General features: G+C 71.6%; 200 protein-coding genes, 1 tRNA gene and 3 pseudogenes (2 of these 204 cut by a window edge). 78 read left to right on the forward strand and 126 right to left on the reverse strand.

Annotated elements, in window-relative coordinates; translation table 11 throughout:
- Nucleotides 1–1,257, reverse strand: the 5' portion of a protein-coding gene (locus OHT61_RS05810) for an MFS transporter (protein ID WP_329035630.1). It extends 291 nt beyond the left edge of the window; 1,257 of the gene's 1,548 nt are visible here — the first part of the coding sequence; its start codon is at nt 1,255–1,257; its stop codon lies off the left edge, out of view.
- Nucleotides 1,254–1,805, reverse strand: a complete 552-nt coding sequence (locus OHT61_RS05815) for a TetR/AcrR family transcriptional regulator (protein WP_329035633.1) — start codon at nt 1,803–1,805, stop codon at nt 1,254–1,256. Before OHT61_RS05815 ends, OHT61_RS05810 begins: the two co-directional genes overlap by 4 nt.
- Before the next feature lie 83 nt (nt 1,806–1,888).
- On the opposite strand from OHT61_RS05815, the gene OHT61_RS05820 reads away from it, so the two are divergent.
- Entirely contained in the window at nt 1,889–2,392 is a 504-nt protein-coding gene (locus OHT61_RS05820; RefSeq protein ID WP_329035635.1) for a hypothetical protein, read from the forward strand.
- Nucleotides 2,393–2,444: 52 nt separating this feature from the next.
- Here the strand turns inward: OHT61_RS05820 and OHT61_RS05825 are convergent, their stop codons facing one another.
- Nucleotides 2,445–3,416, reverse strand: coding sequence for an aldo/keto reductase (locus OHT61_RS05825; protein WP_329035636.1), 972 nt, complete (start codon nt 3,414–3,416; stop codon nt 2,445–2,447).
- 63 nt (nt 3,417–3,479) lie between these two features.
- A complete protein-coding gene (argH, locus tag OHT61_RS05830; protein WP_329035638.1) occupies nt 3,480–4,913 on the reverse strand; it encodes an argininosuccinate lyase in 1,434 nt (477 codons plus the stop codon).
- A 230-nt stretch (nt 4,914–5,143) separates the two neighbouring features.
- On the opposite strand from argH, the gene OHT61_RS05835 reads away from it, so the two are divergent.
- The 3 genes from OHT61_RS05835 (at nt 5,144) to OHT61_RS05845 (ending at nt 7,958) form a co-directional block, all read left to right on the forward strand.
- Nucleotides 5,144–6,550 carry a hypothetical protein gene (locus OHT61_RS05835; protein WP_329035641.1) on the forward strand — a complete coding sequence of 469 codons (1,407 nt, stop codon included), beginning with the start codon at nt 5,144–5,146 and terminating at the stop codon, nt 6,548–6,550.
- Between the two features lie 42 nt (nt 6,551–6,592).
- A complete protein-coding gene (locus tag OHT61_RS05840) occupies nt 6,593–7,192 on the forward strand; it encodes a pyridoxamine 5'-phosphate oxidase family protein (RefSeq protein ID WP_329035643.1) in 600 nt (199 codons plus the stop codon).
- A gap of 64 nt (nt 7,193–7,256) precedes the next feature.
- Nucleotides 7,257–7,958, forward strand: a complete 702-nt coding sequence (locus tag OHT61_RS05845; protein WP_329035644.1) for a L,D-transpeptidase family protein — start codon at nt 7,257–7,259, stop codon at nt 7,956–7,958.
- Between the two features lie 57 nt (nt 7,959–8,015).
- On the opposite strand, the gene OHT61_RS05850 is transcribed toward OHT61_RS05845, so the two are convergent.
- The 6 genes from OHT61_RS05850 to OHT61_RS05875 all read right to left on the reverse strand — a co-directional run bounded on the left by OHT61_RS05850 (nt 8,016) and on the right by OHT61_RS05875 (nt 13,980).
- The gene (locus tag OHT61_RS05850; RefSeq protein WP_327120440.1) at nt 8,016–8,552 is read right to left on the reverse strand and encodes an arginine repressor; all 537 of its coding nucleotides are present in this window, start codon (nt 8,550–8,552) and stop codon (nt 8,016–8,018) included.
- Between the two features lie 25 nt (nt 8,553–8,577).
- A complete protein-coding gene (locus tag OHT61_RS05855; RefSeq protein ID WP_329035646.1) occupies nt 8,578–9,774 on the reverse strand; it encodes an acetylornithine transaminase in 1,197 nt (398 codons plus the stop codon).
- Nucleotides 9,771–10,697: an acetylglutamate kinase gene (argB, locus tag OHT61_RS05860; protein WP_329035648.1), complete on the reverse strand. Its 927-nt coding sequence runs from the start codon at nt 10,695–10,697 to the stop codon at nt 9,771–9,773. Before argB ends, OHT61_RS05855 begins: the two co-directional genes overlap by 4 nt.
- Nucleotides 10,694–11,848, reverse strand: a complete 1,155-nt coding sequence (gene argJ / locus OHT61_RS05865; RefSeq protein WP_329035651.1) for a bifunctional glutamate N-acetyltransferase/amino-acid acetyltransferase ArgJ — start codon at nt 11,846–11,848, stop codon at nt 10,694–10,696. Before argJ ends, argB begins: the two co-directional genes overlap by 4 nt.
- Nucleotides 11,849–11,933: 85 nt before the next feature.
- Nucleotides 11,934–12,962 carry an N-acetyl-gamma-glutamyl-phosphate reductase gene (argC, locus tag OHT61_RS05870; RefSeq protein WP_329035652.1) on the reverse strand — a complete coding sequence of 343 codons (1,029 nt, stop codon included), beginning with the start codon at nt 12,960–12,962 and terminating at the stop codon, nt 11,934–11,936.
- A 616-nt stretch (nt 12,963–13,578) separates the two neighbouring features.
- The gene (locus OHT61_RS05875) at nt 13,579–13,980 is read right to left on the reverse strand and encodes a DUF5997 family protein (protein WP_329035655.1); all 402 of its coding nucleotides are present in this window, start codon (nt 13,978–13,980) and stop codon (nt 13,579–13,581) included.
- Nucleotides 13,981–14,037: 57 nt separating this feature from the next.
- Between OHT61_RS05875 and OHT61_RS05880 the strand changes: the two genes are divergently transcribed.
- From OHT61_RS05880 to OHT61_RS05890, 3 genes are all read left to right on the forward strand, one after another.
- The gene (locus OHT61_RS05880) at nt 14,038–14,799 is read left to right on the forward strand and encodes a LysR family substrate-binding domain-containing protein (protein WP_329035656.1); all 762 of its coding nucleotides are present in this window, start codon (nt 14,038–14,040) and stop codon (nt 14,797–14,799) included.
- Nucleotides 14,800–15,025: 226 nt separating this feature from the next.
- The gene (locus OHT61_RS05885) at nt 15,026–16,315 is read left to right on the forward strand and encodes a sensor histidine kinase (RefSeq protein ID WP_329035659.1); all 1,290 of its coding nucleotides are present in this window, start codon (nt 15,026–15,028) and stop codon (nt 16,313–16,315) included.
- Nucleotides 16,312–16,980 carry a response regulator transcription factor gene (locus OHT61_RS05890; RefSeq protein WP_329035661.1) on the forward strand — a complete coding sequence of 223 codons (669 nt, stop codon included), beginning with the start codon at nt 16,312–16,314 and terminating at the stop codon, nt 16,978–16,980. Before OHT61_RS05885 ends, OHT61_RS05890 begins: the two co-directional genes overlap by 4 nt.
- On the opposite strand, the gene OHT61_RS05895 is transcribed toward OHT61_RS05890, so the two are convergent.
- From OHT61_RS05895 to OHT61_RS05910, 4 genes are all read right to left on the reverse strand, one after another.
- Nucleotides 16,974–18,137, reverse strand: coding sequence for a serine hydrolase domain-containing protein (locus OHT61_RS05895; protein WP_329035663.1), 1,164 nt, complete (start codon nt 18,135–18,137; stop codon nt 16,974–16,976). The two genes, OHT61_RS05890 and OHT61_RS05895, sit on opposite strands and share 7 nt — an antisense overlap.
- 153 nt (nt 18,138–18,290) lie before the next feature.
- Entirely contained in the window at nt 18,291–18,866 is a 576-nt protein-coding gene (locus OHT61_RS05900; protein ID WP_329035665.1) for a histidine phosphatase family protein, read from the reverse strand.
- A 67-nt stretch (nt 18,867–18,933) separates the two neighbouring features.
- Entirely contained in the window at nt 18,934–19,371 is a 438-nt protein-coding gene (locus OHT61_RS05905; protein ID WP_329035667.1) for a GNAT family N-acetyltransferase, read from the reverse strand.
- A gap of 10 nt (nt 19,372–19,381) precedes the next feature.
- The gene (locus OHT61_RS05910; RefSeq protein WP_329035669.1) at nt 19,382–20,827 is read right to left on the reverse strand and encodes an aminotransferase-like domain-containing protein; all 1,446 of its coding nucleotides are present in this window, start codon (nt 20,825–20,827) and stop codon (nt 19,382–19,384) included.
- On the opposite strand from OHT61_RS05910, the gene OHT61_RS05915 reads away from it, so the two are divergent.
- Both OHT61_RS05915 and OHT61_RS05920 read left to right on the forward strand, forming a co-directional pair.
- A complete protein-coding gene (locus tag OHT61_RS05915) occupies nt 20,826–21,827 on the forward strand; it encodes a DMT family transporter (RefSeq protein ID WP_329035671.1) in 1,002 nt (333 codons plus the stop codon). The genes OHT61_RS05910 and OHT61_RS05915 overlap by 2 nt on opposite strands.
- A gap of 42 nt (nt 21,828–21,869) precedes the next feature.
- Nucleotides 21,870–22,073: a DUF1918 domain-containing protein gene (locus OHT61_RS05920; RefSeq protein ID WP_329035673.1), complete on the forward strand. Its 204-nt coding sequence runs from the start codon at nt 21,870–21,872 to the stop codon at nt 22,071–22,073.
- Between the two features lie 72 nt (nt 22,074–22,145).
- On the opposite strand, the gene OHT61_RS05925 is transcribed toward OHT61_RS05920, so the two are convergent.
- On the reverse strand, nt 22,146–23,423 hold the full coding sequence (locus OHT61_RS05925) for a glycoside hydrolase family 10 protein (protein WP_329035675.1): 1,278 nt from the start codon (nt 23,421–23,423) through the stop codon (nt 22,146–22,148).
- Between the two features lie 197 nt (nt 23,424–23,620).
- On the opposite strand from OHT61_RS05925, the gene OHT61_RS05930 reads away from it, so the two are divergent.
- Complete coding sequence (locus tag OHT61_RS05930; protein ID WP_329035677.1) at nt 23,621–24,478, forward strand: 3-hydroxybutyryl-CoA dehydrogenase; 858 nt, start codon at nt 23,621–23,623, stop codon at nt 24,476–24,478.
- Nucleotides 24,479–24,871: 393 nt separating this feature from the next.
- On the opposite strand, the gene OHT61_RS05935 is transcribed toward OHT61_RS05930, so the two are convergent.
- Nucleotides 24,872–25,243, reverse strand: a complete 372-nt coding sequence (locus OHT61_RS05935; protein WP_329035680.1) for a hypothetical protein — start codon at nt 25,241–25,243, stop codon at nt 24,872–24,874.
- A 733-nt stretch (nt 25,244–25,976) separates the two neighbouring features.
- Between OHT61_RS05935 and OHT61_RS05940 the strand changes: the two genes are divergently transcribed.
- Entirely contained in the window at nt 25,977–27,557 is a 1,581-nt protein-coding gene (locus OHT61_RS05940) for an ABC transporter substrate-binding protein (protein WP_329035681.1), read from the forward strand.
- Between the two features lie 161 nt (nt 27,558–27,718).
- A complete protein-coding gene (locus tag OHT61_RS05945; RefSeq protein ID WP_329035683.1) occupies nt 27,719–28,480 on the forward strand; it encodes an isocitrate lyase/PEP mutase family protein in 762 nt (253 codons plus the stop codon).
- A gap of 252 nt (nt 28,481–28,732) precedes the next feature.
- Here the strand turns inward: OHT61_RS05945 and OHT61_RS05950 are convergent, their stop codons facing one another.
- The 9 genes from OHT61_RS05950 to infC all read right to left on the reverse strand — a co-directional run bounded on the left by OHT61_RS05950 (nt 28,733) and on the right by infC (nt 38,838).
- Nucleotides 28,733–29,263: an NUDIX hydrolase gene (locus tag OHT61_RS05950; RefSeq protein WP_329035684.1), complete on the reverse strand. Its 531-nt coding sequence runs from the start codon at nt 29,261–29,263 to the stop codon at nt 28,733–28,735.
- Nucleotides 29,264–29,350: 87 nt separating this feature from the next.
- Nucleotides 29,351–30,691 (reverse strand): transcriptional regulator, encoded by a 1,341-nt coding sequence (locus OHT61_RS05955; protein ID WP_329035686.1) that lies wholly within the window; start codon nt 30,689–30,691, stop codon nt 29,351–29,353.
- Between the two features lie 534 nt (nt 30,692–31,225).
- On the reverse strand, nt 31,226–33,736 hold the full coding sequence (gene pheT, locus OHT61_RS05960) for a phenylalanine--tRNA ligase subunit beta (RefSeq protein ID WP_329035687.1): 2,511 nt from the start codon (nt 33,734–33,736) through the stop codon (nt 31,226–31,228).
- Nucleotides 33,736–34,863, reverse strand: a complete 1,128-nt coding sequence (gene pheS / locus OHT61_RS05965; protein ID WP_329035688.1) for a phenylalanine--tRNA ligase subunit alpha — start codon at nt 34,861–34,863, stop codon at nt 33,736–33,738. The genes pheT and pheS overlap by 1 nt, the downstream gene beginning before the upstream one ends.
- A 144-nt stretch (nt 34,864–35,007) precedes the next feature.
- Nucleotides 35,008–36,171 carry a sensor histidine kinase gene (locus tag OHT61_RS05970; RefSeq protein ID WP_329035690.1) on the reverse strand — a complete coding sequence of 388 codons (1,164 nt, stop codon included), beginning with the start codon at nt 36,169–36,171 and terminating at the stop codon, nt 35,008–35,010.
- 144 nt (nt 36,172–36,315) lie between these two features.
- Entirely contained in the window at nt 36,316–37,155 is an 840-nt protein-coding gene (locus tag OHT61_RS05975; protein WP_329035692.1) for a TrmH family RNA methyltransferase, read from the reverse strand.
- 162 nt (nt 37,156–37,317) lie between these two features.
- The gene (gene rplT / locus OHT61_RS05980) at nt 37,318–37,701 is read right to left on the reverse strand and encodes a 50S ribosomal protein L20 (protein ID WP_007457565.1); all 384 of its coding nucleotides are present in this window, start codon (nt 37,699–37,701) and stop codon (nt 37,318–37,320) included.
- A 114-nt stretch (nt 37,702–37,815) separates the two neighbouring features.
- Nucleotides 37,816–38,010 carry a 50S ribosomal protein L35 gene (rpmI, locus tag OHT61_RS05985; RefSeq protein WP_030918579.1) on the reverse strand — a complete coding sequence of 65 codons (195 nt, stop codon included), beginning with the start codon at nt 38,008–38,010 and terminating at the stop codon, nt 37,816–37,818.
- 120 nt (nt 38,011–38,130) lie between these two features.
- Complete coding sequence (gene infC / locus OHT61_RS05990; RefSeq protein ID WP_329035694.1) at nt 38,131–38,838, reverse strand: translation initiation factor IF-3; 708 nt, start codon at nt 38,836–38,838, stop codon at nt 38,131–38,133.
- Nucleotides 38,839–39,175: 337 nt separating this feature from the next.
- On the opposite strand from infC, the gene OHT61_RS05995 reads away from it, so the two are divergent.
- The gene (locus OHT61_RS05995; RefSeq protein WP_329035697.1) at nt 39,176–39,541 is read left to right on the forward strand and encodes a DUF1844 domain-containing protein; all 366 of its coding nucleotides are present in this window, start codon (nt 39,176–39,178) and stop codon (nt 39,539–39,541) included.
- 73 nt (nt 39,542–39,614) lie between these two features.
- On the opposite strand, the gene OHT61_RS06000 is transcribed toward OHT61_RS05995, so the two are convergent.
- Nucleotides 39,615–40,343 carry an SseB family protein gene (locus OHT61_RS06000; protein ID WP_329035700.1) on the reverse strand — a complete coding sequence of 243 codons (729 nt, stop codon included), beginning with the start codon at nt 40,341–40,343 and terminating at the stop codon, nt 39,615–39,617.
- Nucleotides 40,344–40,477: 134 nt separating this feature from the next.
- On the opposite strand from OHT61_RS06000, the gene OHT61_RS06005 reads away from it, so the two are divergent.
- Nucleotides 40,478–41,326: a serine hydrolase gene (locus OHT61_RS06005; protein ID WP_443049365.1), complete on the forward strand. Its 849-nt coding sequence runs from the start codon at nt 40,478–40,480 to the stop codon at nt 41,324–41,326.
- Nucleotides 41,327–41,482: 156 nt separating this feature from the next.
- Here the strand turns inward: OHT61_RS06005 and mycP are convergent, their stop codons facing one another.
- Both mycP and OHT61_RS06015 read right to left on the reverse strand, forming a co-directional pair.
- A complete protein-coding gene (mycP, locus tag OHT61_RS06010) occupies nt 41,483–42,697 on the reverse strand; it encodes a type VII secretion-associated serine protease mycosin (RefSeq protein WP_329035704.1) in 1,215 nt (404 codons plus the stop codon).
- Complete coding sequence (locus OHT61_RS06015) at nt 42,694–43,557, reverse strand: hypothetical protein (RefSeq protein ID WP_329043110.1); 864 nt, start codon at nt 43,555–43,557, stop codon at nt 42,694–42,696. The genes mycP and OHT61_RS06015 overlap by 4 nt, the downstream gene beginning before the upstream one ends.
- A 412-nt stretch (nt 43,558–43,969) precedes the next feature.
- On the opposite strand from OHT61_RS06015, the gene OHT61_RS06020 reads away from it, so the two are divergent.
- The gene (locus OHT61_RS06020; RefSeq protein ID WP_329035705.1) at nt 43,970–45,172 is read left to right on the forward strand and encodes an amino acid deaminase/aldolase; all 1,203 of its coding nucleotides are present in this window, start codon (nt 43,970–43,972) and stop codon (nt 45,170–45,172) included.
- Between the two features lie 57 nt (nt 45,173–45,229).
- Here the strand turns inward: OHT61_RS06020 and OHT61_RS06025 are convergent, their stop codons facing one another.
- The 3 genes from OHT61_RS06025 to OHT61_RS06035 are packed head-to-tail and all read right to left on the reverse strand — an operon-like array spanning nt 45,230 to nt 48,759.
- Nucleotides 45,230–46,018, reverse strand: coding sequence for a 3-oxoacyl-ACP reductase (locus tag OHT61_RS06025; protein ID WP_329035707.1), 789 nt, complete (start codon nt 46,016–46,018; stop codon nt 45,230–45,232).
- Between the two features lie 6 nt (nt 46,019–46,024).
- The gene (locus tag OHT61_RS06030) at nt 46,025–47,389 is read right to left on the reverse strand and encodes an aldehyde dehydrogenase family protein (RefSeq protein WP_329035709.1); all 1,365 of its coding nucleotides are present in this window, start codon (nt 47,387–47,389) and stop codon (nt 46,025–46,027) included.
- Between the two features lie 8 nt (nt 47,390–47,397).
- Nucleotides 47,398–48,759 (reverse strand): glutamine synthetase family protein, encoded by a 1,362-nt coding sequence (locus tag OHT61_RS06035; protein WP_329035710.1) that lies wholly within the window; start codon nt 48,757–48,759, stop codon nt 47,398–47,400.
- A 74-nt stretch (nt 48,760–48,833) separates the two neighbouring features.
- On the opposite strand from OHT61_RS06035, the gene OHT61_RS06040 reads away from it, so the two are divergent.
- Nucleotides 48,834–49,568 (forward strand): FadR/GntR family transcriptional regulator, encoded by a 735-nt coding sequence (locus tag OHT61_RS06040; protein WP_443049366.1) that lies wholly within the window; start codon nt 48,834–48,836, stop codon nt 49,566–49,568.
- A 112-nt stretch (nt 49,569–49,680) separates the two neighbouring features.
- On the forward strand, nt 49,681–50,409 hold the full coding sequence (locus OHT61_RS06045; RefSeq protein WP_329035715.1) for a gamma-glutamyl-gamma-aminobutyrate hydrolase family protein: 729 nt from the start codon (nt 49,681–49,683) through the stop codon (nt 50,407–50,409).
- A gap of 48 nt (nt 50,410–50,457) precedes the next feature.
- Here the strand turns inward: OHT61_RS06045 and OHT61_RS06050 are convergent, their stop codons facing one another.
- A complete protein-coding gene (locus OHT61_RS06050) occupies nt 50,458–51,342 on the reverse strand; it encodes a LysR family transcriptional regulator (RefSeq protein WP_329043112.1) in 885 nt (294 codons plus the stop codon).
- A 184-nt stretch (nt 51,343–51,526) separates the two neighbouring features.
- On the opposite strand from OHT61_RS06050, the gene OHT61_RS06055 reads away from it, so the two are divergent.
- Nucleotides 51,527–52,705 (forward strand): TDT family transporter, encoded by a 1,179-nt coding sequence (locus OHT61_RS06055; RefSeq protein ID WP_329035717.1) that lies wholly within the window; start codon nt 51,527–51,529, stop codon nt 52,703–52,705.
- On the opposite strand, the gene OHT61_RS06060 is transcribed toward OHT61_RS06055, so the two are convergent.
- The 4 genes from OHT61_RS06060 to OHT61_RS06075 form a co-directional block, all read right to left on the reverse strand.
- Nucleotides 52,644–53,348, reverse strand: coding sequence for a helical backbone metal receptor (locus tag OHT61_RS06060; protein ID WP_329035719.1), 705 nt, complete (start codon nt 53,346–53,348; stop codon nt 52,644–52,646). The two genes, OHT61_RS06055 and OHT61_RS06060, sit on opposite strands and share 62 nt — an antisense overlap.
- A 10-nt stretch (nt 53,349–53,358) precedes the next feature.
- The gene (locus OHT61_RS06065) at nt 53,359–53,904 is read right to left on the reverse strand and encodes a helix-turn-helix domain-containing protein (protein WP_329035720.1); all 546 of its coding nucleotides are present in this window, start codon (nt 53,902–53,904) and stop codon (nt 53,359–53,361) included.
- 197 nt (nt 53,905–54,101) lie between these two features.
- The gene (locus OHT61_RS06070) at nt 54,102–56,723 is read right to left on the reverse strand and encodes an ABC transporter permease/substrate binding protein (RefSeq protein WP_329035721.1); all 2,622 of its coding nucleotides are present in this window, start codon (nt 56,721–56,723) and stop codon (nt 54,102–54,104) included.
- On the reverse strand, nt 56,716–57,834 hold the full coding sequence (locus OHT61_RS06075; RefSeq protein ID WP_329035722.1) for a quaternary amine ABC transporter ATP-binding protein: 1,119 nt from the start codon (nt 57,832–57,834) through the stop codon (nt 56,716–56,718). Before OHT61_RS06075 ends, OHT61_RS06070 begins: the two co-directional genes overlap by 8 nt.
- A 291-nt stretch (nt 57,835–58,125) precedes the next feature.
- On the opposite strand from OHT61_RS06075, the gene OHT61_RS06080 reads away from it, so the two are divergent.
- The 4 genes from OHT61_RS06080 to OHT61_RS06095 all read left to right on the forward strand — a co-directional run bounded on the left by OHT61_RS06080 (nt 58,126) and on the right by OHT61_RS06095 (nt 61,528).
- Nucleotides 58,126–59,034, forward strand: a complete 909-nt coding sequence (locus OHT61_RS06080) for a 5'-3' exonuclease (RefSeq protein WP_329043113.1) — start codon at nt 58,126–58,128, stop codon at nt 59,032–59,034.
- 65 nt (nt 59,035–59,099) lie between these two features.
- On the forward strand, nt 59,100–59,942 hold the full coding sequence (locus tag OHT61_RS06085) for a siderophore-interacting protein (protein WP_329043114.1): 843 nt from the start codon (nt 59,100–59,102) through the stop codon (nt 59,940–59,942).
- 249 nt (nt 59,943–60,191) lie between these two features.
- Complete coding sequence (locus tag OHT61_RS06090) at nt 60,192–60,776, forward strand: sigma-70 family RNA polymerase sigma factor (protein WP_329035724.1); 585 nt, start codon at nt 60,192–60,194, stop codon at nt 60,774–60,776.
- Nucleotides 60,773–61,528 carry an anti-sigma factor gene (locus OHT61_RS06095; protein WP_329035725.1) on the forward strand — a complete coding sequence of 252 codons (756 nt, stop codon included), beginning with the start codon at nt 60,773–60,775 and terminating at the stop codon, nt 61,526–61,528. The genes OHT61_RS06090 and OHT61_RS06095 overlap by 4 nt, the downstream gene beginning before the upstream one ends.
- A gap of 90 nt (nt 61,529–61,618) precedes the next feature.
- Here OHT61_RS06095 and OHT61_RS06100 read toward each other — a convergent pair whose 3' ends face one another.
- Genes OHT61_RS06100 through OHT61_RS06120 form a run of 5 tightly spaced genes read right to left on the reverse strand, consistent with a single transcriptional unit; the run spans nt 61,619 to nt 67,122 of the window.
- Complete coding sequence (locus OHT61_RS06100) at nt 61,619–62,431, reverse strand: DUF1295 domain-containing protein (RefSeq protein WP_329035727.1); 813 nt, start codon at nt 62,429–62,431, stop codon at nt 61,619–61,621.
- Nucleotides 62,428–63,819, reverse strand: coding sequence for a cyclopropane-fatty-acyl-phospholipid synthase family protein (locus OHT61_RS06105; protein ID WP_329035728.1), 1,392 nt, complete (start codon nt 63,817–63,819; stop codon nt 62,428–62,430). Before OHT61_RS06105 ends, OHT61_RS06100 begins: the two co-directional genes overlap by 4 nt.
- On the reverse strand, nt 63,816–65,078 hold the full coding sequence (locus OHT61_RS06110; RefSeq protein WP_329043115.1) for a cyclopropane-fatty-acyl-phospholipid synthase family protein: 1,263 nt from the start codon (nt 65,076–65,078) through the stop codon (nt 63,816–63,818). The genes OHT61_RS06105 and OHT61_RS06110 overlap by 4 nt, the downstream gene beginning before the upstream one ends.
- 50 nt (nt 65,079–65,128) lie before the next feature.
- A complete protein-coding gene (locus OHT61_RS06115; protein ID WP_329035729.1) occupies nt 65,129–65,854 on the reverse strand; it encodes a DUF1365 domain-containing protein in 726 nt (241 codons plus the stop codon).
- Entirely contained in the window at nt 65,851–67,122 is a 1,272-nt protein-coding gene (locus tag OHT61_RS06120; protein WP_329035731.1) for an NAD(P)/FAD-dependent oxidoreductase, read from the reverse strand. The genes OHT61_RS06115 and OHT61_RS06120 overlap by 4 nt, the downstream gene beginning before the upstream one ends.
- A gap of 158 nt (nt 67,123–67,280) precedes the next feature.
- Here OHT61_RS06120 and OHT61_RS06125 point away from each other — a divergent pair, with 158 nt between their 5' ends.
- The 4 genes and pseudogenes from OHT61_RS06125 to OHT61_RS06140 all read left to right on the forward strand — a co-directional run bounded on the left by OHT61_RS06125 (nt 67,281) and on the right by OHT61_RS06140 (nt 70,897).
- Nucleotides 67,281–68,912, forward strand: a complete 1,632-nt coding sequence (locus OHT61_RS06125; RefSeq protein WP_329035732.1) for a molybdopterin-dependent oxidoreductase — start codon at nt 67,281–67,283, stop codon at nt 68,910–68,912.
- A gap of 72 nt (nt 68,913–68,984) precedes the next feature.
- Nucleotides 68,985–69,623, forward strand: coding sequence for a fasciclin domain-containing protein (locus tag OHT61_RS06130; protein WP_329035733.1), 639 nt, complete (start codon nt 68,985–68,987; stop codon nt 69,621–69,623).
- Between the two features lie 28 nt (nt 69,624–69,651).
- Nucleotides 69,652–70,368, forward strand: a pseudogene (locus OHT61_RS06135) (ADP-ribosylglycohydrolase family protein).
- Nucleotides 70,369–70,456: 88 nt separating this feature from the next.
- Nucleotides 70,457–70,897, forward strand: coding sequence for an SPW repeat protein (locus tag OHT61_RS06140; RefSeq protein WP_329035735.1), 441 nt, complete (start codon nt 70,457–70,459; stop codon nt 70,895–70,897).
- Nucleotides 70,898–70,990: 93 nt separating this feature from the next.
- On the opposite strand, the gene OHT61_RS06145 is transcribed toward OHT61_RS06140, so the two are convergent.
- From OHT61_RS06145 to OHT61_RS06200, 12 genes are all read right to left on the reverse strand, one after another.
- A complete protein-coding gene (locus OHT61_RS06145; protein ID WP_329035737.1) occupies nt 70,991–73,819 on the reverse strand; it encodes a DEAD/DEAH box helicase in 2,829 nt (942 codons plus the stop codon).
- A gap of 49 nt (nt 73,820–73,868) precedes the next feature.
- Entirely contained in the window at nt 73,869–74,759 is an 891-nt protein-coding gene (locus OHT61_RS06150) for a diacylglycerol kinase (RefSeq protein ID WP_329035739.1), read from the reverse strand.
- 18 nt (nt 74,760–74,777) lie between these two features.
- Entirely contained in the window at nt 74,778–75,743 is a 966-nt protein-coding gene (tatC, locus tag OHT61_RS06155; RefSeq protein ID WP_329035741.1) for a twin-arginine translocase subunit TatC, read from the reverse strand.
- Nucleotides 75,744–75,792: 49 nt separating this feature from the next.
- Nucleotides 75,793–76,083 (reverse strand): Sec-independent protein translocase subunit TatA, encoded by a 291-nt coding sequence (tatA, locus tag OHT61_RS06160; protein ID WP_329035743.1) that lies wholly within the window; start codon nt 76,081–76,083, stop codon nt 75,793–75,795.
- Nucleotides 76,084–76,298: 215 nt separating this feature from the next.
- A complete protein-coding gene (locus OHT61_RS06165) occupies nt 76,299–76,496 on the reverse strand; it encodes a hypothetical protein (protein WP_329035745.1) in 198 nt (65 codons plus the stop codon).
- Nucleotides 76,497–76,544: 48 nt separating this feature from the next.
- Nucleotides 76,545–76,820 (reverse strand): hypothetical protein, encoded by a 276-nt coding sequence (locus OHT61_RS06170; RefSeq protein WP_329035747.1) that lies wholly within the window; start codon nt 76,818–76,820, stop codon nt 76,545–76,547.
- Nucleotides 76,821–76,857: 37 nt separating this feature from the next.
- A complete protein-coding gene (locus OHT61_RS06175) occupies nt 76,858–77,814 on the reverse strand; it encodes a helix-turn-helix transcriptional regulator (protein WP_329035749.1) in 957 nt (318 codons plus the stop codon).
- A 12-nt stretch (nt 77,815–77,826) separates the two neighbouring features.
- Complete coding sequence (locus tag OHT61_RS06180; RefSeq protein WP_329035751.1) at nt 77,827–78,780, reverse strand: helix-turn-helix transcriptional regulator; 954 nt, start codon at nt 78,778–78,780, stop codon at nt 77,827–77,829.
- 113 nt (nt 78,781–78,893) lie between these two features.
- Nucleotides 78,894–79,265, reverse strand: a complete 372-nt coding sequence (locus tag OHT61_RS06185; protein WP_329035753.1) for an FKBP-type peptidyl-prolyl cis-trans isomerase — start codon at nt 79,263–79,265, stop codon at nt 78,894–78,896.
- A 43-nt stretch (nt 79,266–79,308) separates the two neighbouring features.
- A complete protein-coding gene (locus tag OHT61_RS06190; protein ID WP_329035755.1) occupies nt 79,309–80,244 on the reverse strand; it encodes an FKBP-type peptidyl-prolyl cis-trans isomerase in 936 nt (311 codons plus the stop codon).
- Nucleotides 80,245–80,432: 188 nt separating this feature from the next.
- Complete coding sequence (gene pafA, locus OHT61_RS06195) at nt 80,433–81,794, reverse strand: Pup--protein ligase (RefSeq protein ID WP_327120317.1); 1,362 nt, start codon at nt 81,792–81,794, stop codon at nt 80,433–80,435.
- 9 nt (nt 81,795–81,803) lie between these two features.
- Complete coding sequence (locus OHT61_RS06200; protein WP_329035757.1) at nt 81,804–83,063, reverse strand: MFS transporter; 1,260 nt, start codon at nt 83,061–83,063, stop codon at nt 81,804–81,806.
- A 130-nt stretch (nt 83,064–83,193) separates the two neighbouring features.
- Between OHT61_RS06200 and OHT61_RS06205 the strand changes: the two genes are divergently transcribed.
- Nucleotides 83,194–84,222, forward strand: coding sequence for a LacI family DNA-binding transcriptional regulator (locus OHT61_RS06205; protein ID WP_329035759.1), 1,029 nt, complete (start codon nt 83,194–83,196; stop codon nt 84,220–84,222).
- A gap of 60 nt (nt 84,223–84,282) precedes the next feature.
- Here the strand turns inward: OHT61_RS06205 and prcA are convergent, their stop codons facing one another.
- The 6 genes and pseudogenes from prcA to arc all read right to left on the reverse strand — a co-directional run bounded on the left by prcA (nt 84,283) and on the right by arc (nt 90,115).
- Nucleotides 84,283–85,122, reverse strand: coding sequence for a proteasome subunit alpha (prcA, locus tag OHT61_RS06210; protein ID WP_329035762.1), 840 nt, complete (start codon nt 85,120–85,122; stop codon nt 84,283–84,285).
- Between the two features lie 56 nt (nt 85,123–85,178).
- Nucleotides 85,179–86,024, reverse strand: a complete 846-nt coding sequence (prcB, locus tag OHT61_RS06215; protein ID WP_329035765.1) for a proteasome subunit beta — start codon at nt 86,022–86,024, stop codon at nt 85,179–85,181.
- A pseudogene (locus OHT61_RS06220) lies at nt 85,976–86,155 on the reverse strand (endonuclease domain-containing protein); the annotation flags it as partial. The pseudogene OHT61_RS06220 and the gene prcB, both read right to left, overlap by 49 nt.
- Nucleotides 86,156–86,270: 115 nt before the next feature.
- A complete protein-coding gene (locus OHT61_RS06225) occupies nt 86,271–86,489 on the reverse strand; it encodes a ubiquitin-like protein Pup (RefSeq protein WP_329035767.1) in 219 nt (72 codons plus the stop codon).
- A 120-nt stretch (nt 86,490–86,609) separates the two neighbouring features.
- Nucleotides 86,610–88,121, reverse strand: a complete 1,512-nt coding sequence (gene dop, locus OHT61_RS06230; RefSeq protein ID WP_329035770.1) for a depupylase/deamidase Dop — start codon at nt 88,119–88,121, stop codon at nt 86,610–86,612.
- Between the two features lie 227 nt (nt 88,122–88,348).
- Nucleotides 88,349–90,115: a proteasome ATPase gene (gene arc / locus OHT61_RS06235; RefSeq protein ID WP_329035772.1), complete on the reverse strand. Its 1,767-nt coding sequence runs from the start codon at nt 90,113–90,115 to the stop codon at nt 88,349–88,351.
- Nucleotides 90,116–90,356: 241 nt separating this feature from the next.
- Between arc and OHT61_RS06240 the strand changes: the two genes are divergently transcribed.
- The gene (locus tag OHT61_RS06240) at nt 90,357–90,668 is read left to right on the forward strand and encodes a ferredoxin (protein WP_327120301.1); all 312 of its coding nucleotides are present in this window, start codon (nt 90,357–90,359) and stop codon (nt 90,666–90,668) included.
- A 28-nt stretch (nt 90,669–90,696) separates the two neighbouring features.
- Here the strand turns inward: OHT61_RS06240 and OHT61_RS06245 are convergent, their stop codons facing one another.
- The 3 genes from OHT61_RS06245 to OHT61_RS06255 all read right to left on the reverse strand — a co-directional run bounded on the left by OHT61_RS06245 (nt 90,697) and on the right by OHT61_RS06255 (nt 93,700).
- Nucleotides 90,697–91,293: a hypothetical protein gene (locus tag OHT61_RS06245; protein WP_329043116.1), complete on the reverse strand. Its 597-nt coding sequence runs from the start codon at nt 91,291–91,293 to the stop codon at nt 90,697–90,699.
- A 210-nt stretch (nt 91,294–91,503) separates the two neighbouring features.
- Complete coding sequence (locus tag OHT61_RS06250; RefSeq protein ID WP_329035776.1) at nt 91,504–92,412, reverse strand: tRNA (adenine-N1)-methyltransferase; 909 nt, start codon at nt 92,410–92,412, stop codon at nt 91,504–91,506.
- A 43-nt stretch (nt 92,413–92,455) separates the two neighbouring features.
- The gene (locus OHT61_RS06255; protein WP_329043117.1) at nt 92,456–93,700 is read right to left on the reverse strand and encodes a site-2 protease family protein; all 1,245 of its coding nucleotides are present in this window, start codon (nt 93,698–93,700) and stop codon (nt 92,456–92,458) included.
- 170 nt (nt 93,701–93,870) lie between these two features.
- Here OHT61_RS06255 and OHT61_RS06260 point away from each other — a divergent pair, with 170 nt between their 5' ends.
- Nucleotides 93,871–94,716 (forward strand): RecB family exonuclease, encoded by an 846-nt coding sequence (locus OHT61_RS06260; RefSeq protein ID WP_329043118.1) that lies wholly within the window; start codon nt 93,871–93,873, stop codon nt 94,714–94,716.
- Between the two features lie 9 nt (nt 94,717–94,725).
- On the forward strand, nt 94,726–95,397 hold the full coding sequence (locus OHT61_RS06265) for a response regulator transcription factor (protein ID WP_327120297.1): 672 nt from the start codon (nt 94,726–94,728) through the stop codon (nt 95,395–95,397).
- 73 nt (nt 95,398–95,470) lie between these two features.
- Here OHT61_RS06265 and OHT61_RS06270 read toward each other — a convergent pair whose 3' ends face one another.
- From OHT61_RS06270 to metH, 3 genes are all read right to left on the reverse strand, one after another.
- Nucleotides 95,471–97,063 carry an ABC transporter substrate-binding protein gene (locus OHT61_RS06270; RefSeq protein ID WP_329043119.1) on the reverse strand — a complete coding sequence of 531 codons (1,593 nt, stop codon included), beginning with the start codon at nt 97,061–97,063 and terminating at the stop codon, nt 95,471–95,473.
- 360 nt (nt 97,064–97,423) lie between these two features.
- A complete protein-coding gene (locus OHT61_RS06275) occupies nt 97,424–98,125 on the reverse strand; it encodes an HAD family hydrolase (RefSeq protein ID WP_329035778.1) in 702 nt (233 codons plus the stop codon).
- A 140-nt stretch (nt 98,126–98,265) separates the two neighbouring features.
- A complete protein-coding gene (gene metH, locus OHT61_RS06280) occupies nt 98,266–101,778 on the reverse strand; it encodes a methionine synthase (protein WP_329035781.1) in 3,513 nt (1,170 codons plus the stop codon).
- 239 nt (nt 101,779–102,017) lie between these two features.
- On the opposite strand from metH, the gene OHT61_RS06285 reads away from it, so the two are divergent.
- From OHT61_RS06285 to OHT61_RS06310, 6 genes are all read left to right on the forward strand, one after another.
- The gene (locus OHT61_RS06285) at nt 102,018–102,782 is read left to right on the forward strand and encodes an IclR family transcriptional regulator (protein ID WP_329035783.1); all 765 of its coding nucleotides are present in this window, start codon (nt 102,018–102,020) and stop codon (nt 102,780–102,782) included.
- Between the two features lie 262 nt (nt 102,783–103,044).
- Nucleotides 103,045–103,836 carry an MIP/aquaporin family protein gene (locus OHT61_RS06290; protein ID WP_329035785.1) on the forward strand — a complete coding sequence of 264 codons (792 nt, stop codon included), beginning with the start codon at nt 103,045–103,047 and terminating at the stop codon, nt 103,834–103,836.
- A 38-nt stretch (nt 103,837–103,874) separates the two neighbouring features.
- The gene (glpK, locus tag OHT61_RS06295) at nt 103,875–105,404 is read left to right on the forward strand and encodes a glycerol kinase GlpK (RefSeq protein ID WP_329035787.1); all 1,530 of its coding nucleotides are present in this window, start codon (nt 103,875–103,877) and stop codon (nt 105,402–105,404) included.
- 12 nt (nt 105,405–105,416) lie between these two features.
- Entirely contained in the window at nt 105,417–107,027 is a 1,611-nt protein-coding gene (locus tag OHT61_RS06300; RefSeq protein ID WP_329035789.1) for a glycerol-3-phosphate dehydrogenase/oxidase, read from the forward strand.
- Between the two features lie 229 nt (nt 107,028–107,256).
- Nucleotides 107,257–108,315, forward strand: coding sequence for an LLM class flavin-dependent oxidoreductase (locus OHT61_RS06305; RefSeq protein ID WP_329035791.1), 1,059 nt, complete (start codon nt 107,257–107,259; stop codon nt 108,313–108,315).
- Between the two features lie 269 nt (nt 108,316–108,584).
- Entirely contained in the window at nt 108,585–109,604 is a 1,020-nt protein-coding gene (locus OHT61_RS06310; protein ID WP_329035793.1) for a PAC2 family protein, read from the forward strand.
- 106 nt (nt 109,605–109,710) lie between these two features.
- Here the strand turns inward: OHT61_RS06310 and mshC are convergent, their stop codons facing one another.
- From mshC to OHT61_RS06330, 4 genes are all read right to left on the reverse strand, one after another.
- Complete coding sequence (gene mshC, locus OHT61_RS06315; RefSeq protein ID WP_329035795.1) at nt 109,711–110,940, reverse strand: cysteine--1-D-myo-inosityl 2-amino-2-deoxy-alpha-D-glucopyranoside ligase; 1,230 nt, start codon at nt 110,938–110,940, stop codon at nt 109,711–109,713.
- Nucleotides 110,941–111,139: 199 nt separating this feature from the next.
- On the reverse strand, nt 111,140–112,000 hold the full coding sequence (locus tag OHT61_RS06320; RefSeq protein WP_329035796.1) for an SCO1664 family protein: 861 nt from the start codon (nt 111,998–112,000) through the stop codon (nt 111,140–111,142).
- Nucleotides 111,964–112,554 carry a DUF3090 domain-containing protein gene (locus tag OHT61_RS06325; RefSeq protein ID WP_329035798.1) on the reverse strand — a complete coding sequence of 197 codons (591 nt, stop codon included), beginning with the start codon at nt 112,552–112,554 and terminating at the stop codon, nt 111,964–111,966. Before OHT61_RS06325 ends, OHT61_RS06320 begins: the two co-directional genes overlap by 37 nt.
- A gap of 105 nt (nt 112,555–112,659) precedes the next feature.
- Nucleotides 112,660–113,370, reverse strand: coding sequence for a histidine phosphatase family protein (locus tag OHT61_RS06330; protein ID WP_329035800.1), 711 nt, complete (start codon nt 113,368–113,370; stop codon nt 112,660–112,662).
- Between the two features lie 47 nt (nt 113,371–113,417).
- On the opposite strand from OHT61_RS06330, the gene corA reads away from it, so the two are divergent.
- Nucleotides 113,418–114,413, forward strand: coding sequence for a magnesium/cobalt transporter CorA (gene corA, locus OHT61_RS06335; protein WP_329035802.1), 996 nt, complete (start codon nt 113,418–113,420; stop codon nt 114,411–114,413).
- Between the two features lie 9 nt (nt 114,414–114,422).
- Here corA and OHT61_RS06340 read toward each other — a convergent pair whose 3' ends face one another.
- Together OHT61_RS06340 and OHT61_RS06345 are read right to left on the reverse strand one after the other, a co-directional pair.
- Entirely contained in the window at nt 114,423–115,211 is a 789-nt protein-coding gene (locus tag OHT61_RS06340; protein WP_329035804.1) for a ferritin-like domain-containing protein, read from the reverse strand.
- A 270-nt stretch (nt 115,212–115,481) separates the two neighbouring features.
- Nucleotides 115,482–116,534: an LLM class F420-dependent oxidoreductase gene (locus OHT61_RS06345; protein WP_329035805.1), complete on the reverse strand. Its 1,053-nt coding sequence runs from the start codon at nt 116,532–116,534 to the stop codon at nt 115,482–115,484.
- Between the two features lie 144 nt (nt 116,535–116,678).
- Here OHT61_RS06345 and OHT61_RS06350 point away from each other — a divergent pair, with 144 nt between their 5' ends.
- Together OHT61_RS06350 and OHT61_RS06355 are read left to right on the forward strand one after the other, a co-directional pair.
- Nucleotides 116,679–117,662 carry an aldo/keto reductase gene (locus OHT61_RS06350; protein ID WP_329035806.1) on the forward strand — a complete coding sequence of 328 codons (984 nt, stop codon included), beginning with the start codon at nt 116,679–116,681 and terminating at the stop codon, nt 117,660–117,662.
- The gene (locus OHT61_RS06355) at nt 117,659–119,986 is read left to right on the forward strand and encodes a helix-hairpin-helix domain-containing protein (protein WP_329035808.1); all 2,328 of its coding nucleotides are present in this window, start codon (nt 117,659–117,661) and stop codon (nt 119,984–119,986) included. The genes OHT61_RS06350 and OHT61_RS06355 overlap by 4 nt, the downstream gene beginning before the upstream one ends.
- A gap of 142 nt (nt 119,987–120,128) precedes the next feature.
- Here the strand turns inward: OHT61_RS06355 and OHT61_RS06360 are convergent, their stop codons facing one another.
- On the reverse strand, nt 120,129–120,791 hold the full coding sequence (locus tag OHT61_RS06360) for a hypothetical protein (RefSeq protein WP_329035810.1): 663 nt from the start codon (nt 120,789–120,791) through the stop codon (nt 120,129–120,131).
- A 47-nt stretch (nt 120,792–120,838) separates the two neighbouring features.
- On the opposite strand from OHT61_RS06360, the gene OHT61_RS06365 reads away from it, so the two are divergent.
- Complete coding sequence (locus OHT61_RS06365; RefSeq protein WP_053930948.1) at nt 120,839–121,027, forward strand: DUF5703 family protein; 189 nt, start codon at nt 120,839–120,841, stop codon at nt 121,025–121,027.
- A 58-nt stretch (nt 121,028–121,085) separates the two neighbouring features.
- Here OHT61_RS06365 and OHT61_RS06370 read toward each other — a convergent pair whose 3' ends face one another.
- From OHT61_RS06370 to OHT61_RS06380, 3 genes are all read right to left on the reverse strand, one after another.
- Nucleotides 121,086–121,853 carry a chaplin gene (locus tag OHT61_RS06370; RefSeq protein WP_329035812.1) on the reverse strand — a complete coding sequence of 256 codons (768 nt, stop codon included), beginning with the start codon at nt 121,851–121,853 and terminating at the stop codon, nt 121,086–121,088.
- Nucleotides 121,854–121,989: 136 nt separating this feature from the next.
- On the reverse strand, nt 121,990–122,223 hold the full coding sequence (chpH, locus tag OHT61_RS06375; RefSeq protein WP_073751329.1) for a chaplin ChpH: 234 nt from the start codon (nt 122,221–122,223) through the stop codon (nt 121,990–121,992).
- 146 nt (nt 122,224–122,369) lie between these two features.
- Complete coding sequence (locus tag OHT61_RS06380) at nt 122,370–123,704, reverse strand: M20/M25/M40 family metallo-hydrolase (RefSeq protein ID WP_329035816.1); 1,335 nt, start codon at nt 123,702–123,704, stop codon at nt 122,370–122,372.
- Nucleotides 123,705–123,888: 184 nt separating this feature from the next.
- On the opposite strand from OHT61_RS06380, the gene OHT61_RS06385 reads away from it, so the two are divergent.
- Nucleotides 123,889–123,973 (forward strand) — tRNA-Leu (locus tag OHT61_RS06385).
- Between the two features lie 164 nt (nt 123,974–124,137).
- A complete protein-coding gene (locus OHT61_RS06390; RefSeq protein ID WP_329035819.1) occupies nt 124,138–125,079 on the forward strand; it encodes an RluA family pseudouridine synthase in 942 nt (313 codons plus the stop codon).
- An 8-nt stretch (nt 125,080–125,087) separates the two neighbouring features.
- Here the strand turns inward: OHT61_RS06390 and OHT61_RS06395 are convergent, their stop codons facing one another.
- The 3 genes from OHT61_RS06395 to OHT61_RS06405 all read right to left on the reverse strand — a co-directional run bounded on the left by OHT61_RS06395 (nt 125,088) and on the right by OHT61_RS06405 (nt 127,579).
- Nucleotides 125,088–125,717: an MBL fold metallo-hydrolase gene (locus OHT61_RS06395; protein WP_329035820.1), complete on the reverse strand. Its 630-nt coding sequence runs from the start codon at nt 125,715–125,717 to the stop codon at nt 125,088–125,090.
- Entirely contained in the window at nt 125,717–126,802 is a 1,086-nt protein-coding gene (locus tag OHT61_RS06400; protein ID WP_329035822.1) for an S-(hydroxymethyl)mycothiol dehydrogenase, read from the reverse strand. Before OHT61_RS06400 ends, OHT61_RS06395 begins: the two co-directional genes overlap by 1 nt.
- 75 nt (nt 126,803–126,877) lie before the next feature.
- Nucleotides 126,878–127,579 (reverse strand): FadR/GntR family transcriptional regulator, encoded by a 702-nt coding sequence (locus tag OHT61_RS06405; protein ID WP_329035824.1) that lies wholly within the window; start codon nt 127,577–127,579, stop codon nt 126,878–126,880.
- Nucleotides 127,580–127,723: 144 nt separating this feature from the next.
- On the opposite strand from OHT61_RS06405, the gene OHT61_RS06410 reads away from it, so the two are divergent.
- Together OHT61_RS06410 and OHT61_RS06415 are read left to right on the forward strand one after the other, a co-directional pair.
- Entirely contained in the window at nt 127,724–128,233 is a 510-nt protein-coding gene (locus OHT61_RS06410) for a gluconokinase (RefSeq protein ID WP_329035825.1), read from the forward strand.
- Between the two features lie 11 nt (nt 128,234–128,244).
- Nucleotides 128,245–129,642, forward strand: a complete 1,398-nt coding sequence (locus tag OHT61_RS06415) for a GntP family permease (RefSeq protein ID WP_329035827.1) — start codon at nt 128,245–128,247, stop codon at nt 129,640–129,642.
- Between the two features lie 5 nt (nt 129,643–129,647).
- Here OHT61_RS06415 and OHT61_RS06420 read toward each other — a convergent pair whose 3' ends face one another.
- The 4 genes from OHT61_RS06420 to OHT61_RS06435 all read right to left on the reverse strand — a co-directional run bounded on the left by OHT61_RS06420 (nt 129,648) and on the right by OHT61_RS06435 (nt 133,685).
- Nucleotides 129,648–130,313: a cytochrome b/b6 domain-containing protein gene (locus tag OHT61_RS06420; RefSeq protein WP_329035828.1), complete on the reverse strand. Its 666-nt coding sequence runs from the start codon at nt 130,311–130,313 to the stop codon at nt 129,648–129,650.
- Entirely contained in the window at nt 130,255–131,034 is a 780-nt protein-coding gene (locus OHT61_RS06425) for a molybdopterin-dependent oxidoreductase (RefSeq protein WP_329035829.1), read from the reverse strand. The genes OHT61_RS06420 and OHT61_RS06425 overlap by 59 nt, the downstream gene beginning before the upstream one ends.
- A gap of 78 nt (nt 131,035–131,112) precedes the next feature.
- Nucleotides 131,113–132,687 carry an APC family permease gene (locus OHT61_RS06430; RefSeq protein ID WP_329035830.1) on the reverse strand — a complete coding sequence of 525 codons (1,575 nt, stop codon included), beginning with the start codon at nt 132,685–132,687 and terminating at the stop codon, nt 131,113–131,115.
- Nucleotides 132,688–132,722: 35 nt separating this feature from the next.
- On the reverse strand, nt 132,723–133,685 hold the full coding sequence (locus tag OHT61_RS06435; protein ID WP_329035832.1) for a hypothetical protein: 963 nt from the start codon (nt 133,683–133,685) through the stop codon (nt 132,723–132,725).
- Between the two features lie 240 nt (nt 133,686–133,925).
- Here OHT61_RS06435 and OHT61_RS06440 point away from each other — a divergent pair, with 240 nt between their 5' ends.
- Nucleotides 133,926–134,351: an ASCH domain-containing protein gene (locus OHT61_RS06440; protein ID WP_329035834.1), complete on the forward strand. Its 426-nt coding sequence runs from the start codon at nt 133,926–133,928 to the stop codon at nt 134,349–134,351.
- 127 nt (nt 134,352–134,478) lie between these two features.
- Here the strand turns inward: OHT61_RS06440 and OHT61_RS06445 are convergent, their stop codons facing one another.
- Entirely contained in the window at nt 134,479–136,134 is a 1,656-nt protein-coding gene (locus OHT61_RS06445; RefSeq protein ID WP_329035836.1) for an FAD-binding dehydrogenase, read from the reverse strand.
- A 150-nt stretch (nt 136,135–136,284) separates the two neighbouring features.
- Between OHT61_RS06445 and OHT61_RS06450 the strand changes: the two genes are divergently transcribed.
- From OHT61_RS06450 to OHT61_RS06475, 6 genes are all read left to right on the forward strand, one after another.
- Nucleotides 136,285–137,202, forward strand: a complete 918-nt coding sequence (locus OHT61_RS06450) for a DMT family transporter (protein ID WP_329035838.1) — start codon at nt 136,285–136,287, stop codon at nt 137,200–137,202.
- Nucleotides 137,189–137,716, forward strand: a complete 528-nt coding sequence (locus tag OHT61_RS06455; protein ID WP_329035840.1) for an NUDIX hydrolase — start codon at nt 137,189–137,191, stop codon at nt 137,714–137,716. The genes OHT61_RS06450 and OHT61_RS06455 overlap by 14 nt, the downstream gene beginning before the upstream one ends.
- Nucleotides 137,713–138,108: a YidH family protein gene (locus OHT61_RS06460; protein WP_329035842.1), complete on the forward strand. Its 396-nt coding sequence runs from the start codon at nt 137,713–137,715 to the stop codon at nt 138,106–138,108. Before OHT61_RS06455 ends, OHT61_RS06460 begins: the two co-directional genes overlap by 4 nt.
- Nucleotides 138,105–138,416, forward strand: coding sequence for a DUF202 domain-containing protein (locus OHT61_RS06465; protein WP_329035844.1), 312 nt, complete (start codon nt 138,105–138,107; stop codon nt 138,414–138,416). Before OHT61_RS06460 ends, OHT61_RS06465 begins: the two co-directional genes overlap by 4 nt.
- Nucleotides 138,417–138,640: 224 nt before the next feature.
- Nucleotides 138,641–139,663 (forward strand): phosphotransferase family protein, encoded by a 1,023-nt coding sequence (locus OHT61_RS06470; RefSeq protein WP_329035846.1) that lies wholly within the window; start codon nt 138,641–138,643, stop codon nt 139,661–139,663.
- Between the two features lie 7 nt (nt 139,664–139,670).
- The gene (locus OHT61_RS06475) at nt 139,671–140,885 is read left to right on the forward strand and encodes an acyl-CoA dehydrogenase family protein (RefSeq protein ID WP_329035847.1); all 1,215 of its coding nucleotides are present in this window, start codon (nt 139,671–139,673) and stop codon (nt 140,883–140,885) included.
- Nucleotides 140,886–140,928: 43 nt separating this feature from the next.
- Here OHT61_RS06475 and OHT61_RS06480 read toward each other — a convergent pair whose 3' ends face one another.
- From OHT61_RS06480 to OHT61_RS06495, 4 genes are all read right to left on the reverse strand, one after another.
- Nucleotides 140,929–142,245 (reverse strand): M28 family metallopeptidase, encoded by a 1,317-nt coding sequence (locus OHT61_RS06480; RefSeq protein WP_329035849.1) that lies wholly within the window; start codon nt 142,243–142,245, stop codon nt 140,929–140,931.
- Between the two features lie 416 nt (nt 142,246–142,661).
- Nucleotides 142,662–143,255 (reverse strand): TetR/AcrR family transcriptional regulator, encoded by a 594-nt coding sequence (locus OHT61_RS06485; protein ID WP_329035850.1) that lies wholly within the window; start codon nt 143,253–143,255, stop codon nt 142,662–142,664.
- A gap of 38 nt (nt 143,256–143,293) precedes the next feature.
- Complete coding sequence (locus tag OHT61_RS06490; protein ID WP_329035851.1) at nt 143,294–144,961, reverse strand: AMP-binding protein; 1,668 nt, start codon at nt 144,959–144,961, stop codon at nt 143,294–143,296.
- Nucleotides 144,958–145,722, reverse strand: coding sequence for an SDR family oxidoreductase (locus tag OHT61_RS06495; protein WP_329035852.1), 765 nt, complete (start codon nt 145,720–145,722; stop codon nt 144,958–144,960). Before OHT61_RS06495 ends, OHT61_RS06490 begins: the two co-directional genes overlap by 4 nt.
- 172 nt (nt 145,723–145,894) lie before the next feature.
- Between OHT61_RS06495 and OHT61_RS06500 the strand changes: the two genes are divergently transcribed.
- Nucleotides 145,895–147,163: an exo-beta-N-acetylmuramidase NamZ family protein gene (locus tag OHT61_RS06500; protein WP_329035854.1), complete on the forward strand. Its 1,269-nt coding sequence runs from the start codon at nt 145,895–145,897 to the stop codon at nt 147,161–147,163.
- 93 nt (nt 147,164–147,256) lie between these two features.
- On the opposite strand, the gene OHT61_RS06505 is transcribed toward OHT61_RS06500, so the two are convergent.
- Nucleotides 147,257–150,085 carry a penicillin acylase family protein gene (locus OHT61_RS06505; protein WP_329035855.1) on the reverse strand — a complete coding sequence of 943 codons (2,829 nt, stop codon included), beginning with the start codon at nt 150,083–150,085 and terminating at the stop codon, nt 147,257–147,259.
- Nucleotides 150,086–150,306: 221 nt separating this feature from the next.
- Between OHT61_RS06505 and OHT61_RS06510 the strand changes: the two genes are divergently transcribed.
- Entirely contained in the window at nt 150,307–150,921 is a 615-nt protein-coding gene (locus OHT61_RS06510; RefSeq protein WP_329035858.1) for a hypothetical protein, read from the forward strand.
- 105 nt (nt 150,922–151,026) lie between these two features.
- Here OHT61_RS06510 and soxR read toward each other — a convergent pair whose 3' ends face one another.
- Nucleotides 151,027–151,500: a redox-sensitive transcriptional activator SoxR gene (gene soxR / locus OHT61_RS06515; RefSeq protein ID WP_329035860.1), complete on the reverse strand. Its 474-nt coding sequence runs from the start codon at nt 151,498–151,500 to the stop codon at nt 151,027–151,029.
- A gap of 158 nt (nt 151,501–151,658) precedes the next feature.
- Between soxR and OHT61_RS06520 the strand changes: the two genes are divergently transcribed.
- Entirely contained in the window at nt 151,659–152,120 is a 462-nt protein-coding gene (locus OHT61_RS06520; protein ID WP_329035861.1) for a MaoC family dehydratase, read from the forward strand.
- A 57-nt stretch (nt 152,121–152,177) separates the two neighbouring features.
- On the opposite strand, the gene OHT61_RS06525 is transcribed toward OHT61_RS06520, so the two are convergent.
- The 3 genes from OHT61_RS06525 to OHT61_RS06535 form a co-directional block, all read right to left on the reverse strand.
- Complete coding sequence (locus tag OHT61_RS06525; protein ID WP_329035863.1) at nt 152,178–152,801, reverse strand: TetR/AcrR family transcriptional regulator; 624 nt, start codon at nt 152,799–152,801, stop codon at nt 152,178–152,180.
- Between the two features lie 83 nt (nt 152,802–152,884).
- The gene (locus OHT61_RS06530) at nt 152,885–153,175 is read right to left on the reverse strand and encodes a YiaA/YiaB family inner membrane protein (protein WP_329035865.1); all 291 of its coding nucleotides are present in this window, start codon (nt 153,173–153,175) and stop codon (nt 152,885–152,887) included.
- Nucleotides 153,176–153,273: 98 nt separating this feature from the next.
- A complete protein-coding gene (locus tag OHT61_RS06535) occupies nt 153,274–154,425 on the reverse strand; it encodes an acyl-CoA dehydrogenase family protein (protein WP_329035867.1) in 1,152 nt (383 codons plus the stop codon).
- 65 nt (nt 154,426–154,490) lie between these two features.
- On the opposite strand from OHT61_RS06535, the gene OHT61_RS06540 reads away from it, so the two are divergent.
- The 3 genes from OHT61_RS06540 (at nt 154,491) to OHT61_RS06550 (ending at nt 157,478) form a co-directional block, all read left to right on the forward strand.
- Nucleotides 154,491–155,165, forward strand: coding sequence for a TetR/AcrR family transcriptional regulator (locus OHT61_RS06540; protein ID WP_329035869.1), 675 nt, complete (start codon nt 154,491–154,493; stop codon nt 155,163–155,165).
- Nucleotides 155,166–155,321: 156 nt separating this feature from the next.
- Nucleotides 155,322–156,302: a DMT family transporter gene (locus tag OHT61_RS06545; protein ID WP_329035871.1), complete on the forward strand. Its 981-nt coding sequence runs from the start codon at nt 155,322–155,324 to the stop codon at nt 156,300–156,302.
- A gap of 186 nt (nt 156,303–156,488) precedes the next feature.
- Complete coding sequence (locus tag OHT61_RS06550) at nt 156,489–157,478, forward strand: Acg family FMN-binding oxidoreductase (protein WP_329035872.1); 990 nt, start codon at nt 156,489–156,491, stop codon at nt 157,476–157,478.
- Between the two features lie 85 nt (nt 157,479–157,563).
- Here the strand turns inward: OHT61_RS06550 and OHT61_RS06555 are convergent, their stop codons facing one another.
- The 6 genes from OHT61_RS06555 to OHT61_RS06580 form a co-directional block, all read right to left on the reverse strand.
- Nucleotides 157,564–158,643 (reverse strand): Zn-dependent alcohol dehydrogenase, encoded by a 1,080-nt coding sequence (locus OHT61_RS06555; protein ID WP_329035874.1) that lies wholly within the window; start codon nt 158,641–158,643, stop codon nt 157,564–157,566.
- 31 nt (nt 158,644–158,674) lie between these two features.
- Nucleotides 158,675–160,069: an aldehyde dehydrogenase family protein gene (locus OHT61_RS06560; RefSeq protein ID WP_329035877.1), complete on the reverse strand. Its 1,395-nt coding sequence runs from the start codon at nt 160,067–160,069 to the stop codon at nt 158,675–158,677.
- 216 nt (nt 160,070–160,285) lie between these two features.
- Nucleotides 160,286–161,530, reverse strand: a complete 1,245-nt coding sequence (locus OHT61_RS06565; protein ID WP_329035879.1) for an MFS transporter — start codon at nt 161,528–161,530, stop codon at nt 160,286–160,288.
- Complete coding sequence (locus OHT61_RS06570; RefSeq protein WP_329035881.1) at nt 161,530–162,978, reverse strand: CitMHS family transporter; 1,449 nt, start codon at nt 162,976–162,978, stop codon at nt 161,530–161,532. The genes OHT61_RS06565 and OHT61_RS06570 overlap by 1 nt, the downstream gene beginning before the upstream one ends.
- 121 nt (nt 162,979–163,099) lie before the next feature.
- Nucleotides 163,100–165,280 carry a molybdopterin oxidoreductase family protein gene (locus OHT61_RS06575; protein ID WP_329035882.1) on the reverse strand — a complete coding sequence of 727 codons (2,181 nt, stop codon included), beginning with the start codon at nt 165,278–165,280 and terminating at the stop codon, nt 163,100–163,102.
- Nucleotides 165,281–165,540: 260 nt separating this feature from the next.
- Entirely contained in the window at nt 165,541–166,176 is a 636-nt protein-coding gene (locus OHT61_RS06580; RefSeq protein ID WP_329035883.1) for a TetR/AcrR family transcriptional regulator, read from the reverse strand.
- 115 nt (nt 166,177–166,291) lie between these two features.
- Here OHT61_RS06580 and hmgA point away from each other — a divergent pair, with 115 nt between their 5' ends.
- The 4 genes from hmgA to OHT61_RS06600 all read left to right on the forward strand — a co-directional run bounded on the left by hmgA (nt 166,292) and on the right by OHT61_RS06600 (nt 171,054).
- Nucleotides 166,292–167,611 (forward strand): homogentisate 1,2-dioxygenase, encoded by a 1,320-nt coding sequence (gene hmgA / locus OHT61_RS06585; protein ID WP_329043121.1) that lies wholly within the window; start codon nt 166,292–166,294, stop codon nt 167,609–167,611.
- Between the two features lie 41 nt (nt 167,612–167,652).
- Nucleotides 167,653–168,429, forward strand: a complete 777-nt coding sequence (locus OHT61_RS06590; RefSeq protein ID WP_329035884.1) for a GntR family transcriptional regulator — start codon at nt 167,653–167,655, stop codon at nt 168,427–168,429.
- A gap of 92 nt (nt 168,430–168,521) precedes the next feature.
- Nucleotides 168,522–169,751: a type ISP restriction/modification enzyme gene (locus tag OHT61_RS06595; protein ID WP_329035885.1), complete on the forward strand. Its 1,230-nt coding sequence runs from the start codon at nt 168,522–168,524 to the stop codon at nt 169,749–169,751.
- 70 nt (nt 169,752–169,821) lie between these two features.
- Nucleotides 169,822–171,054: a CaiB/BaiF CoA transferase family protein gene (locus OHT61_RS06600; protein ID WP_329035887.1), complete on the forward strand. Its 1,233-nt coding sequence runs from the start codon at nt 169,822–169,824 to the stop codon at nt 171,052–171,054.
- A 10-nt stretch (nt 171,055–171,064) separates the two neighbouring features.
- Here OHT61_RS06600 and OHT61_RS06605 read toward each other — a convergent pair whose 3' ends face one another.
- Both OHT61_RS06605 and OHT61_RS06610 read right to left on the reverse strand, forming a co-directional pair.
- A complete protein-coding gene (locus OHT61_RS06605; RefSeq protein WP_078598324.1) occupies nt 171,065–171,328 on the reverse strand; it encodes a hypothetical protein in 264 nt (87 codons plus the stop codon).
- A 472-nt stretch (nt 171,329–171,800) separates the two neighbouring features.
- A complete protein-coding gene (locus OHT61_RS06610) occupies nt 171,801–172,607 on the reverse strand; it encodes an SGNH/GDSL hydrolase family protein (protein WP_329035889.1) in 807 nt (268 codons plus the stop codon).
- 277 nt (nt 172,608–172,884) lie between these two features.
- On the opposite strand from OHT61_RS06610, the gene OHT61_RS06615 reads away from it, so the two are divergent.
- Nucleotides 172,885–173,979, forward strand: a complete 1,095-nt coding sequence (locus OHT61_RS06615; RefSeq protein WP_329035891.1) for a DUF5925 domain-containing protein — start codon at nt 172,885–172,887, stop codon at nt 173,977–173,979.
- A 112-nt stretch (nt 173,980–174,091) separates the two neighbouring features.
- Here the strand turns inward: OHT61_RS06615 and OHT61_RS06620 are convergent, their stop codons facing one another.
- Nucleotides 174,092–174,466 (reverse strand): GntR family transcriptional regulator, encoded by a 375-nt coding sequence (locus OHT61_RS06620; RefSeq protein ID WP_329035892.1) that lies wholly within the window; start codon nt 174,464–174,466, stop codon nt 174,092–174,094.
- 93 nt (nt 174,467–174,559) lie between these two features.
- Between OHT61_RS06620 and OHT61_RS06625 the strand changes: the two genes are divergently transcribed.
- Together OHT61_RS06625 and OHT61_RS06630 are read left to right on the forward strand one after the other, a co-directional pair.
- A complete protein-coding gene (locus tag OHT61_RS06625; protein WP_329035894.1) occupies nt 174,560–175,480 on the forward strand; it encodes a GNAT family N-acetyltransferase in 921 nt (306 codons plus the stop codon).
- Nucleotides 175,461–175,961 carry a DUF402 domain-containing protein gene (locus tag OHT61_RS06630; protein ID WP_329035896.1) on the forward strand — a complete coding sequence of 167 codons (501 nt, stop codon included), beginning with the start codon at nt 175,461–175,463 and terminating at the stop codon, nt 175,959–175,961. Before OHT61_RS06625 ends, OHT61_RS06630 begins: the two co-directional genes overlap by 20 nt.
- A gap of 82 nt (nt 175,962–176,043) precedes the next feature.
- Here the strand turns inward: OHT61_RS06630 and OHT61_RS06635 are convergent, their stop codons facing one another.
- Nucleotides 176,044–177,510: a trifunctional class I SAM-dependent methyltransferase/NUDIX hydrolase/VOC family protein gene (locus OHT61_RS06635; protein WP_329035898.1), complete on the reverse strand. Its 1,467-nt coding sequence runs from the start codon at nt 177,508–177,510 to the stop codon at nt 176,044–176,046.
- A gap of 264 nt (nt 177,511–177,774) precedes the next feature.
- Here OHT61_RS06635 and OHT61_RS06640 point away from each other — a divergent pair, with 264 nt between their 5' ends.
- On the forward strand, nt 177,775–179,349 hold the full coding sequence (locus OHT61_RS06640; RefSeq protein ID WP_329035899.1) for an alkaline phosphatase D family protein: 1,575 nt from the start codon (nt 177,775–177,777) through the stop codon (nt 179,347–179,349).
- A gap of 251 nt (nt 179,350–179,600) precedes the next feature.
- Here OHT61_RS06640 and OHT61_RS06645 read toward each other — a convergent pair whose 3' ends face one another.
- The 6 genes from OHT61_RS06645 to OHT61_RS06670 form a co-directional block, all read right to left on the reverse strand.
- Nucleotides 179,601–180,791, reverse strand: a complete 1,191-nt coding sequence (locus tag OHT61_RS06645; protein WP_329035900.1) for a site-specific integrase — start codon at nt 180,789–180,791, stop codon at nt 179,601–179,603.
- 66 nt (nt 180,792–180,857) lie between these two features.
- Complete coding sequence (locus tag OHT61_RS06650; protein ID WP_329035902.1) at nt 180,858–181,073, reverse strand: helix-turn-helix domain-containing protein; 216 nt, start codon at nt 181,071–181,073, stop codon at nt 180,858–180,860.
- Between the two features lie 208 nt (nt 181,074–181,281).
- Complete coding sequence (locus OHT61_RS06655) at nt 181,282–182,484, reverse strand: DUF3631 domain-containing protein (protein ID WP_329035903.1); 1,203 nt, start codon at nt 182,482–182,484, stop codon at nt 181,282–181,284.
- On the reverse strand, nt 182,481–182,672 hold the full coding sequence (locus OHT61_RS06660; RefSeq protein ID WP_329035905.1) for a hypothetical protein: 192 nt from the start codon (nt 182,670–182,672) through the stop codon (nt 182,481–182,483). The genes OHT61_RS06655 and OHT61_RS06660 overlap by 4 nt, the downstream gene beginning before the upstream one ends.
- Nucleotides 182,673–182,818: 146 nt before the next feature.
- Nucleotides 182,819–183,718, reverse strand: coding sequence for a bifunctional DNA primase/polymerase (locus tag OHT61_RS06665; RefSeq protein ID WP_329035906.1), 900 nt, complete (start codon nt 183,716–183,718; stop codon nt 182,819–182,821).
- A complete protein-coding gene (locus OHT61_RS06670) occupies nt 183,715–184,413 on the reverse strand; it encodes a DNA cytosine methyltransferase (protein ID WP_329035907.1) in 699 nt (232 codons plus the stop codon). The genes OHT61_RS06665 and OHT61_RS06670 overlap by 4 nt, the downstream gene beginning before the upstream one ends.
- A gap of 212 nt (nt 184,414–184,625) precedes the next feature.
- On the opposite strand from OHT61_RS06670, the gene OHT61_RS06675 reads away from it, so the two are divergent.
- Nucleotides 184,626–185,609: an HNH endonuclease gene (locus tag OHT61_RS06675; RefSeq protein ID WP_329035909.1), complete on the forward strand. Its 984-nt coding sequence runs from the start codon at nt 184,626–184,628 to the stop codon at nt 185,607–185,609.
- A 266-nt stretch (nt 185,610–185,875) separates the two neighbouring features.
- Here the strand turns inward: OHT61_RS06675 and OHT61_RS06680 are convergent, their stop codons facing one another.
- The 6 genes from OHT61_RS06680 to OHT61_RS06705 form a co-directional block, all read right to left on the reverse strand.
- On the reverse strand, nt 185,876–186,334 hold the full coding sequence (locus OHT61_RS06680) for a hypothetical protein (protein ID WP_329035911.1): 459 nt from the start codon (nt 186,332–186,334) through the stop codon (nt 185,876–185,878).
- A gap of 205 nt (nt 186,335–186,539) precedes the next feature.
- Nucleotides 186,540–188,657, reverse strand: a complete 2,118-nt coding sequence (locus OHT61_RS06685) for an ATP-binding protein (RefSeq protein WP_329035912.1) — start codon at nt 188,655–188,657, stop codon at nt 186,540–186,542.
- A 65-nt stretch (nt 188,658–188,722) separates the two neighbouring features.
- Nucleotides 188,723–189,277 carry a hypothetical protein gene (locus tag OHT61_RS06690; protein WP_329035914.1) on the reverse strand — a complete coding sequence of 185 codons (555 nt, stop codon included), beginning with the start codon at nt 189,275–189,277 and terminating at the stop codon, nt 188,723–188,725.
- Nucleotides 189,278–189,281: 4 nt separating this feature from the next.
- Nucleotides 189,282–189,638 carry an RRQRL motif-containing zinc-binding protein gene (locus OHT61_RS06695; protein ID WP_329035916.1) on the reverse strand — a complete coding sequence of 119 codons (357 nt, stop codon included), beginning with the start codon at nt 189,636–189,638 and terminating at the stop codon, nt 189,282–189,284.
- Nucleotides 189,638–190,504 carry a protein spdB gene (locus OHT61_RS06700; protein ID WP_329035918.1) on the reverse strand — a complete coding sequence of 289 codons (867 nt, stop codon included), beginning with the start codon at nt 190,502–190,504 and terminating at the stop codon, nt 189,638–189,640. The genes OHT61_RS06695 and OHT61_RS06700 overlap by 1 nt, the downstream gene beginning before the upstream one ends.
- Nucleotides 190,501–190,767: a DUF6284 family protein gene (locus tag OHT61_RS06705; RefSeq protein WP_329035919.1), complete on the reverse strand. Its 267-nt coding sequence runs from the start codon at nt 190,765–190,767 to the stop codon at nt 190,501–190,503. The genes OHT61_RS06700 and OHT61_RS06705 overlap by 4 nt, the downstream gene beginning before the upstream one ends.
- Before the next feature lie 718 nt (nt 190,768–191,485).
- On the opposite strand from OHT61_RS06705, the gene OHT61_RS06710 reads away from it, so the two are divergent.
- Nucleotides 191,486–192,244 (forward strand): helix-turn-helix domain-containing protein, encoded by a 759-nt coding sequence (locus tag OHT61_RS06710; protein ID WP_329035922.1) that lies wholly within the window; start codon nt 191,486–191,488, stop codon nt 192,242–192,244.
- 2 nt (nt 192,245–192,246) lie between these two features.
- Entirely contained in the window at nt 192,247–192,720 is a 474-nt protein-coding gene (locus OHT61_RS06715; protein ID WP_329035924.1) for an NUDIX domain-containing protein, read from the forward strand.
- Here the strand turns inward: OHT61_RS06715 and OHT61_RS06720 are convergent.
- The 3 genes from OHT61_RS06720 to OHT61_RS06730 all read right to left on the reverse strand — a co-directional run bounded on the left by OHT61_RS06720 (nt 192,708) and on the right by OHT61_RS06730 (nt 195,726).
- A complete protein-coding gene (locus OHT61_RS06720) occupies nt 192,708–193,280 on the reverse strand; it encodes an HD domain-containing protein (protein WP_329035926.1) in 573 nt (190 codons plus the stop codon). The genes OHT61_RS06715 and OHT61_RS06720 overlap by 13 nt on opposite strands.
- Nucleotides 193,277–193,663: a GntR family transcriptional regulator gene (locus OHT61_RS06725; protein WP_329043122.1), complete on the reverse strand. Its 387-nt coding sequence runs from the start codon at nt 193,661–193,663 to the stop codon at nt 193,277–193,279. The genes OHT61_RS06720 and OHT61_RS06725 overlap by 4 nt, the downstream gene beginning before the upstream one ends.
- A gap of 200 nt (nt 193,664–193,863) precedes the next feature.
- Nucleotides 193,864–195,726 carry an AAA family ATPase gene (locus tag OHT61_RS06730; RefSeq protein ID WP_329035928.1) on the reverse strand — a complete coding sequence of 621 codons (1,863 nt, stop codon included), beginning with the start codon at nt 195,724–195,726 and terminating at the stop codon, nt 193,864–193,866.
- Nucleotides 195,727–196,122: 396 nt separating this feature from the next.
- Here OHT61_RS06730 and OHT61_RS06735 point away from each other — a divergent pair, with 396 nt between their 5' ends.
- Nucleotides 196,123–197,160: a lytic polysaccharide monooxygenase auxiliary activity family 9 protein gene (locus tag OHT61_RS06735; protein ID WP_329035930.1), complete on the forward strand. Its 1,038-nt coding sequence runs from the start codon at nt 196,123–196,125 to the stop codon at nt 197,158–197,160.
- Nucleotides 197,161–197,210: 50 nt separating this feature from the next.
- Here OHT61_RS06735 and OHT61_RS06740 read toward each other — a convergent pair whose 3' ends face one another.
- The 3 genes from OHT61_RS06740 to OHT61_RS06750 all read right to left on the reverse strand — a co-directional run bounded on the left by OHT61_RS06740 (nt 197,211) and on the right by OHT61_RS06750 (nt 202,727).
- On the reverse strand, nt 197,211–198,104 hold the full coding sequence (locus OHT61_RS06740; RefSeq protein ID WP_329035931.1) for an esterase/lipase family protein: 894 nt from the start codon (nt 198,102–198,104) through the stop codon (nt 197,211–197,213).
- A gap of 166 nt (nt 198,105–198,270) precedes the next feature.
- Nucleotides 198,271–199,269: a DNA polymerase Y family protein gene (locus OHT61_RS06745; protein WP_329035934.1), complete on the reverse strand. Its 999-nt coding sequence runs from the start codon at nt 199,267–199,269 to the stop codon at nt 198,271–198,273.
- A complete protein-coding gene (locus OHT61_RS06750) occupies nt 199,266–202,727 on the reverse strand; it encodes a DNA polymerase III subunit alpha (RefSeq protein ID WP_329035936.1) in 3,462 nt (1,153 codons plus the stop codon). Before OHT61_RS06750 ends, OHT61_RS06745 begins: the two co-directional genes overlap by 4 nt.
- Before the next feature lie 155 nt (nt 202,728–202,882).
- Here OHT61_RS06750 and OHT61_RS06755 point away from each other — a divergent pair, with 155 nt between their 5' ends.
- The 3 genes from OHT61_RS06755 (at nt 202,883) to OHT61_RS06765 (ending at nt 209,651) form a co-directional block, all read left to right on the forward strand.
- Nucleotides 202,883–203,929 carry a DUF3533 domain-containing protein gene (locus OHT61_RS06755; protein WP_329035938.1) on the forward strand — a complete coding sequence of 349 codons (1,047 nt, stop codon included), beginning with the start codon at nt 202,883–202,885 and terminating at the stop codon, nt 203,927–203,929.
- Nucleotides 203,930–204,117: 188 nt separating this feature from the next.
- Entirely contained in the window at nt 204,118–207,762 is a 3,645-nt protein-coding gene (locus OHT61_RS06760) for an AAA domain-containing protein (RefSeq protein ID WP_329035940.1), read from the forward strand.
- Between the two features lie 53 nt (nt 207,763–207,815).
- Nucleotides 207,816–209,651, forward strand: a complete 1,836-nt coding sequence (locus OHT61_RS06765) for a hypothetical protein (protein ID WP_329035942.1) — start codon at nt 207,816–207,818, stop codon at nt 209,649–209,651.
- Between the two features lie 67 nt (nt 209,652–209,718).
- Here the strand turns inward: OHT61_RS06765 and OHT61_RS06770 are convergent.
- Nucleotides 209,719–210,669 (reverse strand): annotated as a pseudogene (locus OHT61_RS06770) (macrolide family glycosyltransferase); the annotation flags it as partial.
- Here OHT61_RS06770 and OHT61_RS06775 point away from each other — a divergent pair.
- Nucleotides 210,632–212,032, forward strand: a complete 1,401-nt coding sequence (locus OHT61_RS06775) for a hypothetical protein (RefSeq protein ID WP_329035944.1) — start codon at nt 210,632–210,634, stop codon at nt 212,030–212,032. The pseudogene OHT61_RS06770 and the gene OHT61_RS06775 sit on opposite strands and share 38 nt — an antisense overlap.
- A 7-nt stretch (nt 212,033–212,039) precedes the next feature.
- Here OHT61_RS06775 and OHT61_RS06780 read toward each other — a convergent pair whose 3' ends face one another.
- Nucleotides 212,040–212,177 (reverse strand): hypothetical protein, encoded by a 138-nt coding sequence (locus OHT61_RS06780; protein ID WP_329035947.1) that lies wholly within the window; start codon nt 212,175–212,177, stop codon nt 212,040–212,042.
- 64 nt (nt 212,178–212,241) lie between these two features.
- Between OHT61_RS06780 and OHT61_RS06785 the strand changes: the two genes are divergently transcribed.
- From OHT61_RS06785 to OHT61_RS06800, 4 genes are all read left to right on the forward strand, one after another.
- Complete coding sequence (locus tag OHT61_RS06785; protein WP_329035948.1) at nt 212,242–213,522, forward strand: AAA family ATPase; 1,281 nt, start codon at nt 212,242–212,244, stop codon at nt 213,520–213,522.
- Nucleotides 213,519–214,757, forward strand: coding sequence for a vWA domain-containing protein (locus tag OHT61_RS06790; protein ID WP_329035951.1), 1,239 nt, complete (start codon nt 213,519–213,521; stop codon nt 214,755–214,757). Before OHT61_RS06785 ends, OHT61_RS06790 begins: the two co-directional genes overlap by 4 nt.
- Before the next feature lie 157 nt (nt 214,758–214,914).
- The gene (locus tag OHT61_RS06795) at nt 214,915–215,412 is read left to right on the forward strand and encodes a phospholipase (protein ID WP_329035953.1); all 498 of its coding nucleotides are present in this window, start codon (nt 214,915–214,917) and stop codon (nt 215,410–215,412) included.
- 34 nt (nt 215,413–215,446) lie between these two features.
- Nucleotides 215,447–215,797, forward strand: a complete 351-nt coding sequence (locus tag OHT61_RS06800; protein ID WP_329035954.1) for a TetR/AcrR family transcriptional regulator — start codon at nt 215,447–215,449, stop codon at nt 215,795–215,797.
- Between the two features lie 338 nt (nt 215,798–216,135).
- On the opposite strand, the gene OHT61_RS06805 is transcribed toward OHT61_RS06800, so the two are convergent.
- A complete protein-coding gene (locus OHT61_RS06805; protein WP_443049367.1) occupies nt 216,136–217,221 on the reverse strand; it encodes a S1 family peptidase in 1,086 nt (361 codons plus the stop codon).
- Between the two features lie 424 nt (nt 217,222–217,645).
- Between OHT61_RS06805 and OHT61_RS06810 the strand changes: the two genes are divergently transcribed.
- Entirely contained in the window at nt 217,646–218,533 is an 888-nt protein-coding gene (locus OHT61_RS06810) for an alpha/beta fold hydrolase (RefSeq protein ID WP_329035958.1), read from the forward strand.
- 75 nt (nt 218,534–218,608) lie between these two features.
- Here OHT61_RS06810 and fxsT read toward each other — a convergent pair whose 3' ends face one another.
- The 3 genes from fxsT to fxsBH all read right to left on the reverse strand — a co-directional run.
- Entirely contained in the window at nt 218,609–222,544 is a 3,936-nt protein-coding gene (gene fxsT, locus OHT61_RS06815) for an FxSxx-COOH system tetratricopeptide repeat protein (RefSeq protein ID WP_329035961.1), read from the reverse strand.
- Nucleotides 222,541–223,887: an FxsC protein gene (fsxC, locus tag OHT61_RS06820; RefSeq protein WP_329035962.1), complete on the reverse strand. Its 1,347-nt coding sequence runs from the start codon at nt 223,885–223,887 to the stop codon at nt 222,541–222,543. The genes fxsT and fsxC overlap by 4 nt, the downstream gene beginning before the upstream one ends.
- Nucleotides 223,888–224,018: 131 nt before the next feature.
- Nucleotides 224,019–226,140, reverse strand: the 3' portion of a protein-coding gene (fxsBH, locus tag OHT61_RS06825) for a radical SAM/SPASM protein FxsBH, inactivated beta-hydroxylase extension form (protein WP_329035965.1). 140 nt of this gene lie beyond the right edge of the window; only the last 2,122 of its 2,262 coding nucleotides appear in the window; its start codon lies off the right edge, out of view — the gene reads right to left on this strand; its stop codon occupies nt 224,019–224,021.

A 226,140-nucleotide genomic window follows, 5' to 3' on the forward strand; every position in this document is an offset into this window, starting at 1 on the left:
CGCGATCCCGAGGGCGGCGCCGAGTTCGTACGCCGTCTCGGAGACCGCGGAGGCCGAGCCCGCCTGTTCCTTCGGGACGCTGGAGAGGATGACGTCGGAGGTGACGGTGAACGCGAATCCCGCACCGACGCCCACCACCAGGAGCAGGGCCCCGATCAGCGGATAGCCCGTCTCCTTGTGGATCACGGTGACCACGGCGAGCGACACCCCGATGGCCCCCAGACCGCCGGCCACCACGGAGCGCACGGTGAAGCGGCGGGCGACGTTGCCCGCCATCAGTCCCGCCGTCACGGCGCCGACCGCCGCGGGCAGTTCGGCGAGCCCGGCCTCGAGCGGGCCCCTCCCCTGGACCAGTTGGAGGAACTGGGAGAGGAAGAAGACGATTCCGGACAGGCCCAGGATCGTCAGGAGGTCGGCGAGGACGGCTCCGGAGAACCCCCTGTGGTGGAAGAGCCGCATGTCCAGCAGCGGGGCGGGCAGCTTGAGCTGGCGTCGTACGAACCAGACGAGCGCCCCGATGCCGACGAGGACCACCACGACGGTCTTCCAGCCCACCCCGTGGGCGGCCGCCTCCTTGATGGCGTACACGACGCCGATCAGGCCGATCATGGACAGCCCCACGCTGGGGAGGTCCCAGGGGCCCGGTGCCGGGTTCTTCGACTCGGGGATGATCTTGATGCCGACGGCGACCAGGACCGCCATCACCGGCAGGTTGATGAGGAAGACCGATCCCCACCAGAAGTGCTCCAGAAGGAGGCCGCCCACGACCGGCCCCACCGCGGCTCCGGCCGAGGCCATCGCCCCCCAGATGCCGACGGCGAGGCTGCGTTCGCGCGGGTCGTGGAAGAGGTTGCGGATCAGGGCGAGGGTGGACGGCATCAGGGTGGCGCCGGCGACGCCGAGCAGGGCCCGGGCCAGGATCATCATCTCGGGGCTGGAGGCGTAGGCGTTGAGCACCGACACCGCGCCGAACGCCGTGGCTCCGGTCAGCAGCAGTTTCTTGCGTCCGATGCGGTCACCGAGGCTGCCCATGGAGACGAGGAGCCCGGCGATCACGAAGGAGTAGACGTCGCCGATCCAGAGCAGCTGGGTCCCCGTCGGTTCGAGGTCCTCGCTGAGGAAGGGTGTCGCCAGACCGAGGACGGTGGCGTCGACGGCGACGAGCAGCACGGCCAGGACGAGGACGGCGAGGGCGATCCACCGCCCCGGATCACGCACGTTGCCGGTGGTGTCCGCCGACTTGTCGGTGCCGCTCATTTCTCCACGCTCCGGCGTGCTCCGCCGAGGAGCAACTCGACAATCATGTAGGGGAAGTCCTGTGCCGCGACCCTGCCCGTCTGGACGGACCACGCGCAGCTGCCGATCAGGCCGTAGAGGGCCTCGGTGAGCCAGGCGGGTGTGAGGTCGATCCGGAGCTCGCCGCGTTCCTGCCCGCGCCGGAAGAAGGCGGCGACCCTGGCGTCCAGACGGCTCCACCCCTCGTTGACGTGGTCGCCCTCGAAGAGCTGGTTCTCGGTCACGAGGAAGGACACCAGGCCCGCGCTGGGTTCGACGTGCGCGATCAGCCGGCGCAGTCCGTCCTCGGAGGTGCCCTCGTCGAGTGCGGCGGCGTCCAGCGCGGACTCGAACTCCCGGATTCCGAGGTCCTCCAGCGCGCCGACCAGGGCGTCCCGCCCGGCGAAGTGCCGGTGCAGGGTGGCCCGGCCGATGCCCGCGGCCCGGGCGACCTCGTCCATGGTCGCGGTGGATCTGCGGCTGAGCAGTGCGGCGGCGCTGCGCAGCACCTGCTCGCGGTCGAGTGCCATGAGACGACACTAACCCGATTGAGACATTGATGTCCCACCGGGGTGTCGTGTCGCCGGGGCGCCCGAAAGGGCACCATGGCGCCATGAAGCCGCTGCTGATGATCGACATCGACGGTCCGCTCAATCCGTACGCGGCGCTCGCCCGCCGCCCCGTCCCGGAGGGCTACTCCCTCCACCGCATGCGGCCGACGGGGTGGAAGGAGGGCACGCCGCTGCCGGTCCTGCTCAGCGCGGACCACGGCGCCGAGCTGCTGGCCCTGACCGCACGCTACGAGCTCGTCTGGGCGACCACCTGGAAGGACGAGGCGAACGAGTGGGTCGCCCCGCACCTCGGGCTTCCCCCGCTGCCGTACGTCGACTGGCCCTCGATGCACGCCGTCACGGCGGACGGCACCTACTGGAAGACGCGTCACGTCGTCGACTACGCCGGTGGGAGGCCGTTCGCCTGGGTGGACGACGAGATCTCCGACCTCGACACGGCGTGGGTCGCGGCGCACCACCCGGGGCGCGCCCTGCTGCGGCGGATCGACCCGTGGGTCGGCCTGTCACGGGCGGACTTCGACGCGCTCGCCGACTGGGCGGCCTGAGCGGGAGGGCGCGCGCTCCGCGACCGGCCGCCCGGTGCCGGACGGCGGGCGCTCAGCTCCAGGGCAGCGAGGCCCGGTGGCGCCAGTAGGCCTCCGGCTCCTCGACCAGGGCGGACAGCCGGTCGAGCCGTTCCGGGTCGAGGTCGAGCAGCGGGGAGTGCAGATTGGCGGCCAGCTGTGTGACGGTCACCGCCCCGGACAGGACGACGCCCGCCCACGGCTGGTGGAGCACGAGCGCCAGGGCGACGGCGTCGGCGTCCAGGCCCGCGTCGGCGCCGATCTCCTGGACGACGGCGGGCGCCTCGGTGCCGGCGAGCCGGCCGTTGGCCATGGCCTCCTTGACGATGACGGTGAGCCCGGCGTCGTGCGCGTCGGAGAGCGCCGGCCCGGCGGAGGTCTCCAGCGCGTTGTACGTCGCCTGGACCGTGCGGAAGAGGGGTTCGCCGTCCACGGTCACCGCGAGCGCGGCCCGGATGGCTTCGGCCTGCGCGGGCCCGCTGGCCGAGAAGCCGACCGTGGTGCCGCTCGCGGCCAGTTCGGCGAGGCGGGCGTGCAGGTCCTTGTCGCCGAGCGCCGGACTGTCGGCCGTCAGCGAGTGGATCTGGTAGAGGTCCAGCCGGTCGCCGAGGAGGCCGGTGGTCTCGCCGTACTGCCGTTCGAAGGCGGCGAGGGCGTGGTCCTTCACCTCGGGCGTCTCGGCGTCCACCTGCCAGTCGGCGGTGTAGGTGTAACCCCACTTGCTGCCGATGACCATGTCCGTCGCGTCGGGGCGCGCGGCGAGCCATTCGGCGAGGAACTCCTCGGCGCGGCCGTAGGACCGGGCCGCGTCGATGTAGCGGACACCCTGGGCGTAGGCGGCGTCCAGCAGTTCGTGCGTGCGGGCCCGGAGCGTGTCGACGCCGCGGTCGGCCGGGAGGTCCCGGTCGCGCCGCAGGGTGATGTAGCCGGGCCTGCCGACCGCGGCCAGGCCGAGCCCGATGTGGGAGGTCGGGGTGGTCGCCCGGTTCAGGCGGGTGAAGGGCATCGCGGGCTCCTCTGGGTCGGTTCCGAACGCCTTCCCGTCAACGTAGCCCGCGATGCCTGCCGATCATCCGCGCGCGGTCGCCCAGGCGTGCTGCGTCACCAGGTCGGCCTTCACCTCGGCCAGCTGGACGGCGACAGCCGAGGGGGCGGTCCCTCCGCGGCCGTCCCGGGAGGCGAGTGCGCCGGGCACGTCGAGGACCGTGCGCACCTCGGGCGTGAGGTGCTCGGAGATCTTCGCGAACTGCTCGTCCGTCAGCTCGTCGAGCTCGATGCCGTGGTGCTCGCACTCCTTGACGCACTCGCCGGCGACCTCGTGCGCCACCCGGAAGGGGACTCCCTGCTTGACGAGCCATTCGGCGATGTCCGTGGCGAGCGAGAAGCCGGCCGGGGCGAGCTCCTCCATGCGCTCCCGGTTGACCGTGAGCGTGGCCATCATCCCGGTGAGGGCGGGGAGCAGGACCTCCAGCTGGTCGCAGGAGTCGAAGACCGGCTCCTTGTCCTCCTGGAGGTCGCGGTTGTAGGCGAGCGGGAGGGCCTTGAGCGTGGCGAGGAGGCCGGTCAGGTTGCCGATGAGCCGGCCGGACTTGCCCCGGGCCAGTTCCGCGATGTCCGGGTTCTTCTTCTGCGGCATGATCGAGGAGCCGGTGGAGAAGGCGTCGTGGAGGGTGACGAAGGAGAACTCCTTCGTGTTCCAGATGATGATCTCCTCCGCGATCCGGGAGAGGTTGACTCCGATCATCGCGGTGATGAACGCGAACTCGGCGACGAAGTCCCGTGACGCGGTGCCGTCGATGGAGTTGGCGACGGAGCCGTGCTGGAAACCGAGATCGGCCGCGACGGCCTCCGGGTCGAGCCCGAGCGACGACCCGGCGAGCGCACCGGAACCGTACGGCGAGACGGCGGTCCGCTCGTCCCACTGCCGCAGCCGCTCGGCGTCCCGGATCAGGGGCTGCACGTGGGCCAGCACGTGGTGGGCGAAGAGCACGGGCTGGGCGTGCTGGAGGTGCGTGCGACCGGGCATGGCCACGTCCGGGTGGGCCTCGGCCAGGCCCACGAGCGCGTCCTGCAGGTCGGCGATCAGACCGCCGATGATCCGGGCGTGGTCGCGCAGGTACATCCGGAAGAGCGTGGCCACCTGGTCGTTGCGGGACCGGCCGGCGCGCAGCTTGCCGCCGAGGTCCGGGCCCAGACGCTCCAGGAGCCCGCGCTCCAGCGCGGTGTGGACGTCCTCGTCGGCGATGGTGCCGGTGAACGACCCGTCGGCGACGGCGGCTTCGAGCGCGTCGAGTCCGGCGGTCATGCGGGTCAGCTCGTCCTCGGTGAGGAGGCCCGCCTTGGTGAGCACACGCGCGTGGGCACGGGATCCGGCGATGTCGTACGGCGCGAGCCGCCAGTCGAAGTGGACGGAGGCGGACAGCTTGGCCAGCGCCTCGGCCGGACCGTCGGCGAAACGGCCGCCCCACAGGCGTACGTCGCTGTTGCCGGTGCCGTTGCTCACTGCGTGCTCCTCGGAGTGCAAGGGGGTGCGAGGGGGAACTGCGGCCGGCCACCCGGTGCGAGGCGGAGCCGACGGTGAAGCGGTGGACCGGCCGTGCCGCGCGCTCGCCGCGGGGCCTCGGGGGCGGCCGGGGCCGCCACGATCACCGATCGGTATAACTATGCAATGGTCCGTATGTTTTGTCAAAGAGGCTGGTGCGGCCGGGCGCAGGCCGGTTCTAGGCTGCACCCATGCGGCACCTGATCCCCTTGTCCCCCACCGTGCTCCTCTCCCCGCACGACCGCCTCCTGCTGGGGAAACCCCTGGCGACGGCTCTGGACACGGCCGACCCCGAGGCATGGGCCGGGCTCGACAGGCGTACGGCGGCGGCGACCGCGCGCCGCGAGGGGGTCAGCACGATCGCGGACCCGGTCCGGGAAGGGCACCGGGGCGGAAGCGGCGGCGCCTGGGACGCCGCGCCGCGCTGGGACGAGGAGGCGCACGACGTCACCTGGTCCCGCTTCCCGCCCACCGAGCCGGAGACGGCCCTCGTGCTCTGCCACCACCGGTGGCAGGCCCGCGAGGCGGCGCTGGCGTTCACCCCCGGGCGCACGGCCCTGCTGCCGCTGGTCGTCGTCCGCTGCGCCGACAGCCGCCGCGAGGTGCGGGAACGCGCCCGCCGTGTGCTGGCCGCGGCCCTCGAAGGGGACACGGCCCCCGCCCCCGGCCTGGTCCCCGTCGCCCTGCGCATGACCCTGCGTCCGCACGGGGCGTGGGCGGCGGAACGGCTCCTGGCCGCCGCGGGCCCCCTGTCCGCCGCCGTCGCGGCCCGCGTCGGCGCGAGCCCTCACCGCTCGGTCCGGCTCCTCGGGACGCGGTGCCGCCTCGAAGACGGGTCCCCCGGCTCCGGCGAACTCACGGAGTCGGCGCTCACCGCCCGCGACCCGGCCGTACGGCACCTGTGCACCGGTGCGCTGCTGGCCCGCGTGACCGCCGGAGACCCGGGACGGCTGCTCGATCCGCTGCTCGGCGCGCCGTCGGCGGTGACGCGCTCCTCGGCGGTGACGGCGCTGCACCGGGCGGGCCGCGGCCGCGAGGCGGGCGCCCACCTCGCCGACCCGTCCGCCGTGGTGCGTTCGGCCGCGCGCCTCGTCCTGCGCCTGGAGGGCGAGGACCCCGGCGCGCGCTATCGCGAGCTGTGCGCGGACGGGGCCGGCGCGGGGCCGGCTCCGGGGGCCCTGTTCGGCCTGGCCGAGTCGGGGGCGCCGGACGCGGCGGCGCTCCTGCGGCCTCTGACCGCCCACCCCGAGGGCCGGCTGCGCGCCGCGGCACTCGCCTCGCTGCGGATGCTGGACGAGGTCTCCCCCGACGACCTGATGTCGGCCATGGAGGATCCGCACCCCCCGGTGGTGCGCGCCGCCCGCAAGGCGCTCGTCCCGTACGTGCTGCTCGTCCCGGAGGAGTGGCTGACCTCCCTCGTGGCTCCCGGGCGCCCCCGGCACGTGCGGCGTTCGGGCCTGCGGCTGCTCTGCGCCCACAGTCTCGCGCTGCGCAAGCGCGTGCTGGCGGCGCTGGAGGACGACGACGACCCCGAGGTCGCCCACGAGGCGCAGCGCGCCCGCTACGAGCCGCTGCCGCCGGCCGGTTCCACCAGTTGAGAACCACCGGCCCGGAGCAGGGTCGCGCGGGATACTCCGATCATGGGAAAGACACATGAACGCATCGACGGACGGCTGAGAACCTTCATCGAGGAACAGCACATGTTCTTCACGGCGACGGCGCCGCTGGGCGAGGAGGGCACGGTCAACCTCTCCCCCAAGGGCATGAGCGGGTCCTTCGCGGTGGTCGACGACCGCACCGTGGCCTACCTCGACTTCGCGGGGAGCAACGCCGAGACCATCGCCCACCTGCGCGAGAACGGACGCATCACCCTGATGTGGTGCGCGTTCCAGGGGCCCCCGAACATCGTCCGCGTGCACGGCCGCGGCGAGCCGGTCTTCCGCGACGACCCCCGGTTCCCCGCCCTCCTCGGCCACTTCCCCGCCGTGGACCACACGCGGCACGGGCTGCGCGCGGTCATCGTGGTGACGGCCGACCTGATCCGGGACACGTGCGGCTACGCGGTGCCCTTCATGTCGTACGACGAGGACCGCTCCCTGCACTCCGGCCGCTTCGCGCGGGAGGACGACGAGAGCCTGAGCCGCTACTTCGAGGGCAAGGCGCACATCGCCACCAGCATCGACGGCCTGCCGGGGCTCCCCCTGCCGCTGCCCGCGCTGCCGTCCCCGCCCGCGGGGTGATCCGCTGGGCCGTACGGAGCAGGCGCGGTGGGGGCCTCCCCCCGCGCCCCGTACGGTCCGGAGCATGCGCGGATTCCTGGTGACCGGGACGGTCCTGCTGGCACTCTCCGCTTCTCCCGGGGTGGCTCCGGCGGGGCCCGTCCCGCTGCCCGGGCGGATGGCGGACACCGGTGGCGGCACACAGCTGATCACTGCCGAGGCCCCCGGCACGGGATCCACCACGGGCAGGCTCACCTGGTGGGACCGGGACGAGGAGGGGTGGGCGCAGGCGGGTTCGGCGCCCGCGCGCTTCGGGGCCGGCGGCCTGACCGAGGGGACCACAAGGGTCCAGGGCACGAACACCACACCGACCGGGCTCTACGACCTGCCCTACGCGTTCGGGACCGAGACGGCCCCGCCCGGGACCCGCTATCCGTACCGCCTGGCCGACGACGGCGACTGGTGGTGCCAGGACAACGAGTCCACCGCCTACAACCGGTGGGTCCGGCCGCTGCCCGCCGACTGCAGGGCGCAGGAGTCCGAACACCTGGTGGCCTACTCCACGCAGTACGCCCGCGCGCTCGTCATCGGCTTCAACTACCACCGGCCGGTGCGCGGCAGGGGTGCCGGGATCTTCCTCCACGTCGACGGGAAGGGCGCGACCGCCGGCTGCGTCTCCGTGCCGGCGGCCGCCATGGACCGGATCCTGGCCTGGGCCGATCCGGCCCGCCGCCCGCACATCGCGGTCGGGACGGAGTCCGGCCCGACCGCGGTCACCCGGTACTGACGGCCGCCCGGCAGGTGCGTGAGGGCCGGGCGGCGCGGCCGTTCGGCGCTCCCTCCTTCAGCGGTCGTTCTGCGCGAGCCTCAGGAGGTGGTCCGCCAGTGCCTGCCCGCCGTTCGGATCGCGGCTGATCAGCATCAGGGTGTCGTCCCCCGCGATCGTGCCGAGGATCGCCCGGAGTTCGGCCTGGTCGATGGCCGAGGCCAGGAACTGCGCGGCGCCCGGGGGCGTGCGCAGCACCACCAGGTTGGCCGACGCCTCCGCGGAGATCAGCAGCTCGGCGGAGAGCCTGCGCATCCGCTCCTCCTTGGCGGACCCGCCGAGCGGCGCCTGCGGGGTACGGAACCCGCCCTCGCTGGGCACCGCGTAGATCAGCTCGCCACCGGTGTTGCGGATCTTCACCGCGCCGAGCTCGTCCAGGTCCCGCGAGAGCGTCGCCTGGGTGACGCTCAGCCCGTCGTCCGACAGCAGCCGCGCCAGCTGACTCTGCGAACGCACCGGCTGCCGGTTGAGGATGTCCACGATCCTGCGGTGGCGTGCGGTGCGGGTCTGCGGCACCGACGGCCCGCCGTGGTCCGTGTCCTGCGCCTCGGTCATCGTCGTCGCCTCATTCTCCGGAACGTCACTCTCCGGATCGTCCGTCCCCGTAAGCCGCGTCGAGAGCTCCCGGCAGAATACGCAGGAACGCGTCCACCTCCGCGTCACCGATGATCAGCGGCGGCATGAGTCGCACGACGTCGGGGGCGGGTGCGTTCACCAGGAGCCCCGCTGCCTGCGCCGCCTGCTGCACCTTCGGTGCGAGAGGCCCGGTGAGGACGACACCCAGCAGCAGTCCGGAGCCCCGGACATGGGAGACCAGCGGATGGGCGAGGCCCTCCACCTCGTCCCGGATGCGCTCGCCGAGCCGCTTGACCTGGTCGAGGGTCCCGTCCGCCGCGAGGGTGTCCAGGACGGCGAGACCGGCGGCGCACGCGACGGGGTTGCCGCCGAACGTCGTGCCGTGCTGACCGGGCTTCAGGAGGTCGGCCGCCGCGCCGAACGCGACGGTGGCGCCGATCGGCAGGCCGCCGCCGAGCCCCTTGGCGAGGGTGACCACGTCGGGCTCGACCCCTTGATGCGCCTGGTGCTCGAACCAGTGCCCGCACCGGCCGATCCCCGTCTGCACCTCGTCCAGGACGAGCAGGGTGCCGGTGGCCCGGGTGATCTCCCTGGCCGCCTCCAGATAGCCCTTGGGCGGTACGACGACACCGTTCTCGCCCTGCATCGGTTCGATGATCAGCAGCGCGGTGTCGGTCGTGACCGCGGCCCGGAGGGCCTCGGCGTCGCCGTACGGCACGTGGGTGACGTCACCGGGCAGCGGCAGGAACGGCTCGCGCTTCGCCGGCTGGCCGGTCAGGGCGAGGCTGCCCATGGTCCGGCCGTGGAAGCCGCCACCGGTGGCGACCATGTGCGGGCGCCCGGTCAGCCGGCCGATCTTGAAGGCCGCCTCGTTGGCCTCGGCGCCGGAGTTGCTGAAGAAGACCCTGCCGGTACGGCCGAAGAGCTGCAGCAGCCGCTCGGCGAGCGCGATGGGCGGCTCGGCGGTGTACAGGTTGGAGACGTGCCCGAGGGTGGCGATCTGGGTGGAGACGGCGCTGACCACGGCGGGATGGGCGTGCCCGAGCGCGTTGACCGCGATCCCGCCGACGAAGTCGAGGTACTCCGCGCCCTCCGCGTCCCACACCCTGGCGCCCTCGCCGCGCACCAGCGGCAGTTGCGGGGTCCCGTAGTTGTCCATCAGCGCGCCCTGCCAGCGGCGCGCGAACTCCTGGTTGCTCATGACTCCCCCTTGATGTCCGTCTGCGCGGCGGGGGCCGCGTCGGGCACGACCATCGTGCCGATCCCCTCGTCGGTGAAGATCTCCAGCAGGATCGAGTGGTGGACCCGGCCGTCGAGGACGCGGGCGGTCCCGACGCCGTTGCGTACGGCGTGGAGGCAGCCCTGCATCTTGGGCACCATGCCGCTGGAGAGGGAGGGAAGCAGCTTCTCCAGTTCGGTGGCGGTGAGGCGGCTGATCACGTCGTCGCTGTGGGGCCAGTCCTCGTAGAGGCCCTCGACGTCCGTGAGGACCATCAGCGTCTCGGCACCGAGCGCGGCCGCGAGCGCGGCGGCGGCGGTGTCGGCGTTGACGTTGTAGACGTGGTTGTCCTCGGCGGACCGGGCGATGGACGAGATGACCGGGATCCGGCCGTCGTCCAGCAGCGCCTGGATGGCCCCGGCGTCGACGTCGGTGATCTCGCCGACCCGGCCGATGTCCACGGCCTCGCCGTCGATCACCGGACGGTGCTGGGTGGCGGTGATCGTGTGGGCGTCCTCACCGGTCATGCCGACGGCGAACGGGCCGTGCTGGTTGAGCAGGCCGACGAGCTCGCGCTGCACCTGTCCGGCCAGCACCATCCGCACGACGTCCATGGCCTCGGGCGTCGTGACGCGGAGCCCGGCCTTGAACTCGCTGACCAGGCCGTGCCGGTCGAGCTGGGCGTTGATCTGCGGGCCGCCGCCGTGCACCACGACCGGCTTGAGGCCGGCGTGCCGCAGGAAGACGACGTCCTGGGCGAAGGCGGCCTTCAACTCCTCGTCGATCATGGCGTTCCCGCCGAACTTGATGACGATGGTCGCGCCGTTGTGCCGGGTGAGCCAGGGCAGCGCCTCGATGAGGATCTGGGCCTTGGGCAGCGCGGTGTGCTTCCTCGCGGCGCTCATGAGCTGTACGCGCTGTTCTCGTGGACGTACTCGGCGGTGAGGTCGTTGGCCCAGATCACGGCCGACTCGTCCCCTGCCGCCAGGTCCGCGGTGATCCTGACCTCCCGGTAGCGCATGTCGACGAGGTCGCGGTCCTCGCCTACGCCGCCGTTCTTGCACACCCAGACGTCGTTGATGGCGACGCTCAGCCGGTCCGGCTCGAAGGCTGCCTTCGTGGTGCCGATCGCCGACAGGACGCGGCCCCAGTTGGGGTCCTCGCCGTGGATGGCGCACTTGAGGAGGTTGTTGCGGGCGATGGTCCGCCCGACCTCGACGGCGTCGTCCTCGGTCGCCGCGTTGACCACCTCGATGCGGATGTCCTTGGACGCGCCCTCGGCGTCGCCGATCAACTGCCGGGCCAGGTCGGCGCAGACGCTGCGGACGGCCTCGTCGAAGTCGGCCTTCGCGGGGGTGATGCCGCTCGCCCCCGAGGCGAGCAGCAGCACGGTGTCGTTGGTCGACATGCACCCGTCGGAGTCGACCCGGTCGAAGGTGGTGCGGGTGGCGGCGCGCAGCGCGGTGTCCAGCGCGGGCGCCTCGACGTCGGCGTCGGTGGTGAGGACGACCAGCATGGTGGCGAGGCCGGGGGCCAGCATGCCCGCGCCCTTGGCCATGCCGCCGACCGTCCAGCCCTCGCCTTCCGCGACGGACGTCTTGTGGACCGTGTCCGTGGTCTTGATCGCGATGGCGGCCCGCTCGCCGCCGTGCTCGCTGAGGGCGGCCGCGGCCTGCTCGACTCCGGGCAGGAGCTTGTCCATCGGGAGGAGCAGACCGATCAGGCCGGTCGACGCGACGGCGATCTCACCGGCGTTGTGGCCGGGCAGCACCTCGGCGGCCTTCTCGGCCGTGGCGTGGGTGTCCTGGAAGCCCTGGGGGCCGGTGCAGGCGTTGGCGCCACCGGAGTTGAGCACGACGGCGGTCACCTCGCCGCCCTTGAGCACCTGTTCCGACCAGAGGACCGGGGCGGCCTTGACGCGGTTGGAGGTGAAGACGCCCGCGGCGGCGCGGCGCGGCCCGTTGTTGACCACGAGGGCCAGGTCGGGGCCGCCGCTCTCCTTGATCCCGGCGGCGATGCCCGCCGCCGTGAATCCCTTCGCTGCCGTGACGCTCACTGCATCTCCTCGTTCGCTTCTCCGCCGGCGTGGCCCGGCCCTGCTGCGTGGTCCGCCGTCCGCGGCCGGGCGGCCCGTACGCCGCTCACGGTGCGACCCCGATCGTGGACAGTCCCGTGTCCTCGGGAAGCCCGAGGGCGATGTTCATGCTCTGCAGGGCGCCGCCCGCCGTGCCCTTCGCCAGGTTGTCGATGGCGCTGATCACGATGATCCGGCCGGCCGCATCGTCGTGGGCGACCTGGATCTGAACAGCGTTCGAACCGTACACAGCGGCGGTGGACGGCCACTGCCCCTCCGGCAGGAGGTCGACGAACGGCTCGTCGGCGAACGCCTTCTCGTAGACGGCGCGGAGCGACTCGGCGTCCACTCCCGGCCTGGCCTTCGCGCTGCACGTGGCGAGGATGCCCCGGGGCATGGGGGCCAGGGTGGGGGTGAAGGACACGGTGACCGGCTCCCCGGCGGCCGCGCCGAGGTTCTGGATCATCTCGGGGGTGTGCCGGTGGACGCCGCCGACGCCGTACGGGGTCATGTTGCCCATGACCTCCGAGCCGAGGAGGTGCGGCTTGGCCGCCTTGCCCGCGCCGGAGGTGCCGGACGCGGCGACCACGACGGCCTCGGGCTCGGCGAGGCCCGCGGCGTAGGCCGGGAAGAGTGCGAGGGACACCGCGGTGGGGTAGCAGCCGGGCACGGCGATGCGCTTGGCGCCCTCAAGGGCGGCGCGGGCGCCGGGGAGTTCGGGCAGGCCGTAGGGCCAGGTGCCCGCGTGGCGCGAACCGTAGAACTTCTCCCAGTCGGCCGGGTCCTTCAGCCGGAAGTCGGCGCCCATGTCGACGACGAGGACGTCGTCCCCGAGCTGCTCGGCGACGGCGGCGGACTGCCCGTGCGGCAGCGCCAGGAAGACGACGTCGTGCCCGGCCAGGACGTCGGACGTGGTCGGCGCGAGCACCCGGTCCGCGAGCGGCCTCAGGTGCGGCTGCAGCGCGCCGAGGCGCTCTCCCGCGTTGGAGTGGCCGGTGAGGGCCCCGATCTCGACCTGCGGGTGGGTGAGGAGCAGACGGAGCAGTTCACCGCCGGCGTATCCGCTCGCCCCTGCCACTGCCACGCGTACCACCATCGGACATCCTCCTCATCGATGGCATGACTATACGCAGCTATGCAGTTTTATGCAAAGATCGGCGGTCGCCACCACCGCGTTGATCGAGGCCGTCAGGATCTCCACCCCGCCCACCGGGCGCAACACCCCCAACGGTCGCGCACTGGACGGGCACCGGCGCCACCGCCGCCCTCGCCCTGATCGGGAACGTGCCCGGCGGCGAACAGCACCGGTGCGCCCTCTCTGCGGGGTGGAGCGTCCGCGCGTACGACGACTCCCTCGACCAAGCCCTGTTCGAGCGGCGATCCGCTTCGCCTGCCACGAGGCCCGTGTGCACGGGGTGTGCCGCCCGGGTCGGCCCCGCAGTCCTTCGATCGCCCACGCGGTACTCCGACGCCGGCACCGGTCCGGCCCGGGACCTGCCGGCACCCTCCGCGCGGTGACCCCCGTAGCGATGCCGCGGGGGTAGCGGACCGCCGTCGCGGCATACGGCATCCGTCGGCCTGCTCCTGGGGGCGGCGGATTGCGGTCGGCGCCCGGCACTCGAACGCCGCGCCGGGCCGCCCGGGTCCCTGGCGCCCCCGGACCCGGCCCCCGCCCACGGCACCGAGCCGGGGCTGCCCGGTTCACACCTGGATCAGGCGTCGCGGTCGGCCTGCTCGGCCCTGGCCGCGTTCCGCTCCTTGATGCGGACGGTCTCCTTGCGGACCTCGGCCTGGGTGGCGCGCTCCTTGGCCAGCCACTCGGGACCCTCCTCCTTGAGGGCGTCGATCTGCTCGGTGGTGAGCGGCTCGGTGACGCCGCCGCGCGCGAGGCCGGCGATGGAGACGCCCAGCTTCGAGGCGACCACCGGACGGGGGTGCGGGCCGTTCTGGCGCAGCTCCTGCAGCCACTGGGGCGGGTCGGTCTGCAGCGCGTTCAGCTCGGCGCGCGAGACGACGCCCTCCTGGAACTCGGCGGGGGTGGCTTCGAGGTACACACCCAGCTTCTTCGCCGCCGTGGCGGGCTTCATGGTCTGGGTGGTCTGGTGCGACGTCATGGTTCCAGGGTATCGAGCGTGTGCGCCGCCTCCGACCACGGCCGGTAACCTGGCGGGGTGACTGGCTCGGAAGTACCCCCTGCGTTCCGGCTCGCCTACGTTCCCGGCGTGACCCCGACCAAGTGGGTGCGGATCTGGAACGAGCGCCTGCCCGGCACCCCCCTGTCCCTCGTCGGCGTGCCCGCCGCCGAGGCGGCGGAGCTGCTGCGCGACGGCGGCGCCGACGCCGGTTTCGTCCGTCTGCCCGTGGACCGCACGGATCTCAGCGCGATCCCGCTCTACACCGAGACGACGGTCGTCGTGATCCCCAAGGACCACGCCGCGGTCGCCGTCGAGGAGAGGTCGGTGGAGGACCTCGCCGAGGAGATCGTGCTGCACCCGCTCGACGACGTCCTCGACTGGGAGCGCCCGCCGGGCCGGCCGGCCTTCGAGCGGCCCGCCACGACGGCGGACGCGGTCGAGCTGGTCGCGGCCGGGGTGGGGCTGCTCGTCGTGCCGCAGTCGCTCGCCCGTCTGCATCACCGCAAGGACCTCACCTACCGGCCGCTCGCCGGTGTCCCGGAGTCGCGGATCGCACTGGCGTGGCCCGAGGAGGAGACCACGGACCTGGTGGAGGAGTTCATCGGGATCGTCCGCGGCCGGACGGTGAACAGCACCCGGGGGCGTCCCCCGACACCGCCGCAGCCGAAGGCGAAGCGCGCGGACAAGAAGACGCCCGCCCCGCGGAAGCAGGCGGGGGGCAGGAACGCGCGCGGCGCCTCCGGTGCCAAGAACCCCAAGGGCGCGGCCAAGCGGGGAAAGCCGCGGCGGAGGCCGTAGCGGGGTACGCGCCCCCTACCCGTAGTACTCGAGAGCTACGCGGCAGGTGCGCTCCCGCGCGGGATGCCGGCCGCACGGGTCGGTCCGTAGCTTCGGTACCGGATCCGACGAGCACCATCCGGTACGGAAGGACATTCCATGGCGTCCTGCTCACGGCTCACCCGCGCGCCCGGGCCTCGACGGACCCGCCCGGACCGGGAGTCGCACCATGCCTAGGCTGGGGGCCATGACGGGGGCGGCGGGGGCAGGGAAGGGACTGGTGTCCGGTCTGCGAGGGCTGTGGCGCAGGCTGTACGAGGATCTGTGGGCCACACCCGTGGACGCGATCCCGGCCCCGGGGCAGCCCGGGGCGCCGGTCTGGCGGCCCGCGTTCGCCATGCTGCTCACGCTCCTGACGGCGGTCGTCGCCGTGTGGCACGTGCCCGATCTGATCCCTGACGGTGCCGCTGTGCCGGAGCACGTGGTGGTCCTGGTCGTGCTCCAGGCGACGGCCCTCCTCGCCGGGATGTGGCGGCCCCTGTACGCCTGGTGGGCCTCGCTGGTCCTGATGGTCATCAGCGTCCGCGTCGCCGGGTCCGCGATGCCGTCGGGCGGACTCCTCCCGTGGACGGGTCCGGAGATCGCACTGCAGAGCGGGGCGCTCCTCCTGCTGACGCTGCGGGTCCACCCGCGCCGGGCGCTCCTCGCCCTGGCGGTGAGCCTGCTGGCGGGGCTGGCGGCCGGCGGCTTCACCACCGGGGCCGACGCCGTGACCCCGGGGGTCGCCGCGACGGCCGTCGGCACGGCCGTCGTGACCGGGGCCGCCCTGCGCGCCCTGCGGGTGGCGCGCACCGAGCTGGTGGAGCAGTCGGAGCTGACCGAGGAGGAGCGGGCGCGTCGCACGCTGCTGGAGGAGCGCAACCGGATCGCCCGCGAGCTGCACGACGTGGTCGCCCATCACATGTCGGTGATCTCCATCCAGGCGCAGGTCGCCCCGCACCTGGTCGAGAACCCGTCGGACGAGCTCAGGGAGAACCTCGCCGGGATACGGGAGAACGCGGTCGAGGCGCTGGCCGAGCTGCGCAGGGTGCTGGGCGTCCTGCGCTCGGAGGACGCCGCGGCGGACGGGCTGCGCCACGCACCGCAGCCGACCCTCGGCCGGCTCGAGGAACTGGCCGGCAAGGTGCGCGGCGCCGGCGTCGCGGTCGACACGGAGACGACGGGCAGGCCGCGTCCCCTGCCGCCGGGTGTGGAGCTGTCGGCCTTCCGCATCGTGCAGGAGGCGCTGAGCAACGTGATGCGGCACGCTCCCGGTGCGCGCGCCAGGGTGGAGGTCGGCTACCACTCGGCGGCCGTCACCGTCCGGATCACGAACACGGCCCCCGACTCACCTCCCGCGGACACCGGCGGAGTGGGGCACGGACTGCTCGGCATGCGGGAACGCGCCGCGATGCTGCGCGGCGATCTCACGCACGGCCCCGCCCCCGGCGGAGGCTACGAAGTAGTGGCGACGCTTCCCCTGGAGGAACCCGCATGACGATCCGTGTGCTGATCGCCGACGATCAGATGATGGTCCGTCAAGGATTCACGGTGCTGCTGGACGCCGAGCCGGACATCGAGGTCGTCGGCCAGGCCGTGGACGGACTGGACGCGCTGGAGAAGGCGGCGGAACTCGGCCCGGACGTCGTCCTGATGGACATACGCATGCCGCGTCTGGGAGGCATCGACGCCACCCGGCGCCTCACCGGAGCCCCGGGGGCGACGGTCCGCGTCCTGGTACTGACCACCTTCGACCTCGACGAGTACGTGTACGAGGCGCTGCGCTCGGGCGCCTCCGGGTTCCTGCTGAAGGACGCGTCGGCGGCCGAACTCGCCGAGGCCGTGCGGGTGGTGGCGGCCGGTGACGCCCTGCTGGCACCGAACATCACCAAGCGCCTGATCGCGGAGTTCTCGCGGGTGAGCTCCGGTCCGCGCGCCCCGGTCAGGGAGCGTGCCGGCGATCTGACGGAGCGCGAGACGGAGGTGCTCTCCCTGATCGCGCAGGGCCTGTCGAACGCGGAGATCGCGGTGCGCCTGGTGGTGGCCGAGCAGACGGTGAAGACGCATGTGAGCCGGATCCTGGTGAAGCTCGGCCTGCGCGACCGCACGCAGGCCGCTGTCCACGCGTACGAGTCGGGGCTGGTGCGGCCGGCCGGCTACTGAGTCCGCGGGAGCGCGCCGTACACCGCGTCGACGAGGGCCATCTTGCGCGGGTCGTCGGCGATGTTCGGGCCCATGCGGTTCATGACGTATCCGAGGGCGATCCCGGCCTCGGGGTCGGCGAGGCCGCAGGAGCCGCCCGCGCCGTCGTGGCCGACCGCGCGGGGGTTGGGGCCGTAGGAGCCGTTCGGGCCGCTCAGCCAGAGGCCCAGGCCCAGTTCGGTGTCGTGGGTGAAGCCCGCTCCCAGCACCAGGTCGCGGCAGCTCCCCTGGCCCTCGCGGACCCGCTCGGCCGCCTCCCGGGACAGGATCCGACGGCCGTCGAGCGATCCGTGTCCGGCGAGGATGCCGTAGAGCGCGGCGACCGCGCGCGCGGTGCCGTGACCGTTGGCCGCGGGGATCTCGGCGGCACGCCAGCCGGAGGTGTTGGCCGCGGCGATGCCCGTGCCGGGGTTCAGCAGGGAGGCCAGGGCGACGGGCTCCATCCGGGCGAAGAGGGCGGCCTGTTCCCGTGCGACGGACTTCGGCTGGACGAGTTCGGCGACCCGCCCGGCGTCCTTCTCCGGGTACCCGAAGCTGAAGTCGATGCCGAGCGGCCCGGTGATCTCCTGCCGCAGGAACTCCCCCGGCAGCATGCCGGTGACGCGGCGGACGACCTCGCCGACGAGGAAGCCGTACGAGATCGCGTGGTAGCCGGAGCGGGTGCCGGGCTCCCACCACGGGGCGGTGGCCGCCAGGCGGGCCGTGGTCAGTTCCCAGTCGTAGAGCTCGGCCAGGGTGTGCGGATCGCGCAGACCCGCGACGCCGGAGCGGTGCGAGAGGAGGTGGCGTACGCGTACGGACTCCTTGCCCTCGGCGGCGAACTCGGGCCAGTAGTCCGCGACCGGGGCGTCCAGGTCGAGGAGTCCGCGGTCGACGAGGAGGTGGGCGCAGAGGGCCGTCGGTCCCTTGGACGTGGACCACACGTTGACCACCGTGTCACGCTCCCACGGCCGGGTCCGGCCGCCGTCCGCCCAGCCGCCCCACAGGTCCACGACGGGCGCGCCGTCGAGCAGGACGGTGACGGCCGCGCCCAGTTCGCCGCGCTCGGTGAAGTTCGCCGCGAACGCGTCGCGCACCGCCGTGAAGCGGTCGTCACAGTGGCCGTGGATCTGCGGCACGGGTCTCTCCTCGTCTCGGTGGCTCGCACCATACCGACTGGTCGGACCGGCGGATAGGCGCCGGGGCCCCGTTCGTTCGACCGGGGGACTCCCGGAACGCCCTCGCGACCGTACGGCCGGGGGTTCCGGATCACCCTCGCGACGCGCTCGCCGTCAGTGCGGAAGCGCTTCGAGGCTGAGGGTCCAGCGGCCGGGCAGTCCGACGAGCGTCACCGTGGACAGCGGGCGCGCCTCGACGCTCCAGTACGTCATCGGCGGGGCCTTGAGCGCGTACACGAGGGCGGCGCGGACGACGGCGGGTTCGGCGACGGCCACGATCGCGCCGTCCTGCAGGGGACGGGTGTCGAGCCAGCCCCCTATACGGGAGATGAAGGCGAGCAGCGACTCCCCTCCGTGCGGGGCGGAGCGCGGATCGGTGAGCCAGGTGTGGACACCGGCCGGCTCGCCGGCGGCGACCTCGGAGAAGGTGTAGCCCCGCCATCGGCCCATGTCGCAGTCGCGCAGGGCGGGCTGGACCAGCGGCGCGTAGCCGAGGGCGTCGCCGGTGGCGCGGCTGCGCGGGGTGGGTGAGCAGTAGCGCATCTCGGCGGCGCCGAGCGGGACCAGGGCGTGCGCGGCGAGCCTCACCTCGTGCCAGCCCGTGTCGTCGAGCGGCCGGTCGTCGTCGAAGCGCTCGGCGAGCAGGGCGGAGCTGCGTGCTGCGGCGACCAGTGAGACGCGAACACTCATGGGCGCGATCGTGGGGGCGAACGCCCCGCCGGTCAAGAGGGCCGGACGGCGCCGCGCAAGCGCTTCCTCAGCCCGTCTGGAGAGCCATCCACATGTCCGGGATCTCGAGAGGCGCGAAGCCGATCTTCGCGTACACCCCGTGGGCGTCCTTCGTGGCGAGAAGGAACCTGGTCACGCCCATGGGCGCCAGGTGGTCCCGCACGGCGGTGACGAGCCGGGTGCCCAGCCCGCGGCCCCGCGCCGCGTGGTCGACGTAGACGTCACAGATCCACGCGAAGGACGCGTGGTCGGTCACCACGCGCGCGTAGGCGGCCTGTTCGCCCGTCGCGAGGTCGTAGGCACCGAAGTTGAGGGAACCGGCGATCGCGCGGTCCTGCTTCTCGCGGGTACGCCCGAGGGCCCAGTAGGCGTCCGTGGAGAGCCAGTGGTGGATGCGGGCGTGGTCGAGGCGTGCCGGGTCGTGGGAGATCTCGTGGCGCGGCGCGGATATACCGGTGTCGGTCATGGGCGGGAGGCTATCGCCCCCGCGCGGGCAGTTCGTCCCAGGCCGCACGGAGCCTGCGCACGCCCTCCGCGATCTCGGCCGGCCCGGACACGGCGGCGAAGCTCAGCCTGATGTGACCGGCCGGCGGTTCCGCGCAGTGGTAGGGGCGGCCCGGTGCCACGGCGACGCCGGCCCTCAGCGCGGCGGACACCAGCGCGGCTTCGGTCTCCGGGCCGGGCAGGCGGAGCCAGACGGTGGCGCCGCCCGACGGCAGGTGCGGCAGGGCGAGTTCGGGCAGCCGGGTGCGCAACGCGGCCGCCAGGTGGGTGCGCCGGCGGCCGAGTTCGGCGGCGACCGTACGCAGATGGCGCTCCCAGGCGGGCGAGCCGACGAGTTCGAGCGCGGCCTCCTGGAGCGGGCGCGGCACGAAGAAGCTGTCGACGACCTGGATGGCGCGCAGGCGTTCCAGGACGGGGCCGCGCGCGGCGAGGGCCCCCACGCGCAGGCTGGGGGACGTGATCTTGGTGAGGGAGCGCACGTGGATGACGATCCCGTCCGGGTCGTGGGCCGCCAGCGGCTCGGGCGACGGGCCGGCGTCGTCGTGGACGAGGTGGCGGGCGAAGTCGTCCTCCACCACGAACGCGCCGGCCGCGCGGGCCGCCCTGAGGATCCGCTCACGCCGCCCGGGGGCGAGCACCACACCCGTCGGATTCTGGAACAGCGGCTGGCAGACGAACACCCGGGCCCCGGTGGCACGGAACGCCGCCTCCAACAGGTCCGGCCGGACCCCGTCGACGTCCACGGGCACGGGTACGGGCCGCAGGCCGGTGGCCCGGGCGGCGGCCAGCATGCCCGGATAGGTGGGCGACTCGACGAGGACGGGGGCGCCCGGCGGGGCGACGGCCCGCAGCGCGGTGGCCAGGGCGCTCTGGCCGCCGGCCGTGATCAGGACGTCGGACCCGCGGAGCGTGCCGCCGATCTCGCGGGCGAACCAGTCGCGGAGTCCGGTGAGCCCGTCGGTGGGCGGCCTCCCCCACGCCCCCGGCCGTCGGCCGGCCCGGGCGAGCGCGGCGGCCATCGCCCGCTCGGGCTGGAGACCGGGATGCAGGTAGCCGCCGTTGAACTCCACGACCCCGGGCGGCGGGGCGGCGAGCGTGACGAGGACTCCGGAGGCGTCGACGGTACGCGGCACGACCTCGGGCCCGCTGTCGCCGCTGAGGGACACCTCCTGCCACGAGGTGTCCCCGGTTTCGGGAACGCTCGCCGGTGGCTGCGCGCGGAACGCCCCGGAACCGGGCCGGGTCACGACGAGCCCTTCTGCCGCGAGCAGGGCGACGGCCCGGGAGACGGTCACCGGACTGACCTTGTAGCGCTCCACCAGGGTCCGACTGGACGGCAGCTTTCCACCCGGAGAGTAGCGGTCGAGTTCGTCCCGCAGGGATTTCGCCAGTTCCAACACGCTGCTACGCTCTTGCATGAGAGCCGAGAATAGCGCTACCGACCGTCTGGCGATAGCGGTCACCACGCCCGACAGCAGCGCCGCGTCACCCAGGACGCCCGACAGCGGCGTGCTGCTCGCCGGGCTCGGCGTGGTCGCCTTCTCCCTGACCTTCCCCTCGACCGTCTGGGGGCTGGAGAGCTTCGGCCCGTGGTCGCTCGTCGCTCTGCGCAGCCTGCTGGCCGCCCTGATCGCCGCGGGTGCGCTTCTCGCGGGCCGGGTCCCGCCACCCGCCCGACACCACTGGCCGGGCCTCGCGGTCGTCGCGGGCGGGGTCGTGGTGGGGTTCCCGCTGCTGACCACACTGGCGCTGCGGACCTCCACCAGCTCGCACGCGGCCGTCGTCGTGGGGCTGCTGCCCCTGACGACCGCGCTCCTGTCCGCCCTGCGCACCGGTGCGCGGCCGTCGAGGGCCTTCTGGGCGGCGGCCGCGGCGGGCGCCGCCGTGGTGATCGCCTTCACGCTCCAGCAGAGCGGCGGCGCGCTCTCCGGGGGCGACGCGTACCTGTGCGGGGCGCTGCTGGTCTGCGCGGCCGGCTACACCGAGGGCGGCCGGCTGGCGAAGGTGATGCCGGGCTGGCAGGTGATCGGCTGGGCCCTGATCCTCGCGCTTCCCCTCGCGGTGGCGGGCGCGGCCGTGGCCCTGCCCTTCGAACCGGTGCACCCGACGGCGCGCGGGATCGCCGGGCTGGTCTGGGTGGCCGCGGGATCGACCTTCCTCGGCCTCTACGTCTGGTACCGGGGGATGGCGCGGATCGGGGTTCCGCGCGCCAGCCAGCTGCAGCTGGCACAGCCGCTGCTGACGCTCGTCTGGTCCTTCCTCGCGCTCGGCGAGGAGGTGTCCGTGGCGGCCCCGGTGGCGGCTGTCGCCGTACTGCTCTGCATCGCCGTCACCCAGTGGTCCGGCAGCCGGGAGAGGAGCCCGGCGGCGGGCCGGTGCTCACGCTCCACAGGACGCGTGGACCGCCTCCGGTCATAGACTTGTCGACAAGGAAAGCCATCCGTGAGGAGGTCACTCCCGATGGAGGCACATGAGGGCGACCGGCTGCTGACGCACGGCAGGACCGTGGGACAGCACGACCGGGTCGCAGAGATCGTCGAGGTGCTCGGTGACGGCGGCGGCCCCCCGTACCGGCTGCGCTTCGAGGACGGGCACGAGTCGATCAGGTCCCCGGGACCCGACAGCGTCGTACAGCACGCGACTCCGGAGGACCGGGACAGGTAGGACGCGCGTGCGCCGGGGGCACGAGTGGCCCGCGGCGCACGCGCCGGACGGCCGCGCGGTCCGCGCGCCGGGTCAGCGCCGCGCGGTCCGCGCGCCGTGTCGGCGCGGCGCGCGGGCCCGCGTCGCGTAGTGGTCGGCCACCACCCGGGCCATGGCCCCGATGCGGTCCGCCTTCACGTGCTTGGCGGAGAAGTAGACGTGCCCGCCCACCTCCGGGTGACCGGCCGCGAGGTCCAGGTGCCGCGAGAGTTCGGCCGGGTCCTGCCAGGCGGCGGGCTGCGCGGGGTCACCGGCCTTGTGCAGGGCCTCCCCCACGTAGAGGTCCACCCCCGTGCCCTCGACCGTCCCGGCCCACCACGACAGCAGCTTCGCGTAGTCGGCGGCGGCGTAGCCGATGTTCCAGTAGATCTGCGGGCAGATGTAGTCGATCCAGCCCTCCTCGACCCACTTGCGGGTGTCGGCGTGCAGATCGTCGTACGTCTGCACACCCGCCGCCGTGTCGGAGCCGGCCGGGTCGGTCGAGGCGTTGCGCCACACGCCGAAGGGACTGATCCCGAACCGTGTACCGCTCCTGACCTCCTTGATCCGCGCGGCGGTCTCGCGCACCAGCCGGTCGGTGTTGTCGCGGCGCCAGGCGTCCTTGTCGGTGAAGTCCCCGCCGTGCTCCGCGAACGCGTCGTCGTCGTCGAAGTCCTGGCCGGCCACCGGATAGGGGTAGAAGTAGTCGTCCCAGTGCACCGCGTCGATCGCGTAGCGGCTGACCGCGTCGAGCATCGCGTCCTGGACGAACGTGCGGACCTCGGGCAGTCCCGGGTTGTAGTAGAGCTTCCCGCCGTACGGAAGAACCCATTCCGGGTGAATCCTCGCCGGGTGGGTGGCGACCAGTTTCGAGGGGTCCGTGTGGTTGGCCACCCGGTAGGGGTTGAACCAGGCGTGCAGTTCCAGACCGCGCGCGTGCGCCTCACGCACCGCCGTCCCCAGCGGGTCCCAGCCCGGATCCTTGCCCTGGACGCCCGTGAGGCACTCGGCCCACGGCTCGAACGACGACGGCCACAGCGCGTCGGCGGTCGGCCGGACCTGGAGGACGACGGTGTTCAGCTTCAGGTCCACCGCCCGGTCCAGATGAGCGATCAGCTCCGCCTCCTGGGCGGCCGCGCTCAGACCGGTCGCCGAGGGCCAGTCGATGTTCGCGACCGTGGCGATCCACACCCCGCGCATCTCCCCCTCGCCTGCCCTGCGGTGCCGGCCGGCACCCGGCCGGGGCACGGCGACGGCATCACCCGCGGTCATCAGCGCGGCCACCGTGCTCACCGCACCCATCACGAACGACCTACGGCCCAAACGACTCATGTATGCACCTTCCGCTTCTCTGTTCCCTTTTGTCACGTCCGGAGTGCGTGACACAGATCATGCCTGCCCCGATTCCGTGAGACCCGCAGCTCACCGGAGCCTCGTCGCGGAGTAACGTCGTGGGGTCGAGGCGGACACCGGAATCAAACGGGAACTGCCACACGAAGATCAGCGAAAGGCACGAGGTGACGGACTCTATGGCCGACATTGCACGCGTCGGAGTGGTGGGCTGTGGCCAGATGGGCGCAGGCATCGCGGAGGTGTGTGCCCGCAGCGGCCTCGAGGTCAAGGTGGCCGAGACCACCGGCGAGGCCCTGGAGATAGGGCGTACCCGCCTGCACAACTCCCTTTCCAAGGCCGCCGAACGCGGCAAGATCACCGCTGAGGAGCGGGACGAGACCCTCGCCCGCCTCAGCTTCACCACCGACCTCGGCGAATTCGCGGACCGTGATCTCGTGATCGAGGCCGTCGTGGAGAACGAGCAGGTCAAGACCGAGATCTTCCAGGTACTCGATCAGGTGGTGACCCGTCCGGACGCCATTCTCGCCTCGAACACCTCGTCCATCCCGCTGGTGAAGCTGGCCGTGGCCACCTCGCGCCCGGACCAGGTCATCGGCATCCACTTCTTCAACCCGGCCCCGGTGCAGCGGCTCGTCGAGCTGATCCCCGCGCTGACGACGTCCGACGAGACCATAAAGCGTGCGGAGGCGGTCGTGCAGAACGTGCTCGACAAGCACGCGATCCGCGCCCAGGACAGGTCCGGCTTCGTCGTCAACGCCCTGCTGATCCCGTATCTGCTCTCCGCGATCCGGATGTTCGAGTCGGGCATCGCCAGCCGCGAGGACATCGACAACGGCATGGAGATGGGCTGCGCCCACCCGATGGGCCCGCTCAAACTCGCCGACCTGATCGGCCTGGACACCGTGGCCTCGGTCGCCGACTCGATGTACGCGGAGTACAAGGAGCCGCTGTACGCCGCTCCCCCGCTGCTCCAGCGCATGGTCGACGCGGGCCGGCTCGGCCGCAAGACGGGGTCGGGGTTCTACCCGTACTAGCAAGTGCGGCCGGGCCACCGAGTGGCGCCGTTCCGGAGTGAGTCCATCCGGAACGGCGCCCCGGCGGCGCGGCCGTCGGACCGCTCTCGCGACACCCGCCGGCCGGCGTCGTCATGGACGCCCGTGCGGACCTCACCGGCCTGCCGGGCTTGCGCACGGCCGGCAGGCCGCGCACGGCGCGGCCGGACCGATGACGCTCGCGCCGCCCACGGCGCCGGTCCGGTTCCGGCGTCGGCCCCTGTGACGATCCCCAGGCGTGCAGACAGGTCCCACCCGCGCTGCGGTGCCCAGGGCGATGCGTCCGGTGCGGTGTCAGCGGCGCTTCCGTCCAGGACCACGGATGCCCCGCGCGAAGCGGCAAGGTCGACATAGCGGATGGCACGCGCTGCGGAGTCAGGCGTCGTTCATCAGAGCGGTCAGCTCGGCGTCGGTGGCCTCGGGCCCGAGCCGGACGTCGAAGGTGTAGCCCTCGTCGCAGAAGATCAGGTCGAGGTCCGCCGGAGCGAGCCTGCGGAAGGTGGTCGCCAGGCGGACGGCGTCCTCGTGACGAACGTCCAGGTACAGGCAGGTCCCGTCCTGATGCAGATACGCCTCGCCCGGACCCTTCCCGGTCTCGAAGCGCCAGCAGCCGCTTCGCGCCTCGCCTCGGTGCGCCGCGTCGGCCTCGGCGTCCGGCCACCGGGACCGGATCGCCGCAGTGAGCGCATCGCGGTCGACCCGCCATCCGCGCGCCCCACCGTCGACCAGCACCAGGTACTGCGCCATGCCGGGTATCCCATCACACGGCTCCGACACTCGGCCCCGCGCCGTCGGGCCGGGGCCGGAAAGGCTCCGTGTTCCGAGGCAAATCGAAAGCATGGCGGCCGACGGTTGTGAACGTCCCGTCATATCGCTTGCCTGCCTGGTGAATTACGTGCCCCTGCGACGCCGGGCACCCCTGGACCGGGTCGAGAGGCAGGCATCCCACTACGGCGCCGAAGTCCGCGGGGAACCGGCCGCACCGCGTCGCGCGCGAGCCGGCAGCGCCGGTGCCGCCGGGCCTGAGCCGTCCCCGGCTCCGGTCGCGGCCGCGGGCCCGCTCGCGCTCCCTCCCCCGCTCGCCCGCCCCCGCGCGGACGGCAACAGCGGCGGCGGCAGCGGCGTGGGCGAGGACCCTGGCAACGGCGGGACCCGGAGGGCACCTCCGGAATCCGGAGCGGTTAATCCCCATAACTCCCTTACGGCAGCGTCTGCCTGGATGCATCTGACGGCCACTCAAACATTGACAGTGCACTCACATCCCTCATAAAATTGATACATCAAGCGTTTTCTGTGTGTACGAACTCCAGGGGCGGCCACGTTCGACCGCGTCGAACCATCAGGACGCAACCACGTGTTCACTTGTACGCCCAATTTCTGAGCATCAGGTCAGTCGATAGCACTGCCGCTATGTCGACACGCTGACCCACCACCGTGCGTGCCAGGTACGCGGCCGCATCGATTACTGGAGAAACTTCCCATGAACCGCAAACTTCTGGTGCTTGCAGCTGCGGTCAGCCTGCTTCCTCCGACTCTTTCCGCCTGCGGAAAAGAGGAGAGCGTGTCCATAGTCGTCGCCACGACCGACCAATTCGTCGCCACCGAGGACGCCCCGGCGCCACTCGACCCCGCGTACACATATGACACCAGCACCTGGAACCTGCTGCGGCAGACGATGCAGACTTTGATGATTCAGCCCAAGGGTCAGGGCGAACCGGTTCCGGAAGCCGCCGAGAAATGCCTCTTCACCGATAAGGGGAATGAACGATTCGACTGCAAGCTGCGCGAGGGCCTGCAATTCTCCGATGGCACCCCGATCACTGCCACCGACGTGAAGAATTCCATCGAACGTTCCCTCGCCATCAACGCCGACACGGGTGTCGCCGCCCTGCTGAACACCATCGACACGATCGAGACCAAGGGTAGTCGCGAGGTCATCTTCCATCTCAAGACGGCCGATGCCACTTTCCCCTACAAGCTCACCACGCCCGTCGCGAGCATCGTCAACCCAAAGAAATACGACAAGAAGAACCTGCGTGACGGGTTCGAGGTCGACGGCTCCGGCCCCTACACCTTCAAGGCCGACGTCCGGGACAACGCGATCACCGACGTCACCTACGCGAAGAACCCCCGCTATCGCGGAAGCCTGAAAGTGAACAACGACCAGGTGGTCCTGCGCGTCCACAAGGACTCCGAGGCCATGGGCGCCGCGATCGACAGCGGCAAGGTCGATGTCATGGTCCGCACGATGTCGCCGTCACAGATCGACGCGCTGGACACCGGCACCGACAAGAACGCCGAACTCGTGGACCTTCCCGGCCTGGAGATCCGCTACCTCGCTTTCAACACCGCAGCGCCGACCGTGAAGTCCAAAGCGGTCCGCCAGGCGATCGCCCAGGTCATCGACCGCGACGAACTGGTCGCCGCCGTCTACAGCGTGCAAGCCGATGCGCTGTACTCACTCGTCCCGGCGTTCGTCACCGGTCACACCAACTCGTTCTTCAACAAGTACGGAGAGCCGAGTGACGCCAAGGCGAAATCCCTGCTGACCGATGCCGGGGTCGGTCTTCCGCTGAAGTTGAAGCTGCATTACACGACGGATCACTACGGATCGGCCACCAAGCAGGAGTTCGAGGTCCTGCGCAAGCAGCTCAACGACAGCGGCCTGTTCCAGGTCACCATTCAGGGCCACCCCTGGGCGACCTTCAGACCGGCCGAGCAGAAGGGCGAGTACGACGTCTTCGGCATGGGCTGGTTCCCGGACTTCCCGGACGCCGACAACTTCGTCGCCCCCTTCCTCGACAAGAACAACTTCCTCGGCCTGCCCTACTCGAACACGACCATCCAGCACACGCTGATCCCGCGGACCCGACGTGAGGCGGACCGGGCGTCGGCCATGGCGCCCCTGGCCGAGATCCAGGACACGGTCGCCGAGGACGTCCCCATCCTTCCCCTCTGGCAGGGCAAGCAGTACGTCGCCGCACGACGTGACGTCACCGGCATCGCCTACGCCATCAACTCCTCCTCGGTGCTCCAGCTCTGGGAGCTCGGCCGCGGCTGAACCGGGCAGCGCCATCCCGCGGGCCGCCGGATCCCTCGCCGGAGCGGGCACCCGCCCGCCCGGCGACGGCGGATGCGGCGGCCCGCGGGATGTGTGCGCCGGCCCGGAGCCGGCGCCCCTCCCCCACCGGGGAGTGGGACCGCGGAGGTAGCGTGTTCGACATGAACCTTCGTACCACCGTTGAGCGCGCTCAACTCTTCAAGAAGCTGCACGCCGAGCGCAGCCCGCTCGTGCTGCCGACCGTCTGGGACGTCTGGTCGGCGCGGACGGCGGTCGACGCCGGATTCCCGGCGCTGACCATCGGAAGCCACCCGCTCGCCGACTCCCGTGGTGCCGCCGACCACGAGGGGCAGACCTTCGCGGAGGTCCTCGACGCGGTGAGGCCCATCATCGCGGCGGTCGACGTTCCCGTCTCCGTGGACCTGGAGGCCGGATACGGTCAGGACCCCGCGGACCTGATCGCGGGCCTCACCGACGCCGGAGGCGTCGGCCTGAACATCGAGGACACCGTGCACTCCGAGGGCGGGCGCGTGCGCAGCACGCAGGAGCACGCGAGCTACGTCGGCGCCCTGCGCGCGGCGGCCGACGACGCGGGGGTCCCGGTCTGGATCAACGGGCGTACCGACCTCTTCCTGCACGCGGAGGACTCCTCCTCCGTCCTCGACGAGGCGATCGAGCGGCTGCGTGCCCTGGAGCAGGCGGGCGCCGACAGCGTCTACCCGGTGACCATCCAGGACGACGACGACCTGCTCGCAGCGGTGACGGGTGCCCTCAGCGTTCCCGTGAACTCGACGGCCCACCCGGTCAAGCACGACCTCGACCGCTTCCGCCGCCTCGGCGTCGGCCGGATCACCTACGGCCCTCTCCTGCAGTTCGCGATGACGGATGCCATGAGGGACATGCTCAAGCCGTGGGCGCTCTGACAACCGCCTGCACGGCATCGCGGCGGGGCCTCCAAGGGGCCTGCCCAGCCACGGTGCTCGCGCCCGGGGCCTGATCCCCGGGCCGTGGTGCGCTGCTACGGGCCGTCAGGCCGGCCGTGGCCCCACGGTGTGGACCGTGCGGGCCGCGGCCGGGGTGCGTACACCGGCCCCCACTTCCCGCCCGAACGTCTGAGCACCTCCCCGTGCGGCGGGCCGGCCTGTCCGGTCGTCCCGCCACACGGGAACACGCCGTCAGCCCTGCAGCATGTGATGGAGCATCAGCAGCCCGGCCGCCGTGTTGGCCGCCGGGATCTCACCGCGCGCGATCATGTCGGGCACGAGCTTGAGCGGGACCCACTCGCGGCGCGAGGACTCGAAGTCGTCCGCCGGATGCCCGGTGTACGTCGCCTCGCGCGACCAGAAGAGATGGTGCCGGGCGTCGATGAGGCCGTTGGCCGGCTCCACCGTCATCAGCGGGAGCAGTTCGCCGGGGCGCCAGCCGGTCTCCTCCTCCATCTCCCGTGCGGCAGCGGCTGCCACGTCCTCGCCGTCCTCGACCACACCTGCGGCGAACTCCCAGCCCCAGCTGTCGGTGATGAACCGGTGCCGCCACAGGAGCAGGACCTCGTTCGCCTCGTTGACGGCCGTCGCCGCGGCGACGGCGCGGAGCCGGATGAGGAAGTGGTCCAGGTGCCGGCCGTCGGGGAGTTCGACATCCGCCAGATTGACCCGGAACCAGCGGTTCTCATATACGGTCTGTTCGTTTAAGTTCGCCCACTGCACAGTTCTGCCACCTTTCGACTGGTCGATGGCAACATCGCAGCAGGATCCGCCTCGCAGGGGAACGTGCGGAGGCGCCGGGTGCACGGCTCACAGGGGCACGCGCAGCGTCCCTTCGATGACACCGGCCGCCGCTTCGGCCTCGGCGCTGCCGCTCGCGGCCAGATGGTCACGGACGGAACGCATCCGGTCCCGCAACCGCTGCGAATCCATGCCCCGGGCGCGTTCCGCCATCTCGCACGCGGTACCGGCCGCCCTGTCCGCCTCGCCCTGCAGCAGTTCCAGGTGGCTGAGCATGGCCAGCCGGTGCACCGTCCCGCGGTCGTGCGCCGGGGAGCGTACGGCCGCGGCGGCGTGCTCCCGGGCTCCGGCGACGTCTCCCAGGTTCAGCAGCGCCTCGGCCACCTGGACGTTGACCAGGCCCGGCTGGACGTATCCCGTCTCCTCGGGCTCGCTGCCCGTGCCGATGCGGTCCGCCTCGGCCTCGGCCCGGCGGATGCACTCCAGGGAGCCGCGGTGGTCGCCCAGTTGCGCGTAGGCCTTGGCCTGCATGGCGTGCAGGTCGGCGGCGAGTGCCGGGGTGATGTGCGGTCCCGCCGCCCTCAGGGCCGCCTCGGCGAAGGCGACGGACCGGCGGAAGTCGGCCAGGTACAGCGCCTGGTTCACGAGCAGCGCGATGACGTAGCCGCCAAGGCCGCGGTCCCCGCTGGCCTTGGCCAGGCGCAGGGCCTGGTGGAAGTAGCGCTGCGCTAGCCCGTGGGCGTCCGAGTCGTACGCGCAGATGCCGGCGACGGCCACCAGTCCGGCGGTCGCGCGGTGCAGTTGACGGCCGGTCGCGTCGCTGTAACCGCCGCGCAGCAGCGGAGCGGTCTCGGCGTTGAGGAATCCGACGACCCGGGACCTGGTCGCCATGCCTCCCGCTTTCCGGTACATCTGTTCGTAGTGGGCGCGGGCGGCCCGGAGCATCGCTATGTCGGCCATGCTCACCCGTGAGGGACCGGGACGGGACACGTCCGTGTCCTCGGGCGGGTTCTCCCACTCCCAGACAGGCATCACCGCCGTGGTGCCCGTGACGGCCGGCACGGCGGCGAGGTCCGGGCGCTGCTGGTCGTCGGAGCGCCACAGGGCGGTCGCGTGCTCGACGAAGCCCGGCAGCCCGCCGCCGTGGGCCGCGCTGTGCGCCCCCAGGACGCCCATGCCGATGTCGTCGAGGGTGACCGACCGGTGCAGCCTGCGGCCGAGGACCTCGCACAGCAGGTCGGGGACCTGTCCGCGCGGGCGCTGGCCCTTGAGCCAGCGGGCGACCGCCGTGTGTTCGTACCGCAGGGTCAGCCCGCGGGCGCGGCCGGCCTGGTTGACGTGTCCGGCGAGTCCCGCACGGGACACACCCGCCTCGTCGATCAGGGTTTCGAGCAGGACGTTGGGCTCCATTGCCCCCCCATGTGCGTGTCGCGACGAGCCTAAGGGATGTCCCGTCGTCCCTGGCGGGCGTGCGACGACGGCCACGGCGCCTCGCCGCGTCGCCGGCGTCCGGACACGTCCCGTACGCGGACGTCCCCGCGCCGTGCGATGCGCCGTGTGGGACGCCGCCCGCCGATCCGTCACGAGCGACGGGGCATCCCTCAGTGGTCATCCCTCAGTGGAGCACGATTCACACGGGGTGTGAACGGAATGCCCGAAGGGTCCGGCTGTGCACTCTGCCGCGCCGGGTCACCGCTCGCTTGAATAAGTGCCTCGCAAGAGGCGGCCGGGTCGTCGGCTCCCCCTCGTACAGTTCGACGACCCGCACCCGCGCCGTTCGTCCCGCCGGCCTGCCCGACACTCCGTGGCGGAACGGACGGCGCCGGACCGTACAGGCCCACTGCCCCGATGACAGCCGGGTTCGTGTGCGGTCACCGGGCCGTCCGCGAGAACGGGGAGAGGGGCGTGTCCGGTGGCCGGACACGCCCCTCTCCCCACGCGTGCCTAGGCGCCGCGCAGCACCGCGCCGGTGCGCTCGGCGGCCAGGGCGACCGCCGTGTCACGGGCCGCGGAGGCCTCCTCGACGGTGAGCGTGCGGTCGGGGGCACGGAACCGCAGCGCGTACGCCAGCGACTTGTGGCCCTCACCGATCTGCTCGCCGGTGAACACGTCGAACAGACGCAGCGATTCGAGCAGGTCGCCGGCGCCCTCGCGCAGGGCCTTCTCGACCACGTCGGCGGACACGTCCTCGGCGACGACGAGGGCGACGTCCTGGGTCGCCACCGGGAAGGTGGAGATCCGGGGAGCCTGGAGCGCGCCGTCGACGGCCTGCTCCAGGACGTCGAGTTCGACCTCCATGGCACAGGTCCGCTCGGGCAGGTGGAGCTCCTTGACGACGCGCGGGTGCAGTTCGCCCGCGTGCCCGAAGAGCGTCTCCCGGCCGTCGACCGTGACGTACAGGGCCGCGCAGCGGCCGGGGTGCCACGGGGCGTGGCGGTCGGCGCGGACCGTCACCTCGACGCCCGCCTCGCGGGCGATCGTGCGCGCCGCCTCGACGGAGTCGGCCCAGCCGGACGGGCGGCCCTCGCCCCACCAGCCGGCCTGCTCGCGGGCGCCCGCGAGGACGACGGCGGCACGGCGGGGCTGGCGCGGCAGCGTGGCGTCCAGTCCGGCGATCTCCTCGTCGGTGGGCCGGCGGTCGACGGGCAGCCGGACGGCCTTCGTCTCCTCGCCGGTGGGCCGGAAGACCAGCCCCGTCTCGAAGAGCGCCAGGTCGTGGCTGCCACGGCCGTCGTTGCGCCGCAGTGCGCCGAGCAGTCCCGGCAGCAGCGTGGTGCGCAGCGCCGGCTCCTCGTCGGAGATCGGGTTGACGAGGTCGACCGTGCGGCGGCGGGCGTCGTCCTCTTCCAGGCCGAGCTGGTCGAGGACGGCCTGCCCGATGAACGGGTAGTTCAGCGCCTCGACGTAACCGGCGCCGGCGAGGGCCCGGCCGATGCGGCGGTGCAGCCGCTGGCGGTCGGTGAGCCCGCGTCCCGAGGGCGGCGTCGGCAGGGTGGACGGGAGGTTCTCGTACCCCTCCAGCCGGATGACCTCTTCGGCGAGGTCGTTCGGCGCGGTGAGGTCGGGACGCCAGGACGGCACGGTGACGATCAGCTCGTCCTGCCCGTAGACGTCGCAGCCGACCTCCTGCAGGCGGCGTACGACGGTCTCGCGGCCGTACGCGACCCCCGCCACCCGGTCGGGGTGGCTCGCGGGCATCGCGATGGTGCGGGGCGCGGACGGTGCGGTGATCTCCGTGACCCCCGCCTCGGCCGTACCGCCCGCCAGCAGGACCAGCAGGTCGACGGTGCGCTGCGCGGCAGCGGCGGCGGCCTGCGGGTCGACGCCGCGCTCGAAGCGCTTGGACGCCTCGGAGCTCAGCTTGTGGCGGCGTGCGGTCCGGGCGATGGTGATCGCGTCGAAGTGCGCGGCCTCGATGACGACCTCGGTGGTACCGGCCTCCTCGGCCGTGTCCGCGATCTCCGTGTCGGCGCCGCCCATGACGCCCGCGAGACCGATCGGCCCGCGGTCGTCGGTGATGACCAGGTCCTGGGCGTCCAGGACGCGCTTGGTTCCGTCGAGCGTGGTGAGCTTCTCGCCCTGCTGGGCACGGCGGACGCCGATCGGCCCCTCGACGCGGCCGCGGTCGTAGGCGTGCAGCGGCTGGCCCAGCTCGAGCATCACGTAGTTCGTGATGTCGACCGCGAGCGAGACGGTGCGCATCCCGGCCTTCTGCAGCCTGCGCTGCATCCAGATCGGGGAGCGCGCCTCGGGACGCAGGCCCGTCACGGTGCGGGCGGTGAAGTTGCTGCAGCCGATCGGGTCGGACACCTTCACCGGGTAGCCGTGCGCGTTGGGCGGGGGGACGTCCAGGAGCGCCGGGTCGCGCAGCGGCAGCCCGTACGCGGTGGCCGTCTCGCGGGCGACACCGCGCATCGACAGGCAGTAGCCGCGGTCCGGCGTGACGGCGATGTCGAGGACCTCGTCGACGAGCTCCAGGAGCTCGATCGCGTCGGTGCCGGGCTCGAACTCCGGCGGCAGCACGATGATGCCGTGCGTGCCGTCGTCGCCCATGCCGAGCTCGTCGGTGGAGCAGATCATGCCGTGGGACGTCTTGCCGTACGTCTTGCGCGCGGCGATCGCGAAGTCGCCGGGCAGCACGGCGCCCGGGAGGACCACGACGACCTTGTCGCCGACGGCGAAGTTGCGGGCGCCGCAGACGATCTCCTGCGGTTCGCCGGTTCCGTTGGCGTCGCCGACGTCCACGGTGCAGAAGCGGATGGGCTTCTTGAAGCCCTCCAGCTCCTCGATGGTCAGCACCTGTCCGACGACCAGGGGGCCCTTGAGCCCCGCGCCGGTCTGCTCGACGGCCTCGACCTCGAGGCCGACGCCGACGAGCTTGGTCTGTACGTCACGGCCGGATTCCGTCACCGGCAGGTCGACGTACTCCCGCAGCCAGGAAAGCGGGACGCGCATCAGATCTCCATCCCGAACGGCCGGGTGAACCGGACGTCACCCTCGACCATGTCTCGCATGTCCTCTACGTTGTGGCGGAACATCAGCATCCGCTCGATGCCGAACCCGAAGGCGAATCCGCTGTACTTCTCGGGGTCCACGCCGCAGGCGACGAGCACCTTCGGGTTGACCATGCCGCAGCCGCCGAGCTCGATCCAGCCTTCGCTGCCGCAGGTGCGGCAGGGGCGGTCGGGGTTGCCGACGGACTCGCCGTGGCAGACGTAGCAGACCATGTCCATCTCGGCGGACGGCTCGGTGAACGGGAAGAAGTTCGGCCGCAGCCGGGTGCTCACCTCCGGGCCGAAGAGCGCCTGGACCATGTGGTCGAGGGTGCCCTTGAGGTCGGCCATGGTGAGGCCCTCGTCGACGGCCAGCAGCTCGATCTGGTGGAAGACCGGGGTGTGCGTGGCGTCGAGCTCGTCGGTGCGGTAGACCCGGCCCGGGCAGACCACGTAGACGGGGGGCTTGCGGCTGAGCAGCGAGCGCGCCTGGACGGGTGAGGTGTGCGTCCGCAGCACGACACCGGACTCGTCGTTCCTGGCGCCGTCCGCGCCCTGGACGAAGAAGGTGTCCTGCATCTGGCGTGCCGGGTGGTCCGGCACGAAGTTCAGGGCGTCGAAGTTGAACCACTCCGCCTCGACCTCGGGGCCCTCGGCGATCTCGTAGCCCATGGCCACGAAGACGTCGGCGACGCGCTCCATGATGGTCGTCAGGGGGTGGCGCGCGCCGGCCGGGGTGCGGTCGTAGGGCAGCGTGACGTCCACGGCCTCCTCGACGAGCACCCGGGTGTCACGCTCGGCCTCCAGCTCGGCCTGCCGGGCGGCCAGCGCCTTGGAGACGGCGCCGCGGGCCTGGCCCACGCGCTTGCCGGCCTCGGCCTTGGCCTGCGGGGGCAGCGCCCCGATCTCGCGGTTGGCGAGCGACAGGGGGGAGGTACCACCGGTGTGCGCGGTCTTCGCCTGGGCGAGCGCGTCGAGGTCGCCGGCGGCGGCGAAGGCGGCGAACGCCTCGTCCCGCATGCGCTCGATCTCTTCCGGTTTCAGTGCCTCGACCTCGACTGGGTCGTACGACTTGTTCGGTGCCGACATCTCTTCCCGTGCTTCCGATTGGCTGATACTGCGCTGAACCGGGGACACCCCGGACCTCGCGGTCCCCGCTCGACGACCGAGGGCGCGAAGGTGCCAAAGGTCGAGTCTACGGTCCGCGGGGCGGCGACGGAGCCCGTGGGCGGCTCAGGCCCCCTGGGTCAGGTAGGCCGGCGCGCTCACGGGCAGGATAAATCGGAACTCGGCTCCGCCGCCGGGGCCGCGGGCGACGGTGATCGTGCCGCCGTGCGCCTCGACGATGCCCTTGACGATGTACAGGCCGAGGCCGGTCCCGCCCCGTTTGCTCCCCCGCCAGAACCGGGTGAAGACGCGGGCCATCGACTCCTCGGGGATGCCGGGTCCTTCGTCGCTCACGGTGACTGACGTTCCGCTCTCGTCGCTCTTCGCCGGTGCGGGCGCAGGGGCGATCTCAATGGTGACGGTTCCCTCGCCGTGGCGCACCGCGTTTTCGAGGAGGTTGCCGAGGACCTGGTCGACCTTGTCGGGGTCGGCCCAGAGCATGGGCAGCGGCCGGCGGGTGTGCACGAGGAAGCGGCCGGGCGCCTGGCCGTTCGCGGTGTGCGCCTGGATGTGGCGTTCGACGGCCGCGGAGATGTCCACGGGCTGTCGGCGCAGCTCCAGCCGCCCGGAGTCGATCCGGGAGATGTCGAGGAGTTCGGCGATGAGCCGGGTGACGCGGTTGGCGTCCGCGTCGACGGTCTCCAGCATGAGGCGCTTCTGGTCGTCGGTGAACCGCTCCCACTTGGCCAGCAGGGTCGCGGTGAAGCCCTTGACCGAGGTGAGCGGGGAGCGCAGTTCGTGGGCGACGGTGGCGATCAGTTCGGCGTGGCTGAGCTCGGTGCGGCGCCGGGCCTCGGTGCCGCGCAGCGAGACGACGAGCCGGCGGACGGGCCCGGTGGGGCTCTCCCGCACGTAGCGGGCGGAGACGAGGGCCTCGCGGCCACCGGGCAGCAGCAGGTTCTGCTCGGGCTGGCCGGTGCGGGTGGCGAGCCCGCCGTACGGATCGGTGAGGGTCCACCAGCGGCGCCCCTTGAGGTCCTCGAGGGGCAGGGCCTGCTCCAGCGGCAGGCCGATGGCGGTGGCGGCGGGCGTGGCGGTGATCCGGGCGGCGGCCGCGTTGAAGCAGACGACGCGTCCGGCGCCGTCGGCGACGACGAGGCCGTCGGGCAGGTCGTCCGGACCGATGTCCACGGCGGGGCTCCCGGTGGCCGGGTCCCGCCCGGCTCCGTCGGTCAGGGCGCGCGCGGGGGGCGTGTGCGCCGCTCGCGACCCGCTCGTGCCGACAGCCATATCCCGTACCCCACCTCTCGAACCGGTGCAGTGGGCCCCCGAGTTCGTCACCCTACTAGGCGTCGGCGGACGAGCGACACCCTGCGGGTGCGCACCGGCGTCCGTGGCCGGTATCGAGCGGCCGGGTCCCGGCCGGCGGGGCTCTCAGGCGGTGCGGCGCGGGCGCTGGGCGCGGGCGGATGCGTAGAGGCACACCGCTGCGGCGGTGGCGAGATTGAGGCTCTCGGCCTTGCCGTGGATCGGCACCCTGACCACCGCGTCCGCCAAGGCGCGCGTCTCCTCCGGCAGACCCCAGGCCTCGTTGCCGAACACCCAGGCGGTGGGCCCGCCCATCGTGCCGGCGTCGAGTTCGTCGTCGAGGTCCCTGTCGCCCGCGCCGTCCGCCGCCAGGATGCGCACTCCGGCGTCCCTCAGGCCCTGGACCGCCTGCTCCACGGGGACGCCGACGGCCACCGGGAGGTGGAAGAGGGAGCCGACGGAGGCCCGTACCGACTTGGGGTTGTAGAGGTCGACGGAGGCGTCGGTGAGGACGACGGCGTCCGCCCCGGCGGCGTCGGCGCAGCGCAGGACCGTGCCCGCGTTGCCGGGGTCGCGGACGTTCGCGAGGACGGCGACCAGGGTGGGCTTCGCGGCGAGTACGTCCGCGAAGGGCGAGTCCAGGAAGTGGCAGACGCCGATCAGGCCCTGCGGGGTGACGGTCTGCGAGACGTCGGCGAGCACGTCGGCGTCCGCGAGGCTCACCCGTGCACCTGCCTCGTGGGCGGCGCCGATGATGTCGGCGTACCGCTCGGCCGCCTCGACGGTGGCGAAGAGCTCCGTCAGCGTGGGCCGGCCGTCGCCGCCGCGGTGCGCGGCCGCCTCCCGCACGGCCTGCGGCCCCTCGGCGATGAACCTGCGCTCCTTGCCGCGGAAGTTGCGCCTGGCCAGCCGTCGGGCGGCGGCGATTCGCGGCGATCGCGCGGAGATCAGTTCGGGGGTGCCCATGGTCGGCGGCGAGCCTCTCTGCGTGGTTCGGCTTCTCTGCGTACGGTGCCGCGTGAAGGGCTGACCGCGTACGCGACACGTGGTGGAACGCACCGGACCCGCAGACGGCACACGCCTGCGGGTCCGGCTCGAAACGCTGGAACGTCGGAAGTGCTGCCTGGGTCAGGCGGCCTTCGGGGCGTTGACGTCGCTCGGGAGGGCCTTCTGGGCGACCTCGACGAGGGCGGCGAACGCGTTGGCGTCGTTGACCGCGAGCTCGGCCAGGATCTTGCGGTCCACCTCGATGTTGGCGGCCTTCAGACCCTGGATGAGGCGGTTGTACGTCATGCCGTTCTGGCGGGCGGCCGCGTTGATGCGCTGGATCCAGAGCTGACGGAAGTCGCCCTTGCGCTTCTTGCGGTCGTTGTAGTTGTAGACCAGGGAGTGGGTGACCTGCTCCTTGGCCTTGCGGTACAGGCGCGAACGCTGACCGCGGTAACCCTTGGCGGCCTCGAGGATCGCCCGGCGCTTCTTGTGGGCGTTTACTGCCCGCTTGACGCGTGCCACTTTTAACTCCTTGCAGCGGGGCTGGGAATCACGTTGTCGACTCACCAAGCCCGGAAACGAATTGGTCCCGGTCGGATCGAGGGCGCGCCTCCGGTAGAACCGGAGGACGCGGCCTCACTTGCCGAGAAGCTTCTTGATCTTCTTGGCGTCGGCCGGAGCCACGACGACCGTGCCGGTCAGCGAGCGGGTCTTCTTGGACGACTTGTGCTCGAGCAGGTGGCGCTTGCCGGCCTTCTCACGGAGCACCTTGCCGGAGCCGGTGATCTTGAAGCGCTTGCTGGCACCGCTGTGCGTCTTGTTCTTCGGCATAGCGCCGTTATCTCCTCGTCAGTGGCGCCCCTCGCGGTGCGGGCACCGGAATGCAGGGGCGTCAGATCTTTGGGTGGTTCCCGAGGGACACGGGGGCGCCTGGATGGCGGCCCCCGGAGGTCACGCCTCGGAAGGTGTCTCGGCCGGAGCCTCGGCCGCTGCGGCCGGGGCCTCAGCGGTGTCGCCCTCGGACTCGGCGTCGGGGGTGACCCCCTGGCGCTCCGCCTTGCGGGCGGCCTGGGCCTCACGGGCTTCGGCCATGGCTTCGGTCTTCTTCTTGTGCGGGCCCAGAACCATGATCATGTTCCGGCCGTCCTGCTTCGGGTTCGACTCGATGAAGCCGAGGTCCTCGACGTCCGAAGCGAGACGCTGAAGCAGTCGGAAGCCCAGCTCGGGACGGGACTGCTCACGACCGCGGAACATGATCGTGATCTTGACCTTGTCCCCCTGCTTGAGGAACCGGACGACGTGACCCTTCTTGGTGTCGTAGTCGTGCGGGTCGATCTTCGGCCGGAGCTTCATCTCCTTGATGACCGTGTGCGCCTGGTTCTTGCGCGCCTCACGGGCCTTCATGGCCGACTCGTACTTGAACTTCCCGTAGTCCATGAGCTTGCACACGGGGGGACGGGCTGTCGCCGCCACCTCGACCAGGTCGAGGTCGTACTCCTGTGCGAGCTCCAGGGCCTTGGCAAGCGGAACAATCCCGACCTGCTCGCCGCTGGGACCGACAAGTCGCACCTCGGGAACGCGAATCCGGTCGTTGATGCGGGGCTCGGCGCTGATGGATCCTCCTCGGTAGCACCACGCGACCGCCTGGCGGACAGCCACGTAACGTCTTCTGTGAGACCAACCGAGCCGGGAAAACAGAGAAGCCCCGGACGGGACACAGGCGGGGCTCCTGGAAATACCGGAACACCGCCGCGTCTGGCACGGGGCGCATCGGGCAGCTCCATCGTCCGTACGGAACGATGGTCGCCACCAGACCGGTGACCCGCCATCCGCGAGGACGGTCGGGTGGGAGATCGGAGCCTCCACTTGTGGGCCGAGCACATAGGTGTCCGGCCGGTCGTTACCCAAGGCTAGCAGCCCGGTCGCGCGTGCGCTAATTCGTCCCCCGGCGGCTCCCGCGGGAGGGGCTCGCGCGGTCTGGCCTTATCGTGTGGGCATGAGCGACACGACCTCCCCCAGCACCGACAACCCCGGCTTCGACGACATGGCCCGCGACATCGCGGAGGTCCCCGCCGTCGAGGTGATCGTGACCGTGGCGGTCAATCTGATGAGCGCGGCGGCCGTGAAGCTCGGCCTGACCGAGGAGGGCGAGGAGCACAAGGACCTCGACGAGGCCCGCAAGCTGGTCCACGCGCTGGGCGGGCTGCTCGACGCGAGTGCCACCGAGATCAGCACCTTCCACGCGTCGCCGCTGCGCGACGGCCTGAAGTCGCTCCAGCTCGCCTTCCGTGAGGCGTCCCTCGTGCCGGACGAGCCCGGCCAGGGCCCCGGCGAGAAGTACACGGGCCCCGTCTACGGCTAGATCCGGCGACCCCGCCCTTCGCACGTCACCCCGAGCCCGCCGCCTGTTCCGACAGGCGGCGGGCTCGCGTGCGTCAGCGGGTGAACAGCGGTTCGCCGGGGGCCTCGGCGCCCGCGGGCAGCAGCGCCAGATCGAGCCCGCGCACCAGCCGGGCACGCAGGACCTCGCTCGCGGACAACGCGTCGGCGACGCGGCGCGCCGCCTGGGCCACCACCGCGTCCGGCGCGAGGACCAGCGCGAGGGTGCCGTCGGCCCGCCCGGGGCCCAGGTGCGCGCGGAGCACCGCGGGCTCGGCGGCGACGGCCTCCCGCACGGCGCCGACCACGGCGGGGTCGTCGAGCGGGTCCGTGCTGGTCCGGTTCTCGGCCAGTGCCAGAAGGGCCGGACCGGTCAGCTCGAAGGCGACCGGCCCCGCCAGGTCGAGCACCACGGTGTCGGCCTTCTCGTGCACGGCGGCCTGCAACGCCTGGTGCAGGGGGACGGCGACGGGGCGTGCCTCGGGGTCCCAGAGAGCCAGCGAGGCGGTGGAGGTGAAGGCGGGCAGGGCGCGCCGCTCACCGGCCTGCAGCGTGGGCACGGCCATGTCGCTGGTCTTCTCGCGGCGCAGCCCGTTCCCGTCCTCCTCCACTTCGCCCAGCACGGCGACGACCGGCACGAGGAGCCGGGCGTCGCGGAGGGCAGCGAGGACGGGGCCGACGGCCGTCCGGTCCTCGGCCCAGGCGGCGAGGGCCGCCGTCAGTGCGGGCGAGGCGGTGCCGTCGTCGTCGGAGAAACCGGAGTCCGGGATGTTCTTGAGCGCCACAGGACGAGCCTAGTGGGTCCGTTCCCCCACCTCGGCGACAGGTCGGGCACAGGCCGCCGCCAGGAGCGCTGCCCGGGGCCGTCCCTCACTGAGCCCGCGGGCCCTCGCCGTCCTCCCTCGGCACCGCAGCCACCGTGGTGCCGGCCGGCTCCGCCGCGGGAGGTGTGCGTCCGGTGGGTCGTTCGCCGGACGACGCGCAGGCGGCCGCGGCCGCCGTATCCTCCGCGGCGAGCCCGTCGGCCGCGGCGGGCCGGAGCGAGGAGCCCCAGGTGGATCTCGACGCCGAGCTGGCCGGCGCGCTGGCGCCCCTTGCGGACGGTGCCGACGTGTCGGTGGCCGTCCTGGACACGGGGAGCGGCGCGGGCGCCGTGTACGGCGACGGGGCGTACGACACCGCCAGCATCGTCAAGGTCGACATCCTGGCGGCGCTCCTGCTGAGGGCGCAGGACGAGGGGCGGAAGCTGAACGGCGCGGAGCTGGCGTACGCGGAGGCCATGATCCGGCGCAGCGACAACACCTCGGCCACCGAGCTGCTCAAGGCGGTCGGTGGTCGGGAGGGTCTCGACGCGGCCAACGGGCGGCTGGGGCTGACCACGACGAGCGCCGCCCACGCGTGGGGCCTGACGCAGACCACCGCCGCCGATCAGGTGCGTCTGCTGCAGGCGGTGTTCGGTGCGGACTCGGAGCTGTCGGCCGCCTCCCGGACGTACCTGGCCGGGCTGATGGAGCAGGTGGAGACGGACCAGGGGTGGGGGGTTTCCGCGGCGGGCACGGGCTGGGCGCTGAAGAACGGCTGGATGCCCCGCACGACGACGGGACTGTGGGACGTCAACAGCATCGGCCGGGTGGTGAGCGGCGGTCGCACCCTGCTGGTGGCCGTGCTGTCGCGGGGACACACGACGAAGGAGGCGGGTGTCGCCGTCGTGGAGTTCGCCGCCGAGGCGGCGGCCGGGGTGATGGGAGCGGTGGCGGCGTCGGGCTGACGCCGCCAGGCCGGTTCGGCGGCGCCCACCGGGCTGGTGCGGGCGAAGGTGCACGCGACGGCATGCCTCGCGCCCGGGGACCCGGGACCCTCGGGCGTCCCGCGTCACCAGGCACGCCTCGGTCGGCGGGAAGCGCCGGGCCGGGCACGCCCTCGGTCAGCGGGAAGCGCCGGCGCCGGGCGCGTACGCCGTGTTCCGGCGGCCGGCGGTGTTCCTGCCCCGCCAGAGCACGACGGCCAGGGCGAGGAGTACGGCTCCGAGGCCGCCGGCCGTGGGCGCGAGCCAGCCGGCCGGGTCCTCGTCGCGGCGCTCCGGGGCGGGACCGGTGCCGAAGTACCGCTTGCCGTAGCCGGCCGCGGCGGACCGCGCCCTCGGATCCTCGGTGCGGATCTTCGCGCCGGCCTCGATCGCGGCGGCGGGGTCGACCAGGCCGTGACCGCGGGCGTCGTCGCGGCCGCCGGTGGGTGGGTTGCGGGCGGTGTCCGCGAGCAGGGTCTTGATCTGGGCGGGCGTCAGGCCCGGGTGGGCGGCGCGCACGAGCGCGACGGCGCCGGAGACGAAGGCCGAGGCGGCCGAGGTGCCCCACTCGATGTAGTAGTGCCGGTCGGGGTTGGCGACGACGATGTCGACGCCCGGGGCGCTGACGGTGGCGTACCAGCGGCGGGTCGAGAAGGCGGCGTGCGTGCCGTACTCGTCGACGGCGGCGGCGGCGATCACACCCGGGTAGGCGGCGGGGTAGGAGACCCTGTCGCCCTTCTCGCCGCTGTTGCCCGCGGACGCGACGACGGCCACGCCCTTGCCCAGGGCGTACTGCACGGCGGCGTCCTCGCCCGGCTCGGGGTGGGCGGACTTGCTGTCGTCGCCGAGGGAGAGGTTGATGACGTCGGCGCCGTGGTCCGTGGCCCAGCGGATGCCCTCCGCGAGGGCGGTGCCGCGTGACTCGCGGGCCTTGGCGCGCGAGGGGTCGTTGGATTCGAGGATCACCCGGACCGGCAGGATCTTCGCGCCGGGCGCGACGCCGAGGACGCCGTCACCCCGCCCGGGACCGTTCCCGCGGCCCGCGATGATGCCCGCCATCGCCGTGCCGTGCAGGGCCCACGAGCGGTCGCCCCGACCGGCCCCGAAGCCTATGAAGTCCTTGCCCGGCAGCACCTGCCCGGCGAGGTCGGGGTGCTGGTCGTCGACCCCGGTGTCCAGGACGGCGACGGTGATCCCCTCCCCCTTGGTGGTCTGCCAGGCCCGGTCGGTGTGCAGGGCCTGAAGGCCCCACTGCTGGTCACGGATCGCGTCCGCCCGGGCGGGCACGGCGGGCAGGACCGCGAAGGCGGCGGCCGTGGCCGCCGCGACGAGCGCCCGGCGGGGGCGGGTCACCGCGGCTTCTCCGTGAGCACGGCCACGGTCCTGCGCAGGGCACGCTCGATCCGGTCGGCGACGCCCTTCGCCTCGTGCCCGAGCCCGGCCTGGGCGGGGACCGTGGCGGCACCGGCCGCCATGGCTCCGGCGGCGGGCTGCGGCTCGGCGACGGTACGGCCGTCGGCGAAGCCGGAGACCGCGAACACCACAACGGGCACCTCGGTCAGGACGTGGACCGTCCAGCTGGCGCGTTGCCGGTCCCCGAAGTCCTCGGCGACGGTGCCGGGTACGGGGTAGGTGCGGGGCATGAGGTCGGCCCGGTCGCCGAGCTTCTGCGTGTCGAACCGTGTGCCCAGCGCGCTCATCGACGCCGCGTCGCCCTCGGTGAAGACCAGGCCGACGGTCGTGACGCTGCTGCGGGTGGCGTCCGTGTAGGTCGCGCGCAGCAGGCGCTCGCAGCCGACCGGACCGAGGGTCCTGAGCAGCAGCGGGTCGAGTCCCGTCGCACATCCGGCGTCGCGGGCGACGCCGACGCGGGTCCAGACCCGGTCGGTGGCCCCGGGCCCGGCGCCGTCGCCCTTGAGGGTGCGCGGGAAGAGGGTGTCGACGGGCACGCTGTGCCAGGCGGAGCGGCTCGCCGCGTACGCGTCGTCGGCGCCGGACTCCGCCGCGGAGTCCCCGATGAGCCAGCTCCCCGTTGCGGCGCCGCCGATGAGGCCGAGGCCGAGGACCGCGCAGACCGCGGCGAGGGCGGTCCTGACCGGGCTTCCCGCCCTGACGGGACGCAGTCGCGTGGTGGTCTCGGCGGGTGTCTCCGCGTAGGCGTAGGGGGCCCCGGGCGGGGGCGGGGCGGCACCGGGGCGCGGGGTGAGGTCCACCGCGCCGACGGGACGGCGCCGGGTGGCGGGCGGGTTCACGGGTACGGGCGGCACGGCCCGCAGACGGGTGGTGGTCTCCGCGGGGCCGGGCTCCGGCCACGGGCCGGGCTGTGTCGTCTCCGCGGGCGTCCGGGGCGGTGCGGGTTCGGTGCGCGGGGGCGGCGGGCCCGGTACGGCGGGCGGGGAGGAGGGGCGGGGCGGCACGGGAGCGCGCTGCGCTTCGGTACTCATCCGTCCCCCTGGTCCGCGTCCCCGTACCGCACGGACCATCGTCGGGCACGGGCCCGTCCGTCCGTCGCGTGCGGTCACTCTACGGGGTGGACGGCCCCCGGTGGGCACGGGAAGGGGGCTCCGGGGGATCTGTACCGAACATCCCCTACCCACTGGTACGGCGGTCTGGCAAGCTGCGGCCATGACTGTCCGCACCGCTGACCGGGGCCGCTACGACCGGGCCACCGCCCCTCTCGACGCGCCGCTGGCCGTCGTCGACCTGGAGGCCTTCGACGCCAACGCCGACGACCTCGTGCGCCGGGCAGGCGGGAAGCCCGTCCGGGTGGCGAGCAAGTCGGTGCGCTGCCGCGCGCTGCTGGAGCGGGTGCTGGCGCGTCCGGGGTTCGCCGGCGTCATGTCGTTCACCCTGGCCGAGTCGCTGTGGCTGGCCCGGGCGGGGTTCGACGACGTGCTGCTGGCCTATCCGTCGGCCGACCGGGCCGCCTACGCCCAGCTCGCGGCGGACCCCAAGCTCGCGGCCGCCGTGACGGTGATGGTCGACGACCAGGCGCAGCTGGAACTGATCGACGCGGCGCGGGCCGGGGGGACCGAGGAGATCCGGGTCTGCCTGGAACTGGACACGTCGCTCCGGCTGCTCGGCGGCCGCGTCAGGATCGGCGCGCTGCGCTCCCCGCTCCGCTCCCCCGCCCAGCTGGCGGATCTGGCGCGCTCGGTGGCGCGCAGGCCCGGTTTCCGGCTGGTGGGTCTGATGGCGTACGAGGGCCATGTGGCCGGTGTCGGCGACTCGGTGGCCGGCAGTCCCCTGCGCTCGCGTGCCGTGAGGCTGATGCAGGCGGCGGCCCGTAAGGAGCTGGCGGCCCGGCGCGCGGAGGTCGTGCGGGCGGTCCGGGCGGTGGCGCCGGACCTGGAGTTCGTGAACGGCGGCGGCACCGGGAGCGTGCAGCACACCGCGGCCGAGGCGGCGGTGACCGAGATCGCCGCCGGGTCCGGCCTCTACGTGCCCCGGCTGTTCGACAACTACACGTCGTTCACGGGCCGTCCGGCCGCCCTCTTCGCCCTGCCGGTGGTGCGGCGGCCGGGGGTCGGCGTGGTGACCGTGCTCGGCGGCGGCTACCCGGCGTCCGGCGCGCCGGGCCCGGACCGGCTGCCGGTGCCGTATCTGCCCGAGGGGCTGCGCTACGACCCGCAGGAAGGCGCCGGAGAGGTGCAGACGCCCCTGCTCGGCGCCCCCGCAGACGATCTGCTGATCGGCGACAAGGTGTGGTTCCGGCACGCCAAGGCCGGTGAACTGTGCGAGCGCTTCGACGAGTTGCGGCTGATCGAGGGAGACCGGATCACCGCGACCGTGCCGACCTACCGCGGCGAGGGCCTGACGTTCCTCTGAACCGCTTCCGCCGGGGCGGGGCCGCCCGGTCCGGGTGTCCGGACGGCCCCGGGACCGCTACAGCGGGGTGACGTAGGCCCCCGAGATCCCGCCGTCGACGAGGAAGTCGCTGGCGTTGACGAACGAGGAGTCGTCGCTCGCCAGGAAGGCGACGGCGGCCGCGATCTCCGTCGCCTCGGCGAACCGGCCGACGGGGATGTGCACGAGCCGGCGCGCCGCCCGCTCCGGGTCGGTGGCGAACAGTTCCTGGAGCAGGGGTGTGTTGACCGGGCCGGGGCACAGGGCGTTGACCCGGATCCCCTCGCGGGCGAACTGCACCCCGAGTTCGCGGGACAGGGCGAGGACGCCGCCCTTGGACGCGGTGTACGAGATCTGGGAGGTGGCGGCGCCCATCCGGGCCACGAAGGACGCCGTGTTGATGATGGAGCCGCGGCCCTGGCGCCGCATGTACGGGAGAGCCGCCTTGCAGCAGAGGTAGACGGAGGTGAGGTTGACGTCCTGGACCCGCTTCCAGGCCTCCAGTCCGGTCGTGAGGATCGAGTCGTCGTCGGGCGGTGAGATGCCGGCGTTGTTGAAGGCGATGTCGACGGAGCCGTAGGTGTCGTGCGCCGCCGCGAAGAGCGCCTCGACCTGGCCGGGGTCGGTCACGTCGACCTTGACGAAGGTGCCTCCGACGTCCTCGGCCACGGCCCTGCCCGCGCTCTCGTCGATGTCGCCGCACACGACGTGGGCTCCTTCCGAGGCGAGCCGGTGCGCGGTGGCGAGGCCGATGCCGCTGCCCGCCCCGGTGATGACGGCGGTGCGGCCGGTGAGACGGCGGCAGATGTTCCCGGTGTCGGTGCTCATGGCTGTTCAGGCCTCCGTGCCGATGAAGACGTTCTTGGTTTCGGTGAAGGCCGCGAGGGCGTCGGGCCCCAGTTCACGGCCGAGTCCGGACTGTTCGTAGCCGCCGAAGGGGGTCCAGTAGCGGACGGCGGAGTGGGAGTTGACGGACAGGTTGCCGGCGCGGACCGCCCGGGAGACCCGCACCGCCCGGCCCACGTCGCGGGTCCAGACGGAGCCGGCGAGGCCGTACTCGGTGGCGTTGGCCAGCCGGACGGCGTCGGCCTCGTCGTCGAAGGGCAGCACGACGGCGACCGGGCCGAAGACCTCCTCCATGGCGACGGGCGCGTCGGGGGCGACGCCGGTGAGCACGGTGGGCGGGAACCAGAATCCGGGGCCGGTGGGTGCGCTGCCCCGGATGCCGTCGGCGTCCTCGGGCACGAGGGCGCGGACGCGGTCCAGCTGGGTCCGGGAGATCAGCGGGCCCATCTGGGTCTTCTCGTCCGTGGGGTCCCCGACGACCACCGCGGCGACCGCGGGCAGGAGGAGTTCGAGGAAGCGGTCGTGGACGGAGCGCTGGACCAGGATGCGGGAGCGTGCGCAGCAGTCCTGGCCGGCGTTGTCCAGGAAGGACATGGGCGCGGAGGCCGCGGCGGCCTCGATGTCGGCGTCGGCGAAGACGATGTTGGGGCTCTTGCCGCCGAGTTCGAGCGTCACCCGTTTCACCCGGTCCGCGCACCGGGCCATGACCTGCCTGCCGACTCGGGCCGATCCGGTGAAGACGATCTTGGCGACACCGGGGTGTTCGACCAGGGCGTTGCCCGCCACGTCCCCGGCGCCGGGGAGCACCTGGAAGAGGTGCTCGGGCAGTCCCGCGTCGAGTGCCAGCCGGGCCAGGTGCAGCGCGGTGAGCGGAGTGGTCTCGGCCGGTTTGAGGAGTACGGCGTTGCCGGCCGCGAGGGCGGGGGCGGCGCCCCACGCGGCGATCGGCATCGGGAAGTTCCACGGGGCGATCACGCCGACGACACCGAGCGGTTCGAGGAAGGTGAGGTCGATCCCGCCCGGCACGGGGATCTGGCGTCCGGTCAGGCGCTCCACTCCCCCGGCTGCGTAGTCCAGCAGGTCCCGGACGTTCGCGGCCTCCCAGCGGGCGTTGCCCAGGGTGTGGCCGGCCTCGGTGACCTCCAGCCGGGCCAGTTGTTCGCCGTGCTCGTCGACGAGCACGGCGAAGCGGCGCAGCAGCCGCGCCCGGTCGGCGGGAGCCAGTGCGGCCCAGGTCCGCTGGGCGGCGGCGGCGCGCGTGACGGCCGTGTCGACCTCGGCGGCGGTGGTGGCGGGGACGGTGGCGACGAGTTGCTCGGTCGCGGGGTCGAGGACGCGGTGCTCGTGGATCAAGGGTTTCCTCACAGGCGTTCGAAGGAGCGGCGGAGTTCCCAGTCGGTGACCGCGGCGTCGAAGGCCTCCAGCTCGACGCGCGCCATGTTGCGGTAGTGCGCGACGGTCTCCTCGCCGAAGGCCTCCCTCGCGATCTCGCTGGTCTCCCAGACGCCGGCGGCTTCGCGGAGCGTGGTGGGCACCTGGTCGTATCCGGCGGTGTAGGCGTTTCCCTCGCAGGCCTCGGGGAGTTCGAGCGCGTGCTCGATGCCGTGGAGTCCGGCCGCGACGAGTCCGGCGACGGCGAGGTAGGGGTTGACGTCGCCGCCGGGCAGCCGGTTCTCGAAGCGCAGGGAGCGGCCGTGGCCGACGACACGCAGGGCGCAGGTGCGGTTGTCGTGGCCCCAGGCGACGGCGGTCGGGGCGAAGGAGCCGGGCTGGAACCGCTTGTAGGAGTTGATGTTCGGCGCGTACAGCAGGGAGAAGTCACGCAGGGCCGCGAGCTGGCCCGCGAGGAAGTGCCGCATCAGGGGGGACATCGTCCCGTCGCCGCCCGCCATGACGCTGTGTCCGCCGGTGTCCTGGAGCGAGAGGTGGATGTGGCAGGAGTTGCCCTCGCGCTCGTTGAACTTGGCCATGAAGGTGAGCGAGACGCCCTCCTGCGCGGCGATCTCCTTGGAGCCGGTCTTGTAGACGGCGTGCTGGTCGCAGGTGACGAGGGCTTCGTCGTAGCGGAAGACGATCTCGTGCTGGCCGGGGTTGCACTCGCCCTTCGCGGACTCGACGGTGAGTCCGGCGGCGGCCATCTCGTTGCGGATGCGGCGCAGCAGCGGCTCGATGCGGCCGGTGCCGAGGACGGAGTAGTCGATGTTGTACTGGTTGGCCGGTGTGAGGCCGCGGTAGTCGCGGTCCCACGCCTCCTCGTAGGTGTCCTTGAAGACGATGAACTCGAGCTCGGTGCCGACGTGGGCGGTGAGTCCGTGCGCGGCGAGCCGTTCCAGCTGCCGCCGGAGGATCTGGCGGGGCGCGGCGACGACGGGCGTCCCGTCCTCCCAGGACAGATCGGCCAGGACCAGCGCCGTGCCGTCGTGCCAGGGGACGCGGCGCAGGGTGGCGAGGTCGGGGCGCATCGCGAAGTCGCCGTAGCCGTCGGCCCAGGAGGACATCGCGAAGCCGTCGACGGTGTTCATGTCCGTGTCGACGGCGAGCAGGTAGTTGCAGCCCTCCGTGCCGTGTTCGAGCACCTCGTCCAGGAAGAACGTCGCCGCGAACCGCTTCCCCTGCAGTCTGCCCTGCATATCGGGGAAGGCGAGGACGACGGTGTCGATCTCACCGCTCGCGACGAGCCGGCGGAGCTCCTCGACCTGGAGCGGGGGTGTTCGGTCTGCCACGGGATACTCCTCGTTCGGTCAGCCGGAAGGCTTAAGGTATGGGAGAAAACCATTGGGGGGAAGGGGATCGTGACGTGGCGGAGGAGACCGGGGAAGCGGAGCCGTCCGAGCGGCTGCTGCCCGCGCTGAGACCGGTGCGGGCGGGCAACGGCTTCGAGGAGGCTCTGGAGCGGATACTCCAGGTGGTCCGGCTCGGCCTGGTCCCCGCGGGCGGCCGGCTGCCCTCCGAGCGTGAATTGGCCGGCCTGCTCGGCGTCAGCCGCGTCACCCTGCGCGAGGTACTGAAGGTGCTCCAGGACCAGGGGCTGCTGGAGGCCAGACGCGGTCGGTACGGCGGCACGTTCGTGCTCCCCCGGGCCGGGGGCGACGGGGGCGAGCTGCGCCGCAGGGTGGCCGGCACCGACATCGAGGACGTGCTGCTCTTCCGCGAGGTGCTGGAGGCGGGCGCGGCCGAGCTGTGCGCGTCGCGCGGGCTCGACGACGCGGGGGCGGACCGGCTGCGCACGGCTCTGGCGGCGACACACGAGGCACCTCTGCCCGACTACCGCAGGATCGACACCCTCTTCCATCTGACGCTGGCCGAGCTCTCGGGTTCCCCGTCACTCGCCGCCCGGTACGCGGCGGTCCGGGCGACCGTCAACGACCTGCTGGACTGCATACCCCTGCTCGTGCGGAACCTGGAGCACTCGCAGGCCCAGCACACGGCCCTCGTCGAGGCGGTGCTCGACGGCGACGAGGAGGCGGCCCGCGCCGTGACGCGCGAGCACTGCGCCGGGACGGCCGCGCTGCTCAGGGGTTTCCTGGCTTGATCCCGCTCTTCCGGATCACCGCTCTTGCGCGGCGGCCCGCCACGAACAAAGGTGTGTCGCGACACCATTGCACCGGGCCGGCCCGCAGACCGGCCACCGGAGGGACCGCACCATGCACGAACCGCTGATCGGCGTGACGACCTATCTGGAGCCGGCGGCTCGCTGGGGCGTCTGGGAACTACCGGCGGCGGTGCTCCCCTCCGCGTATCCGAGGCTGGTGCAGCGCTCCGGCGGCCTGGCCGCGCTGCTGCCGCCGGACGCCCCGGAGCGTGCCGCGGACGTCGTGGCCCGTCTGGACGGACTGGTCATCGCGGGCGGTGCGGACGTCGACCCCGGGCTGTACGGCGCCGAACGCGACTTCCGGACGGGCCCGCCCGCGCACGAGCGGGACTCCTGGGAGGTCGCCCTGCTGCGCGCGGCGAGGGCCGCGGGCACTCCGGTGCTGGGCATCTGCCGGGGCATGCAGCTGCTGAACGTGGCATTGGGCGGCACGCTGACCCAGCATCTGGACGGCCACGCGGGCCCGTTCGGCAAGGCGGGGGTCCTCGGCGAGCACACGGTGACCCCGGTGCCCGGGACGCTGTACGCCTCGCTGGTCCCCGAGGAGGCCTCCGTGCCGACGTACCACCACCAAGCCGTCGAACGTCTCGCGCCGGGCCTGGTGGTCTGCGCCCACGCGGCGGACGGCACGGTGGAGGCGGTCGAGCTGCCGGGCGACCAGTGGGTGCTGGGCGTGCAGTGGCACCCGGAGATGGGCGACGACCTGCGGATCATGCGGGCCCTGGTGGAGGCGGCCCGCGCGGCCTCGGGAGCGGCGCTGTCCTTGGCGGAGCGGGCCTGACACGACCGCGCGGCAGCGACGGTCGGTGTGTCCCCGCCCCGCGCAGGTTCAGCCGCGCGCGGGCCCCGAGGGGTGGGCGGTCAGGGAGAGCAGGTCCCGGGCCGGGCCGGTGGGCCGGTGCCCGGCGGGCCAGACCGCGCGCAGTTGCCGGCGCAGGCGCACCCCCGCGACGGGGATCTCGACCAGGCGCCTGGCCGCCAGTTCCTCGTCGAGCGCGAGTTCGCTCAGTACACAGGGGCCGGCCCCGCTCTCGGCGGCCCCCTTGACGGCCGTGGTGGAGGAGAGCTCCAGCAGGGGCCGCGCGAGACCGCCGTGCACGGCGAGCGCCGCGTCCAGCACCTGCCGGGTCCCCGAACCGGGTTCACGCAGGATCAGCGGGGTCGCGGCGAGCTCCCGGGGAGTCAGCTGGGTGCGCCGGCGGGCCCAGGGATGCGGCGGGGCGACCACCACGACGAGGCGGTCGTGCGCGATGACGGTCCCGTCGAGCCCTTCGGGTACGGACAGGCCTTCGACGAAGCCGAGGTCGGCCTCCCCCGCGAGCAGTCGCTGCGCCACGGCGGCGGAGTTCCCGGCGAGGAGGGACACGGCCGTTTCGGGCCGCCCGGCCCGCAGCGCGATCAGCCACCCGGGCATCAGGTATTCGGCGATGGTCATGCTGGCGGCGACCCGCAGCCGGGAGTCCCGCCGGTCGCGCAGCGCCTGCGCGCCCGCGTCGAAGGCCTCCGCCGCATCGACGACCCGGCGCGCCCAGTCGGTGACGAGGGCTCCGGCGTCGGTCAGCCGCGAGCCGCGCGGCGAGCGGTCCAGAAGGGCGACGCCGAGCTGTCGTTCCATGGACCGGATGCGGCTCGACGCCGCGGGCTGGGTGATCCCCACCGCACGCGCGGCGCCGCCGAGGCTGCCGTGCCGGGCGACCGCGAGCAGCAGGACCATGGCGCCCAGGTCGGGCACCCGGTGCCACAGCCCGGGTGCGGCACCGGCTCCGGGCGTGGGAGGGCAGTGGGCGGGAGGCACCGGGGCGCCGGCGGGAGGGACCGAGGGGGACATAAATACAGCTTATGACCTCATAGGTCCGGACTCCCTGGTGACCCGTGGCCCGCCCGCCGAACATGGTGGCATGGCCATCGATCCGCGGACCCAGGCGCCGCACACCCCGCCCGACAGCGTCGTCGGCGCGAGCCCCGGCACGACCTCCCGGCGGCTCCCCTCCCTGCGGCACCTGGGCCCGAACTGGTACGCGACGGTCATGGGCACGGCGATCGTCGCCACGGCCGGGGCGGCGCTGCCCGTCCACGTGCCGGGGCTGCGCGGCCTCTGCGTCGCGGTGTGGGCCGTATCCGCGGCGCTGCTCGTCGCGGTGCTCGCGGCCCGCGCGGGCCACTGGGTCCACCACCGGGACCGGGCGCGGGAGCACCTCCTGGACCCCGCGGTGGCACCCTTCCACGGCTGCATGCCCATGGCGCTGCTCGCCGTCGGCGCCGGGACCCTCTCCGTGGGGCGGGACGCCGTCGGGCACACGGCCGCCGTCGCCGTGGACGCCGTGCTGTTCACCGCGGGCACGGCCGTGGGCCTGGCGGGCGCCGTCGTCATCCCGTACCTGATGGTTGTACGCCACCGTCCGCGGCCGGGCAGTGCGTCGCCGGTGTGGCTGCTGCCGCTGGTGGCGCCCATGGTCTCGGCCGCGACCGGCCCCCTGCTGGTGCCCGAACTGCCGCCCGGCCAGGGACGGGAGGCGCTGCTGCTGGCCTGCTACGCGATGTTCGGGCTGTCGCTGCTGGCGACCCTGGTGGTCCTGCCGCTGGTCTTCGCGCGGCTGGTCCACGAGGGCCCGCTGCCGCTCGCGCTGACCCCGACGCTCCTCCTCGTGCTCGGGCCCCTGGGACAGTCCACGACCGCCGTCAACCAGCTCGCCGACGTGGCGCCCCGGGCGATCGGGGCGCCGTACGCCCCCGCCTTCGGCGCGTTCGCGGTGCTGTACGGGGTCCCGGTGATGGGCTTCGCCCTGCTGTGGCTCGCCCTGTCCGGCGCGATGGTCGTCCGGGCGATGCGCCGCGGGATGGGGTTCACGATGACGTGGTGGGGGTTCACCTTCCCGGTCGGCACCTGCGTCACCGGCGCCGCGGGGCTGGCCCGGCACACCGGGCTGACCGGCTTCACCTGGCTGGCCGTGGCGCTCTACCTGCTCCTGGTCACGGCCTGGGCCTACGCCGGTGCGCGCACCCTGGGCGGACTGCTCAGCGGAGCGCTGCTCGCAGCGCCCCGGCCGCCTCGGTCAGTGACGGTCCGTACCACGTGAGGTGCCGTCCGTCGACGAGTACGGCCCGGAGGCCGGGGAAGGCCTCGGGCCCGTCCGCGGCGGTGAAGCGGTAGGGCTCGTCGGGGAGCACGACCAGCTCGGCCCCGGAGGCGTTCAGCTCGTCCTGCGGGACGCGGGGGTAGCGCTCGGCGTGACCGGCGTACACGTTCCGCACCCCCAGGCGGGCCAGCAGGTCCCCCGCGAAGGTGTCCCGGCCCAGCACCATCCAGGGCTTCCGCCAGACCGGGACGATCGCGGGGCGGGCGACGAGGGCGGGAGGCAGGGCGGCCCAGGCCGCCCGGGCTTCGCCCAGCCAGCCGGGCTCCGGCAGGGCGCACGCCGCGAGGACCCGTCCCAGCTCGGCGAAGGCCTGCTCCAGGGTGCGGACCTCGGTGACCAGGACGTTCCGGCCCGCCGCCCGGAGGGCGTCCAGGTCGGCAGGCCGGTTCTCCTCCTCGTTCGCGATGACGAGGTCGGGACGCAGGGCGGCGACGGCCGCGATGTCGGGGTTCTTCGTGCCCCCGATCCGCGCGGCGGCCAGTCCGGCGGGGTGCGTGCACCAGTCGGTGACGCCGACGAGCAGCCCGGGGGCGGTGACGGCCACCGCCTCGGTGAGCGACGGGACGAGCGAGACGACACGCATGCCCGCCCCGTCAGCGCCGCGCGTCGTACGTCGCGTCGATGTGCTCGGCGACGGAGACGACCAGCAGCCGGGTTCCGGGGCCGGCCGCCCGCCAGCGGTGGCGGACCCCGCCCGAGAGGAAGAGGCTGTCGCCCCGGCCGAGCCGGTGCGCCCTGCCCTCCGCCTCGACCTCGACGGCGCCCTCCACGACGTACATCACCTCGTCGTTCCGGTGCTGGAACTCGCGGCCCAGGTCGTGTTCGCCGGTGAACTCCAGGGCGCTGAGCTGATGGCGGCCGTGCACCAGGCGCCGCACACCGTCCTCGTCGTCCGCCCGCACGACCTCCACGGCGCGCGCCGAGTCCGCCGCAGCCCTCAGCCGCTCGGTCGTCGTCTCCAGCGCCTCCGCCACCCGGTCCAGCGACCGCGGGCTCGGTCTGGCGCGCTCGTTCTCGATCTGGCTGAGGAACGGCACGGACAGGCCGCTGCGCCCGGCCACCGCGGCCAGGGTGAGTCCGAGGGTCCTGCGGCGTCGGCGAACCGCGGCACCCACTCGAAGGGCTTCCTTGTCGTCCATGTCCGGCTCCCTCCCCGGTCCACCATCCTCCCGGTTGCCAGCACCCTACGCATGTCGTTCGCACGACGGAGGGGAAGCCGGCCAACCCGGACGGACGGGAAACCTTCGGGGACTCCCTCCGACCAGCCTGAAGGGGACGGCCCGGGTTCGCTACCCGGGCCGTCCCCTTCGTCATCACATGCCCTGTACCGGGAGGGTCAGCTGACGGGTGCCAGCTTCGCCACGACGTCCGGGTTGGCGTCCATCCAGCGGCGGGCGGACTCCTTCTCCTTGCCGGCGCCGCCCTTCTGGAGCTCCACCTCGAGCGAGGCCAGCTGCGCCTCGCCGAGCTTGAAGTCCTTCAGCCAGCCGGTCAGCTCCGGGAAGTCCTTCGCGAAGTCCTTCTTGGCGACCGTGTGGATCTGCTCGCCCTTGCCCCAGGCGCCCTTCGGGTCCTTGAGCTTCTTCAGGTCGTGCTTGCCGTAGGCCCAGTGCGGCGACCACAGGGTCACCACGACCGGCTCCTTCTTCTTGATCGACCGGTTCAGCTCGGCGAGCATCGAGGAGGTGCTGGAGGAGACGACCTTGTACTCACCTTCGAGGCCGTACTCCTTGAGCACCTTCTTGTTCAGGGTGCCCATCATCCCGGCACTCGACTCGATCCCGATGATCTTGCCGTCGAACTTCTTGCCCTGGCCCTTGAGGTCGTCGAGCGAGTCGATGCCCTTGACGTACGAGGGAACGGACAGCTCCAGCGACGTCGGCCCGTACCAGGAACCGAGGTCCGTCAGGTCGTCCTTGTACCGGTCCCAGTAGTCCTTGTGCGTCGTCGGCAGCCAGGAGTCGAACTGGACGTCCAGCTGGCCCTGCGCGAGGCCCGTGTACAGCGGGCCCGGGTCGAGCTGCTTGACCGTGGTCCTGTAGCCCCGGTCCTCCAGCATGTTCTGCCACAGGTAGGTGGTGGCGATGGCCTCGTCCCACGGGAAGTACCCCATGTCGACGGTCTTGCCCGCGTCCTTGCCCTGCTGCGTGCCGCCGCCCGGGACCGGTGCGAGCTTGTCGACGAGGCCGGGGTTCTTCTTCAGCCAGGCGCGGACGCCGTCCTGCTCCTGGCCTTGACCGGCGTTCTGGATCTCGTTCTCGAGACTCGTGAGCTGCTTCTCGGTGAGCTTGAAGTCCTTGAGCCACTTGGCGACGGTGGGCGACTTCTTCGCGAAGCCCTTGTGCGCGACGGTGTGGATCTGCTCGCCCTTGCCCCAGGCGCCCTTCGGGTCCTTGAGCTTCTTCAGGTCGTGCTTGCCGTAGGCCCAGTGCGGCGACCACAGGGTCACCACGACCGGCTCCTTCTTCTTGATCGACCGGTTCAGCTCGGCGAGCATCGAGGAGGTGCTGGAGGAGACGACCTTGTACTCACCTTCGAGGCCGTACTCCTTGAGCACCTTCTTGTTCAGGGTGCCCATCATCCCGGCACTCGACTCGATCCCGATGATCTTGCCGTCGAACTTCTTGCCCTGGCCCTTGAGGTCGTCGAGCGAGTCGATGCCCTTGACGTACGAGGGAACGGACAGCTCCAGCGACGTCGGCCCGTACCAGGAACCGAGGTCGTCCAGCTGGTCGCTGTACTTGTCCCAGTAGTCCTTGTGCGTGGTCGGCAGCCAGGAGTCCGTCTGGAAGTCGACGTCGCCGCGGGCGACACCGGAGTAGAGCGGCCCGGCGTCGAGCTGGGTCATCCCGGTCTCGAAGCCGCGCTGTTCCAGGATCTCCTTCCACAGGAAGGTGGAGGCGATGCCCTCGTCCCAGGGGATGTAGCCCATGTTGATCTTCTGGCCCTTGCCGACGTCCGCGCCACCGGCCTGAGCGCCCTTCGAGTCGCCGGAACCGGCGATGTTGAGGCCGCCCGCGACGAGCGCGAGGACCACGACACCGGTCATCGCGACGGCGGTACCCGGCTTGTAGTGCGCGAACCTCAGCCGCCGCGCACCGGCGGCGGCCTTGGCCGCGGCGCGGCGGCCGAGCGGGGAGACCCGCTCGTTGAGCGCGCCGGTCATCCGGTCCAGGTACATGGCGAGGATGACGACCGCGATGCCGCTCTCGGCGGCGAGGCCGACCTGGAGCTGGGTGATCGCCGCGTAGACCTTCTCGCCGAGGCCGCCGGCGCCGGCCATGCCGCCGATGACGACCATCGACAGGGCCAGCATGATGACCTGGTTGATCCCGGCCATGATCGTCGGCAGGGCGAGCGGCAGCTGCACCCGGGTGAGGGTGTGGTTGGGCGTGGTGCCGAAGGCCTCGGCGGCCTCGACCAGTTCGCCGTCGACCTGGCGGATGCCGAGCTCGGTCATCCGGACACCGGGCGGCATCGCGAAGACGATCGTGGCGATGACACCGGGGGTGACGCCCACGCCGAAGAACATGACGCCGGGGATCAGGTAGACGAAGGCGGGCATCGTCTGCATGACGTCGAGCACCGGGCGCAGCGCGGCGCTGACCCTGCTGTTGCGGGCGGCCCAGATGCCGGTGGGCACCGCGATCACGATGGTGATGACGGCGGCTACGACGACCAGCGAGAGGGTGGCCATCGCCTCGTCCCAGAGGGCGAGGGAGTCGATGAGCACGAAGCCCGCGAAGGTGAGGACGGCGGGGACCGCACCGCGCAGCCAGAAGGCGATGACGGCGAAGATGGCGGCCATGAGCAGCGGTTCGCCGCCGCTCAGCACGGCGTTGACGCCGTCGTACATGCCGCCGAGCACGGCCTTGATCGCGTCGAAGATCCAGGTGAGGTTCGACTGGAGCCAGTCGACCGCGTCCTCGACCCATGAACCGAAGGAGATCCTAGGCACCGGCGATCACCTTCTCCTCAGTGGCCTCGGCCCGGGCGGCGGGCACCTGGGTACCGGCCTGCGCCTCGACCCTCGGTTCCTCGCCGAGCGCGGCCAGCAGCCGCTCGCGCGGGACGACGCCTATGACGCCGCCGTCCTCGTCGGTGACGGCGACGTCCGCACCGCTGGTCGAGCAGGGGGCGAACAGCTCCGCGACGGGCGTCTGCGACGTGACGGTCGCGGGCGCCTCGGCCAGCACCTCCGCGTGGGAGACGCCCGCTCCGGGCATCTCCATGATCGAACCGGCGGTGAGCACCCGTGAGCGGTCCACGTCCTGGATGAAGGAGGCCACGTAGTCGTTCGCGGGCCGTACGAGGATGTCCTCGGCGGTGCCCTGCTGGACGATCTCGCCGTCGCGCATCACGGCGATGCGGTCGCCGAGGCGCATGGCCTCGTTGAGGTCGTGGGTGATGAAGACGATGGTCTTCTTCAGCCGCTTCTGCAGCTCCAGGAGCTGGTCCTGCATGTCGCGGCGGATCAGCGGGTCGAGCGCGCTGAAGGACTCGTCCATCAGCAGCAGGTCGGCGTCGGTGGCGAGCGCGCGGGCCAGGCCCACGCGCTGCTGCATGCCGCCGGAGAGCTCGTCCGGCCAGGACTTCTCCCAGCCCGCGAGGCCGGTCAGCTCCAGTGCCTGGGCGGCCCGCTCCTCACGTTCGGCGCGCGGCACACCCTGGACCTCCAGGCCGTACGCGGCGTTCTCGAGGACGCTGCGGTGGGGGAAGAGCGCGAAGTGCTGGAAGACCATGCTGATCTTGTTGGACCGTACGCCGCGCAGCTCGCGGGGGCTCAGGGCGGTGAGGTCCTGTCCGTCGAACAGCACGCGGCCGGCCGTCGGCTCCAGGAGGCCGTTCAGCATCCGCAGGAGCGTGGACTTCCCGGATCCGGAGAGCCCCATGACGACGAAGATGTGTCCCGGCTCCACGGTGAACGAGGCGTCGATCACCGCTGCGGTCGTTCCGTCGGCGCGCAACTCGTCGCGGTGGGCACCGTTCTCGAGCTTCTGCACGGCTTGATCGGGTCGTCTGCCGAACACCTTGTACAAGTGCTCTGCTTGCAGCCTTGACACATACACCTCACGCGTTGAACCGAAACGGTCTGCCACCCCCGTCGGCAGACCGTGGAGCGGTGCGGATTCGGTCCGCAGAGCACGAGCCGTTCGTCGAGAAATGGACGTGGTCCGCTCCGGTGCCGCGCCTGCCCGCACTTACGCGACCCAAACACGTGTGTGATCCAGCTCACTCGAACCGTCGGCCGATCCGGGAACCGCGCGCCCGCGGGCCGGCCCCCGCCCGGGGCTCACCCGCCTGCCGCGCCCGGCCCTGTCGGTGGGGTGCGGCATCATCGGGGTGTGACGCGACGCCTGATGCTCCTCGACACCGCCTCCCTGTACTTCCGCGCCTATTTCGGCGTCCCGGACTCGGTGCGCGCACCGGACGGCACTCCGGTGAACGCCGTGCGCGGCCTGCTGGACTTCATCGCCCGGCTGGTGCAGGACCACCGGCCCGACGACCTGGTCGCCTGCATGGACGCGGACTGGCGCCCGCAGTGGCGGGTCGACCTGATCCCGACCTACAAGGCCCACCGGGTGGCCGCGGAGACCTCCGAGGGAGTGCCGGACGAGGAGGAGGTCCCCGACACCCTCTCCCCGCAGGTCCCGGTGATCGAGGCCGTCCTGGACGCTCTCGGCATCGCCCGCGTCGGCGTCTCCCCGTACGAGGCGGACGACGTGATCGGCACCCTGGCCGGACGGGCCGCCGGCCCCGTGGACATCGTGACCGGGGACCGCGACCTGTACCAGCTGGTCGACGACGCCCGCGGGGTGCGGGTCCTCTACCCGCTGAAGGGCGTGGGGACGCTCCAGGTGACGGACGAGGAGTGGCTGCGCGGCAAGTACGGCGTGGACGGCCCGGGTTACGTCGATCTGGCCCTGCTCCGCGGCGACCCGAGCGACGGCCTGCCGGGGGTGCCCGGTATCGGCGAGAAGACGGCGGCCAAGCTGCTGGACGCCTATGGCGACCTGGCCGGGATCATGGCCGCGGTGGACGACCCCGCCTCCCGGCTGACGCCGTCCCAGCGCAAGCGGCTGGACGAGGCCCGGGACTACGTGGCGGTCGCGCCGAAGGTCGTCCGTGTCGCGGGCGACGTACCCCTGCCGGAGTTCGACGCGGCCCTTCCCCGCGAGCCCCGCGACCCCGCCGCACTGGAGGACCTCGCGAACCGCTGGGGCCTGGGCGGCTCGTTGCAGCGCCTCCTGCTCACGCTCCAGGCATGAGGGTGTAGCTTAGGTAAACCTAAGTCCATCGGACCTCAGGCATGTCCAGACGCAGGGAGAACCTCGTGGCAGAGCGGCCGCAACGCCGGACACCGACAGCGCAGGGGGCTCAGGTCCTGCGCACCGAGCGGATCACCCCGCACATGGTGCGCGTGGTCCTCGGCGGCGACGGGCTGGACGGTTTCGCCCTCGCGGGCTTCACCGACCACTACATCAAGCTGTGTTTCGCGCCCGAGGGCGCCGACTACGCCCACCCCTTCGACGTGGCCGCGATCCGTGAGGAGTACCCCCGCGAGCTGTGGCCCACCACCAGGACGTACACCGTGCGTTCCTGGGACCCCTCGGCCCGCGAACTCGCCGTCGACTTCGTGGTGCACGGCGACGAGGGCCTCGCCGGCCCCTGGGCCGCGCGGGCCCGGCCCGGCGACCTGGTGACCTTCCTCGGCCCCGGGGGCGGTTACGTCCCCGAGGCCTCGGCGGACTGGCACCTGCTGGTGGGCGACGAGAGCGCCCTGCCGGCGATCGCCGCCGCGCTGGAGCAGATGCCGGCGGGCGCGCGCGGCCACGCCTTCGTCGAGGTCGCGGACGCGTCGGAGGAGCAGAAGCTCGATGCTCCCGACGGCGTCTCGCTGACCTGGCTGCACCGCGGCGTACGTCCGGTCGGCGAGGGTCTGGTCGCGGCGGTGGCCGGGCTGGACTTCCCCGAGGGCGAGGTGCAGGCCTTCGTGCACGGCGAGGCGGGCTTCGTGAAGGAGATCCGGCGCCATCTGCGCGTGGAGCGCGGCATCCCCCTGCCGCGGCTGTCGATCTCGGGGTACTGGCGGCTCGGCCAGAACGACGACGCCTGGCGCGCGGTCAAGCGCGAGTGGAACGAGCAGGTGGAGCGCGAGCAGGAGAACGCCGCGTAGCACGCCCGCACCCGAGGAGCCCGGTCGCCGCCAGGACGGCGACCGGGCTCCTCGCGTTCTCCGGCCCGGGTGAGGAGAGCACCTCCGGCCGAGGACGCGCCCTCCGTGCGAGCGGACGCCGGGCGTCCCGCTGACGCGTGCGTGTTCGAGGAGAGGGCGTGCGAGGATATCGGGTCGCCCACCAATCCGCATGGCCGCCGGCTCCGAATCACCTAGGAAACCGATGCGTGCTCCGGGAGGAACGTCCGCGTGAAAGAAGCAGTACAGATCAGCGGGATCCCCTCACCAGGGCCCGACCTCCAGGAGCTGCTCGTCCAGGTCGCACGGGGTGACCAGGACGCCTTCACCCGGGTGTACGACCAGGTCAGCGGTCCGGTACTCGGCCTGGTGCGGAGCGTGCTCCGCGATCCGGCCCAGTCGGAGGAGGTGGCCCAGGAAGTGCTCGTCGAGGTCTGGCGCACCGCGCCGCGCTTCCAGCCGTCCCGCGGAAGCGCCATGAACTGGGTGCTGACGCTGGCGCACCACCGGGCCGTGGACCGCGTGCGCTCCGCCGAGGCGACGGCCGCGCGGGAGCACAAGGCGGCGCTGCTCGACCGTACGCCCGAGTTCGACGAGGTGTCCGAACAGGTCGAGAGCCGGCTCGAACGGGAGCAGGTGCGGCGCTGTCTGCGGACGCTCTCCGAGCTCCAGCGGCAGTCCGTGACGCTGGCCTACTACCAGGGGCTGACGTATCGCGAGGTGGGCGAACTGCTGGCCGTACCACTGGGAACCATCAAGACACGGCTGCGCGACGGGCTCATCCGGCTGCGCGACTGCCTGGGGGTGAACGCATGAGCATCGCCGAGCTGCACACGCTGACCGGGGCCTATGCCCTGCACGCGCTGCCGGACGACGAGCGCGTCGCGTTCGAACGCCACCTGGGGGCCTGCGAGGCGTGCAGCCAGGAGGTACGCGAGTTCACCGCCACCGCCGCCCGCCTCGGGCTCGCGGTGTCCGCGGTGCCGCCGCCCCCGCTGAAGGAGCGCGTGCTGCGGGAGATCACGACCGTACGCCAGGAGGCGCCCTCGCAGGGCCGTGGTGCGCGTGCGGGGTCTCCCACCGGGCGGGCCGGCCGGTGGACGACGTACGCGCTGGCCGCCTGTGTCGCCGCCGCTGCCGCGTTCGGCGGGGTCGCCGTGTGGCAGAACCAGGTGGCGCAGGACGCGCGGCAGGAGGCCGCGCGGGCGCAGCAGCACAACGAGCAGGTGGCCCAGGTGCTGACCGCGCCGGACGCCTCGACCAGTGTCTCGGACCTGGCGGACGGCGCGCGGGGCACGGTGGTGGTCTCCAAGAGCGTGAACCGTGCGGTGTTCCTGGCGTCGCACCTGACCCGGCCGCCCGGGGGCAAGGTGTACCAGCTCTGGTTCAACGACGGCGGCACCATGCGTTCGGCAGGTCTGATGAATCCGGCGGCGACCGACGAGACCGTCCTGCTGGACGGCCCGGTGGACCGGGCCTCGGGCATGGGCATCACGGTTGAGCCGGCGGGCGGTTCGGACGAGCCGACCTCGCAGCCGGTGGCGCTGATGGAGTTCCGCGGCGCCTGACCCGCCCCGCGGGAAGTACGGAAGCGCGAAGGGTGTGCCCCCGGCCGGTCTCCTGGCCGGGGCACACCCTTCGCGCGGTCGGTCCGGTGCTCAGCCCCGGCGGGGCGTGCCGGGCGGCAGGGGGAGGAAGCCGCTGGTGCGGGCGACGTACTCCGCGTACCCGGGCCGCCCTTCCATGTGCCGCTCCAGCAGCGCCTTGCCGCTGCCCTTGGTGAGCAGCAGGCTCATCACGACGGGCGAGACGAGCGTGGCGGCCGCCACCGCCGGGTCGGCGCAGACGACGAGGAAGAGCCCCCACCAGACGCAGAAGTCGCCGAAGTAGTTCGGGTGGCGGGTCCAGGACCACAGTCCCCGGTCCATGATCCGGCCCTTGTTCGCCGGGTCGCGCTTGAAGCGGGCCAGCTGGGCGTCTCCCACCGCCTCGAACCCGAGCCCCAGCGCCCACAGCGCCGTACCGGCCCAGGCCCAGGCGTCCAGACGCCCCGGCAGGTAGTAACCGGCCTGTACCGGCAGGGAGATGAGCCAGACCAGTGCGCCCTGGAGCAGATACACCTTGCGCAGCGCGTACAGGTCGGGGTGGCCCGGCGCCTTGGCCAGCATGGCCGCGTAGCGCGGGTCCTCCCCGTGGCCGCGGCCCCGTCGGCCGATGTGCACGGCGAGCCGCACGCCCCAGACGACGGTGAGCGCGGTGACGAGGAGCCGGCGCCCCTGGTCCCCCTCGCCGGCCGACACGGCGTACGAGACGAGGGCGACGGCCGCGAAGCCGAGACCCCACGCCACGTCGACGATCCTGTGCAGGCGTTTGCGCAGGGCGATCAGGAACGTCACGAGCATGACGGCGAGGGCTGCGCCCGCCGCCGCCGCCAGGTTCGTGGCGAACGCCGCCCAGGCGAAGCCGTTCACCGGCCCGAGCCGGTGCGCGGACCGGCGACGACCGGTTCGGCGGGGACCTCCGCGCCGTGCTCCGCCGCTCCCAGCCCGGCGTACCAGCCGTGGCGGGTGGCGGGCATCTTCGCCGCGCCCTCCGCGTCGGGCCGCACGGACAGGATCTGGTCGACCCCCATGCGCCGTTCCTCGAAGGCCAGGGCGCCGCCCACCAGGTAGAGCCGCCACACCCGGGCCGTCTCCTCGCCGACGAGTGCCACGAACTCGGGCCAGCGCTCCTCCAGAGTGCGGTGCCAGGCCTCGACGGTCAGGACGTAGTGCTCGCGCATCGACTCCACGTCGCGGACCTCCAGACCCGCCCCTTCGAGGAGTCCGACGGTCTCGCCCACCGGGCGCATGTGCATGTCCGGCGCGATGTACGACTCGATGAAGGCTCCGCCGCCGGGCGCGGTGGTGCCGCGGGACATCTGCTGGACCAGCGCGCGCCCCTGCGGACGGAGGACCGAGTGCAGGAGCGCGGTGAAGGCCGGGTACTCGGCGTCCCCGACGTGCTCCCCCATCTCCACGGTGGACACCGCGTCGTACCCGCCCCGGAAGTCGGGCAGGCCGGCGACGTCGCGGTAGTCGCAGCAATGCACCTCGACGAGGTCCTCCAGACCGCGTTCCGCCACCTGTCCGCGCACGTACGCCGCCTGCTCCTTGGCCAGGGTGACCGCGGTGACGCGGGCTCCGTGCCGGGCGGCGGCGTGGAGGGTCAGGGACCCCCAGCCGCACCCGATGTCGAGGAGACGCGCGCCGGGCCGCAGCCCGAGCTTGCGGCAGATCAGTTCCAGCTTGTCGCGCTGGGCGTCGGCCGGCCCGTAGTCCGGCCCGCTGCCGGTCCAGTAGCCGCACGAGTACGCCATCGTCTCGTCCAGCAGCAGGGAGTAGAAGGCGTTCGACAGGTCGTAGTGGTGGCTGATGGCCGCCCGGTCGCGGGCCTTGCTGTGCAGCGCGCCGCTGAGTCCGGCCCTGGCCGCCGGGACGGGCGGGCGGGGACCGACCGCGCCGAGCCGCAGGGCGGTCCCGGCCGCCCGGAGGCGGTCGGCGACGCCGGGGCGGGGCAGCTCCAGGCCCTGCTGACGCGACGCGCGCCGCATCGCGCGCAGCCCTTCCGCGAGGTCGTCGGCGATGTCGATGTCACCGGTGATGTAGGCCTCGGCCAGGCCGAGTTCGCCCGGCTGCCAGAGGAGCCGGCGCAGTGCGCGCCGGGAGCGTACGTGCACCGTCGGGGCGTCCTTCGGGCCGGTCTCGCTGCCGTCCCACATCCTGATCCTGACCGGCGGCGGGCCGCCGAGGAACTGCTGGACGACCGGGGCGATGCGCTGCGCCGCTCCGGTCCCCGGGGTGTCGGTAAAGGTGTTCACGCGGTGTCCTCACGGGTCAGGAGAAGCTGCTGCACATCGAGGTAACCGGACCGGAAGCCGGCTTCCGAGTAGGCGAGGTAGAACGTCCACATACGCCGGAAGGTCGCGTCGAAGCCGAGCGCGTCCACCTGGGCGGCCCTCTCCTCGAAGCGTTCCCGCCAGAGCCTCAGGGTCTCGGCGTAGTGCATCCCGTAGGTGCTGCGCTGCCGCGTCCGCAGGCCGGTGTGCGCGGTGGTGACGCGCTCGACGGCCTCGGTGGAGGGCAGCAGGCCGCCGGGGAAGATGTACTTGTGGATCCAGGTGTAGGTGCTGCGGCTGGCGAGCATCCGGTCGTCCGGCATGGTGATCGCCTGCAGCGCGATCCGGCCGCCGGGGGCGAGGCAGCGTTCCAGCGTCCTGAAGTACTCCGGCCAGAACTCCTCGCCGACCGCCTCGATCATCTCGACGCTGACGACGGCGTCGTAGGTGCCGGTGACGTCGCGGTAGTCGCAGAGCCGCACGTCGACGCGGTCCTCGTGACCGGCCTCACGGATGCGGGCCCGGGCCAGATCCCGCTGTTCCCGGGAGAGCGTCAGGGTGGTGACGCGGGCTCCGCGGGCGGCGGCCCGGAGGGCCAGTTCGCCCCAGCCGGTGCCGATCTCCAGCAGTCCGGTGCCCTCGCCCACGCCCGCCAGGTCGAGCAGCCGGTCGATCTTGCGGTGCTGGGCGGCGGGCAGGAGGTCCTGCTCGGCCGGGAACCCGCGGAAGACGGCGGAGGAGTACGTCAGGGTGTCGTCGAGGAAGAGGGCGAAGAGGTCGTTCGACAGGTCGTAGTGGTGGCTGATGTTGTCGCGCGAACCCTCAGGGGTGTTGGTCTGCGCGGCGGGCCGGCGCAGGGCCCACAGTTTCCGCAGCCTCTGCAGCGGCGCGGGCACGAGGTCGGCCGCGTGCCCGGCGAGGACGGTCAGGACGCCGACGAGGTCGGGCGAGTCCCATTCACCGGCCATGTACGACTCGCCGAATCCGACGAGGCCGCCCGCGCCGATCCGCCGGAAGAACGCGTCGGGCCGGCGGATCTCCATGAGCGGCCCGCCGAGTCCGACCCTGTCGCGGCCGGCGAGCCGGGCACGCAGCGGGAGTTGGGAGAGCGCCCGCCGGACGAGCCGTTCGGCCACGGCGGTTCTGATCCCGGATGCCGCCGGCTGGGCGGCGACGTCCGGCCAGCGGTCCGCGTCCACGCCCGCGAAGGGGACGGTGGCGGACCGGGCCTGGGCGGGAATGGTGCCGCTGCGGGCGGGCGCGGCGGGCGGGTTGGGAGAGGTGGGCACCTTCACTGCATGCCTTCCTGGGTGCGATGACGGGGACGGGGCTGCACGGGCAGCCGGCGCAGGAACAGCCGGACACCGTGCACGCGGATGGCGGCGGATACGACCAGGGTGGAGAAGGGGTGGCGCAGGAACAGCCGGAGCAGGTGGCCGGGCGTTCCGGGGAGCCTGGTGCCGCGCACGGTCGCGGTGAACGGGCGGGCTTCCTCGCGCTCCAGATGGACGGTCAGGCTGAGCCGCCCGTCCGGCTCGGGCAGCCGCATCCGGTAGTCGCCGTCCACCGGGAAGAACGGCGACACGTAGAAGTCCTTGCCCGTCACCGCCCTGTCCCCGGCGTCCGGGCGCAGCAGGTAGCAGTGCCGTTCGCCGTAGGTGTTGTGGACCTCGGCGACCACGCAGAGCGGGCTGCCGTCGGGGCGGTGGCACCAGTAGACGGTCAGCGGGTTGAAGACGTGGCCCAGCACCCGGGCCTGGGTGAGCATGGTGACCGTGCCGTCGGCGAGGTCGACACCGCGGGCGGTGAGGAAGCGTTCGAGTCCGGCCCGGACGGTGGGTGCCGTGCCGCCGAAGTGGTCGCGCGCGTCGAACCGGGCCAGCGGGCGCAGGACGGCCGGCAGCCTCGGCGGGTGGTCCGGGTCGATGAGCCACAGGTAGGTGCGGTGCCGCAGCGCGTACCTGCGGGGGGCGCTCCGTACGTGGGTGATGGTGCAGGGGTAGAGGGCGCCGCTCACCACGCCACCCCCAGGGCGGCGGCGGCCTCGACCCCGGAGCGGCAGCCGTCCTCGTGGAAACCCCAGCCGTGGTAGGCGCCCGCGTAGGCGGTGACGGGCCCCGAGAGCGTGGGCAGCCGGGCCTGGGCGGCGACGGACTCCGGCGTGAAGACGGGGTGTTCGTACACCATGCGGGCCCGTACGAGGTCCGGGTCGACCCGGTCGGCGCCGTTCAGGGTGACGACGAACCGCTCGGGGGCGTCCAGGCGCTGGAGGCGGTTCATGTCGTAGCTGACGGTGACCCGGTCGGCGTCGGCGGCGCAGGAGGGCATCAGGTAGTTCCAGGAGGCGGCGGCCCCGCGGCTGCGCGGGAGCAGCGTGGTGTCGGTGTGCAGCAGCGTGGGGTTGTGCGAGTAGCGGAACGCGCCGAGGGTCGCCCGCTCCTCGTCGGTGGGGTCGGCGAGCAGCCGGAGCGCCTGGTCGGGGTGTGTGGCGACGACCACCGCGTCGTAGTCCTCGGTGGTGCCGTCCTCGGTGACGATCTCGACGCCGTCGCCGTGCCGGCGGATCGCCCTGACCGGGGTGGCCGTCCGCACGGAGTGCACCTGCTTGGCGATGCGTTCGACGTACGCGCGCGATCCGCCCGTGACCGTCCGCCACACCGGCGAGTCGCCGATCGAGAGCATGCCGTGGTGCTCCATGAACCGGAAGAGGTAGCGGGCCGGGTAACTCAGTGCCGTCACCGGGTCGCAGGACCAGACCGCGGAGACCACGGGAGTGAGGAAGTGCGCGCGGAAGTACGGCGAGAACCGGCCGCGCGAGGCGAACTCCCCGAGCGTCATGACGCCGGTGTCCTCGGGCATGGCGAGCAACGCCCGTGCCGCCCGGTGGAATCGCGGCACCTCGGTGAGCATCCGCAGGTACGGGCCCCGGAACAGGGAGGCCGGCCGCGCCAGGAGCCCGGCCGGGCCCCGGGCCCCCGCGTACTCCAGCCCGCATCCCTCGCAGCGCACGGACATGCTCATCTCCGACTCCTGGGTCTCCACCTGGAGTTCGTCGAAGAGCCGGAGGAGGTTCGGGTACGTCCTGCGGTTGTGGACGATGAACCCGGAGTCGACGCGGTGCGTCCGGCCGTCCGACGAGGCCAGGTCGTGGGTGTGCGCGTGTCCGCCCACGCGGTCGTCCGCCTCGACGAGCGTCACGTCGTGGGCCCTGCCCAGGACGTGCGCGGCGGTGAGTCCCGCCACCCCGCTGCCCACTACGGCTGTGCGCCGCCGCTCCCCTGTCATTCGGGTTCCTTCCGGTGTCACATGGCTGGCCGGAGCCCTGCTGGAGTGCCCCTCAGAGGTCATTCGAGGCAGCGGGCGCCGCGGATTGGCCGATGATCGGACTTCCTTCGATCGGGTGAACGACCAATCCGCCGGGCGATCGGCGCCGAACTCCCGGTGTGACAACAGACCGATACGTTTCGCAGAAGCAAGGGGCCTCCTCCGGGTCCCGGCGATCCCGCTGGGCACGCGCCGCGTTCGCCGCGCTCAGCGGTCTGATCGCCGGGTTCACCGCCCTGTGCGTCGCCGAACTGGTCGCGGCTGCCGTCCGTCCCGAGGCGGGTCCGGTCACGGCGGTGGGCGGTGCGGTCATCGACCGCACCCCGCCGGCCGTGAAGGACTTCGCAGTCCGGAACTTCGGAACCGACGACAAACTGGTGCTGCAGCTCGGCATCCTCGTCCTCCTGGCGCTGTTCGCCATGGCGGTGGGGATCCTCGCGCTGCGGCACCGGCTGACCGGCGCTGCGGCCGTACTGGTCTTCGGTGTGGTCGGGGCAGTGTCCGCGGCCGGGCGGCCCGAGGGCCGCCCGGGCGACGTACTGCCCTCGGCCGTGGGTGCCCTGGTGGCCGCAGGAGTGCTGTATCTCCTGACCGGACGGCTGGCCCCCGTCGACGCCCCGTCTCCCGCGGCTGGGGAGACGGAAGCAGGGGAACAGGGCACCTTCGACCGCCGCGGTTTCGTCATCGCGGCGACCGCAGCGGCGGCGGCCTCGGCCGGCGCGGGTCTCCTGGGGCGACAGCTCCAGGCGAACCGCCTGGCCGGGGTCTCCGCCTCGCGCGGCGACATCGTCCTCCCTGCGCCGGGCTCCCCCGCCCGCGCGATACCGGGCGGGGCGGATCTGGGCATCCGGGGTCTGAGTTCGTTCACCACGCCGAACAAGGACTTCTACCGGGTGGACACCGCGTTGGTGGTTCCGCGCGTCGACGCCGACCGGTGGCGGCTGCGGATCCACGGCAAGGGGGTGGCGCGCCCGCTGACCCTCGGCTTCCAGGACCTCCTGGGACGCGAGCTGATCGAGCGCGACATCACGCTGACCTGCGTGTCCAACCAGGTGGGTGGACCCTACGTGGGCACAGCCCGGTGGATCGGGGTGCGCCTGGCCGACCTGCTGCGCGAGGCCGGGGTGAAGTCACCGTCCAAGGGCGGGCCGGCCGACCAGATCGTGGCGCGCTCCGTGGACGGGATGACGATCGGCTCCCCGGTCGAGGAGGTCATGGACGGCCGCGACGCCCTGCTCGCGGTCGGGATGAACGGTGAACCGCTGCCGTTCGAGCACGGCTTCCCGGTCCGGATGGTCGTCCCCGGCCTCTACGGCTACGTCTCGGCGTGCAAGTGGATCCAGGACATCGAGCTCACGACGTTCGACGCGTACGACGCCTACTGGGTCGAGCGCGACTGGTCCCGCGAGGCGCCGATCAAGACCCAGTCCCGCATCGACACGCCCCGCCCATTCGCCGCACCGCGGGCGGGCACCGTGCCCGTGGCCGGTGTCGCCTGGGCCCAGCACCGGGGCATCGCCCGGGTCGAGGTCCGGGTCGACGGCGGCGAGTGGCACACCGCACGGCTGGCCGAGGAGGCCGGTCGTGACACCTGGCGCCAGTGGGTGTGGGAGTGGCCCGCCACGACCGGCCACCACACCCTCGAGGTCCGCGCGACGGACCGGACCGGCGTCACACAGACCGACAAGCGGGTCGGCACCGTGCCGAACGGTGCGACCGGGTGGCACTCGGTGGTGGTCGATGTGACCTGACCACCGGCTTGCGTCACCGCATCCCTCATTTCTTTTCCCTCTGTCGAACAACGATCGATCCAGGAGCACACCATGAACACCCGTCACCTTCGCCGCATCGCCGTCACCGTCTCCGCCGCGGCCCTGCTGCCGCTCGCTCTGACCGCGTGCTCCAGCGACTCCGACACCTCCGCGTCCGACTCGGGTGCGGACAAGGCCGCGTCGAGCGCCCCGGCCAAGGAGACCAAGCCCATGGACGAGCCGTTCGGTCCGGGCTGTGCGACGGTCCCGAAGGAGGGCGCCGGTTCGTTCGCGGGCATGGCCCAGGACCCGGTCGCCACGGCCGCGTCCAACAACCCGGCACTGTCCACCCTGGTCGCGGCCGTCAAGCAGGCCGGCCTCGTCGACACCCTGAACAGCGCCGAGAACATCACGGTGTTCGCCCCGACCAACGACGCCTTCGCCAAGATCCCGAAGGCCGACCTGGACAAGCTGCTCGCCGACAAGGCCCAGCTCACCAAGGTGCTCACCGCGCACGTCGTCGGCCAGAAGCTGACGCCGGCGCAGCTGGAGAAGGGTTCCTTCGACACCCTGGCCAAGACCAAGCTGACGACGTCGGGTTCGGGCACCTCCTACACCGTGAACGACTCCTCCAAGGTCGTCTGCGGCAACGTCCCGACGGCCAACGCCACCGTCTACATCGTCGACACGGTCCTGATGCCGGCGAGCTGACCCCACAGCCCGTCAGTGCGCTGACGGCATGACGACGACGAGCCCCGAGGGCCGCGCGCTCCGACCGAACGGCCGGAGCGGCGCGGACCGCGGGGCTCGTGCCGTCGGCGCCGTGGTCGGCTCCGCCGTGGGTGACGCGCTGGGCGCGCCCTTCGAGTCCGGGCCGCCCGGCGCCTGCGGCGCCCGCTTTCCGGACGGGGCCGGAGCGATGTGCGGGGGCGCCGGCTGGGACCTCGCGGCCGCGAAGCACTTCCGGATCAACTCACGGGCGGCCGGGAACGGTTCACCGATGCGTGCCACCGAGTCCGCGGTCGGCGCGGCCCGCGCAGGGCGGACGGCGACGGGTGGACGCCGCGCGCCGGATCGCGGCCCTGACCCACGGCGACCCCGCGGCCCGGGAGGGCCCCGTCGTGTTCCACAGACCTGGTGCGTGTGGCGCTGGAGGACGGCGACCTGCTCCCCCCGGTGGACGAGGTACCGGCGTCGGTGCACGCCGGCCACCGGACCCGCTGGGCGGAGGTCCTGCCATGGCCGTGGGCGGGGACACCGACACGGTGGCGGCCGTACGGGCGGTCCGGCGGGCGCGGTGTACGGCATCGAGGCCGTCCCGGAGCGCTGGACGCGCCCCCTCCACGTGCCGCTGCCCGGATACGGGGGCCGGGTACTGCGGCTCGCGGACCTGGTGTCACCGGCCGGACGCCTCGACGGAATCGCAGGAATTGGTCACCAGAAAAACTACACATAAGGGACATGTAAGAGCACACTGGTCAGAAGAGCACAGGACCGCCTTCCTGACAGCGGTCGCTCCTGCAAGTTCGAAGGAGACCATCCTCATGAGTAACCTCTCTCACACCGGAAGGGACCTCTCCGGGCATCCCGATGCCGAGGAGCTCAGGGCCCGCCACGACCGGGTGATGGGCGGCGGACGCAGCACGGCCATGGCCGACGCACCGGTGTTCCTGCTCGGTCTGTACTGCGCCGTCTCTCCGTGGGTCCTCCACTTCACGGCGAGTCAGTCCTCCCTGGTGACCCACAACCTCGTCATCGGCATCGCGATAGCCGTGCTGGCACTCTGCTTCACCGCCATGCCCGAGCGGATGACGGGCATGAGCCTCGCCATCTGCGCACTGGGTGTCTGGCTCATCGTGTCGACCTGGGTCGTGGGTTCGGGCCCGGACCTGGGCGTGATCCTGAACAACGTCATCGTCGGCGGCCTGGCGATCGTGCTGGGGGCGGTCTGTGCGGGGGTCGCGTTCAAGAACAAGAAGACCTGAGGGGGTGCGCACACGAGTGGCCACAGGCGAACCGCCTGCGGCCACTCCTCTGCCCTCGCGTACGAGCCCGGCCCACCGGGCCTTTACGCGGGCTCAGCCCACCGAGCTGTACGCCACCACTCCCCGCAGGACCGCGTCGACGGCCTTGTGGGCGTTCCTGGCCACCGAACTCCCGTCCCGGGGCGCGGCGGCCGCGATCTGTCCCAGCACGTCGATGACCTGCTTGCACCAGCGCACGAAGTCGCCCGCGGGCATCTCCGCCTCGCGGAGCACCTCGTCCAGCGAGCGGCCGGAGGCCCACATGTAGACCGCCCAGGCGAAGCCGAGATCGGGCTCGCGCTGGCCGACCCCCTCCGTCTGACTGATCTTGAAGTCCTCCTCCAGCGCGTCCAGGCGGCCCCAGATGCGGACCATCTCGCCCAGCGCCGCCTTCGCGGGACCCGACGGCAGCTTCGGCGCCACGGCGTCGTCCGCCTGGCGTGCCTCGAAGACCAGCGCCGAGACGCACGCGGCGAGTTCGGCGGGGTTCAGCCCCTCCCAGACCCGGTCGCGCAGGCATTCGCTGGCCAGCAGGTCCAGTTCGCCGTAGAGCCTGGCCAGCCGCCGGCCGTTGTCGGTGACCTCGTTGCCCCGCAGGTAGTCCAGCTCGGTGAGGAGCGCGACGATGCGGTCGAAGGTGCGGGCGATGGTGTTCGTCCGGCCCTCGATGCGGTTCTCCAGCTGCCTGGTGTCGCGCAGCAGCCGGTGGTAGCGCTCGGCCCAGCGCGCGTGGTCCTCGCGCTCGTCGCAGCCGTGGCACGGGTGGGCCCGCAGTTCCGTGCGCAGCCGGGCGATCTCGCGGTCGTCGGCCGCCGCCGCGCGCTGCTTGCGGTGCCGGCCCGGATCGATGTGCCCGGCCTTGCTCCGCAGCGCGGAGGCGAGGTCGCGGCGCGACTGCGGGGAGCGCGGGTTGAACGACTTGGGCACCCGCATGCGCTCAAGCGCCTCGACCGGGACGGGGAAGTCGATGTGGGCCAGCCGCTTGACCTGCCGCTCGGCGGTCAGCACCAGGGGGCGCGGGCCCTCGGTGTACTCCAGCCCCCGGTGCCCGTTGGCCCGCCCCGCGGGGATCCCCGGGTCGAGGACCAGCGCGAGCCCCGCGAACTTGCCCGTGGGCACGTGGATGACGTCGCCCGGCTTCAGCTTCTCCAGTGACGAGGCCGCCGCCGCCCGGCGCTGGGCCGCGCCCTGCTTGGCGAGGTCCGTCTCCCGGTCCTTGAGGTCACGCCGCAGCCGGGCGTACTCCTCGAAGTCGCCGAGGTGGCAGGTCATGCCCTCCCGGTAGCCCTCGAGTCCCTCCTCGTTGCGCTGGACCTGACGGGAGATCCCGACCACGGACCGGTCCGCCTGGAACTGCGCGAAGGACGTCTCCAGCAGCTCGCGCGAGCGGTGCCGCCCGAACTGCTGCACCAGGTTCACGGCCATGTTGTACGACGGCCGGAAGCTGGAACGCAGCGGATACGTGCGCGTGCCCGCGAGGCCGGCGAGTGCGCCCGGGTCCATGCCCCGCTGCCACAGCACGACCGCGTGGCCCTCGACGTCGATGCCGCGGCGCCCGGCGCGCCCGGTCAGCTGGGTGTACTCGCCCGGTGTGATGTCGGCGTGCTGCTCGCCGTTCCACTTGACGAGCTTCTCCAGCACCACCGAGCGTGCGGGCATGTTGATGCCGAGCGCCAGGGTCTCGGTGGCGAAGACCGCCTTGACCAGGCCGCGGACGAACAGCTCCTCCACGACCTCCTTGAAGGTGGGCAGCATGCCCGCGTGGTGGGCGGCGATGCCCCGCTCCAGGCCTTCGAGCCACTCGTAGTACCCGAGGACGTGGAGGTCCTCGGGAGGGATGGACGCCGTCCGCTCCTCGACGATCTCGCGGACCGTGCGGCGCTTGTCCTCGTCGTTCAGCCGCAGTCCGGCCTGAAGGCACTGCTGCACGGCGGCCTCGCAGCCGGCCCGGCTGAAGATGAAGGTGATGGCGGGCAGCAGCCCCTCCGCGTCGAGCCGGTCGATGACCTCGGCCCTGGAAGGGGTCCAGATACGGCTGCGCTGCCGGCGCTCCCTCTCGCGGTCCGCCTCGCGCACCATCTTCCCGCGCCGGCGCTCGCGCGGGTTGTATCCGCGCTGGTTCTCCATGCGGGCGAGCCGGACGAGGTCCGGACTGACCTCGCGCCGTCCGGTGCCCCGGCCGCCGTGGTCGCTCTCCTCCTCGAAGAGGTCGTACATCCGGCGTCCGGCCATGACGTGCTGCCACAGGGGGACGGGCCGGTGCTCCGAGACGATCACCTGGGTGTCGCCCCGCACGGTGTCCAGCCAGTCGCCGAACTCCTCGGCGTTGGACACGGTCGCCGACAGCGAGACCAGGGTGACGGACTCCGGCAGGTGGATGATCACTTCCTCCCACACGGCGCCGCGGAAGCGGTCGGAGAGGTAGTGCACCTCGTCCATCACCACGTACCCGAGACCGGTGAGGGCCTGGGATCCCGCGTACAGCATGTTGCGCAGGACCTCGGTGGTCATGACCACCACGGGCGCGTCCGCGTTCACGCTGTTGTCGCCGGTCAGCAGACCGACCTTGTCCGAGCCGTAGCGGCGCGCGAGGTCGGCGAACTTCTGGTTGGACAGCGCCTTGATCGGCGTGGTGTAGAAGCACTTGCGGCCCTGCAGCAGGGCGAGGTGGACGGCGAACTCGCCGACGATCGTCTTTCCCGAGCCGGTGGGGGCCGCGACCAGCACCCCTCTACCCGCCTCCAGGGCCTGGCATGCCTCGATCTGGAACGGGTCCAGACCGAATTCGTACAGGTCGCGGAAGGGCCCGAGGGCCGTCGCCTGCTCGGCGGCGCGCACCCGGGAGGCCTGGTATCGCTCAGCTGGTGAGAGGTCCTCTGTCATCTTGATACGAGCCTACCCGCCGCGTATGACAGTCAGCCCGATCTTTAATTCACGCGGTGAGGACCCTGACCGCGCGGGGCACGCAGGTGGCGGTCATCGGCAGCGCGCCCAGCGGCTCACCGTCCGCGTAGGCCGTGACGCCGGCGGCGGCCAGCTCGATCGAGGAGACCCGGTGCACGGTGACCACCGGGTGCCCCAGGTGTGTCCCCCGGTACACCTTCGGGAAGACCTTGAGCAGGGTGGTGCGGCTGCAGTCACCGACCACGGTCACGTCGAAGAGCCCGTCGTCCATGACCGCGTCGGCGCAGATCCGCATGCCGCCGCCGTAGGTGGTCCCGTTGCCCACCGCGATCAGGGTCGCCTCGATCTCGGTCACCGGACCGCCGTCCAGCCTGATCCGGTAGGGGATGGGGCGGAAGGCCGCCAGCTCGGCGAGGATAGCCAGGTCGTACTTGAAGCGCCCGCCGGCCCAGCGCATCCGGTTGCCCCGGTCGTTCACCCGGGAGTCGAAGCCGGAGGCCAGGACGGTGCCGAACCAGCGCTCCCCGACCCGGCCGAGGTCGGCCTCGCGCACCGACCCCGCCTTGAGCGCGTCGGCGGCCAGGCGTCCGGCCGCGGCCGGGTCCCTGACCGGAAGCCCCAGGGCGCGGGCGAAGTCGTTGCCGGTGCCGACGGCCACGACGCCCAGCGGTGTCGTGGTGCCGGCGACGGCCTGCAGGGCGAGGGACATCATCCCGTCCCCGCCCACGGCTATCAGGGCACCGGTGCCGCCCGCCACGGCCTCACGTGCGCGGCGCAGGGCGTCGTCCGCGTCCTCGCCGAGCACGGTGCGGACGGAGAATCCGGCGTCCCGCAACGCGGAAGCGGCCGGCTGCGCGGCACGCGCGCCCCGGCCGCTGCCCGCGGTGGGATTGACGAAGAGGGTGATCTCGCTGGTCACGTGCGGGACCCTACAAGGTCAGGTGATGTCGTCGTAACCGTTGAGCCGGTGGGACCGTCCGCCGTCCGAGTCGCCGCTCGCCTGCTCGGGCAGTGCGGCACGCGGGCCGGACACGCCTTCGACGGCACCGACGGGCTCCGGGGTGAGGTCGAGCCTCGACGCCTCGTCGTCGTCGAGCTCGGCGTCGGGGTTGGCCCGCCGCTTCCGCTTGTCGTTGAGCAGCGAGATGCCGACCGCGATGAAGTAGAGCACCGCGAGCGGGCCCGCGAGCAGCAGCATCGAGATGGGCTCGCCGCCCGGCGTGGCGATGGCCGCGAACGCGGTCAGTCCGACGATCATCCCGCGCCACCAGCGCAGCATGCGGACGCCCGACAGGACTCCGGTCATGTTGAGGAGGATCAGCAGCAGCGGCAGCTCGAAGGCGAGCCCGAAGACGATCACCATGCGGGTGATCAGGTCGAGGAAGTCGTCGAGGGGCAGCAGGTTCTTCACGTTGTCCGGCGTGAAGCCGAGCATGATCTGCGCGGTCTGCGGCAGGATCGCGTACGCCAGGTAGGCGCCGGCCAGGAAGAGCGGGACCCCGGCGGCGACGAACGCCATCGAGTAGCGCTTCTCCTGCTTGTGGAGGCCGGGGGCGACGAACGCCCACAGCTGGTAGAGCCAGACGGGCGTGGCCACCAGCACGCCCGCCATCAGGGACACCTTCAGCGCGATGGTGAACGGGGACAGCAGACCATTGGTCGTCATCTCCGCGCACGGCCGGCCGTTGACCATGGTCAGGGCGCCGTTCCTGCAGCCGACCGAGTCAAGGATCGGCTTCATCAGGAACTCGAAGATCTCCTTCTGGAAGAACGCCGCGACGATCACGGCGATCACGATCGCCAGGACCGACTTCAGCAGCCGGTTGCGCAGCTCACGCAGGTGATCGAGGAGGGGCATCCGCCCCTCGTCGTCCTTCTCCTGCTTGCGGGCAGACTTGAGCAACCCACTTCCCTCGTCTCGTGCGGCAGCTGCCGGTCGTGCGGATCAGCTGTCAGCTCTGGGTGGTGGGCTTGGCCTCGCCGACGGGACGGGAGCTGGACACGTCTCCCGGGGCGGCCTGGATCGTCCGGGCGGTGGCGGCGGGCGGGGTGGTGTCGGCGACGGTCTCCGTGGTGGGCGCCGCGGGCTCGTCGTCCTTCTTCATGGCCTTGGCCTCGCTCTTGAGGATGCGGGCCGACTTGCCGAGCGAACGCGCCATGTCAGGAAGCTTCTTGGCACCGAAGAGCAACAGGATGACAGCGATGATCAGAACGATCTCGAGGGGCTTCAGATTGCCGATCATGTGCGACTTCCTTCTCAACTGAGGCGTCTGGAGGGTGGGCTCGCTACCCGTTCGCCTGGACATACGTCCGACTTGCACGCTGGGAGCGATCGTAACCCGCAGGGGTAAACGCGAGGCAATGCCCGTGCGTACTCCCGATTGCGGCCCACACCTCCCTGCCTGGGCCGCTCATGCAGCGTACCCCCCGAACCGGTGAATCTGGAGGCCGCGACCGGTCAACGCAGGGCTTCGCCCGTGTCGGCCAGGCTCGTGGCCGCTCGTTCGAGATCCTCCGCCGCTCGGTTGATCCGCCGGGTGGTCGCACTCACCTGCTTCGCGAGCCGCTGTGCCTCGACGAAGACCTTGACGGCCAGCACGCCGAGAACGGCCAGGCCGAGGAATCCCAGAGCGATGGCGAGCATGGGCCAGAACATGGACGGAGCCTCGATGTGTTCGTGTGCCGCGGAGCGGCCGATGGGGGGTTACCGCAATGCGGTGTGGAGGCGCAGCGTCCGCACTCCGCCGCCGCTGAGAAGCTCGATGATGCGCTCCCCGGCCGGCTTGCGGACCGCGGAGCCGCACTCGGGGCAGGTGAAGGAGTAGAAGGTCGTACGGCGGCTGGCCCCTATCGCCAGCCGCAGGGCACCCGCCGAGAGTTCGAAGCGTTCACGGCAGTCCGGGCAGGCGGCCCGGAAGCGCACGGACGCGGACAGCGCGGCCGTGGCCGGCCCGGTCCGCGTACCGGATATCGCGGTCATACGACCTCTGTCTCCTCGATGCACCGGTGCCCTCCGCTCAGATCGCGTCGTCGTAGCCGGCCAGTGCCTCACGCGCCGCGAGGCGCGCGCTCTCGGCCAGGTCGGCGGGGGCGGTGATGCGCCCTTCCCCGCCGAGCCGGAGGGCCAGTCTGCGCAGCGAGGCCGGGTCGGGGGTGCGCAGCGTGATCCGCAGCCCGCCGTCGGGCAGTTCCTCCGCGCTGTCGTGCGGGTAGTACTCGGCGACCCACCGGCCACCGGGCCCGACCTCGACGACGACCTCGGGGTCCTCGGCGGCCGGCTGGACGAGGCCTTCGGAGAGGTCGCGCAGCTCCAGCTCCGGCGGGGCGGAGGGGGCGTCCAGCAGCCGGATCTCCGCGACCCGGTCGAGGCGGAAGGTGCGGCGCGCCTCGGTCAGCCGGCACCAGCCCTCCATGTAGGTGTGGCCGACGGCGAAGAGGCGGATCGGGTCCACCTCGCGCTCGGTCAGCTCGTCGCGGGCCGGTGAGTAGTAGCGCAGCCAGAGCCGGCGCCGCTCGGAGATCGCCCGGTCCACGTCGGCGAAGACGCCGCCCTCGGACTCGAAGGTCACCGAGAGCCGTGAGCTGGCGGCGCCCACCTCGCCGGCCGCGGTCTCCAGCTTCGCGGTCGCGCGCACGAGCGCGGCGCGGTCGCTCTCGCGCAGGCCGGGGAGGGTGGCCACGGCACGGGCGGCGACGAGCAGCGCGGTGGCCTCGTCGGCGGCGAGCCTCAGCGGTTCGGCCACGTCGTCCGGGTTGTGCCACCAGATCCGGTCGCCGTCGGTGTCGATGTCGAGCAGATCCCCGCCGCGGAAGCTGGTCCCGCACATGGGGAGCACGTCGAGGTCGGAGATCAGCTCGTCCTCGGTGATGCCGAAGGCCCGGGCCACGTCCTGGACGTGGGCGCCGGGTCGCTCCCGCAGATAGGTGACCAGGGAGAGCATCCGCCGGGTCTGGTCGATCGCGTTGGTCGCCATGTGTGGGGCCCTTCAGTCCTTGGCCACGGCGCGCAGCCGGTCCATCACGTCGGCCCGCAGGTCGGCGGGCTCGGCGACGACCACGTCGGGGCCGAACTCGACGAGCCAGGCGTCCAGGCCGTGCCCGTACGGGATCTCCAACTCGTCCCAGCCGTCACCGAGTCCACGCACCGATATGGCGCGGGAGCGCAGCGGGTATCCGGCACCGGTACGCAGCCGGATGCGGGCGGTCCTGGTGGCGGTCTCGCCGGCCCAGCTCTCGACGGTCTCCCGTACGGTCACGGCGTCGGGGACCGGGGCGGTGAACGCACCGGCGCGGGAGCGGACGCGGCCCGCGATGCGGGACAGCCGGAAGACGCGCTCGGCCCCCCTGTCCCGGTCCCAGCCCGCCAGGTACCAGTGGCCGCGCCAGCACTCCAGCGTCCAGGGCTCGACCTGGCGCTGCTCGGGGCGGGCGGCGTTCCCCTTGCGGTAGTCGAAGGTCACCGGGCGGCGGTCGCGGCAGGCGAGCATCAGCGGCTCGAAGGCGGCCTCGTGGACCGGGATGCGGGGTTCCAGGGCACTGTGCGGCTCGTAGTCGTCCTCGGCCTCCGGCATCCCGGCCGCGCGCAGCTTCTGCAGGGCGCCGCTGGCCGCCCCGGCGAGGCGGGCCTGCTGCCAGACCTTGGCGGCGAGTCCGAGGGCGGCGGCCTCCTCGGCGTCCAGGGTGATCGGGGGGAGCCGGTTGCTGTCACGGCGGGCGAGGTAGCCGGTGTCGCCGTCCAGGTTCTCCACGGTCTCGATGACCAGGCCGAGTTCGCGCAGATCGTCCTTGTCGCGCTCGAACATCCGGTTGAAGGAGTCGTCGGAGCCCGCCTCCAGGTAGGCCTCGATCGATCCGCGGAGCTCACGCTTGCTGAGCGGGCGCCGGGTGCCCAGCAGACACAGTGCCAGGTTCATCAGCCGTTCGGCCTTGGCAATCGCCATCGACGCCCTTTCTCGACGTGCTCTCCGACCGTCGACCGTACCGCTCCGGGGTGTCCGGGCCAAAGCGAGGGCCCGCGCCTTGCGGCGCGGGCCCTGGCTCCTGTACCGGGGGATCAGACCGCGACGAGGTCGCAGACGAAGATCAGCGTCTCACCCGGGGCGATGGCGCTGCCGGCGCCGCGGTCACCGTAGGCGAGGTGCGCGGGGATGGTCAGCTGGCGGCGGCCGCCGACCTTCATGCCCTGGACGCCCTGGTCCCAGCCCGCGATGACCTGGCCGGCACCGAGCTGGAACTTGAGCGGCGTGCCGCGGTTCCAGGAGGCGTCGAACTCCTCGCCGGTGGAGAAGGCCACGCCGACGTAGTGCACGGAGACGTTGTGGCCCTTCTCGGCCACCGGTCCGTCGCCTTCCCAGATGTCCTTGATCTCCAGGTCCGCCGGCGGCTCGCCACCCGGGAAGTCGACCTCGGGCTTCTCGATGCTCACTGAACTGCTCCTCTTACTGATGAACTGGTCAACCGGGACAGTCTTACATCTTTGCCAGGAGGTCCACGGCGAAGACGAGCGTGGACTTGGCGGGCACGGCCTGCTGTGCCTTGTCACCGAAACCCTGGTCCGGCGGGATGACCAGCAGGACACGGCTGCCGATCTTCTTGCCGACCAGACCGTCCTTCAGACCCTTGAGGGTGACCTGCGCCAGCGGGAACGTCTGGGTCTTGCCCGCCTCGTAGGTGTTGTCGAAGGGCTTGCTGCCCTTCCAGAGCAGACCGACGTAGTTCACGACGACGCTGTCGGTGTCCTTGATGACGTCGCCGTCGGACTCGAGGATGTAGTTCGAGACCAGCTTCTTGGGCGGGTCGCTCTTGGGGATCGTGACCGTCGGGGCCTTGCCGTCGGTCTTGGTGCCGACCTTGGGCAGGTCGATGTTGTCCTGGGCGACCGGGGTGCCCTTGGCGGAGGCGGGGATCTGCGTCGCCTTCACGATGTCCACGACGAAGACGAGGGTCGCGTTGGGCTTGATGTCGCCCTGCCCCTGGGCCCCGTAACCGAGGTCCGGCGGGATGACCAGCTCGACACGGCTGCCGACCTTCTGGCCGACGAGACCCTTGTCCCAGCCCTGGATGACCATGCCCGCGCCGAGCGTCAGGTCGAAGGGCTGCTTGCGGTCGAAGCTGTTGTCGAACGGCTTGGTGGAGTCCCAGGCCTGTCCGAGGTAGTTGACCTGGATCGCGTCGCCGTTCTTGAGCTTCGCGCCGTCACCCTCACTGATGACGTCGGTCTTCAGTTCCTTGGGGGGATCGCCCTCACCCTTCGCCAGAGTGGGCTTCTCGCCGAACTTGGCTCCCGCCGTGATCGCGGGAACACCCTTCTCGGTCGAGGCGGAGTCGGAGGCCTTGTCGTCGCCGCATGCCGCCGCGGACAGCAGCAGAAGGGGGACGACGAGAAGGCCGGCAAGTCGGCGCACTGGTTCCTCAGATCTCAGACGGCACGTGAGTGGTCCCCGACACTCTAAGGGCTGTCCCGCAATCCCCGGCGGGCGCGCGACGACACCTGCCGGGGATTGCGGAACGGCCCCCGGGCCGCGCGAGGGGCCCCGCACGAGGAACGTACGGGGCCCGATCACCTACGCGGGGCGGGAGTTCTCCGTCCCGGTCACATGCCCGCAATCAGCTTTTCCACCCTCTCGTCGACCGAGCGGAACGGGTCCTTGCACAGCACGGTGCGCTGCGCCTGGTCGTTGAGCTTGAGGTGGACCCAGTCGACGGTGAAATCCCGGCGCTGTTCCTGGGCCCGCCGGATGAAGTCACCGCGCAGGCGCGCCCTGGTGGTCTGCGGGGGCACCGACTTGCCCTCGAAGATCTTCATGTCGTTGCAGATGCGGGCGGCCTGCCCCTTTCGCTCCAGGAGGTAGTAGAGCCCGCGGCGGCGGTGGATGTCGTGGTAGGCGAGGTCTATCTGAGCGACCCTCGGATTCGACATCGTCATGTTGTGCTTCGCCCGGTAGCGCTCGATGAGCTTGTACTTCATGACCCAGTCGATCTCGGTGCCGATCCGGTCGAGGTCCTCGGCCTCGATGGCGTCCAGCGTGCGGCCCCACAGCTCGAGGACCTGGTCGACGTTGCCGGTGCGGATGCCGCGGCGCTCGACGAAGTCGACGGCCTTCTCATAGTACTCGCGCTGGACCTCGATGGCCGACGCCTCCCGGCCACTGGCCAGGCGCACCTTGCGCTGTCCCGTGATGTCGTGGCTGACCTCCCGGATCGCCCGGATCGGGTTCTCCAGGGTCAGGTCACGCATCACCGTGCCCGCCTCGATCATGCGGAGCACGAGGTCGGTGGCGCCGACCTTGAGGAGCATGGTCGTCTCGGACATGTTGGAGTCGCCGACGATGACGTGGAGGCGGCGGTACCGCTCCGCGTCGGCGTGCGGTTCGTCGCGGGTGTTGATGATCGGACGGGAGCGGGTCGTCGCTGAGCTGACGCCCTCCCAGATGTGCTCCGCCCGCTGGCTCACGCAGTACACGGCGCCGCGCGGCGTCTGCAGCACCTTGCCCGCACCGCAGATCAGCTGCCGGGTGACGAGGAACGGAATGAGGATGTCCGCGAGCCGGGAGAATTCCCCGTGCCGGGCGACGAGGTAGTTCTCGTGGCACCCGTAGGAGTTTCCAGCCGAGTCGGTGTTGTTCTTGAAGAGATAGACGTCGCCCGCGATTCCCTCCTCGTGCAGGCGGCGTTCGGCGTCGACGAGCAGGCCTTCGAGAATGCGTTCGCCTGCCTTGTCGTGCGTGACGAGTTCCGTCACGTTGTCGCATTCGGGTGTTGCGTATTCCGGATGCGATCCCACGTCGAGGTACAGGCGGGCGCCGTTCCGCAGGAAGACATTGCTGCTGCGGCCCCATGACACGACACGGCGGAAGAGGTAGCGCGCCACTTCGTCAGGTGACAGTCGGCGCTGTCCCCTGAACGTGCACGTGACGCCGTACTCGTTCTCCAGCCCGAAAATGCGGCGGTCCATGACTGAACATTACGCCTTATGGCCTGAGCTGAAACCGGGTTCGGCTGCACCGTTTCGATCATTTTCCGAACCGGCCACGACAGCGGGCGTACGCCCGGGAGCTGCGAGGACCCTTCCGGTGGCCAGCAGGACCAGCAGCGCCGCCACTCCACCGGCCCCCGCGACGGCGAAACTCCACGCCGTGCCGCCGAGCTCGGCGGCCGGGCCGGCGACCGCCGTTCCGGCTGCGGCGCCCACCCCGAAGGTCGTCACGAGCCAGGAGAACGCCTCGGTCACCGTGCCCCGAGGCGCGTGACGGTCCACCACGATGAACGAGCAGGCGATCGCCGGGGCCAGGAAGACCCCCGCCAGCGCGGACAGGGCGGTCATGGCGGCCACGCCGGGTGTGAGCGTCAACGGCAGGTAGCACAGGGCCAGGAGGGCGACGATGCCGCGCAGCCGCCGTTCGGGTGTCCCCGTCCACTGCCGCGCCCCGTACAGCACTCCGCCGATCAGCGCGCCGAGGCCGAGGGCGGCCATCAGCCAGCCGTACACGGACTCCCTGCCGTGGTCGTCGGCGTAGGAGACACCGGCCACCGTGATCGAGCCGAGGGCGAGTCCGACGAAGAAGAACGCGCTCAGCAGGGCGAGCAGACCGGGAGAGCGCAGGGCGCCCAGCCAGTGCGCCTCGCGGGGTGCGGAACGCCAGGTCCTGGAGGGTTCGGAGAGCACCACGGACAGCGCGCCGAGGACCCCGATGGCGTTGATGACGAGCAGTGCGGCGGCCGGCGACCAGAGCGAGACCAGGACCGTGACCAGGAGCGGCCCCACGGTGAACATGACCTCCTGCGCCACGGCGTCCATGGCGTACGCCCGGTGCACCCGGTCCTCGCCGCCCAGCACCGTCGGCCACAGGGCGCGCAGACCGCCCTCCAGCGGCGGCGTGAAGACACCGGCCACGACCACCGCCGCGTACGCCACCGGGAGGGACCCGAGACCGGCGAGGGCCAGCGCGGCCATGCCGAGGGCGGAGAGGAAGGCGGCGGGCAGCTGGACACGCGGCTGGCCGTGCAGGTCCACGGCCCGGCCCAGCAGCGGCTGCCCGACGGCGGTGGCGAGGCCGTACGCCGCGGCCAGGGCGCCCGCCAGCGTGTAGCTGCCGCCCTCCGCGCGGGTGAACAGCACGATCGCGATGTGGGCGGTGCCGTTCGGCAGCCTTCCCACCAGCGTTCCCGCCAGGAGCCGGGCGGCATGCCGCGCCCGGAGGATGTCCAGATATCCCGCGGCCATGTCCGCCCCTCTCCCCCGCCGGGCTTCACACCCTCGGGGTTTTACGTATAACGTCTGCGCTCATACGTACCATGTGGGCAGTTGCCGAGTCCATCCCAGGGCGTCCGGCCGGCACAGCACGGAGGCATGAGTGAGCAGCGCGCGGCAGCCCGCCCCGACCCGGCCCACCAGCCGTGACGTGGCCCGGGCCGCGGGTGTCTCCCAGGCGACGGTCTCCCTGGTCCTGGGCGGCAAGTGGCACGGGCGGGTGTCGGCGGCGACGGCCGACCGGGTGCGCGACAGCGCCCGGGAGCTGGGTTACCGGCCCAATCTGGCCGCCCGCAGTCTCCGGCTGGGCCGCACCCGCACCGCCCTCCTCGTCGTCCCCGCGCTCACCAACGAGTTCTTCGCCCGCGTCCACACCGGCGCGGCGGCCGTGGCGGCCGCGCACGACTTCGGCGTCGTCCTGTACCCCTCACCCGACGGCACCGGACCCGCCCGGGACCCCTTCGCCTCGGCCAGCGCGGCCCTCGACGGCGTGATCGCCTCGTCGATGGCCGCCGGTGCGCTCGGGGCACTGAGGACCGCCGGGCTGCCGCTCGTCATGCTGGACAGCGATCCCGACGACCTGGGCGCGGCGGCCCGGGTGAACCTCGACATAGCGAGCGGCATGCGTCAGGTGACGGACCATCTGCTGGGGCTGGGACACCGCAGGATCGTCCATCTGGCCTCCGCCGTGGACACCTGGACCTTCGAGGTGCGTGCCCGGGCCCTCGGCGACGCTGTGCGGGAGGTCCCCGGGGCGGTCCTGCGCACCGTCACCGCCCCGCTGGACGTGAGGGCCGGGCGTGAGGCCACCGAGGCCGTCCTGACGTCACCCGGTCCGCTTCCGACCGCCATCGTCTGTGACGACGACATCCTGGCCGCCGGTGCCTGCAAGGCGGTCCGCCGGCGGGGACTGCGGGTCCCCGACGACATCTCCGTGACCGGCTTCGACGACCTGGCGCTGGCCACCGCGGTCGAGCCGGAGCTCACCACCGTGCGCCTGCCCGCCGAACAGGTGGGACGGCGGGGCATGGAGGCGCTGCTGGCCGTCCTGGAGGAAAGGCCCGCGGACGACGGCGACCTTCCGGTCCACCTGGTGGTGCGCGGCTCGACCGCTCCCCCGCCGACGGCATGACGGTGCCCCGGGACGCGCGTCGCGTCCCGGGGCACCGGCCGGAGCTGTCGCGGCTGCGGCCTACTTCTTCGCGGACCCGCCCGTGCCCTCGGAGGGACCGTCGGTGTCCGTGTCCGTCCCCGGAGCGTCGGTCCCGGGAGCCGCGGGGCCGTCCGGTTCCTCCGTGTCCGACGGGGCGTCCGTCGGGGTGGCGCCGGCGGCGTCGGCGCCGAGGAGCCGGGCCAGCTGCCGCCCGACGATCCGCTTGAACTTGCGCTTCTGGGGCCTCGTGCGGTCCAGCACCGCGACCTCGAGCCGCTCGGCGGGGATCTCCCGCTCGTTGCCGTTGGCCTCGCGGGACAGCGCCTGCACGGCCAGCTTGAGCGCCTCGGCGAGCGACATGCCGTCGCGGTGACGCTGGTCCAGGAAGGTGCTGATCTGTTCCGCGTTGCCGCCGACCGCCACCGAGCCGTGCTCGTCCACGATCGATCCGTCGTGCGGGAGGCGGTAGATCTGGTCGCCCTCCGGCCCGGCGCCGACCTCGGCGACCACGAGCTCCACCTCGTACGGCTTCTCGGCCGCGCTGGAGAAGATCGTGCCGAGCGTCTGCGCGTAGACGTTGGCCAGCCCACGGGCCGTCACGTCGTCGCGGTCGTAGGTGTAGCCCCGCAGATCCGCGTAGCGCACACCACCGATCCGGAGGTTCTCGTACTCGTTGTACTTGCCGGCCGCGGCGAAGCCGATCCGGTCGTAGATCTCGCTGAACTTGTGCAGCGCGCGGGACGGGTTCTCGCCGACGAACACAATGCCGTCGGCGAACTGCAGCACTACCAGGCTGCGACCACGGGCGATGCCCTTCCGGGCGTATTCCGCCCGGTCGGCCATGGCCTGCTGAGGTGAGACATAGAACGGCGTCGACACCGGCTATCCGTCCCTTTCTGTCAGTGACGAGTGCATCGGAGGAGCATCAGGACCGGTCAGAGCAGCGCGGCACGCGGGCCGTCGGGCTGCTCCAGGCGGCGCTCCAGGATCGCGTGCGCGATCTCCGAGGATTCCGTGTCGTCCAGCCTGCGGAAGCCCTCATCGGTGATGACGGTGACGATCGGGTAGATCCGGCGCGCGACGTCCGGGCCGCCGGTCGCCGAGTCGTCGTCGGCCGCGTCGTACAGCGCCTGCACGACCAGGGTGAGCGTCTGCTCCTCCGTCAGGTCGTTGCGGTACAGCTTCTTCATCGAGCCACGGGCGAAGACGGAGCCGGATCCGGTGGCCGCGTACCCGTGCTCCTCCGAACGCCCGCCGGTGACGTCGTACGAGAAGATGCGGCCCTTCTCGCGGTCGATGTCGAAGCCCGCGAACAGCGGGACGACCGCGAGTCCCTGCATGGCCATCGCCAGGTTGCTGCGGATCATCGTGGAGAGCCGGTTGGCCTTGCCCTCCAGGGAGAGCGTGGCGCCCTCGACCTTCTCGAAGTGCTCCAGCTCCAGCTGGAACAGCTTGACCATCTCGACGGCGAGGCCGGCCGTGCCGGCGATGCCCACCGCCGAGTACTCGTCGGCCGGGAACACCTTCTCGATGTCGCGCTGCGCGATCATGTTGCCCATGGTCGCGCGCCGGTCACCGGCGAGCACCACGCCGCCGGGGAAGGTGGCCGCGACGATGGTGGTGCCGTGCGGCGCCTCGACGACCCCCTTCATGGGCGGCAGCTGCCGGTTCCCCGGAAGCATCCCGGGCGACTGGTCGGACAGGAAGTCCATGAACGAGGACGATCCCGGCGTCAGGAAGGCAGCTGGTAGACGCCCGGTGCTACGAGTGTTGGCTTCCACGCGTTTCCCTCCAGGTATGCGATGGCCCTGCGCAAGGAGTCAGGATCATCCCCCGACTTGCCGATGGCCGGATTGCAGGTGCGGCACGGTATGCCACGGACCCTACCCGCCCCGTGACGGTGATCAACATGATCCTGGATGCGGAAGCGGTTCCGCGGGGTGCCCGTGTGCGCGAGGGCACCCCGCGGAAAGCTCCGGCCGGCGGCGCGAGGCCGCCGATGGTCGTCCGGACGGGATCTCCGGCTGTTACTCGCCGCCCTTTTGGACGAACGAGCGTACGAAATCTTCGGCGTTGGACTCGAGCACGTCGTCGATCTCGTCGAGGACGTCGTCGACGTCGTCGCTGAGCTTCTCCTGACGCTCCGCGAGGTCCTCGGAGGCCTGCGCGTCCTGCGCCTGCTCCTCGGCCTCCTCGTTGGTGCGCGTCGCCTTCTGCTGTCCGCCGCCGGTGTCCTTGGTCGCCATGTAGCTCACCCCGCTCGGTTCGAAGCACTTGATCAGACCCTACATACGGGGTCCGACATTGGCCCGGTACTTTCCTCAACGTCCGGAGGTCATCTCATTGATTCCCAGCCGGAGCGCCTTTCAGGCCCCCGTCAGCGTCCGGACCAGCTCTTCCGCCGTGCGGCAGCGGTCCAAAAGCGCCTCGACATGACTGCGTGTACCGCGCAGGGGTTCCATGGTGGGCACCCGCTGCAGCGAGTCGCGGTCGGGCAGGTCGAAGATGACCGAGTCCCAGGAGGCCGCGGCGACGTCGTCCGCGTACTGCTCCAGGCAGCGGCCCCGGAAATAGGCCCGGGTGTCCTCCGGCGGCTTCGTACGGGCCCGCTCGACGTCGCTCTCGTCCAGCAGCCGCTTGATCTTCCCCCGGGCCGCCAGACGGTTGTACAGGCCCTTGTCGGCCCGCACGTCGGCGTACTGGAGGTCCACCAGGTGCAGGCGCGGGGCGTCCCAGTCCAGACCGTCCCGGCGGCGGTAGCCCTCCATGAGCTCCCGCTTGGCGATCCAGTCCAGCTCGCCCGACAGGCTCATCGGATCGTTCTCCAGGCGGTTCAGGGTGTCCTCCCAGCGGGCCAGGACGTCCTTGGTCTGCTCGTCGGCGTCCGCGCCGTACCGCTCCTCGACGTATTTGCGGCCCAGCTCGAAGTACTCCATCTGGAGCTGCACGGCGGTCAGTGTCCGGCCGCTGCGGAGGGTGACGAGCTGCTTCAGCGTGGGGTCGTGCGAGACCTGGTGCAGGGTGCGGACCGGCTGGTCGACCGCCAGGTCGACGTTGATGAAACCGTCCTCGATCATGGCCAGGACCAGGGAGGTCGTGCCGAGCTTGAGGTAGGTGGAGATCTCCGAGAGGTTGGCGTCACCGATGATCACGTGGAGCCTGCGGTACTTCTCGGCGTCCGAGTGCGGTTCGTCGCGGGTGTTGATGATGGGGCGCTTGAGCGTGGTCTCGAGGCCGACCTCGACCTCGAAGTAGTCGGCGCGCTGGCTGATCTGGAAGCCGTGCTCGTGCCCGTCCTGCCCGATGCCGACCCGGCCCGCGCCGGTGACGACCTGGCGGGAGACGAAGAACGGCGTCAGGTGGCGCACGATGTCCGAGAAGGGGGTCTCCCGCTTCATCAGGTAGTTCTCGTGCGTGCCGTAGGACGCGCCCTTGTTGTCGGTGTTGTTCTTGTACAGGTGGATCGGCTGGGCCCCGGGGATCGCGGCGGCCCGCTCCGCCGCCTCCGCCATGACCCGCTCGCCGGCCTTGTCCCAGAGCACCGCGTCCAGCGGATTGGTGATCTCGGGCGAGCTGTATTCGGGATGCGCGTGGTCGACGTACAGCCGCGCACCGTTGGTGAGGATGACATTGGCCAGGCCGATGTCCTCGTCGGTGAGCTGGCTGGAGTCTGCGGTCTCGCGGGCGAGGTCGAAGCCTCGCGCGTCGCGCAGCGGATTCTCCTCCTCGAAGTCCCAGCGGGCGCGGCGCGCCCGGTGCATCGCCGCCGCGTAGGCGTTGACGATCTGGGACGAGGTGAGCATGGCATTGGCGTTGGGTTGGCCGGGAACGGAGATCCCGTATTCCGTCTCGATGCCCATTACTCGCCGTACGGTCATGCGGCCCTCCTTGCCCGGCGGCGCCCCCCTGCGGAAGCGGCGCTCAAGTACCGCTGCTGGTCCGCGGTGCCCGTCCCCGCACTGCGCGACTCGGCGGTACGGCAGAGCCTAGAGCGCCTCTGCGCCGGTGGGGAGATCAATTGCGTCATTGTTCGGGTGTGGCCGGACCTGCCGGGAAAACGGCCGGCTGCGGATGCCCTGCCGGGCACCCGCAGCCGGTCTGCGTTTTACAGGTACTGTCCGGTATTTGCCACCGTGTCGATGGAACGACCGGTGTCTGCGCCCTGCTTTCCGGTGACGAGAGTGCGGATGAAGACGATCCGCTCTCCCTTCTTTCCGGAAATCCTGGCCCAGTCGTCCGGGTTGGTCGTGTTGGGCAGGTCCTCGTTCTCCTTGAACTCGTCCACGCACGCCTGGAGGAGATGGGAGACGCGCAGGCCCTTCTGGCCCTGCTCGAGGAATGCCTTGATGGCCATCTTCTTCGCCCGGTCGACGATGTTCTGGATCATCGCTCCGGAGTTGAAGTCCTTGAAGTACAGGACTTCCTTGTCGCCGTTCGCGTACGTGACCTCGAGGAAGCGGTTCTCCTCGGATTCCGTGTACATCCGCTCCACGACGGACTGGATCATCGCGTGGGCGGCCGCCTCCTTCGATCCCGTGTGCTCGGCCAGGTCGTCCGAGTGCAGCGGGAGCGAGGGGGTGAGGTACTTCGCGAAGATGTCCTTCGCCGCCTCGGCGTCCGGACGCTCGATCTTGATCTTCACGTCGAGACGGCCGGGCCGCAGGATCGCGGGGTCGATCATGTCCTCACGGTTGGAGGCGCCGATGACGATGACGTTCTCCAGCCCTTCCACACCGTCGATCTCGGCGAGCAGCTGCGGGACGATGGTGTTCTCCACGTCCGAGCTGACACCGGAACCACGGGTGCGGAAGAGGGATTCCATCTCGTCGAAGAAGACGATGACGGGGGTGCCCTCGCTCGCCTTCTCCCGGGCACGCTGGAAGACGAGGCGGATGTGCCGCTCGGTCTCGCCGACGTACTTGTTGAGGAGCTCGGGGCCCTTGATGTTGAGGAAGTAGCTCTTCCCCGCGGGCTGTCCGGTCACCTCGGCGACCTTCTTGGCCAGCGAGTTGGCGACGGCCTTGGCGATGAGCGTCTTGCCGCAGCCGGGAGGACCGTAGAGCAGGATGCCCTTAGGCGGACGCAGTTCGTGTTCCTTGAAGAGGTCCGGGTGGAGGTACGGGAGCTCGACCGCGTCCCTGATCAGTTCGATCTGGTCGCCCAGGCCGCCGATCTTCTCGTAGTCGATGTCCGGTACCTCTTCGAGGACGAGTTCCTCGACCTCGCTCTTGGGCACCACTTCGTAGACGTAGCCGGACCTGGGCTCGAGCAGCAGGGCGTCTCCGGGGCGGATGGTGATGTCCAGCAGAGGCTCGGCGAGCCTCACCACCCGCTCCTCGTCGGTGTGCCCGACGACCAGGGCGCGCTCGCCGTCCTCGAGGATCTCCTTGAGGGTGACGATGTCCCCGGCCCGCTCGAATTCCATGGCCTCGACCACGTTGAGCGCTTCGTTGAGCATGACCTCCTGGCCTCGCCGGAGGCCTTCGAGCTCGACGCTCGGGCTCACGTTCACCCGGAGCTTGCGGCCCCCGGTGAAGATGTCGCAGGTGTCGTCCTCGTTGGCCTGCAGGAAGACACCGAAGCCTGCCGGTGGCTGGGCCAGCCGGTCGACCTCCTCCTTGAGGGCCACGATCTGGTCGCGGGCCTCGCGGAGCGTGTTGGCGAGCCGCTCGTTCTGCGCGGACACGCCGGCCAGACTGGTCTGCAACTCGACGATCCGCTCTTCGAGAATCCTCGTATGACGCGGAGAGTCGGCGAGCTTACGTCGCAGGACGGCGATTTCCTGCTCGAGAAAGGCAACCTGCCCGGCTGGGTCTTCCGACCCTCGCCCGGGCCGGATGCCGCGGTTGATGTCGTCGTCGTGGGCTGCCACGGTCCTCACCTCCTCCAAGGGGAGCTGGACGCTTCCTGACCCTACCTGGGTGGGTGATGATTGAAACCCCTAGATCACAAAGACCCGGGTGTCTGTCCGATCTTCACCCTTGCGCTCTCCCTCACGCCAGAGGAATACCCACCCTTCGGCACCGGAAAGCAGCCGGTTGTATCGTCGAAGTGTTCAACACCCGTCAGGGCTGGCTTCAATTGGTGCAGATACGCAGGGAACGGCAGGACACATGACCGTGCAGCAGGACGCTCCGGGAGACACCGGGACCCAGGACCTCGAGGTCTGGATCGACCAGGACCTCTGTACGGGCGACGGCATCTGCGTGCAGTACGCACCCGAGGTGTTCGAGCTGGACATCGACGGTCTGGCGTACGTCAAGAGCCCCGAGGACGAGCTGCTCCAGGACAAGGGGGCCACCACACCGGTGCCGCTGCCCCTGCTCCAGGACGTGGTGGATTCGGCGAAGGAGTGCCCCGGCGACTGCATTCATGTACGTCGCGTATCGGACAACGTGGAAGTCTTCGGGCCGGACGCCGAGTGAGGGCTCAGGCCGGACGCGGACCGACGGCTCAGGCCTGGCGCGCGCTGCCGCCGGCGGGAGCGGAGGACCTGACGAAGGCGTTGCCCTCCCACCGCCAGGAGGCACGCTCCTGCTCGTCGGGGCAGCAGCGCGGCACGTCGGCCGACGAGTAGCCGAGCAGGTCCGCCGAGATCCGGCCGTCGCGTACGGCGAGGCCGGTGACCGTCAGCTTCTGGGCGGGGTCCACGAGGGTCGCCACAACCCTGGGTGCGGCCCCGATCCGCCGTGTGACGACGTAGACGCCGCTGGGAGGGGTGCCGGATCCCGCCGCGCAGTGGACGACCGCGACCGTCTCGGGGCCGCCGTCCCCGTCGAGGTCACCGGGGGCGCTGTCCGCCACGGTCTGTCCCGCGCCGGCGCAGTCGAGGGGGAAGGTCACGCCGGCCGGATCGGGTGCCTCGGCGACGGGGGCACTCTCGTGGCGGGTGGTCACGCCGTGCTCGGAAGCCGAGGCCGTGGCAGTGGCCGCGTCGGGCTGGAGCAGCCCCGCGAGGGCGATCACGCCCGCCATCGCCGTGGCCGTGGCGAGCCAGTGCACCGCCCTGGCGTCGGTGTGCGCGAGGTCCGGGAGCGCGGAGGTCTGCACGCGGTATGTCTCCATGTGGTTCCTGGAAGCCTGTAGAGGCGGTGCCGAGCGGACCTCGGCGGGCGGGGGGTGGCCAGCATCGTGCCACACCTCACACCGCGGCGGAACGGCGGGGTCCGACCGAACGGTCTCCACAGACGAAAAGGCGCCGCCGCCGGCCCCCGGATCGGTCCGGGGAACTCAGCGGCGGCGCCTGTGCGTTACGGGAGGTCAGTCGCGGTCCGCGCTGCCGCTCCGGGCGCCGGGACCGTCGTAGTCCTCGCCGTAGGCGCCCTTGGAGGGGCGTCGGCGGCGCAGCGGCGGCTCGACGCCGTCCGCGAGCCGGCGGGCGGTGACGAGGAAGCCGGTGTGGCCGATCATGCGGTGGTCCGGCCGGACGGCCAGACCCTCGACGTGCCAGTTGCGGATCATCGACTCCCACGGCTGCGGTTCGGCGAAGCAGCCGATCTCGCGGAGGGATTCGACGGTCCGCGACAGCTGGGTCGTGGTCGCGACGTACGCGCAGAGGATGCCGCCGGGCACCAGGGCCTTGGAGACGGCCTCGAGGCACTCCCAGGGGGCGAGCATGTCCAGGACGACACGGTCGACGTCGGTGTCCGACAGGTTGTCCTGGAGGTCTCCGACGGTGAGCTCCCAGGCGGGGTGCGGGGAGCCGAAGTAGCGCTCCACGTTCTGCCGGGCGATGTCGGCGAAGTCCTCGCGGCGCTCGTAGGAGTGCAGCATGCCCTGCTCACCGATGGCGCGCAGCAGGAAGGTGCTGAGCGCTCCGGAGCCCACTCCCGCCTCCACGACGCGTGCGCCGGGGAAGATGTCGGCGAAGGCCAGGATCTGACCCGCGTCCTTGGGGTAGACCACGGCGGCACCGCGGGGCATGGACAGGACGTAGTCGGGGAGCAGGGGGCGCAGCGCGAGGTAGGCGACGTTTCCCGTGGTTCGGACAACACTGCCCTCGGGAGCACCGATCAGCTCGTCGTGGGAGAAAGAACCCTTGTGGGTGTGGAAGTTCTTTCCGGCCTCGAGCGTGAAGGTGTAGTGGCGTCCCTTGGGGTCGGTGAGCTGGACCTGGTCCCCGACTTTGAATGGGCCGCGACGGCGGGCGGCACCGGTCGGTTCGGACATGCGGCCAGCCTACCCGTATTTCGGGGGCCGTCTTCCGGGGGCCTCAGGCCGAGGGGCGGGCCATGGCCTTGACGAACGCGCGCTCCACGTCGGCGGTCGACAGGACGCCGTAGATCTCGCCGGTCTCCTCCATCACCAGGTACTCGGTGGCGGGTGTGGCCTTGAGCCGGTCCAGGAGGGCTTCGCCGGCGAGCTCGGCGGGGACCTTCATGCCGTCGGTGAGGTCCTGGGCGAGGCCGCTGACGGGCACCCAGGGCCGGCGGTGCTCGGGGACTCCTGCGATGGCCGCTTCCCGCACGACGCCCTTGGGGCTGCCCTGTCCGTCGACGACGACCAGGGCGCGGGCGCCGGCCTCGTTGGCGCGGCGGAGCGCCTCGGACAGCGGGGTGGCCGACTCGACGGGGACCGCGCGCCGGGTGAGGGTGCGGGCCCTCAGGTCGGGGAGGTGCTCCCGCAGACGGGCCATGCGCAGGCTGTTCCCGGCGCCGGTCCAGATGATGCCGGCCAGAATCGCGGCGAGCAGCGCGTCGGTGACCGTCTCCACGCCGCCGATGTCGCTGGAGGCGTTGCCGAGGGCCCCGGTGTGGGTGAGCAGGGGGAGGCCGATCAGGACCGTGACGGCGAGCCCCCTGCCGACCCATGCCGCGGCGACGGTGCCGCTCATGGGCTTGCCGGTGATCTTCCACACGACGGCGCGGAGCATCCGGCCGCCGTCCAGGGGCAGGCCGGGCAGCAGGTTGAAGGCGGCGACGATGAGGTTGGAGATCATCAGCCCGGCGAGGAGGACGCCGGGAACCGTGCCGGCCTCGACGAACTGGAGCGGGATGTAGAAGATCCCGGCGAGGACGAGGGAGAGCAGGGGCCCCACGAAGGCGAGGACGAACTCGCGTCCCGGGGTCTCGGACTCCTTCTCGATCTCGGAGACGCCCCCGAAGAACTGGAGCTGGATGCGTCGGACCGGCAGCTTGTAGCGCAGGGCGGCGACGGTGTGGGCGAGCTCGTGGACGAGGACGGAGGCGTAGAAGGCGATCGCGAAGAAGAGCGCGACCAGGTAGCGGGCTCCGCCCAGTCCGGGCAGGACGCGGTCGAGCTGGCCGCCGAACACCCACGTGATCAGCGCCGCGACGACGAACCAGCTGGGGGCCACGTACACGGGCACCCCGAAGGGACGGCCCATGAGGAGGCCGCCGCCGGGGTCGGCCGGACGGCGCGGTTTGCCCTTGCCGGTGCCGGGGTCCTCGCCCCCTGCGCCGGGCTGCGGGCGCCCGCTGTCGCCGCTCTCGTCCACGGGATCCCTCCGGTCGGTGGCTGCTGCCACGGTCGTGCTGTGCGCGAGCTCTGTGGTCGATGGTATGCCGGTGGCTGTCGGTGGCGGGCCGTAGGGTCTGCGACATGACGTCCGTACCGCGCCCGCCCTCGCCACCTTCGTCCCTGTCGCCGTCGCGCGCGAGCGATTTCATGCAGTGCCCGTTGCTCTACCGCTTCCGGGTGATCGACAAGCTGCCCGAGAAGCCCAGCGAGGCTGCTACCCGGGGCACGCTGGTGCATGCGGTGCTGGAGAGGCTGTTCGACGCTCCGGCCGCGGACCGTACGGCGCGGAGGGCGAAGGCGCTGATCCCCGGCCAGTGGAACCGCCTGCTCGAGTCGAAGCCCGAGCTGACCGGCCTGTTCGAGGGCGATCCGGAGGGCGAGCGGCTCGCGGGGTGGCTGGGCGAGGCGGAGCGGCTCGTGGAGCGGTGGTTCTCCCTGGAGGACCCGACACGGCTGGAGCCGGCCGAGCGGGAGCTGTTCGTGGAGACCGAGCTGGATTCGGGGCTCCGGCTGCGCGGGGTGATCGACCGGGTCGACGTGGCCCCCACCGGCGAGGTGCGGATCGTCGACTACAAGACGGGCAAGGCGCCGCGGCCGGAGTACGCGGAGGGCGCCCTGTTCCAGATGAAGTTCTACGCCCTGGTGGTGTGGCGCCTGAAGAACGTGGTGCCGCGCCGGCTCCAGCTCGTCTATCTCGGCAGCGGTGACGTGCTGACGTACGACCCCGTCCCGGCCGACCTGGAGCGGATGGAGCGCAAGCTGCTCGCGCTGTGGGAGGCCATCCGGGTGGCGACGGAGACGGGCGAGTGGCGGCCGAGGCCGACGAAGCTGTGCGGCTGGTGCGACCACCGGGCGGTCTGCCCCGAGTTCGGCGGGACTCCCCCGGTATATCCGCTGTCCGTCCGCCCGGCGGACCCGGTGGAGGGTGTGCAGGGCAGAATGGAGCCGGTCCCGTCCGAGGCCGGACAACCGGTGGCCCTCGAAGGCCCTTAAGGAGATTCCGTGGCTATCCGCGTCCTGCTCGTCGACGATCAGCCCCTCTTGCGCACCGGGTTCCGGATGATCCTGGAGGCGGAGGGCGATCTCGCGGTGGTCGGCGAGGCCGGCGACGGACTGCAGGCCATCGAACAGGTGCGGGCGCTGCAGCCCGACGTGGTGCTGATGGACATCCGCATGCCGCGCATGGACGGCGTGGAGGCGACCCGCCAGATCACCGGGCCCGGCCGGGACGGCCCGGCGAAGGTCCTGGTGCTGACGACCTTCGACCTCGACGAGTACGTCGTGGAGGCGCTGCGCGCGGGGGCCAGCGGCTTCCTGCTGAAGGACGCGCCCGCCAACGAGCTGGTGCAGGCCATCCGGGTGGTGGCCGCGGGTGAGGCGATGCTGGCGCCCAGCATCACGCGCCGGCTGCTCGACAAGTACGCCGACCACCTGCCGTCGGGCGAGGAGCCCGTCCCGGACGCCCTGCACACGCTCACCGAGCGCGAGGTGGAGGTGCTGAAGCTGGTGGCGCGCGGACTGTCCAACGCCGAGATCGCCGCCGACCTGTTCGTGAGCGAGACGACGGTCAAGACGCACGTCGGCCACGTGCTCACGAAGCTGGGGCTGCGCGACCGCGTGCAGGCCGCCGTCTACGCCTACGAGAGCGGACTGGTGCGTCCCGGCGCGCAGTGACGAAGCACGCGAAACCGGTGCGGGCCGGGGCCGATGGCCCCCGGCCCGCACCGGTTCTCCCTACGGCGCTCCGTCAGGAGGTGCCGCGCCCCAGCTCCCAGAGCTGCAGGTCGGCCGAGGAGTTGACGGCGTACTCAACGCCGTTCAGCCCGTCGAGCGAGGCGACGTACTGCTTGCCCTGCCAGATCGGCAGCACGGGGACGTCGGTGGCAACGATGTCCTGAAGCTTCTCGAACGCGTCGCTGGCGGCGCTGCGGTCGGCCTCACGACGCGACTGCGGGATGAGCGTGTCCTGGGCGAGGGCGGACCGGTAGGGCGAGTTGAGGAAGTTGTTCTTGTCGAGGAACGGCGCCGTGTAGGTGTCCGGGTCCGGGAAGTCGGGGAACCAGCCCATGCCGTAGACGGAGTACTCGCCCTTCTTCTGCTCGGGGCGGTACTTGTCCCACGCCTTGCCCTCGATGTCGACCTGGAACAGCTTCGAGGCGTTGAGCTGCTCCGCCAGCATCTCGAACTCGGCCTTGGTGGCGGGGCCGTAGTGGTCCGTCGTGTAGTGCAGCGTGAACGTGACCGGCGTGCTGATGCCGGCCTTGTCCAGGGTCCGGGCGGCCTTCGCGACGTCCGGCTCGCCGTACTTGTCGAAGAACGGGGTGGTGTGGCCGGTGATGCCGGACGGGATCAGCGAGTACAGCGGCTCGGCGGTGCTGCCGTAGACCTTGCTCGCGATCGACCCGCGGTCGATGACCTGGGCCATGGCCTGGCGCACGGCCTTGTTCTTGACCTCGGGGGCCTCGGTGTTGAACGCGAGGTAGCTGATGGCGAGTCCCGGCATCTCGGTGAGCTTGACGCCCTCCTTCGGCTCCGCCAGCAGCTTCTGGGCCTGCTCGGGCGACATGGTGCGCGTCATCATGTCGATCTTCTTGTCGTCGAGCGCCTTGCCCATCGCCGCGGCGTCGGGGAAGAGGTCCAGCTCGACCTTCTGGTTCTTGATCTCCAGGTCACCCTTGTACTTCGGGTTCTTGGTGAACACGACCTTGACGACCTGGTTGTTCTTGACCTCGGGCTTCATGGTGTACGGGCCGGAACCGTCGACCTGGAAGCCCTCGCGGGGGGACTTCGCCGGGTACTTGTCCTTCGGGACGATGCCGGCCGGCGGGGTCGCGAGCTTGTACGGGAAGGTCGCGTCCGGCGTGCGCAGGTGGAAGACGACCTGGTCCTCGCCCTTGGTCTCGATCGTGTCGATGTTGTCGAGCAGACCGATCGGACCGCTCTCGTCCTTGATGTCGATGACGCGCTGTATGGAGTACTTCACGTCCTCCGGGGTGACGGGGGTGCCGTCGGCGAAGGTGAGGCCGTCGCGCAGGGTGCAGCGGTAGCTCTCGTTCTCGGTGTCGGTGAAGGAGCAGGCCTTGGCCGCCTCGGGCACCGGCTCGCCGCCGCCGCGCGGAATGTGGGTGAGCGTCTGCACGGTCTGCCGGAGCACGTTCCAGACGCCCGCTTCGTAGCCGATCGCCGGGTCGAGCGGTGCCGGGCTGTCCGCCGAGGCGATGAACTGGTCCGTCGTTCCGACGACGATGGCTTCGCCCCCCTCGTCCGACCCGCCACAGGCGGCGAGCACGGGCGCGAGCAGGCCCACTACGGCCGGCAGCACCAGCGTCTTGCGGTTCATCTGGGCGTTCTCCCTCATTCCGGCATGTGAGAAAACCGAGATTAGTAGGCCCCGTGTGGCGCACTTGACCGGCACCGGACAGCCGCGTATCCACTCGGTGATGGGCGATGACCGGCTGTCCATGTCACGCTCGGGAAGGTTTCGTACACGGCTTCATCAACCGGACTTATGGGTGGACGAAACGGACGGACGGGTCGGGTGGCAAGCGCTTCGATCGGTGAATTCCGTGACGCAAATCACGTCGGCGCATCATGGCCCGCATTGACATGGACCTGATTGGGGCGCGCCGGGATGCCGGGCCACCCGGACCCCTGCCCCGGAGTCCGGGCGGCTCGGAGCGGGGTGCCGCCGGTGTTCCGGCTAGCGCTCCACCGTCACGAGCCCCCGGAGGAAGGCGAGATCCACGTGCTCCAGTGAGGGCACGACGACACGGCCCGGCGCGGGGGCGATGGGGGCGACGGACGGGACCGCCACGACACGGCAGCCCGCGGCCTCGGCGGCCGCGACCCCGGTCGCGGTGTCCTCGATGACCGCGCAGCGCCACGGATCGGCGCCGAAGCCCGCCGCCGCGGCGAGATAGGGCTCGGGGTGCGGCTTGGTCCGGGTCACCTCGTCGCCCGCGACCGTGAGCGCGAAGTGGTGGCGCCCCACCGAATCGAGGACCCGCTCGATGATGCGCCGGTGCGAGGCGGAGACGAGGGCGGTGGGCACCTTGTGCGCCGCGAGCTCGCCCAGCAGCCGGGCGGCGCCGGGCATCAGCGGCACACCGCGGCCGATGCGCTTCTCGAAGCGGTCGTTGAGCAGCACGGTGAGCTCCTCGATGGCGATGTCCGCGCCGGTGACATCGATGAGGTAACCGGCGCTGCGCGTCATGGGGCCGCCGACGACCACGTCACGCCATGCCTCCTCCAGACGGTGACCGAGGTCGGCGAAGACCTCGACCTCCACGTCCCACCAGAATCCCTCGGTGTCGACCAGCGTGCCGTCCATGTCGAGCAGAACCGCCTGCAGCGCCGACCCTTCGGTCGTACGGGTCAGGGACGCGGGAACCGTACTGGTCATCCGGCACACCTCCATGGGGGACGAGAAGGCCGGCCGCCTTCCCGGTGGGAACGGCGACCGGCCTGCACTGGACCGACCAGTCTACGACTCGTCCGCGCGCGGCGCTCGTAACGGGGTACTACCGCGCGTCGAACATCCGGCTACCGTGCGTTGAAGTACTTCGCCTCGGGGTGGTGGATGACGATGGCGTCCGTGGACTGCTCGGGGTGCAGCTGGAACTCCTCGGAGAGCTTGACCCCGATCCGCTCGGGCTCCAGGAGCGCGGCGATCTTCGCCCGGTCCTCCAGGTCGGGGCATGCGCCGTAGCCCAGGGAGAAGCGGGCACCGCGGTACTTGAGCGCGAACATGTCCTCGACGTCGGACGGGTCCTCGCCCGCGAAACCGAGTTCGCTGCGGACCCGTGCGTGCCAGTACTCGGCGAGGGCCTCGGCCAGCTGCACGGACAGGCCGTGCAGCTCCAGGTAGTCGCGGTAGGAGTTGGCCTCGAAGAGTTCGGCGGTGGCCCCGCCGATCTTCGAACCGACGGTGACGACCTGGAGCCCGATGACGTCGGTCTCCCCCGACTCCTCCGGGCGGAAGAAGTCCGCGAGGCAGAGGCGGCGGCCGCGGCGCTGGCGCGGGAAGGTGAACCGGGTGCGCTCGGAGCCGTCCTCGTGGAGCAGGATCAGGTCGTCGCCCTTGGACACGCAGGGGAAGTAGCCGTAGACGACGGCGGCTTCGAGCAGGTTCTCGGTGTGGAGCTTGTCGAGCCAGCCGCGCAGGTGCGGGCGCCCCTCCGTCTCCACGAGCTCCTCGTACGTGGGTCCGTCGCCGGCGCGGGCCTGCTTCAGGCCCCACTGCCCCTTGAAGAGCGCGCCCTCGTCCAGCCAGGAGGCGTACTCCTTGAGCTGGATGCCCTTGACGACCCGGGTGCCCCAGAAGGGCGGTTCCGGGACCGGGTTGGTGACGGAGACGTCGGAGCGCACACCCTCCTCGGGCACCTCCGCCTCCACGGCGGGGGTGTCCCGCTTGGGCACCCTGCGCTGCTTGAGCTCGGGAAGGACGGCGCCGGGGACACCGCGCTTGACCGCGACGAGGGCGTCCATCAGGCGCAGGCCCTCGAAGGCGTCCCGGGCGTAGCGGACCTCGCCCTCGTAGATCTCGTGGAGGTCCTGCTCGACGTAGGCGCGGGTGAGGGCCGCGCCGCCGAGGATCACCGGGTAGTCGGCCGCCAGCTTGCGCTGGTTCAGCTCCTCCAGGTTCTCCTTCATGATCACGGTGGACTTCACGAGCAGACCGGACATGCCGATGACGTCGGCGCGGTGCTCCTGGGCGGCGTCGAGGATCGCGGAGACGGGCTGCTTGATGCCCAGGTTCACGACGTTGAAGCCGTTGTTGGACAGGATGATGTCGACCAGGTTCTTGCCGATGTCGTGGACGTCGCCGCGGACGGTGGCCAGCACGATCGTGCCCTTGCCCTCGTCGTCGGACTTCTCCATGTGCGGCTCCAGGTGGGCCACCGCCGACTTCATGACCTCGGCGGACTGGAGCACGAAGGGCAGCTGCATCTGGCCGGAGCCGAAAAGCTCGCCGACGACCTTCATGCCCGCCAGGAGGGTGTCGTTGACGATCTCGAGTGCGGGCCTGGTCAGCAGCGCCTCGTCGAGGTCGGCCTCCAGGCCGTTCTTCTCGCCGTCGATGATGCGGCGCTGGAGCCGCTCGTCGAGCGGCAGGGCCTTCAGCTCCTCGGCCCTGCCCTGCTTCATCGACTTGGTGTTGACGCCCTCGAAGAGCTCCATGAGCCGCTGCAGCGGGTCGTAGCCCTCCGCCCGGCGGTCGTGGATCAGGTCGAGGGCGACCTTGACCTGCTCCTCCTCCAGGCGGGCGATCGGCAGGATCTTGGAGGCGTGCACGATCGCCGAGTCGAGTCCGGCCTTGACGCACTCGTCCAGGAACACGGAGTTCAGCACGATGCGGGCGGCCGGGTTCAGGCCGAAGGAGATATTGGACAGGCCCAGCGTGGTCTGCACGTCGGGGTGGCGCCGCTTCAGCTCGCGGATGGCGCCGATCGTCGCGACGCCGTCCTTGCGGGACTCCTCCTGGCCGGTGCAGATCGTGAAGGTCAGGCAGTCGATCAGGATGTCGGACTCGTGGAATCCCCAGTTGGTGGTGAGGTCCTCGATGAGCCGTTCGGCGATGGCGACCTTGTGCTCGACGGTACGGGCCTGGCCCTCCTCGTCGATGGTGAGCGCGATCAGCGCCGCGCCGTGTTCGGCGGCCAGCGCGCTGACCTGGGCGAAGCGTGACTCGGGGCCGTCCCCGTCCTCGTAGTTGACGGAGTTGAGCACGGCGCGGCCGCCGAGCTTCTCCAGGCCCGCGCGCAGGACGGGCACCTCGGTGGAGTCGAGGACGACGGGCAGGGTGGAGGCGGTGGCGAAGCGGCCGGCCAGCTCCTCCATGTCGGCGACGCCGTCGCGGCCCACGTAGTCGACGCAGAGGTCGAGCATGTGCGCGCCCTCCCGGATCTGGTCGCGGGCCATCTCCACGCAGTCGTCCCAGCGCGCTTCGAGCATGGCCTCGCGGAACTTCTTGGATCCGTTGGCGTTCGTGCGTTCGCCGATCGCGAGGTACGAGGTGTCCTGGCGGAACGGGACGGTCTGGTAGAGCGAGGCCGCGCCGGGCTCGGGACGCGGCTCGCGGGCCGAGGGGGCCGCGCCGCGCACGCGCTCGACGAGTTGGCGCAGGTGCTCCGGCGTCGTACCGCAGCAGCCGCCGACGAGGGAGAGGCCGTACTCCCGGACGAAGGTCTCCTGGGCGTCGGCGAGGCCCTCGGCGTCGAGCGGGAAGTGGGCGCCGTCCTTGGTGAGCACCGGCAGGCCGGCGTTCGGCATGCAGAGGAGCGGGATGCGGGAGTGGCGCGTGAGGTAGCGCAGGTGCTCGCTCATCTCGGCGGGGCCGGTCGAGCAGTTCAGGCCGATCATGTCGACGCCGAGCGGTTCGAGCGCGGTCAGCGCGGCCCCGATCTCGGAGCCCAGCAGCATGGTGCCGGTCGTCTCGAAGGCCAGGGAGCACAGCACCAGGAGGTCGCTGCCCATGGCCTCCAGGGCGCGCCGCGCGCCGAGCACCGCGGCCTTGGTCTGGAGCAGGTCCTGGGTGGTCTCGATGATGAGCGCGTCCGCGCCGCCGGCGATGAGGCCCTCGGCGTTCTGCTGGAAGCCGTCGCGCAGGACCGTGTAGGGGGCGTGGCCGAGGGTCGGCAGCTTGGTGCCGGGGCCGATGGATCCGAGCACCCAGCGCTGCTGTCCGGTGGACTCGGTGAACCGGTCGGCGACCTCGCGGGCGATGCGGGCGCCCGATTCGGACAGCTCGTGGATCCGTCCGGGGATGTCGTACTCGCCCAGGGCGGAGGCGTTGGCGCCGAAGGTGTTGGTCTCGACGCAGTCGACGCCGACGGCGAAGTACTCCTCGTGCACCGAGCGGACGATGTCGGGGCGCGTGACGTTCAGGATCTCGTTGCAGCCTTCGAGGTTCTGGAAGTCCTCGAGTGTCGGGTCCTGGGCCTGGAGCATGGTGCCCATGGCACCGTCGGCCACCACCACACGGGTGGCGAGTGCCTCGCGGAGCGCTGCGGCCCGGTTCCGGCTGTCGGCTGAGGGGGTCGGCGACGAGGCCATGGATGTTCTCCCTGGGATGCGACGGCTGTCGGCTTTGCGCCCATCTGCGGAGAGGGCACGCGGCCAGCGTAGCCGGGCACCGCCCGGGGCGGTCGCCGTGTCCCACGGGGCGGACTGCATGCTGTGCGGTGAGCGGGCCCGCTCACGCGGTGACGGAGAATGTTCGCGCGACCGGACAGAGGTCGACATCGACCGATAGTGTTCAGCATTGTCGAACCGAGGTGGAGGAGTACGGCGCGATGGCGAAGAACATCCAGTCGCTGGAGCGGGCAGCCGCGATGCTGCGGCTGCTGGCGGGCGGCGAGCGTCGGCTCGGGCTGTCCGACATCTCGTCGTCCCTGGGCCTGGCCAAGGGCACCGCGCACGGCATCCTGCGCACCCTCCAGCACGAGGGCTTCGTCGAGCAGGACGCGGCGTCCGGCCGCTACCAGCTCGGCGCGGAGCTGCTGCGACTGGGCAACAGCTACCTGGACGTGCACGAACTGCGCGCCCGCGCGCTCGTGTGGACCGACGACCTGGCCCGGTCGAGCGGCGAGAGCGTGCACCTGGGCGTGCTGCACCAGCACGGCGTCCTGATCGTCCACCACGTCTTCCGGCCGGACGACAGCCGGCAGGTCCTGGAGGTCGGCGCCATGCAGCCACTGCACTCCACCGCCCTGGGCAAGGTGATCGCGGCGTACGACCCCGTGGCGCACAGCGAGGCCACCGAGGTGGAGCGCCGGTCCTTCACGCCCCGCACCGTCACCGGTGACGAGGAGTTCGAGTCGATGCTCGACCTGATCCGGGCGCAGGGCTGGGCCGCGGACGTGGAGGAGACCTGGGAGGGCGTGGCCGCGGTGGCCGCCCCCGTCCACGACCGGCGCAGGATGCCGGTCGGCGCCGTGGCGGTGACCGGGGCGGTCGAGCGGGTCTGCGTGGGCGGCGAGATGCGCCCCGAGCTCGTCGCGGCGGTCCGGGACTGCGCCCGCGCCGTCTCCCGGGACCTGGGCGCCGGACGCTTCTGAGCGGTACCCGCGGCGTCGGTAACGATCGAGTCGCGCGTCACACACCCCTTGACTCACCCCCTGCCAGGGAGAAACATTGCCGCTCACCGGTCGGCATTGCCGAACACCTAACGGCAATACGCGTTAGAGTGTGACAGTGCCGAGGGCCGGTCAAGCCCTACAGGTGAGTAGCCGCCGTCAGACGGATACCCACCTGGGGCGCGATCCACCGGAGGGACCCGGTGTTTCGCCTTCCCCTGGACGAAGGACAAAGGAGTCGCGGGTGTCCAGCTCCGACATCTTCATCGGCGAGACCATCGGTACCGCCATACTCATCCTGCTCGGCGGCGGTGTCTGTGCCGCCGTCACCCTCAAGCGATCCAAAGCGCAGAACGCCGGCTGGCTGGCCATCACCTTCGGGTGGGGCTTCGCCGTGCTGACCGGCGCCTACATAGCCTCGGGCGTGTCCGGCGCCCACCTCAATCCGGCCGTCACGATCGGCCTCGCCATCCAGGGGGGTACCCCCTGGAGCGACGTGCCCCTGTACCTCGGCTCCCAGCTGCTGGGAGCCATGATCGGTGCCGTGCTCGTCTGGGCCGTCTACTACGGACAGTTCCACGCGCACCTCACCGACCCCGAGATCGTGCGGAACCAGCCGGCCGAGGAAGGCATGGTCGACCAGAAGACCGCGCCGAAGGCGGGCCCCGTGCTCGGCGTCTTCAGCACCGGCCCGGAGATCCGCAACGGCCTGCAGAACGTCGTGACCGAGATCATCGCCACCTTCGTGCTGGTCCTGGCGATCCTGACCCAGGGCCTCAACGCCGAGGGCAACGGACTCGGCGTGCTCGGCGCGCTGATCACCTCGCTGGTGGTCGTCGGCATCGGCCTGTCGCTCGGCGGCCCGACCGGCTACGCGATCAACCCGGTGCGCGACCTCGGTCCGCGGATCGTGCACGCTTTGCTGCCGCTTCCGAACAAGGGCGGTTCGGACTGGGGCTACGTCTGGGTACCGGTGGTAGGACCGCTCATCGGGGCCGCGCTCGCGGGCGGTCTCTACAACCTCGCCTTCGCCTGAGCCAGACCGCACACCACACAGACTTCCGGGAGCACACCGTGACCGACTCACACACCACCGGGCCGTTCATCGCGGCCATCGACCAGGGCACCACGTCCAGCCGCTGCATCGTCTTCGACAAGGACGGCCGGATCGTCTCCGTCGACCAGAAGGAGCACGAACAGATCTTCCCCAAGCCGGGCTGGGTCGAGCACGACGCGAAGGAGATCTGGGAGAACGTCCAGGAGGTCGTCGCCGGGGCCGTCGTCAAGGCCGGCATCACCTCCGCCGACGTCAAGGCGATCGGCATCACCAACCAGCGCGAGACCACCCTGCTCTGGGACAAGAACACCGGTGAGCCCGTCCACAACGCGCTCGTCTGGCAGGACACCCGCACCGACGCCCTCTGCCGGGAGCTCGGCCGCAACGTCGGCCAGGACCGCTTCCGCCGCGAGACCGGACTCCCGCTCGCGTCGTACTTCGCCGGGCCGAAGGTCCGCTGGCTGCTCGACAACGTCGAGGGGCTGCGCGAGCGTGCCGAGCGGGGCGACATCCTCTTCGGCACCATGGACTCCTGGGTCATCTGGAACCTGACCGGCGGCACCGACGGCGGCGTCCACGTCACCGACGTCACCAACGCCTCGCGCACCCTGCTGATGAACCTGCACACGATGCAGTGGGACGACAAGATCGTCCAGTCGCTGGACATCCCGGCCGCCGTACTGCCCGAGATCCGCTCGTCGGCCGAGGTGTACGGCAACGCCAAGGGCGGCGTCCTCGACGGCGTCCCGGTCGCCTCCGCGCTGGGCGACCAGCAGGCGGCGCTGTTCGGCCAGACGTGTTTCGCCCAGGGCGAGGCCAAGTCCACGTACGGCACCGGCACCTTCATGCTGATGAACACCGGCCACACCCCGGTGAACTCGTACAACGGCCTGCTGACGACCGTCGGCTACCGGATCGGCGACCAGAAGGCGGTGTACGCCCTGGAGGGCTCCATCGCCGTCACCGGTTCGCTGGTGCAGTGGATGCGCGACCAGATGGGCCTGATCAAGTCCGCGGCCGAGATCGAGACGCTCGCCTCGTCCGTCGAGGACAACGGCGGCGCGTACTTCGTGCCCGCGTTCTCCGGCCTGTTCGCACCGTACTGGCGTCCCGACGCCCGCGGCGTCATCGCCGGCCTCACCCGCTACGTCACCAAGGCGCACATCGCCCGTGCCGTACTCGAGGCCACCGCCTGGCAGACCCGCGAGATCAGCGACGCCATGACCAAGGACTCCGGCGTCGAGCTGACCGCGCTCAAGGTAGACGGCGGAATGACCTCCAACAACCTGCTGATGCAGACCCTCTCCGACTTCCTGGACGCACCCGTGGTGCGCCCCATGGTCGCCGAGACCACCTGCCTCGGCGCCGCCTACGCCGCCGGTCTCGCCGTCGGCTTCTGGCCGGACACCGACGCGCTGCGCGCCAACTGGCGCCGGGCCGCCGAGTGGACACCCCGCATGGACGCGGCCACGCGTGACCGCGAGTACAAGAGCTGGCTCAAGGCCGTCGAACGGACCATGGGCTGGATCGAGGACGAAGAGAGCTGAGGAGCACACGACATGACCACCCTGCAGAGCGTCCCCGCCCTCGGGACGCATCCGGCCTCCGGCTCCCTCCAGAGCCGCGCCGAGACCCGGGAGCGGCTTTCCAAGGCGACGTACGACCTCCTGGTGATCGGCGGCGGCATCCTGGGCATCTCCACCGCCTGGCATGCGGCGCAGTCCGGACTGCGGGTGGCCCTGGTGGACGCCGGCGACTTCGCCGGCGCCACCTCGTCCGCCTCGTCCAAGCTGCTCCACGGCGGTCTGCGCTACCTGCAGACCGGCGCGGTGAAGCTGGTCGCGGAGAACCACTTCGAGCGGCGCGCCGTCTCGCGCCAGGTCGCCCCGCACCTGGCCAACCCGCTCACCTTCTACCTGCCGGTCTACAAGGGCGGCCCGCACGGCGCCGCCAAGCTCGGCGCGGGCGTCTTCGCCTACTCGGCGCTGTCCGCCTTCGGTGACGGCGTCGGCCACGTCATCAGCCCGGCCCGCGCCCAGCGCGACGTGCCGGAGCTGCGGACGGACAACCTGAAGGCCGTCGCCGTCTACGGCGACGACCAGATGAACGACGCCCGCATGGCGCTGATGACCGTGCGCGCGGCGGTCGACGCCGGCGCCGAGGTCCTCAACCACGCCGCCGTCACCGGGCTGCGCTTCACCAGGGGCCGGGTGACCGGCGCCGAACTGAAGGACCGTCAGGACGGTACGGAGTTCGGCATCGACGCGCGGCTGGTGCTGAACGCCACCGGGCCGTGGGTCGACCACCTGCGGAAGCTGGAGGACCCGAACGCGGCGCCCTCCATACGCCTGTCCAAGGGCGCGCACCTGGTGCTGAAGCGCACCCGTCCGTGGCGGGCCGCGCTGGCGACCCCGATCGACAAGTACCGCATCACGTTCGCCCTGCCGTGGGAGGACATGCTCCTGCTCGGCACGACGGACGAGGAGTACGAGGGCGACCCGGCCGACGTCTCGGTCACCGAGAAGGACACGGCGCAGATCCTGGACGAGGCGGCCTTCTCGGTCCGGGACCAGCAGCTGTCCCGGGACCTGATCACGTACTCCTTCGCGGGCCTGCGGGTGCTGCCAGGAGGCCCCGGGGACACCTCGAAGGCGAAGCGCGAGACGGTCGTGACGGAGGGCCGCGGCGGCATGCTGTCGGTCGCCGGCGGCAAGTGGACCACGTTCCGCCACATCGGCCGCACGGTGATGAACAAGCTGGCCGAGCTGCCCGGGCACCCCCTCTCCGAGGACATGGAGCCCATGGCGCGCCTGCCGAGGAAGATGCCTCTGCCCGGTATCGCGAACCCGAACGCGGTCGCCCACCGGCTGCTGGCCGGCGGCGGGACGCCGGGGCCGCGGATGTCCGCCGACACCGCGCGGCACCTCGCGACCCACTACGGCTCGCTCTCCTTCGACATCGCGCGCCTGGCGGACGAGGACCCGGCGCTCGCCGAGCGCATCCACCCCGACGCCCCGGAGATCTGGGCGCAGGTGGCGTACGCGCGCGACCGCGAGTGGGCCGAGACGGCGGACGACGTGCTGCGGCGCCGGACGACGCTGACGATCCGGGGTCTCGCGACCGACGACATCCGATCGCGGGTCGAGGACATGCTGGCCGACGGACGCTGACGGCACTGCGGTCACGACAGGGGCGGTCTCCCGGACAGGGGGCCGCCCCTGTGGCACACCCCCTCCGCGCACCTCCGCGCGGCGCCGGGGAGGTGCCACACCGCCGCCATACGGGCGCAACGTGGCACGGGGAGAGTGGAGGGACGTCCGGACGGCGCCGACGGCTGCGGGCCGCTGCCGGGCAGTCCCGGCGCCACCGGACTCCCCTGCCACGGAAGGAACGAGTCCTGTGAGATTCTCCGTACTCTCCCTCGTCGGACATGCGCCGCATCCGCTGACCGGCGAACTGCGCCCGGCCGCGGACCGGTTCCACGAGGTGATCGAGACCGGTGTGGCGGCCGAGCGGCTCGGCTTCGACGCGTACGCCGTCGGGGAGCGGCACGCCGGACCCTTCCTCTCCTCCAGTCCGGGCGTGGTCCTGGGCGCGCTGGCGGCCCGTACCACCGCCATCCGGCTGCTGACCGGAGTCACGGTCGTCGCGATCCTCGATCCGGTGCGGGTCGCGGAGGACTTCGCGACCCTCGACCAGATCGCGCGGGGCCGGGTCGAACTCGTCGTCGGCAAGGGTGCGGAGGCGGGCCACTTCAGCCTGTTCGGGCTGGACGAGGAGCGGCAGTGGGACCTGCAGAGGGAGAAGTACGAGCTGCTGAGGCGGCTGTGGGCCGAGGAGGGGGTGGACTGGGAGGGCGAGTTCAGGCCTCCGCTGAAGGACGTGACGACCGTGCCGCGGCCGTACGCGGGCCCTTTGCGCGTCTGGCACGGCTCGGCCACCAGCCTCGACTCCCCCGAGCTGGCGGCCCGGCACGGCGATCCGCTGTTCACCGCCAACGCGGTGCAGCCGCGTGAGGCGTACGCGAGGCTGGTGGCCCACTACCGTCGCCGCTTCGAGGAGCACGGGCACGATCCGGCCACCGCACGGGTGGCCGCCGGCTCGGGCGGTCTGCTGATCGGGGACACCCCGCGGCGGACGGTCGCGCGCTACAAGGAGCTGTACGAGGCCAGGGTCGCCCAGTCCTTCAAGCCGCATCTGGAGGGCAGGGCCGGGTACAACACACCGTTCCGGACGATCGAGGACGCGATCGCCGACGGACCCCAGCTGATCGGCTCACCCCAGCAGATCATCGACAAGATCCTGGGCTTCCACGCCGCCTACGGCCACGACCTGCAGTCGGTCACCGTGGACGGCTTCGGCCTGGCGCTCGGCGAGCAGCTGGAGACGCTCCAGCGGTTCGCGGAGGAGATCGCGCCGGTCGTACGCCGCGAGGCCCCCACCACGCTCTGGGACTGACACGGGCGAAGCGGCGGGCCCCGGGCGGCCGGGGTACCCGGCCGCGGCGGCGAGTCGGCGGAGGGCGGGACGGTACCCCGGGGGAACTCCGGATCCCCTCCGCCCGGTTCCTCCACCACGATCTCGTCTCCGGGGGCTTCCGGCCGGTCTCCGGGGGACATGAATGACCAGTGGCACGGATCGCCACCACATGCAAACGGGCTGCGGCCCGGGGACCCGGAAGTCGTAAGGTTGGTCCGTACACAAGGGAACTTGGGAAGGAGGCCTGGGTGATCGAGCTCGAGGGGGTACCCGAGCTGATCGACCCGGTCATGGTGGCCGCGTTCGAAGGCTGGAACGACGCCGGTGACGCCGCCTCCACCGCGGTCGGACATCTGGACCGGGAATGGAAGGGCGAGGTCTTCGCGGCGCTCGACGCCGAGGACTACTACGACTTCCAGGTCAATCGCCCCACGGTGTGGCTGGACGGTGGTTCACGCAAGATCACCTGGCCCACCACGCGGCTCTCCGTGGTCCGGATCGGCGGGGAGAAACCCCGCGATCTCGTGCTGGTCCGGGGCATCGAACCCTCCATGCGCTGGCGCTCGTTCTGCAACGAGATCCTTGGTTTCGCGCATGAGCTGGGCGTCGAGATGGTCGTGATCCTGGGCGCACTGCTCGGCGACACCCCGCACACGCGGCCGGTGCCCGTCAGCGGTGTCACCTCGGACCCGGACCTGGCCAGGACGATGGACCTGGAGGAGACGCGGTACGAGGGCCCGACCGGCATCGTCGGCATCCTCCAGGAAGCCTGTACGCACGCCGGGGTGCCCGCCGTGAGCCTCTGGGCGGCGGTTCCCCACTACGTGTCCCAGCCGCCGAACCCCAAGGCGACGCTGGCGCTCCTGAACCGGCTGGAGGACCTGCTCGGACTCCGGATCCCGCTGGGCGAACTGCCCGAGGACGCCCGCGCCTGGCAGCTCGGGGTCGATCAGCTGGCCTCTGAGGACAGCGAGGTCGCGGAGTACGTGCAGACGCTCGAGGAGGCGCGGGACACCGCCGAGCTGCCCGAGGCGTCCGGCGAGGCCATCGCCCGGGAGTTCGAGCGCTATCTCCGGCGCAGGGACGTGGGCGGCCCCGGCGGGCACGCGACGGAGAGCGGCGACGCGCCGTACCTCCGGGACACCTCCGGCGGGCGCACCCGGCCGCCCAAGCCGCAGCGCCCCGACAAGGGGCGGCCCAAGGACGGCGACGGGGGCACGCACGGCGACCCGCCGTCCGGCCCGGACGAGGACCCCTCGGACGGCTGACCGCCGCTGTGCGGGGGCCGGCGCGACCAGGGCGAGCCGGACCGGAAGACGGGCCCGGGCCCCGCGATCTCTCGCGGGGCCCGGGCCCGTCACACGTGCCGGCGGGTTACAGCGCGACGCCGAGGAGGGCGTCCACGGTGCGGGAGACGACGCCGGGGGCGCCCTCGTCCGTGCCTCCCTCGGCGTTCTGCCGGGCCGCCCAGCGGTCCACGGCGGCGAGGGCGGCGGGAGCGTCCAGGTCGTCGGCCAGTGCCTCCCTGACCTCCTCGACCAGGGCTTCGGCGGAGTGTCCGTCGGGCCGGGACACGGCGGCACGCCACCGTGCCAGCCGCTCGACCGCGTCGGCGAGCACCTGGTCCGTCCACTCCCAGTCGGACCGGTAGTGGTGCGCGAGCAGGGAGAGCCTGATCGCCGCGGGGTCGACGTCGTCCCGGCGCAGCGCCGAGACGAAGACCAGGTTGCCCTTGGACTTGGACATCTTCTCGCCGCCGAGGGCGACCATGCCGGCGTGCACGTAGGCGCGGGCGAACGGGTGCTCGCCCGTCAGCACCTGGGCGTGCGAGGCGCCCATCTCGTGGTGCGGGAAGGCCAGGTCGGAACCGCCGCCCTGGACGTCGAAGCTCATGCCGAGGTGGTCCAGCGCGATCGCGACGCACTCGATGTGCCAGCCGGGCCTGCCGCGGCCGAGCGAGCCCCCGTCCCAGCTCGGCTCGCCCTCGCGGGCGGCCATCCAGAGCATCGGGTCGAGCGGGTTCTTCTTGCCGGGGCGCTCCGGGTCACCGCCGCGCTCGGCGGAGAGCAGGCGCATCGCCTCGGCGTCGAGGTGGGAGACCTCTCCGAAGCGGGGGTCGCTCTCGACCGAGAAGTAGACGTCGCCGTCGAGTTCGTAGGCGGCGCCCGCGTCCCGCAGGCGTTCGACGAGCGGGACGATGCCGGGTATCGCCTCCACCGCACCGATGTAGTGCTTCGGGGGGAGCATGCGCAGAGCGGTCATGTCCTCCCGGAAGAGGGTCGTCTCGCGCTCCGCGAGCTCGGTCCAGTCCTCGCCGTCGCGCACGGCCCGCTCCAGCAGCGGATCATCCACGTCGGTCACGTTCTGGACGTAGTGAACCTGCCGCTTGGTGTCGAGCCACACGCGCTGAACGAGGTCGAACGCGTTGTAGGTCGCCGCATGACCCATGTGGGTCGCGTCGTACGGCGTGATGCCGCAGACGTAGATGCGGGCGACGGGACCGGGGTCAAGGGTGATCCGTCCGCCGGTCGCGGTGTCGTGGATCCGAAGGTCGCGGCCCTTGCCAGGCAGGGCGGGGACCTCAGAAGCGGGCCAGGCATGCATGTCATGAGCGTAACCGGACGATGCTTCCGGATACGAACCGGATGACGGATCGTGGCCGAAGAGGCGGTCTTGCGCGAAACGCCGCCTTAGGCTGCCGCTCCGTGCCGGCGTGGTCCCCGGACGCACCGCCGAAGCCGCCGGACGGCCCCGTGAAGGGGCTGCCGCCCGGCGGCGGGCCGTCCGCGGGGGACCCCGGCCGTCAGACCGGGGGCCAGGGAATCGCCGGCCACTCACCGCTGGGCTGCGGATGGCGGCCGGACGTGCGCAGGGCCTCCACCCGGGCCCGCAGGGCATCCAGCTCCGCGGGCGTGATGAGTTCCGCCAACCGGGTGGCGAGCGCCGCGCCCGGTGCCAGTGCGCCGGACAGACCGCTCAGCACCTCCACGGCCTCCGCCGTCAGGGACTCGCCCGCCCATCCCCACAGGAGCGTCCGCAGCTTGTCGTCCGCGTTGAAGGTGACGCCGTGGTCGATGCCGTACAGCCGGCCGCCGGGCGCGGGAAGAAGGTGCCCGCCCTTGCGGTCCCCGTTGTTGATCACGGCGTCCAGCACGGCGAGCCGGCGGAGCCGGGGATCGTCGGCGTGCACGAGCAGCGCGGTCCGCCCCTCGCCCACCTCGGCGAATCCCACCGCCTTCCAGCCGTCACCCGGCTCCTCCTCCTCGACGAGCGCGAGCAGGGGCGGCAGCCCGTGGGCCCGGCCGGCATCGCCGTCCGCGGTCTCCTCGGCCTCGATCCACAGCTGGCACATCCCCTCGCCGTAGGGGCCCTCGCGCAGCACCGTGGGGGGCACGAGGCCCCAGCCGGTGGCCTCGGAGACCTCGTACGCCGCGACCTCGCGCCGGGCGAGGTTGCCGTCGGGGAAGTCCCACAGCGGCTGCTCCCCGGCGACCGGCTTGTAGACGCAGGTGCGCTCCTCGCCGTCGTACGCCACCGTGCAGTAGAGCACCGCGTTCGACGCGCCCCTGACCTGCCCGAGGACCGTGAGCTCCCCCTCGGTGAGCAGGGTGCGCAGCCCGGCCTCCGTCAGGCCCCGCGACGGTATCCGTTCTGGCGCGGGCATACGTGTCCTTCCGGGTCGAGGGGGAGGCTGCACAGCGGGCAGGGCGGGCGGCCGGCGTTCACGACGTCCAGGGCCCTCTTGGCGAAGGCCCGCGCCTGCGCGCCGCTCAGCCGGACGCGGAGCATCGGCGGGCCGTTCTCCTCGTCCTGCAGGAGCCTTTCCTCGGCTTCGGCGAGGTCGTCGTCGGAGTCGGCCTCGAGCTCGACGAGGGCCTGCGCCTCGACGATCATGCGCTGCTCGTCGCCGTCCCAGGCGAGTGCCATCGTCCCGACCCTGAACTCCTCCTCGACGGGGGCGTCCAGCGGGGCGGTGTCGGCGACGTCCGTGGGTGCGACGGCCGGCACGGGTGAGTTGCCGCCGGTCCGCCGGACGACCTCGTCGAGGAGTTCGTCGATCCGTTCGGCCAACGCGGCGACCTGGGTCTTCTCCAGGGCCACGCTCGTGACCCGTCCCTTGGATGTCGCCTGCAGGAAAAACGTACGGCGGCCAGGCAGCCCGACCGTACCGGCCACGAAACGGTCCGGGGGGTCGTAGAGGAACACCTGACGGGACACGTCCTGTCTCCCTTGAATGTGATGGCGAATGGGGGTCGGCCCGGGGCCCTGCGGGGTTCCCCCCGCGAGGCCGCTACGGCGCGTCCACCCTACTGCGCCGAGCGATCACGGCGCCCCAGCGCCGCCGCCGACGGCGGCGTCGGCCGTCGTGTCACCCGCCGCGTCGGCCCCGAGGGCCTGTTCCCGGGGCGCGAGGGACGCGAGGTCGCCGGTGTCACCGAGACGCAGGAGGAAGGGCCGCAGCCTGGTGTAGCGGATCGCGGTGACCGAGCACGGGTCCGCGTGGACGCGCTGGAAGAGGTCGAGGTGCATGCCGAGCGCGTCGGCGACGATCGCCTTGATGATGTCGCCGTGCGAGCACATGACGTAGGCGGCCTCCTCGCCGTGCTCCGCCTCGATGCGGGTGTTCCACTCGCGCACCGCCTCCACGGCCCGGGTCTGCATGGCACGCATCGACTCGCCGCCGGGGAACGCCGCGGCCGAGGGGTGCTGCTGCACGACCTTCATCAGGGGGTCGTCGGAGAGTTCGGCGAGCTTGCGGCCGGACCACTCCCCGTAGTCGCACTCGCTGATCCGGTCCTCGGTGTGCGAGGCGAGGTCCGGGCGGGCGTCCAGGAGCGGCTGGAGGGTTTCGCGGCAGCGCTGCAGCGGGCTGCTGACGGCCGCCGCGAGGGCGATGCCGGACAGCCGGCCCGGGAGGGCGGCGGCCTGGGCGGCGCCGCGTTCGTCGAGGGAGACCCCCGGAGTCCGTCCGGCGAGCACTCCGGCGGTGTTGGCGGTCGAGCGTCCGTGGCGTACGAGGATGAGCGTGGGCATGCCTGCAAGCGTAGAAGAGGTGCGTGGAAGAGCGCGGGCGGGGAAGAATGCGGCGAGTGATCGTCGACTGCGGAATTTACCGGGACGGGCGCAGGACCGATGGTCCCGCCGACTTCTCCGATGCCCTGGACGAGGCGCGGGCCACCGGCGACGCGTTCGTCTGGATCGGGCTGCACGAGCCGACGGAGGCGGAGTTCGAGCACGTCACCAGCGAGTTCGCGCTGCATCCCCTCGCGGTCGAGGACGCCCTGCGCGCCCACCAGCGGCCCAAGCTGGAGATCTACGACGACTCCCTGTTCGTGGTCATCAAGCCGGTGGTCTACGAGCAGGAGAGCGACACCGTGAGCGCCGGGGAGCTCATGCTGTTCATAGGGGACTCGTTCGTCGTCACCGTGCGGCACGGTGAGGGCGCGCCGCTGGCGGCCGTGCGCAGTCGTCTGGAGGCCGAGCCGGAGGTCCTCAAGCACGGGCCCACGTCGGTGCTGTACGCGGTCAGCGACGCGGTGGTCGACCACTACATCGAGGTCGCCGCCGAGCTCCAGGTCGACCTGGAGGAGCTGGAGGCGCAGGTGTTCGCACCGACCGGCTCCCGCGACACCACGAACACGGCCGCGGCCATCTACACCTTCAAGCGGCAGGTGCTGGAGTTCCGCAGGGCGACCAACCCGCTGAGCGGCCCGATGGCCCGGCTCTCCGGCGCGGGGGTGCCGTTCGTCGACGCAAGCTCGCAGCCGTTCTTCCGGGACGTGAACGACCACCTGACCCGTGCCGTGGAACACGTGGAGGGCCTGGACCGGCTGCTCTCGGACATCCTCTCGGCGCACCTGGCGCAGGTCGGCGTGCGGCAGAACGACGACATGAGGAAGATCTCGGCCTGGGCCGCCATGGCCGCGGTACCGACCCTGGTGGCGGGCATCTACGGCATGAACTTCGAGCACATGCCCGAACTCCACTGGGTCTGGACCTACCCGACGGTGATCGGGCTGATGGGCGTCGCGGTCTTCAGCCTGTACCGCATGTTCAAGCGGCGCGGCTGGATGTAGGCGCGGCCCTCAGGCGAACTCGGTCTCCGGGGCGGCCGGGCTGCCGAGCGCGTCGCGCAGCACGGGCTGGCGCAGGCTCACCATCCGCTGCCAGCCCACCAGCCGCTCGTACGCGTACATCGCGTGGATGCCGGCGCTCAGCAGCGCGCTCTTGGCGCGGGACCAGCGCAGTACCTCGCCCATGTGCCGCATGACGGCGAGGCTGACGTCGCGGTAGACGCGGATCTCCGCGCGGGCGCACTCCCGCAGGACGGACTGGATCGTGCGGCCGTGTCCGGCCCGGGCGAAGCGCAGGAGTTCCTCGTGGCAGTAGGCGAGGTGGTTGTCCTCGTCGCGCGAGATCATCCTGACGGCGCGGCCGAGCACCGGGTGGTCGGAGAAGTGCCGCAGGAGCAGCCTCATCTGTTCGGAGGCCCGCTGCTCGGTGACCCTGCTGTGGGCCAGGTAGACGATGATGTCCCGCTCGGTGAGGGGTTCCTCGCGGCTCAGCCGGTCGTGGGCCAGGCCGATGCCGTGACGTTCCAGCAGGAGGGTGTAGTCGGTCTCGTAGGGCACCGACACGGCCTGGAGTCCGCGTTGCTTCAGCAGGGCGTTGAAGATCCGGCCGTGCTTGTCCTCGTCGGCACCGTGCCGGGCGACCTTGGGGGCGAGCTCCCTCAGTCCGGGGGGCACCAGGGCGGCGATGCGCCCGTTCTCCCAGCCGCCCTGGGCCTCCCCGCCGGCGGCGATCGAGCAGAACAGCCGGAACGACTCGTCGTTGTCGAGGATCTCCTGGAACAGACTCTTTGCCGAGAGCATCACTGCCACCTTTCGCACCGGTGTCCGCAGAGCCACAGTCAAATTCGGTACGGCCCGGTAGGCAACACGAGCGGGGCGGGGCAGGGCCGAACGGGCGCCGCACGGCTCCCGGACCGGCGAAGGCTCCCCGGGAGGGGCACGGGGCGTAACCGGGAGCGGCGCGAGGCGTTGTTCCCTGTGACGGCCGTGGCGGGGAGGACCCCCCGAGCCCCCACCACGGCCGTAGTGCTTCCCCGTCCCGGGTCCACGTCCGGTGCGGGTCCGCGTCCGTTACGCCGCGGTGCCGGAGAGCTCGAGGGCGTCGGTGCCCGCCCGCAGGGCCGCGAGGCGCTCGTCGAGCGTGAAGCCGGCGGGGGCGAGGGTCAGAGTCGTGACCCCGGCCTCGGCGTAGGCCCGCATCCGGTCGGCGATCCGCTCCACCGAGCCGAGGAGCGCGGTCTGGTCGATGAGCCGGTGCGGCACGGCCGCGGCCGCGCCGGCCTTGTCGCCGGACAGGTACTTGTCCTGGATCTCGGCCGCCTCCTTCTCGTAGCCCATGCGCTGGGCGAGCTGGTTGTAGAAGTTCTGCTTGCGGCTGCCCATGCCGCCGACGTAGAGCGCGGTGTAGGGGCGGAACATGTCGGCGAGGCCGTTGATGTCGTCACCGATCGCCAGGGGCAGGGTCGGACAGACGTCGAATCCGTCCATCGTCTTCCCGGCCTTCTCCCGCCCGGCCCGCAGGTGCTTGAGCGCCGTCTCCTCGATGTGCTCGGCGGAGGGGAAGATCAGGAGGGCGCCGTCGGCGATCTCACCGGTCTGCTCCAGGTTCTTGGGGCCGATCGCGGCGATGTAGAGCGGGATGTGCTCGCGCTGCGGGTGGACGGTCAGCTTGAGGGGCTTGCCCGGGCCGTCGGGCAGCGGCAGGGTCCAGTGCTCGCCCTCGTAGGAGAGCCGCTCGCGGGACATGGCGCGGCGCACGATCTCGACGTACTCGCGCGTGCGGGCCAGCGGCTTGTCGAACTTGACGCCGTACCAGCCCTCGGAGACCTGCGGTCCCGAGACGCCGAGCCCCAGGCGGAAGCGGCCCCCGGAGAGGGAGTCGAGCGTGGCGGCCGTCATGGCCGTCATGGCGGGCTGGCGGGCCGGGATCTGCATGATGGCGGAGCCGACGTCGATGGACTCGGTCCGGGCGGCGACCCAGGCGAGCACCGTCGGCACGTCGGAGCCGTAGGCCTCGGCGGCCCAGCAGACGTCGTAACCGAGCCGGTCCGCCTCCTGGGCGACGGCGAGGTTGTCGCCGTCCATGCCCGCACCCCAGTAACCGAGATTGATGCCGAGCCGCATAGCCACGCTCCCTCTACTGATCAGTAACGTTCCTGTGCCCGGGACTCTAGCGCGGGGCGCCGGAATCCGGCAGGCTCGCCCCGGGGCCCGGGGTTGTCCACAGGCCTGCACCGGTCGCGGCCCCGGCCAGTAATCTCAGCGCCCATGGAGCAGAGGCATCTCGGCCGCACCGGCCTTCGCGTGTCCCGTATCGGGCTGGGCACCCTCACCTGGGGCCGGGACACCGACGAGCACGACGCCGCCGACCAGCTCAAGGCCTTCTGGGACGCCGGCGGCACCCTGGTGGACACCGCCGACGTCTACGCCGACGGGGAGGCCGAGTACCTGCTGGGCCGCCTGCTGGACAAACTGGTGCCCCGGCGGGATCTGGTCATCTCGACCAAGGCGGGCAGCGTGGCCGACCCCTACCGGCGCTTCGACGGCTCGCGGGGACATCTCCTGGCCGCGCTGGACGCCTCCCTGCGGCGGCTCGGGACGGACTACGTCGACCTGTGGCAGGTCCACGCGTTCGACCCCGTGACCCCGCTGGAGGAGACCCTTCAGGCAGTGGACCTCGCCGTGTCGTCGGGGCGCGTGCGGTACGCGGGCGTCTGCGACTTCAGCGGCTGGCAACTGGCCAAGGCCGCGACCTGGCAGCTCGCCGCGCCCGGGGTGCGCACCCGGCTGGCGTGCACCCAGATGGAGTACTCCCTGGTGCAGCGGGGCGTGGAGCGTGAGGTGCTGCCGGCGGCGCTGGATCTCGGGGTGGGGCTGCTGCCGTCGTCGCCGCTGGGCCGCGGGGTCCTGACGGGCAAGTACCGCACCGGCACCCCGTCGGACTCCCGGGGCGCCTCGGAACACCTCGCCCCGTTCGTCGAGCCGTATCTCCACGGGGCGGCGCGCCGGATCGTGGACGCCGTGGCCACGGCCGCAGACGGTCTCTCCACGACGCCTCTGCAGGTCGCCCTCGCCTGGGTGCGCGACCGGCCCGGAGTGGTGGCGCCGGTCGTCGGCGCGCGCAACGCGCGGCAGCTGACCGAGGCGTTGTCAGTGGAGGCGCTTAGTCTTCCTGACGAGATCTGCCAGGCGCTCGACGACGTGTCGGCGCCCGTGCACCGCTATCCCGACCAGGACTGGAGCACGCTGTGACTGCGCTTCCCCGGGGAGAATCCCCGGACCCCGCCGCCGAGGACGACGAGGGCCGCGAGGAGACCGGCGGGCCGGCCACGGGCGGCTCGCCCGGCGAGCACGGCCCCGAGGCCGAGGACGGCGCGGACGCACCGCAGGAGACCGGCGCCGGCCAGGGTGCGGAGGAGACGCGGGCCGCGCGGGACCCCGAAGCCGGTGGGAGCGCGGAGGCCGAGGAAGAGGCCGGTGCGGGCGGGGGGGCCGGGGACACCGCCGAGCCGTCCGGGGCGCCCGAGATGTCGGAGGCCGCGGCCGAGCTGGCGGCGCAGCGCGAGCTGCGCCTCCGGATCGAGCAGCGCAAGGCCGGGAAGGACGGCCCCATCGCCGCGGGCGGCAAGCTGAGCGGCCCCGCCGCCGATCTGCTCGCGGCCGTGCGAGCCGTGGAGAGCGGCGCGAAGCCGGGCACAGCCTTCTTCGACTCGCCCGCGTCCGCCCCGGCGCCCCGCAGGGCGGCTCCGCAGGCCGCCCCCGCGGCCGCCCGGGCGGCCGCGGCTCCCGAGCGGCCCGACGCGCGGGTCGGGTCCCCGCAGGCCGCCGCCTCGGCCGCGACGGTGCTCGCCGAGGGAGGGGCCCCCGAGGCCCTGGCACGTCCCGCGGCCGCGGTTCTCGGCGAGCAGGCGGCCGCGGTCCTCCGGGAGGACCCCTGGCAACTGCTGTCGCTGCCCGGTGTCCGCCCGGAGCAGGCGGACGGATTCGCCCGGGCTCTGCTGGGCGCGGAGTGCGGCCCCGACGACGCGCGGCGCACCGCTGCGCTCGTCGGCTGGCTGCTGGAGCGGGCGGCGCTGCGGGGCCACACGGCCCTGGACGCCGCCGAGGTGCGCACGGCACTGTCCGGGTTCGCGGTCACCGACCCCGGCGCGGCCGTCCAGCACGCGGTGGCCGAGGGTGTCGTGCTGGTCTTCCAGGACGGCGACGACGGTGCGGAGGAGGAGCCGGCCGGTCCGCGGGACGACGCGGGCGGGGACTCCGGGGGCGGGCCGGAGGCCGGGGCGCCGGACGACGAGGCGCCGGTGCTGGTCCTGCTGGGCCTCGACCGGTACGCGCTGGCCGAGGAGAGTCTCGCCGACGGTCTGGCACGGCTGGTCAACTCCGTGGAGAAGGGCGCCGACTGGGCGGAGGCCGCGGCCCTCGCCCCCTCTCCTTCGGCGGCCGAGCTGATCCGCACGGCCGCGACCGCGGGCCTGGTCGCGCACAGCGGAGGCGAGAGCGCCAGGGCCGAGCCCGCGGCCCTGATCACCGCCGCCCGCGGTCTCGGGCTGCGGGCCGTGGGCACGACCCACAGCGTCGACGGTCTCCACCGCCTGGCCGCGGCCGTGGGCGACCCGGACGCCGCGGTCACCCTCTCCGCCCTGCTCTCCGGCGAGGCGGGTCCGGGGCGCGACGCGGACGGCGCGTTCGCCGTCGACCTGCTCGTGGTGCTGGACGCCCCGCAGCTCGACGTGGAGACGGCCGCGATGCTGGTGGAGTCCCTCGCCGACGGCACGCGACTGGTGCTGAGCGGTGACCCGGGGGTTCTGGCCTCCGCGGGAGCGGGCCGGGTGTTCGCCGACGTGATCGCGGCGCGCGCCTGCCCGCACGTGGTCTCGCGTACACCCGATCCCGGGCCGATCGGCGAGCTGGTGTCGGGCATCGGCGTCGGGGAGCTCGCGCAGGTCGAGGCGCCGGGCAGGGAGGTGGTGATCGTGCCCGTCCGCGACGCGGGCGAGGCGGTCCACCGCACGGTGCAGCTCGTCGCCGACTCCGTACCTCGCGCGCTCGGCGTACCGCCCTCGGACACGCAGGTCATCACCGTCGGGCACGGTGGCTCGGCGGGGACGACGGCGCTGAACGCGGCGCTGAAGCAGCGGCTCAATCCGGGGCCGGGGCGGTTCGGGGGCTTCGACCCGGGCGACCGTGTGGTCCATGTGCCCGCACCGGGAAGGGTGGTGCCGGGTGCCGTCGTCTCGGCCGACGCCGAGGGGCTGCACCTGGACTGCTCGGGTACACCCGTCGTCGTACCGCAGGAGCGGGTGGAGACGGCGGTACGCCACGGCTGGGCGCTGAGCGCCCACCAGGCGGCGGGGATGCGGTGGCCGGCGGCCGTCGTCGTCCTGCCGGGCGACGCGGCGGGAGGGCTGAGCCGGCCCTGGGTGTACACCGCGTTCAGCAGGGGCGAACGGCACCTGTCCGTGGTCCACGGCGTGGACCAGGCCCTCCCCCGCGCGGTGGCGGAGGTCGCCGCCCAGGAGCGGACGACGAGGCTGCGCCCCCTGCTGGAGGCGCTGCCGACACCGGACGCCTCCTAAGGGCTCGGGCAGGACACCCGCGGTCCCGGGCGGCGTCGTACGGGACCGCGGAACGCCGGGATCATGACGACGGCCCCGGTGCGCTGGGCGTCACCGGGGCCGTCATCCGCTCACCGTGCGGTCAGGCGCGTGCCCGGTGCGGTCAGGCGCGTTCCGGGACGGCGTCCTCGGGCTCGCCGTCCCGCTCGTCCTCCTCGTCGAAGACCGCGCTCACGTCGAAGCGGCAGACGACCAGTTCGGGATCGGCGTCCTCGAACGGTGCGCCGAGCCACTCCCCCGCTTCGGGGAGCTCCTCCAGTGCCGAGACCCAGAGCGTCGAGTCCCCTTCCTCCAGGCCGAACTCCTTGTGCCGGGAGGCGATCTCGTCCGCCTCGTACTCGCCGAAGAGCACGCCCAGCGCGGCGTGCACACCGGCCCCGACGACCGGGACCGCGTCGCCCTCGTGCCCCTCGGGGTCGAGATCGGCGAGACGCTGTGCCTGGGCCAGCAGCCGCGCGGGCTGCGCCACCGCGTAGTCGCGCCTGATCAGCACGCTCAGTGCGTGCGGCTCCTCGGGCCCCGCGTAGGGCGGCAGCGAGTCCTCCGCGCCGGGGATCTCGAAGGGCGTGACCTCGTCGTAGCGGTCGTAGAGGAATTCGTCGTACACCTCGGCCGCGGCGGCCAGTGCGTTGAACGCGTCGAAGACGGCGGGATCGTCGTCCCCGGTACGGCGCTCGACGGCCTCGAGGTGGCGGTCGAGCGCGGCTTTTACCGCTTCGGCGGCGGCGCGTACCTCGGCAGCGGTGGGCTGCGCAGCATCAGACATGGGACAGACGCTATCCGTACCGGGGGTCTGCCCGCACAATAGATGCGATGCCGGAATATGAATTCATCGACGTGTACGTGCCGCGCGGGGTCTCCCGCAAGGAAGCGGCCCGCCTGTTGACCGACCACGCCGAGTACGGACACTGGGAGCTGGACCGGCTGACGCTGCGCCGCGACGGCAGCCGCCGGGTGCGGCTCCGCCGGAGGATCATCCGTCAGCTCCGGCCGACCTGGTAGCGCGGAGCGGGTCCCGCGTAGGCGGAACCCGCTCGTCGCGCCGGTCTTCGTGCCGGTGCTATGCCGCGCTGCGCGAACGCCGGTACAGGACCGTGCCCGCGCCGGCCAGCATCATGCCGGCGCTCGCCGGGATCAGCAGGCCCAGGCCGCCGGCACCCGTGTGCGCGAGCTGCTCGCCCGGCACGAGCTGGGGCTCGGGGGTGTGGGGGACGTGCGGGGTGACCGGTGTCCCGGGGGTCTCCGGTGTCTCCGGGACCGCGGGGGGCGGGACTTCCTCGGTGATGTTCTCGCAGTCGTTGCCGAAGACCGGGTTGAGCAGCCCGCCGACGGTGACGCTGTTCCCGCAGAGGTTCACGGGGATCTCCACCGGCGCCTGCACCTGGTTGCCGGACAGGATTCCCGGCGAACGGGTCGTCTCCGCCTGCGCGGAGGTGCCGGAGGCCCGGTGCCTGCCGGTCCCCTCGTCACTGTGCCGCGCGCCCTGGTGGCCGGACGCCCGGCTGCCCGGGCCGTCGGCCGAACCGCCGCCGTCCTCGTGGTGCGAGGAATCGCGTGAGTGACCCCGCGACTGACCGGAATCCGAAGATCCGTTTCCGCAGTCGTTGCCGAACGTGGGGTTGAGCAGACCACCGACGTCCACGGAGTTGCCGCACACGTTCACGGGAACGTCGACCGGGACCTGGACCGAGTTCCCGGAGAGCACTCCGGGCGAGCCCGACGCGGCGCCGGCCGCACCGGCGTCCGCGTGCGCGTAGCCGCCGCTGAGGGCGAGCACGCCGCCCGCAGCTGCCATGGTGATCAGGCCTTTACGTGTGACCTGTCGCATAGGTTGCTTTCCTGCCTTCTGCCTAACGAAATGCCCCGGCACGAGCGCGCGGGGCCGAATGCCCAGCGGCCCCGGAGTGCATGGGGCGCACTCCGGGGCCGACCGGACTCGAACCCTTACGGGTTGACGCGCATCGTCACGCGTTGACGCAGGTGTTGCCGAAGGCGGGGTTCAGCAGACCGATCACGGAGATCGTGTTGCCGCACACGTTCACCGGAACGTGAACCGGAACCTGGATGACGTTGCCCGAGAGCACGCCGGGGCTGCCGATGGCGGCACCCTGGGCACCGGCGTCGGCGGAAGCCATACCCGCACCAGCGAGCACGAGACCACCGGTAGCAGCCGCGATTGCGACGACCTTCTTGATCATTATTCCTCCTGTGTTGACAAGTGCGGTCCCAGCCGCGGACCGCATCCCGTGTAACGAGGAGGGGGTGGGGGGGCTACGACTGCGCGACCCCTTTCACCCTTTCCGGTGAGAGCCGTACAGGCAGGCGAATGAGGCGGACGGCAGGGTCAGGAGTGGTCGATGAAGCGGTCGAGCACCCGCGCCCCGAAGGTCAGCCCCTCCACCGGAACCCGCTCGTCGACACCGTGGAACATTCCGGCGAAGTCCAGCTCCGGCGGCAGCTTCAGCGGCGCGAACCCGAAGCAGCGGATGCCCAGGTCGTCGAAGGACTTCGCGTCGGTGCCGCCGGAGAGCATGTACGGCACCGCGCGCGCGATCGGGTCCTCGGCCTTGAGCGCGAGCTGGATGGCGTCCACCAGGGAGCCGTCGAAGCTGGTCTCCAGCGCCTTGTCGCCGTGCACGTCCTCGCGCTTCACCCGCGGCCCGAGGATCCGGTCGAGGTCGGCCAGGAACTCCTCCTCGTAACCCGGCAGGAAGCGACCGTCGACGTGCGCGGTGGCCTGCCCGGGGATCACGTTCACCTTGTAGCCGGCGCCGAGCATGGTCGGGGCGGCCGAGTTGCGGAGGGTGGCGCCGACCATCTTGGCGATCCCGCCCAGCTTGGCGAGCGTGGCCTCCATGTCCTCGGGGTCCAGGGGGGTGCCGAGCGCGTCGGACAGCTCGTCGAGGAACGACCGCACGGTCTTCGTCACCCTGACCGGCCACTTGTGCCGGCCGAGCCGGCCGACGGCCTCGCAGAGCTCGGTGATGGCGTTGTCGTCGTTCGTCATCGACCCGTGACCGGCGGTGCCGTCCACGGTGAGCCGCATCCAGTGCATGCCCTTCTGCGCGGTCTCCACGAGGTAGAGGCGCAGGTTCTCGTTGACGGTGAAGGAGAAGCCGCCGACCTCGCCGATCGCCTCGGTGACGCCGTCGAAGAGGTCGCGGTGGTTGTCGACGAGGTGGCGCGCGCCGTAGGTGCCTCCCGCCTCCTCGTCCGCCAGGAAGGCCAGCACGATGTCGCGCGGGGGCTTGCGGCCGCTGCGCATCCTGTCGCGTACGACCGCGAGGGTCATCGCGTCCATGTCCTTCATGTCGACCGCTCCGCGGCCCCACACGCACCCGTCCGCGATCTCCCCGGAGAACGGGTCGTGCGTCCAGTCGGCCGCGTTGGCCGGGACGACGTCGGTGTGCCCGTGGATCAGGAGCGCGGGCCTGGAGGGGTCCTCGCCCTCGATCCGGGCCACTGTGGAGGCCCGACCCTTGTGGGATTCGAAGATCTGGGGCTCGAGCCCGACCTCGGCGAGCTTCTCCGCGATGTACTCGGCGGCGACCCGCTCACCGGGGCCCGAGTGGTCTCCGTAGTTGCTGGTGTCGATCCGGATCAGGTCGCGACAGAGGTCGACGACCTCGCTCTCGGCGCTCTCGCCGATGCCGGCCCGGGCCGTGCTGGTCTCGCTCACGCTGGTGTTCCTTCCACTGTCGCGGTGGTACTCCCTCCCATACTCCCGCGCCCGCGCCCCGCGCCCAAGGCCGCCCGTCACTCGTCATGCGGCTTTCACGAGCCCGGGGGTGTGATCGAGCACCCCCGAATGTTTGCTATGGTTTTCCACGTCGGAACGGGCGAGGCCCGGGACGGCGCACCCGGTCCGGGTGGCGGAATGGCAGACGCGCTAGCTTGAGGTGCTAGTGCCCTTTATCGGGCGTGGGGGTTCAAGTCCCCCCTCGGACACAGTGGAAAACCCCCAGGTCACCTGGGGGTTTTCGCGTTTCCGACAGCACCGCGGCCTTCCGGGCGGAACATCGCGCGGACTCAGGGAGGCGAGGGCGCGGGTGGGATGATGGACGGCCCGCGCCCGTCCCTCCCGGGCCCCTCCGGCGACAAGGACCGATGCCATGAGAGGACGGGCGAAACCCCCTCCCGCCCCCCTTCCGCAGCGCGCGGGCGTGGATCCCGTGCGGGTGCGGCTCCCCGCCGACCCCGAGGGGGCCTGGACGAGCGTCGGGGACCATCTGCTGGCCAGGTTCGCGGGCGCGGTGGGCGCGGAGCGGGTGACGGCGATGCTGGCCGACGGCAGGTTCGTCGGGGCCGACGGCCGGGCCGTGGCGGCGGACGAGCCGTACACGGCCGGCCGGTACCTCTGGTTCCACCGGGACTTCGCCCCGGAGGAGCCCGTGCCGTTCCCCGTCGGCGTGGTCCACCGTGACGAGCACCTGGTGATCGCGGACAAGCCGCACTTCCTCAGCACCACCCCGCGCGGCCGGCACATCACCGAGACCCTGGTCGCGCGGCTGCGTGACGAGCTGGGCCTGCCGGAGCTGCAGCCCGCGCACCGGCTCGACCGGCTGACGGCCGGCCTGGTGCTCTGCGTCGTACGGCCCGGCGAAAGGGGCGCGTACCAGACGCTGTTCCGGGACCGGCTGGTACGCAAGGAGTACGAGGCCGTGGCCCCCTACGATCCCGGGGTCGCGCTCCCCCGGACGGTGCGCAGCAGGATCGTGAAGGAGCGCGGGGTCATCGCTGCCCGCGAGGTGCCGGGCGAGGAGAACAGCGAGAGCCGGGTGGAGCTGCTGGACCGCCGCGGCGGGCTCGGCAGGTACCGGCTGGTTCCGGCGACGGGGCGTACGCATCAGCTGCGGGTCCACATGAACGCGCTGGGGCTGCCGCTGGTGAACGATCCGGTCTATCCGGTCGTGGAGCCGGACGCGGCCCCCGGGGACTTCGCCCGGCCGCTGCAACTGCTGGCGAGGACGCTGGAGTTCACCGACCCGGTCACGGGCGGGCCGCGCCGCTTCGAGAGCGGGCTGCGGCTCGCCGCGTGGCCGGGCGGGGAGTGAGCGGTCCGTCAGTGGCCGCGGGCGATCCAGTCGTCCAGCTGCGGCGCCTCGGCGCCGATGGTGGTGGAGTCGCCGTGCCCGGTGCGGACGACGGTCCCGGCCGGGAGGGCGAGCAGCCGGTCCCTGATCGAGTCGATGATCGTCGGGAAGTGCGAGAACGACCGGCCGGTGGCTCCCGGCCCGCCCTGGAAGAGGGTGTCGCCGGTGAACACGGTGTCCAGGCCGGGGGCGTGGAGGCAGACGGCGCCGGGGGCGTGGCCCGGGGTGTGCAGGACCGTCAGGCGTTCGCCGGCGATCTCCAGCACCTGTCCGTCGGCGAGTTCGCCGTCGGGGGCGCGGTCCGGGTGGGTCAGCTGCCACAGCGGCAGGTCGTCGGGGTGGAGCAGGATCTGCGCCCCGGTCGCGTCGGCCAGGGCGGGGGCCGCGTCGATGTGGTCGTTGTGCGCGTGGGTGCAGATGATGGCGCGCAGCGTGCGTCCGCCGAGCGCGGCGCGGATGGCCGCCGCGTCGTGGGCGGCGTCGATGACGACGGCCTCGGTGTCGTCGCCGACGATCCAGACGTTGTTGTCGACGTCCCACTCGCCACCGTCGAGGGCGAAGGTGCCGGAGGTGACCAGGTGGTCGATGCGGGCGGTCATCAGAACACCACCACCGAGCGCAGGACGTCGCCGTCGTGCATCCGGCCGAAGGCGTGCTCGATGTCGCCCAGCCCGATGGTCTCCGTGACGAAGGCGCCGAGGTCCAGGCGGCCCTGCTGGTGGAGGTCGATGAGCATGGGGAAGTCGCGGGAGGGCAGGCAGTCGCCGTACCAGGAGGACTTGAGCGAACCGCCGCGGCCGAACACGTCGAGGAGCGGGAGTTCGAGCTGCATCTCGGGCGTCGGGACGCCGACGAGGACGACGGTGCCGGCGAGGTCGCGGGCGTAGAAGGCCTGCTTGTACGTCTCCGGGCGGCCGACCGCCTCGATGACGACGTCGGCGCCGTGGCCCCCGGTCAGCGAACGGATGGCCTCGACGGGGTCGGCGGAGCGCGAGTTGACGGTGTGGGTCGCGCCCATCTTCTTCGCCGTCTCCAGCTTGCGGTCGTCGATGTCGACCGCGATGATCTTCGCCGCTCCCGCGAGCCGGGCTCCGGCGATCGCCGCGTCGCCGACTCCGCCGCAGCCGATGACGGCGACGGAGTCGCCCCGTCCGACCTGTCCGGTGTTGATGGCCGCGCCGATTCCCGCCATGACGCCGCAGCCGAGGAGGCCGGCGACGGCCGGGGAGACCTCCGGGTCGACCTTGGTGCACTGGCCGGCGGCGACGAGCGTCTTCTCGGCGAAGGCCCCGATGCCGAGCGCCGGGGACAGCTCGGTGCCGTCCAGGAGGGTCATCTTCTGCTTGGCGTTGTGGGTGTTGAAGCAGTACCAGGGGCGGCCGCGCAGACAGGCGCGGCACTGGCCGCACACGGCACGCCAGTTGAGGACGACGAAGTCACCCGGGGCGACGTCGGTGACGTCGTCGCCGACGGACTCCACCACGCCCGCGGCCTCGTGGCCGAGGAGGAAGGGGAAGTCGTCGTTGATCCCGCCCTGCTTGTAGTGCAGGTCGGTGTGGCAGACGCCGCACGCCTGGATCTTGACCACGGCCTCGCCGGGGCCCGGGTCCGGCACGAGGATCGTCTCGACGCGAACGGGCTCGTCCTTGCCCGGTGCGATGACCCCTTGTACCTGCTGCGCCATGCCGTGGTCTCCCATTCCGACTGCCCCGTCCGCCCGAGGATCGGGCCCGCCCACCGTACCCGGAAGGGGCTCGGCTCAAGGGGCCAGTACGTCCAGTTCGTGGAGCGCGCCCACGGCGATCTCCTTCGTCAGCCGCTCGGCGGCGGCCGCGTCGCCCTCGCGCACGGCTTCGGCGACCCGCACGTGGAGGGTGACGGCGGCGGGGTCGGGGTCCTCGAACATCACCTGGTGGTGCGTACGTCCGGCGAGCACCTCGGCGACGACGTCGCCGAGGCGGGCGAACATCTCGTTGCCGGAGGCGTTGAGCACGATGCGGTGGAAGGCGATGTCGTGCCTGAGGTAGCCCTCCAGCTGCCGGCCGCGCGAGGTGGCGACCATGCCGAGGGCGCACTGCGTGAGTTCCGCGCACTGCGCGGCCGTGGCGTGGCGCGCGGCGAGGCCCGCCGCGACGGGCTCCACCGCGGACCGCAGGACGGTGAGGGAGCGCAGCTGCCGGGGCCGGTCGGAACCGGCGAGACGCCACCGGATGACCTGGGGGTCGTAGACGTTCCACTCGTCGGCGGGCCGGACGGTCACTCCGACCCGGCGCCGGGACTCGACCAGGTGCATGGACTCCAGGACCCGGATGACCTCGCGTACGACGGTCCGTGAGACGTCGAAGCGCTGGGCGACCTCGTCGGTGCGCAGGACCGTGCCGGGCGGGCTGTCACCCGCGGCGATCTCGAGACCCAGGGTGTCCAGCACATGTGTATGCAGCCCCTGGCCCTGTGTGGTCATGACCACCAGCCTACGGTGCCGCCCGGACGCGATTAAGTACGACGTTTATGTCACAGCCTCTTGAATAAGTCGTATGTAATGGGTTTCAGTAGCGCGACGGACCGATGTCGACGGACCGATGTCGATGAAGACAGCGAGGCACCGATGAGTACCCCCCACGTCGTCGTGGTGATGGGCGTAGCAGGGACCGGCAAGACCACGATCGGCCCCCTGCTCGCCGACCGGCTCGGCGTTCCCTACGCCGAGGGCGACGACTTCCACCCGCCCGCCAACATCGCGAAGATGTCCGCGGGCACCCCGCTGGAGGACGACGACCGCTGGCCCTGGCTGGACGCGATCGGCCGGTGGGCACACGGCCGGGCGGAGCTCGGCGGGGTCGTCAGCAGCTCGGCGCTCAAGCGCGTCTACCGCGACCGGCTGCGCGCCGAGGCACCCGGCGTCCTCTTCCTGCACCTGACGGGCGACCGGGCGCTGATCGAGCGCCGCATGGCGGACCGCAAGGGCCACTTCATGCCGACGGCCCTGCTCGACTCCCAGTTCGCCACCCTGGAGCAGCTGCAGGAGGACGAGGCCGGGGTGTCGGTCGACGTGTCCGGCACCCCCGAGGAAATCACCGACCGGGCCGTCGCCGCGCTGCGCCGGCCCGAGAACTGAGGATCATCACCGTGACAGATCTCAGCGTCGAGATGCTGGCAGCGGACGCCGTCGAACCCATCACTTCGGCCGGCAACGCGCAGCTGGGCATCGCCGTCCTGGCGGGCATAGCCGTCATCGTCCTGCTCATCACCAAGTTCAAGATGCACGCGTTCCTCGCGCTGACCATCGGCTCCCTCGCCCTCGGCTCCTTCGCGGGCGCCAGTCCGGCGAAGACGATCGCCAGCTTCACCACGGGGCTCGGTTCCACGGTCGCGAGTGTCGGCGTCCTCATCGCCCTCGGCGCCATCCTGGGCAAGCTGCTCGCCGATTCCGGCGGCGCCGACCAGATCGTCGACACGATCCTCGCGAAGGCGAGCGGGCGTGCGATGCCGTGGGCGATGGTCCTGATCGCGTCGATCATCGGACTTCCGCTGTTCTTCGAAGTCGGCATCGTGCTGATGATCCCGGTGGTGCTGCTGGTCGCCAAGCGCGGCAACTACTCGCTGATGCGGATCGGCATCCCCGCGCTCGCCGGCCTCTCGGTGATGCACGGTCTGATCCCGCCGCACCCCGGTCCGCTGGTCGCGATCGACGCCCTCGGCGCCAACCTCGGTGTCACCCTGGCCCTCGGCGTGCTGGTGGCCGTGCCGACGGTGGTCATCGCCGGGCCGGTCTTCTCCCGCTACGCCGCCCGCTGGGTGGACATCGAGGCGCCGGAGAAGATGGTCCCGCAGCGCCCGTCCGAGGACCTGGAGCGGCGCCCGGGCTTCGGCGCGACACTGGCGACGATCCTGCTGCCCGTCGTGCTGATGCTGGCCAAGGCGCTCGTCGACATCGTGGTGGACGACCCGGAGAACCACGTCCAGCGGGTCACCGACGTCGTCGGCTCGCCCCTGATCGCGCTGCTCGCGGCCGTCATCGTGGGCATGTTCACCCTGGGCCGCGCCGCCGGGTTCACCAAGGACCGCCTCAGCGGCACCGTCGAGAAGTCGCTCGCCCCGATCGCGGGCATCCTCCTGATCGTGGGTGCGGGCGGCGGCTTCAAGCAGACCCTCATCGACGCCGGTGTCGGCCGGATGATCCTGGAGTTCTCCGAGAGCTGGTCGGTGCCGGCCCTGCTGCTCGGCTGGCTGATCGCCGTCGCGATCCGTCTGGCGACGGGGTCGGCGACCGTGGCCACCATCTCGGCGGCCGGGCTGGTCGCCCCGCTGGCGGCGGACATGTCGACCTCGCACACGGCGCTGCTGGTCCTCGCCGTCGGGGCGGGCTCGCTCTTCTTCAGTCACGTCAACGACGCGGGGTTCTGGCTGGTGAAGGAGTACTTCGGCATGGACGTCCCGCAGACGCTCAAGACCTGGTCGGTGATGGAGACGATCATCTCCGTCGTCTCGCTGGGCTTCATCCTGCTGCTGTCGCTGGTGCTGTAGGCCGCCTACGCGTCCGGGTCCCGCCACAGCGGGTGCTCGGACCTGGCCCAGGGGCGCTCGACCGATCCGGTGCGCATGCCACGGCGTGCCTCCGGATCGGCGAGCGCCTTCGCCGTGTGCCCGGCGAGGACGATGCCGACGGCGAGCGCCAGCCAGTCGTGGACGAACGTCGCACCGGTGCGCCACACCAGCGGCGCGAGCCCGGTGAACCACATCAGCAGCCCGGTGCCGAGCATGACGAGCACGGCTCCCGCGATCCAGGCGGCGTAGAGCTTCTGCCCCGCGTTGAACTTCCCGGCCGGGCGCGACCGGGGTGAGTGGTCGCGGCGCAGCGCGGCCCGCAGCCACTGCCGGTCGTGGGGCCCGAAACGGTTGAGCCGGGCGAGGTCGGCGCGCAGCGCGCGGGACGCGAGCCCCGCGAGCAGCGGTACGGGGGCGAGCAGCCCGGACCATTCGTGCACGGTGACCACGAGGTGCCTGCGACCGACGAGTTGCGCGAGCTGAGGGACGTACAGGCAGGCGGCCGTGGCGACGCAGAGCAGGACCAGCCAGGCCGTGGTGCGGTGCACCCACCGTTCCGCGGCGCTGAACCGGCGCACCCGCGGGGGAGGTTCAGACGGTGGGGGTGTCGTCGCGGCCGTTGGACCGGCCGACCCAGGCGTCGACGTCATAGCCGAGCTCCTCCCAGTATCCGGGGCGCACGGAGTCGGTGACGGTGATCCCGGAGAGCCATTTCGCCGACTTGTAGAAGTACATGGGGGCGACGTAGAGGCGCACCGGGCCGCCGTGTGCGTGGGCCAGTGGTGCGTCCTTCATGCGCAGGGCGACCAGGACGTCGGCGCGGCGGGCCTGCTCCAGGGTGAGGCTCTCGCTGTAGGCACCGTCGAAGCAGGTGAAGCGGACGGCCTTCGCCCCGGGCCGTACGCCCGCCGCGTCCAGGAGTGCCCCGAGGCCGACGCCCTCGAACGGGGTCTTCGGTACCCGCCATCCCGTGACGCACTGGACGTCGCGGACGAGGCGGGTCTGCGGCAGCGCCTTCAGCGCGTCGAGTGTGTACGTGGCAGGGCGGTCGACCATGCCGTCCACGGTGAGCCGGTAGTCGGCGGCCGTCTTCCGCGGCACGGAGGTGGTCACGGAGTAGTAGCGGAAGCCACCGCCGTTGGGGAGCAGACCGGTCAGCCCGGTGGGGTCCTTGTCGGCGACGGCTCCCAGCCCGTTCTCCATGGCGCGCTGGAGGGTGGGGGCGGCCGCCACCCCCGCGACGCCGAGGCCGAGCACGGCCAGCAGCAGCCGGCGGCCGACGGGCGTGCCCGTGCCGTCCGCGTCGGGTGGTGGCCCGGACGCGGGAGGGGCGCCGCCGGGCTCTTCCGGGTCGGGAGTCTCACGTTTCACCGGCCCATTCGAGCACCCGCGGCCGTCCGTCACCAGGGGCCGCGGGCACACGTCACGCTTCGGTAAGGAAAGGAGCGGTCAGCGCGGACCGGCGGTCGCACCCTCCGACGCCTTCTCCAGTTGGAAGGCCTCGTTGCCGAGCCCGATCCTGGCGTGGACCTCGGGCCTGGTGCGGCGCAGCAGGGCCCCGTAGGCCAGGCCCACGACGAGGGCGAGGACGATGACGCCGGGCAGCACCCAGTCCAGCACCGAGCCGGGGCCGGAACCGACCAGGACGTCGAAGTCCCGGACCGTGAAGACGGCGATGGCGAGGAGCGCGGCACCCGCGAGTCCCGAGGCGACGAGGCGGGGCGCCTGGGCCCGGCCGGCTCCCCGGCGTACGAAGAAGGCGATGACGGCGAAGGAGGCCGCGGCCATCAGCACGATGACGCCGAGCGCGCCGACGTTGCCCATCCAGGTGAACAGGTGCAGGACGGGCGCCGTGGGGTCGCCGACCGGGTGGTCGTCGGCGAGCGCGAAGGCCAGCACGATGACGACGGAGACCGCGGACTGGAGCATGGATCCGGTGGCGGGCGCGCCGCTCGCCTTGCTGGTGCGGCCGAAGCCGGCGGGCAGCAGTCCCTCGCGGCCCATGGCGAACGCGTAGCGGGCGACCACGTTGTGGAAGCTGAGCAGCGCGGCGAACATGCCGGTGACGAACAGGACGTGCAGGACGTCGGTGAACGTGGAGCCGAGGCGGTCCTCGGTGAGGCCGAAGAGCATGCCGGGGCCCTGCTTCAGCGACGTGTCCGCGATGGACGCCGGGCCGGCGGCGACGGTGAGGGCCCAGGAGCTGACGGCGAGGAACAGTGCGGCGTAGCCGACGGCCAGGAACATCACCCGGGAGACGACGATCTGCGGGCGGCTGGTCTCCTCCGCGTACACCGGGGCCTGTTCGAAGCCGACGAACGCCGCGATGCAGAAGCAGAGCGCAGTTCCGAGGCCGGCTCCGGTGAGCGTCTCCGGGTTGAACGCGTGCAGGGACAGGCCCTCGGGTCCCGGCTTGCCGACGGCGGCGATGTCGAAGATCACCACGAGGGCGCACTCGACGACGAGCAGCACGCCGAGCACCTTGGCGTTGAGGTCGATCTTCAGCCAGCCGAGTACGCCGACGACGGCCACGGAGACCAGGGCGGGGACCCACCACACCAGGTCGATGTCGAGGTAGGTGGCGAAGAGGCCGGAGACCTCGAAGCCGAGGATGCCGTAGATGCCGACCTGCATGGCGCTGTAGGCGACCAGGGCGACGAGCGAGGCGCCGGCGCCGGCGGTCGGGCCGAGGCCGCGCGCGATGTAGGCGTAGAAGGCGCCGGCGTTGTGGACGTGCCGGCTCATCTCCGCGTATCCGACGCTGAACAGCATCAGGACGACACCGAGGATGACGTACAGCAGGGGCTGTCCGACGATGCCCATGACGCCGAAGACCGTCGGCATGACGCCGGCGACGACCATCAGCGGGGCGCTGGCGGCGAGGACGGAGAGGAGCAGCCCCGGGGTGCCGAGCCGGTCGGCACGCAGGGCGCGCTCCGTGCCCTTGTAGGTGTTGATCCCGCCGGTGCCGCCGGCCGTCCGGCCGGTCGCGGTCCCGCTCGTATCTGATCTGCCCGTCGACATGGCGGGGGTGGTCCCTTCGTTGAGAGCAACCTGCATCACGGGGCGCCGAGCGCGTAGGTGCGCGCGGCGAGGAATTCGGGGTAGGCGTCGCGGCCCGAGTACGACCAGGGGGCCTCGGTCGCGTGGGGGCCGATGCGGTGGAAGAGGGCGGCCGCCTCGGCGGGCCTGCCCTCGCAGATCTTCGCGTGGGCCAGGAAGTTCAGGTCGGCGCGGTGGCGGGGGTGGTCCTCCCGTTCCCATTCGAGCCACCAGTCGAAGGCGGCCTTCATCACCTGCCGGGCGCGTCGGCCGGTCCAGTGGCCGGAGGCGGCCGGGTCGTCCTCCAGGGCTCCGGCGGCGACGAGGACGCGGTAGCGCTCCGCGTGCGCGACGACGGGGAGGACCGCGAGCGGCGAGTCGGCCGGGGCCTGTTCGGCGGCCCAGGCCGCGAAGTCGTACACCTCGTGGAGCGGGTCGCTCTCGGGGCGCGCCTCGGCGATGCCCGCGGTCATGAGGTGGTGGGCCTGGTGGTGTTCGGGGTGGCGGGCGCGGATCTCCTCGAAGTACCGGGCGACCGCCTCCTGGGTGCCGTGGGTGCGCTCCAGCGCCATCAGCCCGAGCCACGGGGTGGGATCGGCCGGGTCCAGCGCCGCGGCGGTGCGGCAGGCCTCGCGGGCCCGTTCGCACTCGCCGGCCGCCGCCTTGGGCCGCTGGGCGCGCACCACGGCGGCGCAGGCGAGCAGCGTGGCCGCGTCGGCGCTGTCCGGTTCGGCGAGCAGCCAGTCACGGGCCCAGCCGGCGGCGGACGGCACGGCGGCGAGGGTGAGGACGCGGTGGCCCCGGTGGTCCCAGTCGGCGCCCGTGGCGACGAGCAGGGAGCGGGCCCGTGTCCAGCGGCCCTGGGCGAACTGACCGCGCACTTCGATGAGTTCGCCGTCGTCGAGCGCAGGGTCGAAGGTGTGGTCCGAGCGCCCGCCCCGGCGGCGGGCGCGGCCCAGGGGTGGCGGAGGCGGAGACATCCGCGGGGTTCCTTTTCCACTTCGACATGGCACGGCACATATCGATGCTGTGTGCGAGCAAACGATCGCGGACAGCAAAGCGGTAGGCAACGCTTCAAGTCAAGCGACGACGTGTCCCAACTACGTTTAATCAACAAGCAGTTGGCGTCCGAGCGGGGTGGACCGGTCCTTTCGTGCAGTTCGCGCCCCGCTCAGGGAAGTGACGGGTGGGGGTGAGGTGACGCGTGCCACACTGCCGCCATGGAGAACCGTGAACCGCTGAAGCCCTTCCTGCTCGCCTTTCCCGGCCCCCTGCGCGACCGGCTGGTGGCCGCGGTGCTCTCCGGCGCGAAGGTATCGACCTCCGGCCTGCTCGCCGAGTACGAGGTGGAGAAGGAGGAGCTGCCACCCGTCGGCGAACGGTCCGCGCTCATCGACTCCGCCGGGCGGGAGGTCGCCGTCGTCGAACTGACGGAGGTCCGGGTCCTGCCCCTGGGGTCGGTCGACGAGCGGCACGTACGGGACGAAGGCGAAGGACACACCTCGGTGGCGGAGTGGCGGGCGGCGCACGAGGAGTTCTGGCACGGCGACGAGATGCGGGAGGCCCTCGGGGACCCGCTGTTCACCGTGGACGACGGGACGATGATCGTGGCCGAGCGGTTCCGGGTGGTGGAGCGGCTGATGTGACGGGCCCCCGGGCGGCGGAAGGGCCGGTGTGACGGGCAGCCCGTGGTCCGGACACCCGCCACGCCGCTCCGGGCGGTGCGGAACCGCCGCGCGACGGGGGGACGTGGAGCGCCCGTCACACGGTTCGTCAGCCGACGGCCTCGCCGGCCGCGCGGCCGGCGGTACGGCCGGAGAAGATGCAGCCGCCCAGGAACGTCCCCTCCAGCGACCGGTAGCCGTGCACCCCGCCGCCGCCGAAGCCGGCCGCCTCCCCCGCCGCGTACACCCCGGGCAGCGGGGCGCCGTCCTCGGCCAGGACCCGGGAGGACAGGTCGGTCTCCAGCCCGCCCAGCGACTTGCGGGTCAGGATGTTGAGCCGCACCGCGATCAGCGGCCCGGCGGCGGGGTCCAGGATGCGGTGCGGCTTCGCGGTACGGATCAGCTTGTCGCCCAGGTAGGAACGGGCGCCGTTGATCGCCGTGATCTGCAGGTCCTTGGTGAAGGGGTTCGCGATCTCGCGGTCCCGGGCGGTGATCTCGCGCCGCAGGCCGTCCTCGTCGATCAGGCCCTCGCCGGTGAGGGCGTTCATGCCCCGTACGAGCGCGCCGAGGTCCTTCTCCACGACGAAGTCGGCGCCCTTGTCCATGAAGGCCCGCACCGGCGCGGGGACGTCGGCACGCGCCCTGCCGATCACACCGCGGACGGACTTGCCCGTGAGGTCGGGGTTCTGCTCGGAGCCCGAGAGGGCGAACTCCTTGCCGATGATCTTCTGGTCGAGGACGAACCAGGTGTAGCCGTGCCCGGACCGCATGATGTGTTCGAGGGTGCCCAGCGTGTCGAAGCCCGGGAAGAGCGGCACCGGCAGGCGCTTGCCGCGGGCGTCCAGCCAGAGCGAGGACGGGCCGGGCAGGATCCGGATGCCGTGCTTGCCCCAGATCGGGTCCCAGTTCTCGATGCCCTCGGTGTAGTGCCACATGCGGTCGCGGTTGATGTGGCGGGCACCCGCCTTCTCGGCGATGCCCAGCATCAGCCCGTCGACGTGGGCGGGGACCCCGGAGAGCATCTTCTCCGGCGGGGTGCCCAGCCGCTCCGGCCACTGGGAGCGCACGAGGTCGTGGTTCCCGCCGATGCCCCCGGAGGTGACGATCACGGCCTGGGCCCGCAGCTCGAAGGACCCCGTGACCTCGCGGCTGCTCGCGGTGCCCCGCTCGGCGCCGCTCTGCGCGAGGACCTCGCCGGTGACGGTGTCGACCGCTCCGGCGGAGCGGCCGAGCCCGGTCACCCGGTGGCGGAAGTGCGGCCGGACGAGGCCCTTGGCGATGCCCTCGCGGACCCTCCGCTCGAAGGGTGCGACGACCCCCGGGCCGGTTCCCCAGGTGATGTGGAAGCGGGGTACGGAGTTGCCGTGCCCCGTGGCGTCGTAGCCGCCGCGCTCAGCCCAGCCGACGACGGGGAAGAAGCGCAGCCCCTGCGCGTGCAGCCAGGACCTCTTCTCCCCCGCGGCGAAGTCGACGTACGCCTCGGCCCACCGCCGCGGCCAGTGGTCCTCCTCGCGGTCGAAGCCCGCCGTGCCGTACCAGTCCTGGAGGGCCAGCTCGCGGCTGTCCTTGATCCGCATGCGGCGCTGCTCGGGCGAGTCGACGAGGAAGAGCCCGCCGAAGGACCAGTGCGCCTGTCCGCCGACGGACTGCTCGGGCTCCTGGTCGAGGAGGATGACGGTGCGGCCCGCGTCGACGAGCTCGGCGGTGGCGACCAGCCCCGCGAGTCCTGCCCCGATCACGATCACATCAGCGTCGTACGCCATGGGTTCCATCCTTCGGGGCGGTGCGGGGGCGGGAGAGCGCGGGCGAAGTTACTTGTCGGTCAGATCTTCTGTACGGGCCGCGCCCACGTCAACCGTCCGGTCGACGCCGGCTTCACGCCTCCGATACGGACGCGGGGCTATCGTCGGATCGTGTCCTTGCTGGTGATCGCCCTTTCCGTGGCCGCGGCGTGCTGTGCGGGCTTCGGTTTCGTCCTGCAGCAGGACGCGGCCCGCCACGCGCCTCCGAGTGATTTCCTCTCCCCCCGGCTGCTGCTGGACCTGATGAAGGTGCCGAGCTGGCTGGCCGGGATCGGCCTGATGATCTGCGGCATGGTCCTCGGTGCGCTGGCGCTCGGGCGCGGCGAGGTCTCGGTCGTCGAACCGCTGCTGGCCACCAATCTGCTCTTCGCGCTCGCGCTCTCGCGCTTCCTCACCGGACAGCGTCTCGGCCGCCAGGGCTGGGGCGGCCTCTGGCTGCTGGCCGGCGGCGTCACCGCGTTCCTGCTGGCCGGCCAGCCGCGCGGCGGCGAGGCGGTGACGGAACCCCTGAGGCACTGGCTGGTGATCGGCCTGGTGGTCGGGCTCGCGCTGGCCCTGACCGCCTTCGCCAGACACCCGCGCATGCCGTGGACCCCCACGCTGCTGGGTCTGGCGGGAGGTCTGCTGTACGGGCTCCAGGACGCCCTGACCCGGGTCTGCGTCCTGCGGCTGGAGGAGGGCGGGTGGGCGGCGCTGTTCACGGGCTGGCAGCCGTACGCCCTCGTCGTGCTGGGTGTGACCAGCCTGATCCTCGTCCAGAGTGCGTTCGAGGCGGGTCCGCTGCGGATGTCGCTGCCCGCGCTGACCGCCGCCCAGCCGCTCGCCGGGATCGTCTGCGGGATCGGCTTCCTCGGCGACCAGGTGCGCACCGACACCGGCGCGCTGGCCTGGCAGGCCGCGGGGCTGGCGGCGATCGTGGCCGGGATCGTGCTGCTGGGGCTGCACCCGGCGATGCCGGCGGGGAAGGAGAAGCACGGTGCCACGGCCGCCGACCGGTTGATGTTGGATGGACGGCATGACTCCGGCTGACGAGATCCTGGACATCGTCGACGAGAACGACGAGGTCGTCGGGCAGGCGACGCGCGGTGAGGCGACCGCGCGCGGGCTGCGCCACCGCTGCGTCTTCATCGAGGCGAGGGACGGCGCCGGCCGGCTGTTCGTCCACCGCAGAACGGCGACGAAGCTCGTCTTCCCCTCGCACTACGACATGTTCGTCGGCGGTGTCGTGGGCGCCGGCGAGTCCTACGACGAGGCCGCGCTGCGTGAGGCCGAGGAGGAGCTGGGGGTGTCCGGCCTCCCCCGCCCGACGCCGCTCTTCACGTTCCTCTACGAGGGCGGCGGGCACAGCTGGTGGTCGTACGTGTACGAGGTGCGCTGCACGCTGCCCGTACGGCCTCAGCGCGAGGAGGTCGCCTGGCACACCTTCCTGACGGACTCCGAGCTGTCGGAGCGGCTGCCGGGCTGGACCTGGGTGCCGGACGGGCTGGAGACGTACCACCGGCTGCGGGAGTTCCGGGCGGGTTCGCCGGGGGCGGGCGGGTGAGCGGCTTCGTGCGGGGGCTGCGGCTGTGGTTCGCGCCGGAGCGGATCCGCGAGGAGGGGGACACACCGGACTACCGCTTCTCCCTGGCCAACGAGCGCACCTTCCTCGCCTGGATCCGGACCGCTCTCGCCCTGATCGGGGGCGGCTTCGCGGTCGATCAGTTCCTGCCGGGCCTGGCCTGGGGCGTCCGGGCCGGGCTGGCCCTCGGGCTGCTGGCGGCGGGGGTGCTCTGCGCGCTCCGGGCCGTGGACCACTGGGTGCGGTGCGAGCGGGCGATGCGGCGTGGCGAGGATCTGCCCGCCTCGCGCTTCCCGGCGCTGCTGAGCCTGGTCGTCGCCGTGGTGGCGGTCGCGATGGTGGTGGTCGTCCTGTTCGGCTGGGGGGGCCGGTGACCGGTCCGGCGCGCGATCCGGGTCTCCAGCCGGAACGGACGCGGCTGGCCTGGCGGCGCACGACGCTGGCGTGCACCGTGGTGGCTCTGCTGGCGGGGCGGCAGGCCCTGCACGGCGGTGCGAGGCCGGCCGGTGTCCTCGCGGTGGCGCTGAGCCTGATGGCCTGGCTGGGCTTCCTCGCGGTGGCACACCGCCGGGTCACGGGCATGGGCAGCGCACGGCCCGCCCCCCTGTCGCCGCGCCACGCGCTGACGGCGGCCGGGTGCACCATCGCGCTCGCGGTGTTCGGCGCCGCCACGCTCTTCTGACGGGGCGCGCGTTCCGGGCGGCCGGTCCTCGGTGACGCCCCCGCGGGGCGGGGAAGACCTGCCGGCGCCGGACGCGGGGAGCCGGGGACGCGCTGGGGAGCAGCCGCCCGTGTCCGGGGCGGGGAGCCGGAGATCACTTCGCCGATTCCGGGCGGACACTGGACGACATACCGACTGGTCGGCATCATGGTTCCGACCGTTCAACCGCCCCGGAGGTACGCACCATGAGCCCAGTCCATCCGCCAGGTCTCGATCTGGACCTGCTGCGCGGCCATCTCGACCGCGAGCGGCCGGGGCTGGTCGACGGGCCCCTCGACGCACGGGTCGTCGAGGGCGGACGCTCGAACCTCACGTACGTCGTCACCGACGGCTCCGGGCAGTGGGTCGTGCGCAGGCCGCCGCTGGGTCACGTCCTCGCCACCGCGCACGACATGAAGCGCGAGCACCGCGTGATCAGCGCCCTGCACCCGACGGCGGTCCCGGTGCCGCGGCCGGTCCTGCTCTGCGAGGACGACTCGGTCGTCGGCTCGCCGTTCTACGTCATGGAGTACGTCGAGGGGACGCCGTACCGCACCGCCGAGCAGCTCGCCCCGCTCGGCGCGGAGCGCACCCGCGCAGTCGTGCTGGGGCTCGTCGACACGCTGGTGGACCTGCACGCGGTGGATCCCGCGAGCGTCGGCCTGGGCGACTTCGGCCGCCCGGACGGCTTCCTGGACCGGCAGCTGCGGCGCTGGGGCAAGCAACTGGACGCGTCCCGCAACCGCGAACTCGCGGGCATCGACGAGCTGCACGCCTCGCTCGGCCGGGAGCTTCCCCTCTCCCCCGCGCCCACCGTCGTCCACGGCGACTACCGCCTGGACAACGTGCTGATCGGCGACGACGACCGGATCAACGCCGTGCTGGACTGGGAGATGTCGACGCTCGGCGACCCGCTGACCGACCTCGGGCTGCTGGTCATGTACAGCTCCGACCTGGACCTGCCCGAGTCGCCGGTCTCCACGACGAGCGGGGCGCCGGGCCATCCCAGCCCCGCCGAGCTGGTCCGGCGCTACGCGGAGCGCTCCGGTCGCGACACCTCCGCGATCTCCTGGTACACGGCCTTCGCGTGGTTCAAGCTCGCCGTGATCCTCGAGGGCATCCACTACCGCTACACGCTGGGCCAGACGGTCGGTGCCGGCTTCGACCGCATCGGCGACCTGGTCCCCGTCTTCATCGCGCACGGCCTCACCACCCTCCAGGAAGGCTGATCACACCGTGGACTTCGCATTCGACGCCCGTACCGAGGAGCTGCGCACCAGGCTGCTCGCGTTCATGGACGAGCACGTGTACCCCGCCGAGGCGGTCGCCGAGGAGCAGCGCGCACAGCTCGCCTCGCCGTGGGACACCCCCCGGATCGTGGCGGACCTCAAGGCGGAGGCACACCGGCAGGGCCTGTGGAACCTCTTCCTCCCGGACGCGGAGTACGGCGCCGGGCTGACGAACCTCCAGTACGCCCCGCTGGCCGAGATCACCGGCCGCAGCCCGCACCTGGCGCCCACCGCGCTGAACTGCGCGGCTCCGGACACCGGGAACATGGAGGTGCTCTCCCAGTTCGGCTCCGAGGAGCAGAAGAAGCAGTGGCTGGAGCCGCTGCTGGCCGGCGAGATCCGCTCGGCGTTCGCGATGACGGAGCCCGAGGTGGCCTCGTCGGACGCGACGAACATCGAGACGCGGATCGCGCGCGACGGCGACGACTACGTGATCAACGGGCGCAAGTGGTACATCTCCGGGGCGATGAACCCCGACTGCGCGGTCTTCATCGTGATGGGCAAGACGGACCCGGACGGCGAGGACATCCGACGCCAGCAGTCGATGATCCTGGTCCCGCGCGACACCCCGGGCCTGGAGGTGCGCCGGGCGATGCAGGTGTACGGCTACGAGGACCATTCGCACGGCGGCCACGCCGAGGTCGTGTTCACGGACGTACGCGTGCCCGCGTCGAACCTGGTCGGCGAGGAGGGCGGCGGCTTCGCCATCGCCCAGGCGCGGCTGGGTCCGGGCCGCATCCACCACTGCATGCGGCTGATCGGGATGGCCGAGCGGGCGATCGAGCTGATGTGCCGGCGGGCCGTCGCCCGTAACGCCTTCGGCAAGCCGCTCGCCCAGCAGGGCGTCGTCCAGAACTGGATCGCGGACGCCCGGGTGACGGTCGAGCAGTTGCGGCTGCTGGTGCTGAAGACGGCCTGGCTGATGGACTCGGTGGGCAACCGCGGGGCGCACACCGAGATCCAGTCGATCAAGATCGCCACCCCGCGCGCGGTCTGCGAGATCCTCGACCGGGCGGTGCAGCTGTACGGCGCCGGGGGCGTCAGCCAGGACTTCCCGCTGGCCGAACTCTGGGCCTCGGCGCGGACACTGCGGCTGGCGGACGGCCCCGACGAGGTGCACCAGCGGTCGCTGGCACGGCGGGAGATCAAGAAGTACCTGTGAACCCCGGTGCGGGGAGGCGCCCGCGCGGCGCCTCCCCGGCGGGTCAGAAGGTGAGCTGCCAGCTGTCGATGTAGCCGGTGTCCTGCGCGGCGACATCCCTGACCTGGAGCTTCCAGGTGCCGTTGGCGACCTCGCTCGACGCGTTGACCGTGTACGTCGCGATCACGTTGTCCGCGGAGTCGCTGCTGCTGGAGTTCTTCAGCCGGTAGGCCGTGCCGTCGGGGGCGAGGAGGTCGACGACCAGGTCACCGCGGTAGGTGTGCTTGATGTCCACACCGACCTTCAGCGCGGACGGGGCGTTGCCCGTGCGCCCGGTCACCGCGACCGGCGAGGTCACCGCGGCGCCGTTGTCGGGCACGTTGTAGTTGGCGGCGTTGCTGAAGACCGTCCCGGTCGGCGGGGTGCCCGTACCGGCGGACAGGGTCCATATCGCGTGGGCCACCGCGTCGCTGTTGCGGTCCAGGGCCGTGTCGTTGATGTTCGCCGTCGTGTCGCACGACGAGTGGTAGCAGCGGTCGAAGGCCTGGCCGGCCGTGCCGCCCCACTTCTGGGCCTGCGCGCTCGTCTTCGTGTAGTCCGCTCCGGAGAACAGGCCGCCCACCGGGACGCCCGCGCTCTTGAACGGGGCGTGGTCGGAACGCCCGTCGCCCTCGGTCTCGATCTCCGTGGGTATCGACAGACCCGCGTAGTAGTCCTTGAAGGTCTGCTCGATGACCGGGTCGTCGTCGTAGACGAAGTAGCCCGGGTTGGGCGAGCCGATCATGTCGAAGTTGAGGTATCCGGCGAGCTTGGAACGCTCGGTGGAGGCCAGGTTGTTGACGTAGTACTTCGATCCGACGAGGCCCAGCTCCTCGGCTCCCCACCAGGCGAAGCGCAGGTGCTTGTCGGGCGCGAGCTGCGCGCGGGAGACCGCGAGGGCGGTCTCCAGCACCGCCGCCGATCCGGAACCGTTGTCGTTGATCCCGGCTCCCGAGGTCACCGAGTCGAGGTGCGAGCCCGCCATGAGGATCTTGTTCGGGTCACCGCCCGGCCAGTCGGCGATGAGGTTGTACCCGGTGGCGCCGCCGGAGGTGAACTGCTGGAGCGCCGTCGTGTATCCGGCCGCGTCCAGCTTCGCCTTCACGTAGTCGATCGACGCCTTGTAACCGGTGCGCCCGTGGGCCCGGTTGCCGCCGTTGGCGGTGGCGATCGACTGCAGCTGCGTGAGGTGCGCCTTGACGTTGGCGAGGGGGATGTCGGGGGCGGCCGCCGCCACCGCGGGGGCGGCGGGTTCCGCGTGGACCGCGGGGGCCGCGGCTGCCAGCAGCGCGGTCGCGGCGAGCGCGACGGCGGGCAGGGATCTGAGGCGTACAGGTCTCATGTGGGGCTCCGGATTCCGTTGGGGAGGGACGGAACGTGCGGGGGTCCCCGTCCGCGCGCGGCCGGGGCCTGGAGCTGGCGGTGCGAAGTGCGCCCCCGATGCTCAATCAATGTCCGCGTACAGTCAAGGGCGTGATTCGGACAGCGCCGTCCGGTAGTCGGACACGCGAGAGCGCCTGTCTGCCGCACGGGAGACGGCGGCGCTGTCACAAACGCGCCCTGCCGTTCCGCGGCAGGGGGAGTTCCGGGGCACACGACATGCGGAGTTCAGGGGAGCACGGAGGACCCGAACCCGGGGGGGGCGCCGGCGTGGCGCCGCGCGGCATCGAGGGCGGACGCCTTCGCGGCGCCGGCCTCCGCAGCGGCGACGGCCCGTCAGGGACGCGCGACCTCAGGGGCGCAACGCCCGCGAGACCTTCAGGGGCGCAGCGCCCTCAGCAGCAGGTCCGCCAGGTGGTCGGCGACCTCCCGCTGGCTGAGCGGGCCGTCCGGGCGGTACCACGTGGAGAGGTGGTGCACCGAGCCGAAGTGGTAGTCGACGACGAGGTCGGCCGGGGTCGCGGAGGAGAACACCCCTGCCCGCTGCCCCTCCTCGATCAGGGCCCGGAAGCGCTCGTGGTAGCGGCGGCGCTCGATGCGCACCTGCTTGTTCTTCTCCGGGCTCAGGTGGTGCATGGAGCGGAAGAAGATGGAGGCGTCGTCGAGGTTGTCGATGGTCGTGACGACGACGTCGGCCGCGGCGTCCCGCAGCCGCTCCTCCACGGGCGCCTCGGCGTCGGCGAACGCGTCGAGGCGCTCCTGCTGGAGCCGCAGCACACGGGCGTACACCTCCTGGAGGAGGTCCTCCTTGGATCCGAAGTAGTGGTAGAGGGCGCCCTTGGTGACCCCCGCCGCCTCGACGATCTCCTGGACGGAGGTGCGGTCGTATCCGCGCTCCGCGAAGAGGCGGGTGGCGGCGGCCAGCAGCCTCTGGGGGACGGGCACACCGTCCCCGTCCGTCGCCTTGGCCATTGCCGCCACCTGCCCTCTCGTACCGCGCGTGAACCGTTCTACCGGGGGGAACGCAGTTCCCGCCTCAGGATCTTCCCACTCGCCGTCTTGGGGAGTTCCGTCAGGATCTCCACTTCGCGGGGGTACTTGTACGCGGCCAGCCGCTCCTTGCAGTACGCGCCGAGCCCGGCGGCGTCCGCCACCGCGCCCGGACGCAGACTGACGTAGGCCCGGACCGTCTCGCCGCGGTAGGCGTCGGGGACGCCCACGACGGCCGCCTCGCGCACCGCCGGGTGGGTGTAGAGGACGTCCTCGACCTCGCGCGGCCAGACCTTGAAGCCGGAGGCGTTGATCATGTCCTTCTTGCGGTCGACGACGTACAGCCAGCCCGCGGAGTCCATGAAGCCGATGTCGCCGGTGCGCAGTTCCCCGCCGGGGAAGGACGCCTCGGTGGCCTCGGGCAGGTTCCAGTAGCCGGACACGACCTGGGGACCGCGCACGGCGATCTCGCCCTGCTCGCCGAACGGGACGTCGTCGCCCTTCTCGTCGATGATCCGCACCAGCGTGTCGGGCCCGGGGACGCCGACCGACAGGGTTCCGGACACCGGGTCGACGGGCGCCTCGTGCTCCGGGGGCACGGACGCGCAGGGCGCGGTGCACTCGGTGAGCCCGTAGCCGTTGCGGATGTACGGGCCGAAGCCCTCGCGGAACCTCTCGACCAGCGCCGGCGGCAGGGGTGCGCCGCCGGAGGAGATCACCTGGAACGACGCGAAGTGCTCCCGCGTGACGTCCGGATGCGCGGCGAGCGCCATGAAGGCGGTCGACGGGCCGACGGTGTAGGCGGGGCGGTGCTCGGCGAAGGCCTCCAGGACGACGCCGGCCTCGAAGCGGTAGGCGAGGACCAGCGTGCCGGCGTTCGCGACGCAGGCGGCGAGCTGGCACACCATGCCCGTGATGTGGAAGAGCGGTGCGAGGGCGAAGTAGGCCGAACCCTCGGCGACGGGGTGGCCCGCGCGCTGCCGCTCCGCGTTGACCATGATGTTGCCGTGGGAGTTCATGGCGCCCTTGGGGGTGCCGCTCGTCCCGGAGGTGTAGCTGATCAGGGCGGTGTCCGCGGCGGCGAGTTCCCGGTCCGCGGGGGCGGCGAGGCCCCGGCGGGCCACGTCCAGCAGGTCGCACGCCCAGTCGTCCGGGCCGGGCGCGGGCATCCGCTCGAAGTCCAGGACACGCGGGTCGTCGGCCGACTGGAGGTCGAGCTCGCAGGCGGTGACCGCGATCCGCACGGCCGGGGCGGCCTCGGCGGTGGCCCGGAGGTAGGACGCCCAGGCCCGGTCGGAGCAGATCAGCGCGGCGGCCCGCGCGTCCTCCAGTACGTGCCCGACCTCGCCGGACTTGTACATCGGGTTGAGGGGGACGACCGTCGCACCGGCCTTCCAGGCGCCGAGCACGGCGATCACGAAGTGCGGGGTGTTCTGCAGCATGACCGCCACCCGGTCGCCGCGTTCCAGCCCCTCGGCCGCCAGGTGTCCGGCGACGGAGTCCGAGAGCGCGTCGGCCTCGCGATAACTGAGGCGTCCGTCGAAGTAGGCGAGCGCGGTGTGGTCCGGGGCCCGCCCGACGGCGTCACGGAAGGCGTGCACCACGGTCTCGGCGGGGTGCACGGGGGCCAGCTGGGCCTCGCTGAGCAGCGCCGTCCAGGGCTTCGCCGCGTAGATCGACTCGGTCATGCTCCGGCCTCCTCCCACTTCTGCTGCAGGTGGTTCATGTTGCCGAGCCAGTGGTCGGGGTCCTTGGCGCGGGCGCGGTAGTAGCCGGCCACCTCGGGGTGCGGCAGCACCATGAAGCGGTCCTGCTCCATGGCGTCGAACAGCGCGTCGGCGACCGCCTCCGGTTCGATCGCGGTGGGGGCGAGGACGAGGTCGCCCGCCGATCCGGCCGCCGTGAGCATGTCCGTACGCACCCCCTGGGGACAGATCGTGTGGACCTTGATGCCACGGTGCCGGTAGGTCAGGGAGAGCCACTCGGCGAAGGCGACGGCGCCGTGCTTGGACACGCTGTACGGAGCCGCTCCGATCATCGTGAGCAGACCCGCCGCGGAGGCGGTGGAGACGAAACGGCCGCTGCCGCGCTCCAGCCACTGGGGCAGCAGGGCCTTGGCGGCGCGGACGTGCGCCATCACGTTGACGTCCCAGGCGGCCGCCCACACGTCCTCGTCGGCGAAGGCGTCGCCTCCCGAGGCGAGTCCGGCATTGGCGCAGTAGACGTCCACGGTGCCGCCGAGGGCCTCGCGTGCGGCGTCCACGACGGTGGACGCGTCGCCGGCGACGACGGTGCCGCCGATCTCCTCGGCGAGGGCCTCGACCCGGTCCGCCTTCAGGTCGTTGACGACGACCCGCGCGCCCTCCGCGGCGAATCTGCGGGCCAGGGCGGCTCCGATGCCGCCTCCGGCTCCGGTCACCACTACGCCAGCGCCCTGCACCGTACTCATCGGTCCCGCCTTTCCCGTGCGTCCTACCCGGCAGACTAACCAGTCGGTATGTGATCCGGGAAGGGGCCCGGGGCAGGACGGGGAATCTGCACAGTCCCAGGCGTTCCGTGTAGACCACACCCGCGCTAGCGTGCGTGACCATGGCAGTCGTCGCGATCATGGAGGTAGCGGAATGACCCTGTCCAGGCGTGGTGTGCTGGCCGTCGGCGGAGCGATCGGGGCCCTCGCGGCCACCGCCGCCGGGCCAGGGACGGCCGCGGCGGCGGGCCGGGGGCACGGAGCCGGACACGGTGGTGTCCGCACCGGCTTCGACCGGCTGGCCTCCGACGGCTACCGGGTGCTGGCCGGGGAGAAGGTCGGCATCGTCACGAACCCCACCGGGATCACCTCGGACGTCCGGCACATCGTCGACGTGATGCATCCCGACGACCGGGTGAACCTGACCGCGGTCTTCGGACCCGAGCACGGCTTCCGCGGGACGGCACAGGCGGGCGGCTCCGAGGGGCGCTACGACGACCCCGCGACCGGGCTCCCGGTCTACGACACGTATCTGAAGAGCGGGCAGGCCCTCGCCGACATCTTCACGGCCTCCGGGGTCGACACCGTGGTGTTCGACATCCAGGACGCGGGGGCCCGCTTCTACACGTACATCTGGACGCTGTACGACTGCATGGAGGCGGCGGCGCTCGCCGGCAAGCGGTTCGTCGTGCTGGACCGGCCGAACCCGGTCACCGGCCGCGCCGCCCTGGGGCCCGTGCTCGACCGGGCCTTCGCCTCGTTCGTGGGCCGCCGGGAGATCTCCCAGGCGCACGGCATGACGGTCGCGGAGCTGGCACTGCTCTTCAACTCCGAGTTCCTGGCGGACCGCCCCGTGGAGCTGGACGTCGTGAAGATGTCGGGCTGGCGGCGCGGCGACTTCTTCGACGCGACGGGTCTGCCGTGGGTCCCGCCGAGCCCCAACATGCCGACCCCGGAGACGGCGCTGGTCTACTCGGGTACGTGTCTGTTCGAGGGCACGCTCCTCTCCGAGGGCCGGGGCACGACTCGGCCCTTCGAGCTGCTGGGCGCGGAAGGCGTCGACCACCGCTGGGCGGCCGCCGCGAACGCGCTGGATCTGCCCGGGGTGGCGTTCCGCGAGGCCTACTTCACGCCGACGTTCTCCAAGTTCCAGGGGAAGACGGTGGGCGGGGTCCAGGTGCACGTCCAGGACCGGGAGGTCTTCGACCCGGTACGCACCGGGATCGCGCTGCTGGTCACGGCGAAGCGGACCTGGAGCGGCTTCGGCTGGCGGCCCGACAACGCGATCGACCGGCTCTCGGGCAACACCCGGGTGCGCACGATGATCGACGCGGGGGCCGGCACCGACGAGGTGGTGGGTGCGTGGCAGGCCGACCTGGCCGGGTTCCGCGCGACACGCAAGGGCTACCTGCTCTACCGCTGAGTCCGCCCCGGGGACTCGCGCGTGCGCGAGTCCCCGGCTCACCGGGCGGGCCCTCGGGCCCGTCCGGTGAGCCGGGACCCCTGCTCCGCGGTGTCAGCGGTGCGAGGGGAACTCCACGACCTGCTGGTACGTCGGCCGGTTCTGCCAGTGGATCGACTTCTGCGAGATCCCGCCCAGCGGACGGTGGACGATCGAGTCGGTGCACCACTGCTCACCGGCCTTGCAGCTGTCGTCACCCGGGTAGACGGTGGTCGCGGGCACGGCCGCCGCGTCCTTCAGGGTGCCGAGCAGCGCGGTACGGCAGGCGGCGAGGTCGCCGCCACCGCAGTACGTCTTCGCCAGCGGCCCCTTGACGGTCTGCCCGAGGACCTGGCGCAGGTCCTTGTCCGCGAAGCCCCACCAGCCGTACTGGAACGCGGAGCCGTTGTGCGCACCGCTCGGGCCGTGGCTCGCGGCCGGGGACTCGTCCGTGGCCAGGCTCGCGGTGAGCGCGCTGTAGAGGCCGTCACCCAGCCCGGGACGGAACTCCGCCTCGATCAGCTTCGGCCACCACGCGTCCATGATCCGCACCGCGTCGGCGTGCGTGTACGTGTGCGAGCCGGGGCTGGTCTCCTTGCGCTGGGCGCCGGCGGCCCTCCACGAGTCCAGCTGCTGCACCGCCGTGTTGACCGCCGGGTCGGTGACCGGCTGGGAGCGCAGCACCTTCAGCAGTTCGGGCAGCAGCTGCTCGCCGCGCAGGTCGGTGAGCGCGGCCTCCGCCATTGCGCGGGTGAGGGAGGCACGGGTCACTCCGCCGGCCTCGACCAGTGCGGACACCCGGTCGTCGAGGAGGTCGCCCCGGTGCACGGCGCCGAATCCGAACGCCGCCGTGGAGTAGTCCTTGGCCTGCCGGTTGTTCCACGAGATGTAGTAGTCCTGGCCGCTGGACTGCGGGTGCTCGGCGAACGGGGTGTAGTCGGTGGTGTTGGCCGCCGGGTCGTAGCCCCGCCACTCGTACGCCTGCTCGGCCTTGACCGGCAGGGCGGCGTCGACGCCGGCCGCGCGCACCGGGTTCATACCGCTGTTGTAGTACGCCGCGGTGCGGGAGTCCGCGTAGAACCAGTTGAAGGCGTAGTCGATATGGCTCGCCGCCCGCTGGAAGGAGGCCGCGTCCGTCACGTACGCCGGGTCGTTGAGCAGCTGGAACCCGATGATCGAGTCGGCCTCGTGACGGTAGGTGGTGCGCAGCGAGGTGTAGGCGACGGGCTTGCCGCCGACCGTGGCGCGGTGGGTGACGATGCCGTAGTCGGTGCGCCACACCTGCATCCGGTAGGAGCCCTTGGCGGTGGAGTCGGCGACGGTGGGCTTCCAGGAGTTGCTGCGTTCGAGCTTCTCCATCGCCGCGCAGGCACCCCGGAAGCGGTAGTGCGTGGAGTTCTTGGTGGGCGTGGAGCCGTCGGGCTCGCAGAGTTCGACGGCGTAGGTGTCGGTGATGTCCTGGGCGGCGGAGGTGGCGCTCCAGGCGTAGTCCTGGCCGCGGCCCATCTGGATGTACATGCCGACACCGGCGAAGGAGACGCCACGGGCGCTGATGCCCGGGCCCTGGAGCTCCTGGAGCATCATCAGCTGCGGGGCGAAGTAGCCGGTCTGCGGACCCATGACGGCGATCGGGTTGCCGCTCGCGGTGTGCTTTCCGGACACCAGGAGGGCGTTGGACATACCCCGTTTCTGCGCGCCGTCGCCGGATCCCGGGAGCGCCCCCTCGGGGATCACGCCGTCGTCGAACAGTCCCTGCGCCGGTTTCAGCGCGGCCGGCGCGTCGACGGGCGCCTTCCGATTGCTGCCCGCCGAGCCGGTGCGGTCGTATATGAGCGGTTCGGGGGTGACGGAGCCCGGGTCGGGCAGCGCGGTGCCGCGGGCGTTGTCGGGCTTGCCCGCGTACGGGAACGAGGTGCCGTCGTGGACGGTGAGGACGGCTTCGGGGTCGTTGCGCTGGCGGAAGGACTCCCAGACCCGGGTGCCCTCCTCGACGCCGTACTTCTGCTGGGCCGCGAGCAGCGAGAGCGCGGCCTGCACCTCACCGCCCCCTCCCCCGCCGAACTGCCCGCCGACCACGGAGGCGATCGAGATCAGGTCGGTCAGTTTGAACGGCTGGATCTCGCCCACGTTCGTGATCGAGTCGATCTTGCCGGTGAGGACGTACTCACCGGGGAAGTAGCGGCCGTTCTTCGACTTGACCCGGTAGGCGTTGATCCCGTCGACGTAGGCCTGCGCGTCGGCCATCGCCTGCTCACCGAGCGGGCCCTCCGTGGTCCTGATGCGCTCGACCTGGGCTTCGAGATCCGCCTCGGTGTACGGGGCCTGCGGCCAGAACTGCTGCTCGAGGCCCTGGTTGCCCAGGGCTCCGCCGGCGAACGAGGTCAGCTCGCCGCGCCCGATGTGCCGGAAGAGGTCCATCAGCCACAGCCGGTCCTGTCCGGCGGCGAACCCCGCGCCGAACTCGGTGCCGTAGCGGGTGGTGCCCTTGATGTGCGGCACACCGCTCTTCTTGTCGCGGGTGATGGTGACGTCCGCACGCGGCGAGGTGACGGATTCCACCTGGTTCGCGGCGACGCCGAAGGAGGCGTCGTTGAAGAATTCGGTCAGCTTCTGGTCGGTGAGGCCGGTGTGGCCCGCGACCAGGCCGTTGTAGCGGTCGAGCTGGTCGTCGCTGTGCGCGGGATGGGTGCCGAACGCCTTGTTGCCGAGGATCTCGACGAGGGTCGCGTTGCCGTTCTCGCCGGGCGGCAGGATGTCCGCGCACTGGCTCGCGCAGTGGTCGGTGACGGCGAGGGGTTCCGGTTGTGCCGCTCCGGCGACGGGCGCCGAGGCGAGCAGGGACGTGCCGAGAGCGAGAACGGCCGCGATTGCCGCGGCTGTGAGCGTGCGGGTGCGTGGGGGCATGCGTGCTCCTCCGGGTGGCCGATGCGCCGGAGGTTACTGGCGGTACGCCCCGCCGGTAAGATGAACATCAGTCACTTTTTCCGAATCGCCACACGCCTGTGCACGGTCTCACACGGCCCGTCTCGATCCGTGGACGCATTTCACCTTTCGATGGAGCCGAATCGGGCAGTCGTACGTCCATCCCTTGACGCCGAAGTACGAGCGACGGAGGTGGCAGTGCCATGGCCGGTTTCCGGAGTCTTGCGAGACAGGTCCGCGACCCGCGGGGCGATCTGGCTTTGCGGCGGTACTCGCTGCGCAAATGCCTGGAGAGATTCGCCCCGTACGGTCATCGGGCGACCTGGGATCACCTGTGCGCCCGGCACGGGATCGGGCCCGAGGACCGGGCCCCCGACCCGGCGCGACTGATCCACGCGCTGGAGGAACTGGAGGAGGCGCGGGCCGTCTGGCTCGTGTACGAGACGGGCTTCGCCGAGCGGCGGCGCCGTGAGAAGCACGACGGGCTGCGCAGGCCCGGCACGTTCGACGACTGGCACCGCAGGACCTGGGGCGGATACGGGATCGCGCACTGCGACGATCCGGAGGTCCATCCGAGCGCGCCGCTGGCCGTGGTCCTGGGACGGCTGATCTCGGCCCTCGGCACCGAGCCCGGCACGGCGTGTCCGGTCTGCACCGGGACCGGAATCGTCTGGCGGCAGGACCTGGACCGCGAACCCGGGGCCGGTCCGGTCTGCACGCGGTGCGGGATCGTGGTCCCCCGGCCCGTCCTGACGCCGGGCGCGCTGGCCAGGGCCCGGGGGGTCCGGACCAGGAACCTGGCAGCGTCGGCGGCCTGAGTGCCCTCCCGGAGACCTGCGCGACCCGAGGTGCGGGCACGCGGCCAGCCCCACGCGGGGCCGTCGCGTACGCCCGCCGAGCACGCCGGACGGAGCCCGGCGCGCTCAGGGGCGCTTCGCCGCGCCCCTTTCCGGCATGAGGCGCGATCCGGTCATCCGGTCGCCGAACACGTCGTCGGGGTTGGACAGCACACAGGTCTCCAATGACAGGCATCCGCAGCCGATGCAGTCGGTGAGGTGGTCGCGCAGCCGCCCCAGTTGCTCGATGCGCTCGTCGAGCTCCGAGCGCCACGCCCGGGAGAGCCGCGCCCAGTCCTCGCGGTTCGGCGTGCGCCCCTCAGGCAGTTCGGTCAGCGCGTCCCTGATGGTGGCCAGCGGGATTCCGACCCGCTGGGCAGCGCGGACGAACGCCACCCGGCGCAGCGCGTCCCTGGTGTAACGCCGCTGGTTGCCGCTGGTCCGGGTGCTGCTGATCAGGCCCTTGGACTCGTAGAAGTGCAGGGCGGACACCGCGGCACCGCTACGGGCGGAGAGCTGGCCGACGGTGAGTTCGTGGTAGGTCTGCGGGATCTGTGGCACTCCCCCCACGCTAGTGGCCGCGCGCCCCCGCCCGCCCCTCACTCGCGGAACCCGGCCGGTTCGTCGTTGACAGGGAAGCGTGGCCCAACCATGCTGAGCAAGCGCTTAGACATTGCCCGGACATGGCGACAGACAGCCGGAAGGCAGGGACCACGAACATGGCAGAGCCGAAGATCTTCACGTCCGCTCAGGAGCTGCGGGACGGAGTGGGCCAGGAACTCGGTCACAGCGACTGGCTGGAGATCGAGCAGAAGCGGATCGACCAGTTCGCGGAGGCCACGGGCGACCACCAGTGGATCCACGTCGACCCGGAACGCGCCGCGGCCGGCCCCTTCGGCACGACGATCGCGCACGGTTACCTCACGCTGTCGCTGCTGCCGGTGCTCGTCCCGCAGATCCTCCAGGTCGAGGGCGCGAAGATGGGCATCAACTACGGGACCAACAAGGTCCGCTTCCCCTCGACCGTCCCCGTCGGTTCGCGGCTGCGCGCCACGGCGGTGCTCAAGAGCGTCGAGGAGGCGGGCGGCGGCGTCCAGGTGACCGCGCTCGTCACCATCGAACGCGAGGGCGGCGACAAGCCCGCCTGTGTCGCGGAGTCCGTGTCGCGCTACTACTTCTGAGCACTGCTTGCGAGCAGTACTCACGAGCGGGGGAGGCGCCGGGCCCACGGCCCGGCGTCACTTCTGCGCGCCCACCATCCGCAGGACCAGGTCCGCGTAGAGCGTGCCGACCTCCTCGGGAGTCCGGCTGCCCTGCGCGTTGAACCAGCGAGCGACGTCGATGCAGAGCGAGAGCACGGCCAGCGTGGTGCCCGGCACGTCCGGGACGTCGAACTCGCCGGCCGCCACACCCTCACCGATGATGCGGCGCACCACGGCGTCGGTCCTGCGGCGCAGGGCGACGATCTCCGTACGGTGCTCCTCGGCCAGGGCCTCCAGTTCGTACTGCACGACGCGTGCCGTGGTGTGCCGTTCGGCGTGCCAGCTGACGAAGGAGCGCACCGCGTCGGCGAGCCGCTCGGACGCGGTGCCGCCACTGCCGGCGGCCGTCTCCAGGAGGAGCAGCGCCCGGTCGTGGCCGATCCGGCTGATCCGGTGGAGCAGCTCTTCCTTCGTCTTGTAGTGGATGTAGAGAGCGGCCGGGCTCATTCCCGCGCGGCCTGCGATGTCCCGGGTGGTGGTCGCGTGGTAGCCACGCTCGGCGAACGCCTCGACGGCCGCGACGAGCAGCCGCCTGGCCGCCTCGGGCGTGACCTCGCTCCACGGCGTGTTCTCGCCGTCGGTCTCCTCCGCCGTGCTCATCGCCACGTGTCCCTTTCCGCTGGCAGGACGCACACCATACCGCGAACCTGAGCAAGCGCTTAGATCGCCGGGGGCGGAGATCGTCAGAGCTTCTGGAAGGGATCGTGCTCGGCGAGGATCTTCTCCAGCCGGGCCTGGTCGACCCTGCTGACGATCCGGCCCGCCTCCTGCCGGTCCCTGATGACCTTGGCGAGGGTGAAGCACGAGGTGACGAGGTAGAGGACGCCGATGGCGAGGAAGGCCCGCACCCAGGCGCCGGCGTCGAGGAAGAAGATGCCGAGGGCCACGGCTCCCGCCGCCACGCCGAAGGAGAGGACGGCCTGGCCGTAGAAGGCGGCGGTGTTCTGCTGCTTGACCGATGTTGTCTCACTCATGTGGCACAGCATCCGCCGCGCCGCCCGACCCCGGCATCCGTCGGCGTACTCAGTGGGTACTCAACGGATGGCGGGGCCGGGTCCGGGCGCGGCCGTGCTCAGAAGGCGGAGACGCCCGTCAGGGCGCGGCCGATGATGAGCTTCTGGATCTGACTGGTGCCCTCGTACAGGGTCATCACGCGGGCGTCCCTGACCAGCTTGCCGACGGGGTACTCGTCGATGTAGCCGTAGCCCCCGAAGACCTGGAGGGCGTTGTTGGCGGCGCGCACCGCGGCCTCGGAGGCGAAGAGCTTGGCCGTCGACGCCGCGGTGGCGAAGTCCTGCCCCCGGTCGACGAGGTCGGCCACGCGCCAGGTCAGCATGCGGGCGGCGTCGACGTCCACGGAGATGTCGCTGATGAGCTCCTGGACCAGCTGGTAGCTCGCGATGGGCTTGCCGAACTGCTCGCGCTCGCCCGCGTAGCGCACCGCCGCGTCCAGTGCCGCCTGGGCGATCCCGACGCAGCCGGCCGCGACCGACATCCGCCCCTTGGCCAGGGCGGACATGGCGACGGAGAAGCCCTTCCCCTCGGGGCCCAGCATGGCCGAGGCGGGGACGCGGACGCCTTCGAGCACCAGTTCGGCGGTGGCCTGGCCGCGCAGCCCGAGTTTGCCGTGCACCGTGTGCCGGGTCAGGCCCGGGGAGTCGGCTGGCACCAGGAACGCGGAGATCCCCCGGTGCCCCGGGACGTCACCGGTGCGGGCGAAGAGCAGGACCACGTCGGCCCAGGTGCCGTTGGTGATGAACATCTTGCCGCCGTCGACGACGTACTCGTCGCCGTCGCGCACGGCGCGGGCGGTGAGGTTGCCCGCGTCGGACCCCGTGCCCGGTTCGGTGAGACCGAAGCAGCCCACGGCATCGCCCGAGGTGAGCCGTGGCAGCCACTGCCGCTTCTGCTCCTCGCTCCCCCAGGACGCGATCGTCTTGGCGACGAGCCCGAGCGACACGGACACGATGCCGCGCACGGACGAGTCCCCGCGCCCGAGCTCTTCGGTGACCAGGCAGTACGCGAGGTGGTCTCCGCCGGAGCCGCCGTACTCCTCGGGAACGGTCAGTCCCAGGAAGCCCAGGGCGCCGAGCTTCTTCACGATCGACTTGTCGACACTCTCGGCACGGTCCCACTCGACGACGTGCGGGGTGATCTCCCGTGCGACGAAGTCCTCGGCGAGCCGCCGGACGGCTTCCTGCTCCTCGCTCAGCTCCAGGTTCATCCTGCGGCACCCCACTTTTAATTAGCACTGCTAGTTTTTGATTGGCTGGCCCTACTATGTGCCGCATGGCCCGACCGCGCAAGCCCCTCCTGAACAGAGACCTCATCGTCGAGGCGGCGGGCGCGCTCGTGGACGCCGAAGGGCTCGGCGCGGTCTCGACCCGGCGCCTCGCCGCGGAACTCGGGGTCAGCGGGCCCTCGCTCTACAACCACTTCCGGAACAAGGACGAGATCCTCGACGCGGTCGCCGACGCCGTCTCGGCCCAGGTCGACCTGTCGATGTTCGTGGAGTCCGACCCGCGCGACTGGCCCGCCGCCCTGCACGACTGGGCCGTCTCCTACCGGGCCGCGCTCGCCGCGCACCCGCACATCGTCCCGGTGCTCGCCCAGGGCCCGGGCCGCCGCCCGGCCGGCCTGCGGGTCGCCGACGCGGTCTTCGGCGCCATGGTCCGGGCCGGCTGGCCGCCCGCGCAGGCCACCTACATCGGCGCGCTGATGCGCTACTTCATCACCGGCTCGGCGCTCGGCTCCTTCGCGCGCGGATTCGTCGACGACGAGACCGCGTACGACCCCGCCGACTACCCCCACCTCGGCCAGGCCCACCTGCTGGCCGACCGCCGTCAGCAGGTCGACGAGGGCGCGTTCGAGACCGGGTTGCGCGCCCTGCTCGACGGCCTGGAACTGCAGTACGAGCAGGCGGCGGCCGGCCGTGCGGTCCGGCCGTCGCCCAACGGTTCCTGACGCACCCTCGACGCCGTACGGAACGACCGGGCCGCGTGGGCGGCTCGCCCGGGGCGGGAAGCACGGGGCCCGGCACCCCGGCCCCGGAACGGCGTCGTTTGACGCTCCCCGGCAATTCGGTGGGCGCCGGAGCCCGACGGCCCTACGGTCGTCGTCATGACGTCGACACCACCACCTGTGACCTCCTCACCCGGACGCGACTGGCGCGCCCCGGCCGCCGCCTGCACCACGGTGCTCCTCTGGGCCTCCGCCTTCGTCTCCATCCGCAGCGCCGGCGAGGCGTACTCCCCCGGGGCGCTCGCCCTGGGCCGGCTGCTCGCCGGCTCGCTGACCCTCGGCGCGATCCTCCTGCTGCGCCGCGAGGGTCTGCCGTCGCGGGCGGCATGGCCCGGCATCATCGGATCCGGACTGCTGTGGTTCGGGCTTTACATGGTGGTGCTCAACTGGGGTGAGCAGCAGGTCGACGCCGGTACGGCGGCCATGATCGTGAACATCGGGCCGATCCTGATGGCCCTGCTGGGCGCCAGGCTCCTCGGGGAGAGCCTGCCGCGCCGGCTCCTGGCGGGCATGGGCGTCTCGTTCGCGGGGGCCGTCGTCGTCGGCCTGTCGATGTCGGGCCACGGCGGTTCCTCGGTGCTGGGAGTGCTCCTGTGCCTGCTGGCCGCGCTGTCGTACGCGGGCGGGGTGGTCATCCAGAAGCCCGCGCTGCGGCACGGATCGCCTTTGCAGATCACCACGTTCGGCTGCCTGATCGGTACGGCCGCCTGCCTGCCGTTCAGCGGCGTGCTCGCCTCCGAGGCGGCGCACGCCCCGTTGTCGGCCACCCTGAACATGGTCTACCTCGGCGTGTTCCCCACCGCGCTGGCCTTCACGACGTGGGCGTACGCACTGGCGAGGACCACCGCGGGCCGGATGGGCGCGACCACCTACGCGGTACCCGCCCTGGTGGTGCTGATGTCGTGGGTCCTGCTCGACGAGGTGCCCGCGCTGCTCACCGTCGGGGGCGGGCTGCTGTGCCTGGCAGGGGTGGCGGTCTCACGGACCCGTGGGCGGCGGGGCGGCACGTCCGGCGGCCGGGAGGTGGCGGTGAAAGCCCCGGCCGCGGAGGCGGAGCAGGTGGCGGCGGACCGGCCGTGAGGACCACGGCCGAGCAGGTGGCGGCGGACCGGACCCGCGGACCGGACGGATGGGACGTAAGTCCTTCCGACAGGTGACCGAGGTCCCTCACGCCTGCCGCGCCGACACCGCACTCTGGGATGTACGTCACATTCCATGCGGGCGGCCGCCCTCCCGCACGACCGAACCCCAGGGAGTCCCCGAGAGATGCAGCACACCGTCCACGCCATGCTCAACACGTCGGAACAGCTTGTCGTGGCAGCCGCCGCCGCTGCCGCACCGTCGGTGTTCAACACCCAGCCGTGGTCCTTCGTCTTCGCCGACGGGGCGTTCGAGGTGCGCGCGGACCCGGACCGGGCCTCCATGCCTACGGCGTCGGCGGCGCGGGACGTGCGTCTGTCGTGCGGGGCGGCGGTGTTCAACGCACGGGTCGCCCTCGCGCGCCTGGGCCACGGTTCCGAGGTCTCGGTGCTGCCCGATGCGGCGGACCCGCTGCTCGTCGCCCGGGTCGCCCTCACCGGCGGGAAACCCGACCCGGCGCTGGACGGGCTGTACCGCTGGGTGGGCAGCCGCCGCACGAACCGTTACCCCTTCCGGCCCGAGGCGATCCCCGCCGGCGTGCTCGCCCGACTGCACGACGCCGCACGGCGGGAGGGGGCGACCCTGCGGCTCCTGGACGCGGAACCCGAGTACCAGCGGATGCTGACGTCGATACGCCGCGCGACCTGGACCGAGGACGAGGCGGTCCGGGACGACCGCGACGCCCGGCTCTCGTCCAGGACGGACACGCCGGCGATCCCCGCCGGGAACCTCGGCCCCGTGCCCCGGCGCGAACTCCCCGACGACCCGCCCGTACGGGACATGGCCGAGGGCCTCGCCCTCCCCGGGCGCGCGAGCGCGTCCTTCGAGCCGCACCCCGACCTGGCCGTCCTGGAGACGGCGGACGACGACCCCGCGGCCTGGATCACCGCGGGCCAGGGGCTGCAGAGGCTCCTGCTGGAGGCCACCGGACACGGCATCGCGGCCTCGTTCGCGAACCAGCCCCTGGAGGACGCGGAACTGCGCCCCGAGGTGTCCGACGGTGCCGCGCACTACGGCTGTCCGCAGATGGTGCTGCGCATGGGCTACGCGACGACGCAGCCCCCGGCCTCGCCGCGCCGGCCGCTGAACGAGGTCGTCGGCTCGGCGCGCGGCTGACGGCGGGCTGCGGCCGGCGGGACCGCTCCCGCGACCGGCGGGGAGGGGCGGGGAGCGACCGCTCCCCGCCCCTCCCCATGTCCGGCTAGAAGACCACCAGCGCGCGCCCGCCCTTGCCCGCGACCATGTTGTCGAAGGCCGCCGGAATGTCCTCGAGCGCGATCCGCTCGGTGACCATCATCGAGAGGTCGAACCGGCCCGCGCGGATGTGCTCGGCCAGCACCGGCAGGTCGCGCTCGGGGACGCTGTCGCCGTAGACGCAGCCCGTCAGCGAGCGGCCCCAGTGGAAGATCTCCAGGGCGTTGAACGAGACCGTCTGGTCCTTGCCGCCGATGCCGACGACCGTGGTCCGGCCACCCCTGCGGGTCGACTCCCAGGCCCCCCGGATCGTGGCGGGCCGTCCGACGCATTCCACGGCCACGTCCGCGCCCTGGCCGCCGGTGAGCTTGCGTACGGCGCGGGGGGTGGTGTCGGAGGCGACGACGTAGTCGGTGGCGCCGGCCCGGCGGGCCAGTTCCTCCTTCTCCGGTGACACGTCGACGGCGATGATCCTGGACGCCCCGGCGATCCGGGCCGCCTGGAGGACCGCGAGGCCCACGCCGCCGATCCCGAAGACGACGACGCTCTCGCCCTCGCGCACCCGGGCGGAGTGGTGCACCGCTCCGTATCCGGTCAGGACGGCGCAGCCGAGCAGGGCGGCGTCGTCGAGCGGGATACCGGCGGGGGCGGGCAGCACGCAGTTCCCGGCGACGACCGTCTCCTGGGCGAACGCGGCGACGTTGAGCCCCGGGTGCAGCTCGGTTCCGTCGGCCGTACGGGCGTGGACGCGGGCCGCGCCCTTCAGCGCGTCGGCGCAGAGCCAGACCTCACCGATCCCGCAGTGGAAGCACACCCCGCAGGACGGCGCCCAGTTGAGGACCACGGGGTCCCCCGCGGCGACGTGGGTGACACCCTCGCCGACGGCGAGCACCGTACCGGCGCCCTCGTGGCCCAGGACCGCGGGGACCGGCAGCCGCATGGTGCCGTTGGACAGGGAGAGGTCGGAGTGGCAGACCCCGGCGGCGGTGAGCCGGACGCTCACCTGGCCGGGGCCGGGCTCCGGGAGTTCGATGTCGGTGATCTCCAGGGGAGAACCGACGGCGGGCAGTACGGCGGCGCGGACCACGAATGGACTCCTCGGCGGATCGGCGTGGGACTCAGAACTGGAGGGACTTGGTCTGGAGGTACTCGGAGAGGCCGTGCGGGCCCAGTTCGCGTCCCACACCCGACTGCTTGTACCCGCCGAAGGGGGCGAGGGGGTTGAAGCGTCCGCCGTTGATGTCGACCTGCCCGGTGTCCATGCGCCGGGCGAAGGCCACGGCCTCGTCGTCGTCGGCCGCCCAGACGGCCCCGGCCAGCCCGTACACGGTGTCGTTGGCGATCCGCAGGGCGTCGTCCACGTCCTCGTACCGCAGGATGGAGAGCACCGGGCCGAAGATCTCCTCCTGCGCGATGACCATGTCCGGGGTGACGTCGGCGAAGACGGTGGGACTGACGTAGTAGCCCCGCTCCCTGGGCGCCTCGGGGCCTCCCGCGACCAGGCGGGCCCCCTCCTCGATGCCCTTCTCGATGTAACCCCGCACCCTGGCCTGCTGCGTGGCGTTGACGACGGGGCCGACGCGCTCACCGGGGACGTACTTGGCGACGGCCGCCGCTGCGAGTGCCACGGCCTCCTCGTAACGCTCGGCGTCGACCAGCATCCGGGTCCAGGCGCTGCACGTCTGCCCGGAGTTGGACATCACGTTGGCGACGCCCACGTTGACGGCCTTGGCGAGGTCGGCGCCCGGCAGGATCACGTTGGCGGACTTGCCTCCGAGCTCCAGGGCGACGCGCTTCACGGCGGCTCCCGCGGTGGCTCCGATCTGCCTGCCGACCGCGGTGGACCCGGTGAACGACACGAGGTCGACGCCCTCGTGTCCGGCGAGAGCCTGGCCCGCGACGGCTCCGGTCCCGGTGACCAGGTTGAAGACACCGGCGGGCAGGCCGGCCTCCTGGGTCACCTCGGCGAAGAGCTGCGCCGTGAGCGGGGTGTCCTCGGCGGGCTTCAGGACGACGGTGCAGCCGGCGGCGAGCGCGGGGGCCACCTTGGCGACGATCTGGTGCAGCGGGTAGTTCCAGGGTGTGATCGCGCCGACGACGCCTACGGGCTCCAGCAGGACGGTGGAGTTTCCCAGCTTCTCCTCGAAGGCGTGGGAGGCGGCCAGTTCGGCGTACGAACCCGCCACGAGCACCGGTACGCCCGCGTGCACCGCCCGGGAGAGCGGAAGCGGTGAGCCGAGTTCGGAGGTGACGGTCTCGGCGATCTCGTCGGTGCGGGCCGCGAGCGCGTCCCGCAGGGCCGTGAGCCGGGCGGCGCGCTCGGCGGGCGGGGTGGCGGCCCAGCCGGGGAAAGCAGCGCGGGCGGCGCGTACCGCGGCGTCGACGTCCTCGGCGGTGCCCGCCGGGACGTGTCCGACGACCTGCTCGTCCGCCGGGTTCACGACCGCGATCGTGTCCCCTCCTGCGGCGGGCCGCCACTCCCCGCCGATGTACATCCCGTCATGCGCCTTCATGGCTGCCCCTCCCGGGCTCGCTGTGCCTGCCGCCGAAGCCGTGCGTCATACGGACGGATGCCGTCCCGGCCCCAAACTAGCGCTGTTAGTTTTTCGGCGCCAGGGAACGGCCGGAGACACAGGTCACGTGCGACGGGCCCACCGTCGCACGGCCCGCAGCGGACGTCCCGGGACCTGCGCGCCGCGCCGCCACGGATGTGGACGGCGGTCAGGGCGTCAGCCGGGGTTCCGCCCGGCCCGGGCGCGCTCGCCCGGGGCGGGCGCCACGGGGCCGGGCGGGTTCCCGGCCCCGCCACTGCGCAGACCGAGTCCCGCGGCCGCGACGAGCAGGGCACCCAGCATCACGAACGGCGCGCCGGTGCCCGCGAGTCCGGCCATCAGTCCGGCCGACGCGGGGGCGGCGACCTGGCCCAGCCGGTTGCCGGTCAGCCGGAGCGCGAGCGCGGTGGAACGGGCCGCCGCGGGAGCCGCCTGGACGACCGTGGTCATGGACAGCGGCTGGCCGACGCCGAGGCAGAAGCCCAGGGCGCCGAGCATGACGGCGAGCGCCCACACGGGGACGGGCAGCGCGACGGCGGCGCAGAGGAGTCCGCCGGCCAGGCAGGTCGCGGAGAGCAGGACGGCGCGGCCGACCAGGCGCAGCATCGGCGTCATGACCAGTCTGCAGGCGATGGTCGCGGCGGCCCGCAGACTGAGGAGCAGGCCCACGGCGGCGGGCGCGATCCCGCGGTCCTCGCCGACGACCGGCAGGTAGGCGGTGAGGATGTCAGTGGTGCTCAGCACGGCGAGGCTGATGAAGATGCCGGCCGGGACCCCCCTGCTCCGCAGGATGCCGCCGACCGGCACCTTCACGGTCGCGCGCGGGGGCGAAAGGGCGGACCGCGCATGCTCGATGCGCCAGAGCGAGGTGAAGGAGACCGCGGCCACGGCCGCCGAGACGAGCAGCGCGAGGGTGCTCGTGCGGGCCATGGCCCCGTCCCGCTCGGAGATCATGTAGCCGGCCGCGATCGGCCCGATGAGCTGCCCCAGGGAGGCGCCGATGGTGAAGTGACCGAAATTGCGGTCCTGTTCGGCCGGAGCCGACTGCCGGGCGACGAGCGACTGGGCGCCGATGACGAAGCAGAGGTGACCGAGGCCCATTACGCCGCTCCAGGCGGCCAGGGCCGGGAGCGAGCCCGAGGTGCCGCTGAGGGCGCAGCCGCCGCCGATCAGGACGACGCCGAGGGGCAGCAGGGGTGCGCAGCGGCCGTGGTCGGTCCGCCGCCCGATGGGTACGGCGGCGAAGAGCGGCAGCAGCGCGTACACACCGGCGATGACGCCGACGGCGCGTTCGTCGGCGCCGAGCGAGAGGGCCCGGTAGGAGACGGCGGGCCGCGCCATCGACACCGCCCCCTGCGCGAAGGCGAAGGCGATGACGAGGCGGAGCAGCCATCCCCTGCCGGGCCGTGGTTCGCCGGGCATCAGATGATTCCGAAGAGGATTCCCGCGCCGAGGACGACGAGCGAGGTCAGCACGGCCCATTTGACGGTGAAGCGGGTGTGGTCGCCGAACTCGACCCTGGCCATGCCGACCAGGACGAAGACGGCGGGGACGAGGGGGGACGACATGTGCAGCGGCTGCCCCACGATGGACGCGCGGGCGATCTCCAGGGAGGAGACGCCGTGGGAGGCGCCGGCCTCGGCGAGCACGGGCAGGACCCCGAAGTAGAAGCCGTCGTTCGACATGAAGTAGGTGAGCGGAAGGCTCAGCAGGCCGGTGACGAGGGCCATGTGCGGGCCCATCGCCTCGGGGATCGCGCCCACGAGCCAGTCCGCCATGTGGTCGACCATGCCGGTGCCGGTGAGCACGCCGGTGAAGACGGCCGCGGCGAAGACCATGCCGGAGACGTTGAGGACGTTGTCGGCGTGCGCGGCGATCCGTGCCCGCTGGTCGGGCATGTGCGGGAAGTTGACCGTGAGGGCGAGAGCCGCACCGAGGAGGAAGAGCACCGGGATCGGCATGAGCTCCATGATCATCGCGGTCAGCAGGGCCACCGTGAGACCCGCGTTGAACCAGTAGAGCCTGGGCCGCAGGGTGGGCCTGCGGGGGTCGAGGCCCTGGAACTCCTCGTGCCCGGGGCCGCCTTCGGCGCCGTCCGCACCCCGTGTGCCGCCGTCGGTGCCCGGGGCGTCACCGGTGCCTCCCGTGCCCCCGGCGCGCTCGGGGACGGTACCGCTCTTCGTGAGCCGGTCACCGGCACCGGCACCGGCGAGGACGGTCTCGGGCTCACCGACGCGCACCTCGTCGAGGCTGAGGGTGCCGAGCCGCCTGCGTTCGCGGCGGCCGAGCACGCAGGCCAGCAGGACGACGGCGAGGAGGCCGACGGCGAGGGCCGGGATCATGGGGACGAAGATGTCGGCGGCGTCCACCTTGAGCGCGGTGGCCGCCCGGGCGGTGGGGCCGCCCCAGGGCAGGGTGTTCATGACCCCGTTCGCGGTTGCGGCGACGCCGGTCATCACGACCAGGCTCATCTTCAGCCGCTTGTAGAGCGGGTACATCGCCGAGACCGTGATCATGAAGGTGGTGGACCCGTCGCCGTCCAGCGAGACGACGGCGGCCAGCAGCGCCGTACCGACGACGATCCGCATCGGGTCCGCCTTGCAGAAGCGCAGGATGGCGCGCACGACGGGGTCGAACAGGCCGACGTCGATCATCACGCCGAAGTAGACGATGGCGAACATCAGCATCGCCGCGGTCGGCGCGAGGGTGCCGACCCCGTCGATGACGTAGTCACCGAGCTTCGCGCCCTGCCCGACGGCCACGCAGAACAGGGCGGGGATCAGGACGAGCGCCGCGATCGGCGACATCTTCTTCGTCATGATCAGGACCAGGAAGGTCGCGATCATGGCGAAGCCGAGGATTGTCAACATAGGGGCTGCCTCACGTTCACCATCGAACTCCCGCCGGTGCCGGCGGTCCGGATGACGTTAGGGGCCCCGAAACGGCGTCGACAAGATGTCGGCGCGTGAGCAATATGAGCAGAACCCCAGGTCAGCGACGTGGTGTGACGGAGACCGGGACGGCGTTGAGCACCGAGGTGCCGGACAAGGGGTCCAGCAGCGTGCCGTCCAGGAGCTGGTTCACGTTGACACCGGGCCGCGCTCCCGCGACCGCCATGCGCGTGCCCGGGCGGCTGTGGCCCCAGCCGTGCGGAAGGCTCACGACCCCGGTCCGGACCGAGTCGGTGATCTCGGCGGGGGCCTCGACCTCCCCGCCGGCCGCGGCGATCCGGACGGTGTCGCCGTCGGCGAGCCCGATCCGGGCCGCGTCCTCGGGGTGGATCTGCAGGGTGCAGATGTTCGAACCCCCTTGCAGGGCTGCGACGTTGTGCATCCAGCTGTTGTTGGACCGCAGGTGGCGCCGGCCGACCAGGACGAGCCCGTCGGGCCGCGCACCGAGCGACGCGCGCAGTCGGGGCAGGTCGGCGGCGATCGGTGCCGGGAAGAGTTCGATGCGGCCGCTGCGGGTCCTGAGCACCTCGGGGACGCGCGGCTTCAGCGGGCCGAGGTCGATGCCGTGCGGCTGGGCGAGGACCTGTTCCAGCGTCAGGGCGTAGGGGCCGAGGCGCAGCATCAGGTCGAGGCGCCGCTCGGCGCCCGTGGTGCCGGTCAGGTCCGCCGCCAGGGACTCGGGGGCTCCGGCCCTCGCGAGCGCGGTGGACACGGCGAGGTCGTCGACGGCCTCGGGGGGCGCCCCGTGCATGCCGCCGACGGCGAGGACCAGCCGGGCGAGGATCTCGCTCTCGGCCATCCGGTCCTCCTCCAGGGGGACGGCCGGGCGGCTGTAGCGGACCTGGTTGCGCACGGCGAGGGAGTTGAACGCGAAGTCGAAGTGGGCGCTCTGCGAGGGCGGCGGCGGGGGCAGCACGACGTCGGCGTGGCGCGCGGTTTCGTTGAGGTACGGGTCGACGCTGACCATGAAGTCGACGCCGTCGGTGATCGCCCGGTCCAGCCGGTCGCCGTCGGGTGCGGACAGCACCGGGTTGCCGGCGATGACGATCAGGGCCCGGATCCGCCCCTCCCCCGGGGTCTCGATCTCCTCGGCCAGCGCGGCGACGGGGAGTTCGCCCTTGGCCTCGGGGTGTCCCGAGACCCGGCTCCTCCAGCGCCCGAGGGCGAAGCCCTTGCCGGGGGCGGCGGCGCGGGGCGCGCGTCCGGTGGCGGAGAGCGGGAAGAGCGCGCCGCCCGGCCGGTCGAGGTTGCCGGTGAGGATGTTGAGTACGTCGACGAGCCAGCTGGCCAGCGTCCCGTGTTCCACGGTGCAGCTGCCGATGCGCCCGTAGACGGCGGCGGCGGGGGCCGCGGCGAGTTCGCGGGCGATGGCACGGATGGTGTCCGGTTCCAGGTCGCACGCCCCGGAAACCGCCTCGGGGGTGAAGTCGGCGATGGCCTCGGCGAGTTCGTCGTAGCCGTCGAGGTGTCCCGCGAGTGCTCCCGGGTCGGCCAGCTTCTCCTCCAGGAGGACCTGGGTGAGCGCGGCGAGCAGGAGGGCGTCGGTGCCGGGCCGGATGGCGGCGTGCCGGTCGGCCAGCCGGGCGGTGCGGGTGCGGCGGGGGTCGATGACGGTGAGGGTGCCGCCGCGCCTGCGCAGCGCCTTGAGCTTGCCGGGGAAGTCGGCGGCCGTGCACAGGCTGCCGTTGGACTCCAGGGGGTTGGCGCCGATCAGCAGCAGGTGCGCGGTGCGGTCGAGGTCGGGTACGGGGATGGCCTGGGCGTCGCCGAAGAGCAGTCCGCTGGAGACGTGTTTGGGCATCTGGTCCAGGGTGCTCGCGGTGAACACGTTGCGGGTGCCGAGCGCGGCGAGCAGCAGCGGCGGATAGAGCGCGCCCGCCATCGTGTGGACGTTGGGGTTGCCGAGGAAGACCCCGACCGCCTGCTTGCCGTGCTCCTCGACCAGGGCGGGGATCTTCTCGGCGATGAGGTCGAAGGCCTCGTGCCAGGTCGCCTCGCGCAGGACGCCGTCCGTGCGGACGAGCGGGGCGCGCAGCCGGTCGGGGTCCGCGTCGAGGCCGCCGAAGGACGCGCCCTTGGGGCAGATGAAGCCCTGGCTGAAGACGTCGTCCCGGTCACCTCGGGCCCCGGTGACGGTCGTCCCCTCGATGGTGAGGGTGAGTCCGCAGGTGGCTTCGCAGAGCGGGCAGACACGCAGGGCGGTGCGGGATTCGTGGGACATGGGCCCTCCCCGGGGCGGCGGCGGTGGCACGCGGGCGTCGTCCGGCGTCCCACGGCGCGCACGGCGGGCGCGGGTTCCCGGCGGGACCGAGCATACCGACCGGTACGGATGGTGGCGAGGTGTTCGCACCACCGGTTACGGGGGCCGGCCGGGCCGCCCCTGCGCCAAGGCTCCCGCACCACCGGTCGAGGGCCGCCGCCGCTGCCGCGCGGGCTGCCCCTGGACGGCGGCAGCCCGCGGACGGGCCCGCCGGACCGCCCTCAGCCGAGCACTCCGGCGAGGTAGGCCTGGAGCAGGACCCGGGTCTCCCCTATCAGGTCCGGGTCGCCCTCCGGGTCGGCCCGGAAGGCGAGCTGGAGCAGCGCGTCGGCGGCCTGCACGCAGACCAGGACCGTGCGGAGCAGTCCGGGGTCGTCGGCGGCACCCTCGCACCCCCGCCCGAGGTGCCCGGAGAGCAGTTCCGCGAGGCGGGCCGCCACGAGCCGGTTCACGTCGTCGAGCGGACCGGTGACGGGCGCGGGGAGCCCGAAGTCCACCAGGGCGAATCCGGGCACGGAGCGCTTCATCGCCAGGTACTCGTCGAGCACCGCGTCGATGGCCGCGCGCCACTCCCGCTGCGGGATCTCCGCGAGTCTGCCGGTGACGCGTTCGGCGTAGACCTGGAGATTGCGTTCGGCCAGGGCGTCGACGAGTGCTCTCTTGTTGGGGAAGAAGCGGTAGACGGAGCCGATGGGCACCCCGGCGCGGTCGGCGACGGCCCGGGTGGACAGCTGCTCGTAGCCGCCGACGTCGAGGAGTTCGGCGCCGGCGTCGAGGATCCGGGCGAGACGGTCGGCGCTGCGCTGCTGCACGGGGACGCGTCGGAGGTTCGAATGAGCACGGGACACGGTCCCCATGATGCCGGTATGCCGTTGACGGGCGGCCTTTCGATTCCTACGGTGATCCATAGGATTCTTCGTCAGGGGATCCTCCGGGGGGATCCACGCGGTCCCTTACCCACGGGAGCGCATGGTGAGCGGCATCGAGCAGGCGAGAAAGACGGCGGACGGCCTCGGCTACACCTCCGGGTTCGGCAACGAGCACAGCTCGGAGGCCGTGCCGGGAGCCCTGCCACACGGCCAGAACTCCCCGCAGCGCGCGCCCCTCGGACTGTACGCGGAGCAGCTCAGCGGATCGGCCTTCACCGAACCCCGGGCCCGCAACCGCCGTTCCTGGCTCTACCGGATCCGCCCCTCGGCCGCGCATCCCGCGTTCACCCGCGTCGACAACGGCGCCCTGCGCACCGCCCCCTTCACCGAGACGGTCCCCGACCCCAACCGGCTGCGGTGGGACCCGCTGCCCGACCCGGCGCCCGGCACGGACTTCCTCGCCGGACTGTGGACGCTGGGCGGCAACGGCGACGCCGCGCAGCGCTCCGGCATGGCCGTCCACCTGTACAGCGCGAACGCCTCCATGACCGACCGGGTGTTCAGCGACTCCGACGGGGAGCTCCTGATCGTCCCCGAGCGGGGCGGGCTGCTGCTGCGCACCGAACTGGGCCTGCTGCGCGCCGAGCCGGGCCACGTGGCGCTGATCCCGCGCGGCGTCCGCTTCCGCGTCGAACTGCTGGACCCCGCCGCGCGGGGGTACGTCTGCGAGAACTACGGGCAGCCGTTCGTCCTGCCCGACCTCGGCCCCATCGGCGCCAACGGCCTGGCGAACACACGCGACTTCCTGGCGCCGCTCGCCGCGTTCGAGGACCGCGAGGGCCCGGTCGAGGTGGTCAACAAGTTCTGCGGCAACCTCTGGTCGGCGACGTACGGCCACTCGCCCCTCGACGTCGTCGCCTGGCACGGCAACCACACGCCGTACGTCTACGACCTGCGGCGCTTCAACGTCATCGGCACCATCAGCTACGACCACCCCGACCCGTCCATCTTCACCGTGCTGACCTCGCCGTCCGACACCCCCGGGCTGGCCGGCGTCGACTTCGTGGTGTTCGCCCCGCGCTGGCTCGTCGGTGAGGACACCTTCCGGCCGCCGTACTTCCACCGCAACGTGATGAGCGAGTACATGGGCCTCATCGAGGGTGCGTACGACGCCAAGGCGGGCGGGTTCGTGCCGGGCGGCGGATCGCTGCACAACATGATGTCTGCGCACGGCCCGGACCGTGAGACCTTCGACCGGGCGAGCGCGGCGGAGCTGAAGCCGCAGCGGATCGACGACGGCCTGGCGTTCATGTTCGAGACGCGCTGGCCGGTCACGGCGACCGCGCAGGCCGCCGGAGCTGGACACCTTCAGCGTGGGTACGACGACGTGTGGCAGGGTCTGAGCAGCAACTTCCGGCCGTGATCCGACGGCCGGCGACCGCGCAGAGAGCCCAGGTGAACCGGATGAATCAGGTCAACGAACTGCCTCGTACCCCCGGCTTCGCCCCCGACTCCCTGGTGCTGAACCGGAAGCTGCCCCTCTGGTACCAGGTCTCGCAGTCCCTGAGGGCGTCCATACTGGGGCGCCCTCAGGACGCCTCGACCCGGCTGCCCACCGAGGAACAGCTGGCGGTGCACTACGGGGTCAGCGTTCTCACGATGCGCCAGGCCCTCAAGGAGCTGGAGAGCGAGGGGCTCATCAGCAGGCACCGGCGGCGCGGCACGTTCATCGAGCCGCGCGCCCGGCGGGTCTCGCCGGTCCAGCTGATGGGTTCCATCGACGCGATCGTCGCGCAGCAGTCGGGCGAGCGCACGACCGTGCTCGGCCACGGCCGGACGCCCGTGCCCGGTGACCTGGCCGAGTTCTTCCCCGGCTGCGCTGAGGTGGCGAGCTACCGGCGGCTGCGCTGCGACGACGTCACCGGTGAGCCCACCAACTGGGCGGAGAACGCGGTACGGCCCGAGATCGCGGCGGGGCTCGACGTGGCGGATCTCGAACGGTGGCCGATGACCAAGGTCCTGCGCGACGCCGTCGGCGTGCGGATCTCCCGGATCACCGACACCGTCGAGGCCCGCCTCGCCGACCCCGAGACGGCGGAGCTGCTGCAGGTGCCGCTGCTCAGCCCGATCCTGCACTACACGGGCGTGACGTACGACGAGGAGGGCACCGTGGTGGACGTGGCGCGCATCCGCTACCGGGGCGACCGCTTCTCCTTCTCCGTGACGGTCGACGCGCACTGACGGCCCGTGGCCGCCGGTCGTTACGATGCCGGGGGCGGCGGGAAGGGGCCACCGCGAAGGGGCGGCACGGGGTCACGGGGAAGGACGACACGGTGGCAGCACGGGTGGCCGTCGATACCGGCGGGGGCGACGGGCCCCCGTTGCTGGACGACCTCATGCCCTGGTCGGTGCGGCCCCTGCGCACGGGGCGCCCCTGGGTGACGGCCCCGGACGCGGCCTCGCTCCGGGCCCGGTGGGATCTCCTTGCGGGGGCCGAAGGTGCCGAGCAGGAGGAGTTGTTCGGGTCCACCCGGTCCCGTACCCCGCACACGCCGGCGGCTGCGCTGCCGGGCCGGCACACCGGCACGCGGGCGTTCGCCAGGGAGCCCGGGCCCTGTCCGGAACCCGTGCGCGTCCTGCACGGCCCCTTCGACGAGCAGTGGATGATCCCCGACCACCGCCTGATCGACGCCGCCCGCCCCGAACTGTGGCGCGTCGCCGACGCGCATCAGCTCTTCGCCGTGGAGCACGGTTACGTCCCCCAGGACACCGGGCCCGCGCTGTCCGCGACCGCCCTGCTGCCCGACGGGCACTCCCCCGCGGGGCGCCCCGGGCGGATACGCCCCCTCTACCGGAGGCCCGGCGGCTCGGAGCCCAATCTGACGCCGGGTCTGGCCGCCCTGCTGGAGGCCCGCTACGGGACCCGGGTCACCGCGGAGTGCGTGCTGGCCTGGACGCTCGCCACGGCGACGCCGTCACCCGCCGGGCCGCTCGTCCCGCTGCCCGCCGAGGCCGCTCTGTGGGCCGAGGGCGTGGAGCTCGGCCGGGAACTGCTGCGGGTGCACCTGCGCGGGGCGCGCGGCGGGGAACGGCCCCGGCTGCCGGGCGGACGGCGGCCGTACGTACGCGCCGCGGTACCGGCCCTGCCGGACGCCCTGGCGTACGACGCCGGGGACGGGACGCTCGCCGTCGGCGACGGGCGTATCTCACCCGTGCCCGCCGGGGCTTGGGACTACCGCGTCAACGGAGTACGCGTGCTGGACCTCTGGTTCGAGCGCCGCGCCGCGCGGCCGGGGTCCGAGGGGCTGGCCGCGCTCGGCCCGCGCGAATGGCCGCGGGAGCGCACGTCGGAACTGCTGGAACTGATCACCGTGCTGGCACTGCTCGCCGAGGCGCGGCCCCGGCAGGAGTCGCTGCGGCAGCGCATCGCGGGGCTGGCCGGCCTCACCCGGGACGGACTGCGCGCGGCCGGGATCGTTCCCGTCCCCGCCGCGTCCCGCCGGCCCGCGTCCGTCCTGGGTCACCGGGAAGAGGGTCCCGAGGGCCAGTTCGCCCTGCTGTGAGGGGAAGCCGGCCCGGCGTCCGCGTGGCCGGGGTGACAGGACCGCCGCGCGCAGGGTAAGCACGCTGCCCATGAGCAGCACACAGCCACTCCCCCTGGACGGCATCACCGTGGTGGCCGTCGAGCAGGCCGTCGCCGCCCCCTTCGCGACCCGTCAGCTCGCGGACCTCGGCGCGCGCGTCATCAAGATCGAGCGTCCGGACGGCGGCGACTTCGCGCGCGGTTACGACACGGCGGCGCGCGGGCTCGCCTCCCACTTCGTCTGGTGCAACCGGGGCAAGGAGTCCGTCGCCGTCGACCTCAAGGACCCGCGCGGCCTGGACGTCGTGCTCCGGCTGATCGCCCGCGCCGACGTGTTCGTGCAGAACCTGGCGCAGGGGGCGGCCGCTCGGCTCGGCCTGGACGCGGCCTCGCTGTGCGCCGCTCACCCCCGGCTGGTGGCGGTCGACGTCTCCGGCTACGGCGCCGGGGGGCCGTACGCGCACCGACGGGCCTACGACATGCTCGTCCAGTGCGAGGCGGGGCTGGTGTCCGTGACCGGGACGCCGGAGCGTCCCGTCAAGGCGGGGGTGCCCGCCGCGGACATCGCGGCGGGCATGTACGCGTTCTCCGGTGTGCTCGCCGCCCTGCTGAGGCGCGCCACGACCGGACGCGGGGGCCCGGTGGAGGTCTCCATGCTGGACTCGCTGGCCGAGTGGATGGGCCATCCCCTGCACCACGGGATGCACGGTGGACCGGCCCCGGCCCGCACGGGGCTCGCGCATGCGGTGATCGCACCGTACGACGCGTACACCACCGCCGACGGCGAGCGACTGCTGCTCTCCGTGCAGAACGACCGGGAGTGGCGCAGGCTCGCCGAGCAGGTGCTGGAGCGGCCCGGTCTGGCCGACGATCCGGACTTCGCGACGAACACCGCGCGGACGGCGAACCGGGAGCGGACGGACGCGGTCGTGGGCGGCGTCCTCGCGGGGCTGGCGTGCGAGGAGGCGCTGGCGAGGCTGGACGCGGCGGGTATCGCCTGCGCCCGGCTGAACGGTGTCGCGGACGTGGCCGCCCATCCTCAGCTGGCGGCGCGGGACCGGTGGCGGGAGGTGGACACGCCTGTCGGCGCGCTGCGGGCCCTGATTCCCCCGATCACGCTGCCGGGCGGAGCGCCGGCGCCGATGGGTGCCGTACCGGCGCTGGGGGAACACACCGACGCAACGCTGCGGGCCCTGGGGATGACGGACGGGCAGACAGCAGCACTGCGCCGGGACGGAGTGATCGTGGACGCGGCCCCGAGCGGGGGGCCGGACCGTTCGTGACAGCCGTCGGTCAGCGGCGGCTGCCGAAGAGCGAACGCCGCAGTCGCCGCAGCGGGGCGAAGAGCGAGACGCGCGCGCTCCTACTCCTGCGGGTGTGCGCCGCGTCGCGCGAGGTGAGCTCGAGCATCAGCAGCGTCGCCTCCGCGGACTCCCGCTGCGGGACGGCGGGGCCGCCCAGCACTGCGAGATGGCGGTCGAGGCGCGAACTGGTCGCACCGCTCCCGCATGTGATGGCAGGCACACGCGGCCTGCTGCGCATCGTTATCTGTTCCATGTCACTCCCCACCCGTACGAGGGCACCCGGCCCGGGCAGGTTAACCCTATCGTCCCGCGACGACACTCGTGTATCCCGGCCGGAGGATTGCACACCCGTGTACGGGTGTTGACGGGCCGTTACCGCAACCACGGCGGACGCGGCGCGGGTTGGGCCGGCCCGGCGGCTGTGCGCCGCTTTCCGTCGGACGGCGGCCCGGCGGGCTTCCCCACCTGCCGCGCCCGGGTTCCCGGCCGGCCGGCCGGATCCCCGTGCCCCAGCGTACGCCGGGCGTGCTCCGAGAGCTTCGACCGGCCCCTTCGCGCTCGCCCGCTTCCGTGCGCCGCCCGGGCGCGCCCGGCGCCGAGGCCGGGCCGCCCGCACCCCCGCGGGACGCGGACGGCCTCCATGCGAAAGACACCCGGGGAGGGGCCCCGAGAGCGGAGCCCCTCCCCGGGCTGGACGCGTAGGGCGAGGTGCGGCAGGGCGCTGATCAGTCCTTCGCGTTGAGGACGGGGAGATAGCCGCCCGACTGCCCTGCCGCGGTGGGGTGGTAGGACTCGCCGATGTTGAGCCAGTTCACACTGTGCAGCCATGCGCTGCCCGAGCAGATCTCGTGCCCGGTGAAGGTGGAGGAGACGTCACCGAAGGTGAAGCCGTGGTCGGCGGCACGTTTGGCGGTGGCGGCGTTGAGATAGTCGGAGGCGCTGTTGATGGCGGAGCGCTCCGCCTCGCTCAGGCCGGCGATGCAACTGCCGCCGAGCTTGTAGAAGCGGGGATAGCCGAGGACGACGACGTGGGCGGAGGGCGCCTTGGCGCTGATGGCCGAGTAGACGGCGTCCAGCTTGCCGGGGAGGGTCGAGTCGACGTACGCGCGAGCGGTGGCGATCCGGTTGAGGCAGGTGGCCTCGGACTGCAGGACGCAGGTGGTCATGACATCGGCGAATCCGGCGTCGTTGCCGCCGATGGAGATCGAGACGAGGTCCGTGCCCGAGTTGAGCGGACCGAGCTGACCGGCCGTGACGTCTCCGGTCCTGGCTCCCGAACAGGCGGTGAAGGCGAACGACGCGGGGTTGTTGGCCGCCTTCCAGAGAGCCGGATAGGCGCGGGTGCTGCGCTTGCAGTCACCGCTCGCGCTGTCGTAGCTGCCCGCCCCCACTCCCGAGGAGTACGAGTCACCCAGGGCCACGTAGTCGACGGCCGCGGATTCCTTGGCCTGGGCGGCGCCCGCACCGGTCAGAGCGAGAACGGTGCCGAGCAGGAGAGAGGACGAGAACGCCACGAGTCTGGACATTTTCATGGAACCTCCTTGGGCAGGATCTCTGCCTACTCCGTGGTAGCAGTACCCACCGCAGCTTCGGAAGTGTCCATGCCAAAATGCTTCAACAGTACGTGGAACAAACCTTTTTGATGATGCGTCATATAGCAAGGGACATCCGGCGCACCGAGGGGCAAACCCGCTCGCGGACCAAGCGGCGGCACCGCCCGGCAGCCGGGTGCCCGCGACTGCCCGGAGCCCCCGGGCAGCTCGCGAAACCCGGGTGCGCGGGCCGCCCCCGTGCCGGATCATGTGCCTCATGTCTGCCAACCCCGAGTCCGCCCTGCCGATCCGGCTCAACGTGGACGACAGCGATTCACCGTCCGACGTCGTGGACGCGCTGTTCCTGGGCCGCTTCGCGACGGGCGAGCAGCCCCACTCGCACAGCTCCTCCCTGGACCGGGTGAAGCCGGGGGCGACCCTGCTGCCCTCCACGGCCAAGGTGCTGCGCTCGGCCCGGGACGACGACCGCAGTGCGACGCTCGCCGAAGGCGACGGGTGGACCGTCCTCGTCTCGCGGTGGAACCGTGGCGCCGACGTCACGGTGACCGCCGCGACACCCGAACTCGCCGAGAAGGTCCTGTCCGAGGCGACCGACGGCGCGCAGGACGAACCGGAACCGCAGCCGGACAACGTGACGATGGGCTTCTGGTACGTCTCTCCGCGCCGCGGCCCGCACCGCACCACCCGGCAGATCGCGGCGGGCACCTGGGACGAGGTGCGGCCCAACTACACGGCACCGGTCGCCGATGCCATGGACCGGCTGATGAAGGTCACCCCCGACGACATCTCCGGCCGCCTCCTGCTGCTGCACGGCCCGCCGGGCACGGGCAAGACCTCCGCGCTGCGCACGCTCGCCCGGTCCTGGCGGGACTGGTGCCAGGTCGACTGCGTGCTGGACCCCGAGCGGCTGTTCAACGACGTCGGATACCTCATGGACATCGCGATCGGTGAGGACGACGGCTCGGCGAAGGGCCGGTGGCGTCTGCTGCTCCTGGAGGACTGCGACGAACTGATCCGCGGCGAGGCGAAGCACACCGCCGGCCAGGCGCTGTCCCGGCTGCTGAACCTGACGGACGGTCTGCTGGGACAGGGCCGCAACGTGCTGGTGGGCGTGACGACGAACGAGGACCTGGAACGGCTGCACCCCGCCGTCGTGCGGCCGGGCCGGTGCCTGGCCCGCATCGAGGTGGGACCGCTGACCCGCCCGGAGTCGGTGTCCTGGCTGGGCACGGAGGAGGGGCTCGGCAGGGAGGGCGCCACACTCGCCGAGCTCTACGCCCTGCGCCGCGGCAGCGGCCCCGCGTCCGTGCCGAAGCAGGACGCCGGAGCGGACGCCGGGCTGTACCTCTGAGCGCACGGCGGACCGGCACAGGCCGCCCCTTCCGGGAGGCCGGCGCCTCACACCGTGGCCGGCCTGCGCGTTCCGGACGCGCTCGGCGCGAGCCCGCCCGGGCCCGCTGCGCTCAGCGTGCGTAGGCCGCGCGCACCGCGTCCGCGGCCCGGGTGAGCGCGTCGGCCTCCGAGAGGCCGAGGCGCCGCGCCTGCTCCGCGTACTCCTGCGCCGCCGTCGCCGCGTGACGGGCCGCCGCGTCGCCCGCCGGGGCGACGAACGTCCCGTTGCGGCCCCGGGTCTCGACGACCCCGTCGGACTCCAGTGCCCGGTAGGCCTTGGCGACGGTGTTGGCGGCGAGGCCCAGCTCCTCCGCGAGGCCCCGCACGGTCGGGAGCCGGTAGCCCACGGGCAGGGCGCCGGAGCGGGCCTGTTCGGACAACTGGGCACGCAGTTGCTCGTAGGGCGCGGTGGCGGAATCCGGATCAACGGCGATCTTCAGGGTCACGCGGCGATTCTCTCCCACCCCGGGCCCGGGCACCCCGCTGCGCGCCCGTAAATTCGGAGGCGGCCGGCCGGGCGGTCCGCGTACGGTCCCGGCATGACGGTAACCGTGCGCGACTTCCTGCCTGCCGACGCCGAGGCCTGGGTGCAGGTGCGGCGCGCCGCACTGCCGTACCTGGTGACGACTCCCGAGGGGGTCCTCAGCGACCTGGCGGCGTCCCATCCGGACCGGCGTTTCCGGCTGCTGGTCGCCGAGGAGGACGGCGAGCTGATCGGGACCGCCCAGGTCGGCATCGCGCACGAGAGCCCGGTTCCGGGCCAGGGATTCTGCAATCCCTACGTCCGCCCGGACCGGCTGGGACGGGGTGCGGGGTCACTGCTCCTGCGGACCGCCGAGGACCACCTCGCCGCCTCGGGCGCGACCGACGTCTACTCCTGGGTGCTCGACGAGCCGGCCAACCGCGCCTTCGCCGCGAAGCGCGGGTACGAGCCGCGCCGGTCGGCGCACTTCCTCCATCTCGACCTGGCGGGCGGCCCGCTGCCGCCGCTCCCGGAGCTGCCCGCCGGGGTCGCGTTGCTGAGCGGCGCCGACTTCGAGGACGATCCGCGCCCGCTGTTCGAGGCGGACGCCGAGGTCACCGCCGACGAACCGAGCGACGTCACGGCGGAGTTCAGCGACTACGAGGACTGGCTCGCCACGACCTGGCGGCGGCCCGGCTTCGACCACGCGCTCACCACGGTCGTCACGGTCGGCGGAGAGGTCGCGGCGTTCAGCGCGGCGCTGACCGACGGGCTGACCCGCTACTCGTCGGCCATGACGGGCACCCGGCGCGCCTTCCGCGGCCGGGGGCTCGCGAAGCTCGCCAAGAACGACTCGCTGCACCGGTCGCGTGCCGCCGGCTACACGGACGCGTACACCGGCAACGACACCGGCAACGACCCGATGCTGGCGGTCAACCGGTGGTTCGGTTACGAGGTCTGCGCGACGGAGGTGCGTCATGTCCGCAGCATCGGCTGACCCCGCGACGGCACTGACGGTGACGCTGGTCAAGGCGGGCCGCACCAAGATCCGGTATCCGGCGCGGCGGGTCCGTGACGACGGGGACCGGATCACGGTCCGTGCGCCGTGGGCGGCCTCGGGGGTACGGGACTTCGGCTTCGTGCGCTTCGAGCCGGGGGACGTCTTCACCGAACACTACTGGCGCGACCGGTGGTACGCGGTCAAGGAGGTGCGCACCGGCGGCGGGGAGCTCAAGGGCTGGTACTGCGACATCACCAGGCCCGCCGTGCTGCGGGGCGACGAGCTCGTGGTCGAGGACCTGGACCTCGACCTGTGGGTGTCCGCGGACGGCGCCACCGTGCTCCGGCTGGACGAGGACGAGTTCGACCGGAGCGGTCTCGCCGGCCGGGACCCGCAGGCGGCCGGCGCGGCCGTCCGGGCTCTGGACGAGCTGGACCACCTGGCCCGGACCGGGGGCCTGGCGGGTCTCCTCGGCTGAGGGCCGTCCGCGTCCTCGCGGCGGACGCCCGCCGCGAGGACGGCGCCTCCCGGTCCCACGCGCGGGTCAGGGAACCACCAGGTCAGGGGGCCACCAGCTCCACCTCGTAACCCGCCGCGTTCTCCAGGTACGCAGCGTGGTGCCCGCGGCCTCCGGTCCCCGGGGGGAGCGGCCGCCAGCCGTGGCCGGGCGCGCGGCGGACCAGGGCGTCGAGCGTCTCGCGGTCCCGGACGTGGAACGCGAGGTGGTTGAGGCCCGGGCGCAGCCTGTCGTGCGTGTCACCGGTCAGGTCCGGGGACTGCTCGACCACCACGTAACCGTCACCGCGCCGCCAGCTTCGGCCGTGCGCCCAGCGCTGGTACGGGACGTGGCCCAGCTCCCCCAGCAGCCAGCCCCATTCCGACTCCGCCTCCGCCAGGTCGGGCACCCACAGCTCGATGTGATGGACCCCGCCGGCGGGGTCGGCCGTCGCGGGCAGCGACACGGCACGGCCGGGGGCCTCCGGTGCGTACGCCACCGGGTCGCCGTCCTCGTGCCAGTGGATGAGGAAGCGCTCCCCCGCGCGGTAACCGTCGAGCCCCGCCCGGCAGTAGGCGACCATGTCGTCCGGCAGGGCGTCCAGCGGGTACCAGGTGAGTTCGGAGCACTTGTCCGGTTCGGCGTTGCGGGGCGGACGCCCGGGGTCGTAGCGCGCCTCGAAGAACCAGCCCATCCGCGGATTCCCGCCCGGGCCCTTGTGCTGCATGACCAGCGCCGTCCGGAGTTCGTCCGGGTCCAGGACGACGCCGATCTCCTCGGCGGCCTCCCGGATCACCGCCTCCCGGACGTCCTCGCCGTCCTCGGCGTGACCTGAGGGGGCGTGCAGCAGCCCGTCGGCGTAACCCGTGCCGGCCCGCCGGGCGAGCAGGACGTCCGGGCCCCGGCGCAGGATCAGGTGCACGTCGACGACCTCGCGGTGCCGGCGGGGCGGTTCGAGGCGGGCCACCAGGGCGTACCGCTCGTCGTCGACCTCCTTGCCCCAGAGCCGGGCGTCGCCCGCGAGCGGTTCGTGGTGGACGCTCTCGGTGTGGCGGCCGAGCAGCGCGGTGAGCCGGTCGGCGGAGAGACCCACCCCGTTCCACACCCCTTCGATCAGCACCAGCCGCCCGCCCGGCCGCAGCAGCGAGAACCAGTGCCGCAGGACCGCCTCGGGATCGGGCATCAGCCAGACCACGTGGCGGGCGAGGATCACGTCGAAGCGCCGGTTGCCCACCGGGGGGAGGCCCGCGTCCCCGGTCAGGACCTCGCTGCCGGTGCCGGCCAGCTTGGCCCGCGCCTGCTCCACCATGCGCGTCGACCGGTCGACGGCGGTCACCCGGTGGCCCTGCCCCGCGACGAGGAGGGCGAGACTGCCCGTGCCGCATCCGAGATCGAGCACCTCGGAGCGCGTGGTGGGCAGCCAGGTCTCCATCCGCTGCGCCCAGGCGTTGCGGACCGCCGGGTCCAGGAGCCCGTGGTCGGGTTCCTCGTCGAAGGAGTCGGCGGCGGCGTCCCAGTCGATCGTGGTCATGGAGACCATCTTGTCAGCCGCCACCGACAGTGCGTCGAAGCCGATTTCCCTCGCGCACCGTCCTCACCAGGGGTCGCAGCAGGATCGGCGCGGGCGTCGGGGGCCGCGCCGTGGCGAGGACCCGGGGCCGCCGGGGCGGCCCCCCGGCGGCGATAGCTGCGGTGTTCACGTATCGCTCGGCCACCGGCCATCCGCCGCGTGCGGGCACGACATCAACTCCCCGCAGTCTGTTTCGGGTTGACGCAGACCGACCGAGGAGGACCCGTGGTCGCACCATCCGTGTCCCGCAGGCAGATGTTCGGATTCGGCGGCGCGACAGCTGTCGCGCTGATGCTCGGGACGGGGGCGTGGGAGACGCAGTCCGCGTTCGCCGCGCCCCCGCTGAAGGGGGACCCGTTCACCCTGGGGGTCGCCTCGGGCGACCCGACGTCGGACGGCTTCGTGCTGTGGACCCGTCTGGCCCCCGACCCCTTCGCCCAGGACGGGCTCGGCGGCATGCCCGCGACACGGGTCCGCGTCCAGTACGAGGTGGCGCTCGACGAGCTCTTCCGCCGGGTCGTACGCCGGGGCAGCGTCCTCGCGAGCCCCGAACTGGCCCACTCCGTCCATCCCGAGGTGCACGGTCTGGCCCCCGACCGCACCTACTGGTTCCGCTTCAAGGCCGGTTCCTCCATCTCGCCGGTGGGGCGTACGCGCACCACTCCCGCCCCCTCCGCCTCACCGCGCGAGCTGAAGTTCGCCTTCGCGTCCTGCCAGGCCTGGCAGGACGGCTACTTCACGGCGTACCACCACATGGCGCAGGAGGACCTCGACCTGGTGGTGCACCTCGGCGACTACCTCTACGAGTACGGGGTCGGCACGAACAAGCGTGGCGTCGTCACCGACCCGAGGTTCCACACGGAGACCCTCGACCTCGCGCGCTACCGCCTCCAGTACGGCCTCTACAAGTCCGAGGCCCCGCTGCGCGAGGCGCACGCCGCCTTCCCGTGGATCATGACGTTCGACGACCACGAGGTGGAGAACAACTGGGCGGACGAGACGTCGGAGAACGACGAGGACCCCGCCGGTTTCCTGCTGCGCCGCGCCGCCGCGTTCCAGGCGCTGTACGAACACGCGCCGCTGCGCCGCGCGCAGTTGCCGAAGGGTCCCGACGTACAGATGTACCGGCGGCTCCCCTACGGCCGGCTCGCCGACTTCACGATGCTGGACACCCGGCAGTACCGGGACGACCAGGCGTGCGGCGACGGTTCATCGGCCGACTGCGCGGAGCGCTTCGACAAGCACCGCACCCTGCTCGGCCCCCGTCAGCGGGCCTGGGTCCTCGCGGGCTTCAGCCGCTCGCCCGCCCGCTGGCAGATCCTCGGCAACCAGGCGCCGATGGGCCAGACCGACCAGGACCCGGGCCCCGGCACGACCGTCTGGACGGACCCGTGGGACGGCTACGTCGCCGAGCGCAACCGGCTCCTGGCGCACGCGGACAACCGGGGCGTGCGCAATCTCGTCGTCATCACGGGCGACCGGCACCAGAACTACGCGTGGGACCTGAAGCGCGACTACTCCGACCCGGAGTCGCGGACGGTGGGTTCGGAGTTCGTGGGGACGTCGATCACCAGCGGTGGCGACGGCGCCGACATGACAGCCCAGGGCCGGACGTTCCTCGCGGCGAACCCGCACATGAAGTTCTTCAACAGCCAGCGCGGCTACGTCCGTGTGACGGTCGAGCCGGACCGCTGGACGAGCGACTACCGGGTCCTGCCCTTCGTGACGAAGCCGGACGCGCCGATCAGCACACGCGCGAGCGTCGTGGTGGAGGACGGCCTGCCCGGGGTGCAGGTCTGACGCGGCGTCACCGCACCGGCCGGGCGGCGCGGCAGGGGGATGCCGCCCGGCCGGTGCCGGCGCCGGGACGCGGCATGGGGCGGCGGCCAGGGCCCCGGGCCGGTCTTCCTGAGCCCTCCCCTAACCGCCCCTTAAGCCCGCCGCAACAGTCATCGCAGCCCCTTCGGTCCCTACTGCGCAGGTCAGCAGCAGGGACCGAAGGGGCTGCTCCCCCGCAGGGAGCCAAAGCGGGAGCCACGGCGCCTTAATCGCTAAGTCTCCGGCGGACTGTCGACCGTCACCGGCCCTGAACTGAAGATGGTGTCCATGGCTTCAGCGCCCTCGGAGATCACCGGGCGGAGTTGCTTGCGGTAGACCTTCTCAGTGACGTCAGTACCACTGTGACCGACCACCCGCGCGATGACTTCGATAGGGATGCCGTGATCTGACAGCAAGGAAACGAAGCTGGTTCGCAACTCCCGCGGCACCCAACTCTGCGGGTCCTGGAAGCCCGCTTCCTTGAGGAGGGACCTGAAGTTGCGCCGCACATTCAGCGAACTCCGTTGCTGTCCCTCTGCGGTGGGGAAGACAAGCCGCTCGTCCGTCCATGGTGCGCCGGCGGCTGCACACGCGGCAACCTGTCCAGCCTTGTACGCCGTCAGCACCGTGGCTACTTGGTTAGGCATGGCCAGCGACCGGCGACTCTTTCTCGTCTTCGTATCACCATGCCTACGCACAGATCGCCACACGTCGACGTGTGGTCTCTCGCCTTCCTGGGAGTCGATGTGCACGTGGGTCCAGGCCAGGGGTCGGGCCTCTTCCGGTCGAACGCCTACGAGTAGCGACAGAACCACGTAGGCATGAATCCACGTGCCTTCCTTGGCCCGCAGGACCGCTTCCCCCTGCTGCAGCGAGAGCGATTTACTCGGGCGCCCAGCGCGGCCTTCCGGGACTTGTACCAGTTCCGCCACGTTCCGGACCACCTTGTTCCTGCGCTGACCTTGGCCGATCGCGCGGCGGAGGATCGAATGGATCATCCGCAGGGACTGCGTTGCCAGAACGGCAGCCCTGCCCTCCAACCATTCATCAAGCTGGTCTGCGTCAAGTTCACGAAGCCTTGCGGCACCGAGGTAGGGCCTGATGTGGGTGTCCGCGAGGATCCGGTAAGTGCCGATGCTGGTTTCCTCCCGCCCCTTCAACCCTTTGTCGAGCCAATCGCTCACCGCTTCGGCGACGGTGTAACTCGCGGACGGCTTCACGCCCGCGTCCAGCTCCTTCTTCAGCTCCCTGAGCTTGTGGCGAACCTCCGTCTTGGTCTTGCCCGACACCTTGGGCCGGTGCCGCTTGCCGGCAGGCGTGTAGCCGAGGGACACGGCACCTACGAACCGGTTCTTGGACTTGTCCCAATAGATCGAGTCTTCTCCGTTGGCAGCCTTGCGGCCCCTGCCAGTCGGCTCGCTCATGGTGACCTTTCGTAAGAGCCCGGGCCGCGTCCGTGCGGACGCGGCCCGGGCCGGAGTGCTGATGGCTCAATGCGCGGCGTTGGCCTCACGCTTGAGTAGCTCGACGTAGTCCTCGATGTACTCCGTCGGGATGCGTCGGCAGCGGCCAATGCGGACCGTCCGAAGCCGTCCGAGTCGAATTTCCTCGTAGGCGGTGGAGCGCTTGACTCCGAGGATCTCGGCGGCTGCCTCGACTCGGTGGAGCCGGCGCTGCGGGGTCGATGCTGTGGGTGCCGTGTCCATGAAGGCGGTATCTCCTTCGCCATGCGTCCGGGCGGGGCCGCGGCCCCTTCCTGTCAGGTCCGCTACCTCCGCTACCTCCGCTACCGCCCTGGTCAGGGGCTTGCTCGTGGTAGCGGATGAGGTAGCGGTAGCGGATGAGGTAGCGGTAGCGGATGAATCCGCTACCGGCCTCGGCCCGAGCGGGGGCGAGGCCGGTAGCGGGTAGCGGCTAGGTAGCGGACGGGAGGAGGGTTGCCGCTACCTTTTCCGGGTCGCTGACCTGCGAGGTAGCGGAGGTAGCGGAGGTAGCGGACCCTGAGGGGGGTGGGGGGCAGTACCGCTGCCACGCATCGTGGAGATCCGCGGCGTAGTAGCCCTTCAGGACCGCCCCGGCGGACTTGATGTTGCGCGCCTTGACCGGGGTGTTGTCCTCGGTCATGTACTCCCCGAGCATCTTCGACAGGCCCCGGGAGTCGAGCGGCCGGCCGCTCATGTCCGCCCACGGCGCCTCGTCCAGGGCACACAGTCGGTCCAGGATGGCGACGGTCGGCATGCGGTCGATGCCCGCCATGACGTGATCCCGCAGATCGGACAGCAGCCGGATACCGAGGCTGCCCTTGTCGTCGGCGCGTGCGGCATTCACCAGCTCCATGCATGCGGTGCGGGCACGCTCGGGCCAGTCCCCGCCGGCCGCATCGGCGACGGAGAGCAGGGGCTCCCATACGTCGGCGGGCCGGTCGGTGACGCCCTCGGGCATCTCGGGCCACCGGCCTGAGACGTCGTCGCGGACCTGGTCGGCCCACTGTGAGAGCCGGTCGCGCAGTGCGTGGCCCTCGGCCTCGTGGAGTCTGGCCCGGAACGGTTCGGCCTTCTCGTTCCTGGCCCTGCGCCGCATGCGGATGATGACGGACCGGGTGGTGATGGTGTCGGGCAGGTAGCCGAGCCCGGCGACCGCAACGGCGGTGTAGGAGGGGAACTCCACCACGGTCTGGTTGCCGCCGTCTCCGATGCACCGGTAGGTAACGCCGGAGCGTCGGTGGCCGGCGTTCAGGAAGCCGCGCAGTTCCTCGTTGTCCCCTGCTTTGGGGCCGAAGACGGTATCGATCTCGTCGAAGAGGATCGTGGGCCGTCCGGCCGGGTCGGACACGGACCGGAAGAGCGCGGCTGCCCGCGCGTTCACCGCCAGCATCGGGCGCGGTACGAGGGTCTCCACCACTTCCAGCGCCCGGGACTTCCCCGACCCCGGCTCCGGGGAGAGGAAGGCAAGGCGTGGGGTGGAGTCGAACGCGTCCAGGAGGTGGGCGTGTGCGTCCCACAGAGCCACGGCGACGTAGGCGGCCTCGCGGGGGAAGACGTTGAACCGGCGGTGGAATGCCTCCACCTCGTTGAGCAGTGCGGCGCCGTCGATGGGCGGGGTGAATGTCGCGTTCATGCGGCGGTCCTCCGGGTCTCTGTGCCGGTGTGGGTGCAGTGCCCGACGGTCACGCGGGCGGTGAGTTCGATGACGGCCTGGCGGCCCCGGGCGTGTTCGTGGTGCCCGCAGGTGCAGAGCCAGTCGGCGACGGGGAGTTCGTACCGGCCGAGTCCGCGCACGGTGAGACCGGGCTGGATGCCGGTCACTGTGACCGTGTGCGGGTCAGGGAGAAGAGCAACGCGGACGCCTTCGGCGACGACCTTCGACGCCCCACCGCTCGCGTGGCCGGGGCCGCTTTGGCGTGGCCGGGGCGGGTTGGGAAGGCTTTTCAGATGGGGACTGGCCGGGGCGGTCATGCTGCCTCCGGTCGTGGCCGGCAGGTGCGGATGGACCAGTCCAGGGCGCTGGCGATGGTGGCGCGGCACTCAGCCGCGGTGAGCCCGACGGCCTCGCCCTCTGCCTGAAAAGCCGCTTCGACGATGTGGCGGGGAAGGTCTCCCCATGCCACGAACCGGCCCACGGCCCGGACGGACGCCAGCAGGGTGGCGTTGCGCCTGCCCTCCCCTGCCGCCCGGACGGTCTCGCGTTCGCGCTGGAGGGCGATGTCCGCGTACCGGCGGGCCCGGAGCGGCACCGGAGCAGGTCCCGGCACGGTTGCGGGTTTGGGGTGCGGGGGCATGAGGCGTTGCCGGAGCCAGCCGGGCAGAGGGTTGATGAGGGCGGGGCCGTCGATGGCGTAGTGGTGGCCATTGATGGTGCTGCCCGCGGCGACGACGTATCCGCCCCATGCCCGGGTGTCGACCAGGGGCGCTAGGGTTCCGGCGGTGTTGTGGAGGCGGGCGGCTGCGGGGGCACTGAAGTACAGGTGGTATCCGCCGCTCGCGGTCCGGATCGTGCGGGTGCGGGGCACCGGGTGTCCGACGCGCTCGCAGAGCGCCGTGAAGGTCGTCACGCCGCAAGGCGTGTCCGCACTGCTGTTGGGCTTGGGCATGTCGAGATCTATGACGACCAGCTCGGACGGGCCGGTGGCGATGCCGATGTTCCACGCTCCGGTGGACCAGGCGGCGCGGATGCGGTCGGGGTCGGTGGTGGCGCGCTGCTCCCACTTCAGGTGGCCGGTGGTGCAGGGGCCGGTGCGGGGGCAGGCGCTCTCGCCGTGGAGGGCGGGGCGCTTGTCGCCGGGGCGGAGCGGGAAGACATGCCATCCGCGCTCCGCCGCGTTTAGAGCGGTGGACAGCAGGTGGGTAGTCATGCCGCGGCCATCCTGTCTTGGGTGAGGAACTGGCCGCCGATCCATTGGGCGTAGGCGGGTGGGATGGCCTCGCAGACGCCACGGATGGTGGTGATCCAGGGGGTGCCCATGGTCTCGGCGGCGGCTCGTTGCCAGGCGCGGGAGTGCCGGCCGCCGGTGATGGTCATGAACGGCTTCTCAGGGGTGGGGAGGTAGCCGTTGCGGGTGCAGAGCGCCGTGTGCGCGGGGTGGTCCGGTGGGGTGAGGGGGAAGCTGGTCTCGAAGAGGCGGTGGCGGTACATGCGCAGCCCGAACATCGGACCGCACAGCGTGGTGGGGTTTCGCATTTCGGGGCGGGCGGCTTCGACGTTCTCGATGACGTAGGGCCGGCCGACGGTGCACATGGCGTCGCGGGTGGGGGCGATGAGGTCGGGATACGTCTTGTGGTTGTAGGCGTTGAGCGGGCTGTACTTCTGGCAGGGCGGTGAGCCGTGGACGATGTCGTATTCGTGGCCGTGGGCGAGGAGGTACTCGATGGCGTCGCCGTGGATGAACGTGAAGGGGTACTCGGTGGCGCAGTCGGCGTCGAGGTCGACGCCGACGACGTCGAAGCCGGCCTGGTGATAGCCCATGGCCATGCCACCGCGGTGGCAGAACAGGTCGAGTAAGCGGGGACGGGTGCTCGGCTCTCGCCGGATGATGGTGGGTTGGGTCATGCTGGAGGACCTCCACAGGTCTGGTTGGACGTGGGGAAGGGGGAGTGGTCGCGGTCTTTTGCCGAGAGGCGGCCGCTCCCGCCCTCACCAGGTGGGTGAGGGCATCCCGGTGCCGCGCTTGGGCGGGCGGGATTGTCAGTGGTGCCCGATACGTTGATCAGGACAGTTCCGCCGCCCAAGTGGGCGCGGTGGCCGGTGACGTGGGGAGCCTGATGGTTGCTTGGTTGATGTATCTGGGTGATGGCCCCAAGCGCGTGGGGGGCGGGTATGACGACAACCCGTCCACGCACTACAGCTGGGACAGCAAGGTGCCCAACCACGCCTATGTGCGGGTCGGGGACACGATCGTGCTGTGGGACGGGGACACCCTGCTGGGCTTGTCCGTGATCGAGGACATCGCGACCGGTACCGGGACCAAGGACTGCAGCTCGTGTCCGTCCTGCGGGAAGGCGGATATCGCCGCGCGTAAGACGATGACGCCGAAGTACCGCTGTTGGACCAAGACGTGCAAGGCGGAGTTCGACAGCCCGACGGTGGAGACGGTCTCGGTAGTCACCTACCGTGCCCGCTACGAAGCCGGCTGGATCGACCTGCGCGGCCACGTCGACGGGAAGGAACTGCGCGACCTGTGCGAGGAGACCACCTCGCAGAACGCGTTGCGGCGCCTGCGTTGGGACGACTTCCGTACCCGTGTGGAGACCGGCAAGAACGCCACCCCCCTCGACATCATCGACAAGACCCGCAAGGTCATCGCCGGCGGGCACACGACCCGGACGGTCAGGGCCCGCAACGGCCAGGCCGCCTTCCGCTCCACCCTGCTCGAGGACTTCGGCGAGGTGTGCGCTTTCACCGGTCCCATGCCCGCCGTGGTGCTGGAGGCGGCGCACCTCTACAGCTACGCCGCGAACGGCAAGCACCACACCTTCGGCGGCTTGCTGCTGCGACGCGACGTCCACCGGCTTTTCGACCTGGGGCAGATCGCGATCGACCCCAGCACGCTCACCCTCGACGTCACGGCCGGCACTCGGAAGTATCCGGACTACGGCAAGTTGCATGGCCAAGCGCTGACCGTGCCCGTCACCAAGGCTCACAAGAAGTGGATCGCCGAGCACTGGGACATGCACCGCACCACGAATACCATCCCCGGCCAGAGCACCAAGCCCCCTGCCGCGGCGGTCATGGGCTTGGCCCCCTAGCGGGAACTCGCGAGCGGCCGGGCGATTGGCGACGGTTGGGGGCCGGGCGGCTACGAAGCCTTCGGCCCCTTGGGGCGGGTCGGCGTGCGCGTGGTCGCGGTGGACGGTCGACTACCGCCGTCGGGGTTCCAGCGGCCCGGGCCCGACCCGCACGGCATCGCAGGACCGCTGCTGGTGGGCTTGTTGGCCTTTCCCCGGCTGTCGCTCATCTCGGCCTTCCTGATCGGTTGGGGTGCGATGTGGGAGGGCGCTGTTCCTTGGGGTGGTCAGCCGTGGAAGTGGTTGCGCTTGATGACGGCCTTGCGGATGTTCACCGTCGTGGACCCCTGCTTGCGGCCGGCGGTGAGGACCTGGAGGGCGATCCAGCCGCCGAAGATGACGGCGGCCAGGATGATGAGCTGCTGGACCAGTGCGGCGAGTGCGGCGATGAACGTGGTCAGCAGAACGAGCCCGCCGCAGACGGCGCCGAACCCGATCCCTCCGAGCGCGATGTTCACTGCGGTGCGGGAGACAAGCGGCTTGGCGACGACCGGTTCGGGCTGGCCCGGGTCGATGGCGTAGCCGGTGATGACCCGCCCGTCCGGCAGCACGATTGACGTCACCGCAGGAAGCGTTCCGGGCTGTACGGGCACGACCGGGGCGGCCGGGTAGGAGGTGATGGGGGTGGGCTGGTGGATGGTCACGGCCTGCTGGACGGGCCGGTGGGTGGTGTTCTCGGGGAACATGCGGAATCCCTTCCTTTGCTGGGTCAGGGAGGCGGAAGTACCCCCAGCGGGACGCGTTGTGAGGGGGTGTGGGGGTGTTGAGCTGGGGCGACTCCCTGCCTCCCTGAACATCATTTGCGCAGGTCAGGTCCAGGGAGGCGGGTCAGGGAGGCGTTCAGGGAGTTCTCCCTGCCTCCCTGACCCGCGCGGGGTGCGCTCCCTGTGATTAGGAAGCAGAAGCGGAACCGTCGGTGTTCCGGTTCGCGAGGGCGCGGGCGATGCGCTCCCGGCCCACGACCATCCGGCCGTCCGACTTGTACGGCTCAGCCGCGGTGCCGTCGAGAACGCGCTTGAGGTCGGCGTGCGTCCAGGCGCCGTAGCTGTCCTCGGACAGCACCGCGAGGCGCTGCAGCACGTCCTGCGTCAGGGCGCGCTTCGTGTCACCGACGACGGTCGCGATGTCCGCGAGCGGGTCACGCACCTCGCCCTGCTCGATGACGTGGAGGGTGGTGACGCCGTCGCGCATCGCCTTGGCGCGGGCGGTGATGAGGGCGGCGGTGTCGGTGTCGATGTAGTGCGTGCGGACCGTGATGGATGCCTGGCCGGCCGCGATCTCGATGCCGTCCGACGCGACCACGAGCGTGCCCTTGTCCAGTCCGGGGCGCAGGAGGTTCGGGGCGGCCCCGCCGTCGACGGCCTTGTCACCCAGGGCCATGCGGGCCTGCGACTCGGTGCCGAGTGCGAGGGATGCGCGGGTGTGGGCGCCCTCGCGGACCAGCTTGGGAAGGTTCTGGTCCGTGGGGTCCTGCGTGCCCTGCCACAGGGTCACGTTGACTGCCCGGCCCTGGTTGTGAATCTTCCTCGCGGCCATGAAGTAGCGGGAGGTGGCCTTGGACCCGCCGTACGGGCGCTTCTCATCGTCGACGACCGGGCACATGAACGCCACCTGCGCCTCATCGACCAGCAGCACCAGCGGCGGAAACACGGTCCCGGGCGGGGCCAGCAAGCGGCGCTCCATCTCGCTCACCCCGCCTTCCAGCATCTCGGTTGCCTGGATGACGTGATCGTCGGTCGGACCCTGAATGAGCACACTGGCCAGGCCATCGAACATGGCCCAGTCCCCGGCGCCCTTGAGGTCGGCAAGGCGGAACTCGACTGTCTTGTCGAGCGCGAGCCACAGGGCGAGCGCGCGGAGTGCTGCGGTCTTGCCCTGGTTGGACAGGCCGGTGATGAGGAGGTGGCGCTGGTAGAGGCTCAGGGCTGCGGCGTCGCCGCGCAGGTCCTGGCCCCACGGCGCCTTGCCGGTCTTGTAATTCGCGGCCAGGTCCTGGTCCGTGGTCAGCGGGGACGGGCCGATCGGCTCGTCCAGCGCCCCGGAGTCCGCGACCCAGAGCCGGACCGTGCGGGCGGCCTGCGGGATGGTGATGAACACTTCGTGCTCATGCCGCGACAGGTTCTCAGCGAGCTTGCGCCGCCGGTTCTGCACCTCGTTCGTGGAGACACCAGACGGGAGGGTGACGTCGACTTCGACGCCGCATCCGGCGATCCGAATCGGGCCCAGCATCGACGCGCCGGCGTCGCCCATCTCCTTGATGGCGGTCCGCAAGGGCGCGATACCGAGGTTCCGCAGGGCGAGAACCACGATGGACGGGGTGATCGGCTCACCCTCACCGGACCGGACGTTGGCGGGGAGTGCCCATTGGGGTGCTGCCTGCTGGTTCTTGCCGACGGCCCACAGCCCGAGCAGGGCCGCCCACGGGCCGATCGTGACCAGGGGGCCCCAGGTCACGGTGATGATGAAGACGATCCAGCGGACCAGCTCCACCACGGCCATGGTGGGGGCGTAGATGTCGGTCCAGTCTTTGTTGGCGACGGCGAGCATGATGCCGAGCAGTAAGAGACCACCCGCCCCGATCCCGGCGCCGGCCGCGATGCCCTTGGCCGCGTCCATCGGCGCGGTGAGCAGGTCCATCCGCCGGCGGTGGCGTTCCTGGCGGAAGCGCTGGCCACGCTCCTCCCACTCGGCGGCGGCCTCCATGTTCCCCGCGGCTTCCGCAGCGCGCAGGAGACGTTCGTACCGGGAGGCGGTACGGCCCTCCCACGTCCGGCGCGCCACAATCCGTGTCCCGCCCAGGACGTAGAGGCCGTGACGGGCGGTTGCCCGGCAGGCGGTTTTGGTGCTCTTGTGGGTGGCGGCCGTGCGGATTCCGCGTGCGGAGCGGACCCACAGGGGCACAGACGGCTTTTCAGCGGTGGGCGCTGCTACAGCAGCCGTCTCGACCGCCGGGGACGGCACGGGGGCGGGGGTGGTGTCCTCGAAGACGGGAACGACGTTGTCGCTCATGACGGAACGACTCCTGACTGCCCCAACCGTAGGGGCGCGAGGAAGGCGGAAGGTGCGGGGTGGGATCAGGCTGCGGCAGCGGGGACGAGGCGGCCGGCGAGGTGTTCCGCGCCGTATGCCTCTTTCTCGTCGGCCTCGAAAAGGCGGTCGAGTTCGCGGCTCTGGCGGCGCGACAGACGTTCGACACCCAGGTCGTGCCGGAGACCGGCGATGAGGCGTTCGCGGACGCCCTTGCGGCTGGTCTGCATCGCGTGGACCAGCTCGTGCACGAGCGTGAGCGCGAACGTGGCCTCGTTGGGGTGCTGGTCGACGTTGACGACGATCAACACCCCGCCGTCGTTGAGCGGGACGGCGCGGGCGGCGGTCTCGCGGGCCAGCTTCTTCGCGGCCCGCAGGGAGCGGGACTGGGTGCGCTTGTCGGTGCACCCGGCCGTTTCCCACTCGGCGGCCGTGCTGACCTCGGCAAAGTTCCGTTCCGAGGTGAGCACCACTCGCAGGTCGGGCATGCGGCCGGCCACGGACCGGTCCACGACCCGGACGGCCTCTTCGGTCAGGCGCTTGGCGGTGCGCAGGGTGGAGCGGTAGCCGAAGAGCTTGTGTGTGCTGATGTCCAGCTTCACCGTGTCACTCCGTCTCGTTGCCGCGGCTCGGGCGGCTGCTGAAAAGGTTGGAGCAGGGCACGCACATGCCGAGCGAGCGCGGGATGCAGTACCCGGCATCGGTCCGGCACTCGGGGCAGGTCCGGCGAGCCCGCATGGCCGCTTCGAGAGCGGCCATGCGGGCGGGCGTCATCGGCCGTACGGGCTTGGCCCGGTCGATCCGGTAGAGGTAGGCGATCAGCGGGCCCCGACGGCGGCGGGGCCGCTCCAGCTGGGCGGCCACGTCCTGCCCGCCGGGCCGCAGCCCGAGGGCTCGGAGTTGGCGGCGGGTGGCGTAGCCGTCTGGGGCCAGGCGCCACCGGTAGACGGGGAGCGCGCCCATTACGCGGCCACCACGCGCTTCCATGCGGCCCGCAGCCGGACCTCGGATGCGGAGTGCCCGGCGGTGCGGAAGCGTGACGCCATCTCCCGGTACGACAGCGCCGGGGTCTCGCTGTGCCGGATCTTGTCCACGAGCGCGTCCAGCGCCTCATCCGTAAGGGCGCCGGCCGACTCCAGCGCGAACGCCGAAACCGGCTCCGTGGGCCCCCAGACCGGGAGCTCCCACCGGGGTGTGACGCCTCCTGTGACGCGGGTCGTCACGCTGGTCAGCGCCCGTCCCGTGTCCTCCCCCTCCCGCGCCGCCTCCAGCGTCGACCAGGCCCGGGAGAGGGTGTCAGCGGTGCGCGCCTGTACGTGTGCGACGCGGGCACCGGCCTGCGTCACAGCCGTCAGCCGCGTCTCCTCCGTAGAGGCTTCGGCCCGAAGCCGAGCACGCGCCACGGCGGCTTCGTCGCGCGCTTCCTGCTGAATCCCCTGGATCGCATCCAGGGCCTCACCGGTGAGCGCGGTTCGCTCCCACAGCCCGTGGACCAGCCACAGGGCTTTGGCTGCGATGGGGAGCCAGGCGACGGCCAGCCATGCCCCCGTCGACTCCTCGGCGGTGAGGGCGTGGGCGACCAGGACGCCGGTGGCAATGAGGCCGAACGACCAGCCCACGCAGGTGACCGGGGTGGAGTGGTCGCCTTGTGCGGCGAGGCGGCGTTCGTAGGCGAGGGTGGCGAGCCAGCCGCCGTCGATCCCGAGACCGACGACCAGCGCGACCGGCCACGGCATCGCCGTGCCCAGCCACATCATCACCACGGCCAGCGTGAGGACCATGGAGACGGCCGTCATGCCGACGGCGGGCAGTACGGTCTTGGCGTTCATGCGGCACCGCCCGTGTGCTCGGTGCCGGCTCGGTTGGTCAGGTCCCGGCGGGCCGCCAGGACCCGGTTGCGGGCCCGGCGCACCCGGCGGGTGTCCAGCTCGTTGACCGGGCGGTCGATCGTCATGATCTGCGCGTCCAGCAACTCGACCTCCGCCCGGATCAGCGGCATCTCCCGATCGATCGCCTCCAGCTCAGCGGCCGACGGCTCGAAGTCGAGCGGCGCGGCCGTAACGAGGGCCTGAAGTGCAACGATGGTCTTCATGGGTCGTTTTCTCCTAGCGGTGGAACGGCCCTACAGCGGCCCCGGTGTTCGAGCACCGGGGCCGCGCGCCGTCGTGTGGGTGAAGCAGGAAGGGACGTTCTCCGGCTCCCCTCAGCCCCACCCGTGCTGCACTCGCGTAGTACGCGGCGCCGAACGGGTAGGGGAGGCAACCGGCCCGCTGCAACTGCGGGAATCACGGTCTGAACTGGCGGCCTGGGCTACGCGGCCACCGACTCAAAGGGCGTCATCACCTGCGCCGGTCCAGCGCGGGCAAAGCCCCGGTACATCGCCTGATCATTGGAATCCCCTCGGTCGGCGGAATGGCATGGAGCACTGCAAGGGGGATCGCGTCCCCACACTCCGGCCGTTGCTCGCGGTCGCCGGGCCACCTCGCCAGTCGGGCCGAAGCCCATTGCGTCCTACCTGGCCTTTAGCGGGATTGCAGCGTCCCCGCCCTCTGCTACTGAGCAGCCCAAAGAAGGCCCCTCAGGTACCGCTGAGATCCGCGTTCGAGACGAACCCGATGCGGTACCTCTATTACAGGTACCGCTACAAGTTTCGTCAAGCTCCGCGACGAACTCTCCGGCTTACGCGCCGGACTTCTTGATGCACCATCAGCATCGGTGCAGGTGGGGGGCGTTGTTTACCCCATGCGTGGACACCTCGGGGCGATCTCGTTACCTTCAGGAAGTCCCTAGACGTCCCACCGGGGGTTGAGATGTCCAACGAACGCTTACGTGCGGCTCTGCTGGCTCAGCGCATGACGGTGCATGACCTCGCAGAAGCCATCGAGGTGAACGCGAAGACGGTCGAGCGCTGGATCACACAGGGGAAGGTGCCGTACCGCCGGCATCAGTACGCCACCGCCTCAGTCCTCAAGGTGGACGTGACGACCCTGTGGGACGACGGCCGGGCCTTCGATACCGCCACGGATCTCAGTAGGGCTGAGATCGTCACGGTGTACCCGCACCGCCATATGGTTCCGTCGTCCCTCTGGCGCGAGCTGTACGCGCGGGCAGAGAACCACGTCGACGTGCTGGTCTACTCCGGCCTGTGGCTCTCGGAGGATCCGCAATTCCACGACCTGCTGAAAGCCAAAGTTGAGCGCAACGCGCAGGTGCGGATCATGCTCGGGGACCCGGGCTGCGACGCCGTGCGGCAGCGCGGAATAGACGAAGGACACCGCATCATGGACGGCAAGATCCGCAACGCCCTGATGAATTACCAGCCGCTCTTTACGAGTCACCCGGACATCGGCTTCCGGCTGCATGATGCGACGCTGTACAACTCGCTCTTCCGGTCCGATGACGAGATGCTCGTGAACACGCACGTCTACGGAATCGGCGCCTACATGGCGCCCGTGCTACACCTGCGACGACTGGCTGGCGGCGGCCTCTTCAACACCTACGCCAAAAGCATCGAACAGACCTGGGGCAGCGCACGCGCGGTCACCGATATCGACATGGCAGGAGCCTGAACATGGGACGCATCGACTACCTCCACGATCCGGCTGCCCCGCCGGCAAACTCGGTGGTGCCGTCCGTCGTGGCGTTCGTACGAAATGAAGCCGGGGCCGTTCTCCTCATCAAGCGATCGGACAACGGCCGTTGGGCACTGCCCGGCGGCGGCCACGATGTAGGCGAGTCCATCAGCGACACCGTGGTGCGTGAGGTCTGGGAGGAGACTGGCATCAAGGCCGAAGTCATCGACGTGTCCGGGATCTACACAGACCCCGGACACGTGATGCTGTACGACGACGGTGAGGCTCGACAGCAGTTCAGCATCTGTTTCCGCGCTCGCCCCATCGGTGGCGCAGTGCGAACGAGCGATGAAACCACTCAGGTCCGCTGGGTTCCCCCAGCGGACCTGAGTGGTTTCGACATTCACCCCACCATGCGGCTTCGAATCGAGCACGCCATGGACGAGGCTAGGCCGACGCCCTATATCGGCTGACGCTTGGCCTCTGCGAGCCGCAGCACTACGCGCGCGGTGCATGCGAGGATCTCCGGTTCGGCCCGCCGAATGAAGGTGCCGATCAGGCTGTCAGGCCCGTACCGGCCCGCGATCTCATTGACTCGATCCACTGGGTTGGTCGACGTGCCGTCTGGTGTGGTGTTCATGTCGCAGTAGCAGAGCGCATCCTCAAGCTCCGCGCGCTCGCGCGGAAACTCGGCTTCCAGCTCCTCGCTCATCCCGCGCGCCTCAGCTTCCATCCACGCGCAGGAATGGTGAGCCACCAGCTGCACGATCCGCTCGTCCGCGTGCGCCACATCCCGTAGGTACCTGGCGCCGTCCAGCGGGTGAAAGCCGGTCACGGCCAGGTCTGGGGCGTAACCGATGTCGTGTAGCACCGCCGCGGCCTCCAACAGCTCCGCGTCGTCGCCCAGGACGGAAGCGATAGCCCGCGCCCTCTCCGCAACGCCCTGGCAGTGCGCCCACCGACGCGGCAAAGGCTCTGCCAGCAACTCCTCCGCGAGTGGGTAGGCCCACTTCGTCAGTCCCGTTGTCGTCAAGATTGGGAAGACTCCGTTCGCTTCGGCAGCGCCCTTACGGTGCGCCGCTTCCCTTGCCTGGCTTCGGACAGCAGCCCAGCGGACTCTAGCTTGTCGAGAGCCTTACTCACGGTGGGCCTCGAGACTCCAAAGCGCGCACTGAGCTCCGTCGTACTGGGAAAGGCTGCCCCCACCTCCAGGGCGTCATCCGCGATCACGTCCGCCAGTCGCTCAGCCAGCGGCCGACGGTCGCCGCCTTCCCCGGGGCGGATCACTCTCCACCGCCCCCCAGGCACCGGCTCCGCGATCCCCTCCTTCTGAAGGACCCCAAAGACCCGCAGAGCGACGCCGCGAGAGACCCCATGGTCACGCATTAGGTCTGCGGCCGCCGGCAACTCGGTCATGTCATCGTCAGCCTCAACCTGCGCCCTAACCGCATCAGCAATCTTCAGGAACGTGCCCCGCGGACTGACCTGCTGCGACACGCGTCGCCCCTCTCTCGTCTCGTCCTAGTTGCTTCAAGCCTGCCATGGACCCTCGGAGTCGCTGCTCCAGCCTGCCGCTAAGGTCACAAGTTCACGAGGAGGACTGCTCGGAAGCGTGCTTAAGGAGCCTCAAGAAGCGCGGTAATACGCCGCCTAAATTCCTCAAGTGCGACGGGGCGCACACTTTCATCCAGGCGAATCCTAGCCGTAAGCGCATCCTTGAAAGCCGCCGAATTTGCGAAGCAACGGAATTTCCCATGAATTTTCGAAATAGCCGCTTTAGGGTCAACAAGGACAGGCCATTCTTTTGACCAACCCCTGCCGACCTCAGCTTCCACCTTTGAACGCACTTGGTTCAAATCGTTTGCTTTAGCCACCGCACTATCTGCATAGTCCCTAAGGTACTGCTCATACTGCACATACTTTCCGCCCTCTCTTTTTGGGCTCGGCGCAGGGTGAAGCTGATTCAATTCCTTCAGTGTTTTCTGATAGATGACATCTTCCTGGAGATCATCTGCTGAACCCCCCAAAGCCACCTCCACCTCCCGCTCGGTGACTTCGTATCCTGAATTGACAAGGGTCGCAAAAATTAGTTTTGCGTTCAGGAACAAGCTCTCGATCTCTCGAAACGGCCAGATGTGCAGATGACTGAACCGTGACATCTTCGCTTGCACCTCCGCCTCGTCCATCAAGTCGCGATCGATGAGGCAGAGCCACGGAATGCCTAGGGGTGAATTTTCGAGAGTTCTGTGAGCTGCTAGAACATCCTTTCCACTCCCAGCTACAAGAACGTGGGCTCGACCGAGCTCCACAGGAAGTAGATCCAACAGCCATTTAGAGTCTGTTTCACCTTCCACAACCAAGAGAAAATCACTCTGCAGCAACGCGGCAACCGTTATCCCTAGATCTGAAATAAGGGCTCGCCGAGAAGGTTCATCTTGCAATCTCTGGACTTGATTTTCCACAGATTCAGACGGACTCCGCAGCTGGTAAGCGGCCGAGGCTGGCGCAGTTGCGAGCAATTTCGGAGAGTGCGTGACAGCCCAAACCTGCGCTCGATCGGCGAGATTTTGCACAACGGAAAAGAGAGCCGCCTGCAGGGTTGGGTGTAGATGCTGTTCAGGCTCATCGATCAGCAGAACTCCACCGGAGGCAGAGAGTCTCCGCATGTAATACATGATTCCCAGCATTTCTTGTTCGCCGCTAGAAAGAGCCTCAAGGCCATGCGAGTGACCATCCGGGAGGCGGACTTCAATTCGACTATTAAGGCTGCTAGGGTTAATCTCCGGGCGAGTCAACGACTTTCCAGTCGCAGCATGAAAAGCTCGCTGGATCACGCCATAGTCATCTTCGCTAGTGACACCTTGCCTCTGGTTAAGCAGGTACTCATAATCCAAGGCAGCTAGATAACTCACCACATTCGGAAAACTTGCCAGATCATTGGGTCCAGGGCGGTTGTAAAGTTCTCTTCTTTCGCTGGCAACTGAGTCACTGGAGAGCAAGGAGAGGTCCACGCCAGGCGAGGATACGAGAGGAAAATATCTCACCGCTGGCAGGAAATCAAGAGTCGCAAACGAATTACTCTCCCTGAATACGGAATTCCTTAGCAGGTGCATGATGGTGGTCATACTATCCTCGCGAAGCCCTTGCCCCTTACTGAAATACATTCGCTCCTGAAACGGCGCAGTCTGCTTTGGAGGCAAAGCCGGCAACCCCACTCGAGGGGCCCATGATCGACACGTTTCCCATTCTTCCTCCGTGAGCGTCACACTCACTTGAATTGAGCAGTAATCTCCCCACGGGCCTATATCCGAGTAACCGTGAAAGGTGTTGCTCCAGAACGTTTTCAACGCGTTCAGGACAAGACTTTTACCCGTGCCGTTCTGTCCACTCACAACGATCAGGGGCTCATCTCCAATATCAGTGAAACTAGCATGCCGCAGTCCTCGATAGTTTATGATCTCACATTGCGAAATACGCATTCTTCTCTCCTCCCCCTAGGCGAACGGAACAAGAGTAGGCGTTGGGCCACGGTCGAGGGGCGAGGTCTGAAAGATGCCCTCGCGTGCCCAAGAGCAATGCTCGGTCTGCGCTTCAAGTCCCGGCCGCACTTGTTCCACGGTAGGTAGGTACCGGGAGCCAGACTGGGAGCCACCCAGCACGACATCGCGCGATCGCCCATGGACGACTGCGGACAGGGCAGTGCACTGCCGAGGCCAGACAGGAGCTCACCCACAGCTCTTCCTGAGCCCTCCCCTAACCGCCCCTTAAGCCCGCCATAACGATCCCCACCTGCGGCTTTCCCCGCCCCGATCCGCCCTCGGCGACGGCTAGTTTGCTGATCACCCAGCCGTGCCCGCCGAAGGAGAACCGCCACCATGGCCGCCCTCACCACCGCCCGTCGCAAGGCCGCAGGAACCGTCGTCGCGCTCGGCGTCGTCCCACTCGCGCTGACCGCGCTCGCCGCCGCCCCGGCCGCCGCCCACGGTTCGCTGACCGATCCGGTCAGCCGGGTCTCGGCCTGTTTCGCGGAGGGGCCGGAGAACCCCCGGTCGGCGGCGTGCCGGGCCGCGGTGGCGGCGGGCGGCACCCAGGCGCTGTACGACTGGAACGGTGTGAACATCGCGAACGCGGCGGGCAACCACCGCGGGCTGATCCCGGACGGCAAGATCTGCAGCGCGGGCAACGACAAGTTCAAGGGGCTCGACCTGCCGCGCGCCGACTGGCCGTCCACGCCCATGGAGGCGGGCAGGCACACCTTCCGCTTCCGGGCGACCGCGCCGCACAAGGGCTCGTTCGCGCTGTACCTGACCAAGCCGGACTACGACCCGGCGCAGCCCCTGAAGTGGTCGGACCTGCGGGAGAAGCCGTTCGCCGAGGCGACCGACCCGGCGCTGGTGGACGGGTCCTACGTCTTCGACGGCACCGTCCCGCAGGCGTCCGGACGGCAGCTGGTCTACACGGTCTGGCAGCGCTCGGACTCCCCCGAGGCCTTCTACGCCTGCTCCGACGTCGCCTTCGGCGGCGGGAGCGGCGGCTCGGGCGACACGGTCGAGGCCGCCCCGGCGCCGGTCGCGTCCGCCCCGTCCGAGACGGACATCGACGAGGGCGCGGACAAGTCGTCGGTCGAGCACGGCGGCCACGGCGACGACGACGCGGCGACCGGCGCGGAGGTCACGAAGGCCGCTCCGGCGGCCGGGACCACCGCGCCCGGGGCGGCGTCCGAGGCCGCTGCGAACGCCCCGGAGCCCGACAGCGCCGCCGCTCCCGCCGGGGGCGACGTCCTCGCCGAGACGGGCGGCAGCGCCGCCACCTCGTACCTGACGGTCGGCGGAGCGGCGGCGCTGGCCCTCGGGGCGAGCGCCCTGTTCGTCTCCGTACGCCGGCGGGCCGCCGGTGGAGCCCACCGGCGCTGACGGCGCGTCGGACGGCTGCCGGACCCCGGTGCGGGGTCCGGCGGCGCGGTTCAGCCGATGACCGAGGCGCAGGTCGTCGGTGTGGCGTGCGCGGGGTCGAGGGCGTTCTCGACCTCGTGGAAGGCGATCCGGTCGATGGTGCCGATCGCGACGTGCTCCGAGAGGTCGACCGGGCACAGGTCCTGGAGCAGGACGTTGCGTACGTTCGGACCGCTCAGGTACTGCGTGCGGTACGGGGTCACGACCTCGTCGAACCTGGTCGCGATGACGGTGTAGCGGACTCCGGGCACGGTGTCGCCGCCCGCGTTGAGCTTGGTGAGGAAGGCGGAGCCGGCGACCTGGTCGGCGAGCCCGGGGGTGTTCATGGTGAGGAGGTCCTCGATGCCGGGGAAGTACGGCAGCAGCCGCGTGAGGCCGAGGAGCGTGGTGCCGTGGTTGTCGGGGGCGATCCCGACGAGGGCGTTCACCTTGGCGGCGCCGCCGAGGAACTTCAGGTAGTAGTTGGGCATCATGCCGCCCTGGGAGTGGCCGACGAGGTCGGCCTCGGCGGCGCCGGTGGCGCCGAGGACCTTGTCGACGAACACGTCGAGCTGTCCGGCCGACCGGTCGATGGGGCCGAGGCCGTTGAAGAACGGCACGCCGGGGAGCTGTCCGTAGTCGAGGGAGAAGACGCAGTAGCCCCGGTTGACCAGGTACGGCGCGAGGACGAGCCAGTTGTCGACCGAGTTCCCGAAGGTTCCGTGGACGAGGACGACGGGGCGGGGGTGGGCGGCGGAGGGCTTGCAGGAGTAGTCGTTCCACCCGCGGGAGGGGGCGGCGGTCCCCGTGGTGGCCGCACCGGCGGTCGCCGTGGGGGCGGCGACGAACGCGGTGAGGGCGAGGATCAGGGCGGTGATCGTGCGGCGGGCGCGGGGGGAGCGCCGGGGGCGGGTCCAGGGCAGCATCGGGTGGTCTCCTTGCGGCTCAAGGGAGGTGCGATGTCGGTGCGCCTGCGGCCCGGACCACAGTGAACTGCCAGTTCTGCGTGCTCATGCCAAATTACGCATGAGTAAGGTTGCGGGGGAAGTTACGCGTCGGTAAAAAAATCGCGGACGCCGGACGGCGCGGGATTCAGGCCGCGAGCCGCCCGGGCTTCACCGCCTGCGGGCCGAACCTGGCGCGCAGCCGGTCGGACACCGCCTCGATCCGCCGCGCCCGTTCGTCCACCGGGTCGAAGGTGAGCTGGCGGGAGGCGCGTTCGGCGTCGTGCAGCCCCTCCGCCCGCAGCCCGATGCCCCGCACCCGCGCCCTCTGCAGGGCGAAGGAGTCCTGGATGCGGTACGCGAGCGAGGTGAGCGCCGCCGAGTGCGCGGTGGGCTCCGCGAGCGTGCGGCTGCGGGTGAGCGTCGCGTACCCGCTCCGGTCGGCGTAGCGCACCGAGACCGCGAGCGAGCGGCACACCTGCCCGTCGCCCCGCAGCCTGGCACCCAGTTCCTCGGTGAGCGAGAGGAGGGCGCGCCGGTGCTGCTCCGGGTCCAGTTCGTCGCGGGGGAAGGTGCGTTCGGCTGCGACGGACCTGGCCGCGGCGTTGGGCACGACCCGCGTACGGTCGATGCCGTTGGCCCGCTCCCACAGTTCGCGCCCGGCCCGCACCCCGGTGATCCGCTGGAGGGTGGCGAGCGGCGCCGCGGCGGTCCGGCCGATGGAGTCGAGGCCGTATCCGCACAGGGTGCGCGCGGTCGCCGCCCCCACACCGTCCAGGGCGGCCACGGGCAGGGGCGCGAGGAAGCCGGCGGCCTCACCGGGCGGCACCACGAGGGTCGTCCCGGCCGGCGCCCGGCGCGCGGCCATCCGCGCCAGCATGGGGTTGGCGGCCGCGCCGATCGCGCAGTCCACCCCGTGCAGGGCGAGGGCGCGCACCCGGATCACCGAGGCCAGGCCCGCCGCGTCCTGCCCGAAGTAGCGGAGCGCCCCGCCGACGTCGGCGAGCGCCGCGCGGGGCGGGGCCGCCTCGACGACCGGGGTGAACGCCCCCAGGAGGGCGAGCAGCCCTTCGTAGTCAGCGCCGTCCGGCGGCCCTCCGCCGATCCGGCGGAACCGCAGGTACAGGACGGCCGGTTCGTCGCTCATCCCGCGCTCCCGGGGCTCCGGTGCCACAGCTTCCTTCCGGTCGGCGTCCCTTCACCGGCCGGCTGGAGGTCGGCCCAGGGGTTCATCTCGTAGCCGGTGGACATCTGGATGCGGCGGCCGGGTTCCGCGGCCTCCTCCTCGCCCTCGTCGGCGCCGGGCACCTCCGCGAGCCGTGCGGCGACCGCGTCGAGGCCGCCGGTGCGGCGCAGTTCGGCCAGCTCCGCCAGGTTCCAGGCCGCCGACCCGACCACGCTCATGCTGCGGGGGCCGCGCCGCTGGACCACCCCGCGCACCAGCAGCAGCCAGGAGTGGAAGACGGTGTGCGCGCAGGCGGCGTGGCTGTCGTCGAAGAAAGCCAGGTCGACCAGGCCCGTACCGTCGTCCAGGGTGGTGAAGATGACCCGGCGGCCGGAGCGGACCGGCGGGGTCTGGGTGGCCGCCTTGGCGCCCGCGACCAGCACGGTCTCCCCATGCCTGGCCTCCCGCAGCCGCTTGGCGGAGACCGCGCCCAGCTCTTCGAGGAACGCGTGGTGATCACCCATCAGGTGGCGCGAGACGTCCATGCTGAGCACGCCCAGCTCGGCGCTGAGGCGTTCGGCGTCGTTGAGGTCGGGCAGCCCGATGCTGCCGGTCCGGTGTCCGCCGCCGAGCGGGAGCTGGGCTCCCGCCGCGCCGGAGCCGGAGCTCCGCTGGGCGCGGTGGAGCTCGGACAGGTGCAGCAGAAGATCCCGCCGGTTGGCACCGAAGGCGTCCAGTGCGCCGACCTGCGCGAGCCGTTCGGCGGCGGGCTTCCCGGGCCTGGCCCGCTGCCAGAAGTCCAGCAGTGAGGCGTAGGGCTGCCCGGCCTCGATCCGGGCGACCTCGGCCTCACTGATGCCGTGGACGTCCGAGAGGGCCAGCCGCAATCCCCATTTATCTCCATTCTCGCCAGACACCAGTTCGATCCGATGAGCGGCTGCGGACCGGTTCACGTCCAGCGGCAGCACGGGGACCCCGCGCCGCCGCGCGTCCGCGAGCAGCAGGCGCTTGGGGTACATCCCCGGATCGTGCGTGAGCAGCCCGGCGTAGAAGGCCGCCGGGTGGTGCGCCTTGAGCCAGGCGGACTGGTACGTCGGCACGGCGAAGGCGACCGCGTGCGCCTTGCAGAAGCCGTAGCTGCCGAACGCCTCGATGATCTCCCAGGCGCGGGCGATCACTTCGGCGCCGTACTTCCGCTCCGCCGCGCGCCCCGCGAACCAGACCCTGATCCGGTCCTGCGACCCGGGGTCGGAGAGTCCGCGCCGCACCCGGTCGGCCTCGCCCCGGCCGCAGCCGGTCATGATGTCCACCATCTCGATGATCTGTTCGTGGAAGACGACCACGCCGTAGGTGTCGCGGAGCGCGCCCTCCAGGTCGGGATGCGGGTAGCGCACGGGCGCGCGTCCGTGCCTGGCCTCGATGAACGGCCGCACCATGTCGGCGGCGACCGGGCCCGGCCGGAACAGCGAGATGTCGACCACCAGGTCGTGGAAGGTGGCGGGCTGGAGTCTGCCGACCAGGTCACGCTGGCCGGGCGACTCGATCTGGAAGCAGCCCAGCGTCTCGGCGCTCCTGATCAGCCGGTACGTCTCCGGGTCGCCCTGCGGCACGGCGTCCAGGTCGACCTCCCGCCCCGAGGCCCGCTTCACCTCGGTCACCGCGTGCGCCATCGCCGACTGCATGCGTACGCCGAGCACGTCGAGCTTGAGCAGCCCGAGGTGTTCCACGTCGTCCTTGTCGAACTGGGCCATCGGGAAGCCCTCGCCGCTGGTGGGCATGACGGGTGTGCGCCGCAGCAGCGAGTCGTCCGAGAGGAGCACCCCGCACGGGTGCATGGCGATACCGCGCGGCAGCGCGTCCAGCGCCTCCACCAGTTCCCAGAGCCGGCCGTACCTCTCCTTCCGTCCGGCCACCGCGCGCAGTTCGGGCAGTTCCTCCATCGCGGCGCGGGCGTCCCTGGCCCGGATGTGCGGGAACGCCTTGGCGAGCCGGTCGGTCTCGGCCGGGTCCATGGAGAGCGCGGCACCGACGTCGCGGATGGCGTGGCGCACCCGGTAGGTCTCGGGCATGGACACGGTCGCGACCCGCTCGACGCCGAAGCGGTCGATGATCGCGCGGTAGACGTCGAGGCGCCGGGCCGATTCCACGTCGATGTCGATGTCGGGCAGCACGAAGCGCCGCTTGGACAGGAAGCGCTCCATGAGCAGCCCGTGTTCGAGCGGGTCGGCGTCGGCGATCCCGAGCAGGTGGTTGACCAGGGACCCGGCGCCGGAGCCGCGCGCGGCGACCCGTATCCCCATCCCCTTCACGTCGTCGACGACCTGGGCGACCGTCAGGAAGTAGGAGGCGAAGCCGTGGTGGGCGATGATGTCCAGCTCGTGGTGCATGCGCTCCCAGTGGTCGCGCCTGCGGTCGTAGCCGCGCCGCACCATGCCGGCGGCGGCGCGGGAGGCCAGTACCCGCTGGGCGGTACGCAGCCCGGCCCCGACGAGGTGCGGCTCGGGGAAGTGGACACTGCCAAGGCCCAGGTCGTCCGCCGGACCGACGCGGCAGGCGTCGGCGGTCGCCCGGGTCTCCGCGAGCAGCCGCTCCCCCGCGTCGCGCCCGAGCCCGGCGGCGGTGGCGATCCGCCCGGCGGTCTCCCGCATCGCGCGGGCGTCCTTGAGCCAGCGCTCCCCGCTGTCGAGGGGGGAGCGCCGCGGGTCGACGGGGACGAGCCTGCGGGCGGAGTCGAGTACGTCGGCGACCGGGCCCTGCCCGGGGTCGGCGTACCGGACGGCGTTGGTCAGCACGGCCCGCACCCCCTGCTCGGCGGCGAACCCGACGGTACGCGCGGCGAGCCGCAGCGAGCCGGGCCCGGTGCCCTCGCGGCCGTGGTGGACGGCTTCGAGGCGCAGGGCGTCGCCGTAGATCTCCCGCCAGGGGGCGAGCAGTGCGGCGGCCCGGTCGGGGCGGCCGGCGGCCAGCGCCGCCCCGACCTCGGAGGCGGGGCCGAGCAGCACGGTGAGCCCGTCGGCGGGCAGCGCGGACCGGGCGAGCAGTGGTTGCCCGGCGTCCGGGGCGCCCGCGTCCGGGGCGTGGGCGGCGGTGACCAGCCGGCACAGCCCGGCCCAGCCGAGTGCGCCGTCCCGGGCGAGGAAGGTGACCCGGGGTGCGGATTCATCGACAAAGGAACCTCCCCGGGCCGGCGTACGTGCCCGGCGGTAGCGCCCCTCCCCTTCCTGCGGTGCCACCGCGAGCTCGGCTCCGAAGAGCGGACGTATCCCGGCCTTCTCGCAGGCCCTGGCGAAGCGGACCGTGCCCGCGAGACTGTCGCGGTCGGTCAGGGCGAGGGAGTCCATCCCCCGCTCGGCGGCGCGCTCGGCCAGCCGCTCCGGATGCGACGCCCCGTACCGCAGGGAGAACCCGGAAACGGTGTGCAGATGCGTGAACCCTGGCACCGCACCTCCTGGACCGATCCGTACTCGCCACCCCCTCGCTCTCCACCATAGACCAAGTTTCGAACGTTCGTACGATAACCGAGGGCGCGGCCACCCCTCCGCCATTCGGCCCGGTCCCGCCTGCGCGAACGCCGGGCACGCCGGACCGTGGGGGCATGAATTTCGCTGACGAGGTGAAGAGCGCCGTCACCACACGGGCCGCGCTGCTGGTCCTCGGCGTACTGGGGCTGCAGCTGCTGTTCATCGCCTCCTACGTCGGTGCGCTGCACCGGCCCGATCCGACGGACGTCCCCTTCGGGGTCGTCGCCCCCCGGCAGGTGTCCGGGCAGCTCGTCACCCAGCTGGACGGCCTGCCGGGCGGCCCGCTGGACCCGCGGGCGGTGTCCGACGCGGCCGAGGCGCGCAGGCAGATCCAGAACCGGGACATCGACGGCGCCCTGATCGTCGATCCCACCAGGCCGGCCGACACCGTGCTCGTCGCCTCCGGCGGCGGCACCGTGCTGGCGAGCTCGCTGGACGCGATCATCAGGCAGGCGGAGGGTTCCCGGCAGCGCGCGGTGAGGACCGTGGACGTGGCCCCGGCCTCCCCCGACGACTTCGACGGGCTCTCGTCGTTCTACCTGGTCGTGGGCTGGTGCGTCGGCGGCTACCTCTGCGCCTCCATCCTCGCGATCAGCGCGGGCACCAAACCCGCCAACCGGCAGCGCGCGGTGATCCGCACCGCGGTCATGGCGCTGTACGCGATCGCGGGCGGGATCGGCGGCGCGGTCATCATCGGCCCGATCCTCGGGGCACTCCCCGGCAGCGTGTGGGCACTGGCCGGGCTGGGCGCCCTGGTCGTCTTCTCGGTCGGCATGATCACACTCGCCCTGGAGGCCCTCACCGGCATCGTCGGCATCGGCCTGGCCGTCCTGATCATCGTCATCGCGGGCAATCCGAGCGCGGGCGGCGCCTTCCCGCTGCCGATGCTCCCGGACTTCTGGCGGTCGATCGGCCCCGCCCTGCCGCCCGGCGCGGGGACCTGGACGGCCCGCTCGATCGCGTACTTCAAGGGCAACGCGGTCACCGGTCCCCTGCTGGTGCTCTCGGCCTGGGCGGCCGTCGGCACGGCGCTCACCCTGCTGCTGTCGATGCGCCGGCGGGACGGCGACGGGGCACGGCAGGCGGCCGCTCCTCCCAACGGAAGCTCACACCTCGGCTGACTCCCGGCCCAGCCGTCCCGCCGACCGCCGAAACCACAACGCGTGCGCCTGGAAAGCCCAGAGTTGAACGAGTTACTTCTGCGGCGGAAGTGATTTACACATTCTTCCGAACAGCCCCCTCCCCACACAGAAGTTGATGTTATGGTACGTGATCTCGATATCGAGATCACACGCACGGTGGAGGGCAAGTGACGCTTGCGCCGGGGGTCTCCCTGCTCAATGGCCGCTACCAGATATTCGGCAGGACGATATCCGCTTCGGGGGAGGGCGAACTCTGGGCGGCCGAGGACACGACTGAATTCGTGAAGCCCTACCTCCTCAAAGCCTGGTATTTCTACGAGGAGAAGCCCGACGACGTCCAGCGCGCTCTGTGGGACGCGGAATTGCGGACCCTCTATCAGGTGCGCAGCACACCGAGCTCCGAGCTCTCCCTGCTCCAGCTCCAGGACGTAGGAATCGATCACGAGCACCGCTGTTTCGTGATGGTCTTCAAGACAGAGGGGCTGAGCACCCTCTCGACGACCCTGGGTGAGCGCAGCAAACACGAATGGCTGTCCGGCCGCACGTCTGCCCGCCGGGAGCTCTGGCAGATGCTCGGCCATATCGCGCAGGGACTCGCGCTGCTCCACGAGCAGCAGGTCATCCATCGCAGCGTGTCCGCGGAATCGGTGTTCTTCGACCCCGGCGAAGGGCCGGAGTCGTGCCGCCTCGGCGGTTTCGAGTGGAGCGTCAGGCTGGGGCGCCCCGCTTCGGCGTCCCCGGTCCACGGCGGATGGGGCACGGCGCCGGAGGCCCTCATCAACGTCTCCCCCTTCGGACCGGACGCCGACTGGTTCGCCTTCGGCATGCTCGTCGCCCGCACCATGCTTCCCATCGAGCATCTGAGCTCCGTCGCCGACCCCGCGGAACGCCATCGGCTCGTCATGAACTATCTGGCCAAGGCGAAACGCCGGCTGACTCCGCTGGAACACGACTTCATAGGGCAGCTCATAGCCGACGAACCGGCGATCCGCCCCAAACACGGAACCGAGATATTCACGTCCGTCCGTGAAATCGTGCGCCTGCTGGAACAGTTACCGACGGGCAACGACGGCACCGCGCGCCACAACGTGGTGATCGACCCCCACAGCCGTCCACTGGTACGCGCCTGCCTGGAGCGTGGACTCAACGACACCCTGGGGCTGGAGCCCGGAGACTCCTTCGATCCGAACCGTCCGGCTCACGTGACCAAGCTGCACAGCTTCCTGTACTCCGCCTTCTCCGACGGAGCCACCTTGGCGCCGATCGCCAATCGCGACCAGTACATCCTGTCCAGCCAGTCGTTGCACCTGGTGATCGGGCCGGCCCGCAGCGTGGCAGGTTCGACGACCAGCTGGCAGAACGCCTTCTGCACGGGTGCCCGGGAGTACTTCACCGCCGATCCGGCCCAGCAGGTGGACGTGCCGGCCGGCCGTATCGGCTTCGTCAGCACCAAGCACTACCGGGAGCAGAGCCAGGTGCTCAGCTCCGCCCCGAGCTGGGAATACCTGCTGCCGAAGATCGACAAAGGCCGCGAGCGGCGGGAGGACCAGGAGCGGTTCGCCGAGTTCGTCCGCCTCACGAATCAGATCGACATCCTGATTCGTGACGCGGAACTGTTCCGGTGTTCGGTCACCGAGGTGGATCTCGACGCGGACGGGACTGTCACGCTCATCCGGGTACGCGAGATACCACGCCTCCATGAGCCGATGACCATGCTCAAGCCGGACGGCGGAATGGCCGCATTCCTTCTCCGCGAGAAGTACAGCGGAAAACCGGGAAGCAATTTGATTCAATTGTGCCCGTCCGACACGGAGAGCATCGCGAAGTCGACCAACGTCCCCGAGTGGGAGGTCTTCGAAGTCGACGTGCCGGGCCAGGGAGCGACGCTGCGACCGACGTCCGTGGTGCTCGATCCACCCCCGATCGGTGAGATCCGCGTACTGCGCACCAAGGGACTCAAAGGACAGGTCGAGCTGATCAGGCGTCGTAAGGACGCGATCAACCTGATGGCCAAGCACACCTACCTGCTGGAAAGCCTTTCCGCCCCCGGGCAGGTCATCATGGACAGTGGTCCGGTAAAGCTCCCGGTACCGCTCTCCGAGAAGATCGTCGACTCCAGCAAACGCAGCCAGATCGAGAAGATCCTCGGAATGCGTCCGATCTACGCCCTTCAGGGACCGCCCGGCACCGGCAAGACCCATATGGTCGCCTGGCTGCTCCGGGAGATCCTCGAGGAGGATCCCGTCGCGCAGGTGCTCATCACCGCACAGGCGCACCCGGCCGTGGACGTGCTGCGGGCGAAGGTCGAGGAAGAGGCTTTCAAGAACATCCCGGCAGATCGCAGGCCGCTCGCCATCCGGCTGCGACGCACCAACAACCGGCAGTCGGGAGCCCTCCCCGAGGACGAGCCCGGTTCCGAGAGGCAGGTCACCCGGAGCGTCCTCGAGGACACGATCGAGCGGCTGCAGGCCGCAGAGCGCGAAGGGGAACTGCCCCCCGTCCAGGCCGACTGGCTGAAGGCATGCCGGTCCATGCTCGCGGACCTGAACACCAAGGACGCCTCGTCCGCCAAGGAGTTCCGCGAGCTGGTCAAGCGCAGCGCGAGCATCACCTACAGCACGGCGGGCGACGGCGATCTGGCCGCGTTGGCCGGTGAGGTCACGTACGACTGGGCGATCGTGGAGGAGGCGGGCAAGGCACACGGCTTCGAGCTGGCCCTGCCGCTCTACCTCGGCCATCGGTGGCTCCTCATCGGCGACCCGAGTCAGCTCCCGCCCTACCGGATCGAGGACTACCAGAAGGCGGTGTCCGCGCTCGACGAGACCGTGGCCGCGCTCGAGGAGCTGGAGGGGCTGGGCCAGTTGCTCGACAGGGACCTCCTGCAGGCCTGGCGGGCACGCACGGACGAGCAGCGCCGGGAGTTCGGCGAGTACTGCAAGCGGTGGCTGACCTTGTTCGGGCAGTTGCACAAACTCTGCTCGCACCACGAGGTCGACCAGGGCCTGCTGACGGGGCAGCACCGCATGCATCCCGACATCGGTGAGCTGGTCTCGCAGACGTACTACGACGGCCGGCTGCAGCACTACACGCGTGACGAGGAGACCGAGAAGCCGAAGGACACGATTCTCCACGGGCTGACGGCTCCGCAGGAGATCCGAGGAAAGGCCATCGTCTGGCTGGACCTGCCCGCCGCCGGGGACAAGCCCCTGGCCGGGGAGAACCTCGTACCCAAGTACCGGAACATGGCCGAGGCCCATGCGCTGGAGAGGTTCCTGCGCTCGCTGCGCGGCGATCCGGAGAAGCCCCTCGACCTGGCGGTCCTCTCGCCCTACGCGCAGCAGGTCGGTCATCTGCGCAAGCAGTTCAACAACCACGAACTGCGCGCCGCGCTCGCGTCCGCGGGCCTGCAGCTCACGACCGACCCGCGACGGTCGCGGACCGAACCCTCCGACGCCCGCCAGGACGGTGTCTTCACCGTCGACTCGTTCCAGGGGAACCAGTCCAAGATCATCGCGGTGAGCCTGGTCCGCAACAACACCAGACTTCCCGGTAAGGGACTGGGCTTCCTGAAGGACGCTCCCCGTATGAACGTGCTCATCTCCCGGGCCGAGCTCCTGCTCGTCCTGGTCGGGTCGTGGGACTTCTTTCACGCCCAGGTGGCCCACGTCTCGCGGAAGAGCAAGGAGAACGATCCGCTCCGGCATCTCGCCCTGGCGATCGACCAGCTGGAGCAGATGTTCAAGGACGGCGAGGCGGTACGGATCGAAGCGGATCTGCGCGACTTCGTCCCGCCCAGGGCGCGGCACGCCTGACACGCCTGGCCGTCCCCTCCGACCGTCCCAGGGAACAGAGAGGTGTCCACATCATGCGTGTGCTGCTGCCCCTGCACATGTACAGCGTGACGTACGAGCTCGCGCACGGCCGCCCCTACAGCAAGCTGGAGGAGTTGCTGCTGCGGGCGGTGAGTGATCTCCAAGGACAGGCCGGCTGCACCTACCGCGACCTGCGCGACGTGTTCAAGGTCCACGACCGGCTCCTCACCGAAGGGCTGGTCACGCTGATCCAGGAAGCCTGGGTGGTGATGGTGCAGGAAGGCCGCGAGATCCGCTATCTCGTGACCGCGGAGGGACAACTGACCATCACGCACAAGCGCAGGCCGAGCAAGCTGCGCGTCCGTTCGAACCGGGCCAGCATCGTGCGGGAGCGGCTCACCGGCCAGCTCGCCCGCTCCGGCGACCTCCAGCTCGTCACGGGCCGCGCGGTACGCACGGCGACGGATCGCCGCGAACTCCACAACGTGCTGAGGCCGCGAGTGCAGCGCACCCGCGTCAACGGCGGTGAGACCGAGTGGCTGCTGCCCCCTTCGGGACACCAGGAGTGGGTCCGGTGGATCGATTCCGTCGCCCGTCTGAACACGGATCTCTACTACCTGCCGGTTCTCGCCGACCTCGAGAAGTCCGAAGTGGTGGGCCTCCCCCATCACTGGCGTCATCTCGGCCCGCTCATCCTGGGGGAGGTGGCCGAACGGACCGACGACATGACCGATGACGAGACGTTCCAGACCCGTCTGGGCGGCCTGATGAAGAAACCCCTGCGGGGCGCCGGCCGCCATCTGCCTCCGCGCGCCGGATCGTACGCGACGGCTTCAGTCACCTGCGACGACCTGGCCCTCACCGCTGCGGAGAGCCGCGGGCTGACGAACTCCGTCCTGGCTCAGGCCTTGGACAACATCCTCGTCGTCACCACGCGGCTTGACCGCGGCCGGGCCGGGAGGGCACGCGATCTGCTGGCAGGGCTGAAGGAGCGGGGGATCCATGCGGACCTGTTGTGGGCCCTTGACTCACCGCAGGACGACAGCCCGGCCGCTCTGGCCAATGTGCTCGGCGCGGCACGCGGAGGCCGGGGCAACGGCAAGGTGCAGTTCAACCGGACACCTTCCGAAGCGGCCATGGATCTCGTGCTCGCGTCCACCCCGGCCGGCCCCGTGGCCGTTCTGGGCTCCGCCCTGCTGGGCGACGGGGCGCGCGGCGACGCCTTGAGCCCTGCTGTCCGCGTCACGGACCCCTCCGTCCTGGCCATGCTGGCGCGGCTCTGCGCAGGCTGGTGGGAAGGTCTCCCCTCCGAAGAGGGCTCGCTGCCCGCACACCGCTGGAAGCACCTCGCGGAACGCTGGATCGGCGCAGCCGCCGTCGCGCGCACGAGCCCCACCGAAGCGGCACCGGACGCCGCCGCCCCCTGCCCGGGCCCCCTGTGCACCGGTTCCGTCATGCTGTATCTGGGTCCGCAGCAGGCCGCCATCAGGGAGGAACTGACGACACGGCCGGGACCGCGGCTTCTGATCGCCGACTCCGCCTCCTCGCGTGACGAGCTGGCCGCGGAATCCGCCACGACCGGGGAAGTGCGTCCGGGATTCAGGGTGGTGGGTGGCAGTGACGGCTGGCAGTTCATGAACCGCTCCACGGGAATGGCGTGGAGCACGGTGGACACATCGGAACTCGTACCGCCCACGGGCCCCTGCCGGGTGACCGCGGTGACCGACCGCTGGCTCGTCGAGCAGGTCGACCGGCCGGTCTCAGCTCTGTCCTTCACCGTGAACGGCCATGTGGCGACCCGCGCATGGGAGCGGACAGCAGAGTTCAGGAGCACCACCCCGCCGAACGGGGAGTCGGGGCGGGGGCCGACCGCCGGGGAGGCTCACTGATCCGGCAGGGGGCGGAGAGGGCACAGCCGTCCTCCCCGCCCCCTGCCGAGCAGAGGGTCAGCCCAGCATCCTCGACGAGGCCGGCGGCCCGGGTGGTGCCGCCCTCAGCCCTGGCCTCGGTCCTCAGCCGTGCCGAGCGCCGGGCCACCCCGGGATCGGCGACGAGTCCGGTGAGCGCGGTGCGCAGGGCCGCGGCGGTGGCGTCCGCCGTGTCGAGGCGACGGGCCACCCCCAGCTCCACCAGCCGGTCCGCGTTCATGAACTGCTCGGCGCCCTGCGGGACGGCGATCACGGGAACGGCGGTGTACAGCCCCTCACTGCTGCCGCCCATCCCCGCGTGGGTGACGAAGGCGTCGGCCTGTTCCAGGATCGCCAGTTGCGGCACCCAGGAGTGCACCTCGGCGTTGCCCGGGATGTCTCCGAGCCCGGCCGGGTCGGTGTACTTCCCGATCTGGAGCACGACGTGCCAGCCCTCCAGGCCGCCGTACGCCTCCAGGCACCGGCGGTAGAACTCCGGCTGCCTCGTGTACGCCGACCCCAGAGAGATCAGCAGCACCTTTCCGGCTCCGGCCGGCCTGGTCCAGGTGTCCCGCTCCGCGCGGGAGCCGAAGCACGGGCCGACGAAGGCCACCGCACCGCTGTCGACGCGGTCCGCGTGCGGCTGCATGGCCCGCGGGATCATCGCCAGAGCCTTGGCGGGCCGGCCGGAGAAGGCGTCCACGTCGGTGGTGGACGCCCCCGACCCGGCGAGCCACCGCGCGAACCTGGCGCGGTACGCGTCGGCGCCGGGCAGCGCCCACACCTGCGCGGCCACCTCCTGAGCTGAGCTGAGCTGACGGGATGGGTGACCGGTCCGGCCGGCCCGACACGGATGCGGAGAAAAGCTCTGGCCACGATCGTCGCGGAGCGCTACTCTCCTCGGCGATGACCACTTACTCCCTGAACAGAATGGGGGACCCGTCCGCGCAAGGTGAGTGCTGATGCTCACCCTCGCGAACGGGGACACCCTCCCGTCGTTCTGGCCGCGCGTACGCGAGTTCGCCGTACCGGCCTCCATGATCGAGACCGCGACCGCCCGGCGCCGTGCCGGGGACTGGGCGGGGGCCTGCGCAGCGGCGGGCGTCGACGTCGATGTCGCGCCCCGGTCCGTGGCACGGACCCACGGCCGTGAACTGGCGGACCGCCTCCGGGACGACCTGCGCCACCTGGCTCCCGACCTGTTGCGCTGGCACATGCCGAGGATCGCCCCCGACGGACTGCTGCGCCCGGGCCTGACGATCGCCCTGGCCCGCTACGACGCGGCGGGGCGGGACGGCGTACGCACCGTGCACCTCGTGGCCCGCACTCCCCCGGCCTGGGCGGATGCGGGCCAGCGGATCAGCCTCGCGTTGTGGGACGGTTCCCGGCGGGCGGAGGCCTCGGCCCGCCGCCATCCGCACCCCCACCCCGACCGGCGGTTCCGCCTCGACCTGCACCGGCACCTGTGGGACGCCCGTAGGACCGGCGAGCTGCGCACACGCTCCGGGGCCGACCGGTCGGCCGCCCTGGACCTGCCCGCACCGGAACAGGATGTGCTGGACACCGATGGCCGGAACGGGACCTGGGACGTGGGGCGTTGGGCGGCGGAGGCCGGAATCCTGCTGCGCGCAGAGGGGCGGGCCTCCGGAACCGTGGCCGTACGGCTCGGGGCCCGGCGGCGTCTGCTCCTGGAGCAGGCCGGGGACCACGACACGGGGCTCTCCGCCCCGCGGATCACGGCGGTGTCCGCGGGCCGTGACGTCTCCGCGCTGCCGCTCCTGCCCGACGCGGCGACCTGGGTCCTGCCCGACCTCGAACTCCTCCGCACCGGTGCGATCGAGGCGGGCCGGCTGCACCCGCTGGTCGCCTCCGCCCTGGCGCCGGGTCATCAGCGGGCCGTCCCGCAGGACGACTCCGCCGGGCCCGGGCAGCCGCACCTCGTGGAATGCCGGGGAGCCCGGCACCGGATCGGCCTCGTCGACGGGGTGCTGGCCCCGCTGGACCACGACGCGGACGAGATCCACCGGGAGGAGCTGCTGGTCGCGCTGACCGGTACCCCGCTCCCCTGCCTCCAGGCCATCGATGCGGCGCACCGGCGTCCGGACTGTCTCACCGGTGTCCGGGAGCGCCTGGACCACGGCGACGTCGCAGGCGCGCTGGCCGTCGTCGAAGGCCTGCTCGGACCGGCGGCGCTGCTGCGCGACGGCTCCCTGCGCGACGAGTTGGAGGCTGCGGCGCTGCGGCGGATCACCTACGGCCTGTTCCGCGCGGACATGACCGGACCCGGGCCCGGCAGCTACCGCCCCGACCGCGGGTCCGCCCGCACTCGCCCCTCGCGCAGGCGCCGCGCCACCGCCCGCTGACCCGCACTCAGGCGCGCGCTCCCAGCAGGTCCTTCGCCTTCCTGGCCACCTTGGCCCTTCCCGGCTCCATGACCTCTTCCGCCTCCGTGGCCGCCTTGGCCTTACGCCTCCATGGCCTCTCCTCCACCCCTTGGGCCTCGTCCATCCCTCGGGCCTCTTCAATCCCTTGGGCCTCATCGGCCTCCTCACGAACCCACAGGTGATCAGACATGTCCACATGCACCCCGTTCCTCACGACCGCGGCCCTCTCCGGCGGTTCCCACCCGCCGCGGCCGGACCTCGCCACGGACCAGCTCGACGTCGCGGGCGCCCTCACGGCACTGCTCCGCGACACCGCCACCGAACCGCGTCCCGACATACAGCTGGAGGCCCTCACCCTGTCCGTCGCCGCGGACCTCCCGGTGCTGCTGTGGGGTGAGCCGGGGATCGGCAAGACGGCGGCCCTCACGCAGCTGGCCGAGTCCCTCGGCCTGCCCCTGACCACCGTGATCGCCAGCGTGCACGAGCCGTCCGACTTCTCGGGGCTGCCCGTCGTCGGGGACGATCCGGCGGAGCAGGGTGTCCCGATGGCTCCACCGGACTGGGCGGTCCGCCTGGTACGGGCGGGCCGGGGACTGCTCTTCCTGGACGAACTGTCCACCGCACCACCGGCCGTACAGGCCGCTCTGCTCCGCCTGGTGCTGGAGCGGCGTATCGGGGCGCTCCGGCTGCCGCCCGGCGTACGGATCGTGGCCGCCGCGAACCCGCGGTCCTCGGCGGCCGACGGGTGGGAACTGAGCCCGCCGCTGGCCAACCGCTTCGTCCACCTCCAGTGGGTCCACGACCAGGAGGTCGTCATACGCGGCCTCGGGGGCACCTGGCCCCGGGCGACACTGCCGCGGCTCGCCCCGGAGAACCTGCCGGAAGCGGTGGACTTCGCCCGCCGCGCGGTGTGCGCTCTCCTCTCCGCCCGCCCCGAACTCGTGCACCGGCTGCCCTCCAACGAGGCACGCCGGGGCGGCGCCTGGCCGTCCCCGCGGAGCTGGGAGATGGCCCTGCACCTGATCGCCTTCGCGACGGCGGCCGGCTCCTCGCGGGACGTACTCGCGTTGCTGGTCAGGGGCACCGTGGGAGACGGACCGGGGCTGGAGCTGATGGCGAGCCTGGACCGGATGGACCTGCCGGACCCGGAGGTGCTGCTCGCCGATCCGGCCGCGGCGGTCCTGCCCGACCGCGGAGACCTGCGTCAGGCCGTGCTCGACGGGGTGATCGCGGCGGTACGCGCCCGGCCGGACAAGGCACGCTGGGACGCGGCATGGGCCCTGCTGGTGCGGGCGCTGGAGACCGGCGCCCCCGATCTGGTCGTCGTGCCGGCGACCCTGCTCGCCTCCCTGCGCCGGGAGGACTGGGACGTCCCCGCGTCGATCGAGCGATTCGCCGGAGTGATCTCCCTGTCCCGGCGGGCGGACGACGCGGCGGCCCGAGTCGCGGCGACGAAGGCCGGCCGATGAGCGTGGACGTTCCGAGGGCACTGGACCTCGACAAGCTCTTCGCCGCCCGGCTGCAAGCGGTCCGGGCCCGCCCCTATCTGGCGACGGCCCTGTTCGCCCTGCACACGGTCGAGTCCCGGCAGGTCCCCACGATGGCGGTGGACCGGCACTGGCGGTGCTACGTCTCACCGGGCTTCGTGGCGCGGACCCCGGTGGAGGAACTCGCCGGCGTCTGGGTTCACGAGGTGTCGCATCTGCTGCGCGACCATCACGGCCGCGGTGACCGGGTCGCGCGGCAACGCGGACTCACCGGGCCGGGAGAGCGACTGCGGATGAACATCGCCGCGGACTGCGAGATCAACGACGACGTGTTCGGCGAAGGGCTGACCCCGCCCGAGGGTGCCGTCATGCCGCAGTCCCTGAACCTCGCCCCGGGGGAACTCATGGAGGACTACCTGCGCCAGTTCAGGCTCGGTCCCCGTACGCGGGAATTCACCTGGCTGGACTGCGGCAGCGGGGCGGACGGGCTGGAACGCGAGTGGGATCTGGGCCCGGACGGAGCGCACGCCCTCAGCGCGCAGGAGCAGGACGCGGTCCGCTTCCGGGTGGCCCAGGGCATCACGGGCCGCCCGGGGAACGCGTCGAGGAGCTGGCAGAGGTGGGCCGAGGAGGCGTTCCATCCGCCGCAGGCGTGGCGGGATCTGCTGGGCTCGGCGGTCCGTTCGGCCGCCTCCGCGTCCGGTGCGGGCGAGGACTACACGTACGGCCGCCCGTCGCGGCGCTCGGCCGGGGTGCCGGGCGCCGTCCTCCCGAGCCTCCGGCGCAGGCCGCCGCGGGTCACCGTGGTCGTCGACACGTCGGGCTCGGTCAGCGACGCGGAACTGGGCAGCGCGCTCCTGGAGGTCGCCGCGATCTCCCGTGCGGTGGGCGGGCGTCGCGATCTGGTGAGCGTCCTCTCGTGCGACGCCGCCGCCGGGGTCGTGCACCCGCTGTGCCGCGCCGAGGGGATACCGCTGGTGGGCGGCGGGGGCACGGACCTGCGCGCGGGCTTCGCTAGGGCGCTCCGGTCCCGGCCTCGCCCGGACGTCGTCGTGGTGCTGACGGATGGTCAGACACGCTGGCCGTCGGTGAAACCGGAATGCCGGACGGTGGTGGGCCTGTTCCCCCGGGACCGCCGCCCGTCGTGGGACGAGGACGATCCCGAATACGTCCCGAGGTCACCGCCCGAGTGGGCGCGGACCGTGGTCATCGGGTAGTCCCCCGCGCTCACCGGCCGGTCATCCGAAGACAGCAGGATGTTCCCTCGACGCAGGCTATGCACGGCAGGTCCGTGGCGTCATTCTGGAGCGGCCTCGTGGGACCCACGAGGTGCACGGCTGCTCTCGACCCCCTTTGACCCCACGGAGGTTGTTCATGCGTCGCCGCTTCGCCGCTCCCCTCACCGCTGTCGCCCTGTCGCTCCCGCTCGCCCTGATCCCCGCCGCGTCCGCCTCGGCCGCCCCGTCGGACAAGCCGCAGGTCCTCAGCTCCTGGACCCAGACGAGCGCCTCCAGCTACAGCGCGTGGAACTCGGCCCGCAACAACCAGGGCGCCTGGTCCGCCTACGGCTTCGACTGGTCCACGGACTACTGCAGCACCTCCCCCGACAACCCCTTCGGCTTCCCCTTCCAGACGGCCTGCGCCCGGCACGACTTCGGCTACCGGAACTACAAGGCCGCGGGCTCCTTCTCCGCCAACAAGTCGCGTATCGACTCGGCGTTCTACTCGGACCTCAAGAGAGTGTGCGCGGCCTACTCCGGCGCGACGCTGACCTCGTGCAACGCCACGGCCTGGACGTATTACCACGCGGTGGACATCTTCGGAGTGGCACCGGCCAAGGCGGCCCCCGCGGGACTGCCCCGGAGCGCCTGACGCCTCCCGGTCCGACGTAGCGGGCCACGTCACCGTGCGAACCGGGGGCTCCGGGCTCCTGGTCCGCACGGTCCTTCCCGCCATCCGCCGGCCGCCCGCGTCCATGCTCACCGCGCCCGAGGCGGAGGCGTCGATGCGCGCGTTCCTGAACGAGCGGGTCGCCAACCTGAGTGGCGCCATGGGCGGCGAGGACGCCGAGCTGCGGGCGGCGCTGATCGTCAGCAGCATCCTCGGGCTCACGGTCGCCCGCCACTTCCTGCACCTCGACGCGTTCGCCGGAGCCACCGACACCGACATCGCCCGCGTCGCCCGGCCATGGGTCACCACCGGAGCCGACACTCCCCCCGGGCACCACCAGTTCCCGGCAGCCACCGAGGCGGACTGATGTCACCGCGGGGCGAAGCCTCCAGCACCCTCCGACGGGAACCGGCGTCGAACAGAGGCCGGTCCAGCACCCTCCAATAGGAACCGGCGTCGAACAGAGGACGATCGCCCAGCGGGTCGCCTTCCTCCGTCTCATGACCCGGAGAGCGACCGAGGCGCTCGGCCGCGAGAACGCCGCACTGGAAGGGGAGTCCGTCGCCGGGGCGGCACCCGGGCCCGCCACCTGAGGGAAGGCCGGACAGGCGCCCCGTCCCGGCGCCCGTCGACGGCCCCGGTCGGCGCGACGGCCCGCCCGCCTCCTTCGAGGCGGGCGGGCCGTCGGAATGTCCGGACCGGGTGTCAGCCGATCTCGGCGCCGAATGCCGCCAGCGCCTCGGGCACCGGCTGGAAGAACGTCTCGCCGCCGGCGGAGCAGTCGCCGCTGCCACCGGAGGTCAGGCCGATCGCGGTGTCGCCGGCGAACAGCGAACCGCCGCTGTCGCCCGGTTCAGCGCAGACCGTCGTCTGGATGAGGCCGTTGACGATGTCGCCGTTGCCGTAGTTGACGGTGGCGTCCAGGGCGGTGACCTCGCCGTCGTGGACCTGGGTCGTGGAGCCGCTGCGGGTCACCGTCATGCCGACGGTCGCGTCGCCCGCCTTGGTGATCGCCTGGGTGGAGCCGTTGTAGAGGTCCACCTCGCTCGGGTGCGCCGTGTCCGACGTGTACTTGACGAGTCCGTAGTCGTTGTCCGGGAAGCTCGACCCCTCGTTGGCGCCGATCTCACCGCCGCCCTGGGAGTCCGACCAGCTGGTGATCGACTCGGTGCAGTGCCCGGCCGTCAGGAAGTACGGCTCGCCGCCCTTGACCACGTTGAAGCCCAGGGAGCAGCGCCCGCCGTTGCCCCAGATCGCGTCGCCTCCGGCGATGAGCGGCTTGAACTCCCCCGCCGACTTGGTGAGCTCGGCCTTGCCGCCGAGACCCTTGACGACCGCACTGAGCTTATCCCAGGCCGCACCGTCGACCGTGCGGTCGGCGGTGACGACGATCTTGTTACTGACCGGGTCGACGGCCCAGGAGGTGCCCGGGATGGTCGCCTTGGCCGAGAGGGTCCGGCGGGCGTTCGTCAGCTCGGCGAGTGTGTTCTGGACGAGTCTGGCCTTGCCGCCGGCCTGGCGGACGTGCTCGGCCGCTGCCTCGTCGACGACGTTGACGACGAGGTTCTTGGTCCCGGCGTCGTAGTACGCGCCCGCCGCGTCGCCGCCCAGAGCCTTGTCGAGGCTGGCGGCGAGACTTCCGGCCGAGTGGGCGGTGAGGGTCTTCGCCGTGAACTGGGGTACGTCGTCACTGGCGTTCGCAGTCTGGAACGTCACTCCTGCTGCGACCAGGGCGAGGACGGCCGATCCGGCCATCGCCGCGCGCTTCCTGGATATGCGTCGGTGCTTCAACTTCGACCTCCTGTGGGGCCGTGCACGGGCAAGTGGGGTGCCCGGAACACGGAGGATGGGGCGCCCACTATTCCGACGCCGCCGATAGCCCACAAGACCGACTTCCGGACGCGCACACGACGACGACCGTTCGCTCCCGGCTTGTTCACAACCCGGGCTCCGCACCACGTCGGTTCCGTTCGCGAACACCCGGTGCGATCGGAGATCGGCAGCGGGTGAGGACTAGTCCTGTCCTGTAATCGCGCCTGGAGTCCGGATGCCGCGCAGGGCGTCCCTGATGCCGAACACCACCCGACGCGCCCGGACGCCCCGAACGCCCCCGGTTCATCCCGACGGGGAGTGCCGGGATCGCTTTCGATAGGACATCATCGAACTGGCAACACCCATCGGGCAGTTGGCGCCCGAACCGAGTGGAGGGGGCGGCGTGCGAAGTCGGGTGCGCACGGCGGACGGACGGCATCTGATGGTCGAGCGTCAGGGGGATCCGCGAGGCAGACCGGTGTTCCTCCTGCACGGGATGCCGGGCAGCAGGCTGGGCCCGGCTCCTCGCGGAATGGTCCTCTACCAGCGCAAGACGCAGCTGATCACGTACGACCGCCCGGGATACGGCGGCTCGGACCGGCTGCCGGGGCGCCGGGTGAGGGACGTCGTGGAGGACGTGCGGGCCATAGCGGACTCGCTCGGCCTCGAACGCTTCGCCGTGGTGGGCCGCTCCGGCGGCGCCCCTCATGCCCTGGCCTGCGCCGCGCTGCTGCCCGAACGGGTCACCCGGGGCGCGGCGCTGGTCAGCCTGGCCCCGTGGGACGCGGCCGGGCTGGACTGGTTCGACGGGATGGCGGCCTCGAACGTCCTCGCCTACTCCACCGCGGCGGCGGATCCCGAGGGGCTGGCGGAATCCTTCATCAGCCGCTCCGCCGAGATCCGGCAGAACCCGGTCCGACTGCTGGACGACCTGCGCCGGGAGCTGACCGACTCCGACCGGACGGTGGTCAACGACGCCGGAATCCGCACGATGCTCCTCGCCAACTACCGCGAGGGTCTGCGCACTTCGGCGTACGGCTGGATCGACGACGCGATCGCCTTCTGCCGGCCCTGGGGGTTCGATCCGGCGGACATCAGGTGCCCCGTGATGCTGTGGCACGGTGTGAAGGACGTGTTCTCGCCGGTGGGGCACTCGCGCTGGCTCGCCGGGCGGATCCCGGGCGCCACCACCGTACTGGAACCGGCGGCGGCGCACTTCGACGCGCTGTCGGTGCTCCCCACGATCCTCAACTGGCTGCTGGAGGAGAACCCCGAGGCCGCCGTCTGCTGATCCAGGCGTCTGCGTACCGCCGGATCAGCGATCCCCGTGGTCCGGACCCCGTCGACCGGGGCCCGGACCGACGGCTCAGACCGACATCGGTTCCAGTTCCCGCTGGAACCGTGCCTCGTCCCTCGCTATCCGGGTCAGCGGATGGTCGTCACCGAGCTGGCGCGCCAGCTCGTCACCCGTCTCGGCCCGCACACGCAGCGCCTCGTCCGTGCGGCCCATGGCCGTGAGCGTGACCGCGAGGTTCGAGGTCATGGCCAGGGTTTCCGGGTGGTGCGCTCCCAGCACCTCCCGGAGCTGGGAGGCAACCCGCCTCTCCGTCTCCAGGACGATGTCGAGCTCGCCCAGCTCGGCCGTCGCGTTGGCCAGGTTCATCACGGTGAACAGGGTGTTCGGGTGCTCCCGTCCGAACACCTCGCGCATCGTGGCGACCACCCTCTTCAGCAGCTGCTCGGCCTCCCGGGAAGCGCCCGAGCCGGACAGGTAGACGCCGAGGTTGTTCTGCGCGGCGAGGGTGTACGGGTGCCGCTCCCCCGGCACCTTCATGTAGTGGTCCACCACCTCCTGGGCGGTGTCCCTCGCCTCGACCGCCTCCCCCGAGGCGTACTGGTCGGAGGCCATGTTGAGGTCGCAGGCCAGCGACTCCGGGTTGACCGAGGTGTACTTGGCCCGGTACCTGGCCCGGGTCGCCACCGTCAGCCGGCGCGCGTCCTCCAGCTGCCCCGCCCTGCGGAGCGAGACGGCCAGGCTCTTGGCGGCGCTGAGCGTGGTGGGGTAGGTCCGGCCGAGGGTCGCCTTGAGGCTGTCGTAGGTGCGGCTCAGCAATGCGACGGAGTCCTCGTAACGCCCGACCTCGCGCAGGTCGCGAGCCAGGTTCAGCGCGGACGAGAGGCTGTGCGGGTGCTCCTGGCCCAGCACCTCGGACCGCAGGTCGTAGCAGTCCTGGTCGATCTCCCTGGCCCTGGCGTACTGCCCGACGCTCCGCAGGTTCAGTGCCAGGTTGTTGGCCGCGGCGAGCGTCCGTGCGTGCCGCTCGTGGAAGATCTGGTTGAACCCGTCGTGGGCCTCCGTCGCCAGCTCGATCGCCTTCGCGTAGTCCCCGAGGAGCCCCAGGTCGATCGCCAGGCTGCTGGTGGTCATGTAGGTGTGCGGATGCTCCGGTCCCAGCACCTCGCGCTGGAGCCGGAGGGTGTACTCGTCGAGTTCCTTGGCCTCGACGTAGCGCCCGCGGGTGCGGAGGATGTTCGACAGGTGGAAGCAGAGGTACAGGTACTGGATGTCGCGCTCGCCCAGCATCTCCAGCCACACCTCGCGCAGTTCCTCCCCCAGTGTCCCGGCGGTCCGGACGTCACCGCGCTTCCAGAGGTACCGCACACGGTCGATCAGCAGCCTGCGGGTCTCGTGGTCCCTGCAGTAGCGGGCGTCCGAAGTGCCCAGGTGCGGCCAGATCGTGGCGAAGCGCGGCCATGTCGCCGGGTTGTCGATCGGCTCGGTGTCGTCGGGCCGGGCGCCCGCCAGAATGAGGTGGACGACGTGCCTGGCCTCGGCCTGCTCCTCCTCGCTGAGCTGTGCCCTGATCACCGCCTGCACGAGACGGTGCACCTGGATCGAGTTGGACACCTGGTCGACCTTGGCCAGGGCGAAGCGGCCGATCTCCCGGATGACCCGGCCCAGGACGAGCTTCTCCTGCAGGGAGGCGTCGTACGGCTTCAGTGCCTCGATCATCTCCTTGCTGTAGAGAAGATTGGCGGAGATCGGCTCGGGCGCGAAGAACGCGCAGAGCTGCAGCAGCCGTACCGCGGCGGGCGACCGCTCCTTGAGGCGTTCGATGGAGATGTTCCAGGTCGCCGCGACGGGCTGCGGATAGCCGGCCGGCTGGTTCAGGGCCAGGACCTGTGGGGCCTGCTGGGCGAGCTGCTCCAGGTAGGCGTCGATGGGGGTGGCGGTCTCCGCGATCCATGCGGCTGCCTGCTCGACCGCGAGGGGAAGGTCACCGACGGCTGTGGCGACCTGCGCCGCGTCCTCCACGCTGAGGCCGGGTGCCCTGCGCTGCAGGTGCTCGATCGACTCCTCCCTCAGGAACACGTCGACCGGAAGCGCGTCCCCGTGCTGGGACCACGCCTGGTTCCGTGACGTGACCAGGATGTGCCCGGAGCCGCCCTGCGGGAAGTAGCGCCTGAGCCGCTCCGGGTCGTCGGCGTTGTCGAAGACCAGCAGCCACCGGTCCGAGGGCACCCCTCGCCTCAGCAGGTCCACGGCCTCCTGGGAGGCCGCCGCCATGTCGTCGCCGCCCTGGGCGCCGAGCCGTACGGCCAGTTCGGCGAGCCCCGCGATCACGTCGTCCGTCTGCTCGGAGGATATCCACCACACCAGGTCGTAGTCCGCCATGAAGCGGTGCACGTACTCCAGTGCGACCTGGGTCTTGCCCACGCCGCCGAGACCGTAGAGGGTCTGCGGCTGCGGCAGCACCACGGCCATGCCGCCGCCGAGCTGGTCGCGCATCCGCTCCAGGACGAGGGAGCGCCCGGTGAACCCGGGGTTCCGGGGCGGCGCGTTCCAGATCCTGGGTACGGTGCCGGGGAAGCGCGGCCCGGGTGACACCCCGTCCCCGAGCTGCACCGGCCGGTCCAGGGCGCGCATCAGCGCCGTGGTGGCGTGGACCTCGTCCAGCCGGAACAGGTCGACCGGGTTGCGGTCGATGTAGGGCGCGGACAGGCGCACGTCGCTGATCCTGAGCGGCAGCAGCTGGCGCCGTCCGCCGCCCGGGTCCTCGGAGACGGCGCGTTCCCAGAGGTCCACGGCGCGCTGGGACTTGAGGTAGGCGCTGGAGAGGAGGACCACCGTGCGGGCGGCACTCTCCGGTGTGGGCTGCGTGGGATCCGCCGGGCCGGTATCGGCGGAGACGTCGCGCGGGACCACCCGGAATCCGGCTCGGCTCAGTACGGACTCGATCCAGTCGGCCCACATCCGGTTCTCCGCCACATAGCTGAGGAAGAGATCCGCGGGCAACGCGGGCCTGCGCCGGGTGAACGCGTCACGGATGCGCAGCCGCACCTCCTCCCCGACCGGGGGCATGGAGGTGATCTCCTGCTCGGTGACGACCGCGGTGAGACGCTCGAAGGCGGACAGCAGCGAGTTGGTCAGTCCCGTCTCGTCGCCGAAGGTCGCAAGGGTCTCCTCATAGGCGTAGTAGGGGCGGTACGGGATCTCCACCGCGCCCCAGTACGCGGTGAGTTCGTCGCCGGAGAGGTCGCGGGGCAGCCGGTCGAACTTGAGCCGTGCCAGCGCACGGCCGGCGTCGGCCTTCTCCTTCTCGCCCTCGTCGATGCGCATGGGGACCGGGAAGATGGAGATGGGACGGCCCGTGTACCGCTCGGCGATCTGGCGGGCGACCGAGGCCGCGCCGTCGATGGACTGGTCGCTGAGGGTGAAGCAGTCGACCAGCACGTCCGGGAGGTGGACGGTGCAGATGTCGGCGATGTCGCTGAGACCCGTCCGGCTGTCGATCAGCACGTAGTCGTAGTTGGCCTTCATGTCGTCCCGCAGGGCGTCGAAGAAGTGGCCGCCGCCGAGCCGGTCGTAGAAGTTGTCCCAGTCGAAGGTGGAGACGGTCGCGGAGTACTCGCGGTTCTGCCGGCCGGCGGACACGAAGTCGAGGGTGCCGCCCCGTGGGAACTCCCAGCCCAGGGCCTCGGGGTTGAGCGAGACCGCGTGCGGCTGTATGCGGGCGTAGTCGCGGTGCCAGTCGTCCGCGCGCTGTGCGGGATTGGTCGCGGCCCAGGCGTATTCGGTGATCAGGTCGATCACGCCGGTGGTGGCCCCGAGCGTCGAGGGGTCGAGGAAGGGGTGGAAGAACCGGTGCAGCCCGGGTGCCTCCAGGTCCCAGTCGACGGCCAGTACCCGCTTGCCGTTGGCCGCGAGGATCCAGGCGGTGTTGGCGAGGGCCATGGTGCGCCCCGTGCCGCCCTTGTACGAGTAGAAAGTGACGACGCGCCCGTCACGCCCGGCTGTCATACGTCCTCCGCATTCGTCGCAGGGTCGTGCCTGTCGGGTATGAACTGTGTGTCGCCCATGGGACCCATCAGCCGCTTCCGTTCGCTCTGCCGTCCGCCCGTGGCGGGGGGATACACCGTCGCGTGCCGCAGGTACTGCTGCGCGGCCACCTCGACGACCTGGGGAAGCACCTGCCCGAAGGCCTCCATCGTCGGCACGCCCTTGGCGGCGGCCCGGCAGAAGGCCCTCCCCTGCCGCATCTTCGCCGGCATGGTCTGTTCGAGCTTCTCGGTCAGCTCGGCCTCGGCGGCCCTGCTCTGATGGTCGTCCCGGCACCATGGGACGACCATGGTCACCCACGGTCTGTTCTGGGCGTCGAAGGCGGCGAGTCTGCGCCTGAGGTCCTCGTCCCGCAGGGCCCAGCGGTCGACCAGGAGTATCTCGGGCGTGGTGGGGGGCTGCTTGCCCTCCCGTTGCCCCGTGTCCTCGTCGAACGACGTGATGACCGCCTGGTAGTTGAGGGAGCGGACCAGTTCCTCGGCGACGTAGGCCAAGGGTTTCGCGGCGGCCGGATGGTAGGGGTTCCAGTCCTGCGGGTGGTCGCCGTAGTACTCGGCGGCCCGCCCCTCCGGGAGGTCGTGCCGCGTGGGCGCGGCGATGGTGATCTGCATCGGCCGGGGCGCTCCGACGCCGCTGCTGGGGGACCCGAAGGCGCTCGGCGCGAGCCGGTAGTCCACCGGTCTCCCGGTGTCTATGCGCACCGTGTCGGCGACGCTGACGATGCGTTTGGCCAGCTCGTAGACGGCCCGTTCGTATTCCTGGGCGAAGAGCCTGAGTTTGATCAGCCCGTAGAGCCCGTCACTGACGTAACGCTCCCCGAAATCACGGTGGTTGAACTGCAGGCGTTCGGCGGAGCCTGGCATTTGATGGGGTGGGACCGGAACCCAGAGTGCGGGCACGATGGCCTCCGCGGGCTGGTTCGAGCGTGCCCGGTGGTGGATGGCCCGCTGCTCGAAGGCGTACCACTCCTTGCCGCACATCTCGCTGGCGAAATAGCGCGGCGAGAACAGCGGAACGAAGACCCGGCACGTGGCGAGGACATCGCCCAGGCGTTCCGACCAGCCCTCGCCGGAGCGTATCTCCCGGTCCATGAAACCGGCGGACGCGCCCGCCGGCAGATCGGTCATGGCCATCACGTGACCGCAGAGATCTTGGAATAGCCGTTCGACCCACATGTCGGGGTCCGTTCCACCGCCGTACCCCGGTGTGTGCGCGTAACTCAGAAAGAAGTACGGCCGATGGTCCGCCGCTCGCTGCTGCGTCGATGCGTGCACACGACCCCCGTCCTGTGTGAGCACTCGCATCCTGGAGTGGAACGCTCGATGCGAGCGGAATCATCATTACGGAGCGGACCGCACTCCACCCCACTGCCGTTCGGTCATTCACCGCTGCTTTTCAGTCATCCGTCCCCACGCGCGGTCAGCACTCCCCTTGATCAGAAAGTGTCCTGCAGCAGTTCTTCCCCAGATGTCCCCTGTGCGCCGTCAATGATCTCCTTTCGGAGTCCCACCAGAATCCGTGCTCCGTCGATGGTCAGTTCGGGAGCGGATTCGATCGTGTCGAGTGCGTGGCGCACGCCGTTCAGGAGCCCTGGAGAGAAGAGTCCCGCACCGACCCGTTCGAAAGTCTCCGAGAGCGCTCGTGAGATCGGCACGGATTCCGGATTCCACGGCACCCGGTAATTCCATGCCCCGTCCGACGCGAAAAGATCCGTCACTTCGACGAGGGCCTGGAACGTGGTGCGGCGGAATCCGCGCAGCAGTGCGAGTGCCAGCTCCTCCTCGCCGCCGTCGGAACCGATGCCCAACGCGCCGTAACCGTGCCGTCCGGCACGCGTGGGTCCACCGGCGAGAGGCGTCAGTGTCACCAGGGTCCCGGCCGCCTCGGCCGCCTGCCGCGGGACCCTCTCCCGCAGCAGCTTCCAGGCCAGGCCGAGCCGCGTCCCCCAGTCCTCAACATCCCGCTCCGTGAGCCGCGGAGCCGCGGGGCCGTCGAAACACCCGCGGTACGGGTCAAGATCGTCGAGGACGAAGTCGGGTGCGCCTCCTCCGCCCGTCCGCCTCAGTGGCAGCCAGTCACGGCTTTCCTCCGTGAGGGAGGCGATACGCCGCTTCGCTCCGGCCTCGGGGCCGAGGACCAGGAACCCGCCGCCCTCCGCCCGCACCAGGACGCGGCCCCGCTCCCCCGGACCGCCCATCCGTACCGCGCCGAGCGTGGGCAGGAAGAGCATGCCGTCCTCGAATTCGGCGGGGACGGAGAGGGCGAGCCTCGCGCTGACGACGGCCGCGGCCACCGACCCGGCCAGCCGCGCGGCCGCACGGTCGGTGTGTGCGAGACCGTCCGGCGCCTCGTTGGCCTCACGGAGCCAGGTGCGGGTGAAGGGCTGGGCGAGTACCTCGTCCAGGGCGGCGGCTCCCCGCTCGGTGCGCTCGACCTCGGCCGCCAGGCCCCAGGCGTCCTCCCAGCCGTCGTGCCCGCTCGAGCCGAGCCTGCTGTGCAGTCCGGCGAGCAGGGTCCTGCTGACGTCGAGTCCCGCCGCCACGAGTTCCGCGGGGTCGGTGACCGCGGCCGACCCCAGGGACACGGCCGCGCGTTCCTCGATGCCGCGTACCAGCGCCGCCAGGTCGGCGCAGTAGACGGAGGGGTTGTCGAAGCCGTTGGACGAGCGGTAACGATGCGTGTAGAGGCCGCCTCCGCACGAACGTACGACGGGGCATGAGCGGCAGGCCTCGCTGACACCGGCCAGCCCGAGCTGACGCGACCGCACACCGGGGTGCGCGGCCACGTCGTCGAAACTGTTGCCGAAGACGTCGAACCCGGTGGCCGCGGCGCCCTCGTAGGCGCTCTTGAGCGAGTCCACCTGCTCCAACTGGCCGTCCGTCTCGATGACGACGAGGTCCGTCGGGGCGAGCCCCAGGGATTCGGTGAGGCTGGGACCACCGCTCAGGGTGGAGAGGACCGACGCGAAGAGGCGCACCGGCACCTGCTGGCCGCGCTCCGTCCAGCGGTCGTAGACGGCGAGGAGCCAGTCGGCGTAGGCGGTGGGCGAGCCGTCGGGTCGCAGGGGAGGTTCGTCCCAGGTCGCGTGCGGCAGAAGGAAGTCCACCCGCGGTGGTTCGAGATCGGCGAGCGCGTCGAACACGGCGACCGGGTCGTTGCGGATGTCGATGGTGCACAGCAGCCCGAGGTCGAGGTGCCGGTAGCGTTCCTGCCGCAGGAGCCCGATCGCCCGGAGGACCAGAGGATGGCTGGTACGGCCGTTGGCGAAGGTCCGGTGCCGGTCGTTCGCCTCACGGTCGCCGTCGAGCGAGATGCCGACCTTGACGCCGAACTCGTCGAAGAGGTCGAGATAGCGGGGGCTGAGCTGGACGCCGTTCGTATGGATCCTCAGGTCCAGCTCAGCGATACCGTCCAATGCCGATGTGAGCTCCTCGCAGACGCGGCGCAGTCGCGCAGGGCCGGCCAGGAGCGGCTCGCCTCCATGCAGGATCACTGACATCGAATCGAGTGCATGCCGGGAGGCATGCTCGGCCAACCGTCGAGCCGTCCATGAAATG

Origin of the sequence: Streptomyces sp. NBC_00178, assembly GCF_036206005.1 — a bacterium.
Taxonomy (GTDB): Bacteria; Actinomycetota; Actinomycetes; order Streptomycetales; family Streptomycetaceae; genus Streptomyces.

Excerpts from the sequence above, each read along its gene's own strand:
- OHT61_RS05815 (WP_329035633.1), bottom strand. The coding sequence starts at position 1,805 with ATGGCACTCGACCGCGAGCAGGTGCTGCGCAGCGCCGCCGCACTGCTC.
- OHT61_RS05820 (WP_329035635.1), top strand. The coding sequence starts at position 1,889 with ATGAAGCCGCTGCTGATGATCGACATCGACGGTCCGCTCAATCCGTAC.
- OHT61_RS05825 (WP_329035636.1), bottom strand. The coding sequence starts at position 3,416 with ATGCCCTTCACCCGCCTGAACCGGGCGACCACCCCGACCTCCCACATC.
- OHT61_RS05835 (WP_329035641.1), top strand. The coding sequence starts at position 5,144 with ATGCGGCACCTGATCCCCTTGTCCCCCACCGTGCTCCTCTCCCCGCAC.
- OHT61_RS05840 (WP_329035643.1), top strand. The coding sequence starts at position 6,593 with ATGGGAAAGACACATGAACGCATCGACGGACGGCTGAGAACCTTCATC.
- OHT61_RS05845 (WP_329035644.1), top strand. The coding sequence starts at position 7,257 with ATGCGCGGATTCCTGGTGACCGGGACGGTCCTGCTGGCACTCTCCGCT.
- OHT61_RS05850 (WP_327120440.1), bottom strand. The coding sequence starts at position 8,552 with ATGACCGAGGCGCAGGACACGGACCACGGCGGGCCGTCGGTGCCGCAG.
- OHT61_RS05855 (WP_329035646.1), bottom strand. The coding sequence starts at position 9,774 with ATGAGCAACCAGGAGTTCGCGCGCCGCTGGCAGGGCGCGCTGATGGAC.
- argB (WP_329035648.1), bottom strand. The coding sequence starts at position 10,697 with ATGAGCGCCGCGAGGAAGCACACCGCGCTGCCCAAGGCCCAGATCCTC.
- argC (WP_329035652.1), bottom strand. The coding sequence starts at position 12,962 with ATGGTGGTACGCGTGGCAGTGGCAGGGGCGAGCGGATACGCCGGCGGT.
- OHT61_RS05875 (WP_329035655.1), bottom strand. The coding sequence starts at position 13,980 with ATGACGTCGCACCAGACCACCCAGACCATGAAGCCCGCCACGGCGGCG.
- OHT61_RS05885 (WP_329035659.1), top strand. The coding sequence starts at position 15,026 with ATGACGGGGGCGGCGGGGGCAGGGAAGGGACTGGTGTCCGGTCTGCGA.
- OHT61_RS05890 (WP_329035661.1), top strand. The coding sequence starts at position 16,312 with ATGACGATCCGTGTGCTGATCGCCGACGATCAGATGATGGTCCGTCAA.
- OHT61_RS05900 (WP_329035665.1), bottom strand. The coding sequence starts at position 18,866 with ATGAGTGTTCGCGTCTCACTGGTCGCCGCAGCACGCAGCTCCGCCCTG.
- OHT61_RS05905 (WP_329035667.1), bottom strand. The coding sequence starts at position 19,371 with ATGACCGACACCGGTATATCCGCGCCGCGCCACGAGATCTCCCACGAC.
- OHT61_RS05915 (WP_329035671.1), top strand. The coding sequence starts at position 20,826 with ATGAGAGCCGAGAATAGCGCTACCGACCGTCTGGCGATAGCGGTCACC.
- OHT61_RS05910 (WP_329035669.1), bottom strand. The coding sequence starts at position 20,827 with ATGCAAGAGCGTAGCAGCGTGTTGGAACTGGCGAAATCCCTGCGGGAC.
- OHT61_RS05920 (WP_329035673.1), top strand. The coding sequence starts at position 21,870 with ATGGAGGCACATGAGGGCGACCGGCTGCTGACGCACGGCAGGACCGTG.
- OHT61_RS05925 (WP_329035675.1), bottom strand. The coding sequence starts at position 23,423 with ATGAGTCGTTTGGGCCGTAGGTCGTTCGTGATGGGTGCGGTGAGCACG.
- OHT61_RS05930 (WP_329035677.1), top strand. The coding sequence starts at position 23,621 with ATGGCCGACATTGCACGCGTCGGAGTGGTGGGCTGTGGCCAGATGGGC.
- OHT61_RS05935 (WP_329035680.1), bottom strand. The coding sequence starts at position 25,243 with ATGGCGCAGTACCTGGTGCTGGTCGACGGTGGGGCGCGCGGATGGCGG.
- OHT61_RS05940 (WP_329035681.1), top strand. The coding sequence starts at position 25,977 with ATGAACCGCAAACTTCTGGTGCTTGCAGCTGCGGTCAGCCTGCTTCCT.
- OHT61_RS05945 (WP_329035683.1), top strand. The coding sequence starts at position 27,719 with ATGAACCTTCGTACCACCGTTGAGCGCGCTCAACTCTTCAAGAAGCTG.
- OHT61_RS05955 (WP_329035686.1), bottom strand. The coding sequence starts at position 30,691 with ATGGAGCCCAACGTCCTGCTCGAAACCCTGATCGACGAGGCGGGTGTG.
- pheT (WP_329035687.1), bottom strand. The coding sequence starts at position 33,736 with ATGCGCGTCCCGCTTTCCTGGCTGCGGGAGTACGTCGACCTGCCGGTG.
- pheS (WP_329035688.1), bottom strand. The coding sequence starts at position 34,863 with ATGTCGGCACCGAACAAGTCGTACGACCCAGTCGAGGTCGAGGCACTG.
- OHT61_RS05970 (WP_329035690.1), bottom strand. The coding sequence starts at position 36,171 with ATGGCTGTCGGCACGAGCGGGTCGCGAGCGGCGCACACGCCCCCCGCG.
- OHT61_RS05975 (WP_329035692.1), bottom strand. The coding sequence starts at position 37,155 with ATGGGCACCCCCGAACTGATCTCCGCGCGATCGCCGCGAATCGCCGCC.
- rpmI (WP_030918579.1), bottom strand. The coding sequence starts at position 38,010 with ATGCCGAAGAACAAGACGCACAGCGGTGCCAGCAAGCGCTTCAAGATC.
- OHT61_RS05995 (WP_329035697.1), top strand. The coding sequence starts at position 39,176 with ATGAGCGACACGACCTCCCCCAGCACCGACAACCCCGGCTTCGACGAC.
- OHT61_RS06020 (WP_329035705.1), top strand. The coding sequence starts at position 43,970 with ATGACTGTCCGCACCGCTGACCGGGGCCGCTACGACCGGGCCACCGCC.
- OHT61_RS06025 (WP_329035707.1), bottom strand. The coding sequence starts at position 46,018 with ATGAGCACCGACACCGGGAACATCTGCCGCCGTCTCACCGGCCGCACC.
- OHT61_RS06045 (WP_329035715.1), top strand. The coding sequence starts at position 49,681 with ATGCACGAACCGCTGATCGGCGTGACGACCTATCTGGAGCCGGCGGCT.
- OHT61_RS06050 (WP_329043112.1), bottom strand. The coding sequence starts at position 51,342 with ATGGTCCTGCTGCTCGCGGTCGCCCGGCACGGCAGCCTCGGCGGCGCC.
- OHT61_RS06055 (WP_329035717.1), top strand. The coding sequence starts at position 51,527 with ATGGCCATCGATCCGCGGACCCAGGCGCCGCACACCCCGCCCGACAGC.
- OHT61_RS06060 (WP_329035719.1), bottom strand. The coding sequence starts at position 53,348 with ATGCGTGTCGTCTCGCTCGTCCCGTCGCTCACCGAGGCGGTGGCCGTC.
- OHT61_RS06065 (WP_329035720.1), bottom strand. The coding sequence starts at position 53,904 with ATGGACGACAAGGAAGCCCTTCGAGTGGGTGCCGCGGTTCGCCGACGC.
- OHT61_RS06080 (WP_329043113.1), top strand. The coding sequence starts at position 58,126 with ATGCTCCTCGACACCGCCTCCCTGTACTTCCGCGCCTATTTCGGCGTC.
- OHT61_RS06095 (WP_329035725.1), top strand. The coding sequence starts at position 60,773 with ATGAGCATCGCCGAGCTGCACACGCTGACCGGGGCCTATGCCCTGCAC.
- OHT61_RS06120 (WP_329035731.1), bottom strand. The coding sequence starts at position 67,122 with ATGACAGGGGAGCGGCGGCGCACAGCCGTAGTGGGCAGCGGGGTGGCG.
- OHT61_RS06130 (WP_329035733.1), top strand. The coding sequence starts at position 68,985 with ATGAACACCCGTCACCTTCGCCGCATCGCCGTCACCGTCTCCGCCGCG.
- OHT61_RS06140 (WP_329035735.1), top strand. The coding sequence starts at position 70,457 with ATGAGTAACCTCTCTCACACCGGAAGGGACCTCTCCGGGCATCCCGAT.
- OHT61_RS06145 (WP_329035737.1), bottom strand. The coding sequence starts at position 73,819 with ATGACAGAGGACCTCTCACCAGCTGAGCGATACCAGGCCTCCCGGGTG.
- tatA (WP_329035743.1), bottom strand. The coding sequence starts at position 76,083 with ATGATCGGCAATCTGAAGCCCCTCGAGATCGTTCTGATCATCGCTGTC.
- OHT61_RS06165 (WP_329035745.1), bottom strand. The coding sequence starts at position 76,496 with ATGTTCTGGCCCATGCTCGCCATCGCTCTGGGATTCCTCGGCCTGGCC.
- OHT61_RS06170 (WP_329035747.1), bottom strand. The coding sequence starts at position 76,820 with ATGACCGCGATATCCGGTACGCGGACCGGGCCGGCCACGGCCGCGCTG.
- OHT61_RS06175 (WP_329035749.1), bottom strand. The coding sequence starts at position 77,814 with ATGGCGACCAACGCGATCGACCAGACCCGGCGGATGCTCTCCCTGGTC.
- OHT61_RS06180 (WP_329035751.1), bottom strand. The coding sequence starts at position 78,780 with ATGGCGATTGCCAAGGCCGAACGGCTGATGAACCTGGCACTGTGTCTG.
- pafA (WP_327120317.1), bottom strand. The coding sequence starts at position 81,794 with ATGGACCGCCGCATTTTCGGGCTGGAGAACGAGTACGGCGTCACGTGC.
- OHT61_RS06200 (WP_329035757.1), bottom strand. The coding sequence starts at position 83,063 with ATGGCCGCGGGATATCTGGACATCCTCCGGGCGCGGCATGCCGCCCGG.
- OHT61_RS06225 (WP_329035767.1), bottom strand. The coding sequence starts at position 86,489 with ATGGCGACCAAGGACACCGGCGGCGGACAGCAGAAGGCGACGCGCACC.
- dop (WP_329035770.1), bottom strand. The coding sequence starts at position 88,121 with ATGACCGTACGGCGAGTAATGGGCATCGAGACGGAATACGGGATCTCC.
- OHT61_RS06240 (WP_327120301.1), top strand. The coding sequence starts at position 90,357 with ATGACCGTGCAGCAGGACGCTCCGGGAGACACCGGGACCCAGGACCTC.
- OHT61_RS06250 (WP_329035776.1), bottom strand. The coding sequence starts at position 92,412 with ATGTCCGAACCGACCGGTGCCGCCCGCCGTCGCGGCCCATTCAAAGTC.
- OHT61_RS06260 (WP_329043118.1), top strand. The coding sequence starts at position 93,871 with ATGCAGTGCCCGTTGCTCTACCGCTTCCGGGTGATCGACAAGCTGCCC.
- OHT61_RS06270 (WP_329043119.1), bottom strand. The coding sequence starts at position 97,063 with ATGAACCGCAAGACGCTGGTGCTGCCGGCCGTAGTGGGCCTGCTCGCG.
- OHT61_RS06275 (WP_329035778.1), bottom strand. The coding sequence starts at position 98,125 with ATGACCAGTACGGTTCCCGCGTCCCTGACCCGTACGACCGAAGGGTCG.
- metH (WP_329035781.1), bottom strand. The coding sequence starts at position 101,778 with ATGGCCTCGTCGCCGACCCCCTCAGCCGACAGCCGGAACCGGGCCGCA.
- OHT61_RS06285 (WP_329035783.1), top strand. The coding sequence starts at position 102,018 with ATGGCGAAGAACATCCAGTCGCTGGAGCGGGCAGCCGCGATGCTGCGG.
- OHT61_RS06300 (WP_329035789.1), top strand. The coding sequence starts at position 105,417 with ATGACCACCCTGCAGAGCGTCCCCGCCCTCGGGACGCATCCGGCCTCC.
- mshC (WP_329035795.1), bottom strand. The coding sequence starts at position 110,940 with ATGCATGCCTGGCCCGCTTCTGAGGTCCCCGCCCTGCCTGGCAAGGGC.
- OHT61_RS06320 (WP_329035796.1), bottom strand. The coding sequence starts at position 112,000 with ATGCCCGCGCCAGAACGGATACCGTCGCGGGGCCTGACGGAGGCCGGG.
- OHT61_RS06330 (WP_329035800.1), bottom strand. The coding sequence starts at position 113,370 with ATGCCCACGCTCATCCTCGTACGCCACGGACGCTCGACCGCCAACACC.
- corA (WP_329035802.1), top strand. The coding sequence starts at position 113,418 with ATGCGGCGAGTGATCGTCGACTGCGGAATTTACCGGGACGGGCGCAGG.
- OHT61_RS06340 (WP_329035804.1), bottom strand. The coding sequence starts at position 115,211 with ATGCTCTCGGCAAAGAGTCTGTTCCAGGAGATCCTCGACAACGACGAG.
- OHT61_RS06345 (WP_329035805.1), bottom strand. The coding sequence starts at position 116,534 with ATGCGGCTCGGCATCAATCTCGGTTACTGGGGTGCGGGCATGGACGGC.
- OHT61_RS06350 (WP_329035806.1), top strand. The coding sequence starts at position 116,679 with ATGGAGCAGAGGCATCTCGGCCGCACCGGCCTTCGCGTGTCCCGTATC.
- OHT61_RS06360 (WP_329035810.1), bottom strand. The coding sequence starts at position 120,791 with ATGTCTGATGCTGCGCAGCCCACCGCTGCCGAGGTACGCGCCGCCGCC.
- OHT61_RS06365 (WP_053930948.1), top strand. The coding sequence starts at position 120,839 with ATGCCGGAATATGAATTCATCGACGTGTACGTGCCGCGCGGGGTCTCC.
- OHT61_RS06370 (WP_329035812.1), bottom strand. The coding sequence starts at position 121,853 with ATGCGACAGGTCACACGTAAAGGCCTGATCACCATGGCAGCTGCGGGC.
- chpH (WP_073751329.1), bottom strand. The coding sequence starts at position 122,223 with ATGATCAAGAAGGTCGTCGCAATCGCGGCTGCTACCGGTGGTCTCGTG.
- OHT61_RS06390 (WP_329035819.1), top strand. The coding sequence starts at position 124,138 with ATGAGAGGACGGGCGAAACCCCCTCCCGCCCCCCTTCCGCAGCGCGCG.
- OHT61_RS06395 (WP_329035820.1), bottom strand. The coding sequence starts at position 125,717 with ATGACCGCCCGCATCGACCACCTGGTCACCTCCGGCACCTTCGCCCTC.
- OHT61_RS06400 (WP_329035822.1), bottom strand. The coding sequence starts at position 126,802 with ATGGCGCAGCAGGTACAAGGGGTCATCGCACCGGGCAAGGACGAGCCC.
- OHT61_RS06405 (WP_329035824.1), bottom strand. The coding sequence starts at position 127,579 with ATGACCACACAGGGCCAGGGGCTGCATACACATGTGCTGGACACCCTG.
- OHT61_RS06410 (WP_329035825.1), top strand. The coding sequence starts at position 127,724 with ATGAGTACCCCCCACGTCGTCGTGGTGATGGGCGTAGCAGGGACCGGC.
- OHT61_RS06420 (WP_329035828.1), bottom strand. The coding sequence starts at position 130,313 with ATGACGTCGACGCCTGGGTCGGCCGGTCCAACGGCCGCGACGACACCC.
- OHT61_RS06430 (WP_329035830.1), bottom strand. The coding sequence starts at position 132,687 with ATGTCGACGGGCAGATCAGATACGAGCGGGACCGCGACCGGCCGGACG.
- OHT61_RS06435 (WP_329035832.1), bottom strand. The coding sequence starts at position 133,685 with ATGTCTCCGCCTCCGCCACCCCTGGGCCGCGCCCGCCGCCGGGGCGGG.
- OHT61_RS06440 (WP_329035834.1), top strand. The coding sequence starts at position 133,926 with ATGGAGAACCGTGAACCGCTGAAGCCCTTCCTGCTCGCCTTTCCCGGC.
- OHT61_RS06445 (WP_329035836.1), bottom strand. The coding sequence starts at position 136,134 with ATGGCGTACGACGCTGATGTGATCGTGATCGGGGCAGGACTCGCGGGG.
- OHT61_RS06455 (WP_329035840.1), top strand. The coding sequence starts at position 137,189 with ATGACTCCGGCTGACGAGATCCTGGACATCGTCGACGAGAACGACGAG.
- OHT61_RS06470 (WP_329035846.1), top strand. The coding sequence starts at position 138,641 with ATGAGCCCAGTCCATCCGCCAGGTCTCGATCTGGACCTGCTGCGCGGC.
- OHT61_RS06480 (WP_329035849.1), bottom strand. The coding sequence starts at position 142,245 with ATGAGACCTGTACGCCTCAGATCCCTGCCCGCCGTCGCGCTCGCCGCG.
- OHT61_RS06485 (WP_329035850.1), bottom strand. The coding sequence starts at position 143,255 with ATGGCCAAGGCGACGGACGGGGACGGTGTGCCCGTCCCCCAGAGGCTG.
- OHT61_RS06490 (WP_329035851.1), bottom strand. The coding sequence starts at position 144,961 with ATGACCGAGTCGATCTACGCGGCGAAGCCCTGGACGGCGCTGCTCAGC.
- OHT61_RS06495 (WP_329035852.1), bottom strand. The coding sequence starts at position 145,722 with ATGAGTACGGTGCAGGGCGCTGGCGTAGTGGTGACCGGAGCCGGAGGC.
- OHT61_RS06500 (WP_329035854.1), top strand. The coding sequence starts at position 145,895 with ATGACCCTGTCCAGGCGTGGTGTGCTGGCCGTCGGCGGAGCGATCGGG.
- OHT61_RS06505 (WP_329035855.1), bottom strand. The coding sequence starts at position 150,085 with ATGCCCCCACGCACCCGCACGCTCACAGCCGCGGCAATCGCGGCCGTT.
- OHT61_RS06510 (WP_329035858.1), top strand. The coding sequence starts at position 150,307 with ATGGCCGGTTTCCGGAGTCTTGCGAGACAGGTCCGCGACCCGCGGGGC.
- OHT61_RS06520 (WP_329035861.1), top strand. The coding sequence starts at position 151,659 with ATGGCAGAGCCGAAGATCTTCACGTCCGCTCAGGAGCTGCGGGACGGA.
- OHT61_RS06525 (WP_329035863.1), bottom strand. The coding sequence starts at position 152,801 with ATGAGCACGGCGGAGGAGACCGACGGCGAGAACACGCCGTGGAGCGAG.
- OHT61_RS06530 (WP_329035865.1), bottom strand. The coding sequence starts at position 153,175 with ATGAGTGAGACAACATCGGTCAAGCAGCAGAACACCGCCGCCTTCTAC.
- OHT61_RS06535 (WP_329035867.1), bottom strand. The coding sequence starts at position 154,425 with ATGAACCTGGAGCTGAGCGAGGAGCAGGAAGCCGTCCGGCGGCTCGCC.
- OHT61_RS06540 (WP_329035869.1), top strand. The coding sequence starts at position 154,491 with ATGGCCCGACCGCGCAAGCCCCTCCTGAACAGAGACCTCATCGTCGAG.
- OHT61_RS06545 (WP_329035871.1), top strand. The coding sequence starts at position 155,322 with ATGACGTCGACACCACCACCTGTGACCTCCTCACCCGGACGCGACTGG.
- OHT61_RS06550 (WP_329035872.1), top strand. The coding sequence starts at position 156,489 with ATGCAGCACACCGTCCACGCCATGCTCAACACGTCGGAACAGCTTGTC.
- OHT61_RS06560 (WP_329035877.1), bottom strand. The coding sequence starts at position 160,069 with ATGAAGGCGCATGACGGGATGTACATCGGCGGGGAGTGGCGGCCCGCC.
- OHT61_RS06565 (WP_329035879.1), bottom strand. The coding sequence starts at position 161,530 with ATGCCCGGCGAACCACGGCCCGGCAGGGGATGGCTGCTCCGCCTCGTC.
- OHT61_RS06570 (WP_329035881.1), bottom strand. The coding sequence starts at position 162,978 with ATGTTGACAATCCTCGGCTTCGCCATGATCGCGACCTTCCTGGTCCTG.
- OHT61_RS06575 (WP_329035882.1), bottom strand. The coding sequence starts at position 165,280 with ATGTCCCACGAATCCCGCACCGCCCTGCGTGTCTGCCCGCTCTGCGAA.
- OHT61_RS06580 (WP_329035883.1), bottom strand. The coding sequence starts at position 166,176 with ATGGGGACCGTGTCCCGTGCTCATTCGAACCTCCGACGCGTCCCCGTG.
- OHT61_RS06590 (WP_329035884.1), top strand. The coding sequence starts at position 167,653 with ATGAATCAGGTCAACGAACTGCCTCGTACCCCCGGCTTCGCCCCCGAC.
- OHT61_RS06600 (WP_329035887.1), top strand. The coding sequence starts at position 169,822 with ATGAGCAGCACACAGCCACTCCCCCTGGACGGCATCACCGTGGTGGCC.
- OHT61_RS06605 (WP_078598324.1), bottom strand. The coding sequence starts at position 171,328 with ATGGAACAGATAACGATGCGCAGCAGGCCGCGTGTGCCTGCCATCACA.
- OHT61_RS06610 (WP_329035889.1), bottom strand. The coding sequence starts at position 172,607 with ATGAAAATGTCCAGACTCGTGGCGTTCTCGTCCTCTCTCCTGCTCGGC.
- OHT61_RS06615 (WP_329035891.1), top strand. The coding sequence starts at position 172,885 with ATGTCTGCCAACCCCGAGTCCGCCCTGCCGATCCGGCTCAACGTGGAC.
- OHT61_RS06625 (WP_329035894.1), top strand. The coding sequence starts at position 174,560 with ATGACGGTAACCGTGCGCGACTTCCTGCCTGCCGACGCCGAGGCCTGG.
- OHT61_RS06630 (WP_329035896.1), top strand. The coding sequence starts at position 175,461 with ATGTCCGCAGCATCGGCTGACCCCGCGACGGCACTGACGGTGACGCTG.
- OHT61_RS06635 (WP_329035898.1), bottom strand. The coding sequence starts at position 177,510 with ATGACCACGATCGACTGGGACGCCGCCGCCGACTCCTTCGACGAGGAA.
- OHT61_RS06645 (WP_329035900.1), bottom strand. The coding sequence starts at position 180,791 with ATGAGCGAGCCGACTGGCAGGGGCCGCAAGGCTGCCAACGGAGAAGAC.
- OHT61_RS06650 (WP_329035902.1), bottom strand. The coding sequence starts at position 181,073 with ATGGACACGGCACCCACAGCATCGACCCCGCAGCGCCGGCTCCACCGA.
- OHT61_RS06655 (WP_329035903.1), bottom strand. The coding sequence starts at position 182,484 with ATGAACGCGACATTCACCCCGCCCATCGACGGCGCCGCACTGCTCAAC.
- OHT61_RS06665 (WP_329035906.1), bottom strand. The coding sequence starts at position 183,718 with ATGACTACCCACCTGCTGTCCACCGCTCTAAACGCGGCGGAGCGCGGA.
- OHT61_RS06670 (WP_329035907.1), bottom strand. The coding sequence starts at position 184,413 with ATGACCCAACCCACCATCATCCGGCGAGAGCCGAGCACCCGTCCCCGC.
- OHT61_RS06675 (WP_329035909.1), top strand. The coding sequence starts at position 184,626 with ATGGTTGCTTGGTTGATGTATCTGGGTGATGGCCCCAAGCGCGTGGGG.
- OHT61_RS06680 (WP_329035911.1), bottom strand. The coding sequence starts at position 186,334 with ATGTTCCCCGAGAACACCACCCACCGGCCCGTCCAGCAGGCCGTGACC.
- OHT61_RS06685 (WP_329035912.1), bottom strand. The coding sequence starts at position 188,657 with ATGAGCGACAACGTCGTTCCCGTCTTCGAGGACACCACCCCCGCCCCC.
- OHT61_RS06695 (WP_329035916.1), bottom strand. The coding sequence starts at position 189,638 with ATGGGCGCGCTCCCCGTCTACCGGTGGCGCCTGGCCCCAGACGGCTAC.
- OHT61_RS06700 (WP_329035918.1), bottom strand. The coding sequence starts at position 190,504 with ATGAACGCCAAGACCGTACTGCCCGCCGTCGGCATGACGGCCGTCTCC.
- OHT61_RS06705 (WP_329035919.1), bottom strand. The coding sequence starts at position 190,767 with ATGAAGACCATCGTTGCACTTCAGGCCCTCGTTACGGCCGCGCCGCTC.
- OHT61_RS06710 (WP_329035922.1), top strand. The coding sequence starts at position 191,486 with ATGTCCAACGAACGCTTACGTGCGGCTCTGCTGGCTCAGCGCATGACG.
- OHT61_RS06715 (WP_329035924.1), top strand. The coding sequence starts at position 192,247 with ATGGGACGCATCGACTACCTCCACGATCCGGCTGCCCCGCCGGCAAAC.
- OHT61_RS06725 (WP_329043122.1), bottom strand. The coding sequence starts at position 193,663 with ATGACCGAGTTGCCGGCGGCCGCAGACCTAATGCGTGACCATGGGGTC.
- OHT61_RS06730 (WP_329035928.1), bottom strand. The coding sequence starts at position 195,726 with ATGCGTATTTCGCAATGTGAGATCATAAACTATCGAGGACTGCGGCAT.
- OHT61_RS06735 (WP_329035930.1), top strand. The coding sequence starts at position 196,123 with ATGGCCGCCCTCACCACCGCCCGTCGCAAGGCCGCAGGAACCGTCGTC.
- OHT61_RS06740 (WP_329035931.1), bottom strand. The coding sequence starts at position 198,104 with ATGCTGCCCTGGACCCGCCCCCGGCGCTCCCCCCGCGCCCGCCGCACG.
- OHT61_RS06745 (WP_329035934.1), bottom strand. The coding sequence starts at position 199,269 with ATGAGCGACGAACCGGCCGTCCTGTACCTGCGGTTCCGCCGGATCGGC.
- OHT61_RS06755 (WP_329035938.1), top strand. The coding sequence starts at position 202,883 with ATGAATTTCGCTGACGAGGTGAAGAGCGCCGTCACCACACGGGCCGCG.
- OHT61_RS06765 (WP_329035942.1), top strand. The coding sequence starts at position 207,816 with ATGCGTGTGCTGCTGCCCCTGCACATGTACAGCGTGACGTACGAGCTC.
- OHT61_RS06775 (WP_329035944.1), top strand. The coding sequence starts at position 210,632 with ATGCTCACCCTCGCGAACGGGGACACCCTCCCGTCGTTCTGGCCGCGC.
- OHT61_RS06780 (WP_329035947.1), bottom strand. The coding sequence starts at position 212,177 with ATGGACGAGGCCCAAGGGGTGGAGGAGAGGCCATGGAGGCGTAAGGCC.
- OHT61_RS06785 (WP_329035948.1), top strand. The coding sequence starts at position 212,242 with ATGTCCACATGCACCCCGTTCCTCACGACCGCGGCCCTCTCCGGCGGT.
- OHT61_RS06790 (WP_329035951.1), top strand. The coding sequence starts at position 213,519 with ATGAGCGTGGACGTTCCGAGGGCACTGGACCTCGACAAGCTCTTCGCC.
- OHT61_RS06795 (WP_329035953.1), top strand. The coding sequence starts at position 214,915 with ATGCGTCGCCGCTTCGCCGCTCCCCTCACCGCTGTCGCCCTGTCGCTC.
- fxsT (WP_329035961.1), bottom strand. The coding sequence starts at position 222,544 with ATGACAGCCGGGCGTGACGGGCGCGTCGTCACTTTCTACTCGTACAAG.
- fsxC (WP_329035962.1), bottom strand. The coding sequence starts at position 223,887 with ATGCGAGTGCTCACACAGGACGGGGGTCGTGTGCACGCATCGACGCAG.